The organism is Allobosea sp. R86505 (assembly GCF_042466375.1).
Lineage (GTDB): Bacteria > Pseudomonadota > Alphaproteobacteria > Rhizobiales > Beijerinckiaceae > Allobosea.
The window spans coordinates 4,026,818-4,250,620 of record NZ_JAXHPY010000001.1 but is presented as its reverse complement, the minus strand read 5'-3'; the positions used below and the strand labels follow the sequence as shown (position 1 = coordinate 4,250,620).

The following is a 223,803-nucleotide window of genomic DNA, read 5'->3' as shown; positions in this document are numbered from 1 at the left end:
ATCCGCCGAAGCTCGGCTGCCCTTGCGATTGCGTCATCGGCGGCGATGCCCAGATCGCCTCGATCGCCGCGGCCTCGATCGTCGCGAAGGTCACCCGCGATGCGATGATGGCGCGGCTCTGCGCGTGCTATCCCGCCTATGGCTTCTCGCTCCATGCGGGCTACGGCACGCCACGCCACCGCGCCGCCCTTCAGGCTCACGGCCCGTGCCCCGAGCACCGCTATTCCTTCGCGCCGGTGAAGGGCGTCTGGCGGCGTTAGGCACGGAGCCGTCATTCTCGGGCGAAGCTCAGCGCAGACCCGAGAATCTCGTCGATGAGATGCTCGGGTCGAGCCCGAGCATGACTCTGCGTGCGCCCTCTCGCCTTAACCTCCCCTTAGCAATTCCCCATATCCGCCAAGGGGCTGGGCAAAAACTGCAGCCCCAGAATGAGACGCATTTTTTTCAGCGCGGAAACCCGGCTTTTACCCTGACTGGCCAATATCGCGACTGTTCAAGTTGCGTAACGGTCTTGGGGCGTCATGGGTATTTTGCGTACCGGGACCACCAGCGCCGCCGTCCGGATTCAAGTTTCGCGTACCGGACGGCCCGCGCTGCAGTCACCGATCAAGGCACCCCGGATCAAGCCGGCGAGCCTGCCGGTCGAACTGCCGCTCGACCAGATTCTGCTCGGCGACTGCGTGGCTGCGCTCGAGGCATTGCCGCCGGCCAGCGTCGATCTCGTCTTCGCCGATCCGCCCTATAATCTCCAACTCGGCGGCGATCTGCGCCGGCCCGACGACAGCCTCGTCGATGCCGTCGACGACGACTGGGACAAGTTCTCGTCCTTCGCCGAATACGACGCCTTCACCCGCGCCTGGCTGGCGCAATGCCGCCGCGTGCTGAAGCCCGACGGCGCGCTCTGGGTCATCGGCAGCTACCACAACATCTTCCGCGTCGGCTCGATCCTGCAGGATCTCGGCTTCTGGGTGCTGAACGACATCGTCTGGCGCAAGGCCAACCCGATGCCGAACTTCCGCGGCCGGCGCTTCACCAATGCCCATGAGACGCTGATCTGGGCGGCGCGTGGCGAGGCTTCCAAATACACCTTCCATTACGAGGCGCTGAAGGGCGGGAATGACGATTTGCAGATGCGCTCGGACTGGTATCTGCCGCTCTGCACCGGCGAGGAACGGCTGAAGGACGGCAGCGGTGCCAAGGTCCACCCGACGCAGAAGCCCGAGGCCCTGCTCGCCCGCGTCATGCTTTCGGCCAGCAACCCCGGCGACGTGATCCTCGATCCCTTCTTCGGTACCGGCACCACCGGCGCGGTGGCCAAGGCGCTCGGCCGCCGCTTCATCGGCTGCGAGCGCGATCCCGGCTATGCCGAGGCCGCCCGCCAGCGCATCGCCGCGATCACGCCGCTCCCGCCGGAAGCCTTCGCCACCGCGCCCTCCAAGCGCAGCGAGCCGCGCGTGCCCTTCCTCGCTCTGGTCGAGGCCGAGCTGGTCAAGGCGGGCGAGACCGTCACGGACGAGAAGCGTCGCCACAAGGCGATCATCCGCGCCGACGGGACGCTGCTGCTCGACCCGGCGGTGGGCTCGATCCACAAGATCGGCGCACTGGCGCAGGGCCTGCCGAGCTGCAACGGCTGGACCTTCTGGCATGTCGAGCGCGACGGCGCCCTGATGCTGCTCGACACCTTGCGTGGCGAAATCCGCGCGCAGATGGCGGCGGCCTGAGGCGCGGCGTTTTCCCACGAGCCGGCCACCTGTCATCCGTTCGGATGACGGCACGTGCCGCGCGTTGACTTAGCCTCACCTCAGCCAGGACAGGGGTCTGGCGCGCAAGTCGCGGTGGAGAGGCGCGTCGAGGGTGGCTGGAGAGGGCCGTCCTTCCAGAAACGCCGAGCAGCGTCGTGCGGGCGTGGCATCGGCCGGTGCCGACCGCCCACCGCCTCGCGTCAGGGCGCGGACCCCGACGGACTAGCCCGCCGGCTCGCGGCGGTTGAGCCAATGTTCGAAGGAGAGGGCGATGCCGCACTTCGTGAAGTTCGTCGGGAACCCGCACCAGGCAGCTCCGCCCGCCGTCAAACGAGTGACCCAATCGATCGCGGTGGGTACGTCCATCCGCGTCGGCTTCAAGGATACCCAGTCCTGGATCGATGTCCGGGCCAGCAATTCGAGGGCACGCATCACGAAGCGAGAAGCCGTCGAGAGCTCCAACAACGCAATCGCGTGGTACGAAATCGTTGGAATGGACGAAGGAGCGACCGAGATAACGGCCGTCGACACCAATACCAATTACGTCTGGGATCGCTTCAAGATCGAAGTCAAGGGCAAGGTCAAATCTGTGAACAGGCCGCCTATCCGTGGCATGACGTTCAATTATTATGTCGACACGAAAGGAATTGGCCCCAATTACAATGCTTCGGTCGTCATCGACTGGAAAGTCGCGCTCATTCCGGTGGCCGCCGGACCTGTCTCGGACTTCAGCGGCACCAGTTTCCCCGCCCAGAAATGGGGCAGTGATTGGAATGGCTGGACGGCGAAATTCAAGAAGAAGATCGAGTCGGCATGGAGTGAGAAGTTTTGGCTGTCCACCCCCGCCAGCCTCCATCAGCTCGAAGTCGGAGATGGTGCGGGCGGGAAACGTCGTGTGAACCTTCATTGCGTGCTGAAATGCACTCTTTCGCCGCCGGGGGCGGCTCATCAGATCATCAGGGTCGCCAAGACGGGCCTCGCCACTGGTGGGGCCTTCCGGTCCGAATCGCGATTGCTGGACGATGCCGATCTGAAGGACGATCCCGTCGGCACTTACGTCAACCAGACCAAGCCGTTCAATACGGCCATTCACGAGATCGGCCATAATCTCGGCTTCACGCATGCGTGCGAAGCCACCACACCTGCGACGCCCTATTGCGTGGCGACGGATCCCAACGGCGCGGAAATCATGGCCACCGGCAACGAGTTGCGGCTCAGATATGCGACGCCCTGGCAACGTGCTGCCGCGGTGTGGTTCACCACAGCCGGGACACCCTGCACGCCGAGCGACTTCTCCCCATCGCTCACCCGGCTCGCGCCGGTCCCGGTTCCATAAGAAGCGGTGGGCATCGATGCGGCGCTCATCGGCTCACATCTATCTCCGTCTGGCGCTAGCAGGGATGAGCTTGGCCATGAATGACCCATCTCGCGCACAGCCGCCGCAAGGCTTGAATCAGCCGGAGCTCCTGAATGCCCCCTTGTTGGCCAAGGTTCGAACCCGTGCGCCCGCCACGCTCTTGATCGACCGACGCGACGGTGGGCGCATCATCGTCGATATGGGCCCAACGATCACCGCGACGGGGTCGGAATTTGCGTCGCTCCAGGACCGGAAGGTTTTCGGCCGGGCCACGGTCACGCAAGACGGCACCGCGGTGACCTGGGCCAAAGGCGAGCTGAAGATCAGCTCCAAGGTCTTGCACGGCATCGCCGAACAACAGTTTCACGCCCGCGAGAGAAAGAAAGGCGTCGCCTATCCGAAAGAATGACGCCGGACGTTCGGCCACCCTCAAGCCGGCATGTCTTATGGAAACCCATTGCCGGCCGTCGGCCTCCCGCCGTTCAGTCCCGCGACTTCCAGCACCTTCACCATCACCCCCGAGAGCGGCTCCTCGCCCAGCGCGGCGAGGGGCTTAAAGCGCATGCCTGCCGGAGCCTGTGTCCTGGCCGGCGCGCTCGCCTTGAACACGGTGAGCTCCAGCGGGAAATGCGTGAAGACATGGCGTACCGGCGGCGCAATCTGCTCCCAGCGCGTCACCACCGGCGCATCCTGCCAGGCGCCGTCCAGCTCGTAATCGGCGCTCCACTCGCTGGTCGGCACCTCGGCCATGCCGCCGAGGAGGCCCTTGGGCGGGCGGGTGCGCAGCAGCAGAGCGCCGTCCTCGCGCAGCAGCACGAAGGCCGCGCCTTTGCGGACCGCGCCGGCCTTCTTCGCCGCCTTGCGCGGAAAGCTCTCCTGCGTGCCCTCGGCCAGCGCCCGGCAGGGCTCGCGCCAGGGGCACAGGCCGCAGGCGGGGTTGCGCGGCGTGCAGATGGTGGCGCCGAGATCCATCAGCGCTTGCGCGAAATCGCCGGGCCTGTCCTGCCGCATCATCGTCAGCACGCGCTCGCGCACCAGCGGGCGGGCGCCCGGCAGGAGATCCTCGATCGCGAACAGCCGTGTCATCACCCGTTCGACATTGCCGTCCACCGCCGCCGCCGGCCGGTCGAAGGCGATCGCCGCCACGGCGCCGGCCGTATAGGCGCCGATGCCGGGCAGGGCGCGCAGGCCTTCCTCAGTGTCGGGAAAGCGCCCGCCATGCGCGGCGACGACGGCGATGGCGCAGGCATGCAGGTTGCGGGCGCGGGAATAATAGCCGAGCCCGGCCCAGGCCTGCATCACCGCCTCCGACGGTGCCTCCGCCAGCGCCTGCACGGTGGGAAACCGCGCCATGAAGCGCTCGAAATAGGGTTTGACCGCCGTGACGGTCGTCTGCTGCAGCATGATCTCCGACGCCCAGACCCGATAGGGATCGGGCCGCTCGCCCGGCCCGGCGCGCCAGGGCAGGGCGCGGCGATGGCGGTCGTACCAGGCGAGGAGATCGGCGGCGGCGGGGCGCATCACCCGCTCTATAGACGGTGGCGCGGGCGCGGCAACGGTCGGCCGCCTCACGATCGCTTCAGCCGGTCCCGCTCATGCTGCTCGGCCGCGCCGACCGGCACCAGCCAGTGCTCGCGACGGATCGTCCAGAGCTCGTAGCCGGGCGCGATCATGCTCGGCCCGCCGTCCAGCGTCCCGAGCTTGATCTCGATCTCGTCGGAATTGTCGTCGAAGCAGAACAGGGAGGAGCCGCAGCGCGGGCAGAAGCGGTCTTCGCCCGCCCGGCTGCGCCAGCCGCTCAGCTCGCCCGACAACGTCACCGCCGCGCGCGGCCAGAACCCGAAGAAGGAGAAGGCCGAGCCCGATTCCTTGCGGCAGGCTTCGCAATGGCAGATCCCGGTGCGCGTCGGCTCGCCCTCGAGCGTGTAGCGGACCTGCCCGCAATTGCAGCCACCCAAGCGTGTCATCGTCACCATCGCCATCGACCTTCTTCACGTCGATGATACCGGGTTTGCAACAATCGGACAGGAGCTCCGGTCGCAGCAGATGGACGGGGCGCCCGGTCGAGCGCCCCGTCCTGTCTCGGTGGGTGGCGCCTCGGTCAGACGAAGTGGAAGTCGTTCTGCGCCAGGCTGGCGAGCGCGACGCCCTTCAGCGTCAGGGTGTTATCGGCGTCGATGGTGAACACGGTGTCGCCGCCAATCTGCTCGGCCGTCGCCATGGCCGCGTCGAAGTCAGCGAAGATGTCGGCGTCGAATTCCAGCGCGTCGGCACTCGAGCCGGTCGTACGGAAATCGGCGATCGTGTCCTTGCCGAAGCCCGGCGTGAAGACGAAGACATCCAGCCCCGAGCCGCCGGTGAGGCTGTCGGTGCCGGCGCCGCCTTCGAGACGGTCGTTGCCCGAGCCGCCATCGAGGGAGTCATTGCCGCCGCCGCCGCGCACGATGTCGTTGCCCGAGCCGGCATCGACCACGTCGTCGCCTTCGCCCGCTTCGACCAGATCGACGCCGGAACCGGCCTTGATGACGTCGTTGCCGAGGCCGCCGAAGACCTCGTCATCGCCCGAGCCGCCGTCGAGCGTGTCGTTGCCGGCGCCACCCCACAGGCTGTCGCTGCCGGCGCCGCCTTTGAGCGTGTCGTTACCGGCGCCGCCATCGAGCGCCTCATCGCCGTTGCCGCCCGAGACGATCTCGTCGCAGGCGCCGAAGACCAGCTTCTCGATATTGACGAAGCTGTCCGTGCCGATGCCGGCGCCGCTGGCCGTGCCTGCCGTGAAGTCGACGCTGATCGCGCCCGTCGCGCCCGACAGGTTGAGCGTGTCGAAGCCGGTTCCGCCGTCGATGACGTCGTTGCCTTCGCCGCCGATGATGACATCGTCGCCGGCACCGCCGTCGATCGTGTCGTTTCCGGCGCTGCCGTCGAGCATGTTGGCACCGTCATCGCCGATCAGCGTGTCGTTGCCGGTGCCGCCGATGACATTCTCGATCCCGATCAGCGTGTCGGAGCCGGATTCGTCGCCATCGGCGGTACCGTTGGCGAGGTTGACCGTGACGCCGGCGGTGTCGCTGAGCCCGGCCTGGTAGGAGACGGTGTCGATGCCGTCGCCGCCGTCGAGTTCGTCGTCACCGACGCCGCCGGCCAGGACATCGTCGCCTTCGCCGCCGCTCAGCGCGTCGTCGCCGGCGCCGCCAAACAGCGTGTCGTTGCCCGCGCCGCCCTCGACGACATCGTCGCCGCCATCGCCATAGACCTCGTCGTTGCCTTCGCCGGCGTCGATCGTGTCGTCACCTGCCATCGCGTAGATCAGGTCGGCGCCGGCAGTGCCCGCGACGTCGTCGTCACCTTCCGTCCCATAGACAACCTTGATGCCGTTCAGGTTGCCAAGGCTCGTGCGGCCGGTGTTGGTCTCGTCGACGAAGACGCCATCGACGCCCATGTCGATGAGTTGCTGGATCTGGGCTTCGGTGCCGATGACGGTCCAGCCAACCACCTTCAGTCCCAGCGCATGCGCGGCGGCGACGCCGGCCGCCGTGATGACGCTCTGATGGGGAGCGATGATGTCGGCATAGGTCGCGACCTGTGCCAGATTGGCCATGCTGTAGCCGAGGAAGGCGAGCGGCAGATCGACGCCATATTGCGGCATGATCGTATCGTGCAGCATCTGCAGGTTGGCCGAGGCGAAGCTCTGGATCACGACCCGGGTCGGATCGAGGAAGTCATGGGCGATCAGCTCCTTGATGACGGCTTCGCTGGTCGCGTAGGTGGTGCTCTTGGTTTCGGGGATGATGCCGATCGAACGACCGGTCTCGATCGACATCGCCTTCACCAGCTCGATGACCTCGCCGAAGGTCTGCAGCGCGGGCTCGGCGGCCTTGGCTTCGGCATAGGTCAGGTTCGAGTAGTTGTGGTTGTCGTGGCTGACGACGAGCACGCCGTCCTTGGTCAGCCAGAGATCCGGCTCGATGAAATCCGCGCCCCAGTTGGCGGCCCAGAGATGAGATTCGCGCGAGTGATCGGGATAAGGGTTCGTGCCGCGATGTCCATAGATCGTGATGTCAGACATGGGATGGTCCTTAGGCATAGGCCGGGGCGCGTCGTCGACAGGGCGACGGAGCTGATGTGCCGAGCTGCGTGGCCGCATCAGCGGCTCCACATCCAGCTCGCTAAGTGGCCCCCGTAACAGATTGTTAACAATTTTCTGACGAGGCCGGAATCAAAAAAATAAGCCGGATCAATGACTTAAGGTCATGTCGACGGTTGTGCCGGGAGCGCGCGAGCTTCGGCATGGGACCAGCCGTGCAACACGCTTCCCGCGGCCGTCGGTGCCGTCATTGTCAAACCGGCAGTGGGGTTGTCGACCGCAGGAAGCGAGTGGGCGCAGGCAGCTCTCGATGAGCGCTGACAGGCCGTGCGTCATTTGACCGGCCGCGAGCACAGAAGGGCCCACATGGTCGGAGGCGGACAGCCTGCCGGCCTCAAACCTGCGCGGGCTTGAAGGTGTCGCAGGCCTGCATCGAGCCCGTGCGGAAGCCGGTGTTGAACCAGCGCTGGCGCTGCGCCGAGGAGCCGTGGGTGAAGGAATCGGGCACCACCTGCCCGCGCGAGGCCTTCTGCAGCATGTCGTCGCCGATCGCGGCGGCGGTGCGCATGGCTTCCTCGATGTCGCCCGGGTCGATGCGCCCCATCGCCTGGATGTTGTGGGCCCAGACTCCGGCGAAGCAGTCGGCCTGCAGTTCGACGCGCACCGAGATCGCGTTCGCCTCGCGTTCGGAGGCGCGCTGCTTCAACTGGTTGGCCTTGGGCAGGATGCCGAGCAGGTTCTGGATGTGGTGGCCGACCTCGTGGCCGATCACATAGGCATAGGCGAAATCGCCGCCGCCGCCGAGCTTGCGCTGCATCTCCTGGAAGAAGGAGAGGTTGAGATAGACGCGCTTGTCGGGCGGGCAGTAGAACGGCCCCATCGCCGACTGGGCGGTGCCGCAGGCCGAACTCGAGACCCGGTCGAAGATCACCAGCCGTGGCGGCTCGTAGCGGCGGTTCGCCTGCTGCGGCAGAAGCTTGGTCCAGACGTCCTCGTTCTGCGCCAGCACGGCCGAGACGAAGCGCCCCATCTCGTCCTTGGGCGGCCCTGAGGACGGGCGCGATTCCTGCGTCGGGGCCTGGCGGCCGCCGATGCCGCCGATGAGTTCGGCCCCGCCGATCAGCAGCCGCGGGTCGATGCCCAGCGCCCAGCCCACCAGCCCGAGCACGACCATGGTGCCGATACCCAAGCCCCCGCGGCCGCCCGGCAGCCCGGCGAAATCGCCACCGCCGCCGCTGCCGCGCCGGTCCTCGACATTGTCGGACTGGCGATAGTCTTCCCACTGCATGGCGTCGTCCCCGTGAGCCTGCCGACAATCTCTACGCAGAGCGCGCCGGACTCAAGCCACCATCGAACGGCCGGCGGAACCGCCGGTTCCCGCGCCTAATGATAGCCGCTGTCGGCCTTCACCTTGCCGCGGAAGGTCCAGTACACGAAGGCCGTGTAGAACAGGATCATCGGCAGCAGGAAGGTCACCCCGATCAGCACGAAGACATGCGAGGAGGGCGCCGCCGCGACGTCCCAGATCGTCAGGTCCGGCGGCACCAGATAGGGGTAGTTCGAGATCGCCAGCCCCAGGAAGCACAGTACGAAGATCGCGATCGTCAGGGCAAACGGCGTGAACTCGTGCCGGCCGTGCAGGCGCCGCCAAGCGAGGAAGCCGCACAGCGTCGTCAGCACCGGGAACGGCCAGAGCAGCGCCATGTTGCGCCAGGTGAACCAGCGCTCCGCGATGCGCGGATGGGCGTAGGGCGTCCACAGCGAGACGATGAGCGCGAAGGCCAGAAGCCCTAGCAGCAGGACCTTCGCCTGTGAACGGGCGCGCTCGGCGACGCGCCCTTCCGTCTTGTAGATCAGCCAGGTCGCGCCGAGCAGCGCATAGCCGACGACGACGCCCGCCCCGCACATCAGGGTGAACGGCGTGAACCAGTCGAAGGGCCCGCCGGCGAACTGCCGGTCGACCACGGTGATGCCCTGGATCATCCCGCCCAGGATCAGCCCCTGCGAAAAGGCCGCCATCGTCGAGCCGAGCCAGAAGGCGAGGTCCCAGACCTTGTGCCTGGGCTTGGCGACCCAGCGGAACTCGAAGGCGACGCCGCGGAAGATCAGCGCCAGCAGCATCAGCGTCACCGGCAGGTAGAAGGCCGGCATGATGATGGCGTAGGCGGTGGGGAAGGCGACCCAGAGCCCGCCGCCGCCCAGCACCAGCCAGGTCTCGTTGCCGTCCCAGAAGGGCGCGACCGAGTTCATCATCTGGTCGCGCTCGCCTTCGTCGCGCGTCGTCGGGAACAGGATCGCGATGCCCAGGTCGAAGCCGTCGAGCACGACATAGAGCAGCACGGCGGTGCCGATCAGGCCGGCCCAGATGACGGGGAGATACCATTCCATGCGGGTCTCTCCTCAGCTTGCGGGCTGGATGCGGTCGTCGCCGGGGTTGCCGTCGCCGAACAGGTCCGACGCCGGCGCCTGCGCGGCCTTGAGCGGCCGCTGCGAGGGCTGCTCGGGCGGGTCCTGCAGTGTGATTGCGTCCGGCCCCTTGTCGATCAGCCGGTTGATCAGCACCACCCCGGCCGAGAAGACGACGCAGTAGACGCAGACAAACAGGCCCAGAGAGATTGCGACCTGCCCGGCGGTGACCGGCGAGATCGCGTCCTTGGAGCGCAGCACCCCTGTGGCGATCCAGGGCTGGCGGCCGACCTCGGTGACGAACCAGCCGGCGAGGATCGCGACGAAGCCGAGGGGCCAGGTGTATTGCGCCACCCAGAGCCAGCGCCGCTCCTCGAAGACGCGGCCCCGCCACCACAGCCAGGCGCCGAGCCAGCCGAACGCGATCATGAAGAAGCCGATGCCGACCATGATCCGGAAGCCGAAGAACGGGATCTTGACCGGCGGCCTGTCCTCGATCGCGAAATCGTTCAGGCTCGGGAAGAGCGCGTCCATGCTGCCATGGGTGACCAGGCTGGCGAGGCCGGGAATGGCGATCTCGAAGCGGTTGACGCCCTTTTCCTCGTCGGGCCAGGCGAACAGCACCAGCGGCGCCGGCTTCGAGGAATCCCAGTGCGCCTCGATCGCGGCGAGCTTGGCCGGCTGGTATTTGGCGGTGTCCTCGCCGTGGCGGTGGCCGATCACCACCTGCAGCGGCGCCGTCAGCGCGATCATCAGGATCGCCATGCGCACCATCGTGCGCGCCGATTCGGTGCTGTGGCCGACGAGCAGATGGCGCGCGCCCGTCGCCAGCACGACGAAGGCGGTCGTCAGATAGGCCGCCGTCATCATGTGCATGAAGCGCATCGGGAAGGTCGGGTTGAAGATGATCTGCATCCAGTCGACCGGATAGGCGATGCCGTCGCGCATCTCGTGGCCGGTCGGGAACTGCATCCAGCTGTTGGCGGAGAGGATCCAGAACCCCGACAGCGCCGTGCCGCCGGCGACGATGCAGGCGGAGAGGAAATGCAGCCAGGGCGGCACGCGCTTCCAGCCGAACAGCATCACGCCGAGGAACGAGGCCTCGAGGAAGAAGGCGGTGAGCACCTCATAGCCGATCAGCGGGCCGATGACGTTTCCGACCGCCACAGAGAACCGGCTCCAGTTCGTGCCGAACTGGTAGGACAACACGATGCCAGAAACCACGCCCATCGCGAAGGAGACGGCGAAGATCTTGGTCCAGAACCGCGCCAGCGTGTGGAACTTGACGTCGCCGGTCTTCAGCCACAGCCCGAGCAGCGTGGCGATATAGGCCGAGAGCCCGATCGTGAAGGCCGGGAAGACGATGTGGAACGAGACGGTGAAGGCGAACTGGATCCGCGAAAGCAGGAAGGCGTCGATCACCATGGCGGCACTCCGTCGAAGCCGGCCACTTCAACATGCGAAGTGCGACGGTTCCAGCGTACCCTACGCGCGAAGCGTCAACGCCGCATGACCATTCTGCCCATCATCCCTGGGACACGTTGTCCAAGGCCGCCTTCAGTGCCCGCATGTCGCGCCAGGCCAGGCGCTTCTGCAGCGGCTGGCGCAGGAGATAGGCCGGATGCAGGGAGGCGATCGCGCGGATCCGCCGCGTCCCCGTGTCGTATTCGACCCATTTGCCGCGTGACGCCGTAATGCCCTTGAAGCCGAGCAGGACCTGCGCCGAGGGCGCGCCGAGACAGACCAGGATGTCGGGGTCGGCGAGCTGGATCTGGCGCTGGATGAAGGGCAGACAGGTCGCGGCCTCCTGCGGCGTCGGCGTGCGATTGCCCGGCGGCCGCCACGGCACGACATTGGCGATGTAGACGTCGTCCTTGCGGCTGAGCCCGATGGCGGCGAGCATCCGGTCGAGCAATTGGCCCGAGCGCCCGACGAAGGGCAGGCCGACGCGGTCCTCGTCGGCGCCCGGCGCCTCGCCGACGATCATGACGCGCCCGCCCGGATTGCCGTCGGCGAAGACGAGGTTCTTGGCGGTCGCCTTCAATGCGCAGCCCTCGAATCGCGCCAGCGCCTCCTTTAGCGCCTCCAGTGTCATGGCCTCCTGCGCCAGGCTCCGGGCGGTCAGGGCGGCATCGTCCGGAGCGGTCGCGGCGGCGGCATTGGGGCGCAGGGCGACCGGCGCCGGCTGGCCGGCCCGCGTCGGCAGGACAGGGCGGGGGCGCGGGGCCTCGCTTGCCGCCGGCGCTGCGAAATGGTCATGCGTGACCTCGTCCAGCGCCTCGGTGATGCCCATCTCGGCATACCAGGCGACGAGCTCGGCAGGTTCGGGCGCGGCGGTCAGCGACATGCGGACGGTCTAGCACGCGCCGCCGCGACTTCGCGAGCCGCCGCGGTTGCAAATTGAACCGCGCGCTTGGATAGAGGGTTTCCAGAGTGTCGCCGGGTCCGCCTTGCGTCGTCGGGTAGATAGTTTATATATAAACTAATTGGTTTGAGGCTGGGCGCAGCGTCTCGGGCGCAGGCCTTTGGAGGGCAGCATGGATCTCGAACAGGCACGGGCCGAACCGCGCGAGAGCATGGACTACGACGTCGTCATCGTCGGCGCGGGCCCCGCCGGCCTCGCCGCGGCGATCCGGCTGAAGCAGCTCGACGAGAACGTCTCCGTCGTCGTCGTCGAGAAGGGGGCCGAGGTCGGTGCCCATATCCTCTCGGGCGCGGTGATCGACCCCTCGGGGCTCGATGCGCTTCTGCCGGACTGGCGGCAGGACGAAGCCCGCCCGCTGACCACCGAGGTCAGCGAGGACATCTTCTACTACCTGACCGAGCCCAACGGCCTCCGCCTGCCGAATGTCGGCATGCCCAAGCTGATGAACAACCACGGCAATTTCGTCGGCTCGCTCGGGCTGGTGACGAAATATCTCGCGGGCCGCGCCGAGGCGCTGGGCGTCGAGATCTATCCCGGCTTCGCCGCCGCCGAACTGTTGTTCGACGAGGCTGGCGCTGTCGTCGGTGTCGCCACCGGCGACATGGGCATCGCCAAGGACGGCACCGTCTCCGAGCGCTTCACCCGCGGCATGGAACTGCGCGGCCGCTACACCCTGCTGGGCGAGGGCGTGCGCGGCTCGCTCGCCAAGATCGCGATCCGCAAATACGGTCTCGACGCCGGCCGCGAGCCGCAGAAATACGGCATCGGCCTCAAGGAAATCTGGCAGGTCAAGCCGGAGAAATTCGTCAAGGGCCGGGTCCAGCATTCCTTCGGCTGGCCGCTCGACAGCCGCACCGGCGGCGGCTCCTTCCTCTATCATTTCGACGACAACCTGGTCACGGTCGGCTTCGTCGTCCACCTCAACTACGAGAACCCGACGCTCTCGCCCTTCGACGAGTTCCAGCGCTTCAAGACCCATCCGCTGATCCGGGACCTGTTCGAGGGCGGCAAGCGCCTCTCCTACGGCTCACGCGCGATCACCGAAGGCGGCTGGCAGTCGGTGCCGAAGCTGACCTTCCCCGGCGGCGCGCTGATCGGCTGCTCGGCGGGCTTCGTCAACGTGCCCCGCATCAAGGGCAGCCACAACGCCATCACCTCGGGCATGCTGGCGGCCGAGAAGCTCGTTCCGGCGCTGGCGGCCGGCCGCTCGCATGACGAGGTCGTCGAGATCGAGAACGAGTGGCGCGACGGGCCGATCGGGGCCGACCTCAAGCCGGTGCGCAACGTTAAGCCGCTCTGGTCGAAATACGGCACGCTGCTCGGCATCGGGCTCGGCGGCATCGACATGTGGCTGAACCAGCTCTTCGGCTGGTCGCCCTTCGGCACGCTCAAGCACGGCAAGCCCGACCATGCGACGCTGAAGCTGCTGAGCGAGGTCAGGCCGATCGTCTATCCCAAGCCCGACGGCAAGATTTCGTTCGACAAGCTCTCCTCGGTCTTCCTGTCCTCAACCAATCACGAGGAAGACCAGCCGGCCCATCTGAAGCTGACCGACCCCTCGATCCCGATCGAGAAGAACCTGCCGCTCTATGGCGAGCCGGCGCGGCTCTACTGTCCGGCCGGCGTCTATGAGGTGGTCTACAAGGATGCCGAGGCGAAGACCGAGCCGCGCTTCGTGATCAACGCGCAGAACTGCGTCCACTGCAAGACCTGCGACATCAAGGATCCCGCCCAGAACATCACCTGGACCGTCCCTGAAGGCGGCGGCGGGCCGGGCTACGCGAATATGTGACGCGGCCGCTCGTCGCAGACGGACATGAAAAAAGGGGGCGTGCCGGCTGGCGCGCCCCCTTTAGTTCCGCGCCGGCGGGGGCCGGCGCCAGGACGATCAGCCCTTGCGGGTCACGGCCGGGGCCGGCTTCTGCGGCTGGGCGCAGCCGGCGGCGAAACCGGCGAGCAGGGCGACGGCGGCAAAGCTGAGAACGAGCTTCTTCATGGATAAGGTCCTGTCCGAATCGTCGGTAAGAGAGGCAGCGCTGTTACTTAGCCTGCGAATTCCTGCCGGATCGATAACGAAATCAACGTGACGCTAGGTCGTGGCAAGGTTTTGCCGCACTGTGACATGGCGGCTACGCGCCCAGGCCAATCGGCCGCCGCGAGGCTTGCCCGCCTGCCTGGAAACGGCCATCTTGCCAGCCTAGGCGAAGCGGTCGCGGTCGCGCGGATCGACCACGCCTCCCGCGCTGGGCGCGGCGGCGGACCCAGGGAGAATGGCAGTCGTGGGATCTGGAATGAAGAGCCGTGGCCCGATCACGGCGGCTGCCTTGGCATTGCTGCTGGCCCTCCCCGTGGGGGCTGCGGCCCAGGGTGCGACGGCGCGCAGCCAGGAGGCGCGCAGCCAGGACCGGCTCGACACGGCCGAAAGCCTGGAGGGCAACTACCTCGCGGCGATCGTGGCGGGCGCGGGGCGCGATCTCGGCGCAGCCGCCACCTATCTGCGCGAGGCGATCAAGGGCGACCCGCAGAACAACGATCTGCTGGAGCGCGCCTTCGTCGCCTTCCTGGCCGATGGCGCGATGCCGGACGCCTTCCGCGCCGCCGACAAGCTGATCCAGCGCGACCCCTCCAACGGGCTGGCCCAGCTCGCCATCGGCATCCGCGCGCTGAAGCAGAAGAACTACCAGACCGCCCGCAACCACCTGCAGCGCGGCGGGCGCGGCCGTGCGGCCGACATCACCGCGACGCTGCTCTCCGCCTGGTCGCAGCTCGGCTCCGGACAGACCACCCGCGCCATCGAGACGCTGGAACGGCTGAAGGGCGAGGCGTCCTACAACCTGTTCCGGGATTACCATGCCGGCCTCATCCTCGATGCCGCCGGCCGCAAGGCCGATGCCGAGAAGCGCCTGAAGAGCGCTTACGAATCGGAGAAGACGACCCTGCGGCTCGTCGACCTCTGGGCCCGGATGCAGGCCCGCAACGGCGATTTCGACGGCGCCGCCGCGACCTATGCCGAATTCGACCGGCTGCTGCCGAACCACCCGATCGTTCGTGACGGTCTCGCCAAGGTCGCGGCGAAGCAGTCGCCGCCGCGCCAGGTCGGCAATGCCCAGCAGGGCGCGGCCGAGGTGCTCTACGGCCTCGCCAGTGCCGGAAACCGCCAGGGCGACGAGGCGGCGGCGCTGCTCTATCTGCGGCTCGCCATCTATCTCGACCCCAACCACGACCTCGCCATCCTGACGCTGGGCGACATCCTCGAGCGCGCCCGCCAGCCCGAGGATGCCGTCGCCGTCTATGAGAAGATGCCGGCCACCTCGCCGCTGCGGCCCAATGCCGAAATCCAGGCAGGTCTCGCGCTGGAGAATCTCGGCCGGCCCGAGGAGGCGGTGAAGCATCTCGCCGCGCTGATCGCCGAGCGGCCGGACGACATCGACGCGCTCTCGGCGCTCGGCAACATCTATCGGTCCCGCAAGATGTTCGAGGAGGCCGCCGCGACCTATGACAAGGCGATCGCCAAGCTCGCCTCGCCCGGCCGCGCCAACTGGGACCTGTTCTATTTCCGTGGCATCGCCCGCGAGCGCATCAAGCGCTGGCCCGACGCCGAGGCCGATCTGCGCAAGGCGCTCGAGCTCCTGCCCGAGCCGCTGGGCCGCGAGCGCGCGCTGGTCCTGAACTATCTCGGCTATTCGCTGGTCGACCAGAACCTGAAGCTCGACGAGGCGCTGGGGATGCTGCGCCGCGCCGTGGAACTGCGCCCGCGCGACGGCTACATCATCGATTCGCTCGGCTGGGCCTATTACCGCCTCGGCCGCTATGCAGAGGCGTTGCGGGAACTCGAGCGCGCGGTCGAACTGCGCCCGTCCGACCCGGTCATCAACAACCATCTCGGCGACGTCTACTGGAAGGTCGGGCGCCGTCTCGAGGCCGGCTTCCAGTGGAACCACGCCCGCGACCTCAATCCCGAGCCCGAGGACCTCGCCAAGATCAAGCGCAAGATCGAGCGCGGCCTGGAGGACGGCCCCTCCGCCAACGCTGTCGAGCCGAAGGATCCGGCCGAACCGAAGAAGGACGGCGGCTGATTGAGCCGTCGCCCGGCATGAACTCTCCGTCATTCCGGACAAGCCGCAGAGCGGCGCAGCTCCGGAATCCATCATAGGACTCGACGGCGCTCTATGATGGATTCCGGGTCTCCGCTGCGCTGCGCCCGGAATGACGGCGCGATTAAGGTACGGGCAACCCTCGGTTTTGCGCGGGTATTGGTTGCAGGAAGCGGTCGTGTTGAATCCTGACACACCCCTCACCACGCGAGCCCGCGCCAAGATCAACCTGACGCTGCGCGTGCTCGGCCGCCGCGCCGACGGCTATCACGAGCTCGAAAGCCTGGTCGCCTTTGCCGGCACGGGCGACGCCCTCTCGCTCGTACCCGGCCCTGATCTGTCCCTCACCATCGACGGCCCGCGCGGGCAGGGGCTGCCGGTCGACGATTCGAACCTGATCCTGCGTGCGACGCGCGCGCTCGAGGCGGAAACCGGCTCGCTTCGCACCGGCGCCTTCCACCTCGTCAAGCGCCTGCCGGTGGCGTCGGGCATCGGCGGCGGCTCGGCCGACGCGGCCGCGGCGCTGCGCCTGCTCGCCCGGCTGAACGGGCTCTCCCCTGACGATCCCGCGCTGCTGCGGGCGGCTGCCGCCACCGGAGCCGACGTGCCGGTCTGCCTCGCCTCCCGCGCCCGCATCATGGCCGGCATCGGCGAAAGGCTCGGCTCAGCCCTGACCCTGCCGCCGCTCTTTGCGCTGCTGGTCAATCCCGGCGTCCCGGTCGAGACCGCGGCGGTGTTCCGGGCGCTGGCCGCTCCCCCTTTGTCTCCCGCTTTGATGGGCGGTGCCCCGTCGTCATTGCGAGCGCAGCGAAGCAATCCAGGAGCGGCAGTGCCCGACGCCCCCCTGGATGGCGTCGCTACGCTCGCCATGACGCTTGGCGCGACCGGAGCCGGTCCAGGCACGGCTGCCGCCCTGATCGCCGCCCTCAGTGCCGCCGGCAACGACCTTGAAGCCCCCGCTCGCCGCGTCGCCCCCGTCATCGACACGGTGCTCGCTGCCCTGCGCGCCCGGCCCGGCTGCCGGCTGGCCCGCATGTCCGGCTCGGGCGCGACCTGCTTCGCTCTCTTCGACGACTGCCGCCAGAGCGCGGCTGCGGGGCGGGTGCTGGCGCGGCAGGAACCCGGCTGGTGGGTGAAGGCGACGCTGTTGCGCTGAGCATGCGATATCCGCCTTGGACAGCAGCACCCAGCCTGTCGGGCGCAACCCTTCCGCACCGGCTGCGTTGTTGCCGATGCGCCATGCTGCGCACGCCCTTGACCGGAGACCTCGGATGACCTCGCGCTGGCTGTGGCTTCTTTCTCAGATCACGCGGCGGATGTGGTTCCAGGCCAGCCTGTTCTCGATCCTGGCCGTGGTCACCGCCCTCGTGGCGATCGTGGTCGCGCCTTACATCCCCAGCGACGTGCCGACCAAGATCGGTGCGGATGCCGTCGACAACATCCTCGGCATCATCGCCTCGAGCATGCTGGCGGTGACCACCTTCTCGCTGAGCACGATGGTCGCGGCCTATTCGGCGGCCACGAGCAACGTCACGCCTCGCGCGACCCGTCTGGTGATGGAGGACACGACTACACAGAATGTGCTGGCGACGTTCATCGGCTCCTTTCTCTACAGCCTCGTCGGTATCATCGCGCTGAGCACCGGCGCTTATGGCAGCACCGGCCGCGTCGTCCTGTTCGTCGTGACGGCGGGCGTCATCATCCTGATCGTGGTGACGCTGCTGCGCTGGATCGATCACCTGTCGCGCCTGGGTCGGGTCACCGAGACCACGGCGCGTGTCGAGAGGGCGGCAGCGGAGGCGATCCGGCTCTATTGCGAGCAACCCCATATGGGGGGCTGTGCACCCGTCGACATGCCTGGCTCCGCCAGGCCGGTTTACGCGTCCGAGATCGGCTATGTGCAGCACCTCGACATGGGGGCGCTGTCGGACATTGCCGAGCGCGGCAAGGGGCGCATCTTCGTCCGCGCGACGCCCGGGTCCTTTGTCACGCCGGCCGATCCCGTCGCCTTCGCCGAGGGGCTGGACGTCGCGGAGCAGGAGGCCGAAATCCGGGGCTGCTACACCATCGCCGATGTGCGCTCCTTCGATCAGGACCCGCGCTTCGGCGCTTCCGTGCTCGCCGAGATCGCCTCGCGCGCCCTCTCGCCCGGCATCAACGATCCCGGCACGGCGATCGACGTCATCGGCCGGGCCGTCCGCCTGCTCGCGATCGCGGCCGAGCCTGGCGAGCCGCAGCAGGAGGTGGCTTTCCCGCGGGTCCATGTTCCGGCGATCGGTGTCGGAGACCTCTTCGACGATCTCTTCACGCCGATCGCCCGCGACGGTGCCGGCATCGTCGAGATCGGGATCAGGCTGCAGAAGGCGATGCACGTCCTGGCGCGCCTGGGGCCGCCGGACTTCGCCGAGAACGCCGCCCGTCATTCGCTGCTCGCCCTGCAGAGGGCCAGTCGCGGCCTGACGCTGGAGCATGACCTCGCCATCCTGCGTGATCTGGCGGCGCAGGTCGGTCGGCCATAGGCCCGCGCCGGCGACGGGCGGCTGCGGGAGGCGCGCGAGACCGAGACCTTGCGGACGGGGGGGAGCCTTTCCGGCTCTGGGGGGTTGTCCCCATGACGCTCCGCTTCGGTGGGGCCGAACAGAGGAGGCGACCATGCCAGCAGGGCAGACCAGCGGAACCGGCGCTTTGACCGAGTTGAACGACGAGGAGGTCCGCAAGAACGACATCCTCAGCAACCGCGACAAGGCCCAGCGTCCACCCGATCGCGGCCTCGACGGCCGAGGCGTACAGGTCGACGAATACAAGGACACGCCGACGAATCGGCGCCCCCCGCCCGACGACCAGGACGCCGGCAGAGAGGAGGAGCCGTCATGAGCAAGGACAGGATCGAGCCACGCCCGCTGAACGAGGCCGACAAGAAGCGCGAGCAGGAGGAAACCAACCGTCCGGGCTTCGACCTCGGTGGCGCCAAAGGCAAGGACAGCGCCGGGCGGGGCCTCGGCCTAGGCACCGATGCCAAGGAAGACCGCGACGGCCAGCGACTGCCCCGCAAGGAGGAGCGCTGATCGCGCCGTCGACCGGAGGCGTCCGGCTGGAGGATGAGGCGTGAACTGGCGCGAAATGCTGTTCCAGAACTGGCAGGGCATCGGCCGGACGCTTTTCGTCGGTGTCCTCGCCTATATCGTGCTGGTCGCGTTTCTGCGGATTTCCGGCAAGCGCACGCTCGCCAAGCTCAACGCCTTCGATCTGGTCGTGACGGTCGCGCTCGGTTCGACGCTCTCGGCGATCCTTCTGCAGGAATTGATCGCCCTCGCCGAAGGCACCGCCGCGCTGGCGTTGCTGATCGCGATGCAGTTCGCGGTCGCCTTTCTGTCGGTGCGATGGAAGGGCTTCGCCAAGGTCGTCCGGTCGGAGCCGACGCTGCTCATCCGCAACGGGGCGTTCTGCGATGGCGCCCTCCGGGCGGAAAGGGTGACGAGGGATGAAGCGCTGGGCGCCGTGCGCTCGGCCGGAGGTCGCGGGGTCGAGGATGCCGATTTCGTAATCCTCGAAAGCGACGGCACGATGAGCGTGGGTCTCAAGGCGCAGACGTGACGCTTCTGTCGTCCCGGCACGGCCGGCTTATCCCCGCCGCGCCATCCCAAGCCTATGCTTCCCGCGCTGCACCCGACCAAGGGGGCTGTCGCGAGGCATCGTGCGGCCGGGTGGAGTGGCGGGTTTCGGGAGGCGTCGCCGTCGCGGGCGGGGCTCCCGGAGGCTGAAGGGCCGCAAGTCCCCTCGTCAGGGACGAGCGAGCGGCCGGGACGCCCAAAATCCCCGCGCGCGGAGCCGGGCGGCGCGAGATCGGCGCTGCATCGACCTCGACATCGACACTCGACATCGGCACGCGGCTCTGGTCCGCGCGCCACCCGGCTCCGCGCATCCCCTCCGGGGGCAATGATGCTAACCCCGCGGCCTGAGGCCGGTCGGGGGTTTTGGTGCGCGTCTTGGGATGAAGGGCGCGGGGAACCCCTCTCCTGTAAGGAGAGGGGCAGGGGAGAGGTGCTGGTTCCTTGACCAGTGAGGCGCGCCCTCACCGGTGCTGCGGTGAGGGCGCGGCTATGGTGTCAAAGGGCCGACCCCTCACCCTACCCTCTCCCTACGGGAGAGGGTTCCCCGCGCTTGCTTCCCTAACGTTGCGCGAGTCCCAGCCCGCCGCTCAATGCGCGCGGGCCACACAGAAATCGACGGTTTCGTTCAGCGCCTGTTTCATTGGGGAGGCCGGGAAGAGGGCGAGCGCGTCCTTGGCCATCTTGGCATAGTGCTCGGCGCGCTGGATTGTGTCGTCGAGCGCGCGGTGGCGCTTCATGATCGCCTGCGCCTCCTCGAGATCGCCGTCGCGGATCTCGCCCTCCTGCAGGGTGCGCGTCCAAAAGGCGCGCTCGGCCTCGCTGCCGCGGCGGAAGGAGAGCACCACGGGCAGGGTGATCTTGCCCTCGCGGAAATCGTCGCCGGTGTTCTTGCCGAGCGTGTTGGCGATCCCGCCATAGTCGAGCGCGTCGTCGATGAGCTGGAAGGCGATGCCGAGATTGAGGCCGTAGCTGCGGCAGGCGGCGGCATCGGTCTTCGAGCCGTTGGCGATCACCGGGCCGACCTCGCAGGCCGCCGCGAAGAGCTCGGCCGTCTTGCCGCGGATCACGGCGAGATATTCGTCCTCGGTCGTCTGCGTGTTCTTGGCCACCGACAGCTGCAGTACCTCGCCCTCGGCGATCACGGCCGCGGCGGTGGAGAGGATGTCGAGCGCCCGCAGCGAGCCGACCTCGACCATCATCTTGAAGGCCTGGCCGAGCAGGAAATCGCCGACCAGCACGCTCGCCTCGTTGCCCCAGAGCATGCGGGCGGCGAGCTTGCCGCGGCGCATGTCGCTCTGGTCGACGACGTCGTCATGCAGAAGCGTCGCCGTGTGCATGAACTCGACGGAGGCCGCGAGCTTGACATGGCCTTCGCCGCGATAGCCGCTTAAGCCCGCGGTCGCCAGCGTCAGCATCGGCCGCAGGCGCTTGCCGCCAGAGGAGATCAGGTGGTTGGCGACCTCGGGGATCATCGTCACGTCGGAGCCGGTGCGCGACAGGATCATCGCATTGACGCGTTCCATGTCGGCCCGCGTCAGCCCGACCAGCCGCTCGATGCCGGCCTCGCGCGCACCCTGGCCCGCTTCCTTGTCCTCGAACGCGACGACGACGCCCATACCCGATCCTTCCGGCGGCCTGCGCAGCTTGCAGCGCCTGCAAGCCTTGCCACAACCGGCGCATGGGTGACCAGCCCTCGCGGGCCGGCAATGTCGCCGCAGGCGTTGTGCCCGAGACGCGACGAGGGGCTTGCACTCCGGCCCCCCGACAGGCTCCATCGCGCGATGCATGAACTCGTCCGCACCAACGACATCGTCCTGCTCGGCGCCATTGAGGCGCTGCTGGCCTCGGCCAATCTCGACTGCCTGATCGCTGACCAGCATATCAGTGCGCTCGAGGGCATGATCGGCGCCTTCCCGCGCCGCCTGCTCGTGCGCGAGGCCGACCGGATGCGCGCCCGCGCCCTGCTCATCGATGCCGGCTTCGGCGGCGAACTGCGCGATGGCTGACATGCTGCCCGGCCTCGGTGCCATCGGCGAGGACCGGCTGCTCGACGGGCGGCTGATCCTGCGCCAGCCGCGCAAGGGCCACCGCGCCGGCAGCGACGCCGTGCTGCTCGCCGCCTCGCTGCCTGATCTGGGGGAGGGGCCGCTGCTCGACATCGGCGCCGGCGTCGGCACGATCGGGCTGGCGGCGGCGCTCGCGCAGCCGGCGCTGCGGGTGGTGCTGCTGGAGCGCGATCCCGAACTCGCCGGCCTCGCGACCGAAAATGCCGCGCTGAACGGCCTGGCGGAGCGCGTCGTGGTGGTGACGGGAGACATTGCGGGCCCCGCCGCTGCGCTCGACCTCGCACCCGCCAGCTTCGCCTGTGTTGCGGTGAACCCGCCCTATTATCAGCCCCGCACCAACCGGGCCTCGCCCGTGCCAAACCGTGCTGCGGCTCATGTCGAGGAGGCGGGGCTGGAGCCCTGGCTGCGCGCGGCGCGGCGGCTGCTGAAGCCGCGCGGGCGGCTGCTCATCGTCCACCGCGCCGAGGCCTTGCCGGAGGTGCTGGCTGCGCTTGCGACCGGCTTCGGCGCGGTGATGATAAGTCCCATCCACGCACAGGCCGACCAGCCGGCGATCCGCATCCTCGTCTCGGCCACGCTCGGCAGCAAAAAGCCGGCAGCGCTGCTACCGGCTCTGGTTCTGCATTCGCCTGAAGGCGGTTTCACGCCGCAGGCCGAGGCCCTGCACCGGGGGCGGGCGCGGCTGCCGATGGAAGCCGACAGTCCGCCGCCGGAGCGACCGGCTCAGTAATAGTAGCGCGGCCCGTAGAAGGGCACGACCGGCGGCACGAAGACCGGCGGCGGCGGGCCATAATAGCGCGGCGGCCCGTAATAGCGGCGCGGCCCATAATAGCGCGGCGGGCCGTAGTAGCGGCGCGGCCCGTAATAACGCCGGGGCGGACCATAATACTGCGCCGGCTCGAACAGGCCCTCAGCGGCCCGGGTCGCCGGCGCGATGGGGCCGGCGGCGACCGGCGCGGCCGATGCGGGCGCCGCGGCGAGCGACAGGCCACCGAGGCCGGCTGCCGTCGCAAGCGCGAAAAGCAATTTGCGAAACATGATGGGAACCTCCTCGCTGCGACAGGGGCGGGCCATGGGGCGCCGCCAGACACGCATCGACTCTACGCGAACCAGGCTGAACGGAACGTCACCGTACCGTTCAGCCTCGCTTCATATCAAGTCCAAGGCGGGCGACGGCCCGGCCTCTGCAGACGCCTCAGCGGCAGACCCGCACCGGGCGAACGACCCAGCGATAGCCGTTCCAGACGCGGCGCTGCGAGATGAAGCAACGCGGACGGTAGACCGGCCGGCCATGATAGCGCCGCGGGCCATAATAGCGGCGCGGGCCGTAATACTGGGCTTCCTGGACGAGGTCTCCGGCCGGCGCGGTCTGAGTGACGCCGGCCGAAACCGGTGCGGCCGTCGCGGGCGCCACGGCGAAGGCCGAGGCGGCGAGGGTGACGGCGCCGAAGACGGCGGCGACGATACGGTGAGACAGCATGTTGGCACTCCTGCGGTGTAGGCCCGTCGATCCGGCTCAAGCGCTCGCCCCGAACGCCGCGGATCCTGCGGTGAGTTGCAAGTTACCGCGCACCGGATGAACAGAACCTGTCCGCCCCCGGCTGCCACCCGCGCTTGACCGAAAGCCCGGCCAGCCCCTAAGCACGGGCCATCCCGCCCTCCGGAAGGCTTTTCGAACCTTGTCCGTCTCCGCTCCGCTTCCCGCCGCGGCCACGCCGGCCATGGACCCGACCCGCTCCTTCCAGGGGCTGCTGCTGACGCTGCAGCGCTTCTGGGCCGAGCGCGGCTGCGTCGTGCTCCAGCCCTACGACATGGAGGTCGGCGCCGGCACCTCGCATCCCGGAACGATGCTGCGCTCGCTGGGGCCGAGGCCCTGGAAGGCGGCCTATGTCCAGCCTTCGCGTCGGCCCAAGGACGGCCGCTATGGCGAGAATCCCAACCGGCTGCAGCACTACTACCAGTTCCAGGTCATCCTGAAGCCGAACCCGCCGAACCTGCAGGAGCTCTATCTCGACTCCCTGAAGGCCATCGGCATCGACGTGCTGCTGCACGACATCCGCTTCGTCGAGGATGATTGGGAAAACCCGACGCTGGGCGCCTGGGGGCTCGGCTGGGAGTGCTGGTGCGACGGCATGGAGGTCAGCCAGTTCACCTATTTCCAGCAGGTCGCCGGCATCGAATGCGCGCCGGTGTCCGGCGAGTTGACCTACGGGCTGGAGCGCCTCGCCTGCTATCTGCAGAATGTCGAGAGCATCATGGAGCTCAACTTCAACGGGCTGGAAGGCGACGAGAAGGTCACCTACCGCGACGTCTTCCTGCAGGCCGAGCAGGAGTATTCGCGCTACAATTTCGAGCATGCCGACACCGCGGCGCTGTTCACCCGCTTCGCCGAAGCCGAGACCGAATGCCGGGCCCTGCTCGACAAGGGCGAGAGCGGCGAACGCCACCTGATGGTCCAGCCGGCCTATGACCAGTGCCTCAAGGCCGGCCACGCCTTCAACCTGCTCGACGCCCGCGGCGTGATCTCGGTCACCGAGCGCCAGAGCTACATCCTGCGCGTGCGCGAACTCGCCAAGGCCTGCGGCGCGGCGTGGCTGAAGACGGCCGGCGGGGGCGCGGCGGCTACCTGACCTCGACGATCCGTTCGCCAGCCCGCAGGGCCGCGACGATGTAGGGCAGTGCGGGCTCAAATGCTCGCCACAACGCGGCATTGGTGACATTGCCGATGCGGATCCAGATGACCGCCGGGCCCGCCCCGTCGGCGCGTGCCAACTGCACGAAATCGACATCCTTGGTGATCAGCGCATCTGCCGTCTCGCGTGCCCGCCGCCAGATCGCGCGGTCGTTGGCACCACCGAGGCCGATGCGGTGGACATGGCTGGCCGCGAACCCCGCCGCCGCGAGCCGCTCGGCCAGGGCCGGCGGCAATTGCGCGTCGATCAGGAAGCGCGGTGTCACGCTGCGGTGATGACGCGATGGTCGATCTGGGCGGAGGCATAGGCCAGCGCTGCCGCGATGTCTTCCGCCGTCAGATAATCGAAATCGGCCAGGATCTCGGCCTGGGTCGCCCCGCCGGCCAACAGGTCCAGGATGTCGGACACGCGCATGCGGGTGCCGCGGATCACGGGGCGCCCGCCGCAGATCGCCGGATCGGACTGGATGCGCGCCAGCGCTGTGTCAGGGGTCGGCATCGGCATCCTCGCTCCCTTTCCCGGCCATGGGCTGTCGAAACTACACCAAAACCCGCATCGGGACAGCTTGCCTCCGCCGGCCTGAACGCGCATTGACATCGCGTCCCCAGTTGCCAAGAAGCCGACATGCCTGATCTCCTGCTCGAACTCTTCTCCGAAGAGATCCCCGCCCGCATGCAGCGCAAGGCGGCCGACGATCTCAGGAAGCTCGTCACCGATGCGCTCGTCGAGCGCGGGCTGGTCTATGAGGGCGCCAAGGCCTTCGCCACGCCGCGCCGGCTCGCGCTGCACATTGCCGGCCTGCCCGTGCGTGGCTCGGCCATCCGCGAGGAGCGCAAAGGTCCGCGCGTCGGCGCGCCCGATGCGGCGGTGCAGGGCTTCCTCAAGGCGGCGGGCCTGGCTTCGCTCGACCAGGCGACCATCGTCAGCGACCCCAAGAAGGGCGACAGCTATATCGCCGTCATCGAGAAGCCCGGCCAGGAGACGGTCGCCGCGATCGCCGACATCGTGCCGGCGGTGATCCGCAGCTTCCCCTGGCCGAAATCGATGCGCTGGGGCCAGGCCTCCGCCGCCGGCGCCAGCCTGCGCTGGGTGCGCCCGCTGCACTCGATCCTCTGCACCTTCGGCGCCGAGACGGAGGAGCCCGAGGTGGTGTCCTTCGAGGTCGATGGCATCGCCTCCGGCAACACGACCCATGGCCACCGCTTCCATGCGCCGGGCGCCATCACCGTGCGCCGCTTCGACGATTATGTCGCTTCGCTGGAGCAGGCCAAGGTCGTGCTCGATGCCGACCGGCGCAAGGAGATCATCCTCGCCGATGCGAAGACGCTGGCCTTCGCGCAGGGGCTCGAACTGGTCGAGGACGAGGGTTTGCTGGAGGAGGTCGCGGGGCTGGTCGAATGGCCGGTCGTGCTGATGGGTGCCTTCGAGGAGCGCTTCCTGGAGATCCCCGGCGAGGCCATCCGCGCCACCATCCGCGCCAACCAGAAATGCTTCGTGCTGCGCGATCCCGCGGGCGCGACGGCAGAACCCTTCCCCCTTGTGGGGAAGGGCAGGGATGGGGGTGGGACGACTGGGTCCGCCGATCACCAGGCGGCACCACCCCCCTCTCCAACTCTCCCCCACAAGGGGGGAGAGGGCGCGTCGCGGCTCGCCAACAAGTTCATCCTCGTCTCCAACCTGCTCGCCAGCGATGGTGGCGCGGCGATCGTCGCCGGCAATGAGCGCGTCGTGCGCGCCCGCCTCTCCGACGCCGCCTATTTCTTCGCGACCGACAAGAGCAATCTGCCCGACCTCGACACGCTCAAGGATAGTGCCGACAAGCTCGGGCTCGACCTGGGCAAGCCGCTCGACCAGCGCATGGCCAAGCTCGACAAGCTCGGCGTCGTCTTCCACGCCAAGCTGGGAACGCAAGGGGGTAGGGTGCGGCGCATCGCGGCGCTGGCGCGCGAACTGGCGCCGATCGTCGGCGCCGATCCGGACCTTGCCGAGCGTGCGGCGAAGCTCGCCAAGGCCGATTTGCCGACCGAGATGGTCGGCGAATTCCCCGAGCTGCAGGGCCTGATGGGCCGCAAATATGCGGAACTGCAGGGCGAGCACCCGTCCGTCTGCGCGGCCATCGAGGAGCACTACAAGCCGCTCGGCCCCTCCGACCGCGTCCCGACCGATCCGGTCTCGGTGGCGGTCGCTCTCGCCGACAAGCTCGACACGCTGGTCGGCTTCTGGGCCATCGACGAGAAGCCCACGGGGAGCAAGGATCCCTATGCGCTCAGGCGTGCTGCGCTGGGGGTGATCCGGTTGGTGGTTGAGAATGGGGTGCGGTTGCCATCAGCCAACATCATATTCCAGCATCGGTTTGAGTTCGCATTTGAAAACTCAGATCCTGACGGCAAGATCCCACTGACGGGCTACGAGCTTCACAACCATGTTGCTAAAGCTCAAGCCCTCGACCTCCTCTCCTTCTTCCACGACCGCCTGAAGGTCATGCTCCGCGACCAGGGCGCGCGGCATGATCTGGTCGATGCGGTTCTCGCGGGCGCGACGGCAGAACCCTTCCCCCTTGTGGGGAAGGGCAGGGATGGGGGGCGGGCGACCGGGTCCGACGCTCACCAAGCGGAGCGCCCCCCCTCTCCAACTCTCCCCCACGAGGGGGGAGAGAGCGCGTCGAGCATGGCCGATGACCTCCTCCTCATCACCCGCCGCGTCGCGGCGCTCGGCCGCTTCCTCGAAACGGAAGACGGCAAGAGCCTGCTCGCCGGCTACAAGCGCGCCGCCAATATCCTGAAGGCCGAGGAGAAGAAGGACGGCGAGGGCGCCTTCGCGGGCGCGGCCGATCTCGGGCTGATCGCGCAGGCCGGGCTGATCGAGGAGAAGGGGCTGGCGGTCGCGCTCGCGCAGGCGACGCCGAAGGCAGAAAGCGCCGTCGCGGCGGAAGACTATGAGGGCGCGATGGCGGCGCTGGCCGATCTGCGCCCGGCGGTCGACGCCTTCTTCGACAAGGTCACGGTCAACGACCCCGACCCGGCGCTGCGCGCCAACCGACTGCGCCTGCTCAACCAGCTCCGCGAGGCGACGCGCGCGGTCGCGGATTTCGGGCGGATTGCGGGCTGAGCCCCTGACGAGCAAAGCGCGGGGACCCCTCTCCCGTAGGGAGAGGGGCAGGGGAGAGGGGTCGGCCGTTGGACGGTGGCGTGACCTCACCGCGCGCTGGCAGGTAAGCGATCCACTGGTCCAGGGGCCTACACCTCTCCCCTGCCCCTCTCACTGATCTCGGGCTCGCCCGAGATCAGCACCTTGAGTGTCGAAGTCGGGTGGACCCGACTTCGATGCAGGAGAGGGGTTCCGCGGCGTGGTTCCCCACTTGGCCTCACCGCCGCCCTTCGCCGGCAAAACCCACCCCTGCGGAACCTATTCGCCCCCTGCGACGTTCTGTCCGCGGATAGGGGTGCCGGCGAATGCGTCGCCGCATCGGCTCCGGGGGGCCGGCTTTCGGCCGACGACCAAAGGTTCATTTCATGTCGATTCTGATTTCCCTGCTGATCACGGTTCTCGTCATCGGCCTCGTTCTCTATCTCGTGCGCATGCTGCCGCTCGACAGCCAGATCAAGAACGTCGTCCAGATCATCGTCATCGTGATCGGCATCATCTCGCTGCTGCGCTATCTCGCCGTGTTCTGAGCGAGCCCACCCCTTCCGCGGCTTCAGGGCCGCGGCGGGATTCGCGGGGGCACCCGGGGTCCGGCCTGATTGCCGGGCTTGGGCGGTGGCGGCGGCTTGCGTGCGGGAACCAGCGGCTGTCGCGCCGCAACCGCCGTGTTGGCGCCGGGCCGCGCCGGAACCGGCGGCGGCGGGAGCTTCTGATGCACCGGCGCAGGCGCCGGTTTGTAGAACCGGTCGATCGCCTGCATCATCCAGGTGGTGTTGACGAAATGCGCGAAGGGCTGCTCCATCGCGCCATTGGCCCCCACCTTGATGAAGCCCTGCAGCCGCTCGCAGAAATACTGCCGCTCCTCGCGCGATTCTCCCGCCAGTCCCGCGGCCACGGCCTCACGGTACATGCGCACGATGATCTGCTGCTCGTGGCGCTTGTCACCGCCATAGTTCGCCTTGGCTTGGTCGTTGGCGGCGAAGACGCTGGCCTGTCCGGTCAGTGCCGCCCGCGCCCAGTTGCCCTGCGCCGCCAGAAATTGGTGCCCATGGGCGCGCAGGGCGCCCGAGTAATCGCTCACCATCACGGACGCGATGTTGACGCCGTGCATCTGCAGCGTCTGCAGGAAGCCGATGAAGTTGCGCGCGTCCGGCCGGTAATGGCCGCTGTCGTTGCAGACCTCGGCAATGAGCCCGTTCTTCATCTTGATGGTGCCGGCGCAGAGCACGGGCTCTCCGGCGAGATAGGACGAGTGATAGAAGTTGCCCTCCGCGCCGAAGCCTTTCCGGCAATGATGGCGGGCCATGTAGAGCTCGCGGCCCATGCTCATGGCGAAACCGCCCCAGTTGGCCGATTTGTTGAAGACGGGGCTGGTCGCGGTCGATGAATCGGCGAGCACGAGGCTCATCGCGCCGGCGTTCTTTTCGGCGCCCTCGACCCCCTTGCCGGGCCAGGTGAACATGTAGGCCTTGCCGTTGCGGAACGTCAGGCGGTACTTGTCGACCTCGGCGCGACTGAGATAGATCGCGGCTCGGCCCAGCACGTCGAGATGCTCGCCGTGATAGGACAGCCGGCGACCGAAATGCCGCTCAAGATACTCCGGCAGGACATTGATCGTTGTGCCCAGCGACTGGGCCAGCGTTTCGGCGGTGAATTGGTAGAGACCATAGATCGCCGGCGTACAACTCTTATTCATCGATGAGTTGCGCTTGACGTCCTTCAGCCAGTAATCCAGCGTGAAGAACAGATCCGCCTTGAGCTGAATCTTGACGTACCCGTCCTGGCATTTCTTGTATTCGTCGATCAGCGTGTCGATGCGGGTCAGGATCTTGTCATCGCTGCGCTTGGCGAGGGCGACGCTGCTGTCCTTCTTCCACTGCTCAAGGGTCGGCGTAGCCCTGTAGACCTTCGCTTGGGTGGCCATGCAGCGCTCACTTTCGCTCGTGTTGACGGACGCTCGACATCCACTCTTGCACAAACCGCGGCGATGTCGATGCCCTAAGGTAACTGAGACGTTAACGGCTTTGGTCCTGCATTCGCGGGTTGACGGCCCCTCCCTGACCGGGTCACCATAATCACTTCGGTTGAAGGCCCCGGGCGCGCATGTCTGGGGCCTTTATCGTTCTGCAGGCTTCGGACCCGGCGATGAGCTCCCCCAACCGCACCACCCACACCCGCCTGACCTCCTATCCCGAGCCCGGCAGCGCCGCGACGCGCTTTCCCATCCACTGGGGCGCCGACACGCCGGCCGGGCGCGGCCCGGTCATCGCCTCGACCACGACGCCGGCCGACCGCAACGTCATCGGCGCCCATGGCGGCTCCTATTCGGTCTACCGGGCGCTCGCCATTTCCGCCCGGGCGATGAACCCCTCGCAGCGTCCCGATTTGCACAACACCCACCCGACGGCCGAGATCCCCGCGCAGCCGCAGTGGTTCGTACCCGGCAGAATCGTCTCGATGGACCCGTTCGGCCACCGCGTCGCGCAGGATTTCGGCGGGCTGATCGGCGAGGGCATCGACATCCGCCCGACCATCGCCATCACCAAGGCCCGCCTCAACCTGCCCGAGATCCTGGCGGCGATGGGCGCGCATCGCCTGGCACCCGACGAGCACATCCTGCACCGCTCGGGCGACATCAGCGTCACCAAGATCGCGATCGACCCGGTCTGGCACCTGCCGGGCATCGCCGATCGCTTCGGCACGAGCGAGGCCGAACTGCGCCGCACCCTCTTCGAGCAGACCGGCGGCATGTATCCCGAGCTGGTGACGCGGCCGGACCTGCGCGTCTTCCTCCCGCCGATCGGCTCGATCACGGCCTATGTCGTCGGCGAGGTCTCGGCGATCACCGATCCCAGGCGCCGCGTCGCCTGCCGCGTCCATGACGAGTGCAACGGCTCGGACGTCTTCGGCTCCGACATCTGCACCTGCCGGCCCTATCTCGTGCACGGCATCGAGGAGGCGGTGAAGGAGGCGCAAGGCGGCGGCGTCGGGCTGATCGTCTACAATCGCAAGGAGGGCCGCGCGCTCGGCGAGGTCACCAAGTTCCTCGTCTACAACGCCCGCAAGCGCCAGGAGGGCGGCGACTCAGCCGCGACCTATTTCGAGCGCACCGAATGCGTCGCCGGCGTGCAGGATGCCCGCTTCCAGCAGCTGATGCCGGACGTGCTGCACTGGCTCGGCGTCACCCGCATCGACCGGCTGATGTCGATGTCGAACATGAAGTACGACGCGATGGTCGAAAGCGGCATCGAGATCGGCGAGCGCGTCGCGATTCCCCCCGAACTGATCCCGCCCGATGCCTCGGTCGAGATCGAGGCCAAGAAGGCCGCCGGCTATTACTCCCCCGACGGCGCGCCGGGCGACAACGCGCTCAAGGCGACCGTCGGCCGTGACCTCGACAAGTTCTGAAAGCACCATGCCCGATCGTGACCCGGAGGCCTTTCGCCTCCTTCTGAAGCCCGCCGCCATCCGCTCCCGCGCGCAGGAGATGCTGCGCCTCGGCCTCGCCGGCGACCTGCTGCATTTCACCGTCCATCCGGAGCGGCTGGAGGCCTGCGCCGACTACGTCCTGGAGACGATCCGGGCGAACTACCCGGCGCTCGACATCCCCTTCCACGCCCGCTGGCGGCATTTCACCGTCGCCGGCATGGATCGCTGGGCCGTGCTCAACCGCAGCGCGTCCTTCGCCGATGCGCGCGCGCGCGGCCGCGCGGCTTACGACCTCGCGGTGGTCAGCGTGCTGCTGGATGCCGGCGCGGGGCCGGAGTGGTCCTATCGCGATGCGGTCAGCGGCCAGCGGATCGGACGCTCGGAGGGGCTGGCGCTGGCCTCGCTCGACATGTTCGCGGCTGGCCTGTTCTCCGCCGATCCCGCCCGGCCCCTGCGGGCGGATGCGGCGGCGCTGAAGCGGCTCGATCCCGTGGCGCTGGCCGCGGGCTTCCAGTCCGCGCCCGGCAACGCGCTGCTGGCCGTCGAAGGCCGTGCCGCCCTGCTCAACCGGCTCGGCGAGGAACTGGAGCGCCGCGGTCTCGCCCGGCCTGGGGATCTGTTCGACCGCTTCCTGGCGGCGGCCGAGACCGGGAACCTGCGCGCGAGCCACATGCTCGGCGAGGTTCTGGCGACCTTCGGCGGCATCTGGCCCTCGCGCCTGACGCTCGCCGGCATCGCGCTGGGCGACACCTGGCGTCATCCGCTGATCGCGCCGGGCACCACGACGGCCGGGCTCGTACCCTTCCACAAGCTCTCGCAATGGCTGACCTATTCGCTGATCGAGCCGTTGCAATGGGCCGGCATCGCCGTGGTCGACATCGACGAACTGACGGGCCTGCCGGAGTACCGCAATGGCGGGCTCCTCCTCGATCTGGGCGTCATCGCGCTGAAGGACGAGGGCGAGGCGGAGCGCGCCCATCAGGCGGGCTCAACGCTCGTCGTCGAATGGCGCGCACTCACGGTGGCGCTGCTCGACGAGATCGGCGCGCTGATCCGCCAGAGGCTCGGCCGCTCGCGCGAGGAGCTGCCGCTCGCCAAGGTGCTGGAAGGCGGCACCTGGTCGGCCGGCCGGCGCATCGCGGCTGAGAAGCGCCCCGGCGGCGGCCCGCCCTTGACGATCATCAGCGACGGCACGGTGTTTTGATTGGATGAATCGTCATTGCGAGCGCAGCGAAGCAATCCAGAAGGGCTCGCTCGGCGGCCCCTGGATTGCTTCGCTGCGCGCGCAATGACGGGTTGAGGCGAGACAACAGGGGCATATGGAATGACCAAGCAGCAGGACGGGGTCACCGTCGTCGATCACCCGCTGGTGCAGCACAAGCTCACGCTGATGCGCGAGAAGGACCGTTCGACCAAGAGCTTCCGCCAGCTCCTCAACGAGATCGGCATGCTGCTCTGCTACGAGGTCACGCGCGACCTGCCGGTCGAGATGGTCGAGATCGAGACGCCGCTGCAGACCTCGCGCCAGCCGGTGATCTCGGGCAAGAAGATGGTCTTCGCGCCGATCCTGCGCGCCGGCGTCGGCTTCCTCGACGGTATGCTCGAACTCGTGCCGGCCGCCCGCGTCGCCCATATTGGGCTCTACCGCGACCCCGACACGCTGCAGGCGGTCGAGTACTACTTCAAGGCGCCCTCGGACATCGCCGACCGCATGGTCGTGGTGATGGACCCGATGCTCGCCACCGCCAATTCCGCCGTCGCCGCCATCGACCGCCTCAAGGAGCGCGGCGCGAAGGATCTGCGCTTCGTCTGCCTGCTCGCGGCGCCCGAGGGCATCGAGCGCCTGCGCGGCGCCCATCCCGAGGTCCGCATCTGGACGGCCGCGATCGACGAGAAACTCAACGACCACGGCTATATCGTGCCGGGCCTGGGCGATGCCGGCGACCGGATGTTCGGCACGCGCTGACAAAGATCGCGCTCGTCCAAAAGGCCCGCCCCTGTCGGGAGCGGGCCCTCTGGCCGGGCTGACGGGGCGTCGGACGCCGCGCGGCGTGGACCGTCTTACTCGATGATCTGGACGATCCGGCGCGTGCGCGGCTCGACCAGGACGGTCCGGCCGTTCACCACGGTGTAGCGATAGCCCTGCACGCCGTATTCGGCCGGGACTTCGCGATAGACCACGCCGTCTTCCGGCAGCACCGCGCCGACCGCAACCTGCTCGCGATAGGTATAGGACGGCACGTCCTGCTCCACGACATAGGTGCGGAACTTCGGGGACGCCGCATCGCCGATGATGGCGCCGACGATCGCGCCGCCGACGCCGCCCACAGCCGCGCCGACAGGGCCACCCACGATCGCGCCGCCGATGGCGCCCGAGGTCGCGCCGCTGACCGCGCCGCCCGTGGCGCCGCCCGAGGGCTGCTGGGTCTGGGCGAAGGCCGTGGCCGGGATGGCCACGAGGGCGGCGACGAGAGCGAGTTTCTTGATCATGGTGTTCTCCTTCCGAGAGAAAGTTCGGGGTGAGAACCTTCGGCAGCTTGGGCGGTTCCGCGACGATCGGTCACGATCGATGTCCGTCCGTTACAGGTCGGCCGCGGACGTCACGAACGGAAACGGCGGGCCCAAGGGGGGCCCGCCGTCGCGACGCTCGGTCTGATGAGGCCTAGCGCGGCGCGTTCTTCAGCGCCGGCTCGAGCTTGGCGGCGTCGCGCTTGATCAGGGCGCCGAAGCCCTCCGGCGTGCGGTCCGTCGCGGTCGGGATGACGGCCCCGAGATCGAGCAGGCGCTTCTTGGTGTTCTCGTCGTTCAGCGCCTTGTTGAGCGCGTCGACAAGCTTGTCCACGGCCTCCTTCGGCGTGCCCTTCGGCGCGGCCAGACCGTTCCAGGCCTCGATCTGGTATTCCGGCAGGCCGGCTTCCGTGGTCGTCGGCACGTTCGGCAGGGCCGGCGAACGCTGCGCCGAGGCGACCGCGAAGGCCTTGATCGTTCCCGCCTTGATCTGCTCGGAAACGCTCACGATCTGGTCGCACATGAAGTCGATCTGGCCGGAGACGAGATCGTTCAGCGCCGGGCCGGTGCCGCGATAGGCCACGGCGTTCAGCTTCGGCACGCCGAGCTGGCCCTTCAGCAGGGTGCAGGTCGTCCAGGAGACCGAACCGAGGCCGGCATGGGCTTCGTTGAACTTGTCCGGATTGGCCTTCACCGCCGCGACGAAGGACTTCAGGTCGTTCGCCTCGAGGTTCTTGCGCGCGACGATCAGGATCGGCGTGCCGCCGGCCAGGCCGATCGGCTGGATGCCGTTGATCGGATCGTATTTCAGGTTCGGATAGGTGGCCGGCGCCGCCGAGAAGGTGCCGAGATGGCCCATCGCGATGGTGTAGCCATCCGGTGCCGCGGTCATCGCACGGGTGATGCCGGTGGTGCCGCCGGCACCCGCGACGTTCTCGATCACGACCTGCTGGCCGAGCGTCTTCGACATGTGGTCGCCGACGATGCGCGCGATGATGTCGGTCGGCCCGCCGGCGGCGAACGGAACGATCATCGTCACGGGCTTGGTCGGATAGCCCTGGGCGGCGGCGCCACCGGCGAGGGCGAGCGAGATGGCGGCGGCGAGGCCGAGTACGGTTTTCTTCATAGCGGTTCCTTCCTCGTTATGGTTGCAGGCAAGGTGGGGCGCCGCGCGGTGCGCGGCAAGCCCTTCATTCGGTGAAGACTTCGTCGCGCTTCTTCGCCATCGAGGGCAGCAGCGCGATGACCAGCACGGCGACCGCCACGAGCAGCAGCCCGGCCGAGATCGGCCGCTCCAGGAAGGTCATGAACGAGCCGCGCGAGATGATCAGCGCCTGCCTGAGCTTCTCCTCCATCAGTCGGCCGAGCACGAAGCCCAGCAGCATCGGTGCCGGCTCGAAACCGAGCTTGATCAGCAGATAGCCGAACAGGCCGAACAGGGCCGTGAAGGCGACGTCCATCGGCTGGTTGTTCACCGAGTAGATGCCGATGCAGCAGAAGATCAGGATCGCCGGGAACATCAGGCGGTAGGGCACCTGCAGCAGCTTCACCCACAGCCCGACCAGGGGCAGGTTGATGACGAGCAGCATCAGATTGCCGATCCACATCGAGGCGATCATGCCCCAGAACAGCTCCGGGTTCTTCGTCATCACCTGCGGGCCGGGGATGATGCCGTGGATCGTCATGGCGCCGACCATCAGCGCCATCACCGCGTTCGGCGGAATGCCGAGCGTCAGCAGCGGGATGAAGGCCGTCTGCGCGCCGGCGTTGTTGGCCGATTCGGGGCCGGCGACGCCCTCGATCGCGCCCTTGCCGAAGCGCGACGGATCCTTGGCGAGCTTCTTCTCGACCGTATAGCTGGCGAACGGCCCCAGCACCGCACCGTTACCCGGCAGAATGCCGAGCGTGCCGCCGATGAAGGTGCCGCGCAGCACCGGATTGATCGACTGCTTGATGTCGTTCCAGTCGGGCAGCAGCCGGCCGATCTTGGTGCGCACCACGTCGCGCGCCTCCGGGCTCTCGAGGTTGCGCAGCACCTCGGCGAAGCCGAACACGCCCATGGCCAGAACGGCGAAGTCGATGCCGTCGGCCAGGGGCGGGAAGCCCAAGGTCATGCGCTCCTGCCCGGTCTCGAGATCGGTTCCGACTGTGGAGAGCAGCAGGCCGAGCATGATCATGCAGAAGGCCTTGAGGATCGAGCCGCGCGCCAGCACCACTGCGAAGCACAGGCCCATCACCATCAGCGAGAAGTACTCGGCCGGGCCGAAGAGCAAAGCGAGCTTCGTCAGCGGCGCGCCGAGCGCGGCGATGATCACGGTCGCGACGCAGCCGGCGAAGAAGGAGCCCAGCGCGGCGGTTCCGAGCGCGACGCCGGCGCGGCCCTGCTTGGCCATCTGGTGGCCGTCCAGCGTGGTGACGACCGCCGTCGCCTCGCCGGGGATGTTGACCAGGATCGCCGTGGTCGAGCCGCCATATTGGGCACCGTAATAGATGCCCGCCAGCATGATCAGCGCGCCTGTCGGATCGAGCCCGAAGGTGATCGGCAGCAGGATCGAGATCGTCGCGATCGGCCCGACGCCGGGCAGGACGCCGATCAGCGTGCCGACGAGACAGCCGACGAAGCACAGCGCGATGTTCTGGAACGAGAGCGCGACGCTGAAGCCCAGCGAAAGATTGGAGAACATATCCATCGGATCAGATTCCCAGCAGCCAGGGCGCCAGCGGAATCGGCAGGCTCAGCGCATATTTGAACAGGAGGATGCAGGCGGTCGACATCGCCACGCTGAAGATGACCAACTCCTTCCATCGCAGGTCGGACGCGGCCAGGCCCGAAATCAGGATGACCAGCGGTCCGGAGACCAGCAGCCCGAGCGAAGGCACGTGGATCGGCCCGATATCAAAGCCACGGATCGTCAGCCCGAAGACGCAGGCGGCGCCCAGCACGAAGAAGACGCCGCGCCAGGACCAGCCGGAGAGCTTTTCGCCGTTGTAGCGCAGCGAGGTGATGCACAGCAGCAGCCCCAGCGTGGCGCAGATCACGGCGAAGGACTTCGGCAGCATGCCCGGCCCGATCTGGCGCAACGTGCCGATCGGCAGGTCGCGGGCCAGCACGAAGGCGAGCCCGGCGAGCAGGATCATGAAGAGCCCGGCGCCCATGTCCTGTGACGAGCGAATGCGCAGGCCGCGCGCCCGTTCCATCTGGTTCAAACTCATCAGGCTCCTCCGACTGCAGACCCGACGAGGCGGGTCGTTCGTTTCAGCTTCGTGACAGGGATGGCGAAGGGCAGGACCTGCCGCTCGTCGATCAGGGTGACGCTCTCGCGCAGGATGGCGAGGAAATCGTCGCGGGCATCGAGCCGCTGCTGCGGCCGCCAGGCGATGCCGACCAGAGCGCCGGGCGGCGGCGGGACGAGCAGCGCGCCGCGCAGCCGGCGCATCGTGACCCCCGGGAAGCTCAGGCGCGACACCCAGTCCGGCGCCAGCGCCATGCCGAGGCCGGCGGCCACCGCAGACATCATCGCCGGCTTCTCGGTCGCCTCGAGGGTGACGTTGGGCACCGCTCCGACGCTCTCGAAATAGGCCATCACCAGATCATAGGCGAAGGGCCGGATCCGCTTGGAGGGCACGACGAAGGGCTCTCCCACGAGATCCTGCATCGTCAGATGCTCGCGCGCCGCCAGCGGATGCGCCTCGTTCAGGACCACGATCGGCCGCTCCACGCGCAGCACCTCGAAGGCGCAGTCGGTCGGCTTGCGCGGCGGCCGGGTCAAGGCGAGGTCGAGCTTGCCGGCTTCCAGCATCTGCACGAGCGGCGCGGTCATCGCCTCCACGAACTTGATCTGGATGCCCGGATAGCGTTCGCGGAAGGCGACGAGCGCCTCGGGAACGAAGCTGGAGGAGGCGGCGTCGATCGCGCCGATGCGCAGCATCTTGCCGGAAGCCAACGAGGCTTCCCGCACGGCGCGGGAGGCGTGGTCCATCCGGGTGAGGATGCTCTTGGCCTCCTCGAGCATGATCAGCCCCGCCCGCGTCAGCGCGACCTGCCGCGTCGTGCGGGTCAGCAGGACACAGCCGAGCTCTTCTTCCAGCGTGCTGATCTGGCGGGAGAGGGCAGGGGGAGCCAGGCCCAGCCGCTCCGCGGCCCGGCCGAAATGAAGCTCCTCCGCCACTGCGATGAAACATCGCAGATGCCTGATGTCCATGGGTGTCCCTCTGGTCCCCTCTGGCGTATCGTTTCCCGATATCTTCCAGTGTTTGTCGCTAGAGCCGATAGCGGCTCATGCCGCGAAAGCCACCCTAGAACAATTCATAATTTTTGGGCAATAAACTCTGGCGTGTCCGGATGTGTCCGGTTCAGCCACGGCGCGGCGCGCGGATGAGGCCGAGCACCCGTCCGTCGATCAGCGCCAGCCCCGCGAAGATCGCCGCCATGCCGGCGAAATGCCGCGGCAGCAGGGTTTCGCCGAGCAGACCCACCCCGAGCAGGATGGCGCTGACCGGGATCAGGAAGGTCACCAGCACGACATTGGTCGGCCCTGCCGAGCGCATGATCCTGAAGAAGATGACATAGGCCAGCGCCGTCGAGACCAGCGCCAGGCCGAGCAGCGCGAACGCCGTCTGAGCCGTGGGCAGGGTCAGGGTCCAGGGCGGGTTGAGCAGGAGCACGATCGGCAGCGTCATCAGCGTCGAGGCGCTGAGTTGCCCCGCCGCACTGACGAGCGGCGGCAAGGCGCGGAACCGGCGGCCGTAGAGTCCCGAGAAGGCGTAGGACACGGTCGCCCCGATGCAGGCGAGCTGCGCCAGCAGGTTGAGCCCGAGCCCCGTCAGCGCGTCCGGCCCGATCAGGATCGCCACCCCCGCGAAGCCCGCGGCGATGCCGGCGATCTTGCGCCCCGTCGCGCGCTCGCCGCCAAAAAGATGCATGACCAGCACCGTGAAGATCGGCGTCATCGCGTTCAGGATCGAGGCGAGCCCGCTCGGGATCTGCTGCTGACCCCAGAGAAACAGGCTGAACGGGATCAGGTTGTTGAGCACGCCCATGCCGAAGAAGGCGAGCCAGAGGCTCCGGCCGACCGCCATCGACAGCCCCGCCAGCCGCACCACGAGCAGCAGCGCGAGCGCCGCCAGCCCGACCCGGACGAGCAGCACCGGCAGCGGCGGCCATTGTGCCAGCGCCAGCGCGTTGAAGAAGAACGAGCCGCCCCACAGGACGGAAAGCCCGGCCAGCATCAGCCAGTCGGGCATGGACATCCGCGCAGGCGCGGCAGGCATGGGCATCGTCATCGCGGCATCTGTCCGTCCCGGACCGTCATCCCGCGTCAGTAGGCTCCGGGTGGCGAGACGGCCACCCGGATTCTGTCCTGCGTCATGCAGATCGAGGGCGCGGCTCAGGCGGCTTCCGCGTCCCGCGCCGTCCACATCGCCTGAAAGGCGGGGCGGGCATGGCAGGCGTCGAGCCAGGCCTTCACATGCGGCGCCGCCGCGAAGAGCTGCGCCGCCGGCTTGGCGTAGCGGATGATCTCGGCGACGTTGATGTCGGCCACCGTGAAGCGCCCGCCCATGACGAAGCCGCCGCCTGCGGCGAGCGCCTTGTCGAGCGCGGCAAAGGGAGTGGGCAGGGCCGCCAGCGCCGCCTCGACGAGCTTCGGGTCGCGCTTCTCCGGCGGATAGGCGGCCATGTGGTAGTTGATGTTGAGCGCATGGCTTTCCACCGCCGTGCTCGCCCAGAGCGACCACATCACCGCCAGCCCCTCCTCCTGCGCATCCTTCGGCGCCAGCGGGCCGCCATGCTTGCGGGCGAGATAGAGGTTGATGGCGAGCGATTCCTGCAGCTTGAACCCGCCATCGTCGATGGCCGGGATCTGCCCCTTCGGATTGACCGCGAGGAACTCCGGGCTCTGCGTATGCATCGGTGCGCCCGGCGCATTCGGGTCGGGCAGGCGGTAGACCTGGATCACCGGGACATGGGTGAAGGTCAGGCCGAGCTCATTGGCCAGCCAGATGTTGCGCGAGGCGCGCGAGCGGTAGCAGCCATAGATCGTCAGGGTCATGGGAAGGCAGCCTTCGGAGGAGGGTTCGAGCGCTCCGGTCTTACAGGAGAGTCGGGGCGGGCGCGAAGGGGGAGGGGGCGTTTCGACCTCGCTTTGCCTTTGCCTCCGGTCGTGCCGACGCCCGATGGGTTTACAGGACAGCTTTTGGCCGGACCATCCTGCAATCGAAGGAGTTCATCGTCGCGGAACAACGGTAGTGAACCAGCAAGGCCGGCTCAGCGGGAGCCGGAGCGATGGAGCGTGCGAAGCCTGAAAAGGGGCCTAGGTCGATACCGGGCCGCGTGAACCGAGCCGAACCAGAGATGGGGAGATGCCATGGCCACCGCCTCAATCACACCGAAACAGTATATCGGCTGGGTGCAACGGTCGCTGAACCGGTTGCTCGGCTGTTCGCTGATCAGCGATGGTATCGACAGCGAGCCGTATCGCGATCAGGTCAAGGAGTTCAAATTCGGCTATGCGCTGGGCCCCTCTGCTCAGGTCGGGGTCGCCGAGCAGAACGCCTTGATCAAAGCCAACCATCTGACGCCCGAATACGTCGCTTGGGCGCAGGCCGCGCTTAACGCTGTCGGCGCCAGCATGGGCGCGCCCATCACCGGGACGATGAGCACGGAAAGCAAGGCCTCGGTGAAATCCTTCCAGGCCTATGAGGGACTGGTCGACGATGGCTGGATCGGTGCCCAGACAGAAGTCAGGCTGATGGCGCGAAGTGGCCTGGTGCCGCCGGGGCATGTAACCGCTGGCACCCCGCCGAAGAAGCCCAAGCCGCCGGTCAAGCCGCCGCAGATCGACCCGCTGCCACCAGAAAAGCGGATGGAGCGGGTCGTCAACGCCATCATCTATGAAATCCAGTTCAAACCGCAGGTCTATCCCAACACGCAGCAGCGCAAGCGCGTCGCCTGCCTGATGTTGAAGATCAAGAAGAAGATCCGCGGCGAGTGGATTGGTGGGAAGCGGGTCGACGACAGCTACATCTCCAAGGGAGGAACGGACTATCCACGCCAATACGCCCTGGGCATGGGGCCCCTGTCATACTCGGGAGGCGCGATCGTCGAGGATCTGGAGTTGAGCGCCGCAGAAACACTTCAGCGCAACATCATGCGGCTGCCACCAAGCAAGCGTACCCAACAGAACGCCATCCGGAAGGTCGTCCTGGCGCTCGATTACGATATCGAAGGCGCGCTGAACTCGATCAGCAATGTCTACAACGTCCATGGCGACAGCAACATGGGCGCCAAGCTTCTCCACGAGTGGGGCATGGCCAAGCAGAAGCGTCCCGAGAGCATCCTGTCCTGTTACAACTGATAGGGCAGGAGCCGATGCCTGGCCGCGAGCGTCTGGTCGGTGCCGACAGAGCGCTACGATCGAACCAGCTGCGCGGCGCTGAGGCGCCCATGGGGCGAGCGTGACGTCCTGCCGCGAGCCCATCGGGCAGAGCCAGAGTAACCCCCCAGCCTAACCTGCCAGCACGCGCTGCGGCGGGAAGGTGATCTCGACCAGCGTGCCTTCCTTCTTGACGGATGTGATCGACATCGCCGCGCGGTTGGCCTCGACCAGCGCCTTGGTCAGCGGCAACCCCAGGCCCGTGCCGCCGGCGCGCCGCGTCGTCGGCACCTGGCGGAAGGGCTCGAGCGCGAGCTCGATTTCCTTGTCGTCCATGCCGATGCCGGTGTCGCGCACGCGCAGGATCGCCTCGCCCTGGTCGCCCAGCGCGGTGGAGATGATCACCTGTCCGCCGGCATCGGTGAACTTCACCGCGTTGGAGAGCAGGTTGATCACGATCTGCCGAATCGAGCGCTGGTCGGCGACGACCGGCGGCAGCTTCGGCGAGAGCCCTGAGCGCAGCACGACGCGGCCGCGCTGCGCCTCCGGCTGCAGCAGGCTGACCGCCGAGAGCGCGATTTCGTTGAGGTTGACGCTGACGAAGTCGAGATCGAGCTTGCCGGCCTCGATCTTGGCGAGGTCGAGCAGGTCGTTGACCAGGCTGATGACGTAGCCGCCCGACTGGTGGATGTCGCGCAGATATTCCTTGTAGCGCTCATTGGCGATCGGCCCGAAGCGCTCCTCTGCCATCACCTCCGCAAAGCCGATGATCGCGTTCAGCGGCGTGCGGATCTCGTGGCTGATCTTGGCCAGCACGTCGGACTTCTGGGCGCTGGCCTTCTCGGCCGCCTTGCGCGCCTCGACCAGCTCGCCTTCCGTCTTCTTCCAGGCGGTAATGTCGCGCAGCACCGCGCAGAAGCGCCGCTCCGTCCCCTCCGCGATCTGGCCCATGGTCATGAACAGCGGGATCTTGCCGCCCTGGCGCACGCGGCCGACGACCTCGCGGCCGTCGTTCATCACCGAGGCGACGCCGCCGCCCTTCAACCCCTCGAGATAGTCCAGCGCAGGCGCATGACTCTCGGCCGCGAAGAGCAGGGTGAACAACTCGCCGGTGACCTCGCGCTGGTCATAGCCGAACAGCGCCTCGGCGGTCTTGTTGAGCGAGAGGATGCGGCCGCGCTCGTCCACTGTGACGACGCCGTCGGTGGCGGTATCGAGCATCGCGACCAGTTCGGCGATGCGCGCGTCGCGGACCCCCGCATCCAGCCGCAGCGCCTCGACCCGGGCGGCGCTTTCGGTGTCCTCGGCCTCGAACTCGGCCGCCAGTTCCGCCTCCTCGGCCTCCTCCGGGGTGAGCGCCTTGACCTCGCCGCCGCCCTTGGGGTGGCGGAAAGCCATCAGCGTCGCCGGCTCGCCCTGCCAGGAAAGGCTGGAGAGCACCGCATCGACCCGGACGAGATGGCCCAGCCGGTCGATCAGGATCATCGCGCCGCCATCGGTGCGGGTCGCCTCCTTGATCAGCCGGCTGACGCCGCCGCCCGAGGCGAGGTCGTCGAGATCGGCATAGTCGAGCAGGTCGAGCATGGTGCGGTTGGCGTAAAGCGCGGTGTCGTCGCGGTTGACCAGCACCGCGATCGGCAGCTTGTCGAGCAGATCCGCATGCGAGTTCGGCAGGCGCCGGGCCGTGGCGACCGGCTCCGGCGCCGGGCTCGCCGGTGCCGCATCGCTCTCGCCCTCGGCGGCCTCGGCCTCGGCCTCCTTCAGCCGCAGCGGTGCGGCGGGCGGCAGGCGGGGCGCGGCCGGCTCGTCGTCGCCGGCAATACGGGCGCCCAGCGCCTTGGCGATCTCGCGGAAGGCGCTGCGCTCAGCCGAGCTGAGATTGGGCTTCGACGGCTCGATGATCGGCCGCACAGGGGTCAGATGGCCGTTGCGCAGCGGCACGATGTTGCCGGACGAAGGAGCGGGAGAGGGCGCGTCCTCGCGTGGCGCGGCGGTGACGGGCACGGGGGCCGGCTTCTCCTCGGCGGGAGCCTCGTCGCCCGGCGGCGGCTCTGGCGTCGCGTTCGTGACGGGGGGCTCTGCCGGCTCCTCCGCCGCGGCGATCGGCTCGGCCGATTCGGGCGCAGGCGGCGGCGCCTCGTCGGCGGCCGTCGCCAATTCCTCGGGCGAGGCGGCCTGTGCCGGCGCGACGACGGCCGCGTCGAGCGCCTCGATGACCTCGGGTTCCGGCGTCTCTATATCCGCCAGGTCGGCCGTCACCGCATCGCCGGCCGCATCCCAGGCGGGGTCCGGTGCGTCCGCAACGGTCTCGACCGCGGGTTGCGTCCCGGCGACCTCGGCCAAGACCGGGAAGGGTTCGCGCGCGCCGGGGCGCGCCAGGCCGAAGCCGCGGAAGCCGGTGATCTGCCGCGCGGCGTCCAGAACCGGAACGCCGGACAGTTCGACCCGTGCACCTTCGCCCGGCGTCGCGGTGAGCCAGAGCACCTCGTGGCCGCTCCAGGTCGTCGTTCCCGTCAGGCGCTCGAGCAGGCCGCCGCTGCGATCCTGCACCACCGGGCCGATCAGATCGGCCCAGGGCCGCCCGACGAGCTGGGCAACCGCATCGGGGCCCGCGAGTTCGGCGAGGTTGGACGAGAGGCTGGTCAGGCGCGCCTGCGCATCGCTCTGCCAGAGGAAACGAACGGCGCGGGCGGGGGCGGTTGCTATCGCCGCCGGCTCCTCGGCCGGCGTCGTCGCAGGCGCCGGCGCCTCGGGCGGGGGCAACGGATCGGCCTCGGGTTGCGGAAGCGCGATCCCCAGCCGCCGGAACTCGGCCGCCGGCACCGCGATCGCCAGGATCGGTGTCCCGTCCGCGGCGGCGACGAGCTTGCAGCCGCAGGTCACCAGCATGGCCGAGAAGCCCGCGGTCAGTCGCAGCCGCTCCAGCCGCAGCCGGTCCGGCGAGGCGAGGCCGCCCGCCAGCAGCGACAGCCTCTGGCGCGTCGTGGCCGGCATCGAGCCGGTTCCGGCCAGCAGCACCCGGGCCGCAGCGTTGGTGAAGCCGGGCTGCGCGGCGTCGCGGTCCCAGAGCAGCAGCGCGCCGCCAGCCGCATAGGATGCGAGAGTCGCATCCTGCGCCGCGCTCGCGCCCAGCCGTGTCCAGTCCTGTCCGGCTTCGCTCATGCCCTGTTGCTCTCGGTTGGCACCCCAAGGCGGCGCCATTATGCCTAACAAAGCCTTAATAGCCGCCAAATCACCGCCGCGCCATGGAGGGAACCGCGCTCTCCCCCGCCGGTTCGAAACAGCGTTAACGGTTGCGGGCGTCGCGGCTATCATTGTCTTTGCGTCGCAACAATGATATTGCACCGCACAATAACAGAGACCGGGCCTTGGCCGGCAGATCCGGCAAGGCAGGCAGTCAGTCAGCGGCGCCGAACAGGAGGACCACCCATGGCGAACAAGACCCCTTACGAAGTTCCCGCCGAGATGCGCGACTTTGCCGAGCGCAGCGTCGAGCAGGCCCGCAAGGCCTTCGACGGCTTCATCGGCGCGGCCACCAAGGCCGTCGATTCCGCGCATGGCTCGGCCGAGACGGCCCGCGTCAGCACGCATGACGCCGCCCGCAAGGCGATCAGCTACGCCGAGAACAACGTCGCGGCCGCCTTCGACCTCGCCCAGAAGCTGGTGCAGTCCAAGGACATCACCGAGGTGATGACGCATCAGTCGGAGTTCATGAAGGCGCAGATGGCTGCCCTCCAGACGCAGCTGAAGGAATTTGGAGCCGCCGCTCAGGAGGTCGCCACCAAGACGGCCGAGACCGTGGCGAAGGCCGCCAAGCCCAAGTAATCGCCCGAACGCCAACGCCTCGGACGCGGCCGCTGCTTCGCGGCGGCCGCTCCTGCGCCGAACTGACCATCCGGACAGCCCCGGCGCGATACTCAAGGACCGGAAGCCGGGCGCAGCGCCCGCCGCACCCTGTCAGCGCCGAAGGAGAACCGTCATGGTCAAGCCCGCACCGACCCGGACCAAGTCCAAAGCCCCCATCAGCCTGTCGCCCGTCAAGGCGTTGTCGGGAACCCTGCCGCCCGAGGCTCCGGCCGCCAAGGCTCCGTCGCCCGCGCCGGTCGCGGCGCCTGCGCCGCAGTCCAAGGTCGAATCGGCTGTGAAACCCGCACCCGCTGCGACGATCCCCGTTGCGGCGCCTGCTGAGGCCAAGCCCGCTGTGGCCAAGCCTGCCGAGCCAAAGCCTGCCCCCGCCGCGCCTGTGGTCGCCAAAGCGGCGCCTGCCGCGCCGGCGGTCGCCAAGCCCGCCTCTGCCAAGCCCGCGGCTGGCAAGACCGAGACACCGAAGGCGCCCGTGAAGATCGCGCCCCGGGCGATCAAGCCGGGCACCACGACCCAGATCGCCTCCACCAAGGTCCGGCGCGAGACGCCGGCCGCGAAGCCGGCCGCCAAGGTCCAGGCGCCCGCATCCACGGCCGCCGTGCCGGCTGCGCCGCCTGCCGTCGCGAAGACCGTCGCCGCTGCGACCGCCGCCGTCGAGACCGTTGCGGCTGCTTCGGCCAAGGTGGCTCAGGCCGCTGCCGAGACCGTGACGCGCACGGTCGACGTGGCCCCGCCGAAGCCCGCCGCTCCGGTCGCCGCCCCTGCGGCTGCGCCCGCTTCGCTGATCGCGACGCCGCTGCCGCGCCCGCCGGAATTCGCCGCCATCGCCTCGACCACGGTGATGACGCAGACGCTGGCGATGGCGAAGGCCTTCGGCGCGCTCCAGGCGAGCATGCTCGACCATGCCTGCGCCGAGCTGAAGGCGACGCTGGGCGACGTCGAGAAACTGGCGCGCACGGACAGTGCCGCCGATGCCGTGGCGCTTCAGGCCAAGGCGGTGCGCCGCTCCTATGATTCCTATTCGGAGCATCTCAAGGAACTGGCGCGGATCGCCAGCAAGGCGGTCGGGCGGGACTGAAACCGGAGCGCGGCGGGCCTCGGCCCGCCTCCTGCAAAAACCCGCGCTTGCCGGGTTGCAATCACGGGGCGTCGGCTCTAGGTTCCGCGCCGCCGCCGATCTCGCGAAAGCGACCGATCGCCAAGCGCCGGGTGCGGGCAGCCATAGCTCAGTTGGTTAGAGCGCTAGATTGTGGATCTAGAGGTCCCCCGTTCAAGCCGGGGTGGCTGTACCACCCGTCCCCACCCGGTTCGCCGCGACGTTCGACCGCCCCGGCGGTGCCGCTGGAACCCTTGAAGCCGCCGCCGTGATCGCCATATCGTCACTCAAGCGGAGGGGCTTCGCCTTCCGCCCGCGGGGCGCCGCCAAGGCGGGCCCCGGCCGATCGGGAGCGCTCTCGCGAGGCTCCGGCACCGTCAGGCAAGGTCCTGGGAATGACGCGTACGCCCAGTCTGTCCCATCCGTTTCTTCTCGGCTTCGACGACATCGAGCGCGCCCTCGACAGGGTCGCCAAGGGCGCCAACGAGGGTTACCCGCCCTACAACATCGAACGGCTCGTCCGTTCGGGTGAGGAGCCCGACCGGCTCCGCATCACGCTCGCCGTCGCGGGCTTCGCGCGGGACCAGCTCGAGATCACGCTGGAGGAAAACCAGCTCACGATCCGGGGTCGCCAGGTCGACGACAAGAGCCGGCAGTTCCTGCACCGCGGCATCGCGGCGCGCCAGTTCCAGCGCAGCTTCCTCCTGGCGGAGGGCATGCAGGTGATGGGAGCCGACCTCTCCAACGGGCTGCTGGCGATCGACCTCGTCCGCCCGGAACCCGAAAGGCTGATCCGGCGTATCGATATCGTGAGCCGCGATGAGCCGGTCTGAACTCTCTGCGGATGCAAGCGCGGTTTTTGCACCCGTTCATGTTTGCAGTCGTATTCTTGTAACCGCACTCGCACTGCTCTGAAGGAGGGCGCGATGAACGAAGACAGCACGATGATCCGGACGACCCCCCTGACCCCGGCCGAATTCGCGGCGCTGGGGACCGGTGAGGTCGCCTATCTCAAGTCGATGACCTCCGACGAGCTGCTGCGGATCTTCCCGCAGGCGCCGGAAATCCAGTCCGGCCTGCAGCTCTTCGCGCTGCTCTCGGCCGATGGCGCGCCGATCCTGGTGACGGATTCCCGCGAGGCGGCCACCGCCAACGCCTGGGAGCACGATCTGCGGATGGTCAGCGTCCACTGACGCGCCCAGGGGGCGGCACTGATGGCTTCAGGGCGCGGTCGCGATCCCCGCGACCGCTGCCTCGAGGCGCTGGAGATCCTGCGCGCCCGACAGGCGGTGATCCCCGTCCCTGACCAGCGTCAGCACGACCGGGTCGCCGCCGAGATGCTCGACGAGCTTGAGGGCTTGGCGCCACGGCACGTCGGGATCCTTCATGCCTTGCAGGATGTGGACGGGACATCCTGTCCTGATCTCCGTCCCGAACATCAGATGGCGGCGACCATCCTCGATCAACGCGCGCGTGATCGGCGTCGGCTCGGGCGAATACTCCGACGGCCGCATCCAGACGCCGTCGCGCAGGATGGTCTGGCGAATCGGCTCGGGCATCTGGGCCCACATCAGATCTTCCGAGAAATCGACCGCCGGCGCGATCAGGACGAGGCCGGAAGGCGCCAGGGCCGTGCCCAGCAGCCGGCGCGCCGCGAGCAGCGCGATCCAGCCACCCATCGATGAGCCGACCAGGATCGGCGGGGCCGCGCAGCGGGCGGCGATGACGGCCAGCGCATCCTCCAGCCAGTGCGACAGCGTCCAGCGCGCAAAATCGCCGTCGCTCTCGCCATGGCCGGCATAGTCGAAGCGCAGGAAGGGCCGGCCGGCCCGTCGTGCCCAGTCGGCGAGCGCTTCGGCCTTGGTCGCGCGCATGTCCGAGCGGAATCCGCCGAGCCAGACGACCGGCACGCCGTCGCCGGGCTGGGACATCACGGCGAGACGGCGCAGTTCCGCGCCCTCGCCGACCTCGAGCCAATGGGGGGCCTCTCGCTCCAACGCAAATCTCCTGTGACGAATCGGGTCCGGCAGGCGAATATAGGCTGCGCATCCGGCCGGCGGGCAGGCATAGTCCTGCCGGACGGATGTGTCGCGGGTCGGCCCGCATTGGTCAGGGGTGGCGTTCCAGAGCGGTGAGTATGTCCTTTCAGCCAGGTGCACATCTCTCCCTGCCCTCGACCGAGTCCCACCCGCTCGTCGGTCGCACGATCCTGCAGATCATCCCGGAGCTCGAGGCGGGCGGCGCCGAGCGCACGGCCGTCGACATCGCGGGCGGGCTGACCGAGGTTGGCGCCCGGGCGCTGGTCGCCACGGAGGGGGGGCGTCTGGTGGCCGAACTCCAGGCCAAGGGCGGCGTCTGGCTGCCCTTTCCGGCCGCGGCCAAGAACCCGCTCGCCATGGCGCTGAACATCCGCAAGCTCACGCTGCTCTGCCGGCACGAGGGGGTCGATCTCATCCATGCGCGCTCGCGGGCGCCGGCCTGGGTCGGGCTCGCCGCGGCCCGGCTGCTGCGCCTGCCCTTCGTCACCACCTATCACGGCTCCTACAACAGCCGCTCGGCGGTGAAGACGCTCTATAATTCGGTGATGGCGCGCGGCGACATCGTCATCGCCAACTCCGCCTATACGGCCGAGCTCATCCTCGCCCGGCATGGTTTCGCTCGGGATCGCATCCGTGTCGTCAACCGGGGCACCAACTTCTCGGCCTTCGCGCCCCAGGCCGTCGCGCCGGAGCGCATCCAGGCGCTGCGCACCGCCTGGGGCATCGGCGCGCATCAGCAGATCGTCCTGCTGCCGGGCCGGCTGACCGGCTGGAAGGGCCAGCGCGTGCTGATCGAGGCCGCCCGCATCCTGCGCGACGGCGGCGACACCGACACCGCCTTTATCCTCGCCGGCGATCCGCAGGGCCGCGACGGCTATGTGAAGGAGCTCGACCAGCTCATCGCCAAGGCGGGCCTCGAGGGCCGCGTGCGCCGCGTCGGCCATTGCTCGGACATGCCGGCCGCCCTGCTGGCCGCGGCCGTCGTCACCGTGCCATCGACGGAGCCGGAAGCCTTCGGCCGCGTCGCCGTCGAGGCCCAGGCCATGGGCACGCCGGTCGTCGTCTCCGATCTCGGCGCCGTGCCGGAAACCGTGCTCGCCCCGCCGCAGACCCCGCCCGGCGAGCGCACCGGCTGGCGCGTCGAGCCCGGCAACGCTGCCGCACTGGCGGAAGCGCTGGCTGGCGCGCTCTCGCTGCGGCCTTCGGCGCGCGACAATCTCGCCCTGCGGGCGCGCCGCCATGTCGAGCGGCACTTCTCGCTCGAGACGATGGTCGCCGAGACCCTCGACGTCTATTGTGCACTGCTGGAGGGGCGGGGCGGCGGCTGAACGCTTCCGCCCTTGCCGAAAACCCGGATCGTCCCGATCTATCGGGTATTCGTCACAGGCAGCCGGCCCTCGTCCATTGACAACGCGCGTCTTTGTGCAATGTGTCTGGCGATGGGCGCCGCGCGCGCCGTTCACAGGAGAATAAAGCCATTCGTCGTCCTTTCCGTGCCGCCCCGACCCCGACCAAGGACGGTCCGCGCTCCAACCGCGACATCCGCGGCGTTCGCGAGGTCCAGCTTATCGACGACACCGGCGCCAATCGTGGCGTGGTGCCGTTCTTCGAGGCATTGAAGATTGCCGAGGATGCCGGTCTCGACCTCGTCGAGATCGCCCCCAACTCCGTGCCTCCGGTCTGCAAGATTCTCGACTACGGTCGCTTCCGCTTCCTGGAGCAGAAGAAGGCCGCAGAGGCGCGCAAGAAGCAGCGCACCATCGAGATCAAGGAGATCAAGCTGCGGCCCGGCATCGACAAGCATGACTACGACGTCAAGATGAAGGCCATGCTCGGCTTCTTCGAGGAGGGCGACAAGGTCAAGGTGACCCTGCGCTTCCGCGGCCGCGAGATGGCCCACCAGGATCTCGGCGTGAAGGTGCTGGAGCGCGTCAAGGCCGATCTCGTCGAGCAGGCGAAGGTCGAGAGTGACTGGCAGCTCGAAGGCCGCCAGATGGTCATGGTGCTGGCGCCGCGCTAACCGCTCGCGCAATGCAATCGGCATCAGGCCCGGCCTCAGTGCCGGGCCTTGTCATGTCGGGGCCCGCGATGCTTGGGTTCGCGCCGTCCCTTCGAGCCCCGAGCCCCTCGCCATGACCAAGCCCAGCCTCACCAGCCAGCGCCGCGATCTCGCCGCCGCCCTGCGCCTCGCCGCCAAGTTCGAGCTGAACGAGGGGATCTGCAACCACTTCTCGGTCGCGCTGCCGGACGGTTCCGACGGCCGGCCGCGTTACCTCATCAACCCCTATGGCGTGCACTGGTCGGAGATGAGGCCCTCCGACCTGCTGCTGATCGACGAGCGCGGCCAGGTTCTGGAAGGGGAGGGCGAGGTCGAGGCCACCGCCCGCAACATCCACATCGCCGCCCACAAGGCCAATCCGCGCCATGTCGCGGTGCTACATGTCCATATGCCCTATGCAACCGCGCTGACCATGGTCGAGGGCGGGCGCCTCGAGATGGCCCATCAGACCGCCTGCCGCTTCCATGGCCGCACGCTCTATGTCGACCATTTCGGGGGGCTGGCGCTGGACGAGAGCGAGGGCGAGGCGATCGTCGCCGCCAACAAGGCCGAAGCCGGGGCCGACATCACTTTCCTCGCCCATCACGGCGTCACCATCGGCGGGCCTTCCGTCGCGGTCGCCTTCGACGATCTCTACTTCCTCGAGCGCGCCTGCCGCCAGCAGGTGCTGGCCATGTCCACCGGCCGGCCGCTGAAACTGATTCCCGACGCCGAGATCGAGGCGACCGCGCGCGAATGGCGCCAGGTGCTGGTCCACCAGTCCGAGAAGCATTTCGAGGCGCTGATGCGCATCGAGGGGCTCTGACCGAGCGTCACTTTCGGGTTCTCGCCGGCCTGGTCCTTGACTAGGGTGGCCGCGAGGGGACCGACGCCTGCGACGGGCGCGGCCGCTGCGGGGGGGGAGTGCCGATGGGGTCGAATGGGGTTGCGGCGGCTTGGGCCGCGCTGGTGCTGGCAGCCATGTCAGCGGGGTCGCTCGGGGCCCAGACGCCCGCGCCCGCCCAGAGCCCGGCGCCGGCCAGGCCCGACGAGACCAGGCTTGAGCTGAAGCTGTTCGACAAGGCCGAGGTCGACCGCTCGAAGGGCTGCTCGGTCGCGCTGTGGCAGGCCAACCGCGATCCCGACAAGGACCGCTACGCCTTCATCTTCACCGAAGCGCTGACCGGCCAGAATCATGCCCGCCAGCCCGCGCGCATCAAGGTCGGCGAGAAGGTCCTGCTGATGACGCGCGTGGCGATCGGCGGCAAGGTCGGCGGCTACGGCCTCTACCCCTACCAGCTCTACAGGCTCGGCGAGGGCGACGGCTTTGCGGTGCTCGACCTCAAGCTCGGCGAGATCGAGGGCGAGGCGGTCGAGATCGAGAGCGGTACGCTGACCGTGTCGATGCCCGGCAAGCAGCAGGCGCGCGTGACCGTGAAGGGCGGGGCCGGCTGCATGACTGCCCCCGCCACGGCATCGCCTCCGGCGGCCCCGCCGGCGGCTGCGGCTGACCCCGCCGGTCTGGACGGCGTCTTCAGCCGCTACGCCGTGAGGCCGGCCCAGATTCCGCGCACGCTGCCCGCGCTGCTCAAGAGCCGCTTCGGCTGCGACCCGGAGATGCTGAAGACCGGCGTCACCGGCTTCCAGATGTCGGAGGAATCGGCGATCTGGCAGCTGCCCTGTCAGCGCTTCAACATCCAGGCGAACGCCGTCTATGCGCTGGTCTATCTGCCGGAGCCGGCGCAGAACCTCCGCTTCCTGAGCTTCAAGGCACCGCCCGGCAAGAAGCGCACGAGCGCGCCCGCCGAGCTGATGTCGCCGGAATGGAACGTCAAGACCCGCACCGTCACCGGCACCGCGCTCGGCCGCAGCGAGGGCGATTGCGGGGTGTATGAGCGCCACCGTGTCGGGCCCGACGGCGAGTTCGTCCTGGTCGAGTACCGCGAGAAGGTGGCCTGCGACGGCAAGGCGAGCAAGCCCGAGCAGTTCCCGCTCGTGTATCGCGGGCGCTGAATGCTGGAGATGACGTAAAGGCAGGTGGGTTGCAGCGCCCCTCATGCGGGCTTCCTGCTTGAAATTTGAGCACGAACACCTGAGCGGGCGGATGCGAATCACCGCGCTTGGTGATCTTCTTCCGCGCGCATCACGTCCGGCTGGCCGTGTGTGCTCGCGTCCCTCGTCCGGTGCCGTGCCGGCGGGCGACGGCCTACCGGAGGCGCCTGCCCTTGCCTACGCTACAGACGGGACCTGCGATCGATCCGGCGCTGGCCGGCCTGATCCGGCACATGCGGGCGATCGACGATTACCGGCAGGTCTTCGACCGGCTGCAGGCCTCCTGGGACACGCTGACCCTGCTCGGGCAGCTTTCGGGCAACGCCACCGAGATGTCGGGCACGCGTTCGGCCTTCGAGACGCTGACCGCGAGCCTGCTCGGCCATCTCGCCAAGGAAACACGCGACAAGGCGATGACCGATCTGCGCATCAAGGCGCAGAACGCCATCGACGTGCTGGTCCGCAACCTGTTCGAGCGCACGGCCGATATCGGCTTCCTCGCCGCCGACACCGACATCCGCGAGATGCTGGAGGCGCCGGTCTCGCCCGAGGCGCGCGCGACGATCGAGGCGCGCTTCCGCGACTATGTCGCGAAATACTCGGTCTATTCCGATATCGTGCTGGTCGACCGCGAGGGCGCGATCCGCGCCCGCCTGGCGTCCCATCCCGCGCAGGAGGCCCGCCACCCGATCGTAACGGAGGCGCTGACCTCCACCGGCGCCTATGTCGAGCATTACGGGCTTATCGACTTCGTCGCGGACGAGAAGGCGCTGGTCTATGCCTGGCGCGTCGAGGATGCGGCCAAGCGCCCGCTCGGCGTCCTCGTCCTCGTCTTCCGGCTGGCTGACGAGATGGCGGGCATCTTCCGCAAGCTCTTGCCCGAGCATGACTGGACCGTGCTGGCCTGCGTCTCGCCGGAGGGTGACGTCGTCGCCGGCTCCTGCCCGATCCAGTTGCCGGCGGGGCTGAAGCTCTCGCCCTCCGCGCTTCAGGGGCGCGACCCGGTGATCCGGCTGGGCGGACGGCAATATCTTGCCATGGCCTGCCAAACATCGGGCTATCAGGGCTATATGGGGCCGGGCTGGCTCGGTCTCGGGCTGATTCCGCTCGAGGCGGCGTTCGACCAGGACGATGGCGAACTCGGCAAGGGCATCGGCGAGGATCTGCTCGCGGCGGTCACCAGCCGGGCCGGGCTGTTCTCGGGCGAGTTGCGCAACGTCTCCCGCCAGGCGGCGGCGATCCAGGGCGATCTCAACCGCGCGGTCTGGAACGGCTCGATCCGCCAGGCCGGCTCGACCGCCGCCAACGCCGCCTTCTCGAAGATCCTGCTCTGGGAGATCTCCAGCGCGGGGCGCAAGACGCAGGCCGTCTGCGATGCCTCGATCGGGGATCTCCACCGCACCGTCGTCGCCGCGATCATGGAGAAGTGCCGCTCGCGCGCCGCCTTCGCGATCGACGTGATGGACCGCAATCTTTACGAGCGCGCCAATGACTGCCGTTGGTGGGCGCTGAATGCGAGCTTTGCCCGCGTCCTGGCAGCGCCTTCGCCCGAGGGCCGCAGGCTCTGCGGCGAGATCCTCGCCACCATCAACGCGCTCTACACCGTCTACAGCAACCTCATCCTGTTCGATGCGCAGGGCATTGTCGTTGCCGTGTCGCAGCCTTCGCAAGCGCATCTCGTCGGGCAGACGCTCGAGGCCGAATGGGTGGGCCGCACGCTCGCTTTGCGCACCGGCCAGCATTACGCCGTCTCCGCCTTCGAGCCGACGCCGCTTTATGACGAGGCGGAGACGCTGATCTACACAGCGGCCGTCCAGAGCCCGGCCGGGGGGCGGGCGCTCGGCGGCATCGCCATCGTCTTCGACTCGACACCGCAATTTTCGGCGATCCTCGCCGATTCCCTGCCCACCGACGAGGAGGGCGCCGCCCTGCCGGGCGCCTTCACGCTGCTGGTCGGCGGCGATGGCCGGATCATCTCCTCCAGCGATCCGCGCTTCGCCGTGGGCGCGCAAAGCCCGCTCCCGATCGACGCCGCGGCGCTCGAGCGCGATGGCGATCTCGCCGGCATCCGCAGCTTCGAGGGCAAGCACATGGCCGTCGGCGCCGCGCTCTCCAAGGGCTATCGCGAATACAAGACCAGCGACGGCCACCGCGCCGATGTCGTGGCGATCTGCGCCGTGCCGCTCGGCGAGGTCGCGGCCGACAGCGCGGCCCGCCCGGCGGCGGGCGTCGCCTCGGTGGCGCTGGCCGCGCAGAAGCCCGCCGACGGGGTCGAGGCCTTCGAGGTCGCGACCTTCCATATCGGCCGCCACTGGCTCGGCGTCCCCGCCCGCGACGTCATCGAGGCCGTCGATATCGCCGGCCTCAAGCCCTCGGCCAAGAAGGCGGGAGACGGCCTGCTCGCCGGCTACAAACTGCATGAGGGCCAGCCGGTGCCCGTGCTGCGTCTCGCCCGGCTGCTCGGCATTCCCGACGCCTCCTCCGAGGAGCAGCAGATCGTCATCGTGCGCGCCGCCGGCCGCACGCTGGGCCTGATCGTCGACGCGCTCGGCATCATCCCCGAGATCGCGGCCTCCGAACTGCAGCCCCTGCGCGACCTGACCTCGAAGACCGATGTTCCCGCGCTCGGCGTCGTCGCGACCCGCAACGCCCGCGGCGAGCCGGGGGGCATGCTGATGCTGCTCGACGTCGACCGCCTCGGCGCCAGGCTCCAGGGCGAGGGCGGGCCGGCGCTCGTCCAGGCGGCGGAGTAGGGCGGGGCGGCCGGGCCCGCCCGCACCCCCGCGCTTGCCAGCCTGCACCTTTTCTGTCATACGCGCGGCCTTCGATCGCCCGGCTGATAAGGGCTGCCGTGGCGGTCGATCTTTGCTTCCCGCAAGCAAACATGAAGCGGCGCCGTTTGCGCGCTCGCGACCTATGAGGAGCGAAAATGCCCAAGATCAAGACGAAATCGGCCGCTAAGAAGCGGTTCAAGATCACCGGAACCGGCAAGGTGCTCTACGCCCAGGCTGGAAAGCGTCACGGGATGATCAAGCGGACCAACAAGCAGCTCCGCAATCACCGCGGCACCAACGTCCTCTTCGAGGGCGATGCGGCCAACGTGAAGAAGTATTTCCTCCCCAACGGCTGACGCCCTCTAACCTTTCCGGAGATCGAACATGGCTCGCGTGAAACGGGGCGTAACGTCCCATGCCAAGCACAAGAAGACACTCAAGGCCGCCAAGGGCTTCTATGGCCGCCGCAAGAACACGATCCGCGCCGCCAAGGCGGCCGTCGATCGCTCGATGCAGTACGCCTATCGCGACCGCAAGAACAAGAAGCGCTCCTTCCGCGCGCTCTGGATCCAGCGGCTGAACGCGGCGGTGCGCGAGCACGGCCTGGTCTACTCGATGTTCATCAACGGCCTGCACAAGGCCGGCATCGAGCTCGACCGCAAGACCCTGTCGGCGATGGCCATCGACGACGCCGCCTCCTTCACGGCGGTGGTCGAGGCCGTCAAGGCCGCGCTCGGCACCGAGGCGGAAGCCAAGGCCGCCTGAGCTTTCGGGCCCTGACGAGATACGAAAAAAGGCCGGCAGCGATGCCGGCCTTTTTTTCGTTTGCTCACTGCGTCATTCTCGGGCGTAGCGAAGCGAAGACCCGAGAATCTGGTTCAGGTCATGCTCGGGTCTTCGCCCGAGCATGACGCGGATGCTCACGTCTGCACGTCATCCTCCGTCGCCGGCCGCCAGTTGTCGCCCGCGCCCTCGACGATGCGGGCATAAGCCTCCGCCGGTGTATCCGCATAGGCGAAGAGGGCGAGGTCCTGCGCGCGGATCAGCCCGGCCTTCGCCATCACCTCGAGGTTCAGCAGCGCCTGCCAATAGGCGCGGTCATAGAGCACGATCGGCACCGGGCGCATCTTGCCGGTCTGCACCAGCGTCAGCAGCTCGAACAACTCGTCGAGCGTGCCGAAGCCGCCGGGGAAGACCACCAGCGCGGCTGCCCGCATCGCCAGATGCATCTTGCGCATCGCGAAATAATGGAAGCGGAAGGTCAGATCGGGCGTCGACCAGGCATTGGGCTCCTGCTCGTGCGGGAGCGTGATGTTGAAGCCGATCGAGAGCGCGCCGGCCTCCGTCGCACCGCGATTGGCGGCTTCCATGATGCCGGGCCCGCCGCCGGTGGCGATGACATGATCGCGCCCGAGATCGCTCGCCGCCAGCGCCCCGCCGCGCTCCGAGGCGAGCCGGGCGAAGGCGCGCGCCGCCTCGTACCAGGGATCACCCTCGCCGACCCTTGCCGAGCCGAAGACGACGATGGTCGAGAGGATACCGCGGGCGCGTAAGTGGTCCTCGGCCTTCTGGTATTCGAGCATGAAGCGGGCGCCGCGCGTCGAATCGCCGAGGATGAAGTCGGGGTCGAGCGCCGCGAGGCGGTAGGAGGGCGAGGTCTTCTGGGCCGTGCTGTCGGGCTTGTCTGTGGTGTCGGGCATGTCTTGCGAATCCGGTGGGGCTGTCCCAGCCTTACGCCAGATAGCCCCGCAATACGGCCACCATGCGATCCGCGCCGGTCTTGTGCGGGAGAAGCGTCAGGAAGCGCCCCTCGCGATCCATCAGATAGGTCAGCGAGCCATGGTCCACGCTGTGCTCGCCCGCGCCGTGATGCGGCAGCGTCAGCTTGCGGCGATGCACCTTGTAGGCCTTCGCCACCGCCGCGATCTGCGCCTCGCTGCCGGTGAGCCCGATCAGGCGGGGATGGAAGGCGCCGACATAGGCCGCCAGCACCGCCGGCGTGTCATGGGCGGGATCGACCGTGACGAAGAGCGGCGCGACGCGTTCCGCCAGCGGGCCGAGCCCGTCCAGCGCCTGCGCGATCGTCGGCAGGTCGATCGGGCAGGTGTCGGTGCAGCGCGTGAAGCCGAAATAGAGCAGCATGAACCGGCCGCGATAGTCGCCATCGCTGACGGCCTTGCCGCTGTGATCCACCAACACAAACGGTCCGCCGAAGCGTCCCGCCAGCGGATCGGGCCGGGGGGAGGGCGCGGCATGGCCGGAATGGCCGTGATGCTGCGCCAGCGCCGGCAGGCTCCAGCCGGCGGCGAGCCCGGCCAGCAGAGCGCGTCGCGTCGGGCTTGCCCGCATCCTCGCGCTCAGGGCTTCGGCTTGGGCACGAGGCCCTTGATGCCGAGCGGGCCGGTCTCGGCGATGATCGCATTCGACTCCGGATCGGCGCGCCACCATTCCGGCGCGGCGCCGTTGCGGGCCTCCCACTGCGTCTTGAAGCGCTCGGTCGGCGTGAACGGAGCGGTGCTGCCAGCCTCCCGGACGCCCTGCGCGAAGAACAGAGTGATCGCCGGGTTCTCGATCAGGAGCCCGTCGGCCTCGACCTCCCGGCCGCAGAAGCCGGCGAGATCGGGCGCAGCCCCGGCGAAATCGACCTGACCCTTGCCGACCAGCCGGAAGCGGCCATCCGCCTCGAGGATGCCGAGCTGGCGCTTGCCAGCGCCGCAATCGGGCGCGCAGACGCCCTTGAGATGGCACAGCGCCTCGACGACGCGGCCCTTCAGCACGACCGGCTTTTCATGCGGGATGCCCCAGGGCTCGGCGGCCTGGGCGACGGCTGGAGCGAATGCGGCCAGTACCGCGACGCCAAGCCCCGCTGCGATCCTGAGGATGAAGGCTGTCGAGATACGCATCGCCTCAGTTCCCGAACGGCTGGATGCCGTGCTCGTCATGGGTCAGGTTGATCACGCCCTTGTCGTCGGCGATCTTGTCGACCAGCAGGTATTTCACGCCATCGCGTTCCAGCAATTCGCCGTCCACCGTGACCTCATGCGCCATCAGCCTCGCGATGCGCGGATTGGCGACGCTGTCGTTGTCGTCCCCGATGCGGAGGATCAGGTAGAGCGCGCCCTGCGCATCGCGGATCGCGACGGGAATGCCGCCGAGCGCGCACCAGACGGCGCATTGGTGATGGGCGCTGCCCCTGGCGAACATCAGCCCGCTGACCGTGCACCAGCTGTCGGCGATCTCGCCGGTAACGGTGACGCGCGCCCCATCCTGGGCCAGGGCCGGCCCGGCAAGGCCGATCGCCAGCAGCACAGCGGCGATCGTGGCGCGCAGCGGGCGCCACAGGGCCAGTTTCGGACGCGATTGCGACAGGCCTGTCATGATGCGGTGCCCATCATCGTCAAACCTCCCGGTTTTGCGCGCGCCGGCCTGCTTTGCCGGCGTGATTGCCTCTAGCATCGTGGCGGGTGACACCCTAGAAGATGCCTCGCAAACGGACCAGAGCAGGCATGAACGAGATCGATCACTTGGGCGCGAGCCTTCTTGCCGAGATTGCCGAGGCGCAGGACGAAGCCGCGCTGGAGCAGGTCAGGATCGGCGCGCTCGGCAAGGCCGGCTCGATCTCGGCCCTGCTGAAGACGCTGGGCGGGATGACGCCCGACGAGCGCAAGGAGAAGGGGCCGCTGATCAACGGCCTGCGCGACCAGGTCCAGACGGCGCTGTCGGCCCGCAAGGAGGCGCTGGCCGAGGCCGCGCTCGAGGCCAGGCTCGCCTCCGAGACGATCGACGTTTCGCTGCCGGTGCGCGAGGGGCCCGAAGCCCGCGGGCGCATCCACCCGATCAGCCAGGTCATCGACGAGATCACCGCGATTTTCGGCGACATGGGCTTCTCGATCGCCGAAGGGCCCGATGTCGAGACCGACGACCTCAACTTCACCAAACTGAACTTCCCCGTCGGCCATCCGGCCCGCGAGATGCATGACACCTTCTTCTTTGCGCCTGACACGAATGGCGAGCGCAAGCTCCTGCGCACCCACACCTCCCCGGTCCAGGTCCGCACCATGCTGGCCTCGCCCCCGCCGATCCGCGTGATCTGTCCGGGCCGCACCTACCGGATGGATTCCGACCAGACGCATACGCCGATGTTCCACCAGGTCGAGGGGCTGGTGATCGACAAGAAGGCCCATATGGGCCACCTGAAGTGGATCCTCGAGGAGTTCTGCAAGGCGTTCTTCGAGATCGACACGGTCAAGATGCGCTTCCGGCCCTCCTTCTTCCCCTTCACCGAGCCCTCGGTCGAGGTCGACATCCAGTGCTCGCGCAAGGGCGGCGAGATCCGTTTCGGCGAGGGCGAGGACTGGCTCGAGATCCTCGGCTGCGGCATGGTCCATCCGAACGTGCTGCGCAATTGCGGGCTCGACCCGGAAACCCATCAGGGCTTCGCCTGGGGCATGGGCATCGACCGCATCGCCATGCTGAAATACGGCATGCCGGACCTGCGCCCCTTCTTCGAGGCGGATGTGCGCTGGCTCAGTCATTACGGCTTCCGCCCGCTCGACCTGCCGACGCTGACCGGCGGCCTCTCCGCGTGAGTGCCGCCGCCAACCGGAGGGCTATGTCATGACGGCCGCGGGATGGGCAGGCCTGTTCGCCGCGCTGCTCGTCGCGACGAACCTGCTCTGCCAGGCGATCGCCTATGTGCGCCTGCGCCGGCGCGACCGGCAGACGGCCCTGCTCGCGGCGCTGCCGCCGGTGACGATCGTGCGCCCCCTGCGCGGCATCGAGGCCTTCAGCCGCGAGACGGCGATCTCCGGCCTCGAACTGGATTATCCCGACTACGTCACGATCTTCGCCGTCGCCGATCCGGACGACCCGATCGTGCCGATGATCGAGGAACTGATCGCCCGCTATGGGGACGAGCGCGTGAAGCTCGTGACCGGCGACGTGAAGGTCAGCGCCAATCCCAAGCTCAACAACTGCGTCAAGGGCTGGGAGGCGGCGCGGACCGAATGGGTCATCCTCGCCGATTCCAACGTGCTGATGCCCAGGGATTACATCCAGCGCCTGCTCGCCTCCTGGGGGGAGGAGACCGGGCTCGTCTGCTCGACGCCGGTGGGCTCGCGGCCCTTCGGCTTCTGGGCCGAGCTGGAATGTGCTTTCCTCAACACCTTCCAGGCGCGCTGGCAGTTTGCCGGCGAGGCCTGCGGGTTCGGCTTCGCCCAGGGCAAGTCGATGCTCTGGAACAAGCCGTTCCTCGATGCCCGCGGCGGCATCGGCGTCCTCGGCGAGGAGATCGCCGAGGACGCGGCGGCGACGAAGCTCGTGCGCCGCGCCGGCAAGCATGTCCATCTCGTCGGCCAGCCCTTCGAGCAGCCCTTGGGGCAGCGCAGCCTGCATGATGTCGTCCAGCGCCAGTTCCGCTGGGCGCGGCTGCGGCGCGTCACCTTCCTGCCCTTCTTCCTGCCCGAAATCCTGTCCGGCCCGCTGCTGGCGGTGCTGGCGGCGGCCGTCGCGCTGCCGGCCTTCGGCTACTCCGCCTGGCTCGCCCCGCTCCTCGTCCTGCTGCCCTGGTACGCGGCCGAACTGGCCTTCGCGCGCGGCGTCGGCTGGTACGGCTCCTGGCGCATGCCGCTGGCGCTGCTGATCCGCGACATCGTCTTTCCCGGCGTCTGGGCCTATGCCTTCGTCGCCCGCGAGGTGAGCTGGCGCGGTAACGCCATGAAGATCAAGACGGACGGGGAGGACGAGCTGAACGCCGCGCCGGCCCCGATGTCCCATGCAATGACGAGAAGTGACGGACGCTCATGAAGTTCACCCTGTCCTGGTTGAAGGATCATCTCGACACGACCGACACGGTCGAGGCCATCACGGAGGCCCTGACCCGGGTCGGGCTCGAGGTCGAGGGCGTCGAGGACAAGGCCAAGGCGCTCGCCGCCTTCACCGTGGCCCATGTGATCGACGCCAAGCAGCACCCCAATGCCGACCGCCTGCGCGTCTGCCTGGTCGACACCGGCGCGGGCGAGCCCGTGCAGGTCGTCTGCGGCGCGCCCAATGCCCGCACCGGCATGAAGAGCGTCTTCTCCCCGCCCGGCACCTATATCCCCGGCAAGGACATCACGCTCGGCAAGGGTGTGATCCGCGGCGTCGAATCCAACGGCATGCTCTGCTCGGCCGCCGAGCTGCAGCTCTCGGAGGACCATGACGGCATCATCGACCTGCCGGAGGACGCGCCGGTCGGCCAGCCCTATGCCGCCTATGCCGGCCTGAGCGATCCGGTCATCGAGATCGCGGTCACGCCCAACCGGGCCGACGCGCTCGGCGTCGCCGGTATCGCGCGCGATCTCGCCGCCGCCGGCCTCGGCCGGACGACGACGCCGTCTGTTGCGCCCGTGCGCGGCGCCTTTCCCTGTCCCGTCGATGTGAAGCTCGACTTCGCCCCCGAGGACGCGTCGCTCTGCCCGGTCTTCGGCCTGCGGCTGGTGCGCGGCGTGAAGAACGGCCCTTCGCCGGACTGGCTGCAGGCGCGGCTGCGCGCCGTGGGGCTCAGGCCCATCAATGCGCTGGTCGACATCACCAACTTCATGACGCTCGACCGCAACCGCCCGCTGCACGTCTTCGACGCGGCCAAGGTCAAGGGTGACCTCGTCGTGCGCCGCGCCCGCGACGGCGAGACCATCGTGGCGCTCGACGGCAAGACCTACACGCTGACCTCCGATCAGGTCGTCATCGCCGACGAGGCGGGCGTCGAGTCGATCGCCGGCATCATGGGCGGCGAGGCCTCGGGCTGCGACGAAGGCACCACCGACGTGCTCGTCGAGAGCGCGCTGTGGGACCCGCTCAACATCGCCCGTTCGGGCCGCGCGCTCGGCATCACCTCCGATGCGCGCTACCGCTTCGAGCGCGGCGTCGATCCCGATTTCTGCCGCCCGGGGCTGGATCTCGCCACGGCGATGATCGTCGAGCTCTGCGGCGGCGAGCCTTCGGAAATGGTCTTCGCCGGAGAACTGCCCGACAGCGCCCATGCGATCGACTTCCCCTGGTCGGAGGTCAAGCGCCTGACCGGGCTCGATCTGCCGGTGGTCGAGATGAAGCTCGCGCTGACCTCGCTGGGCTTCCACGTCTCGGGGCAGGGCGAGCGCGTCAAGGTCGCGGCCCCCTCCTGGCGGGCCGATGTCGGCGGCAAGGCCGATCTCGTCGAGGAGATCCTGCGCATCGCCGGGCTCGATCGTGTCGTCTCGACGCCGCTGCCGCGCATCACCGGCGAGGTGATCAAGCCCGTCCTCACGGTTCTCCAGAAGCGCACGCGCCAGGCCAAGCGCCTGCTCGCCAGCCGCGGCATGGTCGAGGCCGTGACCTGGTCCTTCATCTCGCATGATCAGGCAAAGCTCTTCGGCGGCGGCTCGCGCGCGCTCGCGCTGGCCAATCCGATCGCCGCCGATCTGTCCGACATGCGGCCCTCGCTGCTGCCGGGGCTGATCCGGGCCTCGCAGGCCAATGCCGATCGGGGCTTAGGCGATGTCGCGCTCTTCGAGGTCGGGCAGATCTTCCAGAGCGACGAGCCGGAGGGGCAGTTGATCGCCGCCACGGGTCTGCGCCGCGGCACCGCGCGTCTCGAAGGCGCCGGGCGCCATTGGGACGGCGCCGCCAAGCCCGTCGACGCCTTCGACGCCAAGGCCGACGTGATGGGCCTGCTCGCTGGGCTCGGCGTGCCGGTCGGCGGTTTGCAGGTTGTCGCGGGCGGGCCGGCCTGGGCCCATCCCGGACGCTCGGCGACGCTGCGCTTCGGCCCCAAGGGCGTGATTGGCGCGTTCGGCGAGGTCCATCCCCGCATCCTCAAGGCGCTCGACGTCAAGGGCCCGCTGGTCGCCTTCGAGATCCATCTCGATGCGCTGCCGCTGCCGAAATACAGGCCGACCAAGGTCAAGCCAAAGCTCGCGCTGTCGGGCTTCCAGCCGGTGACGCGCGACTTCGCCTTCATCGTCGACAAGGCGACCGCCGCGGGCGAGATGGTCAAGTCGGCCCAGAACGCCGACCGAGCTTTGATCTCGGACGTCTCCGTCTTCGACCTCTACGAGGGCCAGGGCGTCGAGCCCGGCAAGAAGTCGGTCGCGCTCGCGGTCACGCTCCAGCCGGTTGAGAAGACGCTGACGGAGGCAGAGATCGAGTCGGTCGGCGCCAAGATCGTCGCCGAGATGGCCAAGCGCTACGGCGCGGCACTGCGGGGGTAGGGCTCGGGGAACCCCTCTCCCGGATGGGAGAGGGGCAGGGGTGAGGGCCCGCCGCTGATCGCAAGGGCGCGACGGAGCCGTGGCGCGTTCTTGCTGCAACGGCACACCCTCATCCGGCGCTCCGCGCCACCTTCTCCCATCCGGGAGAAGGAAGAGGCCGTTGCGGTGCCGTCGCCACCATTGATTGGGATTGTGTAATAATCGCTGCGCGCAATTCCGCCGGAATGGGCGTACGCGCTTGAGACCGCACACTCTGACGTGGCGCCCATGCCCCTCACCGATCTCCCCGTCACCGACAGCCTCTTCCCCGGCTTCCGCCTGCTCGATGTCGCGACTTCGGGCGCGCGCATTCGGGTGCGGACGGGCGGGCAGGGGCCGGCGCTGCTGCTGCTGCACGGCTATCCGCAGACCCATGTGCTCTGGCACAAGCTGGCGCAGCGCCTGAAGGACCGCTTCACCCTCGTCTGCGCCGATCTGCGCGGCTATGGCGATAGCGACAAGCCGCTGACCGATTCCGAGCACTTCCCCTATTCCAAGCGCGCCATGGCGCTCGACATGGCGCAGGTGATGACGCGGCTGGGCCATGAGCGGTTCATGGTCGGCGCGCATGACCGCGGCGCCCGCGTCGCCCACCGGCTGGCGCTCGACCATGGCGAGCGGGTGACCAAGCTCGCCACGCTCGACATCGCGCCGACGCGCGAGATGTATGCCGGCACCACCGACGCCTTCGCCCGCGCCTATTGGCACTGGTTCTTCCTGATCCTGCCGGCCCCCTTCCCGGAGAGGATGATCGGGGCCGATCCGGAGGCGTATTGGCGCAAGAAGTGCGGTTCGGGCGCCGCCGGCCTGATGCCCTTCGCGCCCGAGGCGCTGGCGCACTACCTGCGCTGCTTTGCCGATCCGCAGACCATTCATGGCAGTTGCGAGGACTACCGCGCCGCCGCCACTATCGACATCCGCCATGACGACGAGGATGGCGGCCGCAAGCTGACGCAGCCCTTGCTGGCGCTCTGGGGCGAGAACGGCATCATCGGAAAGTGCTTCGATCCGCTGGCGCTCTGGCGCCTGCGCGCGGAGAACGTCCAAGGCCAGGGCCTGCCCGGCGGGCATTATCTGGCCGAGGAGATCCCCGATCTCGTCGCAGCGCAATTCATCGCCTTCTTCGGAGACAAGTCATGAGCCGTACCAACCGCGTCTACCGCATCGCCGCCATCGCAGGCGACGGCATCGGCAAGGAGGTGATGCCCGAGGGTCTGCGCATCCTCGAGGCGGCCTCGAAGAAATACGGCTTCGAGTTGCGCCTGGACGAATTCGATTTCTCCTCCTGCGACTACTACGCCAAGCATGGCAAGATGCTGCCCGACGACTGGAAGGACCAGATCGGCGGCCATGACGCGATCTTCTTCGGCGCCGTCGGCATGCCCGCCAAGGTGCCCGACCACATCTCGCTCTGGGGCTCGCTGCTGCTGTTCCGGCGTGAATTCGATCAATATGTGAACCTGCGTCCGGTGCGGCTGATGCCCGGCGTGCCCGGGCCGCTGGTGGGCCGCAAGCCCGGCGACATCGACTTCTTCGTCGTCCGCGAGAACACCGAGGGCGAGTATTCCTCCGTCGGCGGCCGCATGTATGCCGGCACCGAGCGCGAGATCGTCATGCAGGAGACGGTGATGAGCCGCGTCGGCGTCGACCGCGTGCTGAAATACGCCTTCGAACTCGCCATGCGCCGCCCGCGCAAGAAGCTGACCTCGGCCACCAAGTCGAACGGCATCGCCATCACCATGCCCTACTGGGACGAACGGGTGAAGGAGATGGCGAAGAACTACCCCGAGGTCAGCGTCGACCAGTACCATATCGACATCCTGACCGCGCATTTCGTGCTCAATCCGGACCGGTTCGACGTCGTCGTCGCCTCCAACCTGTTTGGCGACATCCTGTCCGATCTCGGCCCGGCCTGCACCGGCACCATCGGCATCGCGCCCTCGGGCAACATCAACCCGACCGGCGATTACCCGTCGCTGTTCGAGCCGGTCCATGGCTCGGCGCCCGATATCGCCGGCCAGGGCATCGCCAATCCGATCGGCCAGATCTGGTCGGCGGCGATGATGCTCGACCATCTCGGCGAGACGGAAGCCGCCAAGGGCATCGAGGCCGCCATCGAGCGGGCGCTGGGCGACGCCCGCACCCGCACCCGCGATCTCGGCGGCTCGCTGGGTACGGAGGCCGCCGGCAAGGCGGTCGAGCAGGCGCTGGGCTGAGCGCCATGGAACCCGGCCCGCCGCCCACCGTTGGGGCGAGGCGGCGCGCCGCCGACGGTTTTGCTGCCCCATGGCCGCTCGGGCCTCTTGCGTTGAGCGGCCCGTGAGGTCACAGGAGGGCGCATTGCCCCGATCGATGAGGAATTGACTGACCAATGGATTTTTCATCCTCCCAATTCTGGGTCTCGCTGCTGCAGATCATCTGGATCGACCTGCTGCTGTCGGGCGACAACGCGGTCGTGATCGCGCTCGCCTGCCGCTCCCTGCCGGAGAAACAGCGCAAGGTCGGCATCTGGCTCGGCGCATCCGCGGCGATCGGCCTGCGCATCATCTTCGCGCTGGTCGTCACCTACTTGCTGCTGGTCCCCTATCTGAAGATCATCGGCGGCCTCCTGCTGTTCTGGATCGCCGTCAAGCTCGCGCTCGGTGAAGACGAGAGCCATGCCGAGATCGACGGCGGCACCACGCTCTGGCAGGCGGTGCGCACCATCGCCATCGCCGACGCGGTGATGAGCCTCGACAACGTCATCGCCATCGCCGCAGCCTCGCGCGGTCATCCCGAGCTCTTCATCTTCGGCCTGCTGCTCTCGATCCCGCTGATCATCATGGGCGCGCAGTTCCTGACCGCGATCATCACCCGCTACCCGATCCTGATCTGGATCGGCGCCGCCCTGCTGGGCTGGATCGCGGCCGAGATGATCCTGGGCGACATCGCCGTGCTGCGCTGGCTCGAGGTCAACATGCCGACCTGGATCAAGCCGGTCCCGACCGATGTCAGCGCCATCGGCATCGTCCCGGCGAACATGCCGCATTACGTCACCTCGGTGATCGGCGCTGCGCTCGTCTGCGCCATCGCCTATGTGCTGAAGCAGCGGCGCGGCAACCGCGAGGCCGAGGGCTGAGCCGCCCTCCACCTTAACCGATGACGACGATCGCGGCGGCCAGGACATCCTGGCCGCCGTTTTCGAGGGTGCGACTGACACCGCTTTCGGCCGCGGCTTCGGCTCCGTCCCGCACCGTCAGCCGCCCCTCCGGCGAGAGTGAGACGGCGAAGCTCTCCGGCGCGCGCGCGAAACCCGTCCCCAGCGCCTTCACATAGGCCTCCTTGGCGCTCCAGAGGCGCGCGAAGGCGAGGGGGCGCTCGTCCCGCGGCTGGGCGAGAAGCCAGGCCGATTCCTCCGGATGCAGGACGCCCATCGGGGGGACGGCCGTGTCGTCCACGGCCTCGACATCGACGCCGACCGGCCGATGGGCGAGCGCCACCGCCACCCAGCCGGCCCGCGTCGCCAGCGAGAGATGCAGCCCGCTGCCGCGCGGATGCTCGACCCGGGGCCGCCCGCGCCCGTCATGGCCGATCGCGACCGCCTCCGGCGGCAGGCCGAGCTGCCGCGCCAGGATGCGGGCCCCCATGCCCCGACGCAGCGCCGAGCGCGCGGGCAGCGTCGTCGGCCGCTGCGGCGTCGCCACCAGCCAGACGGCCGGGAGGCTCTCGGCGATGTCGTCGGCATTGCGGAGCCAGATCATCGCGGCAGGATAGGGCAGGACGTCGCCACCCGCCATCGCGCCCTGTGTGCGGCTCATGCGCCCCGCCCGTCTGACAGCGTTGACCTGCGGCGCGGTTCGGCTTTGGAAGGACACCACGCCTCCCGCTCGCCCGGGCGGCGCAAGGGCGGCCAAAGACGGCCACGCACCATGGGAGAGAAGCCGTCGATGGAGCGAACTGCGGCACGGGTGAGCGCGGCCGGCATGCGCCTGGGCATGCGCAAGGTCATGGTGCTGGTGCCCGGCGTCGTCGTCTTCGCGGTCGCCTTCGGCGCGGCGGCCGCGGCCAAGGGGCTGAGCCTCGTCGAGACGCTGCTGATGAGCGCACTGGTCTATGGCGGCATCTCGCAACTCGTCGCGATGGAGCTCTGGCGGCCGGAATGGAGCTGGGGCGCGATCGTTGGGCTCGCCGTCGTCACGGCCACCGTCAACTCCCGCATGATCCTGCAGGGCGCCTCGCTGCAGCCCTGGTTCGCGCCCTATCCAAAGGCGCTGAATGCGCTCCACCTGTTCTTCTTCACCGACGCCAACTGGGTCATCGGCACGCGCTACCGGGCCGAGGGTGGGCGCGATCTCGGCGTCCTGATCGGCGCCGGCCTGCTGCTCTGGGTGGTCTGGGTCCTGCTCACGGGGCTGGGCTACTGGCTCGGCGCGCTGGTCTCCGATCCGCGCGCCTTCGGCATCGACCTCGTCATGCCGATCTTCTTCGCCGCGATGATCGTGCCGCTCTGGCGCGGTCGCCGCGCCGCCGTGCCCTGGGTCGCCGCGGGCCTCGCCGCCCTGCTGACGGCCAAGCTGGTCGAGGGCTACGCCTTCATCATCGTCGGCTCCCTGACTGGCGCGATCGTGGGAGCGTTCAGCGATGACGCTGCCTGATCTCGGCTCCGTGAATCCTGGCGCCTGGGGCGCCGTCATCGCGATCGTCGCCATGGCGGTCGCGACCTATCTCTGCCGCATCGCCGGCGTGGTGCTGATGGGCTTCATCCCGCTGACGCCGCATGTCCGCCGAGGGCTGGCGGCCCTGCCGGGATCGATCATCGCCGCCACCGTCCTGCCGCTGATCGAGCGGCTCGGGCTGGCGGCCGGCATCGCGCTGCTGGCCGCGATGGGCAGCATGATCCTGCGTCGCAACGAACTGCTCGCGCTCGTCGTCGGCATGAGCGCCATCGCCGGCCTGCGCGCGCTGGGCTTTTGATCCATCACCGCGACCGATCGCTTCCATCACATCCCGTCATCGGGTTGTGCGGGGCTGCATGTTGACGGCGGCAGGGCGGGGGCAGACGGTGCGCGCATCGTCGATCGTGACACACGGGAGCGCCTGATGGCCTGGTATTCGCAGACTTGGACCTGGTTCGAGGGAGAGTGGCACGAGGGCAACCCGCCGATCATGGGGCCGCGCAGCCATGCGACCTGGCAGGGCTCCTCGGTCTTCGACGGTGCCCGCTGGTTCAACGGCCTGGCGCCCGATCTCGCGCTCCACGCGGCGCGTGTGAACCGCTCCGCGACCGCGCTCGGCCTGAAACCCACCGAGAGCGCCGAGACGATCATCGCTAAGGCGCATGAGGGCATCAGGAAGTTCAAGGGCGATGTCGCGCTCTACATCAAGCCGATGTACTGGGCCGAGGCCGACGGCGTCTCCACCATCATCCCCGACGAGGATTCGACGCGCTTCTGCCTGTGCCTGTTCGAGGCGCCGATGGGCCTGCCGGCCAACGGGCTCTCGGTGACGCAAGGCGTCTTCCGCCGCCCGACGGTCGAGACCGCCCCGACCGACGCCAAAGCCGGCTGCCTCTACCCCAACAATGCCCGCACGCTGCGCGCCGCCAAGGCCGCCGGCTTCGACAATGCGCTGGTGCTGGACATGCTCGGCAATGTCGCGGAGACCGCGACCTCCAACATCTTCCTCGCCAAGGACGGCGTGGTGAAGACGCCGGTCCCCAACGGCACCTTCCTGAACGGCATCACCCGCCAGCGCGTCATCGGCCTGCTGCGGCAGGACGGCGTCACGGTTGAGGAGACCAGCCTGCGCTACAGCGACTTCGAGCAGGCCGACGAGATCTTCTCCTCGGGCAACTACTCCAAGGTCGTGCCGGTCGGCCGCATCGACAACCGCCAGCTCCAGCCCGGCCCGTTCTACCGCAAGGCCCGCGAGCTCTACATGGACTTCGCCAGCAGCAAGACCTTGGCCAACAGCAAGTCCGCCTGAGCATGGCGCGCCTCGTCACAAGGCTGACGCGGCGGCTCGGCATCGAGCACCCCGTCCTGTCGGCGCCGATGGCGCTGGCGGCCGGCGGGGCGCTCGCTGCCGCGGTGACCCGGGCCGGGGGCCTGGGGCTGATCGGCGGCGGCTATGGCGACGAAGCCTGGCTCGAACGGGAGTTTGCCCAGGCCGGCAACACCCGCACCGGCTGCGGCTTCATCACCTGGTCGCTGGCGAAGCAGCTGCATCTGCTGACGGCCGCGCTCGCGCATCGCCCTGCGGCGCTGATGCTCTCCTTCGGCGATCCCGCGCCCTTCGCCGTGGAGATCGCGGCGGCGGAGATCCCGCTGATCTGCCAGTGCCAGTCGCTCGACCATGTCCGCCAAGCGCTCGATGCGGGGGCGGCGATCATCATCGCGCAGGGCGGCGAGGCCGGCGGCCACGGCCACCGCCGCGCGACCTTCCCCTTCGTGCCCGAGGTCGCCGATCTGCTGGCGCGTGAGAGCCCCGACACGCTGCTGCTCGCGGCGGGCGGCATCGCCGACGGCCGCGGCTTGGCGGCCTCGCTGATGCTGGGTGCCGACGGCGTGCTGGTCGGCACCCGCTTCTGGGCGAGCCGCGAGGCTCTGGTCCATGAACGGCAGCAGGAGGCGGCTCTGGCGGCCACCGGCGACGGCACGGTCCGCACCTCGCTGCCCGACATCGCCCGCCGGCTCGACTGGCCGAAACCCTTCGACATCCGCGTCGCCACGAATGCCTTCACCGCGCGCTGGGCCGGCCGCGACGAGGCGCTGAAGGCGGCGATCGAGCAGGAGGCGCCGGCCTATCGCGACGCCTTCACGGCCGGCGATCCCGACAATGCCGCCGTCATCGTCGGCGAGGCGGTGGGGCTGATCGCCGACGTGCCGTCGGCGGCCGAGATCGTCACGCGCATGGTCGACGAGGCGGCGACGCTGCTGGGCGAGCGGGCGCGGGGCCTGCTGGGTTGATGATAACCTCACTCGGAAACACAGCCGTCATCCTGGGCGACCGCAGGTCGACCCGGGATCCTTCATAGGGCTCGTCGGTGCTCTACGATGGATCCCGGAGCTGCGCCGCTTCGCGGCTTGTCCAGGATGACGCCGTGTTTCCACGCGAAACCATCGTGATCTGAGCTCTACCGCAACAGTCGCAGCGTCCCTGTGGCCTGGAGCCCAGCGGCCAGAACAACGCCGTAAAGCGTCGCCGCCCCCAGCCCGACCAGCCCGAGCGCGACCAGCCGCGGCTCGAAGGCGAGACCTGAAAGCGCTGTGAGGAGCGCGGGCGCCGCGAAGCGCGCCATCAACCCCGCCAGGATCGCAGCCAGGACAGCGACGGCGATCAGCGTCCCCAGTCGCGGGTCCGGCCGGGCCCAGCCGCGCCGGATGCCGAGGACGAACAGGGTCGCGACATTGATCCAGGCGCCGGCCGCCGTCGCCAGCGCTAGCCCGGCCGCGCCGAAATCGCGCCACAACAAGAGCTTGAGCGCGACATTCGCGCCGATGGCGGCGAGCGAGACGAACATCGGCGTCGTCGTGTCGCCGCGTGCCTGGAAGGTCGAGACCTGGGTGCGGATCAGCACGATCGCCGGCAGGCCCACCGCATAGGCCAGCAGAACCGCGCCCGCCGCCTGGCTGGCAGTCGCATCGAAGCGCCCGCGCTCGAACAGGGCCGAGACGATCAGTTCGGGAATCGCGAGGAAGGCCGCCGCGAAGGGCGCCGCCGCCACCACCGTCAGCGCGATTGCCCGGTTCTGCGCGCGGTCGGAGGCCGCCTCGTCGCCGGCCGCGAGCAGGCGGCTCATCGTCGGCAGCAGCACCGTGCCGACGCCGATCGCGATCACGCCGATCGGAAGCTGGTAGAGCCGCTCGGCATAGTACAGCGCCGCATAGGCGCCCGCCGGGAGCAGCGAGGCGATGATCGTGTCGGCGAAGAGCGCGATCTGCACGCCGGCCGAGCCGATCACCGCCGGCCCGAAGGCCTTGAAGAAGCTCTTCACATCGGCGTCGAGCCGCGGTCGTGTCAGGGCGGCGGCGACGCCGGCGCGGCGCGCGGCGAAAGCCAGCAGCAGCCATTCCAGCACGCCGGCCGCCGCCATGCCCCAGGCCGCGGCATAGGCGGCGTTCGGAAACAGGAAGGCGACGGCGAGTGCCGCGACGAGGCAGAGATTCATCAGGATCGGCGCCGCGGCTGCCGCCGCATAGCGATCGACCGCATTCAGATTGGCCGAGAGCAGCGTCACCAGCGTGATGAAGAGCAGATAGGGAAAGGTGATCCGCGTCAGCGCAACCGCGAGATCGAAGCGCAGCGGATCATTCGCGAAGCCCGGCGCCAGCAGCCGCACGATCTCCGGCATGAAGGGCAGGGCGATCGCCACCAGCACGAGCTGGACGATCAGGTTCAGGCTGAAGACGCGGTTGGAGAAGAGCGCGGCCGCCGCCTCGCCGCCCTGCTCCCGGATGCGCGCATAGGCCGGGATATAGGCCTGGTTGACTGCGCCCTCGCCGAAGATCGCCCGGAAATGGTTGGGCAGCCGCAGCGCCACCGAAAACGCGTCCATCATCGCGCCCGCGCCGAGCACAGCCGCCAGCACGATGTCGCGCACGAAGCCGGAAAGCCGCGACAGGAGGGTGAAGCCGCCGACGGAGAGGATTTTCTTGAACATCGGGGCTCCGGGGCTGTCGTCGTCAGCCCTCATCCTGAGGAGCCGCATAGCGGCGTCTCGAAGGATGGTCCAGTGCGGCGCCACTGGCTCACCGTCATTGCGAGCGGAGCGAAGCAATCCAGAACGGTGTGCCCGACATCCCCTGGATTGCTTCGCTGCGCTCGCAATGACGAGAGCTGCGTCTACCGGATCAGCGGCGGCAGCGCGTCGCCGCGCGGGTGGTCGACGGTACGGGCGTCGAAGCCGACGCGCTCGCCGATGAGGTAGAGCGGCCGGCGCTTCACTTCCGCGAAGATGCGCCCGACATATTCGCCGATCATGCCCAGCGAGACGAGCTGGATGCCCGAGAAGAACATGATCGAGACGATCAGCGACGGGAAACCGGGCAGGTCGGTGCCGAAGAACAGCGTTCGCAGCACGAAGAACAGGGCCGTCAGTGCCGCCATCAGCGCGATCACGACGCCGGCCCAGGTCGCGATCTTGAGCGGCACGGTCGAGAAGGAGGAGAGCCCGTCGAAGGCGAAGGAAAATAGCTTGCGATAGCGGAATTTCGAGACGCCGTGCTCGCGCTCGGCGACGTCGAAGCTCACCCCCGTCGAGCGGAACCCAACCCAGGCATAAAGCCCCTTCGAGAAGCGCGCCCGCTCCGGCAGCGCCCGCAGCGCATCGACCACCTTGCGGTCGAGCAGGCGGAAATCGCCGGCGCCCTCCGGCAGCTCCGTCTCGCCGAAGCGGGCGAAGAGCCGGTAGAAGACCTTGGCGAAATTGCGCTTCAGCCGGGTCTCGCCGTCGCGGTCCGAGCGCTGGCCATAGACGTTGAGATAGCCCTCGCGCCACTTCTCCAGGAAAAGCAGGATCGTCTCCGGCGGATGCTGGAGATCGGCGTCCATGATCACCACCGCATCGCCCGAGGCGTGGTCGAGACCCGCCGCGATGGCGATCTCCTTGCCGAAATTGCGGCTGAACGAGACCGCGCTGACGCGCCGGTCCTGGCTCGCCAGCAGGCGCAGCACCGCAAGCGTCCCGTCCCGGCTGCCATCGTCGACGCAGACCAGCTCCCATGAGGTCACGGCGCCGTCGAGCACTTGTTTCAGCCGCTCGAACAGCAGCGGCAGATTCTCGGCCTCGTTATGCACGGGAACGACGATCGACAGCTCCGGCCGGCTCGAGTGGCCGCGCGGTGCGGGCGAAGCGGAAGGGGGCTGCATCTCGGACACGCGGTTGACCTCTCGGCGGCTTCGCCGGCGCGATCCCGTCGATGCCGGGCGCTGCCGGGATGACGGGGCCTGTGCGGAACCGTAAAGCTTGCGCGCGCTCTTAGCGCAAGGCGCCTGAACAGAGGACAACAAACCGGCATGGCGAGCGGATTTGTTTTATGCGCCGATGATTTCGCGCTGACCGACGGGGTCAGCCGCTCGATCCTGGCGCTGCTCGAGGCCGGCAGGCTCTCGGCGGCCGGCGCGATGACCAACCGCCCGCATTGGCGCGGCTTCGCGGCGGCGTTCGGCGCGCTCGCCGACAAGGCCGATCTCGGCCTGCACCTGAACCTCACCTGCGCCGCCCCGCTCGGCGCGATGCCGCGGCTGGCGCCGGGCGGCGAACTGCCCGCGCTGCGCGATCTCGCACGGGCGGCCGCCACCTCGCCGACGATCCGGCGCGAGATCGCCGCGGAGATCGCCCGGCAGCTCGACGCCTTCGAGGACGGGCTGGGCCGCCCGCCGGATTTCATCGACGGGCACCAGCATGTCCATGTCCTGCCGGGCGTGCGCCGCGCGCTGCTCGACGCCGTCTCGAAGCGCTATCGGCAGGGTAGCCTCTATCTGCGCGACCCCCATGAGTCGCCGGTCGCCATCCGCGCCCGCGGCGTCGCGGTCGGCAAGGCGCTGACCATCTCCGCCCTGGCGCTGGGCTTCGGGCGGGCGGCGGAGCGCCGCGGCTTCCCGGTCAACCGGGGGTTCGCGGGCGTCGCGCCCTTCGATCCGGCACGGGACTTCGCCGCCGATCTGCAACGTTTCCTGCTGCGGCCCGGCCCCGCGCATCTGGTGATGTGTCATCCGGGCTTCGTCGACGACGAACTCGCGCGCCTCGATCCCGTCGTGGCGACACGGCCGGTTGAGCATGCGGCGCTCATGGGTTTCGTGGCCGAGGGGCTGTCGATGGTCCGCTTTGCCGGCCTCGCCTGAGCGGCCGCGCAAGCCATTCCTTAACCAAGCGGTTGCTACACTCCGGTTGGGTTGTCTCGGTGGCCTCTGCCTCCAGTCGAGACGCATGCAGGGACTGTGCCGGCCATGATGTCGTTCAAGCGAGCGGGGACCACCGATACCGCCGCGCAGACAGCCACCCCGGCCCGTCGCTGGGGTCGCTCGCTCAGCAGCCAGATTGCGGCTGCGGCGGTGGCGATCGTGGCGATGGCCATCATGCTCGTCGTTTTCGCCGCCGCCCGCTACAACGATGCCAAGACGCGCGACGACCTCGAGCAGAAGATGAAGTCGCTGGTGCTGATGGTGGTCAACGCCTCGCCCTCGCTGATCCTGTCGCGCGACACCAATACGCTCGGCTCGATCCTGGCCTCGCTCCGCCGCGATCCCGATTTCGAGGCCGGCTTCGTCGCCGACGACCTCACCACGCTGGCGAGCGCCGGGCGCACGGAAGAGGCCCGGCTTGCCCTGACGCCGCGCGTGGTCGAGGCCCTCCTCAAACGCGACCCCTGGGAAATCCTGAAGGACACCGACTCGGTCGAGGTTGAGGACGATACCTTCGTCACCAAGCTGCATGTCGTCCGTGTCGGCGGGCACCGCAAGCAGATCGGCTATGTCGCGCTGCGTTTCGACAAGTCGCGCCTGCTCGCCCGGGCCGGCTTCGAGCAGACGGCGACCATCGCCTTCGGCATCCTGATCCTGCTTGTGCTCGGGCCGCTGCTCTGGGTCTCGCTGTCGCGGACGATGAAGCCGCTGAAGAGCATGACCCGGGCGATCGTCAGCATTTCGGACGGCCAGCTCGACACGCCGATCGATGCGATGACACGCGGCGACGAGATCGGTGCCATCGCCCATGCGCTCGGGGTTCTCAAGCTGCGACTGGCCGAGCGGGCGGCCCTGCAGGAAAAACAGCATGTCAGCGAGGCCGAGCGCCGGCTGCATCAGCAGCGTGTCGACGAGGCGATCGGCCTGTTCCGCGGCGAGGTCGGCGTCGCGCTCGAGGCCTTCAAGAGCAACGCGGACCGCATGAGCGAGGCGTCCGACGGGCTTGCTCGCGTCGCCGCCGAATCGTCGGGTCGTGCTGCGCGTGCCGCCCAGAACGCGCATGGCGCCTCCGGCAATGTCGAGAGCGCGGCCCAGGCGGCCGAGGAGATGGGCGCCGCCATTCGCGAGGTCGAATTCCAGATCCGGCGCGTGCGCACCGAGATCGTCGAGGCGGCCTCGATTTCGCGCGAGACCGCGAGTTCGGTGCGCGCGCTCGACGAGACCGCGCGGGCCATCGGTGAGGTCGTCAATCTGATCCGCGACATCGCCGCCCAGACCAACCTGCTCGCCCTCAACGCCACGATCGAGGCGGCGCGTGCCGGCGAGGCGGGGCGCGGCTTCGCCGTCGTCGCCTCGGAGGTGAAGAGCCTGGCATCCCAGACCGCCGACGCGACCGACCGCATCGTCGCGCAGGTCGGCGCCATCCAGAGCGCCACCGGACAGGTGGTCGGCTCGATCCAGACCATCGCCGACCGCATGAATGCGATCGAGAACTTCGCCAATTCGGTCGCGGTCTCGATCGAGCAGCAGGCGATCGCCACCGGGGAGATCGCCTCGGGCGTCGCGATGGCGAGTTCGTCCTCGCTCTCGGTCTCGAGCGATCTCAGCGTCCTCGCCGACTCCGTCGAGGAGACGGGGCGTTCGGCCGAGGAGGTGCGCGGCGCCGCCGGCGAGGTCGCCGCCCAGGCGCTGCGGCTGCGCACGACGGTCGACCAGTTCCTGCAGAGCGTCGCCGCCTGAGCGTCGCCGAAGCGTTTCCGATCATCTCTGCGGACACAAAAAAACGGGGCCTCGCGGCCCCGTTTCGCATCGATCCGGCGAAAGCTCAGGCCTTGGCGGCGGCGTCGTACATCTCGGCCACATACTCCCAGTTCACCAGGCTCTCGAGGAAGGCCTTGAGGTAGTCGGGACGGCGGTTGCGGTAGTCGATGTAGTAGGAGTGCTCCCAGACGTCGCAGCCGAGGATCGGGCTCGCGCCGTTGACCAGCGGGCTCTCGCCATTGGGGGTCTTCGAGACGGCGATCTTGCCGCCCTTGACCTCGAGCCAGGCCCAGCCCGAGCCGAACTGGCCGGTGCCGGCGGCAACGAAGTCTTCCTTCATCTTCTCGACCGAGCCGAAGGAATCGACGATCGCCTTCTCCAGCGCGCCGGGGATGGCGCCGCCGCCATTGGGCTTCATCCACTTCCAGAAATGGAGGTGGTTGTAGTGCTGGCCGGCATTGTTGAAGACAGCCGCATTCTTGCCGTGCGAGGCCTTGACGATCTCCTCGAGCGACTTGCCCTCGAATTCCGTGCCCTTGATCGCGTTGTTGCCGTTGTTGACATAGGCGAGGTGGTGCTTGTCGTGGTGGAACTCCAGCGTCTCCTTCGACATGAAGGGCTGCAGGGCGTCGTGGGCGTAGGGCAGGTCGGGAAGGGTGAAGGTCATGGGGGCCTCTCCGTGGCTGGCAAATCGCGTGGACTAGGAATGGCTTGCCGCCGGGCGGCCTGGGCAGGGTGGTCCCCGGTGGGGCGCCCGCCATTCGTCCCGTTAGTTAAGCCTCCGCCGCCTCTCCGGCAACCGCCGCGCCTCCGGAAGCGGGCCGCCGCGCCCTGCGCCCGGCGCCTCACTCCCGCCTGAATCGGCGCGCTTAGCGAAGATCGGAATTGAAACTCTCTCTTATTCAATACGTTACATGATGGCAGCATCGGCCGGTCGAAAATCGACCGGATCAACGAATTGACGGAATTGCTTTCGGGCACTGTGCCGAGGACGCGCCTTTGATCATTTTCTTCATCCTGCTGGGGCTCGGCTTCATCGGCGGCGGCGCGGCCGCGATCGTCGACGGCCTGCCCTACATGGTCCTCGAGCGCGGCTTCACCCAGGTCATCATCGGGACGGTGGTGGCCGTGGCGGGCGTGATCCTGCTCGCTCTCGCCTGGGTTCTCGTCGAGATGCGGCGCCTCAAGGGCAGCCTCTCCAACGCCGCGATGGCGATGTCGCTGGCCTCGATGGCGGGTGGGACGACGGCCGAGCCGGACCTTGCCGCTGCGCAGCCGCAGACTGCCGCCGCAGCCAACGGCACAGGGCTGGCCGTGCCAGGGCTTGCGGCCACCGGAGCCGTCGCGGCGGCTGGCCTGGCTGTGGCGCAGCCTGCTGCCGCCGAAACGGTTGAGACGGAGCCGGAGGTCCCGGTGCATCCGGATCTCTTCAGCGCCGAACTGTCGAGGGTGTTCGACGAGCCGGCACCGGCCTCTCCGGACGACACCCACGCGGCCGAGGAAACACGCGACGAGCTGCCTGCCCTCGACCCGTTCCGTCCGATAGGTCAGCACGCCGATGCGGAACCCGAACGTCCGGCGGTGATGACCGAACCGGTGCCCGCCATCGTTCTGCCGCCCGTTCCGGAACTGGCCTTCGAGGCCGAGGGGCCGGGCGAGGCCGAGCCGGTTCCCGAGGGGGACGCCGCCGAGACGCAGACGCAGAGCGCGCTGGAGCCGGAGCCGAGCGCGACGGACCTGCCTGCACCCGATGAGCCGACGGCCGATTCGCCGCCGCCGCCTCTGGCCTCCGATATCGACGACCCGCTCACCCCCGAGCCCCCGGCAACGCTGCGCGACGAGCGCGATGACGAGTTCGAGCGGCTGCGCGAGAGCCTGGCCGATCTGGGCCTCGGCACGCGCCCCTCGGGCGGTCGGATCGAACCCTCCTTCGAGGGCTCCGACGGGCCGGCCGCTGTCCGGCAGGACGAGATCGAGGCCGCGTCGAGCTGGATGGAGCCGGCGCTCGGCCGTCGGGTGAATTGGCCCGAGCCGCCCGAGGCCGCGGGGCTTCCGCCCGAGCGGGAGGCCGCACCGGCCGACCTGTCCGAGCCGTCCTGGCCGGTGCTCGATGCCGCCGACCGTCCCGTGCCGCCCTGGCCGCCGCAGACGAGCACTGCGCCAGAGCCGCCCCTCGACGAGGCGGAGGCCTCACCCGCCGAACCGGCGGCCTTGGAGCCGACCGACCCGACCGAGCCGGTGGAACCGGAGCCCGCGGAGCTGCCGCCCGCAGCCTCCGACGAGGGCATTGTCGGGGCCTATCAGGTCGGCGAGGCCCACTTCACCATCTATGCCGACGGCTCGATCCAGGCCCGCACCCCCGATGGGGATTACAGCTTCGCCTCGATGGACGAGCTCAAGATCTATCTCGCCAGCGAGAAGAGCCGGCTCGGCGGCTGAGCGCTGCCGCCTCCGGGTTCAGGCGTCGGCGTCGGTCTCCGGCCAGCCCTCGCCGACCACCCGGATCGCGAAGGCATAGGCCAGCGCGGTCTCCTTGAGCGAGTCGAAGCGTCCCGCCGAGCCGCCATGTCCGGCGTCCATATTGGTGTGCAGCAGCACCGGCCCGCCGCCGGTCATCGTCGCGCGCAGCCGGGCGACCCATTTCGCCGGCTCCCAATAGGTCACGCGCGGATCGGTCAGCCCCGCCATCGCCAGGATCGGCGGATAGGACTGAGCCTTGACGTTGTCATAGGGCGAATAGCTGCGGATCGTCTCGAAGGCGGCGATGTCGCGGATCGGATCGCCCCATTCGGGCCATTCCGGTGGGGTCAGCGGCAGGCTGTCGTCGAGGATGGTGTTCAGCACGTCGACGAAGGGCACTTCGGCGACGATGCCGGCGAAAAGGCGAGGGGCCATGTTCGCCACGGCCCCCATCAGCATGCCGCCGGCGCTGCCGCCCTCCGCGACGATGCGGCCGCGCGCGGTGAAGCCGCCATCGGCCAGCGCCTCGGCCGCCGCGATGAAGTCGGTGAAGGTGTTGGTCTTCTTCTCGCGCTTGCCGTCGAGATACCAGCGCCTGCCCTTGTCGGTCCCGCCGCGGACATGGGCGATCGCATAGACGAAGCCGCGATCGACGAGGCTCAGCGGTCGCGTCCGGAACGAGGCCGACATCGCCGAGCCATAGGAGCCGTAGCCGTAGAGCAGGCAGGGCGCCGAACCGTCGAGCGGCGTGTCGGCGCGATGCAGGATCGAGACCGGCACCTCCTCGCCGTCCTGGGCCCTGGCGAAGATGCGCCGCACCCGGTAGTCGGCCGGATCATGGCCGGAGGGGACCTCCTGCCGCTTCAGCAGAACGCGCACGCCGCTGGCCATGTCGTAGTCATAGGTTTCGGCGGGGCGCGCCATCGAGGCGTAGACGAAGCGCAGCGTTTCGGTCTCGAACTCGTAGCCGGCGTCGAGCCCCAGCCCATAGGCTTCCTCGTCGAAGGCGATGCTGCTCTCGGAGCCGGAGGCCATGTCGCGGATGACGATGCGCGGCAGCCCGTTCTCGCGCTCCAGCCGGATCAGGCGGCCCTGCAGGCACAGATGACTCAGGATCAGGCAGCCCGGCCGATGCGCAACGAGATCGCGCCAGTTCCCCGGGGTCGGATCGGCCACCGGCGCGGTCACGATCTTGAAGTCCTCGGCGCCGTCGGCGTTGGTGCGGATGAGCAGCGCGTCGCCGAGATGGTCGACATCGTATTCGCGGCCGACCGCCCGGGGTGCGATCGTCACGGGCACGGCGTCGGGCACGGTCAGGTCGAGCAGCCGGATCTCCGAGGTCTCGTGATCGTTGATCGAGATCAGCAGGAAGCGACCGGACTGGGTCTCGTCGATGTCGACGAACATGCCGGCATCGCTCTCCTCGTGCAGCAGCGTGTCCTGGTCGGCGCTTTCGCCCAGACGGTGGCGCAACACTCGCGACGGGCGGTGATCGGCATCGACCCCGACATAGAAGAAGGCCCGGCTGTCGGCCGCCCAGACGATCTCTCCGGTCGTGTCGGCCACGGCGTCGGGCAGGTCCTCCCCTGTGGCGAGGTCGCGCACGCGGATCCGGTGCAACTCGGAGCCCGCCTCATCCGCACTCCAGGCGAGCAGCCCGTGGTCGGGGCTGTGGGCGGCGTCGCCGAGATCGAAGAAGTCCTTGCCATCGGAGAGCTTGTCGGCATCGAGCATGATCGTCTCGCGGCCCTTGCCCGAGCGCGGCTTGCGGCAGATCAGGGGATGCTCGCCGCCCTTCCGGTAGCGCGAATAGTAGAGATAAGGCCCGTCGGGCTGCGGCACGCTGGTGTCGTCTTCCTTCAGGCGCCCGCGCATTTCCTTGACGAGTTCGCGCTGGAGCGTGCGGGTCGGCGCCATCAGCGCCTTGGCATAGGCGTTCTCGGCCTCGAGATGCCGGCGGATATCGGCGGGAAGCGCCTTGGGATCGCGAAGAACCTCTTTCCAGTTGGGCGCCCGCAACCAGTCGTAATCGTCCTGCAGCGTGACGTTGTGGACATGCGTCGTCTTGGTCCGCACCTCGGCGCGCGGCGCGCGGACCCTCTTGGCGGCGCTGGCCTTGGGGCCGGGGCGGGTGTTCGAGCGCATCGACGAGGGTTCCTTCAGACGGAGGCTTCGACAGGTAGAGAGCGGCCGCGCGACTGGCAAGATCATGCCGGCGCGGCAGATGCAGCACCGGCCGGGGCGCCGATACCATGATCATCTGGCGGCATCGCAATATTTAGAATGGATAATTCGTATTCGCGGCCGCCCGATCGCTTGCGGGTGCCTAGGTCATCGACTACAGGGAGCGTAACGGTCCGCTGCGATCACCTCTGAGTCGTGAGTGTTCGGGTGCTTTTGGTCAGGACCGCACAAGGCATTCACAGCAGTAGTGCCTTCCGCAAACGTATCATCTCGCCGACTGTATCAGGGAGTGGCGCCGCCATGGCAGACAACGAAGGATCCGATTACATCGAGCTGACGGCGGATATCGTCTCGGCCTATGTTTCGAACAACTCTGTTCCGGCGTCGGATCTGCCTGCGCTGATCAACGATGTTCACGCGGCCCTGAGCCGTGTCGTCAGCGGCGCCGCGCCTGTCGTGCCGGCCGAAGCGCCCCGTCCGGCCATCCCGGTGAAGAAGTCCATCACGGCCGATTACCTGATCTGCCTCGAGGACGGCAAGAAGTTCAAGTCGCTCAAGCGCCATCTGCGTACGCAGTACAACATGTCGCCCGAGCAGTACCGCGAGAAGTGGGGCCTGCCGCCGGACTACCCGATGGTGGCGCCGAACTATGCCGAAGCCCGCTCCCAGCTCGCCAAGAAGATGGGCCTGGGCCAGCAGCGTCGCAAGCGCCGCTGAGGCGTCTGCCCTCGGAAAGGGGGCCTCTCAGGGTTTGGAAAGCCGCCGGTTCGCCGGCGGCTTTTTTCATGTCCGGTCCCGGCTCCGGGGATAGCGCGCCCCTCGCATCGAAGACGCTTGTCATAGGAATATTTTCATGCATTGCTGATCTCAATCGCCGGCCACGGCCAGCGCCAGAGAGAGAACAAACAATGAACATGACGAGTGCTGACAGGAGTGATCCGCTGCGCCAGTCCGCCTGCGCGCGCCTGGCCGAGGTGGCGGTCGCCGCGACCGCCCATCTCCCCGCCGAGATCCTGCGGACCCCGGGGCGGGGGCACCCGCGCGTGGCGCTGGCCCGCCAGACGGCGATGTATCTCGCGCATGTCGCCTTCGGTCTGACGCTGAGCCGCGTCGGCATCTGCTTCGGCCGCGACCGCACGACCGTGCGCCATGCCTGCGCGCGGATCGAGGACGGCCGTGACGACCCCACACAGGAACTCGCCCTCTCGGCGCTCGAGGCCGGGCTGCTGGCGCTGACGACGGCTTTGGGCGCCGTCCCGAAAGAGGAGGTTCACTCGTGACGGCGCCAGAGACCAGGGAGCGCATCGAGGCGGCGGCGGCCCGGCTGCGGCGGCATCTGGCAAAGCCCGGCGCCTTCGCCCGGCTCTCGCCGCTCGGCTGCGGGCGGATCGCGCTCTACCGCGGCGGCGGTGGCGCGACGCTCGGGGCCGGCTTCGTCCCGAAGGAGGCTGCCGATGCCCTCGCCGCGCAAGGCGATGCGCTCTGGAGCGGGCAGGGGGAGGGGCGACGCCTGCATGCGCTGCAAGGGGCGCCGGATCGCCCCGCCATCGTCCCGGCCGTGATCGAACGCGACGGCCGCTCCGAGACCGTGATGCTCGACACGCGCGAAAGCCCGCTGCTGTGGCTGCATCGCCGCCCGGGCCGGGACGGCAAGCCGCAGATCTCGGACGAGGAATTCGCCGCCGGCGAGCGCTTCCGGGCCGACTGGACCCTCGCGCGGTTGATGGCACGCACCACCATGAACTGGGATGCGTCGCTGGCGCCCGACGGTCGCGGGGCCGGAAGTCGCGGGCCGGCGGCAGCCTCCGATTCCGCGCTGGCGGCGCGCCAGCGCGTCCGGCAGGCCTGCGACCGGCTCGGGCCGCAACTCTCGGGGCTGGTGATCGACGTCTGCGGCTTCCTCAAGGGGCTCGATGCGGTCGAGCGCGAGCGCGCCTGGCCGGCGCGCTCGGCCAAGGTGGTGCTGCGCCTCGCGCTTGAGGCGCTGGTTGCTCACTACGGCCTCGGCGAAACGAGGCGGCCGGCGCGGACCCGGCCATCCGTCTGGCGGGACGAGGGCGCACGACCCGCGATCATGCCCCGCCGGACGGGCTGAAGGTCCGGCAGGTCAGCCGGCCGAGGCCGCGCGGGCATCGGACTTGATCCGCTCGATCATCGAGCGGACACCGTTCGAGCGCTGCGGCGTCAGATGCGCGGCCAGCCCGAGCTTTTCATAGGTGGCGAAGGCATCGGTCGCGATGATCTCGGCGGCGGTGCGGCCGGAATAGATCGCGAGCGTCAGTGCCACCAGTCCGCGCACGATATGGGCGTCGCTGTCGCCGCGGAAGGACAGCCGCGTCTGCGGGCCCGGTCCCGCTTCGGCCTGGGATTCCAGCCAGACCTGGCTGGCACAGCCGCGTACCTTGTTGGCCTCGCTATGGGCCTCCTCCGGCAGGGGATCCAGGCCCTTGCCGAGTTCGATCAGGTAGCGGTAGCGGTCGTCCCACTCTTCGAGCAGGTCGAAATTGGCGACGATCTCGTCCAGGCTGGTGCGCATGGCCTCTCTTCGGCGTGTCGCGTGACGCCGTCAAGCGCCCCGCGGCTACCGGCCTTGCGGCGTGTCAGCGCGTCGCGTGCGCGGCTCGCAACTCCCGGCCCGTGGCCGCGGCGGCCGCCATCTCGATCAGGCGCTGGCGCGTTTCGGGGTCGAGCCCGGCGAAGATCTGGGCTGCTTCCCGCACCGCAGTCAGGCTCGACATCGCGCCCGGCGCATCGACCCGCGGCACGCTTGCGATGACCTTGCGCGCCGTCGCGGCGGCATCGTGCTCCTGCGAACGCTCGCCGTGAACGGGCGAGTGCAGCGCGATCACGCCGATCACCGCCAGACTGCGCAGGATATAGGCCATCGGAACCCCGTCTCGACAGAGGCCCACCCGAGCCTCAACCCGTCCGGAGCATAGCGCGGGGTCCGGAAAAATCGCGTCATTCGCGACGGTCAAAGGCCATGGGCGATCTTCAGCTTCCGTTCACCCTGCCGACAAACAGCACGGCGATCGCCCTGCCGTAACGTCCGTCCGGACAAGCTACTGAAAAGACAGGGAATAGACCCGTTTTTGGAGGGCGGCGCAGGGGGGCGTGCGGCTTGGCTTTAAGCCCCGCTTAAACCGCGCTGACGACAGTGGCCGCAAGCGAGCGAACCGCTCGCGGCGATCAGGCGTTGCGTTCCCCATGAAGCTGCAGGCGGTCAGGACACAGGTGGCGGCGATGGTGCACGCATCCGTGCTGCCCCATTCGCTGGAGCGCATGCGGCATGAGCGCTTCATCCTGACGCGCCTGCTCGTCGGCGCCGTCGCGCTTGGCCTGGCGCCGGCCTATCTCGCCTGGCGAGGGACGCTCGGCATGCTGGAGACTGCGATTCTCGTGGCGGCGGCCCTGCCACTGCTGGCGGTCGTCACCCTCTCGCGCACGGGTCGGCTCGACATCGCCCATTGCATCTCGGCGGCCGCGCTGGCGCTGTTCATCGCCGCACTGGCCGGAATGACCGGGGGCGCCGCGTCTCCGCTCCTGCTCTGGCTCGCCGCGGTCCCGGCGGAAGCGATGTTCTTCGGCGCGCGCCCCTATGTCGCCCGGGCCGGCGGTATCGCCGCGGTGGCCCTGATCGGCGTGATGCTGCTCAACCATGCCGGCATCTTCGCCGGACAGGCGGAGTGGTCGCGGGAGATGATGCCGGTTCTGGTCATGATCGCCATCCTGCAGGCGATGGTGGTCGCCATCGGCTTCCTGCTGCGGCGGCGCGAGGAGCTGCGCGAGCACCAAGCGGCCGACCAGAGGGCCCAGCTGCTGCTCAACCATGTCGGCGACCTCGTCACCTGGCATGATGTCAACGGTGCCGTCGTCTTCGCCAACGCGGCGGCCCGCAGCCTCGCTGGTGCCGAGCCGCGCGACCTGCACGGACGCGGCCTGTTCGAGCGCGTCCATGTCGCGGACCGCCCGCTCTTCCTGAAGGCGCTGAGTGACGCCGCCCATGGCAGCGGCTCCGCCACGGCCTGTTTCCGCACGCTGTTCATGCCGCAGGACGGCGAGCGCCAGCATCCGGTCTCGCGCTGGCTCGAGATGCAGGCCTGCCGCATCGACACCGCCGCGCCCGGCGATAGCGCCGCCGTGGTCTGCGTCACGCGCGACATCACCACCCGTCGCGCCCACGAAGAAGAGCAGGCCCGCGACCATGCCGAGGCCGTCAAGGCCAGCGACGTCAAGGGCCGCTTCCTCGCCACCGTCAGCCACGAGCTGCGCACGCCGCTCAACGCGATCATCGGCTTTTCCGAGATGCTGACCCATGAGGGCCAGCCCTGGCTCGATGCCGAGAAGCGGCTCGATTATGCGCGGATCATCCACAGCTCGGGCCATCACCTGCTCGACGTCGTCAACACCCTGCTCGACATTTCCAAGATCGAGAGCGGCACGATGACGATCGACCAGGAGCCGCTCAACCTGACGGATATGACGCGCGACTGCCTGGCGCTGATGGCGCTGCGGGCGGAGGCGGGCGGCATCGATCTCGAGCGGGTCGTCGGGCCCGACCTGCCATCGGTGCAGGGCGACCGCCGCGCCCTCAAGCAGGTCGTCATCAACCTGCTCTCCAACGCGATCAAGTTCACCCCCGCCGGCGGCCGCGTCGTGCTCGCGGTGGTGCGGGATGGCGACGTCGTCGATCTCTCCGTGTCGGATACGGGCATCGGCATCTCCGCCCAGGACCTGCCGCGCCTCGGCGATCCCTTCTTCCAGGCCAAGGGCTCCTATGACCGCGCCTATGAGGGCACGGGGCTCGGCCTCTCCGTCGTGCGGGGGCTGGTCGGCCTCCATGGCGGGCGGCTCACCATCGAGAGCGCGCCGGGCATCGGCACACGGGTGTCCGTGCGCCTGCCGGTCGGCGGCGTCGCTGACGCCTCGCAGCCGGTCCGGATCGCGACCTTCGCCCGCGCCCCGCGCCGGGGCCTCGAAAGCAAGACTCCCTTCCGTCTGACCGCCTGACAGCAGAGCCAGCCGCATGTCCACGATCGCCGCCCGCGCCCACTCCAGCGTCTCGCTCTCCGCTCCCGTTCGGCGAGCGGCGCCCTCGGCACCCCCCGCGCGCCGCAAGTCGGGCTGGCTCGGCCGTGTCGGCCGTCTGGCGCTGCGTCGCCCCGGCCGTGCCCTGATCTTCCTGCTCTTCGCCGGCGTGGCGACCGTGATCCTCGCCAACGCGCTGCTGCTGCAGCAGGCGCGACATCCCGCCCCGATGGTCACCGCGCCGTCGGGCTCGCCAGCGCCCCGCCAGGCGATGCGCTCCGCAACGCCGGCTGCCGCCGTCCCGGCTCAGCCGGCCGCGAATCCCGCCCCGGGTGTGGCGGCGCCGATCCCGCCGATGCGACCGCTAGACCTGTCGCCGTCGCCGCGCGAGGCCGTCGCCCGCCCGCCGGCGGCCGTGACCAATGTGGCGCGCACGGCGCCTGCGTCCGCTCCGGCTGCCCGCGCCAGCGCTCCCGCCCCGCGCGATCCGATCGCCGATCTGATCAACGGCGCCGACATCCGCCCGCCGGCGGAGGTGCGCGGCGTCGCGCAGGCCCGCTCGTCGAACCAGCGCCGCAGCGCCGAGAACTGAGCGGCGCGGGGGAGACGCGGCCGATGGCGCGCCTGACCAGCGATTTCTGGGTGTCGGCCTATCTGCGGCAGGCCGCGCATGACGGGCTCGTCGCGGTGCTGCGGCGACGCGGCGCGGCCGAGGCCGGAGCGATCTTCGTCAAGCTCGATCGGCTCGACCGGACCGCTGCGCTCTACGGCCCGGCGCCGCAGTCTCTCGCCGAGGATGACGGCATCCGCCGCTTCCAGCTGATCCTCGACTCCGATCCCGGCAGCGTCGAGGAGCGGGTCGCGCGCGAGCTGCGCTTCGATTCCGATCTCTGGCTGGTCGAGATCGAGAACCGCGCGGGCGATCCGAGGCTCGATCTGGTCGAGGCCTGATCGCGGGCATTGCTGGAGAGCCGGTCGCGAGGTGTGTCTCAGTTGCGCTCGCGCTTGAGGCCGATCTTGCGGAGAATCTCGCTGGTGCTGCCGGCGGGCTCCTGCCGGGCGCTCCCGGGCCGTTGCGGCGTGCCGCTGGCATCCATGGCCGGCTGATGCTGTCCCTTCCGGGCGAGTGGCGGCGTGGCGATGCCGCCGACCTGCGCGACCAGCCGCAGCGCTACGGCCGGCCGGACGCTGCGCATCAGCGCGACCACCCCGAAGATGCGCTCGACCGAATGCGCCGCCTCGTCGCCCAGGCGGATCAGGAACCGCGTCGATTCTTCGACGCTGACGCCGGCTGCGGTCAGAGCCAGCGCCGTGAGATCGCGCGAGGCATCGGCCGCCATCGCGTCCGCCAGCATGGGTCCGCCGCCGAGATGCCCGGAGACCGCCTGAAACGCACTGGCCTGGTCATCTGCCGCCATGGCGAGCCAGCCGGCGAAGATCTCGCCCGACACGGCCGGACGCCGCTCGGAGGGCGTCAGCGTCTCGAGCGCCGCCAGCGAATCGAGGATCGCCAGCCGCCGCTCGGGACCGGCCGCGAGGAAGAGGGGCGCGATGTCGATGCTCGACACGTCGCGCCGCGCCAGGAGCGGCTGGGCATAGCCGGCGTCGCGCCGTGCCCGCGCGACCAGCAGGTCGAGTGCGGCGCGGGGCAGCGCCACGGCGCCGTTCGTCATCAGCGCGAAGTCGATCGCCCGGTCCGCGCGCTCGACCAGGATCAGCACGGCGGTGGCGGTCAGGTCGCTGCGCTCCGCGAGCGCAGAAGCCAGCCGGCCGTCAGACTGGCCGGCGAAATCTTCCATCTCGGCGGGGCCCAGCGGCAGCCCGTGCCGGATCAGGGCGGCGAGGACGCCGCCGCTGCGGGCGCGCAGAGCCTCCAGAGCCGGCGCCGGCGCGTGCGGCCAGGCCGCGATCTTGCGGGCGAGAATGACGGCGGTCGCCTCGTCCACGACCGGCACCAGCGTCGCGGCCATCTCGCCGAACGCGGCGAGATCGTCGGGGGCGGGCTGGGGGGTCGACATCAGCAGATCCGCTTTCACGCGCAGCGAGACCTGGCTGAGATCGAGCCCGCCATCGCGCGCGAGGCGGGCGAGCTGGGCGATTTCGGCGGAAATGCGCGACGGCATGGGCTTCTCGGCTCGTGATTCTGGGCTCGAAGCGACAGTAATCCCCGAGGCTTTAAGAGGGCGTTAACCATGTACGGGCCTGATGTGAACCGGAGAGCGATCTCCCGCGACCCACATCCAAGGCGCCAAGGCATGGAGGCGCATCATGGCCGTCGTCATCTCCCTCGCGTCCCGGCTGCGGACGCAACCGTCGCAAGCCCGGACCGAGAGTCCGGAGTCCGCGGCGATCCTGTTCTTCACCGGCGTCCGCTACGAGCGTGAGGTCGAGCCCGTTGCCGCCGAGGCGCCCGTGCGCAGCCGGCCGCGTCCGCTCGGCGCGCCGGCGGCCGCCCGTTCCAAGCGGACGAAGAAGGCAACCCGCGCCCGGCAGCCCGCGTGACGCAGTTGGCGCGTCTCGCAGGCGGGACCGCTGCGCGGGCCGCAGCCCTGTCGCTTCTTCTCGCCACGGGGGCCTGCACCGGCGATCTCGGCCGCCCGCGGCAGGATATCATCAGCCAGGTGCTGGCACCGCAGGTCGGCTTCTGGTCAGCCACCCTGCGAGGTGAGGCCGCCTCGCATTTCCGCTTCACCGACGATGAGGAGCAACTGCGCGACCGCGCCTGGCGCTTCGTCATGCCGGGACATGAGCGCAGCGTCTTTCAGGCGCAGACGGCCGCACTGGCCCATTCGCGCATCCTGCCGGCACAGCTCCATCTGGGCTACAGGGCGGAATACTTCCAGGCCCTGACCGGCGGCTCCTTCGCCTCGCAGGCGTCGCGCTATGCCCGGCTCGCGGAGGATGCCAATGCCGATCGCCTCCTGATCGGGCCGTTCCGCGCCAACGCCATGCGCGTCGTGGCGGCGGACCGCGTGCGGATGCGGACAGCCGAAGCCTCGCCCGAGGTTGCGCCCTCGCAAATCGATCCGGCCCAGGCCCGCGTCGTCGAGAATGAGGGGCTGATCCTCTGGGTTTGCGAGCGCGTCGGCTTCCGCATCGAGAGCTATCGCTACGCGCTCGCCAATCTCGTGGTCGAGATGCCGTCGCGCGAGGCGATCCGGGCCGAGCGGGCCATCATGGCGCTGGAGGCCGAGGCCGGTCCGCTGTGCAAGATGCCGCTGATCGGCGTCTTCGGCGGCGAGGGACGCGCACCCACGGGCGAGGGCGACAAGGCGCCGGTCGTCTACAAGGGCTGACGCTCAGTCCGCCATGCCGCAGGCGACGCCGCTCGCCAGGGCCTCGGCATCGGCCCGGTCCGACGGCAGTCGCGCCAGCACGCGCACGACGATGAGGCCCTGCTCGCTGTCTGAGACGACCCGCAGCTCGCGCGCGGCTTCGCCCTCCTCATCGCGCGCGGCGCGTTCGTCGCGTTGATCCTCGGTCATCACCACGAATTCGACGACACCGCGCACGGCGGCGCGGTCGGTGATCGCGTAGACCACCCCGCCGCCCTGGCGATGGAGCGTCAGGCCGAGCGGCAGCGTGCCGACGCGGGCGACGACCCGCATCGGGCCGGCACGGAGGTCATAGCTGCAGATGGCGGTGACGGCCGCCGGATCGGCCTCGCGCGGCAGCGGCAGACCGCGCGGGTCGCCGGCGATCAACTCGGCCTGCCCGCCGGTGCCGAGCGTGCCATAGGCATGCGCGGCGTCACTGGTCGAGACGACCGGGATCATCAGGATCGTGACGATATGGACGATGCCGGCCAGCACCAGCCCGGCGACGGTCGCGAACAGCAGGCTGCGCAGCGACGCACCGAGACGGACGGTCAGCGGGATTCGTCCGGCGGCCGGGACCGTCCGTGGGGGCAGGGGCTGGTCGGCGGCGCTCATGGACAATCGACCCGGGCGATCCGCGGCAGGCTCTGCGCCCGCGTCTCGCCCGCCTGGGTGGCGATCGGCGTATCGTAGAGCCGCAGGCGGAACTGAAAACGCCCGCTCGCCGGGAGGGGGAGCCAGTCGCCGGGTTGGGGCCAGGAGGCCGCAGCGATGCGCAAGCCGCCGTCTTCTGCGCGCACCACCTCGGCATCGGTGAAGCCGCTGCGGTCGAGCGGCAGGCGGAAGGCGCGCCCGTCGGCGTCGGTGACGCTCAGCGTCCAGCCGCGCGTCGTCGGGATCTGGCCGGTGAGCCGATAGCGGCAGCGCCCGTCGAGCCCGCGTCCGTCATCGTCGCGTTCGGCGATCAGCTCGAGCCCTTCGCCCGCGCCCAGCGGCAGATGCACGCCGCGGGCGAGATAGGCGCGCAGATAGGGATCGATGTCGCGGCTGCCGCTCCGGGGCCAGGCCGCCCAGGGGCCGATCTCGACCATGCCGAGCAGAGGCCGCCCGGCCACGGCGAAATGGGCCGAGGCCAGCCCCAGCCCGGCGCCGAGCGCGATCACATAGGCCAGATGGACGACTCGCAATGCCCTGCCTTCGGAAGAGTCCGTCCGCGGCGGACGGCGCGCGAGTTGAACCAGCAGGCTGCTGCCCGTCAACAGGACGCCCGCGCGCTCAGCGGATGGCGCTGTTTGCGCCCGCCGCGGAGACGTCGCGGATGCCGACCTGCAAGGGGCGGCCGGCGCGGCGCGGCGCCTCGATCGTCTTGAACATCGCCCCCACCGCCGACAGCACCTCGAAGGATTGCCGCGGCATGTGGCCCGCCCCCGGCCCCGAACCCGCCGCGATGGCGGCCGCGGGCGCCTGGGCCTTCGCGACCGTCGCCGCCTTGGGGTCCGGCGGCGCCACGCCGGGAATCGGCTTCAGCTCGAGCCCGCGATGGGCGAACTGCATGATCTCCTTCCAGGTCATGGCCGGCAGCGAGCCGCCGGTCATGTTCGCGGTTTCCGACGAATCGTCGTTGCCGTACCAGACCGCGCCGACGAGGTTGCCGGAATAGCCGACATACCAGGCGTCCTTGTAGCCGTTGGTCGTGCCGGTCTTGCCGGCGGTGACGACGCCCTCCAGCGCGGCGCGCCGGCCCGTGCCCTCGGTGGGCACCTTCGACAGCATGAAGTTCATGTCCTGCGCCACCTGCGTGCTCAGCACGCGGGCCGCTTCCGGCTCGTCGCGGTCGTGCCGGTAGATCACCTCGCCATGCGAGTTGCGGATCTCGATCGCCGCATAGGGTCGCGCGCGCTGGCCGCCATTGGCGAAGACCGCATAGCCCGCCGCCATGTCGAGCACGGTGACCTCCGCCGCGCCGATCGGCAGCGAGACGGTGTCGGTCAGGGGCGAGTTGAGGCCCATGGCGCGGCTGGTCTCGATGATCTTCAGGCGCCCGATCCGGGCGGCGCGCGCGACATGCGTCTCGCCGGTGGCCTGGCCGAGCGCAATCGACATCTGCACGGGGATCGTGTTGATCGACTTTGCCAGCGCGACCGTCAGCGGCATCGAGCCCGCGAAGGAGCGCCCGTAATTGTTGGGGCACCAGTTGCCGATGCAGACGGGCCGGTCGGTGACCACCGTGTTGGGCTTGTAGAGCCCGGCCTGCAGCGCCGCCGCATAGACGAAGGGCTTGAAGGACGAGCCGGGCTGCCGCAGGCTCGCGGTGGCGCGGTTGAACTGGCTCGCGCCATAGTCGCGTCCGCCGACCAGCGCCCGCACCGCGCCATCCGTCTCGATCACCGCCGTCGCCGCCTGCTTGGCACGGTAGCCTGGCCCATATTGGCGCAGAATTGACTCGATGGCCTCGTCGGCCCGCCCCTGGATGGCCGGATCATGGGGGGTCTTCACCGTCAGCACGCGCTCGGGGCCGATCTTGCCGTCGTCGGCGAGCCGGCGGATCTCGTCGAAGGCCCAGTCGAGATAATAATCGGGGCTGGAATCGCGCCGCCGGTCGATCGGCGTCGCCGGGTTGCGCTTGGCGCTGTCGACCTGACCCGCCGTCATGAAACCCGCATCGACCATGGCGTTGAGCACGTCGTTGGCCCGCGCGCGCGCGGCCGGCAGGTTGACATGGGGGGCGTATTTGGTCGGCGCCTTGAACAGCCCGGCCAGCATCGCGGCCTCGGCCAGCGTCACGTCGCGCACCGATTTCCCGAAATAATACTCGGCCGCCGCCGCCACCCCGAAGGTGCCGCCGCCCATATAGGCGCGGTCGAGATAGAGCTTCAGGATCTCGTTCTTGGTCAGCCTCTGCTCCAGCCAGATCGCCAGGAAGGCTTCCTTGATCTTGCGGTCGAGCGAGCGCTCATTGGTGAGGAACAGGTTCTTGGCGAGCTGCTGCGTCAGCGAGGAGCCGCCCTGCACGACGCCGGAGGCGCGCGCATTGACCGTCACGGCGCGCAGCGTGCCGATCAGGTCGATGCCGAAATGGTCGTAGAAGCGGCGGTCCTCGGTCGCCAGAACCGCCTTGAGCAGATGGTCCGGCATCTCTTCGAGCTTCAGCGAGTCGTCGTGGCGCGCGCCGCGATGGCCGATCTCGGCGCCGTAGCGATCGAGGAAGGTGACGGCGAAGACCTGGTGCTTCAGTGCCTCCTCGCGCCCCTCGTGGAAGGACGGGATCGCCAGCGCCAGCATCAGGAAAGCGCCGGCGATGCCGACATTCAGCCCCTCGCTGGCGAACTCGGCCGCCAGACGCTGTCCGCCGGTCACGGTCAGCCGGTCCATGAAGCTGCGGATGCGTTCGTAGACCTCGCCCGCGCGTCGCGCGGCGCCCCACAGGCCGGCATCGACCCATGAGTCGACCGCCAGCGCGAAGCGCTTCAGTCGGGTCGTCCAGCCTGCCTTCCTGAACTCCATCGCCGTTCTGGCACTCCGCCGAAGGCCGCCGTCCTGATCGACGGGGCCATGGTTCCGCTACACTCCGGCCAGCCCGCCATCATAATCCCGCCGGACCGGACATACATATCGTCTTGTCGCGCCCGTGCCAGAGGCCGGACGCGAAATGCTGGGACAGCAGATTCCTTGCCACGCGGGCTGTGCCGTTTCAGGACGCCGGAGCGATACGCCGCCCGCTCGTCCGCAGATGCGTCACCGCCCGCGCTTCCATCGCGGCTGGCCGCATCGCATAAGGGACCATGGTCGACGATCCGAACCCCGACGAGCCCTTCTGGCGCACCACCCCACTCGAGGCGATGAACCGCGAGCAGTGGGAATCGCTCTGCGACGGCTGTGGCCGCTGCTGCCTCGTCAAGCTCCAGGACGAGGACACCGACGCCATCCTGGCCACGGATATCGGCTGTCGCCTCTTCGACGCCGGCACCTGCCGCTGCAAGGACTACGAGAACCGCTCAACCATCGTTCCCGATTGCGTGACGCTGACCCCCCATGACGTCCGCACGCTGCCCTGGCTGCCGCCGACCTGCGCCTACCGCCTGGTGGCCGAGGAGCGCGACCTGCCCTGGTGGCATCCGCTGGTCTCGGGCGACCCGGAGACGGTGGTCGAGGCCGGCGTGGCGGTCCGCGGCCGTGTCTATGCGAGCGAGGACGACGTGCCCGACGAGGACGTGCCGGACCGGATCGTCGCCTGGCCGCTGCGCTGGCCGAGGAAGGCGCGGGAAAAGGCGAGGGCGATGGGCCGCTGACGCCCCATGGCGCGGCCCCCGACCCTTCGGCGCATTGATTGTTCACGCGCTTTTCGGCATGACCACGCCGCGGCGCCTTTGTTGCGGTGCACGCGAACCATTCGCCGGCCGCTGCGTTCTTGCGCGGTCTGGATGATGTGAAAGGGCTGGGACGATGGCTGGCGGGAAATGGGTCTATACCTTCGGCGACGGCAAGGCCGAGGGTGAGGCGGGCATGAAGAACCTGCTCGGCGGCAAGGGCGCGAACCTCGCCGAAATGAGCAATCTGGGCCTGCCCGTGCCGCCCGGCTTCACCATCACCACCGAGGTCTGCACCTGGTATTACGACAACGGCAAGCAGTTCCCGCCGGATCTCGAGGCGCAGGCCCAGGCGGCGCTCGCCGAGATGGGCCGCCTGACGGCTAAGACCTTCGGCGACCCCGCCAATCCGCTGCTCGTTTCGGTGCGTTCGGGCGCCCGCGCCTCGATGCCGGGCATGATGGACACCGTCCTCAATCTCGGCCTCAACGACGTCACCGTCGAGGCCGTCGCCAAGGCGTCGGGCGATGCCCGTTTCGCCTGGGACAGCTATCGCCGCTTCATCACCATGTATTCGAACGTCGTGCTCGACGTCGACCACGGCCATTTCGAGGAGGCGCTCGAGGACTACAAGGAGCGCAAGGGCTACCATCTCGACACCGATCTCGGTGCCGAGGACTGGAAGGTGCTCGTCGGCAAGTACAAGGAGATCGTCCGCAAGGCGCTCGGCAGCGACTTCCCGCAGGAGCCCCACGCCCAACTCTGGGGTGCGGTCGGCGCTGTTTTCTCCTCCTGGATGAATGCCCGTGCGATCAAGTATCGCGAGCTCAACAACATCCCGGCCGCCTGGGGCACGGCGGTGAACGTCCAGTCGATGGTCTTCGGCAACATGGGCGATACCTCGGCGACCGGCGTCGCCTTCACCCGCAATCCGTCGACCGGCGAGAACGCGCTCTATGGCGAGTTCCTGGTCAATGCGCAGGGTGAGGACGTCGTCGCCGGCATCCGCACCCCGCAGGACATCACCGAGGCCGCCCGCAAGGAGGCCGGTTCCGACAAGCCCTCGATGGAAAGGGCGATGCCGGAGGCCTATGCCGAACTCTGCCGGATCTACGGGATCCTCGAAAAGCACTACCGCGACATGCAGGACATGGAGTTCACCATCCAGGAGGGCAAGCTCTGGATGCTGCAGACCCGCTCCGGCAAGCGCACCGCCAAGGCTGCGCTGCGGATCGCGGTCGAACTCGCCCAGGAGGGCCTGATCACGCAGCAGGAGGCGGTTGGCCGCGTCGAGCCCGGCGCGCTCAACCAGCTCCTGCATCCGATGATCGACCCCAAGGCCGAGCGCCGCGTGCTGACGACCGGCCTGCCGGCCTCGCCCGGCGCCGCCGCCGGCGAGATCGTCTTCAACTCGGACGAGGCCGAGAACGCCCGCAAGGCCGGCCGCAAGGTCATCCTCGTGCGCGTCGAGACTTCGCCGGAGGACATCCACGGCATGCATGCCGCCGAGGGCATCCTGACCACGCGCGGCGGCATGACCTCGCATGCGGCGGTGGTGGCCCGCGGCATGGGCAAGCCCTGCGTCTCCGGCGCCGGCCAGATCCGCGTCGACTACGCCAAGGGCACGCTCACCGTCGGCCAGACCGTGCTGAAGGCCGGCGACGTCCTCACCATCGACGGCGGCAACGGCCAGGTGCTGCTCGGCGAGGTCAAGATGCAGAAGCCGGAGCTCTCCGGCGAATTCGCGACGCTGATGGGCTGGGCCGACGCCGTCCGCCGCCTCAAGGTCCGCGCCAATGCCGAGACGCCGGACGATGCCCGCACCGCCCGTGAGTTCGGCGCCGAGGGCATCGGGCTCTGCCGCACCGAGCACATGTTCTTCGAGGCGGACCGCATCCAGTCGGTCCGCGAGATGATCCTCGCCGCCGATGACAAGGGCCGCCGCGCCGCGCTCGCCAAGCTCCTGCCGATGCAGCGCCAGGACTTCGTCCAGCTCTTCACCATCATGAGCGGCCTGCCGGTGACGATCCGCCTGCTCAACCCGCCGCTGCACGAGTTCCTGCCGCATGGCGAGGCCGAGATCGCCGCGGTCGCCCAGGCGCTGGGCGTCACGCCCGAGGCGCTGAAGCACCGCGCCGCCGAGCTGCACGAGTTCAACCCGATGCTCGGCTTCCGTGGCGTGCGCCTCGCGATCGCCTATCCCGAGATCGCCGAGATGCAGGCCCGCGCCATCTTCGAGGCGGCGGTCATCGCCGCCCGCGAGACCGGCAAGGCCGTGATCCCGGAGGTCATGGTGCCGCTCGTCATGGGCGTGGCCGAACTCAACCTCGTCAAGGCGCGCATCGACGCCATGGCCAAGGCGGTCATCGCCGAGAGCCAGGTCGAGCTGAGCTATCAGGTCGGCACCATGATCGAGCTGCCGCGCGCGGCGCTGCGCGCCGAGGAGATCGCGAAGAGCGCCGAATTCTTCTCCTTCGGCACCAACGACCTGACGCAGACGACGCTCGGCATCTCGCGCGACGACGCCGCCTCCTTCCTGGGCGCCTACACCGCCAAGGGCATCCTCGCCGCCGATCCCTTCGTCACCATCGACCAGGACGGCGTCGGCGAGCTGGTCAGGCTGGCGGCCGAGCGCGGCCGCAAGGCGCGTCCCGACATCAAGCTCGGCATCTGCGGCGAGCATGGCGGCGATCCGGCCTCGATCGGCTTCTGCGAGAGCGTCGGTCTCGACTATGTCTCGTGCTCGCCCTTCCGCGTGCCGATCGCCCGTCTTGCTGCGGCGCAGGCGGCGCTCGGCGCGGTGCGGGCGAAAGAGGGCTGAGGCGGAGGGTGTTACCCGCTCCCGCGTCGACGGATCGGGTCAGGCCGCCAGGGGGTAGGGTGCGATCAGCGTGTCGGCCGGGAGGCCCCATTCCCGGTTGAGCTTGAAAACCATGTACATGGTCAGCGCGCGCTTGCGGTTGAGGACTTCCGAGGCGCGCGACCTGGAGCCGATCAGCACCGCCAGATCGTTCTGGCTGAGCCCCCGCATCGCCATCCACTCCCGGACCATGTCGATCGGGTCTGGCGTCACGACCGGGTGATGCGCGTCTTCATAGACTTTCAGCAGCGCGGCCAGCACATCGAACCGGTCGGCTTCCGGAGTGTCTGGCTCCGGCTGGAGATCGAAGTAGGTTTCGATCTCTGCCAGCGCCCATTCGTAATCCGCTTCGGTGCGGATCGCTCGCATATCCATCTGCATCACACGGTCTCCGCGTCGATCCGGTCGTATTCCTTGTGGGTTCCCACGAATTTGATCAGCGCCCGCTGATAGGCATAGGCGAAGTGGACGATCAGCCGATACTTGTTGCCGCCGATATCGAAGATGACGCGGTTGTCGCCGACGAAATCGACGGTGGGTCCGAACTGCGCCTTGATGTCCGCGGGGCCGCTCCAGTTCGCCTTGTCGACAATTGTGTACCAGACCCTCAGCGGCATCTCGGCATGGGGTTCGCGCTTCCAGAACTCCCGTAAAGTTCGGCGCGCGATCACCTGCATGACCCCTGGATATCATGTTCCCAAAACGGGAACAAGTGGATGCGCCATCTGAGGATCCAAAACTTCGACGCGACAGACGGGTGCGCCGATGGGCATGCCTGCGCAGGTGGCGGCTACCGTTTCGCCACCGCCTGCGCCGTGAGCGCCGCGATCCGGCGCAGGCGGGCTTCATAGGTCTCGAGCGACGGCTGCGGTCCCATCTTCGCGCCGATCGCGGCCTGGGCCATCGTCTCGACGATATGGGCGGGCTGTAGGGCGCCGAGCGAGATCTCGCCCGCGGCGGCCGCCCGCGCCAGCAGCGTCGTCGCCTGGCTGCAGAAGATGTGCTCGAAGGCCTGCGCTTCCGGCAGCGCGATGCTGGTCATCACCGATTTCAGTTCGAGCAGGTGCTCGCCATCGCCGAAGGCAGCATAGCCGGCGCCGAAATGCGCGAGCATCAGCGCCGAAAGCTTGTCGGGAAAGGGCAGGGGCTGCGCCATCACCGCTTCGCAGCGTGCGGCGACCTGCGCCGAGAACCGCGCGATCATCGCCCGGAAGACGTCATCCTTGCCCTTGAAATGCAGATAGATCGTCGCCTTGGCCAAGCCGGCCTCGCGCGCCACGTCGTCCATCGAACTGCGCTTGAAGCCGTAACGCGCAAAGCGCCGCAGCGCCGCGTCGGCAATCTGCTCAATGCGCGTGCGTGCCTCATCCGGCGGCGGAAGGGCACATTCTCGTGAGTCGTCCATTGCCACTCTTGACGAATTCCAGCCTTTGAGCGACTAGTCCCAACTAGACTGAATTGATACAGAAAGTCTATTTCCGGCTGATCGCCCTTATGATCGCCGGCAGACGCTATGCCGGATCGGGTTCGAGGATAACCCCTGCGGCCAGGCGACGTTCCGCTTCTTCACATCGCATTTCCACCGCGAGGCAGTCATGGCCCATACACTCACCGTCAATGGACGCACCCATAGCGTCGATGTCGACGACGACACGCCCCTTCTCTGGGCGCTCCGGGACAATCTCGGTCTGACCGGCACGAAATTCGGCTGCGGTGTCGCGCAATGCGGCGCCTGCACGGTCTGGATCGACGGCCAGCCGGTCCGTTCCTGCGTCACGCCCGTTTCGGCGGTCGAAGGCAAGGTCACCACGATCGAGGCGCTCGACAGCAAGGAAGCACGGGCGGTCCAGGCCGCCTGGGACACAATCGACGTCCCCCAATGCGGGTACTGCCAGTCAGGCCAGGTGATGAGCGCGGTCGCGCTGCTCAAGGACAACCCCAAGCCCAGCGACGGCGACATCGACGCCGCCATGAACGGCAACATCTGCCGCTGCGCCACCTATGCCCGCATCCGCACGGCAATCCACGCCGCCGCCCGCAGCCTGGAGGGTTGAGTATGACCGCCCATGATCTCACCCTCTCGCGCCGCTCGCTGCTCGCCGGCGCCGGCGGTCTCATCATCGCATTGCAGCTCCCGAAGGCCGCTCGCGCCCAGTCCGGCGCCGCGCAAGCGTTCCGGCCGGGAGGAACGGCGACGTTTGCCCCCAACGCGTTCATTCGCGTCGGCGCCGACAGCAGCATCACCGTCCTGGTGAAGCATATCGAGTTCGGGCAGGGGCCCTTCACCGGTCTCGCCACGCTCGTCGCCGAGGAGATGGACGCCGACTGGAGCCAGATGCGGGCCGAGCATGCGCCCGCCGACGTCAAGCTCTACGCCAATCTCGCCTTCGGCGTGCAGGGCACGGGCGGCTCGACCGCCATGGCCAATTCCTTCGAGCAGATCCGCAAGGCGGCCGCGACCGCCCGAATAATGCTGGTCCAGGCGGCTGCCCAGGCCTGGAAGGTCCCGGCCGGTGAGATCAGCATCGAGGCCGGCGTGCTCAAGCACGCCTCCGGCAAGCAGGGCCGCTTCGGCGAGTTCGCTGATGCCGCCGCCAAGCTGCCGGCACCGGCCGACGTGCCCCTGAAGGCACCCGCGCAGTTCCGGCTGATCGGCAAGGAGGGCGCGGTCAAGCGCCTCGACACCGCCGACAAGGCCCGTGGCAAGGCGCAGTTCACCATCGACATCAGCGCGCCGGACATGCTGACCGTCGTCGTGGCCCGTGCTCCCCGCTTCGGCGGCAAGGTCGCGAGCTTCGATGCGACCGAGGCCCTGAAGATCAGGGGCGTTGTCGACGTCAAGCAGATCGACTTCGGCGTCGCCGTCTATGGCCAGGGGATGTGGCCGGCGCTCAAGGGGCGCGAGGCGCTGAAGGTGGTCTGGGACGAGAGCGGAGCAGAGACACGCGGCAGCGCCGAGCTCATCGCCGAGTACCGCGCGCTCGCCCGCACGCACGGCACGGTCGCCGGCCGCCATGGCGATGCGGACGCCGTGCTCGCCAAGGCCGAGCGCGTGATCGAGGCGGAATACGTCTTCCCCTATCTGGCGCATGCGCCGATGGAGCCGCTCGACGGCTATCTCGAATGGAACGCGCAGGGCGCGCTCGCCCGCTTCGGCAGCCAGTTCCAGACCACCGAGCACATGACCATCGCCACGATCCTCGGACTGCCGCCCGAAAAGGTTCAGCTCGAGACCATGCTGGCCGGCGGCTCCTTCGGGCGGCGCGCCCAGGTCAGTCAGCATCTGGCGGCGGAACTCGCCATGTGCGCCAAGGCGATCGGCCCCAACCGGCCGGTCAAGCTGGTCTGGACCCGCGAGGACGACCTGACCGGCGGCCATTATCGCCCGCTCTTCGTCCACCGCCTGCGTGGCGCGGTGAAGGACGGCAAGATCACCGCCTGGACCAACAGCATCGTCGGCCAGTCCTTCTTCCTCGGCACGCCCTTCGAGGCGATGACGGTGAAGAACGGAATCGACGCGACCATGGTCGAGGGCGCCAGCGAACTGCCCTATGAGGTCGCGGATTTCCGCTGCGAGGTCCACACGGCGAAGGTCGGCGTTCCGACCCTGTGGTGGCGCTCGGTCGGCCACACCCACACCGCCTATGCCGTCGAGTGCTTCGTCGACGAACTGCTCCAGGCTGCGGGGCAGGACCCTGTCGCTGGCCGTCTCGCCCTGATGGGCAAGGAGCCGCGTCTGGCGGGCGTGCTCAAGGCTGTCGCGGAACTGGCGAAATGGACCGGGCCGGACGCCGGCAATGGCCGGGCACGCGGCGTCGCGGTGGCGGAGAGCTTCGGCTCCTTCGTCGCGCAGATCGCCGAGGTCTCGGTGGGGCAGAATGGCGAGCCTAAGGTCCACAAGGTCTGGTGCGCGATCGATTGCGGCATCGCGGTCAATCCCGACGTCATCCGCGCGCAGATGGAAGGCGGCATCGGCTTTGGCCTCGGCCATGCCCTCTATGGCGAGATCACGCTCGACAAGGGCAAGCCGGTGCAGACCAATTTCGACAGCTATCGCTCGCTGCGCTTCGAGGAAATGCCGCAGGTCGAGGTCGCGATCATCGCCTCGACCGAGAAGCCGACGGGCGTCGGCGAGCCCGGCGTGCCGCCGATCGGGCCAGCGGTCGCCAACGCGCTTGCCCGCCTCGGCAAGAGCCGTCCGCGCCAGCTGCCGATGGTCGGCGGGACGGTCTGACGTCGTCGCGGGCTCAGGCCCCGACCAAAGCAGGATGCAAGGCGGCGGGCTCCGGCGAGCTTGCCGCCTTTGCCTTGGCCAGCCTTCGCTGGACCCGCGTTGCAATTTGTGCTAGGCCTCTCCATGTAAGACGAGATGCGGCCGGGTTCTGGCCATCCTCCGCGCGGTTCGTTCCGGTCGGCGGGCACGATTCAGATCCACCACACATCGACTACGAGACCATGGCAGGCGTCCGCGCGCCGCGCTGTGTCTTCCCGATATACGCGGATCTGAAACGTAAGGACGACCAATATGAACAAGGGCACCGTCAAGTGGTTCAACGCCACCAAGGGCTACGGTTTCATCACCCCTGAGAATGGCGGGCAGGACGTGTTCGTCCACATCTCCGCCGTCGAGCGCGCCGGTCTGCGCGAGCTGGTCGAAGGCCAGGTCGTGTCGTTCGAGCTCGTCGCCGATCGCAAGACCGGCAAGTCCTCGGCCGGCAACCTCGCCGTCGCCTGAGGCAACCCAACGCTCCAGGCCGGCCCCGCGCCGGCCTGGTTCACGCACGACACCTTCCGGCGCTGTGGCTTAGCGGTTCGCCGGCGGGACAGATTCAATATTCAAAGGCCGGGCGCAATCCGGCGGCACAGCCGAGACCCACATGTGCCCCTTGCGTCGCGGCGTCCGGAAAGACCTGTTTTGACCCAATTTACCGACCTCGGCCTGGCCGAGCAGCTTCTCAAGGCGCTCGCTTCCGAAGGTTACACCACGCCGACGCCGATCCAGGCCCAGGCCATCCCCCACATCCTCCAGGGCCGCGACCTCCTCGGCGCCGCCCAGACCGGCACCGGCAAGACCGCCGCCTTCTCCCTGCCGCTGATCCACAGGCTGCTCAGCCAGCCGCGCCGCATGGAAACGCGCCAGGTGCGCGCGCTGATCCTCTCGCCGACGCGTGAGCTCGCCGCCCAGATCGAGACCTCGATCCGCGCCTATGCCCAGTTCACCACGGTCAAGTCGGCCGTCGTCTTCGGCGGCGTGCCGGTCGGCAAGCAGATCCGCGCGCTCGGCCAGCATGTCGACATCCTCGTGGCCACGCCCGGCCGTCTGCTCGACCTCGTCGACCAGCGCGCCGTCTCGCTGCGCGAGATCGAGTATCTCGTCCTCGACGAGGCCGACCAGATGCTCAACCTCGGCTTCGTCCATGCGCTGCGCCGGATCGCCACGCTGATCCCGAAGAAGCGCCAGACCCTGCTGTTCTCGGCGACGATGCCCAAGCCGATCCGCGAGATCGCCTCGGCCTATCTGAGCGATCCCGTCGAGGTCTCGGTCGCGCCGGTGGCGACGACCGCCGAGAAGATCGACCAGCGCGTCATCTTCACCACGCCCGGCGAGAAGCCGGCCCTGCTGGCCAAGACCCTGAGCGTGCCGGAGATGGAGCGTGCCATCGTCTTCACCCGCACCAAGCACGGCGCCGACAAGGTCGTCCGCCAGCTCGAGGTTTCCGGCATCAAATCCGCCGCGATCCATGGCAACAAGAGCCAGGGCCAGCGCGAGCGGGCGCTCGGCGCCTTCCGTGACGGCGAGCTGCGCATCCTCGTCGCCACCGACATCGCCGCCCGCGGCATCGATGTCGACGGCATCAGCCATGTCGTGCAGTTCGACCTGCCCAACGTCGCCGAAACCTATGTCCACCGCATCGGCCGCACCGCGCGCGCCGGCGCCTCGGGCATGGCGATCGCCTTCTGCACGCCCGAAGAGCGCGGCGACCTCGCCGCCATCGAGAAGCTGACCCGCATCGCCATCACGCCCATGGGCGAGGTGCCGTATTGGGACGGCCGCACCCCCAAGAAGCCGCCCCAGAACCAGGGTCGCGGCGGACGTGGCCAGCAGGGCGGCGGCGGTCGCGATCAGGGCCGGCCGCAAGGCGAGCGCTCGGGCCGGCCGCAGTCGGCGAAGCCGGCGCATGGCGGCCCGCGGTCCGACGCGCCCCGCAGCGAGCGGCCGCAGCGCGCGGACGCGCCGGCTGCGCGAAAAGACGTCGGTTCCGCCAAGGAAGGACTTGGCGGCGTCGCGTTCTTGCAGCAAAGAACACAGCAACCACGCACCAACGGCGCCCGGCGGCGCGCGAACTGACGCGCGACGAGCCAGAACCGGGACGGGCCGGCCTTGAGGGGCCGGTCCATTCCCTGCGCCAACGGGCACACGAAGGACGACAGAATGGCTAAAGAAGAACTGCTCGAATTCGACGGAACGGTGGTCGAAGTGCTGCCGGACGGCAATTATCGGGTCAAGCTCGACAACGACCACGTCATCCTGGCCTATGCGGCCGGCAAGATGAAGAAGAACCGCATCCGCACCATCGCCGGCGACCGCGTCGTCGTCGAGATGTCGCCCTACGATCTCGATCGCGGCCGCATCAACTTCCGCCAGAAGACCGCCGGCCCCGCGCCCAGCGGCCCGCCGCGCAACCAGAACTTCCGCCGGCGCTGAGCCGCTTCATGCGGTTCACGCGCGTCGAGCTCGTCTTCGTCGCGTTCGGCGCGGCCCTCGGCGCCCTCGTTGCCCTGGTCTATAAGGCCGGGGGGCTCGCACCCTCCGCCGGCTTTCCGCCCTTCATCCTCGTTCTGCTCGGGCTCGGCCTGACCGAGATCGTCGCCGGCCTTTCGCTCGGCCGCTCGCCGGGCGCGCTCGTCGCCATGCCCGCCCGCCTGCTCGCATTCTTCCTCGGCGTCGGCGTGCTCGCGCTGCTGATGGGCGGGCTGGGCTAGGGCGCCTCGCGGCTGCTGCTGCACGCACTGCTGCCCGTCATCCCCACCACCCCGTCATCCTGGGCGGCCGCAGGCCGACCGGGATCCATTACAGGGCAGGACGGCGCTTTATGATGGATCCCGGCCTGCGCCGCTTCGCGGTTTGTCCAGGATGACGGGGAGGGTGTGTCGTCGAATACGGGCAACCCATAAAAAAAAACCCGGCCGAAGCCGGGGTTGAGTGGTCTTTTCCGTAGTCAAAGGCAGTCAGTCAACAATACGTCTCGATCGAAAACTCAGTAGCCGGCCCTCTGCCAGTGCTTCGAGCCGGGGCTCACCAGCACCTTGCGATGGCGGGTCTCATAAACGGCCGGCACGGTCTCGTGCAGGACCTGCGTCGGCTGCACCATCACCTTGCGCTGGCGCTGGGTGTAGACGGCGGGAACCGTCTCGTACTCGACGCGGGCCGGCGAAACCTCGACGGTGCGCTGGCGGTAGCCATATTGCGGCTTGTCATAGACCCAGCAGCCGGTGGTGCGGCCATAGGCGTCGGTGGTGACCTCCCAGCGCTTGCCGCCGGGCGAGATCAGGACCTTTTCCTGGACCGAGGAATACTGGGCGGGGACATGATGCGGGATCTGCCGGGCCGGCTGGATCATCACCTTCTCGGTGACGTAGTCGTACTCGGCCGGCACGATGCGGCGATAGGTCTTGGCGGGGCGCACGATCTGCGTCTCGGCGATCGTGCCATAGACCGGCGGCGTCTCGACCAGATTGTAGCAGGCCGCGCCCTGGCAGGGGGCCGGGCGGCAGGAGGAGCCGAAGCAGCCGCCGGCCTGGGCAGCGCCGGCACCGAGCAGCAGTGCCGCCGAGACGGCGGACGCCGTGAAAGCCGAAACGGTGAGAGCCTTGTGCGCCATGTTCGACAACCTGTCCCCGAACCCGCGGCGTCGGCCGCCGCTCTGTGAGGCGGAGAAAGCCGGGAAAAGTGATGAACGCAAGGTAAACGCCGAAACAAGGTAAAATTAACCACGTCGCGGCCCCACGACCTGTTCATGCAGTTTGACGTTGCGTGAAGCGATTCACCGGCATTTGAACGGCTTTCCGCCGGAAGCGGCCGTCCTTCGTGGATGGCTCTTGATCAGCGCCGCGACCGAGTCGGCCGCCGCGTCGCACGCGCGCGCGTCCTCTGCGGCGGCGGCCCGTGTCTCCTCGCCGGTGCTGGCGTCGAATGTCAGCGAGGCGCGATAGACCTCCGCGCCGGCTTCGTCATTCAACCTGATCGAGAAGGCGGCGTGCTTGCCATCCGGCAGGATCTCGCCCGCCATATCCGCGAGCGAGGTCTGGGCGTCGTCCGTCGCGGCCTTCTCGTCGGGAAAATCGACTGGCTCGGGCTCCCGCCGCGGCCCGGAGCCGTCGTCGCTGGTGATGTAATATTTGGGCATGACGCGACCCTCCACACCGCTTGAACGCCCCGTCTTCGGGGCTGTTCCGTGTGGCAAGGGCCGATGCCGCGCGCGTCAGGGCCGCGCGAAGGCGACGATCAGGTAGAGCCCGGTCCAGAGCGTGGCATAGGCGCCCAGCCACAGGCCGCGCTCGCTGCGCGTGCCACCCAGCCGCCCCGTGCCCTCGACGCGCAGCACGGCGCCGACGCCCAGCAGCGCCAGCAGCGGCCAGAAGCCGAACAGCAGCATCACGGCCTCGATCGAGAAGGACAGCACCGAATGCCCGCCGCCCCAGAGCGAGAACAGCGGCATCGCCGAGAGGAAGGGCCAGGCGCAGAGCACGGGCAGGAACAGCGATCACGCCAGAATGCGGCCGATCTCGGTCGTCAGCGGCGACGTCATATCCGGCATCATCCATCCCACCCCATTTCCGTAACGGCAGGATAGGAGGCGCCGCCGGCAAACACCACGCGGCGGACCGCGACATATTGGCGGGTGGGGGGCGGGGAGGGCGCCGCTATCGCTGCTGGCGCCGCTGGTCATCAGCCCCGGTCCCCAGGACGAGGCGGAGCGGTTCTCGCCCGACAGATCAGTTGTTGAAATAGCCTTCGAGCAGCGAGATCTGCTCGCCATAGCGCCGCCGCAGGCAGGCCCTGTCCTCGCCGCAGGCATCGCGGCGGCTGACCCAGCGGCTCTGCTCCCGCCGGATTTCGGCGCCCCTGCCACTGTCGGAGACGGCGCGGCGATAGGCCACGCTGACGACTCCGTCGAGCCGCGACAGTTCGGCGCTGTCGCAGACGGTTTCCTGAGCCAGATTGGCGGGGTTCGCGCACCAGGCCGGTTTGCGGCCGGGATCGATGTCGCCCGGACCGGAGCCGGGACGCGGCTGTGACTGCGCGGCCCTGACGACCGGGCATTCGATCGTCTCGGAATAGGGCTTGTTCAGCGAGGCGTGGTCCTGGCTCGCGTTGAAGGTGATGTTGTACTCGTTCTCCGCACCGCCGGCGTAGGTCCTCTCGCCGTTTCGGTGTTGAGTCAGCCGCAAGGTCCGGGGGCGCCCGTCGATCGCATTCGCCGAGATCGTTTGCGGGTCGAGCACCGTCACTCTGATCGTGAAAGGGCGAACCCCGTCATCGCAACGAAAGCTCCGCGTGCTCTGCGCGTCGGCGGGGGTGGCGAGCGCCGCCAGGACGAGTCCGGCGATGGCGCAGATGGTCATGCGAAAAGACCTCGTTGTTCGCGCCTCACTGGTGCGACCAACGCTACGTCAGCCGACTACGTTAATTTGGATGAACTTTGAGGAACCTGCCGCGCTCCCGGCCCCCCGTCAAGCGGCGGCGAGCCGGAGGAGGGTTGGGTGGCCTGTCGGCTGGACCAACCCCGCGCAGCCGGTGACGGAGTTTGCAGCCTCGCTGCGCCGATCGCGTACCGAACTCTCGAAACGGCTCTCAGCGAGGATTGAGGGGATGGCATCAGGGCGCACTTTACAGCGCCTTCAAGGCCGCTTCATCCTCTCATTGAACGACGTGCCCGAGGTGCGCGAGCTGTTCGCCCGGGCCTCGATCGAGAAGGTTGAGCTGAGCTACCAGGCGGGCGGCGCGGGCCACACGAAGCGGGTGCGGGAGGTGGTGATCAGCACATGAAAAACACTCAGGATTTGCTTCCGCTTCTGCCATTGGCCGGCGCTATCGCGACAGTGGTGGCAGCGTTTATCGGATCCATTCTAGGGGGATTCCTGACGTCTCGGGCCGGCAGATCGGCCAAACTGATCGAGATACGACTGGGTGCCTATCGAGATCTCAACGTGGCGATAGGCGCCATCCTCACGCATCTCGCAGAGTCTGGACCAGCCTTGTCGGCAACGGACGACTCTCCGGAGACTGAAGAAGCGATAAAGCGGTATGGCGACCTCACAGCCGATCTGATCAAAATCAAGTATCGCGATCTGTTTTTGATATCGTCGGATGCCTTGGCCACCCGCATAGGCAAGGTCGAGGGGAGCTGGGGGCCGATATCCTCGGCCGAGGGGCTCAAAGCGCGGGAGGCGTTTTACAACGACCTGTTTTCGGCAGTCACCGTGGAAGGGCGGAATGAATTGAAGGCCCATTTTGGTCGGTTCTGGCGATAGGGTCAGAATCGGGATGTGTGGCCATGTTATTGTTCTTTTCACACCCCCTCACGTCTGCCCGGGCCGCAGCTTGTAGAAGATGTGCTGCCCGATCGTGTCCATCTTCTTGAGCTTCTTGGCCCAGTAGGGACGGACATATTGGGCGTGGTAGTGGGTCGAGGCGCCGACTTCGGAGAGATAGGTCGTGCCCTCATAGACCTCGCGGGCGATGCGGACCGCGTCGCGCCAGGGGGCGGGCTCGGTGATGCGCAGGGACTTGCCCTCGCAGGTGAAGGTGAACTGGCAGGCCAGGTAGCGGTGACTGTTCTGGTAGACCACGCCGCAGACGCTGTCGGGGTAGAGCGGGCTCTTGACCCGGTTGAGCACGACCTGCGCCACCGCGGCGCGGCCCTCGTCGGATTCCGAGCGCGCCTCGAAATAGACCGCCTCCGCCAGGCAGCGCTGCTGGCGCGCCATGTCGGTGGCGGGGATCAGGCCGGTATAGATCTCGCGCGCGCCGCTCTCGGGCAGCGCGCCGCGCCGCGCCGGCGAGGCGGGGGCGCGGGCGAGCAGGCCCGGCGGCTCCGGCGCCGGGGGCAGCAGCGCCGGCACGAGCGTGGTGACGCTGTAATTCACGGAGGGCGTCGTCGAAGTCTTCGCCAGCGGCGCGGCGACGCCGGGGGTGGCGCCGTCGAGCGTGCGCGGGACATTGCCATAGGGCGAGACGCCCGAGGCCGCGAGCGCGTCCGGCGAGGCATCGGAGAGGGCGGGGTCGGTCAGGCCCTGCTCGTCGGAATGGGGTTCGAAGCCGACCGGCGGGCCGATGATGCCCTCCGCCTCGCGCAGCGCGGCGATGGAGAAGCCGCCCGAGATCAGCCCCGGCTGGGTGTCGCCGAAGACGACCTGTTCGAGCTCGCGGGGTCCCCGCGCCGAGAGGCCCGGCCTCAAGCGCGGCAGCGGATCGCCCTTGGCGGTGCGGTCGACCTCGGGGAAGCCCTTGACGCTGCGCTTCATCTCCTCGCGCGGCTGGCGCGGGTCGATGACGAAGCGCCGCTCAGGATCGTCGAAGGAGAGATGCGCCTTCAGGATGGTCGAGCTCAGCGACAGGCCGGGCAGGCGGAAGGCACTGGCCGCGACGAGCAGCGACGGGCCTTCCTCCAGCTCCGAGACCGGGCCCGGCAGCGTGCGGAAGAGCGCTGTCGTGGGCAGCGTGTCGAGGCTGAAATTCTGGCCGGCCGAGGCGGTGAAGGAGACCAGCAGCCCCGCCGACAGAGCCCAGGGCGCGACCGTCGACAGGGCCCATCTGAGCCCCACCGATCCGATGCGTCTGGTCCGCCGCCGCAACCGCAAATGACTCAAAACCGCACACCCACCACGAACACAGGGCAGCGACGGGCGCGCGAACGGCGCGCTTTCGCATGATCTCGTTATCACCCCGGTAGGGTTGAGCACGGGTTAACGGCGGGGCGGCGATGTGAGGTGCAGTCGGGCGGCCACGCCCTTCTCCCCACCGCAAGCGGGGGGAGGGAACAGGTCTTCGCTTCGTGCCGTGGCGGCTGACGCCCCCGCGACACCGGCGCCCTCCCATGCATCCGCGTGATGCGCCCTGTCACGGAATCGCGTTATCGTGTCGCAGTGTCCGGCGCTATCGTGCAGCCACACGTCAGTCCCGCCGGAGACCCGACCATGAGCCTCGCCTCCAGTCCCACCAAGGGGCGCAGCCATGCGCCCGAGATCATCGTCGCGGCGGGCTGCCTGATCGCGCTGATCACCTTCGGCCCGCGCGCCAGCGCCGGCCTGTTCCAGATCCCGATGACCGTGCAGTTCGGCTGGGGGCGCGACACCTTCGGGCTGGCGCTCGCCATCCAGAACCTGCTCTGGGGGCTCGGCGCGCCGTTTGCCGGCGCGATCGCCGACCGCTTCGGCATCGTCAAGGTGTTCTGCGCCGGCGCGCTGCTCTATGCGGCCGGCCTCGTCGTGATGGCGCTCGCCACCACGCCGCTGCAGCTGCATTTCGGTGCCGGCGTGCTGATCGGCTTCGGCCTCTCGGCCTGTTCCTTCAACCTCGTGCTCGCCGCCTTCGGCAAGCTCCTGCCCGAATCCTGGCGGCCGATGGCGTTCGGCGCCGGCACGGCGGCCGGCTCCTTCGGCCAGTTTCTCTACCCGCCGATCGGCAACATCCTGATCGAGCAGATCGGCTGGAACCAGGCGCTGATGGTCTTCGCGCTGACGCTGCTGCCGATCCTGCCGATCTCGATCTTCCTGTCGACGCGCAAGCTCGGCGGCGCGGTCCAGGCGTCTGCTGCCAACCTGCCCAACCAGTCGATCGCGCAGGCTCTGGCGGAGGCCTTCAAGCACCGCAGCTATGTCCTGCTCGTGCTCGGCTTCTTCACCTGCGGCTTCCAGCTCGCCTTCATCACCGTCCACATGCCGGCCTATCTCAAGGATATGGGTCTGGCGGCCTGGGTCGGGGGCTGGACGCTGGCCGTGATCGGGCTCGCGAATGCGGTGGGCTCGCTCTCCTCGGGCTGGCTCTCCACGCGCATGCCCAAGCGCCATCTGCTGGCCTGGATCTATTTCGGCCGCTCGGTGGCGATCGCCGTCTTCATCCTGCTGCCGCCGAGCCCGGCGACCGCGATCTGTTTCGGCATCGTCATCGGCCTGTTCTGGCTCTCGACCGTGCCGCCGACCTCCTCGCTGGTCATGCTGATGTTCGGCACGAAATACATGGCGATGCTCTACGGCTTCGCCTTCTTCTCGCACCAGGTCGGCGGGTTTCTGGGGGTCTGGCTCGGCGGCCTGCTCTACGAGGCCTTCGGCTCCTATCTCGTCGTCTGGTGGCTCTCGGTCGCGCTCGGCATCGTCTCGGCGCTGATCAACCTGCCGATCGTCGAGAAGCCGGTCGAGCGCACGGTGCCGCAACCGGCCTGACGAAAGGCGCACGGCGCGCGGGGTTGCCGCGCGGCCGGCGCTGCGTATCTGCTGCCGGACACGACAGTCCGGAGGAAACCCCCATGACCACCTTCAAGGCCCTCGTCGCGACCAAGGGCGAGGCCGGCCCCAACCTCGCCTTCACCGACTTCGCCGAGAGCGAGCTGATGGAGGGCGACGTCACCGTCCGCGTCACGCATTCGACGGTGAACTACAAGGACGGGCTCGCCATCACCGGCCGTGCCCCCGTCGTCCGGCGCTGGCCGATGATCCCCGGCATCGACTTCGCCGGCCGGGTCGAGACCTCCGAGCATCCGGAGTTCAAGCCGGGCGATCTCGTCGTGCTGAACGGCTGGGGCACGGGCGAGACGCATCTGGGCGCCTATGCCCAGAAAGCCCGCGTCAAGGGTGACTGGCTGGTGCCGCTGCCGGCGGATCTCAACCCCGACGAGGCGATGGCGATCGGCACCGCCGGCTACACCGCCATGCTGTGCGTGCTGGCTCTGGAGAAGCACGGACTCAAGCCCGCTGACGGCCCGGTGGTCGTTACCGGCGCGGCCGGCGGCGTCGGCTCGGTGGCGGTCGCGCTGCTCGCCAAGGCCGGCTGGCATGTCATCGCCTCGACCGGCCGGGCCGAGGAGGCGGAGTATCTCAAGGGCCTCGGCGCCGCCGAGATCATCGATCGCGCGGAGTTGTCGGCGCCCGGCCGCCCGCTCGGCAAGGAGCGCTGGATCGCCGGCGTCGACGCGGTGGGCTCGCATACGCTGGCGAACCTGCTCTCCATGACGAAGTATGGCGGTGCCGTCGCCGCCTGCGGCCTGGCGCAGGGCATGGACCTGCCGGCCTCCGTCGCGCCCTTCATACTGCGCGGCGTCGCCCTGCTCGGCATCGATTCGGTGATGTGCCCGAAGCCGCGCCGGCTCGAGGCCTGGTCCAGGCTGGCGGCTGACCTCGACCGCGACCGCCTCGCCTTGATGACGACGCGGGTCCCGCTGACCGACGTCATCGAAACTGCCCGCGCCATCGTCGACGGGAAGGTGCGCGGGCGGGTCGTGGTGGAGATTGGGTGAGGCTCTGGCCTCAGCCCGCAACAAGGAGCAGTTCGATCTCCTTGCGCAGTACTGCAACTGCTGTCTGCAGTGCTGCGATGCTGACATGCGATAGCTGCGGCGAAGAGCCCTCTCAGATGGGCTTTTCGTATGCGCCCTTACATGTCTAACAGGTCACACCTCGGCGACGCGCTTCTCGAATAGCAACTTCAATCGGTCATCTAGCGAGCTGAGCTCTGAAACCAACGATGCCTCTTCGCCATCCATGATCAAAAATTTGAGTGAGCCGTCCTTGGACTCAACAATATCGATCAGCCGACCTTTCCGCTCAAGTCGATAGAAAACTGCCATTTTGCCCTGGTAGTCGCGGTATTCGATTTTGGAGATCGCTTCGTAGAGCTTCGGATTTCCCGACGAAAGGAAAGCTAGCCGTCTTCTGACAGCTTCAAATGCATCTAATTCAGCCGCGGTAGTATTTGGTGCTGACGGTGCCGGAACTGCCGTGGCTGAAACTGCCTCCGCAGGCGTGTCAGATCGCGCGGGCTGCTTTGGGATGTTTCCTGTTATGTCCAAGCGCCTCAATACGTTAGATGTAAAAACGTCGTTAAAGGCAGCCTTCGCTATCGACCTATATCCTTCAATTGCATTTGATCGGACATGTTTTATATCGTTTTCTTTCAACAAAAATCGGGTGAATTCTATTGATGGCTCCGCAAATTGATTTGTAAGGTAATCAAAGAAAGCCCGATGGGTAATGTTTCTTCGGGCGTTGTCAGCTACAACGTCAGGATCGAATTTTGATTTGGTAAGCGCATATAGGCCTTCGATGGCAGTTTCAGAAATCTGCGCTTTTGCGACCTTGTCAAAATCGACCTCAAGAAATGGGTTGTCATCCATGAGGTTTGGTTCATTTGAATCAACGAATAATTGGTATAATATTCCGTCTGTCAAAATTCCAAGATTTACGGTTTTAGCTGCATTAAAATAGCTCTTCAGTTGTCCTATATCGTCTTTTTTCCCATTTCCGGCTGTTTTGCATTCTATTGCGATCACCGGCTTCATGTCTCTGAGGATTGCGTAGTCAACTCTATTTTTGTATTTTTCAGAAAAATCTGCGGCGTGCTCAGCGGCCACTTCGGTCGGGTCGCGATCATCATATCCAAGAACGGCGATAAACGGCAGTATAAGGGCAACTTTGGTTGCCTCTTCATTTTTGATGTGCTGACGGACACGCTGAACACGCTCTCCGTAGGTTACGAGATTCGATCGAAACTCTTCCATCGTTGCCATCGCGTCGCTCTCCCCGGCGTGTTTAGGCAATCATAGCGCGCAAGCAAAAAAAGGCACAATCGCTTTGGATGTTCTGTCGTGATTGACTTGGGCTTGATGCCGAGAATTCTTCTGCTTCCCGCCGCTCACCCCGTCCCCTCGATCAGCCCGCGCTTCTTCGCCAGTTCGCCGCCGACATAGTCCATGAAGGCGCGCACGCGCGGGGCGTTGCGGATGTCGGGATGGGTCAGGATCCACAGCCCGGTCGAGAAATCGGGGTCGGGCGGGAGCAGCCGCACCAGCGCGGGGCGCTGGTCGGCGATGAAGCAGGGCAGGGGGCCGATGCCGAGCCCCTGCTCGACCGCCTCCGCCAGGCCGAGCACGGCGGAGCTCTTCAGCGCGATCCGCTCTGGCGCCACCTTCTCGCGGACATAGCGCGCCGCCTTGACGTAGCCGAGCGCATCGCCGAGCGCGACCCAGTCGCGCTCGAACAGATCGGCCGGGGCCGACGGGGCGTTGGCCCCGTTCTGCGCGGCGCTGCCATAGATCGCCCAGTTCAGCGTCGCCAGCCTGCGCCCGACCAGCGTCTCGCCCGGCGCGTCGCTGGCACGGATCGCGATGTCGGCGTCGCGCTTGGACAGGTTGAGCGCCTGGTTGCCGATGACGATGTCGAGCCGGATCGCCGGGTGGATGGCGCGGAAGGCGGCGAAGATCGGCAGCAGCAGGTTGAGATAGAGCGTGTCGGTGGTGGTGATGCGCAGCTCGCCGGAGGGAGCGAGATCGCGCCCCGCGAGCCGGCGGCTGAAGGCGGCGACATCGTCCTCGACGCGGGCGGCCAGCATCGCCATCTCGACGCCGGCGACGGTGGCGACATAGCCGGTCTTGCGCCGCTCGAAGAGCTGCAGCCCGACCTGCTCCTCGATCTGCCCGAGGCGCCGGAACACGGTGGAATGGTTAACGCCGAGCGCGGCGGCCGCCCCCGTCAGCCCGTGATGGTCGGCGATGGCCTTGACCAGCCGGAAATCGTCCCAGGCGAGATGGAGGTTCATCGGCAGCCCTGTCGTCGCGGGAGGACAGGCAACCTGAAATCTTGCGGGAGTGCAAGACTGCCCGGGCTTCTCCCTGACGCCTCACCGTCATTGCGAGCGCAGCGAAGCAATCCAGGGGCGACGTCGAGCGAGACGGTTCTGGATTGCTTCGCTGCGCTCGCAATGACATGAGCGCTCCAGATCAGCGCGGCGCGGCGGCCCTCCGGAGCCGGTCGTTGATCGCCTCGCCCAGGCCGTGATCGGGGATCGGCGCGATCGCGATCACCGCCGGGCCGAACGCATCGAGCGCGCGCAGATGGCCGAAGAGGTTCGCTGCCGCCTCCGCGAGGTCGCCGCCGGGGCTGAGGTTGAGGGCCGGTTCGTCTGGCCGGCGTTCCGCGCTGTCGGGCCCGAAGCCGAGCCAGGCCTCGCCGGGGCGCGGGGCGTCCGCTTCGAGCCGGACTCGCGCTGCAGGCGCATAATGAGAAGCGAGCAGACCCGGCGAAATCGGCGCCATGCCGGCCTCGCCCGCGAGCACGAGGGAGCGCCCGATCACGCCCTCGATCGCGCTGCGCGGCACGCCGCCGGGCCGCAGCAGCCGCGGCGCGCCGTCGAGACAGGCGATGATGGTGGACTCGACGCCGACCTCCGTCGACCCGCCGTCGAGCACCGCGTCGATCCGGCCGTCGAGATCTTCGAGCACATGGGCGGCGCTGGTGGCGCTGACGCGGCCCGAGCGGTTGGCGGAGGGGGCTGCGATGGGGCGTCCCGCCGCTTGCAGGATCGCATGGGCGACCGGGTGCGACGGTACCCGCAGCGCGACCGAGGCGAGCCCAGCGCGTGCGAGCTCGCTGACCTCGCAACCGGCCGAGACCGGCACGACCAGCGTCAGCGGCCCGGGCCAGAAGGCCCTCGCCAGCGCCAGCGCGTTGGCGTCGAACAGGCCCTGCCGGCGGGCGGCTGCGAGATCCGGAAGATGCGCGATCAGCGGGTTGAAGCTCGGCCGCTCCTTGGCGGCATAGATGCCGGCGACCGCGGTGCCGGATGTCGCGTCGGCGGCGAGCCCGTAGACCGTCTCGGTCGGCAGCGCGACGAGGCGGCCCTCGCGCAGCAGTTCCGCCGCCCGCGCGATGCCGGCGGGATCGGCGCGCAGCCGCTCGGTGGTGCGTCGGTCGGGCGAGGGCTGCGTCACTGTCTCTCCATGGGCGGGGCACGCGGCCCGATTGACCCGAGAAGGTTTACAACTAAACTGTAATGGAAGGCGTCGCGTGGCGAAGCCGACCGTGGCCTCGGGGATAGTTCCTCGCTACCATGGCGGCAACGCCAAAAGCGGGCGCGCGCCATGCGGAGCCGCCTGCCGGGCGGGCGCCAGAACAGGCACGGCCGGCCGCCATCCGCGGAACGGCCGGCTGCGAGGAGACATCAGATGAGCTATCGTGCCCCGGTCGAGGACATTCTCGCCACGCTGCGTCATGTCGCCGGCCTCGACCGGCTGATCGACGAGGGGCTGGCGCCGGAACTGGACGCCGACATGGTCCAGGCGGTGCTCGACGAAGCCGCAAAATTCGCCGGGGACGTGCTCGCCCCGCTCAACCGCGTCGGCGACAAGCATGGCTGCGTTCTGAAGGACGGGGTCGTCACCACCCCGCCCGGCTGGAAGGACGCCTACACGGCCTGGGCCGGCGCGGGCTGGAACGCGCTGCCGGCCCCGCCCGAGCATGGCGGCCAGGGCCTGCCGGCGCTGCTGCAATCGGCCTGCATCGAGATGTGGAACTCGGCGGCGTTTGCCTTCGCGCTCGGGCCGCTCTTGACGGTCGGCGCCATCGAGGCGCTGCACGCCCATGGCTCGGAGCATCTCAAGGAGACCTATCTGCCCAAGCTCGTTTCCGGCGAGTGGATGGGCACGATGAACCTGACCGAGCCGCAGGCCGGCTCCGATCTCAACGCGCTCCGCGCTAAGGCCGAGCCCGTCGGCGACGGCACCTACAAGATCACCGGCCAGAAGATCTACATCACCTATGGCGAGCACGACCTGACCGAGAACATCGTCCATCTCGTGCTGGCGCGCCTGCCGGATGCGCCGGCCGGCACGCGCGGCATCTCGCTCTTCCTGGTGCCGAAATATCTCGTCAATGCCGACGGTTCGCTCGGCGCGCATAACGACCTGCGCTGCTCCGGCATCGAGCACAAGCTCGGCATCCACGCCTCGCCGACCTGCTCGATGGCCTATGGCGACAAGGGCGGCGCGATCGGCTGGCTGATCGGCGAGGAGAATCGCGGGCTGGCCTGCATGTTCACGATGATGAACAACGCCCGCCTCAATGTCGCGCTGCAGGGCGTCGCCATCGCGGAGCGGGCCTATCAGCAGGCGCTGCATTTTGCCCGCGAGCGCCGTCAGGGCACGGCGCTCGATGCGCCCAAGGGGGCGCCCATGAGCCCGATCCTCGTCCATCCCGACGTCCGGCGGATGCTGATGGAGATGCGCGCCAAGACGCAAGGCGCCCGCGCCATCGCCTATCGGGTGGCCGAGGCGCTCGACCGTTCCCACCGCGCCGGTGACGCGGCCGCGCGCAAGGCCGCTGCCGAGCGTGCCGCGATCCTCACCCCCGTCGCCAAGGCCTATGCCACCGATATCGGCGTCGAGGTCGCCTCCACCGGCATCCAGATCCATGGCGGCATGGGCTATGTCGAGGAGACCGGCGCCGCCCAGCATCTGCGCGACGCCCGCATCGCCACGATCTACGAGGGCACCAATGGGATCCAGGCGATCGACCTCGTGCTGCGCAAGCTGCCGCTCTCGGGCGGGCAGGCGGTGGCCGATCTGATCGCCGACATGCGCGGCATCGTGCGAGAGGTCGAACAGGCCAACACCCCGGGCTTCGGCCGCAGCGCGGCGCGGCTCGGCGCTGCCGTCGATGCGCTGGAGCGCGCGACGCGCTGGATGCTGGCAACCATGGGCAGCGATCAGGGGGCCGTGCTGGCCGGTGCCACGCCCTATCTCAAGCTCTTCGCTTTGGCGCAGGGCGGCACTGGCCTCGCCCGCAAGGCGCTCGCCACCCGCGCCGGGGCGCAAGGGACCGACGATCTCGCCACCGCCCGCTTCTTCGCCGAGATCCTGTCGACCGAGGCGCCGGCGCTGGAACTGGCGGTGACGGAGGGGGCGGGCGCCATCGCGGATGCGGCCGCAGTCTTCGCGGCGTGACGACAGCGGGCGTTGCGCTAGCCCCTTGCGGCCGGTTTGCGGACGCGCATGTGCAGGAACAGCGGGGCGACGAGGGTGTCGTCCAGATAGGGCATGGCGCGCGCCGTCTCGGCATCGACGGTGGGCTCGTGCATCTGCTCGATCGCGAAACCCGTTGCGACAATGAGGTTGACCCAATCGCTGAGCGTGCGGTGAAAGCGCGGCACCTTGAAGGGTTCGACCCGGACCTTCTCGTGCTCGGGCGCCGCACCGAAGCGCCATGTCTCGATTTCGCCGTCGGTCACGCGGAAATAGTCGCGGACCTCGATGGCAAGCACGGTCCTGTTCTCGTCGCGGACGACCTTGCGATGCGGCGTCGCGAAACAGGGATGCAGGATCGAGAACTGCAGGAAGCCGCCGGGCTTCAGGACGCGCGCCGTCTCGGCCAGCACCAAATCTTGCCGTGGCATGTCCATCAGCGACATGAAGGCGGTGGCGAAGTCGAAGCTCGTATCGGTGAAGGGCAGGGCCATGCCGTCGCCAAGGTGGTAGGCGATGCCCAGCGGCTCGGCGGCTTCGGCCTCCCGCGCATGAAGGATAAAGGTTGGGGCGATGTCGATGGCGCTCATGCGTGCACCGGCCTGCGCCAGCTTGCGCGTGTTCGAGCCTTCGCCGCAGCCGATATCGAGCCCCTCCAGCGTCGCAACTGCCGGCAGATTGGCCAGGAACGCTGGCGTATTCTGGGCGTCGCGGTAAAGGTCATAGCCGGCGCGGGCATGTCGGGTCCAAGTCTCGGCATTGGCCTCCCAGCAGGCGGCGACTTCACTGGCTTCCATGATCGCTCTCGCTTTTCGGGGGAGGGCTCGTCTAGAGCATCGGTCGCTGCTTCGCCAGCGCGATCGCGAGGCCCTTAGCCATGAATCCCGAAGATCCCGGAAAACGGCTCGCCAACCGCGTCTGCCTCGTCGCCGGCGCCTCGCGCGGGCTCGGCCGCGGCATCGCCCGGGCGCTGGGGGAAGCGGGCGCGACCGTCATCGTCACCGGCCGCTCCAGCGAGGCCGGCCCGCGCACCGACCAGCGCCTGGAGACCTTCGAGGACACGGCGCGCGAGGTCGAGGCCGCCGGTGGGCGCGGCCATCCCTATCGCTGCGACCATACCCAGGAGCGGGAGGTCGACCAGCTCGTCTCCTGGTGCCTGCGTCGCTTCGGGCGGCTGGACGGGGTCGTCGATGCCGTCTGGGGCGGCAATGAGGGCTATGACGGCGAGCGCTACCCGGACGGCTCCGCCTTCGGCGCGCCGTTCTGGCGAAGGCCGGTGGCGCGGCTCGGCCAGAGCTTCGAGAGCGGCGTCTATGCGCAGCTCCTGCTCGCGCGTGCGGTCGCGCCCGCCATGGTCCAGGCGCGCAAGGGGCTGATCGTCACCGTGGGCTTCGACACCGCCGGCGGCTATCTCGGCGATGTCGTCTACGATCTCGCCCAAGCCGCGATGAACCGCCTGACGCTGGCGATGGGGCATGAGCTGAAACACTTCGGCGTCACCGCGCTCGGCCTCTCGCCCGGCCATGTCCTGACCGAGCGCGTCCGCGATGCCGGCCTCGCGCAGGCGGACAGCGAGACGCCGCTCTATGCCGGCCGCGCCGTGGCCGCGCTGCTGGCCGATGCCGACGTCGCGCGCCATGCCGGCCAGGTGCTGCCGGTCGCCGATCTCGCGCGGCACTATGGCTTCACGGATCGGGACGGCAGTCGGCCGGAGCGTTTCACGGTCCCGTCGTGAGAACCGGGCGATAGCGGTTTGACAGCGTGGCCGGATCGGCGTTCCTGCCGCGCTCAGTTCCCCAGCCGCGTCGCCCGAAGGTCCGCTCATGCTCCTGATCCACGGCATCTGCCCGCAGTCCCGCGACAAGCTCCTGCCGCGCACCGTTGCGGCCGACGAAGCCTTCCCGCCCGACTCGCTCTGGATCGACCTGCTCAATCCGACGGCGGGGGAGGATGCCCGGGTCGAGAAACATCTCGGCGTCTCGATCCCGACGCGCGAGGAAATGCACGATCTCGAGCCCTCCGAGATCATCTACACGGAGAACGGCGCGCATTACATGACCGCGCGCATCATCTGCCAGTCGGAGACCATCGTTCCCAAGCTCGCCGACGTCACCTTCATCCTCACCGACAAGGCGCTGGTGACGGTGCGCTATGACGAGCCCGGCGCCTTCAACATCTTCCTCAACCGCGCCACAAAGCCCGGCGGCTGCGGAATGCAGCCCGAGGCGGTTTTGGACGGGCTGATCGAGGCGATCGTCGACCGCGCGGCCGAGGTTCTGCGCGGCGTCGGCGACCAGATCGACGACGCCTCCCGCCGGATCTTCGCCGGCCGCGGCCAGGACGTCGAGCAGGGCAGCGCCTACCAGGCGGTGATCCAGAAGATCGGCCAGTACGAGCACATCATTTCCAATGTCCGCGAGAGCATGGTCTCGGTCGAGCGCGTGCTGCTCTTCCTCTCGGCCAACTACACGCGGCCGAAAAAGACGCAGACCGGCTTCTCGGCCGAATGGCGCGCCGCCGTCCGCGACGTGCAGGCGATCGAGGAACACGCGACCTTCCTGTCGAACAAGCTGCAGTTCATGCTCGACGCCACGCTGGGCCTGGTCTCGATCGAGCAGAACAAGATCATCAAGCTGTTCTCGGTCGTCTCTGTGGCCCTGATGCCACCGACGCTGATCGCCTCGATCTACGGCATGAACTTCAAGACGATGCCGGAGTTGGAGTGGCAGTGGGGCTACCCCATGGCGATCGGGCTGATGATCCTCTTCGCCGTGCTGCCCTACCTGTTCTTCCGCTGGAAGAAGTGGCTTTAGCGCATCGGCCCGGATGTCGGGCACCGGCTTCCGGGAGAGCCGATGCGGGCAGGATATGACGGCGCGGCCTCCCGCGACGCTGGATGAGGCGAGCCGACGTCAATGACCACCCCCCAATTGCTATCCGTCTCGCTGGTGGCGGTGATGATGGCCGCCTTTCTGTGGGGGCGTCTGCGCTATGACATCGTCGCCATGCTGGCGCTGCTGGCCGGCGTCGCCATCGGCATCGTTCCGGCCGGCGAGGCCTTCAAGGGCTTCTCCGACGACATCGTCATCATCGTCGGCAGCGCGCTCGTCCTGAGCGCCGCCGTCGCACGGTCTCGGGTGATCGAACGCGCCCTGGCGCGCGTCATGCCGGTGCGGGGCTCGACCCAGGCCCAGGTGGTGCTGCTCGTCGTGGTCGTCGCGGTGATGTCGGCGATCATCAAGAACATCGGCGCGCTCGCCATGATGCTGCCGATCGCCTATCAGCTCGCCCGCAAAGGGGGGCGCTCGCCCTCGGTGTTCCTGATGCCGATGGCCTTCGCCTCGCTGCTCGGCGGCGTCGTCACCCTCGTCGGAACCTCGCCCAACGTCATTGTCGCGCGGGTGAGGGCCGAACTCGGCGGCCAGCCCTTCTCGATGTTCGACTTCACGCCGGTCGGCATCGTCGTCGCGCTCGCCGGCTGCGCCTTCCTCGCCGTCGGCTACCGCCTGCTGCCGCAGGACCGGCGCGGGGCGGTCTCGCTCGACCAGGCCATCGACATCAAGGACTACGTCACCGAGGCCGAGATCGGCGAGAATTCGTCTCTCGCCGGCAAGACGGTGGCCGACCTCAAGGCGCTGGGCGGAGGCGAACTCCAGATCGTCGCGATCCTGCGCGACGAGCGGCGCCTGCAGGCCCCCCTGCCGGATGCCAGGTTGAGGGCGGGCGACACGCTGCTGTTGCGCGGCGATGCGGCGGTTCTGGAGCGGGTCGTGGCCGAGGGCGAACTCGATCTCGACGGCCAGCATCGGCCGACGAAGAAGGAGGACGCGCTCGACCCCGACCAGGTCAGCGAGTCGATCATCGGCCCCAACTCCGTGCTGATCGGTCATTCGGCCGGGGATATCGGGCTGCATGCCCGCTTCGGCGTCAATCTGATCGCGATCAGCCGCGCCGGGGAGCGCTTCACGCAGCGCCTGCGCGACATCCGCCTGCGCGCCGGCGACATCGTCGTGATCCAGGGCGACGAGAAGCAACTGCCGGAAAAGCTCATGGAATTGGGCCTGCTGCCGCTGGCCGACCGTGTCGTCTCGCTCGGCTCGACACGCAAGGCGGTGATGACCGTCTCGATCGTGCTGGCCGCGGTGGTCACGCTCGCCTTCGGCCTCGCCCCCGTGCCGCTGACCTTCTTCGCCGCCGCGGTGCTGCTGATCGCCCTGCGCTGCCTGCCGCTGCGCGACGCCTACAGCAGCATCGATGCCCCGATTCTCCTGATGCTGGCGGCGCTGATCCCGGTCAGCGACACGCTGCGCTCGACCGGCGCGACGGACGTCTTCGCCGGCTGGCTGGCGCAGGTTGGGTCGGGCATGCCGGGCTGGGCCTCGGTCGCGCTGATGCTTGCGGCGGCGATGGCGGTGACGCCCTTCCTCAACAATGCCGCGACCGTGCTGGTGATGGCGCCGATCGGCGCGGGCTTCGCCGCCAAGCTCGGCTACAACCCCGACGCCTTCCTGATGGCGGTGGCGATCGGCGCGGCCTGCGACTTCCTCACCCCGATCGGCCACCAGTGCAATACGCTGGTGATGGGCCCGGGCGGCTACAGATTCAGTGACTACCCCAGGCTGGGTGCGCCGCTGTCGCTGCTCGTGCTCGCGGTGGCGGTTCCGATGATCCTGCTCGTCTGGCCGCTGCAGGCGGGTTGATTGTCGACCGCTTGGGTCGTGGTCCGCATCACCGGAAACCTCCAGCTGTCTTGTGCGTTGCAGCATTCCGGCCTATTTCGAGGTTGCCACCGCAACCCTCCCAACCCACGAAAGGAGCGACGATGCTGGAACGGCATGAGGGAGAGCCCGTGCTTGACGACAAGCTCGATCGTCCCGACCAGGAGCCCGCAACCGCTGAGCAGGACGAGACCGAGAAAGTCTCTGACCGTGACTACCAGGCCGGCTTCTGGAGCACGCCGAGCTGACGGCACCGACAACGCGGGGGGCCACATTGCGCCCTCCGCAGCTCTCCCGAAACGCCTCGCCATCGCTGCGGTCTGGGCCACCGTCGTTCATCCCGTGCCAGCAGCGCTTCGAAGCTCGGGACCGGCTGCTTGAAAAGCCGCAAACCATCGCCCACCTGCGACGCCCGCACAACGTTCCGATGGATTGACGACCTTGCCCCCACGTCGAGCCCTGCTGCTGCGCAATCCGAAGTCGCGCCGTGGCGCCGAGCCGCTCGACCCGGTGCTTCGGCGACTGGAGCAGGGCGGGATCAAGACCACCCTCGAAACCTTCGAGCACCTGCCCGAGATCGCACGCGACATCGTGCGCCTGCGGGAAACGGCCGATCTCATCATCGTCTGCGGCGGGGATGGCTCGGTTTCGTCGTCGGCGCTGGCCGTCATGGAGAGCGGCCTGCCGCTCGGCATCATTCCGATGGGGACGGCCAATGATCTGGCCCGCACGCTCGACCTGCCATTGGAGCCGGCCGAGGCGGCGGGCGTGATCTCCGCCGGCGCGACCCGCCTCGTCGATGTCGGAACCGTCAACGGCCACGCCTTCTTCAACGTCGCGAGCATCGGCCTGAGCAGCGAACTCGCGCAGGGGCTCGACCCCGCGTTAAAGAAGCGCTTCGGGCGCGCCGGCTATGCGCTGGCGGCGCTGAAGGTGCTGATGCGAGCCTCAGTCTTCGGAGCGACGATCATCGAGAAGGGGCGGGCGACCCGGGTCGAGACCTACCAGATCGCGATCGGCAACGGACGCCATTATGGCGGCGGCAACGTGATCGAGCAGAATGCCGAGATCGACGACGGTTCGCTCGATCTCTACAGCCTGGAACTCAAAAACGTCTGGAAGCTGGCTTTGATGCTGCGCTCCTTCCGCTCGGGCGCGCATGGCGCCTGGCAGGAGGTCCGCACTGCCAAATGTACAGAGTTCACGATCGAGACGCGCAAGCCCAGGCCGGTGAATGCGGATGGCGAGATCGTCACCGCGACGCCGGCCCTGTTCAAGGTCCATCCCAGGGCCGTCGCGATCTTCGCGCCGCCTGCCGAGCCCGACCGCAGCCGGCCTCTTGCGCGGCTGTACCACCGCTAGAGGGGGGGCAAGCTCACGGGAATCGCCACGCTCGGGGGCCGTCATAGGCTCGGGCTTTGCCCGGAATCAGGCGGCGAGCGGGTCATCAGCCGCTCGACCTCGCTGGCCAGCCGCTGGCTCTGCTCGGTCAGTTGGTGCGCCGAGATATGGACCTGGGCTGCCGCGTCCGTGGTCAGTTTTGCGCCGCCATGGACCTCCTCGATGGTGTGGGCGACCTCGGTCGTCAGATGCGCGGTGCGCTGGGCATTGCTCGAAATCTCCTGGATGATCGCGGTCTGCTCGACGAAGGCGGCGGCCATGGCGGTCGAGATGTCCGACATCTTCCCGATGGTGGTGCTGACCTGCCCGATCGACTCGACGGAGCTGCGCGTCGCGCCCTGCATGTCGCCGACGAGCTTGGCGATGTCATGCGTGGCGGCGGCGGTCTGGCCGGCCAGAGCCTTCACTTCGGCGGCGACGACGGCGAAGCCGCGCCCTGAATCGCCAGCGCGCGCTGCTTCGATCGTCGCGTTCAGTGCGAGCAGGTTGGTCTGCTGAGCGATCTCGGAGATCACGCTCAGCACCGAGCCGATCCGGTCGGCGGCGCTCGACAGCGCCGCCATCCGCTCGTCGGTCAGCCGCGTGTGATCGACTGCGCTGCGCGCGAAGCGGCTCGATTCGTCGAGCTGCCGGCTGATCTCGTTGACGGCCATCGCGATTTCTTCGGCGGCGACGGCCATCGAGGTCACGTGGCCCGACGCCTCCTGTGCCGCGACGCCGGCGAGCTCGGAGCGGGTCTGGGAGCGCCCGGCTGTGGCCGACATGTCGTCCGCGGCGGCCTCGAGCTGCATCGAGGCTGCCGCGACGCTGGCAACGATGTCGCCCGCCGCCCCCTGGAAACGGCTCGCCACCTCGCGCAGCAGCAGGCAGCGCTGCTGTGCGTTGCGCTCGTCGATGGCGGTCATCTCCTTCCGGGCGGCATCGGCGGCGATCAGCTGCAGGCGGAAATCCTCGATCGCGCGGGCGATGTCGCCGATCTCGTCCGACCGGTCGCAGCCGCTGATCGCCGTCTGCCGCTGGCCCGCGGAGACACGGGCGACCTCGTGCGAGAGCGCCACCAGCGGCTTCGCGAGGCTGCGCGCCGCGGCCATGGTCAACACAATGATGGCGACGAAGAAGGCCAGTTGCAGGCCGAGCTTCGTTCTCATCTCGCCCTGGTGGAGCGCGACCCGGTCGCTCAGCAGGCCCGCGAGGCTCGTCTCGGCGACGCGGGTCAGGGCCGCCGCCGCACTGAACTGGCGTTCGATCGCGCTCTCGGCGTTCGTGACGAGGCGCACCAGCGGCGCGCTGTCTTGCTCCATGACGATGCGGGCGCTCGCGCTGCTGACGGCATGGCTGGCCTGAAGCAGCGCCACCGGGGCATCGCCGAGCTGGGCCAGTACACGCCCATCGGCATTGCCCCCGATCGCCGAGGCGATGGTGTTCTGGACCGCATCGCGGACCCGATCGAAGCGGCTGGCGGTCGAGACAAGGATCGCAAGATCGCTGCGCGTGCCAAAGCCACTCCGGAAGGGCTCCAGAGCCCGCCGCAGCGCGGCCGTGGCGGTGGCGGCCTCCGGCAGCACGACGCTGACCAGATTCATCAGATAGTAGCTGTCGAGCTTGGGATCGAGCGTCAGATAGGAGCCGTCGGCGATCTTCACCAGGGCGATCTGCGCCTGCTCGAAGGCCTGCACGGCATCGGGCCGCCTGGCGGCCAGCAGGAAGTTGTCGACGGCATCGGCCGACCCGAAGACCCCGTCATAGCGTTCCCGGACGGGCTCGAGGGCCGCGATCGTCTCGGGCGGAAGGCCGCTGGCGACGCGCGACAGGTCCGACAGAAGCGGCGTCAGCGTCTGCAGATAGCGGACGCCGTCCAACTCGCGGCTGGCGAAGCTGATGTTCTTGTTGGCCTGATCGACATAGGAATAGGTCATCAGTCCGAAAGGGACCGCCACCAGCAGCAGAAGGCAGAGGAGCTTCCGGCTGATCCTGAAGTCTGCGTAGCGGAGGAATCCCATTTTTCAGATGCCTGGCAACGCGCCGGTTCACGGCCGTCGTTTCATGACGTTACGGCACAAGACCCTATTTTGCGTTAATCCGATCGGGGAGAGTCCATCCTTTCCTATATGCCGCGGGCCCTCACATCTCAGGCGGTGGCTTCGCGCTCCAGCGCGTCCCCGTTTCGGGCGGTTCCGGCCTCCAGCACGCGCGCGGTGATCCCGCCATGGCCGCGGACCGCGTTGTAGCCGCCCGGGCCCAGCGTCTCCTCCATCCGCGAACAGGGGTGGCACTCGCCGGTCGCCTCCAGCAGCGTGGTGCCGAGCCGGAAACGGCGGCCCTTGAGGGCCGCGAGGTTGATCCCCGCGACCACGATGTTGCGCCGGAGACATTCGGGCGCGAGCGCATCGCGGCCGAGATGCGAGGCGATCGCCGCCAGATGCTCGGCCTGGATCAGCGTGACGTGGCGGGCGCCGCCGGTGCGGCTGCTGTAGTGATCCCCGATCAGCCCTTGCTCGGGATCGAAGCCGGCTTCCTCGACCGCGAGCATGGCCGCCCGCCGCGCCGGGCGCAGGCCTATCCAGACGATCCGCCCGGGGCGCAGCGGTCCGTCGATCAGCCGGGCGAGCGGGGAGGCGGGGTCGAGCGGCATCCCGGGCTCACGCCATCACGCGCGCGACCGTCTCCTTGAGCGCGCCGGCGTCGCGCTCCAGCCAGCCCGGCACGGGCAGGCCCTTCGAGCGCAGGAACGCTGGATTGAACAGCTTCGACTGGTAGCGCGTGCCGTAGTCGCACAGGATCGTCACGATGGTGTGGCCGGGGCCGAGCTGCCGGGCGAGCCGTATCGCGCCCGCGACATTGACCCCGGACGAGCCACCCAGGCACAGCCCCTCATGCTCGAGCAGGTCGAACACGATCGGGATCGCCTCGGAATCCGGGATCTGGAAGGAGACATCGATCGGCGCATCGACCAGATTGGCGGTGATGCGGCCCTGGCCGATGCCCTCGGTGATCGAGGAGCCTTCCGACTTCAGTTCGCCGGTCGTGTAAAATGAGTGGAGCGCCGCACCCATCGGGTCGGCCAGCCCGATCGTGATCTTCGGGTTGAAGCGCTTCAGCGCGATGCCGGTGCCCGCCAGCGTGCCGCCGGTGCCGACCGCGCAAATGAAGCCGTCGACTTGGCCCTCGGTCTGCGCCCAGATCTCGGGGCCGGTCGTCTCGATATGGCCCTGGCGATTGGCGGTGTTGTCGAACTGGTTGGCCCAGATCGCGCCATTGGGCTCGGTTTTCGCTAGTTCCGCGGCGAGCCGGCCCGAGACCTTCACATAATTGTTCGGGTTGACATAGCCGACGGCAGGCACCTCGACGAGCGTCGCGCCGGCCAGCCGCAGCATGTCCTTCTTTTCCTGGCTCTGCGTCTCCGGGATCACGATCACGGAGCGATAGCCCAGCGCATTGCCGACGAGCGCGATGCCGATGCCGGTATTGCCGGCCGTGCCCTCGACGATGACCCCGCCGGGCCGCAGCAGCCCCTTCGCCTCGGCCTCGCGGATGATGGCGAGCGCGGCGCGGTCCTTGACCGACTGGCCGGGATTCATGAACTCGGCCTTGCCGAGGATGGTGCAGCCCGTCTGCTCCGAGGCCCGCTTCAGCCGGATGAGAGGCGTGTTGCCGATCGCTTCGATGACGCCGTCGCGGCTCGCCATATCCGGATTTCCCTGTTTGCTCCCAACCTGATAGGCGAAAGCGGCGGACGGGTCGACAGCCCCGCACCGCTCGGCCCCCGAACGAAACAGGGCGATCGGCGATGGCCGTCGCCGGAGACGATTTGCCCCCGATGACGCTCGCGATGAACGAGATCCTCTCCGTTGGCCGCCTCGGGCTGCGGGGCGACGGCATCGCGCAGACCCCCAGTGGCGATGTCTTCGTGCCCTATGCGCTGCCCGGCGAGACCGTGCGCGCGGTGCGCGACGGCGAGCGCGCCCAGCTGGTCGAGATCATCACCCCCGCCGAATCGCGCATCGCGCCGATCTGCCCGCTCTTCACCCGCTGCGGCGGCTGCGCCGCGCAGCATATGTCGGAGAGCCTGTATCGCGTGTGGAAGCGGCGTCAGGTCGAGACCGCGCTGGAGCGGGCCGGGATCGCCGCCGCCGTCGCGGACATCGTCGACGCGCATGGCGCCGGCCGCCGCCGCGTCACTTTCCACGCCAGGCGCGAGGGCCCCGGCATGCTCGTCGGCTTCATGGTCGCGCGCAGTCATGATCTCGTCGCTGTGCCGGCCTGCCCGGTGCTGGCGCCGGGGCTGGCGCGCGCGCCGGCGGCGGCCCAACTCGTCGCCAACCGGCTCGGGGGCTCCAACAAGCCGCTCGACATCCAGGTCACGGCCTCCGAGGCCGGGCTCGACATCGACATTCGCGGCCATGGCCCGGCCGGCGAGAAGCTCAGGCTCTCCCTGACGGAAGCCGCCGAGCGGCTCGATCTGGCGCGGCTCTCCATGCATGGCGAGATCGTCGTCGAGCGCCGCCCGCCGCAGCAGCGCATGGGCAAGGCGATGGTCGCGCCCGCGCCCGGCGGCTTTCTCCAGGCCACAGTGGCGGGCGAGGAGGCGATCGGCGCGCTGGTGCTGGCTGCGCTGCCCGCCAAGGCCAAGCGCGTCATCGATCTCTTTGCCGGCTGCGGCCCGATCTCGTTTCGTCTCGCCGAGCGGGCGCAGGTCCTTGCCGTCGAGAGCGACAAGGCCGCCATCCTGGCCCTGACGCGGGCCGCCAGTACGACGCAGGGTCTGAAGCCGATCGCCAGCGAAGTGCGCGACCTCTTCCGCCGCCCGCTGCTGGAGCACGAGTTGAACGGCTTCGACGCCGTCATCCTCGACCCGCCGCGCGCCGGCGCCGAGGCGCAGGCGCGGCGGCTGGCGGCGGCCAAGACCCCGACCGTGATCTATGTCTCCTGCGACGCCGGCAGCTTCGCGCGCGACGCCGCGATCCTGATCGCGGGCGGATATGCGCTGGAAGGTGTGACGCCGGTCGACCAGTTCCGCTATTCCGCCCATATCGAGCTCGTCGGCGTGTTCCGGCGCGCCAAGAAGAGCTGAGACCCGGAGGCATCCGTGAGCGCATCCATCCTCGACGACATGGCCGCGATCGTCGGCGCGAAGAACATCGTCACCGATGCCGACGCGATGGTGCCCTATCTCAAGGAGTGGCGGGATCTGTTCCGCGGCAAGGCGCAGGCGATCGTGCGGCCGGGCTCGACTGAGGAGGTTTCCGAGATCGTCAAGCTCGCCGCCCGGACCGGCACGCGCCTCGTGCCCCAGGGCGGCAACACCGGCCTCGTCGGCGGCCAGATCCCGATCGCCGAAGGCCGCGAGATCGTGCTCTCGCTGCAGCGCATGGACCGCATCCGCAGCATCGACACCGACAGCGACACGATGATCGTCGAAGCCGGGCTGACGCTGCAGAAGGCGCAGGAGGCGGCGGAGGCGGCCGGGCGCCTGTTCCCGCTCTCGCTGGCCTCCGAAGGCTCCTGCACGATCGGCGGCAACCTCTCGACCAATGCGGGCGGCACCGCGGTGCTCGCCTATGGCAATGCCCGAGAGCTCTGCATGGGCCTGGAGGTCGTGCTCGCCGACGGGCGGACCTGGAACGGGCTGCGCCAACTCCGCAAGGACAACACCGGTTACGATTTGAAGAACCTCTTCATCGGCGCCGAGGGCACGCTCGGCATCATCACCGCCGCCGTGCTGAAGCTGTTCCCGCAGCCGGCCGCGCGCGCCACCGCCTTCCTCGCCGTGCCCGACCCTGAGGCGGCGCTGGCGCTGCTCAACGCCGCCAAGGCCGGCGCCGGCGGCACGCTCACCACCTTCGAGCTGATGTCGCGGCTGGGCGTCGACTTCGTCCTGCGCCACGCCGCCGGCGCGCGCGACCCGCTCTCGGAGCCCTCGCCCTGGTATGTGCTGATGGAGGTCTCGGCCCAGTCCGCGAGCGGGCTCGACGAGGCGGTCGAGGCCTTCCTCGGCGAGGCCCTCGAGAACGGGCTGGTCACCGACGCCGCGCTCGCTGGGTCGCTCTCCCAGCGTGCCGATTTCTGGAAGCTGCGCGAAATGCTCTCCGAGGTGCAGACCCATGAGGGCGGCTCGATCAAGCACGACGTCTCGGTGCCGCTGCATGCGGTGCCGGCCTTCATCGCCCGCGCCTCGGAGGCGGTCACGGCGATGGTGCCGGGCTGCCGGCCGCTGCCCTTCGGCCATATGGGCGACGGCAACATCCACTTCAACGTCAGCCAGCCGGTCGGCGCCGACAAGGCCGGCTTCATCGCGCGCTGGGAAGAGATGAATACCGCGGTCCACGCCATCGTCAGCGAGATGCACGGCTCGATCTCGGCCGAGCACGGCATCGGTCGCCTGAAGCGCGACCTGCTGCCCGGCGTCAAGGACCCCGTCGAACTCGCCCTGATGAAGACGCTGAAGGCGACGCTCGATCCGCAGGGCATCCTCAACCCCGGCGCCGTGCTGGCCATGTGAGTTCCAACAGTTCGGGCGGGAAAGCGCCCCGACTGTTGGAACCGCAAGCCTGCCTCAGAACAGGCTGCCCTGACCGTCGTCCCGGGCGCGCGCCGCCGGCTTGGCTCTGACGGCAACGGCCGCCGCCTTGGGCGCCTCCGCCGTCGCCCCATCGAACGGCGCCTGAACCTCCGGGCCGTCGTTCGCCACCTTGTTCACGGCGCTGCCGATCCGGACCATCTCCAGCAGATCCTCCGGCGGTGGCCGCAGCAGCGCGTTGTAGGCCTGGGCTTCGGCTGCGGGATCGAGCCAACAGTCGAAGTCGCGCGGATCGAGGATCACCGGGCAGCGATCATGGATCGCCGCCATCAGCCCGTTCGCCGGTCCGTTGACCAGCGCGACCGTGTCGATTTCCGATCCATCCGGCGAATGCCAGGTCTCCCATAAGGCGGCGAAGGCGAAGAGGTCGCGGTCGGGCCGCCGGAACAGATAGGCGCGGTTTTCGGCCTGCCGGCCCTGGCCGAGCCGGTGCCATTCATAGAAGCCGTCCGCCGGCATCAGGCAGCGCCGCCGCGTCAGCGCCGCCCTGAAGGAGGGTTTCGTCGCGGCGCTTTCGCCGCGAATGTTGATGACGAGCGGAAAGTCCTTGGGGTCCTTGACCCAGCCGGGAATGAATCCCCAGCGCATCAGCATGAACTGCTGCGCCCCCTCGTGCTGCCGGACCACCGGCACGGGCTGCGTCGGCGCGATGTTGTAGCGCGGCGGGAAATTCGGCTGCTCGGCATAGCCGAACAGCGACCGCATCGCGGTCGGGGGCAGGGTGATGGCGTAGCGACCGCACATGCCCCCCGATGTGGCCCTCCCCGCGGGCGCGATCAATACTTTGTTTGGGTTTGGCGCAGCATAGTCCCGGCGGTTTGGGGTTCATGATGACCGTCTCCGCGACTAAGGCGCTGGCTGGTGGAGGCGATGGCGGGGGCGAGACGCCCGGGGGGCCGCGCCTCTCGACCGACTTCCTCAATCTCTATGCCGAAGCCCTCATGCTGATCGGGATGGCCGCCGAGGATCGCGACATCGTGGCGGATCTGCAGGCCTGGCGCCCGGTGAGCTACCGCGATCATTTCGCGACGTCGCCCTTGCGCTGCGCGCCATTGGCGATCGCCGCCTATGACGCCCTGCCGCCCGCCCGCCGGGAAGGGTTCGAGAATCTCTGCCTGGCGATGACCCGGCTCGTGACGACCGCGACCGCGCTGCTGGCCGACCGGCAGGAAGGCCTCGATCCGGCGACCATCGCCGATGTCGCGGGCGATGCGCTGCGGCGGCAGATCGGCCGCGCCACCCATTTCATCAACGCCAACGGCACGATCGACATCGGTGCGCTCGAGAGCCGTGCGCTGCAGGCCGAGGTCGACGCCCTGTTTCGGGGCTGATCAGCCGGCGCGCTGTCCGCCGATCAGGAATTCCCGGTTGCCGTCACCCCCCTCGATCGGCGAGGGGATGGGCTCCCGCACCGCAAAGCCGAGTTGCTCCAGCAGGATCGCCACATCGGCGCAGACCGCCTGATGGACGGCCTCGTCGCGCACGATGCCCTTCTTCAGGGCCGCACGCCCCGCCTCGAACTGTGGCTTGATCAGCGCCGCGATCTGCGCGTCCGGGGCCAGCAGACCTGCCACGGCGGGCAGGACGAGGCGCAGCGAGATGAAGCTGACATCGATGGCGGCGAGCGTCGGCGGTTCGGGTAGATCGGCGGGCGTCAGGCTGCGGATGTCGCAGGCTTCCAGGCTCGTGACGCGCGGATCGCTGCGTAGTGAAGAGTGAAGCTGGTCCCGGCCGACATCGACGGAGACGACATGGCGCGCGCCGCGCTTCAGCAGCAGGTCGGTGAAACCGCCCGTCGAGGCCCCGACATCGAGGCAGACGCGTCCCGACGGGTCGTAGCCGAAGAGATCCAGCGCCTTGGCGAGCTTCAGCCCGCCGCGCGAGACGTAAGGATGCGGCGCCTGCGCGCTCAGCACCGCGCTCTGCGCCAGCATCTGGGACGCTTTGCGGACGCGATCTCCGTCGGCGGTGACGAGACCGGCGGCGATGGCGGCCTGGGCGCGGGCGCGGCTCTCGCACAGCCCGCGTTCGACGAGCAACTGGTCTGCCCGAAGCTTCATGCAACCACCCTTCCGGGCAGGCTCAGGCCCGCTTGATGGCGCTCGGCACCCCGAGCGCGCCTTCGACCGTGCGGACGATGCCGGCGGCGTCGAGCCCCGCGGCGGCGTACATCGCCTCGGGCTTGTCGTGCTCCTGATAGAGGTCCGGCAAGGTCAGCGTCCGCACCTTGAGGCCGCGGTTGAGCGCGCCGCTGCGGGCGAGCAGATGCAGCACATGCGCGCCGAAGCCGCCGACGGAGCCTTCCTCGACGGTCACGAGGATCTCGTGCTCGCGGGCGAGCCGCAGGATCAGTGCCTCGTCCAGCGGCTTGGCGAAGCGCGCATCGGCGACGGTGGTCGAAAGCCCGCGCTGGCCGAGCTGCTCGGCCGCCAGCTGGCACTCGGCGAGGCGCGTCCCCAGCGAGAGCAGCGCGACACGCGAGCCCTCGCGCACGATGCGCCCGCGACCGATCTCGAGCGGCACGCCGACATCGGGGATCTCGACGCCGACGCCTTCCCCGCGCGGATAGCGGAAGGCGATCGGCCCCTCGTCGAAGGCCGCCGCGGTGGCGACCATATGCGTCAGCTCCGCCTCGTCGGCGGCAGCCATGACCACCATCTCCGGCAGGCAGGCGAGATAGGCGATGTCGAAAGCCCCGGCATGGGTCGCACCATCGGCGCCGACCAGCCCGGCCCGGTCCAGCGCGAAGCGCACGGGCAGCTTCTGAATCGCCACGTCATGGACGACCTGATCATAGGCGCGCTGCAGGAAGGTCGAGTAGATCGCGCAGAACGGCTTGTAGCCCTCGGTCGCGAGACCGGCGGCGAAGGTCACCGCATGCTGCTCGGCGATGCCGACATCGAAGGTCCGCGCCGGGAACTCCTTGCCGAAGGCGTCGATGCCGGTGCCCGAGGGCATCGCGGCCGTCACCGCGACGATCTTGTCGTCCTCGCGGGCGGCCTTGATCAGCGCATTGCCGAAGACGGCGGTGTAGCTCGGCGCATTCGCGGGCGCCTTGGCCTGCTGGCCGGTGACGGGGTCGAACTTGACCACGGCATGGTATTTGTCCGCCGTCGCCTCGGCCGGCGCGTAGCCCTTGCCCTTCTGAGTCACGACATGGACGAGGATCGGCCCCTGGCTGGCGTCGCGCACATTGCGCAGCACCGGCAGCAGGTGATCGAGATTGTGCCCGTCGATCGGGCCGACATAGTAGAAGCCCAGCTCCTCGAACAGCGTGCCGCCGGTCCAGAAGCCGCGCGCATATTCCTCGGTCCGCTTGGCCTTGTCGTGGAAGAAGCGCGGCAGCCGCTCGGCCAGTTGCTTGGCGATCTCGCGGATCGAGCGATAGGTCCGACCCGAGACGAGGCGGGCCAGATAAGCCGACATCGCGCCGACCGGCGGGGCGATCGACATGTCGTTGTCGTTGAGGATGACGATCAGGCGCGAGCCGAGCGCGCCGGCATTGTTCATCGCCTCATAGGCCATGCCGGCCGACATCGCCCCGTCACCGATCACGGCGATGACGTTGTTGCTGCCGCCGGCGAGGTCGCGGGCCACCGCCATGCCCAGCCCGGCCGAGATCGAGGTCGACGAATGCGCGGCACCGAAAGGATCGTAGGCGCTCTCCGAGCGGCGGGTGAAGCCGGACAACCCGCCGGGCTGGCGCAGCGTCCGGATGCGCTCGCGCCGGCCGGTCAGAATCTTGTGGGGATAGGCCTGGTGGCCGACATCCCAGATCAGCCGGTCGCGCGGCGTGTCGAAGACGTGGTGCAGGGCCACCGTCAGCTCGACGACGCCGAGACCGGCGCCGAGATGGCCGCCGGTCACCGAGACGGCACTGATCGTCTCCTGCCGCAGCTCTTCGGCGAGCTGGCGAAGATCGGCGTCGGGGAGCTTGCGGAGGTCCTCGGGCGTGGCGACGCGGTTGAGGATCGGCGTGTGAGGGCGCTGGGTCACGAGCCGGGTCTATCGCATCCCGCCGGGGTGGCACAAGGGCGGCAAGGTCGCGCAGCGGGCGCGCCACCGCCCAGACCCGTCATCGCCACGAACCCGGCGCACCGGGTTGTGAAACATTCGTTCACCATAAGGTTATGGATAAGCCGCGTCCGGCTGTCTGGAGCGGCGCGAATCGGCTTGTGCGGCGGCATGCAACTTGCTCCAACGGCAGCGGGAGCGATGCGGAATCCGGGGGGAAAACGATGCGGCGGAGTGATGCGAGCAGGGTTGCGGGTCGGTTCATCAGGGCGCTCAAGGTCGGCCTGATGGCCGGCCTGATTTCGGCCGGTATGGCCGCGCCGGCGGGGGCTCAGGGCACGCTTCGCATTGCCATGACGGCCTCCGACATCCCCACCGCGACGGGCCTGCCCAATAACGGCTTCGAGGGCATGCGCTTCCTGGGCTATCCGGTCTTCGAGAGCCTGGTGCTGTGGGATCTGACGACGACCGACCGTCTGGCGCCGCTGCGGCCGGGCCTCGCCGAGCGCTGGGAGCAGGCGGCCGACGATCCGAAGACATGGATCTTCCATCTGCGCCGCGGCGTCACCTTCCATGACGGAACGCCCTTCGACGCCGACGCCGTGATCTGGAACTTCGAGCGCTATTTCAACAAGGATGCGCCCCAGTTCGAGGCGCCGGCAGCGGGAATCGTCCGGGCCCGCGCCCCGATCATGACAGGCTACCGGAAGATCGACGCCTCCACGGTGGCGATCACCACCAGCACGGCGGCGTCCTACTTCCCCTACATGATCTCTCTGGCGCTGCTGAGCTCGCCCGCCTCCTTCGAGAAGGCCGGGCGCGACTGGGCGAAGACGGCGCTTCTGCCCTCCGCCGGCACCGGCCCGTTCAAGATCGCCAGCGTGTTGCCGCGCGAGCGCGTCGAACTGGTGCGCCATGACGGCTACTGGAACGTCGCCGGCAAGGCGAGGCTCGACAGGGTCGTGCTGCTGCCGATTCCCGAAGCGAATGCGCGGCTCGCCGCGCTGCGCACCGGGCAGGTGGACTGGATCGAGGCACCGCCGACCGACGGCATTCCGTCGCTGCGGCAGGCCGGCTTCACCATCACCACCGGCTCCTACCCGCATGTCTGGCCCTGGCTGTTCAACATCGGCGCGACGGACAGCCCGCTCAAGGACGTCCGCGTCCGCCAGGCCTTGAACTACTGCGTCGACCGCGACGGCATCGTCGCTTTGCTCAACGGCATGGCCGAGCCGGCGATCGGCTGGCTCAAGGCGAGCGACGCCGCCTTCGGCAAACCGGCCAACCGCTACCGCTTCGACCCCGCCAGGGCGAAGGCGCTGCTGGCCGAGGCGGGCTTCGGCCCGCAGAAGCCGCTGAGCTTCAAGGTCATGATCTCCACCTCCGGGTCGGGCCAGATGGCGCCGCTGCCGATGAACGAGTTCCTCCAGGCCAGCATGAAGGAGGCCTGCGATATCCGGATCGACTTCAACGTGACCGAGTGGCAGGTGCTGCTCAACAGCATGCGGGCCCAGCCGGACCAGCCTTCGCTCGGCGGATCGCTCGCGCTCAACATCAGCGGGCCCTCAACCGATCCGAGCGTGATGGCGCGCTATTTCGGCGCCGCCAGTGCCCCGCCCAACGGCTTCAACTTCCCGCAATGGAAGGATGCCGCCTTCGAGGCGGCGCTGGCCAGGCTGGCGGCGGCCAGCGACCCCCGCGTGATCGAGGAGCAGACCGCGCTCGCGCATGCGCGGCTGGTGGACGACCCGCCCTGGCTGTATGTTGTCCATGACCTCAACCCGCGTGCCATGTCGAAGAAGGTCCAGGGCTTCGTCTCCCCGCAATCCTGGTTCGTCGATCTGACCCGCATCAGCATGCAGTGACCCTCATGGACACCGCCTCTCGCAGCAGCACGGACCCGGCCCTGTGGCCGGCCCATGTCCTGGCGCGGGAGATCGCGGCCCGGCGGCTCTCACCCGTCGATGTCGTCGAGGCGCTGCTGGCCCGGATCGCGCGCCTCGACCCGAAGCTGCACGCCTTCGTCGATGTCTATGCTGCCGACGCACGGCTGGCGGCCGAGGCGGCGGAGAAGGCGATCCGTGCCGGCCATGCGGTGGGGCCGCTGCATGGTGTGCCCGTCGCGCTGAAGGATCTGATCGATCTCGAGGGGCGCATCACCACGGGCGGCTCGGCCCATTGGCGCGGGCGTCGCTCGACCATGACCGCGACCATCGCCAGGCGCATGTTCGCGCAGGGCATGATCGTGCTCGGCAAGACGCATACGGTCGAGTTCGCCTATGGCGGCTGGGGCACCAACGAACAGATGGGCACGCCCTGGAATCCCTGGAACGAAGCCGTGCCGCACACGCCGGGCGGCTCCTCCAGCGGCTCCGGCGTCGCCGTGGCGGCGCGGCTGGCGCCCTGGGCGATCGGCACCGACACGGGCGGCTCGGTCAGGCTTCCGGCCGCCTTCTGCGGCCTTACCGGGCTCAAGGTGACGATCGGGCGCATCCCGGTCACCGGCATCATCCCGCTCTCCGCATCGCTCGACACGCCCGGCCCAATGGCGCGCAGCGTCGAGGATTGCGCGCTGCTCTACGACGTCCTGCAGGGACCGGACGAGGCCGATCCGAACACCCGCGGCGTCATGCCCGAGAGCCCGATGCCGACGCTCAGGCGCGGCGTGCGCGGCCTGCGTCTCGCCCGCATGCCGCAACGCGACCGCGCCGGCTGCGACGCGCAGGTGCTGGCCGCATATGACCGCTCGCTGACGACGCTGGCCGGCCTCGGTGCCGAGATCGTCGACATCGACCTGCCCTGGCCGCTGGAGCACTTCACCACGACGAGCGGCATCGTCATGGCCGAGGCCTTCTTCAACGGCGGGGCGATGGCGCAGGATCCCACCCTGCCGCTCGACCCGGCGGTGCGCGCCCGCCTGCTCGCCGGAGCCGATCTGTCGGCGCAGGACTATTTGGCCACAAAGGCCTTCCAGGCCCAGGCCAAGCGCGACCTCGCCACGGCGATGGCCGATATCGACGCCCTGCTGACGCCGACCACCGCCACCCCCGCCATCCCGCTCGATGCGGTCGACCAGGACGTGATGCCGTCGCTCTTGACCCGTTTCGGCAATGTCATGGAGATGTGCGGACTGTCGCTGCCCAACGGCTTCACCGCGTCGGGACTGCCGCTCTCGCTGCAGATCTCCTGCCTTAGCTATCAGGAGGCGATGGCGCTGCGCATCGGCTTCGCCTTCCAGCAGGCGACGGAGCACCACCTCGCTGTGCCGCCGATGGTGGCCTAAGAGCCCGCCTCCACAGGAAACGGGTGGGACGCGCCGGCGCCGGCTGACATCACCTGCCGACCCTTCGGCAGGAGCCCCCGATGTCCTCCTCTTCCTTCCCGATCCTGCTGCTTTCAGGCACCATGGCCCAGTTCGCCGACCGGCTGGCGCTCGACACGATCACGCTGGCGGCGACGCAGGGAGGCGCCAGCCCGCGTCTCGTCGGCCTTCTGGTCGCGGCCCAGTCGGCGGCCTGGCTGCTGGTTTCGCTCCCGGCCGGCGTCTTCGCCGACCGGCTCGCGCCGCGGGACCTCATTCGCCTCGGCGGTGCCCTGATCGCGACCGGCGCCGCGGCAGGGGCGTCCCTGCTGGCGGTCGGCCACACCGGCTGGTTTCTGGCCGCGACGAGCTTCGCCGCGGCAGCCGGCGCGGTGGTGATCGCGCTGTCGATCTTCGTGCTGATGCCGCGCACCGTCCCGATCGCCGACCTGCCGCGCGCGAATGGCCGGCTCGAACTCGGCCGCGCCGTCTTCAGCCTCGCGGCGCCGCTGATCGCCGGCTGGGCGGTTTCGCGCGGGCAGGGCTGGCTCGGCTTGAGCCTCTGCGCGCTCGCCGGCGTGCTGGCACTGGCCGCAGCCTCGCGCCTCCCGGGCGAGCGCCCACCATCGCAGCCGCGCCTGCCGCTCCACCTCGCCATCGCCGAAGGCGGCCGCTTCGTCGCGCGCCACCCCTATCTGCGGCCGATCGCGCTCTGCGCCATTGCCTGGAACCTCGCCTTCTTCGCCTTCACCGCGATCGCGGCGCCCTATGCCGCGCGCATCCTGCTGCTGGCCCCGGAACGGATCGGCCTCGCCACGGCCGTCTATGGCGCCGGGCTGATCGCGGGCGCGCTCGGTGGCGCGACCCTCATTGCGCGGCTGCCGGTGGGGATCGTCCTCGTCTTCGGCCCGGCCTCATCCTGCGTCGGGGCCGCCTTGCTGGCGCTGGCGCCGCCCGCCTTCGGCTGGCCCGCGCTGGCGCTCGCCTTCTTCCTCTTCGGCTTCGGGCCGATCCTCTGGTTCATCGCCCAGACCAGCCTGCGCCAGGCGGTGACACCGCCGCATCTGCTCGGCCGCGTCAGCGCGACGCTGACCACGGCGATCTACGGCATGCGCCCGCTCGGGGCGCTGGCCGGTGGGCTCGCTGCGGAAAGCTGGGGGCTGGAGGCGGCGATGGCGCTGCCGGTCGCGCTCTTCGCCCTCTCGACGCTGGCGATCCTTGCCTCGCCGATGCCGCGGTTGAAGGCGATGCCGGAGGGGGAACTCACCCCTCGGGCAGCGGGATGAACTCGGCCTCATCGCCCGGTACCGTGTCGAAGCGCCCGGCCTTCCACTCCGCCTTGGCCTGGTCGATGCGCTCCTTCGAGGAGGAGACGAAGTTCCACCAGATGTGGCGCGGGCCGTCCATCGGCTCGCCGCCGACGATCATCAGGCGGGTCTGGTCGATGCCGAGGATCGAGATGCGGTCGCCCGGCTTGAAGATCAGCAGCTGCCCGGCGCCGAACTCGTCTCCGGCGATGTCGACCCGGCCCGAGACGATGTAGATGGCGCGCTCATCATAATCGGGGTCGAGCGGCAGGATCGCGCCCGGCGACAGCACGGCCTCGGCATAGAGCGCGTCCCAGGGAAAGCTGACGGGCGAGGTCTCGCCATAGGCCGAGCCCATGATCAGGCTGATGCGCTTGCCGCCCTCGACGATCCGCGGCAGTTCGGGGGCGGCATGGTGGACAAAGGCCGGCGCCGTCTCCTCATGCGATTTCGGCAAGGCGAGCCAGGCCTGGATGCCGAACAGCTTCGGCGGCTTCTGGCGCTCCTCCAGCCCGGTGCGCTCGGAATGGACGATGCCGCGCCCCGCCGTCATCAGATTGACGGCGCCGGGACGGATCGGCAGCGCGGTGCCGAGCGAATCCCGGTGCATGATCTCGCCGTCGAAGAGATAGGTCACGGTCGAGAGCCCGATATGCGGGTGCGGGCGCACATCGATGCCCTGGCCGAGCAGGAACTCCGCCGGCCCCATCTGGTCGAAGAAGATGAAGGGCCCGACCATCTTGCGCCCGATCGAGGGCAGCGCCCGCCGGACCGAAAAGCCGCCGAGATCATGCGCGCGCGGCACGATCACCTGCTCGATCGCCTCGCAGGAGCGGGCATCGCCCAGAACGGGGTCTTCGGCGGGCAACTGGGACATGGCGAACCTCTCCGGTGATGCCGCCAGAGTGCGGGCTGTCAGGCCCACGGGCAAGCCCGCCTCATCTGCGGTGGGCCTAGCGATTGATGCTCGTTAAAGTTGTAATTTCTATTGATGTATTTTCAGAGATGTAGTTGCCTGTTCGGGCTGCCAGCAAGGCAGTGGGGCGACGCGGGTCCCGGGGAGGATCGGGTCGCAAGATCTCGGGGGCGGCCATGAAGGTCGATAATCACCGGTTGAAGCTCGATGGCGGAAAATTCGCGACCTTCGTGCCGACCGCCAATATGGGCGGACAGTTGGCGGGCGGCGCGCCCAGCATCCTCGTGGTGCACTACACCGCTGGCGCGACCGCGGCCGGAGCGATCCAGACCTTCAAGTCGCAGTCGCCCAACGGGCGAACCTCGGCGCATCTGGTGATCGACCACGACGGCAAGATCACCCAGATGGTGCCGTTCGATCGCGTCGCCTGGCATGCCGGTGCGAGCCGCTGGCGCGGCCATGACGGGATCAATCAGCACTCGGTCGGGATCGAGGTCGTCAACTGGGGCAAGCTCTCGAGGACAGCCGGCGGGGGCTGGGTGAGCTGGACCGGCGCCAGTGTCCCGGCCAGCCGCGTGATGCTGGCGCCCCACAAGCATTTTCCCGGTCAGGACCATGGCTGGGAGATCTTCGACGAGGCCCAGATGGAGGCCCTCATCGGCGCCTGCAGGGCCATCGTCTCCGCCTATGGAGTTCAGGGCTGGGATCTCGTCGGCCATGACGACATCTCGCCGATGCGCAAGATCGACCCCGGCCCGGCGATGGCGATGGACAGCCTGCGGTCGCGGGTCTTCGGGCGCGAGGATGATGCCTTCGACAATCGGCTCTTCCGGGTGAATGCCCCGGGAGACGGGCTCAACCTGCGCGAGAATGCCGGCCTCGCCAACAGCCGCGTGATCAAGAAGCTGCCGCACGACACCACGGTCCATGTGGTCGAGGTCGTCGGAAACTGGGCCCTCGTCGCCGAGGTGATCGCCGGCAACGACGACGTCACCGGCTTCGTTCACATGAACTGGCTCGTGCCGGTCGCCGCCTGAGCGCGTCCGGCGCGGCCGCCCGGTCGGCTACCGGTCCACGTCGAGCGGCGCGGTGCCGGTCGGCTTGCCGTCGGCGGACAGCGTGATCTTCTCGATGCGCGCCTCGGCCTGCTTCAGCAGCGCGTCGCAGCGCGCCTTGAGGGCCTCGCCGCGGGTGTAGATCGCGATCGATTCCTCGAGCGGCACGTCGCCCCGCTCCAGCCGGGCGACGATGTCCTCGAGCTGCTTCAGCGCCGCCTCGAAGGGCAGGGCGGCGACGTCGTCGTTGGAGATGGCTTCGCTCACGGCATGATTCCCGTTGTCGCGTCGCTTATCCGCCGGAGCGGCCCGGGCTGCAACCCCGCCCGATGGCTCATACCGGCAGCGCCGAGCTCTTCTTGATCGAGCGCAGAGTCAGCGTCGACTGGACGCGGGTGACGCCGGGCAGCTGCGTGATGATGTCGGTGTGGATGCGTTCGAAATCGGCGCTGTCGCGGTAGATCACCCGCATCAGATAGTCATGCGCGCCGGCGAGCAAATGGCATTCGAGGATCTCGGGCAGGTTCTGCACCGCCTGCTCGAAGCCCTCCAGCGAGGCGCGGCCCTGCTGGTCCAGCGTCACGAAGACGAAGGCGGTGCCGGGAAACCCCGCGATCTTGTCGTCGAGAATCATCGCATAGCCGCGGATCAGCCCGCTCTCCTCGAGCTGGCGTACCCGGCGCAGGCAGGCTGAGGGCGACAGATGCACCTTCTCGGCGAGATCGGAATTCGTGATCCGGCCATCCGCCTGCAGGATGCGCAGGATGGCGCGGTCGCGTGAATCGAGTTCGATGGTCATGATGGCCCTGGCTCCCCGGCGGGGATGAATCCTGCGAAAATCGCCGGAGCGCAAGCAATCTTCTGCATCGATTTCAGCAGGGCTGCGCTGCTTTCGGCGTCAATGGCCGCCGTGGCCGCACGAAGCTGTCAGCGCATGCGGGGCGATTCAGTCCCATGTCAGCCTGAAAGGCGTGCCCTCGAAGGCGTCCGCCCCGCGCCCGATGCCGGCGATGGCCTCGCGCATCCGCCCGTCGCGGCCGAGCATGGCGTCGGCGATGGCGACGAGCCGGGCATTGGGCGTGGCGGAGGGCGAGGCCTGCCGCAGGCGGGCGGCGAGCTCCGCCTCGTCGCGCTCCGGCGCCAGCGCGCAGGCCGCGATATAGGCGGCGGCCGTCGAGCGGCTGATGCCAGCCCAGCAATGGATCAGGAGCGGCGCGGTGCGGTCCCAGCGTCGCGTGAAGGCGAGGAAGCGCTCGACATGGGCCTCGGCCGGCACGACATGGCCCTCCATCGGCGCGCTGATGTCGGACAGGCCGAGGAACAGGTGGTTGGCCTCGCTGATACCGGCCGGGCGTTCCACGGCGGTGCCGACATTGATCAGCGTGACGAGATGGCTCGGTCGCACCGCGGCGTCGGTCTCGTGCAGCTTCGACAGCGGGGAGACGTGCAAGGTCGGCATTGGGAGGTCTCCGGCTGGGGCGTGCGAAGGGCATAATCCACCCGGGCGCGGCCGTCATCCCGGGCCCACCGTTCTCCCCGGCGCAGGCTCGCATGCGGCCGCGCGGCGGGCCGTTTCGTTTACATGTGAACGATTACCCCCTAGAAGGGCCCGACCGGGGCGATGTCCTCGCGCGAGTTCGCCATGAATCTCTGGTTCCGCCTGATCTGGCTCCTCGTGACGAGCCCCTTCCGCCCGCGGCTGGAACCGCTGGCCGAGCCGTCGCGGCTCTCCTTCCGCGTCTGGCCTCATGATCTCGACACCAGCCTGCACATGAACAACGGCCGCTACTGGTCGCTGATGGATCTCGGTCGCACCGACCTGATGCTGCGCACCAAGCTCTGGCGGGCGGTGCTGCGCCACCGCTGGGTTCCGGTTGTCAATGGCGGCATGATCCGCTTCCGGCGGGAGTTGCGCGCCTTCCAGCCCTTCCGCCTCGACACCGCCATCCTGTGCTGGACGCAAACCTGGCTCGTGATCGAGCACCGCCTGGTCACGCGGGGCCGGGACGGTACGGAGACAATCGCGGCCCATGCGCTCGTCCGGGTGGCGCTTTATGACCGCGCGGCGCGGGCCTATGTGCCGGTAGCGCGGCTGATGACCGAGATCGGGACGCAGGCGGAAAGTCCCCCGCCGCGGCCGGATGTCGACGCCTTCCTCGCCGCCGAGGACGCGATGCGCAGCACCGCCGCCAGCGCCACCGCCTGACGCGCCCATTCGGCGCCTTCGCCGCTCATTCCGCGGCGAAGCGCGTCGCCCGCCACTGGGCCAGCAGGGCGCGCAGGGCGCCGGGCTTCAGCGGCTTGTTGAGCAGATGGACGTCGAGCGCGGCCGCCGCCTCGCGCACATTCGGGGAGCGGTCGGCCGTCAGCAGGATCGCGGGCAGGGGCCGGCGCGACCGTTCACGCAGGGTGCTGATCGCGGTCAGTCCATTGCCATGGTCGAGATGGTAGTCGGCGATCACCGCATCGGGCGCGGCTCGCTTCTGCAGCGCCAGCGCGATATCCAGGCTCGCCGCCGTCGTGACCTGGCAACCCCAGCCCTCGAGCAGGCGCTTCATCCCGTCCAGGATGGCGGGCTCGTTGTCGATCACCAGAAGCTTCAGCCCGGCGAGCTGCCCGGCCGGCACCGCGCGAGGCGCCGGGCCGGTGCTCATCTCGGGCAGCGGCGAGGCACGCGGCACCAGCACGGCGAAGCGGCTGCCCCGGCCGGGCACCGAATCGAGCGTCAGCTTGTGATCGAGCGTGCGCGCGATGCGCTGGACGATCGACAGGCCGAGTCCCAGTCCGCGGGCCACCTTGGCGCCCTGGTCGAGCCGCTGGAACTCGCGGAACACCGTCTTCTGCTTGCCCTGCGGGATGCCGAGCCCAGTATCGAGCACCTCCACGGAGACCTGACCGCCGCGCCGGCGAAAGCCGATCAGCACCTTGCCGCTCGGCGTGTACTTGATCGCGTTGGAAACGAGGTTCTGCAGCAGGCGCCGCAGCAGGCGCCGGTCCGAACGCACGGCGAGGCTCGTCGGCATGAAGATGAGCTTGAGGCCCTTCTCATGCGCGCTCGGCTCGAACTCGCGCTGGAGCTGGCGCAGCAGCTCGTCGAGCCGGAAGGACGTGATCTCGGGCTTCATCGCTCCGCCGTCGAGCCGCGAGATCTCGAGCAGCGCAGTCAGGATCTCCTCGACCGCGTCGAGCGAGGCGTCGATGTTCTCGGCGAGATCGGGGCTCCCCGCGGCGCGGTCGCGTTCCACCAGAGAGGTCGCATAAAGGCGCGCCGCGTTGAGCGGCTGCAGGATGTCGTGGCTGGCGGCGGCGAGGAAGCGGGTCTTGGAGGCGTTGGCTTCCTCGGCTTCCGCCTTGGCCCGCTGCAGTTCGGCGTTGACGCGCAGGATCTCCTCGGTGCGCTCGACGACGCGCCGCTCGAGGCTCTCATTCGTGCGCTCGAGTTCCTCCTGCGCGGCGACGGCCTCGGTGATGTCGGTATAGGTCGTGACGAAGCCGCCATCGGGCAGCGGATTGGTCCGGATCTCGATGACCTTCTTGGACGGATAGAGCTTCAGCCGGACCGGCTCGCGGTCGCGCACGAAGCTCTGCAGCCGCGCCGCCATCAGTTCGTCCTGCTGGCCGTCGCCATAGGCGCCGCGCGCCGCATTGTAGCGCACGATCTCGTCGAGTCCCGTGCCGAAACGCACCATCGCGGGCGGCAGGTCGTAGAGCTGGATGAAGGCTTGGTTCCAGGCGAGCAGGCGCAGATCGCGATCGAGCACGGTAATGCCCTGGCCGGCATGGTCGAGCCCGTGCTGGAGGATGTCGCGGTTGTACTGCAGCGCCGCGGACGCGTCGTCGAGCAGCTTGAAGGCGGCTTCGGTGGTGAGGTTGCGCCGCCGCAGCAGCAGCGAGAGCACGAGCCGGGAGGAGGCAGCGCCGATCGCCGAGGAGAGCAGATGCTCGCCGAAGCGCAGCAGGTGGATGTCGGCATCCCGTGTCGGATGAGGTTCCTCGCCACGGCTGCTGGCGAAGCCCTCGAAGGCGCGCTGCGTCCGCTCCTGGCCGAGATAGCGCCCGATCGTCGATTGCAGCTCGGATTCGGTGACGCTGGAGCGCCAGAGCGAGAAGGACTGCGCCATCGTCGCCCGGTCCGATTCGACGAAGGCGTTGGCCTGCAGGCGCTCCATGGCGGTCGCCGGCCGCAGCAGCGAGAAGCCAACATAGGCGAGCAGGTTGAGGCCCAGGCTCCAGAACACGCCATGCGGCAGGGGCGGCAGATCGAGCCCCAACAGCGCCTCGGGCCGCAGTGCCGCATGGCCGAGCGGCCCGTTGGCGACGATGTCGCTCCAGATGCTGCCCGGCCGCACCAGGCTCGGCATCAGCAGCGTATAGGCCCAGGTGGCGATGCCCGCGATCAGCCCGGCCGCCGCGCCGAGCGCCGTGCCGCGGCGCCAGACCAGTCCGCCGAAAAAGGCGGGCGCGATCTGTGCCGTCGCCGCGAAGGACAACAGCCCGATCGCCACGAGCGCCTGCTCTCCGGCGGCGCGGTAATAGGCATAGCCGAGCAGGATCACGCACAGGATCGCCACGCGCCGGATGATCACGACCTGGGAACCGAGATCGCCGCCCATCGTGCCGTTGCCGGAACCCTCGCTGTCGATCGCCACCGCCGAGCCGGCCGGGTCGCTCAGCGCCCGGCGGCCGCGCAGCAGCACCGGCATGACGAGATGGTTCGAGATCATGATGGCGAGGGCGACCGAGGCGACGATCACCATGGCGGTGGCCGCGGAAAGCCCCCCGACGAAGACGAGCAGGGCGAGCAGCCCGGCATCCTTCTGCAGTGGCAGCAGCAGGACCGTCATGTCCCGGTCGATGCCCGAGCCCGGCATCAGCAGTTCGCCGGCCATCGCGAGCGGCAGCACGAAGAGGTTGATCAGGACGAGATAGAGCGGGAACATCCAGGCCGCGCGGCGGACGTCGCCCCTGTCGCGGTTCTCGACGATCGTCATGTGGAACTGGCGCGCCAGCAGCAGCGCGGCGCAGGCCGAGAGCAGCGTCAGCGTCAGGAAGGTGGGCCAGTTCGAGGTCCGCTCCCAGATCGGCGCTGCGCCGCCCGGCAGGTTCGCCGCCTGGGCGAAAAGGTCGCCCGGACCGTCATAGAGCCCGTAGACGATGAACACGCCCAGCACGAGGAAGGCGACGAGCTTGACCAGCGATTCGACCGCGATGGCCAGCACCAGCCCGTCCTGGTGCTCGGTGGCGTCGATATGGCGCGTGCCGAAGGCACAGGCGAAGCCGGCCAGCACCATCGCCACGAGAAAGGCCAGGTCGGTCAGGACGGGCGCGTCCGCGGCCGCAGGCCGGCCACCCGTCGCCGCCAGCAGGACGGAGAGCGAGCTCGCCACGGCCTTGAGCTGGAGGGCGATGTAGGGCAGGGCTCCGATGACGGCGACCAGGCACACCAGCGCCGCTACGCGCTCGCTCTTGCCATAGCGCGCGCCGACGAAGTCGGCGACCGAGGTGATGTTCTGGGACTTGGCGATGCCGACGATGCGCGAGACGAAGCGGTGGCCGAAGCCGATCACCAGGATCGGCCCGACATAGATGCCGAGGAAATCGAGCCCCGCGCGACCGGCGAAGCCGACCGAGCCATAGAAGGTCCAGGAGGTACAGTAGACGCCGAGCGCCAACGCATAGATCGTCGCGCGCGCCCTTCCGCCGACGAGGCGCCGGCCCGAGGTGTCGGCGGCATGCGCGATCGCAAACAGCGCGCACAGATAGGCCAGCGCCACGAGGACCACGGACCAGGCGGGGATCATTCTGCCTCCATCGCAGCCGCGTCACCGGCCGGACCTTAGAGGAGGAGATCGAAGCGAGGAAACAGGTTTCCACAAACCCGCTGCTTCCTCTAACGTCAACCCAGAGACGCGGCACGGCCGGGCGAGATCGGCCGAAAAACAACGGAAGGATCTTACGGATGATCGAGGAATTCAAGAAGTTCGCGCTGAAAGGCAATGTCGTCGATCTCGCGATCGGCGTGATCATCGGCGCGGCCTTCAGCAAGATCGTCGATTCGCTGGTGTCCGACATCATCATGCCGTTCTTCGGCGCGCTCGGCGGCCTCGATTTCTCGAACTACTATGTCGGCCTGAACAGCGCCGTCACGGCCCCGGTCCTCGAGGAGGCCAAGAAGCAGGGCGCGGTTCTCGCTTATGGCTCCTTCATGACGGTCGCGCTGAACTTCCTGATCATCGCCTTCGTGCTGTTTCTGGTGGTGAAGGGCATCAACCGTCTGCGCCGCGCCGAGGAGGCCAAGCCCGAAGCGCCGACCCCGCCGGCGGCGGACGTGGTCCTTCTCACCGAGATTCGCGACCTGCTGAAGCAAAAGACGGTCTGACGGATGCGCGATCGGTCGCGTCGATTCATCACCGCGACCGATCGACCCGATCTCGCGATTTCATGCCTGCGCGCGCCATCATCGGCTAAAGCAGTGCGGTCTAACCTGTGAGGTCGCCAACGATGTCCACCGCTCCTGTCGCCGGCACCAGCCTGCTGTCGTCGCTGCGCCCCGAGGCGCGCAACGCGCCGGAAAGCGGCATCGTCGAGGTCGTCAACCACGGCCGGATGAAGGAGGGGCTGATCCCGCTCTGGGTCGGCGAGGGTGACCTGCCGACGCCCGATTTCATCGCACGGGCCGCCAACGCCTCGCTGGCCGCAGGCGAGACCTTCTACACCTGGCAGCGCGGCATCCCGGATCTCAGAGAAGCGCTGGCGCGCTACCACACGGCGCTCTATGGCCGGCCCTTTTCCACGGACTCCTTCTTCATCACCGGCTCGGGCATGCAGGCGGTCCAGATCGTCGTGCGCATGATCACGGGACCCGGCGACGAGGTCGTCATCCCCACGCCGGCCTGGCCGAATGTCGGCGCCGCGATCGGCGTCGCGGGAGCGATCCCGGTCAACGTGCCGATGGACTATGTCCAGGGCCGCTTTTCGCTCGATCTCGATCGGCTGGCCGCCGCCATCACGCCGAAGACGCGTGCCATCGCCATCAACTCGCCCGCCAACCCGACCGGGTGGACAGCCACGAAGGACGAGCTGGCGGCGATCCTGGCACTGGCGCGCAAGCATGGCCTCTGGATCATCGCCGACGAGATCTATGCCCGCTTCGTCTATGACGGCTCCGCCCGCGCCGCCTCCTTCCATGACGTGATGGAGGCGGAGGACCGCGTCCTCTTCGTCCAGACCTTTTCGAAGAACTGGGCCATGACGGGCTGGCGCGTCGGCTGGATCGAGGCCCCGCCCGCCTTCGGCCAGGTCATCGAGAACCTGATCCAGTATTCGACCTCCGGCGTTCCGGTCTTCGTCCAGCGCGGAGCCATCGCCGCGCTCGACGAGGGCGAGCCCTTCGTCGCCGAACAGATCGCCCGCGCCAAGGAAGGCCGCCAGATCATCGCGGAGGGGCTCAAGGCGACCAACCGGGTCACCCTGTCCCCGCCCGACGGAGCCCTCTACCAGTTCTTCTCGGTCGATGGCTGGCAGGACAGCCGGGCGCTCGCCATCGACCTGGTCGACAGGGCCAATGTCGGGCTTGCGCCCGGCACCGCCTTCGGCCCTGGCGGCGAGACCGGCCTGCGGCTCTGCTTCGCCCGCAAGGCCCCCGATCTGGTCGAGACCGTCGCCCGGCTGCAGCGCGCTCTGGCCGGCTGAGGACGGCCGGGGAGCCGCTTGCAGGCCCGGCGCGCATGACGGCCGTGCGTGGCGCGGGCCGCTCGCGAAATTGACCCCGGCCCGCCCTGTCGCCATGACAGCGATGCTGCATTGCAGCAGCGCGGCGGGACATCATGGCGGGCACAGGTTACCCTTCGAAGACGCTGGCTGTCCTCTCCCGTGAGGCGGTCGTCATCGCCATCGCTGCGACCGGCGGCGCGCTGTTCTCCCTGCTGGGGGCACCGGCCGCCTGGCTCTCCGGCGCGATGATCCTGAGCGCGCTCGTCGCGTTCGTGCGACCCCTGCCGGTGCTGCGGCGCTCCTGGTTCGATTCCACCGTGCTGCTCTCGGGAACGATTATCGGCTCGGCCGCGACACCCGAGGCGCTGTCCGCGGCGGTGCGCTATCCCGCCTCGCTGATCATCTTGCTCTTCGCCATGGCCGGCATCATGGCCGCTACCGGCGCCTATCTGCGCTATGTCGCACGCTGGTCCTGGCTGGATGCGCTGCTGGCGGCCGCGCCCGGCGCCCTGGCGACAGTGCTGGCCGTCGCCCAGTCGAAAGGCGCCAATATCGGCCGCATCTCGGTGGTCCAGCTGTTTCGGCTGCTGGTGCTGGTCGCGCTGCTGCCCAGCCTGATGCAACTGACGGGGCTGCATTCCGACGTCCCGGTGCCGCCGGCGAAGATCCTCGATCCCTGGACGATGCTCCTGCTGCTGCTCGCCGGCTTCGGCGTCGGGCTCGTGCTCGACCGCATGGGCGTCGCGGCGCCGATGATGTTCGGCGCGACGCTCGCCAGCGCCGTGGCGCATGGCACCGGCCTCGTCGAGGGCAGCCTGCCACCGGCGGTGCAGATCGCGGTGCTGGTCATGCTGGGCTCAACCATGGGCGGGCGCGTCTGCGCCATTCCGCGGCGCGAGCTTTTGGGGCTGTTTCCGCTGGCGGCCGGTGGCCTGCTCGTCTCACTCGGCGTCGCCTTCGCCTTCGCCTGGCCGGCGGCGCTGCTCGCCGGAGTGTCCTATGCGGATTCGATGACCGCCTTCGCGCCCGGCGGCCTCGAGGCCATGGCGATGCTCGCCTTCGCGATGGGGCTCGACACGCTCTATGTCGGCTCCCACCACCTGATGCGCTTCCTGATCATCGGCTTCGCGATGCCGTTCCTGATCGACCGGATCCCGGGCCGGCCGCCGGAGCGCTGAGGAGAAGCGCTTCGCGATCAGGCGCTGATCGCAGCCCCGGGCCAGGTCGCTCCATTGGTGTTGGTCATCACCGCATAGAGCGAACTGGTGCCGCAGATGAACAGGCGGTTGAGCCTGGGCCCGCCCCAGCAGACATTGGCGACGACCTCGGGGATCGCGATCTGGCCGATCAGCGTCCCGTCGGCGTGATAGACGTGGACGCCGTCGGCAGCGCTGGTCCAGATCCGGCCCTCGACATCGAGCCGGAAGCCGTCGAACAGGCCGGCCGTGCAGGTGGCGAAGACGCGCGAGCCCGTCAGCCGCGTGCCGTCGGCTGAGACCTCGCAGGCACGGATATGGCGCGGCCCATGGACCGGATCGTGGCTGGCGCCGGTGTCGGCGATGTAGAGGATGCGCTCGTCGGGCGAGAAGGCCAGCCCGTTCGGCTTGACGAAATCATCGGCGACGATGGCGAGCGCGCCGCTCTGCCCGTCGATCCGGTAGACATGGCAGGCGCCGATCTCGCTCTCGGCCTTGTTGCCTTCATAGTCGCTGAGGATGCCGTAATCGGGGTCGGTAAACCAGATCGACCCGTCCGACTTCACCACGACATCGTTGGGCGAGTTCAGCCGCTTCCCCTGCCAATGGCTCGCCAGCACCGTGACGGAGCCGTCATGCTCAGTGCGCGTCACCTGCCGCCCGCCATGCTCGCAGGTGACGAGCCGCCCCTGGGGATCGACCGTATTGCCGTTGCTGTTGCGCGCCGGCTGCCGGAACACGCTCGTCTGCCCGCTCATGGCGTCGAAGCGCAGCATCCGGTCGTTGGGGATGTCGGAAAACACCAGCGTGTTGTGCGCCCGGAACCAGGCCGGCCCCTCCGCCCAGCGCGAGCCGGTCCAGAGCCGCTCGACCCGGGCCGAGCCGGGAATGACGCGGTGGAAGCGCGGGTCGAGCACCGTCGAGCCCGTGCCGTCGAGGATGCCGAACATGAACCTGTCTCCAGATGGTGCCCGACCATCGGGGATCAGGCCGGGCAGGGCAAGCCGGGCAAAGGCGCCTGCGCGCGGCGACTGTCCCGAGCTGATTTTGGTTTCCGCGGGTTTCCATCCGCGGCGCATCGGCAAGATCGCCCCAATCTCCGCCTTGTTCCGGGCCATCGATCTGTCGGAACGGATGGGCTGGCGATGCGCGAGAACGGGCCCTGCCTTGGCCGCCATGGTGGGAGAGAGACGACGGCGAGGCGGGCGGGCGCACCGGCCGGTGGCGCCCTGGCCCTGCTGCTGGGCGAGCTCTCCGGCGGTTGCGCCACCGCCTCGCTGGACGAGGCGGGCGCGCTGTCCTCCTATGGCGGGCTCGGCCGCTCGGACGGCATGCTGACGCAGTCGCGCATCGCGATCGACAAGCCCGCCATCCTGGGCGCCAGCACGGTGCGGCTGATCCCGACATCCTTTGTCGGCAAGGCGGCAGCCACGCCGCTGACGCCGGAGCAGCGGCAACTCATCGCTAATGCGGTCGATCGTTCGCTGTGTGTGGGCCTGAGCGAGAGACTGACCGTTCGCCGCTCCGGACCGGCCGATCTGACCGTGCAGGCCTTCGTCTCGCAGATCGTGCCCACCAATGAATACGCGGCTGCGGCGTCCAAGGCGGCGTCCATCGCCAAATCCGTCCTCCTGCCTGACATTCCCGGCCCGACCTTGCGCCTGCCGATCGGGCTCGGCAGCCTCTCCGTCGAGGCCGAGGCGCGGGGCGCGGCCGGCGAGCAGCGCGCCGCGATGATCTGGGGCCGCGGCGCCAATGCTCTCTTCGGCACGACGCGCGTCTCGGCAGCCGGAGACGCTTATGAATTCGCGAGCGCCTTCGGGGATGACTTCAGCACTTTGATCGTCACGGGCGAGAGCCCCTTCGGAAAGATGCCGGCGCTGCCCTCGGGGCAGCGCCTCCAGGCCATGGCGGGCGGGGCGCCGAAGCAGGCCGTCTGCGAGGCCTTCGGCCGCGCGCCCGGCGTGACGGGGCTGATCGGCGGCATCGTGGGCGCACCTCCCGAATGGACCGACCGGGGCGCGGCCGGGCTGGGCACGCCCGCGGACGTCGCCGGCCCGGACCGCCTGCCCGCCTACAAGGTCAGCCCGGCATCCCAATAGGGCGTCTGGCCGTAGAGCTCGCCGAGATAATCGACGAAGGCGCGCACCTTCTGCTCCATGTGCCGGCGGCTCGGATAGACCGCGTGAATGGCGACGCGGCTGCCGACGGAATAGGCCGGCAGCACCCGCTGCAGTGCCCCCGATTTCAGCTCCGGCCCGACATCCCAGGTCGAGCGCAAGGCGATGCCGAGCCCTGCCAGCAGCGCCTCGCGCACGACCTCGCTGGAATTGGTCCGCAGCGGGCCGACGACGCGCACGGTGACCGGCCCGTCAGGGGCGTCCAGCTTCCAGTGGTCGGTGTTGTGGGCGATCAGCGTATGGCGCGAGAGGTCGTCGATCGTGGCCGGAACGCCCGCTGCAGCAAGATAGCCCGGCGTCGCGCAGAGCACGCGATGGTTCGGCGCCAGCCGCTTCGCGACCAGGCTCGAATCTCTGAGATCGGCGATGCGGATGGCGAGATCGAAGCCCTCGCCGACGATGTCGATGAAGCCGTCGCCGAGCACGAGTTCGACGCTCACCAGCGGGTGCGCGTCGAGGAAGGGCTTGAGATGCGGCGCGATGTGGAGCCGCCCGAAGGAGGTCGGCGCCGAGACGCGCAGCGTCCCGCGCGCCTGGCCCGCCCCACTGGCGACCCAGGCCTCGGCGTCCTCGATCGAGGACAGGATCGAGACCACGCGCTCATAGAAGCCCTGTCCGGCCTCGGTCAGCGAGAGCTGCCGGGTCGTGCGCTGCAACAGCCGCACGCCCAGCCGCTCCTCGAGCCGGCGGATGCGCTTGGAGATTACGGCCGGCGACAGGTTGAGCTGCCGCCCGGCGGCCGACATGCTGCGCGCCGTCACGACATGGGCGAAGACGTCGAGGTCGCCGAACCGGTCCATGGTGGGTCCTATCTTTTCCGATTTGGAAACAATCATGAACGTTGGTCGCACTGCAAGGATGCTGGAATTGGTCTAGGGTTGCTCTGAAGGTTGGTTCGTCGCGCTCCTCCCTTCCCCCTTGTGGGGAAGGGTATGGGGATGGGGGTGGTGCCGCCTGGTGATCGCTCACCCGGTCGGTCGACCCCCACCCCTACCCCTCCCCACAAGGGGGAGGGGTTCCCGCGCTTCATTTCGATCTGAATAAGACCGGGGAAAACCGCATCATGTCCGCCATCGCCTTTCCGCTGCCCGATCCGGGAATCCTGGCGCGCCGCGACGAGATCGTCGCCGGCCTCGCCCGGCTGGTCGCGCCCGATGCGCTGATCACCGCCGAGGATGAGCGCCGCCCCTATGAGACGGATGCGCTGACCGCCTATCGCCGCCTGCCGCTGGCGGTAGTACTGCCCTCGACGACTGAAGAAGTCGCAGCCGTGCTGAAATTCTGCGGCGAGCAGGGCGTGCCGGTGGTGCCGCGCGGGGCGGGCACCTCGCTCGCCGGCGGCGCCATCCCGCAGGAGGATGCCGTCGTCATCGGCGTCTCCAAGATGAACCGCATCCTTTCGATCGACTACGCCAACCGCACCGCGAAGGTGCAGGCCGGCGTCACCAATCTCGCCGTCACTGGCGAGGTCTCGGCCGAGGGCTTCTTCTACGCGCCCGACCCGTCTTCCCAGCTCGCCTGCTCGATCGGCGGCAATATCGGCATGAACTCCGGCGGGGCGCATTGCCTGAAATACGGCGTCACCACCAACAATGTGCTCGGCGTCACGATGGTGCTGCTCGACGGCAGCATCGTGGAGGTCGGCGGCGCCCATCTCGATGCCGCCGGCTACGACATCCTCGGCCTGATCAACGGCTCCGAAGGCCAGCTCGGCATCATCACCGAGGCGACGGTGCGCATCCTGCGCGCGGCCGAAGGCGCCAGGCCCGTGCTGTTCGGCTTCCCGACCAGCGAGCAGGCCGGTGCGGCGGTGGCGGCCATCATCGGCGCGGGCATCATCCCCGTCGCGATGGAGTTCATGGACAAGCCCGCCATCGAGATCTGCGAGGCCTTCGCCCATGCCGGCTATCCGATGGATGTCGAGGCGCTGCTGATCATCGAGGTCGAGGGCTCCGACACCGAGATGGACGCCCAACTCGCCCGCATCGTCGCCATCGCCCGCGAGCATGGCGTCAAGACGGTGAAGGAGAGCAAATCGGCGATGGAGGCGGCCGCGATCTGGAAGGGCCGCAAATCCGCCTTCGGCGCCACCGGCCGCATCGCCGACTACATCTGCATGGACGGCACCATTCCCACCGGCCAGCTCCCTTATGTGCTGCGCCGCATGGACGAGATCGTGAAGGGCTACGGCCTGCGCGTCGCCAATGTCTTCCATGCCGGCGACGGCAATCTCCACCCGCTGATCCTCTACAACTGCAACGACCCCATCGAGGCGCAGAAGGCGGAGGATGCCGGCATGGACATCCTCAAGCTCTGCGTCGAGGTCGGCGGCTGCCTGACCGGCGAGCACGGCGTCGGCATCGAGAAGCGCGACCTGATGACCTTCCAGTTCAACCCGGAGGATCTGAACCAGCAGATGCGGGTGAGGGCGGTGTTCGACCAGCGCTGGCTGCTCAACCCCGCGAAGGTGTTTCCGCTGGAAGGGCGGGTGGCGGCGTAAGAGCCTGTCTTTCCGGGGCTCGCGAAGCGAGAACCCGGAACCCACGACCGGGTGAGAGATGGCGTACTTCCTCTATCTCATGGCCAGCAAGCGCAGCGGCACGCTCTATCTCGGCGTCACCAACGATCTCGCCAGGCGGATCCATGAGCACAAGGCGAAGCAGAACGCCGGTTTCACGAGCCGTTACGATGTCGATCGTCTGGTCTGGTACGAAGAGTTCGCCGACATCCGGGATGCCATCGACCGCGAGAAGGTGTTGAAGAAGTGGCGCAGGGCTTGGAAGATCACGTTGATCGAGGAGATCAATCCCGAATGGAAAGACCTCTATGAAGGGCTCGCTTGAGGGGCATCGCGCCACCCTGTCATTCCGGGGCGGCCCGAAGGGCCGAACCCGGAACCCACGACCGGGTGAAACCTGTTCAATGATGTGCTTTCGCGCGGAATTCGAAGCCGCTCGCCCGGTCGTGGGTTCCGGGTTCTTCGCTGCGCGAAGCCCCGGAAAGACAGGAGGGAGCGCATGACCCTCCACATTCCCACCACCGAGGCGCAGGCCTGCGCCATCGTGAAATCGGTGATCGACAGCGGCGTTCCGCTGTCGATCGGCGGCGGCGGCACGCGGGCCGGGCTCGGCCGCCCGACGCAGACGCAGAGCACGCTCTCCAGCGCCGGCCTCACCGGCATCACGCTCTATGAGCCGGCCGAGATGGTCATCGCCGCGCGCGCCGGCACGCCGCTGGCCGAGGTCGAGCGCACGCTCTCCGAGCGCGGCCAGATGCTGCCCTTCGAGCCGATGGACCACCGCGCGCTGCTGGGCACGGAAGGCGAGCCGACCATCGGCGCGGTTGCGGCCGGCAACATCTCCGGCCCGCGCCGGATCAATGCCGGCGCGGCGCGCGACTCGCTCATCGGCATCCGGCTGGTGAATGGCCGCGGCGAGGCGATCAAATCCGGCGGGCGGGTGATGAAGAACGTCACCGGACTCGACCTGGTGAAGCTCGTCGCAGGCAGCTACGGCACGCTCGGCTTCCTCACCGAGGTCACCTTCCGCGTGCTGCCGAAGCCGGAGCGCATCCTGACCCTGGTCTGGCGCGGCCTTTCGGACGAGGGGGCGGTCGCCTTGCTCTGCACCGCGCTGGGCTCGCCCTATGAGCCCTTCGCCGCCGCGCATCTGCCGGCCGGCCTCGGCGCCGAGCAGCCCCGCACCCTGCTGCGGCTGGAGAACTTCTCCGATTCGATCGACTACCGCAGCCGCGAACTGATCGCGCTGCTGGCGGCCCACGGCACCCCCGAAATGATCGAGGGCGAGGCCTCCGTCGAACTCTGGCGCGATGTCCGCGACGCCCGCTTCTTCGCCGGCAGCGAGGAGGCTGTCTGGCGGCTGTCCGTCGCGCCGACCGACGGCCCCAAGGCGACCGCTGCCATTGCGGCGCGGGTGCCGGGCGCGCGCTGGTTCTACGACTGGGGCGGCGGGCTGGTCTGGCTCGCGGTGCCTGCCGGCGCGGATGCCGCGGCGGGCGCCATCCGCGCTGCGATCAGGCCGCTGGGCGGTCATGCCACGCTGGTGCGCGCGCCTGCCGCGATCCGCGCGAGCGTGCCGGTGTTCGAGCCGCTGACCGAGCCGCTCATGCGGCTGACGGCGGGCATCAAGACGAGCTTCGATCCGGCCGGGATTTTCGAGCCCGGCCGGATGTATGCGGGGGTGTGAGGAAGGGCGCGGGGAACCCCTCTCCCGGGTGGGAGAGGGGCAGGGGTGAGGGCCCGCCGCCGATCGCTCAAGCGCAACGGAGCCATTGTGCTCCATGCGCAAACGGCAGGCCCTCATCCGGCCCTCCGGGCCACCTTCTCCCATCCGGGAGAAGGGAAGAGGTGTAGCGGACGATCAGAGCGTAATCATGCAAACCAATTTCAGCCCCGCCCATCTCGCCTCGGACCCCAGGCTTCCGGCCTCGGAGAAGATCCTGCGCACCTGCGTGCATTGCGGCTTCTGCACCGCGACCTGCCCGACCTATCTGCTGCTCGGCGACGAGCTCGATTCCCCGCGCGGGCGCATCTACCTGATCAAGGACATGCTGGAGAACGGCAAGCCGGCGTCCGAAGAGGTCGTGAAGCATGTCGACCGCTGCCTCTCCTGCCTCTCCTGCATGTCGACCTGCCCGTCCGGCGTGAACTACATGCACCTCGTCGATCATGCCCGCGCCCATATCGAGGAGACCTATGAGCGCTCCTGGCACGACAATCTGCTGCGGCGCGTGCTCGGCGCGATACTGCCCTATCCGGGCCGCTTCCGTGTCGCGATGCTCGGCGCCATGCTGGCCAAGCCTTTGGGGCCGGCGCTCGGCGCGCTGCCGCTGTTGGGCGCGCGGCTGAAGGCGATGCTGGCGCTGGCGCCCTCCAAACTGCCGTCGCGCTCGCCGATGGAGGGGCCGCAGAGCTTCGCCCCCGCCACGGCGCCTGCGGGCAAGCGTGTCGCCATCCTCTCCGGCTGCGCCCAGCCGGTGCTCGACCCCGCCATCAACGAGGCGACGATCCGGCTTCTGACGCGCCATGGCGTCGAGGTCGTGCTGCCGAAGGGCGAGGGCTGCTGCGGCGCGCTCGTCCACCATATGGGCCGCGAGCACGATGCCCACGCCTTCGCGCGGGCCAATATCGACGCCTGGACGGCCGAGATCGAGGGCAAGGGGCTCGACGCCATCCTGATCACGACCTCGGGCTGCGGCACGACGATCAAGGATTACGGCTTCATGTTCCGCAACGAGCCGGCCTATGCCGCCAAGGCGGAGCGGGTGTCGGCGCTGGCCAAGGACGTCACGGAGTTCGTGGCGACGCTCAACCTCGTGCCGGTGCGGGATGTCGCCATGCCGATCGCCTACCACTCGGCGTGCTCGATGCAGCATGGCCAGCAGCTCAAGGACGGGCCCAAGCGCCTGCTCTCGGGCGTCGGTTTCGCGGTGAAGGAGGCGCCGGAGGGGCATATCTGCTGCGGCTCGGCCGGCGTCTACAACATCCTGCAGCCGGAGATCGCCGGGCAGTTGCGCGAGCGCAAGGTCGGCAACATCCAGAAGACCAAGCCGATGCTGGTCGCGACCGGCAATATCGGCTGCATGACCCAGATCGCCAAGGGCTTCGCCGATCGCGGCGCCACCACCCCTGTGGTCCACACCGCCGAACTGCTCGACTGGGCGACCGGCGGGCCGCTGCCGGAGAAGCTGGCGCAGGCGGGGATCGCAGATCGCCCGCTGCGGGAGGTCAAGCTCCTGGCGGCGGAATAAAGCGCTTCCCCTCCCCCTTGTGGGGAGGGGAGAGGGGTGGGGGTCGACCGACCGCGTGATCGCTCGCCAGGCGGCACCACCCCCATCCCCATACCCTTCCCCACAAGGGGGAAGGGAGGGGCCAGGCCCGGCGCCGTTCAGGTGGTAGCGGGGTCCACGCGGTTCCGAGGCTTGCCCCATCCGCCCGCGCAAGCTACCGAACGGCCCAATCCCGCCGTCGAAAACACGAAACGAACGCCCATGTCCGTGGACAAGCCCGCCCCCGCCAAGCTGAAGGCCCGCCAGCCGCGCGGCTTCGTCGATCGTGGCCCGGCCGATGTCGCCGCGACCGAGCGCATGCTGGCGGTGATCCGCGAGAGCTTCTCGCGCTATGGCTTCGATCCCGTCGAGACGCCGTTTGTCGAATACACCGACGCGCTCGGCAAGTTCCTGCCCGACCAGGACCGCCCGAACGAGGGCGTCTTCTCCTTCCAGGACGATGACGAGCAGTGGCTCTCGCTGCGCTACGACCTGACCGCGCCGCTCGCCCGCTATGTCGCGGAGAATTACGACGCGCTGCCAAAACCCTATCGCAGCTACCGCGCCGGCTATGTCTTCCGCAACGAGAAGCCCGGGCCGGGCCGCTTCCGCCAGTTCATGCAGTTCGACGCCGACATCGTCGGCGCGGGTTCTGTGGCGGCCGACGCCGAGATCTGCATGCTCGCCGCCGACACGATGGAGGCGCTCGGCATCAAGCGCGGCGACTATGTCGTCAAGGTCAACAACCGCAAGGTGCTCGACGGCGTCATGGAGGCGATCGGGCTCGGCGGCGAGGAGAATGCTGGCCGCCGGCTGACGGTGCTCAGGGCGATCGACAAGCTCGACAAGTTCGGGCCGGAGGGCGTGCGTGATCTGCTCGGCGCAGGTCGCAGGGACGAGAGCGGGGATTTCACGAAGGGCGCGGGGCTCGATCCATTGGAGATCGAAGCGATACTCGACTTTACGGTTGAGTTTGGCGAGGGCGAGTTTCAGAGCCGAAATTTGGCTACGATGAATCCACCGGTGGAAAGCGGCTTCGAACTGCAGAAACAGGGCTCTTTTGAGCTGCTTGAAATTCAAAAGCTCTGTCGTGGAGCGGGCTATGGCCCCGACCGCATCCGCATCGACCCCTCCGTCGTCCGCGGCCTCGAATACTACACGGGCCCTGTCTACGAGGTGGAGTTAACCTTCGAAGTCCCCAATGACCAAGGCCAGGTCGTGCGCTTCGGCTCGGTCGCGGGCGGCGGGCGCTATGACGGGCTGGTTGGGCGCTTCCGGCCCGAGCCTGTGCCGGCGACGGGTTTCTCGATCGGCGTGTCCCGGCTCTACACCGCGCTGAAGGCGGTGAAGTCGCCCATCGTCGATGCCAGGAACGAACTGCCGCTCGTCGTCGTCACCGCGATGGACAACAAGTCGCCGGAGTTCATGCCCGGCTATCAGGCGATGGTGTCAGTGCTGCGCCAGGCAAGGGGCGCGGACGGCAAGCCGCTCTGCCGCGCCGATCTCTATCTCGGCGCATCCGGCTTCAACGCCCAGATGAAATACGCCGACCGCCGCGGCGCGATCTGCGCGATCATCCAGGGCTCCTCCGAGCGCGAGGCCGGCACGGTCGTCATCAAGGACCTGATCCTCGGCGCCGAACTCGCCGCCGCCTCCCGCGATGTGAAGGATTCCGCCGAGCACAAGGCCAAGCAGGCGGAGGCGCAGTTCTCCGTGCCGGTCGAGGGGCTGGTCGAGGGTGTGAAGACGGTGCTCGCGCGGCACGGGTAACGACACGCGTCATGCTCGGGCTTGACCCGAGCATCTCTTGCCGGAGATTCTCGGGTCTGCGCTTCGCTTCGCCCGAGAATGACGTGAACCTTGAACCGTCCTTCGTCTACCTCATGACGAACAAGCCGAGAGGTACATTGTACCTCGGCGTGACCGCCGATCTCGTTCGGCGTGTGAGCGAGCACAAGCAACTCGCCGGGCGGTCGTTCACGGCGCATTACAATCTCGACAAGTTGGTCTGGTTCGAGCAGTTCGATCATATCGATCTTGCCATTCAGCGCGAGACGAGCCTGAAGCGCTGGTTGCGCGCTTGGAAGATCGACCTTGTCGAGAAGGCCAATCCGGGTTGGCGCGATCTGTTTGAGGACATCTACCCCACGTCATTCTCGGACGGAGCGTAGCGGAGATCCGAGAATCTCGGGCAAAAGGAGGTGAGGGCGCCTCTGTCGGCATGAGATGCTCGGGTCAAGCCCGAGCATGACGTCGTCTCCCGCGCCTCCCTTGTCATGAGATGCTCGGGTCGAGCCCGAGCATGACGGGCGAAATTCCCGTTCACCCATTTCCCTCAAATGCCTCGAAAATCCGGGCCGCCGCTGCTAGGACAACGCCCGTAACAGGATGAAGCCGCCGTGCCCGCGACCGCTGCCAGCATCGAGACCGTGATCGCGCTGTTTGCGCGCGAGGGCTATGCCCGCGCCGAGCCGGCGATCCTGCAGCCCGCCGACGTCTTCCTCGATCTCTCGGGCGAGGACATCCGCCGCCGCATCTTCATGACGCAGGACTCTGACGGCCGCGACTGGTGCCTGCGGCCGGAATACACCATTCCCGTCGCGCTCGATCACATCGCGTCTCGCCGCACCGAGCCGGCGGCCTATGCCTATGCCGGCCCGGTCTTCCGCATGCGCTCGGGCGAACCCGGCGAATTCGCTCAAGCCGGCATCGAATCCTTCGGCCGCGACGACTTTGCCGCCACCGATGCCGAGATCATGGCGCTGACGGTCGAGGCCACCGCCGCGCTCGGCCTCGCAAGCCCTAAGATCCTGATGGGCGACGTTGCGCTGCTCGGCGCGCTGCTGGACGGGTTGTCGGTTCCGGCCGGCGCGCGCCGCCGCCTGATGCGCGCCGTCGTGCAGGGCCGCGGCACGGACGCCGTCGAGGCGCTCGATCCCCCGGTCGCCACCGGCGAGGCCGCCCATGCCGGCCTGCTCAAGGCGCTGGAAGGGCAGGACCCCAAGGCGGCGAAAGCCTTCGTCGAGGACGTGCTCTCCATCGCCGGGATCTCGACCGTCGGCGGGCGCAGCGCCTCCGACATCGCCGAGCGCTTCCTGGCGCGCGCCGCCGAGCGCGAGAACCCGGTCAATGGCGACGTCAAGGCGCTGCTGGCGCAGGTGCTGGCGATCAAGGGCGATCCCGACACGGCCTCCGCCGCTTTGCGCGCGCTCGCCGACCAGGCCTCGCTCGATCTCGGCCGCGAACTCGACGCCTTCGACGAGCGTACCGGCTTCCTCGCCGTGCGCGGCGTCGATGTCGGCGCGATCGGTTTTCAGGCCGCCTTCGCCCGCAATCTCGACTACTACACCGGCTTCATCTTCGAGCTTCACGACGAAGGCCGCGGCGACGGCAAGCCGGTCGCCGGCGGCGGCCGCTACGACCAGGTGCTCGGGCGCCTCGGTGCGGCCGCGCCGATTCCGGCCGTCGGCGCCTCGATCTGGCTCGAGCGCCTGGCGGGAGACGCCGCATGACCGACACGTCCTCGAATGATGCCCCGCTGGTTCTCGCCGTGCCCTCCAAGGGACGGCTTCAGGAGAACGCCACCGCCTTCTTCGGCCGCGCCGGGCTGAAATTCGTCAAGTCGCGCGGCGAGCGCGACTATCGCGGCACGATCGCCGGCGTCGAAGGCGCCGAGGTCGCCTTTCTCTCAGCCTCCGAGATCGTCGCGCAGCTCGCCTCGGGCGCCGCCCATCTCGGCATCACCGGCGAAGACCTCGTGCGCGAGCAGGTCGCGGATGCCGATGCCGCGGTGGAGATGCTGACCCCGCTCGGCTTCGGCCATGCCAATGTCGTCGTCGCCGTGCCGCAGGCCTGGATCGATGTGCGGACGATGGCCGATCTCGACGACGTCGCCTCCGCGATGCGCAGCCGCCAGGGCCGCAAGCTCCGCGTCGCCACGAAATACGTCAATCTGACCCGCCGCTTCTTCGCCCGTCACGGCCTCGCCGATTACCGCATCGTCGAGAGCCTGGGCGCGACCGAGGGCGCGCCGGCCGCCGGCACGGCCGAGATCGTCGTCGACATCACCACGACGGGTGCGACGCTCGCCGCCAATGCGCTGAAAATCCTCGATGACGGCGTGATGCTGGCCTCCGAGGCCAATCTCGTCGCCTCCGTCCGCGCGCCCTGGGGCGAGCGGGCGAGGGCGGCCGCCAACGCCATCCTGTCGCGCATCGCGGCCGAGGAGGAGGCGCGCTCCGTGCGCGAGATCCGGGCGACGCTCGGCGCCTCGTCCGACACGCTCGGCGATCTCGGCGCCCTGTTCGGCGCGCGGCTGCCCTTCGGCGCGAGCCCGGCCGGTGGCGTGCTGACGGTGCATTGCCCGGAGAAGGCGGTCTTCGCGCTGGTCGAGCATCTCGCCGCCGCGGGCGCCGACGACGTCACGGTCTCCGCACCGGCCTATGTCTTCCGCAAGGCCAATCCGCTGATCGAACGCCTGCACTCGCGCCTCTGAGCGCCACTCGCGCGGCTCGGCGCTCGCCTCCAAGCGAGGCCGCCGCTGGGGGGCAGGCGGCCTCGCCGGTCGCTGACGGCTCCGGGGGTATGAAGCCGTCCGCTGGACGACGTCACGCGGACGTGTGAGCCGATACGCCGGCAGCCGCCCCCTGAATGCAGCCACGGACACGAAATTCTGTTTCTCGCCCATCGTTTCGACATGGTCGCCTGCGATGACGCCGGCGCGGGAGAGCGATGCGGCGCAGCTTCGCGGTTGATCGCGGCGCGATAGGCGGCTACGCGCTTTCCCACGAGGCCGGCGATGCGTTAGGGTCGCCCGGACATTTCAGGTTCGACGACCGGGTAAGACGATCATGATTCGACGCCTTGGCTATGCCGCCATCCTCGCCGCCATAGCCACGCCCATGCTGATGCCGACCGATGCGCAGGCGCAGCGTCGCCAGCCGATGCCGTCGCGCGAGGAACTCGGCACACCACAGCCGGCGCCGGTTCAGCAGCAGGAGAAGACCTTCCCGCTCGGCGCGGCCTGGACCGTGGTCTCGCTCAATGGCAAGCCGGTTGGCGACCGCCGCGCCACGCTGCAGGTGGACGCCAATCTGCGCGGCACCGGCTTCGGCGGCTGCAACACCTTCTCGGCCTCGGCCTATCCGCTGCGCCAGCAGGGCTTCGCGGTCGGCCCGCTCGCGCTGACCAAGCGCAGCTGCGACAAGGGGCTGTCGGAGTTCGAGCGCGCCTATCTCACGGCGCTGCGCGGCGCCCGCAACTGGGACCTCGTCGAGGGCAAGCTCGTCCTGAAGGGCGTGGCCGGCGAACTGCGCCTCGATCGCGCGCTCTGATCCGGCACCCCGCCCGCTGAGCCGGGACGCATCGCAGCCGGACTGTGGTGTGCCTGCCGTCTTCCGGATGCGCCGGTGTTCACGGGCTCCAGGCCCGTCGCTCACACGACGTCCCAAAATGACCGCGCGCTCCGGGCAAGCGCAGCCCGCTTTCGGCCTCAGGCCTCGGCGGGTGCCTTCGCCGGCATGCGCGGCGTGAATGTGCCGTCCGGATTCGGCTCCATCGTCACCACCGCATCGTGCATTTCGCGCAGCGTCGAGCGATGGCCGATCGAGATCACGCGGGTCTGCGGCAGGATCTCGTCGATCGTGGCATAGATCTCGTTCTCGAGCTTTTCGTCGAGCGAGGCGGTCGCCTCGTCGAGGAAGAGCCAGTCGGGCTTGGCCAGCAGGGCGCGGGCAACCGCCAGCCGCTGTTGCTCGCCGCCTGACAGGCGCTGGCCCCAGAAATCGATCTCGTCGAGGCGATCACGGAGATGGCCGAGGCGGACCTTGTCCATCGCCTCGCGGATGGCGGCATCGTCATAGGCGCCCGCTTCCGCCGGATAGGCCAGCGCGGATCGCAATGTCCCCTGCGGCAGATAGGGTCGCTGCGGCAGCAGCATGATCTGCGCATCCGCGGGAATACCGACCTGCCCCTCGCCGAAGGGCCAGATGCCGGCGATGGCGCGAAACAGCGTCGACTTGCCCGAGCCGGACGGGCCGACCACCAGCGTCCGCCGCGCCTGGCCGAGATCGAGACTGTCGACGCGCACGATCGGCGCGCCATTGGGCAGCGTCAGCGTGGTCGCGCCGATATGGACGTCCGCGTCGGGGCCGCTCAGGCGATGCAGCCCCGCCTCGCCGGTGGTTGCGGCCTGCGCCTCGGCGATCGCCGCCTCGAAGCTCGTGAGACGGTTGATTGACGCGATATAGGAGGCGATCGCCTGGTAGCGGTCGATGAAGAAGGACATCGCCGTCTGGACACGGTCGAAGGCACCCGCCACCTGCGTCATGATGCCCAGCGTGATCCGGCCCGAGAAATAGTGCGGCGCCAGAAGGATGTAGGGCACCACGACGTTCGCCTGGTTGAAGGAGTAGGTGAAGCTCCCCAGCCGCAGCCTCGCCCAGACCAGCCGGTAGAAGTTCTCCACGATGTCGCCGAAGCGGCCGCTGAGATGGCGCTGCTCGGAGGCTTCGCCGCGCATCAGCGCGATCTGCTCGGAATACTCACGCAGCCGGGCGAGGGAGAAGCGGAAATTCGCCTCGCGGCGCTCCTGCTCGAACTCGAGCGAGATCAGCGGCTTGCCGATCGCATGCGCGATCCAGGTCGCCACGACCGAATAGATCAGCGCCATCCAGAAGATGAAGCCGGGGATCGAGATGTCGGTGCCGGGCACCACGCTGGCGACGGGGATCGACCAGAGGATGATCGAGAAGGAGACGAGGGTCGAGATCTGCGTCAGCAACGGCAGCGCGAAGTTGTAGGTCTGGTTGACGAAGGCGCGCGTGTCTTCAGCGATGCGCTGGTCCGGGTTGTCGGCGCTGCCGGCGAGCGCGACCCGGTAGTGGTTGGCGTCGCGCAGCCAGATGCGGCTGAAGCTCTCGGCCATGTGGCGGCGCCAGCGGATGAGCAGCGTGTAGTTCGCGAAGAGCTCGATCAGGTTCGAGACGATGAAGATCGCCGCCCAGACGCTGAAGACGTAGATGAGCTGATACCAGAAGCTCGCCGCGTCCTTCTCCTGGATCGCGTTGTAGAAATCGCGGTTGAAGAAGGACAACCGTAGCGAGATGCCGACCTGCAATTGGTTGAGCACCACGAGGAAGACCAGCAGCAGCACGCCCAGCCGCCCCGTCGCAATACTGAACGGGCCGATCGGCCAGAGCTTGGCGGTGGTGGTTTGCGTCTCCTCGAAGAAGGGGGACGCCAAGCGCGCGATCCGCCGGATCGCCGGCACAAAGGAGATGGCGTAGACGATGATGCCGAAGACGCCGATCGTGATCGGCAGGCTCGGAGGCGGGATCAGGGCCCGCAGCCCGGCCGGCCAGTAACCTGCCTGGCCGAGCAGCGCGACCGCGCCCGTCAGCACGTACTCGACGGCGAAGATGACGGAGAAGATCCTCAGGAAGGTGGCGATCGTCTGCGCCCGGAAGGTCGCCAGGGCCAGCAGCACACCGACGACGCCTAGGCCGATCGCACCGGCGCTGCCGCTCTGCTGGCCCACCACGAGCGCGACGAGGGCGAGCGCGGCGACGGCGAAACTCAACGGACGCATCGGCTGATCCTGACCAAGGCTGGAATCGCGGCGAAACCCGCGAGCGCGACCATGTCGCAGCCGATGCGGCCGTTCAATGGCGCAGCGTCAAGATGAGCAAATTGTCATGCCGCGATGGGCCCGCCGCAATGAAACAGGCCCGGCGCGAGCCGGGCCTGGCCGTGTCGGTGAAGGCAAGCGGTTCAGCCGCCGGGCTTCTGCTTGCGGCGTGCGTCCAGCTCTTCGGTCACCGCGATGACGTCGAGATAGTCTTCGTGCTTGGCCGGCGCATAGGTCGAGACCTGGCCGTCGGTGAAGGTCCTGAACACCTCGGGAGCGGCGGTCTTCATCGCCATCATCGCCGCGACGAAGTCGCGCTTCAGGCCTTCGGGCAGGTTGGCCCGGGTCGAGAACGGGCTCGCCGGGATCAGCGGGGAGGTCCAGATCACGCGTGTCGAGCCCTGTGGGATCATCGCCTTGTTGGTGAGCCGCTGCACCACGCCGGAGTTTTCGTTGACCTGGAAGGTCGCGACGGCCTCGAACTGGCCGCGCACCAGCGCGAGCACCGAATTGTCGTGGCTGCCGGAGAAGACCGTGCCGCTGAAATGCGTGGCCGGGTCGAAACCCTGCTTGCGCAGATAATAGGACGGGAAGGCGTAGCCGGAGGTCGAGTTGGGGTCGGCGAAGGCGAAATTCTTGCCCTTGAGATCGGCGACGGTCCGGTAGGGGCTGTCGGCGCGCACGACGATGACGGAGAAATAGCCCTCCTGGCCGTTGTTGTCGACGTCGCGGAACAGCGGCTGCAGCTTGTCGCCGAGCACCCGCCGGCCGAGCGAATAGACGGCGGGTCCGAAGCGCGAGAATTCGAGCTGGTCGGCGCGCATCGCCTCGACGAGGCCGGCATAGTCGCTGACCCGGTAGAGCTTGACGGGCACGCCGAGCGTCTTGCTGAGATAGTCGATGACGGGCTGGGTGCGGGCCAGCGCGGCCGCTTCGTTCTCCGCCGAGGACACGCCGAAGCGGATTTCCTTGACGGTCTGGCGCCAGTCCGCCTGGGCGAAGGCCGGCAGGGTCACGGCCGGCAGGGTCAGGGAACCGCCGAAGCCGGCGAGAAGGGTGCGGCGCGTGAGCATGGGTGGCCTCCGGCGAGTGGGAAGGCGTCGTCATGCGCTGGTTCTGCGTCGCTGCCGTTACGGAGCGATGTCGCTGGTGTGACGCAACGGCCGCGTCGCCTGTTGTCGAGCCTCGTCCGCCCTCCGACAAAAGAAAAGGCCCGGCTTGCGCCGGGCCTTCCCTAACTTCGCAGGAGCGAAGGCGGGCTTCCTCAGAAGTCCATGCCGCCCATGCCGCCGCCGCCCATCGGGGGCATCGGGGAGTCCTTCTTCGGGAGCTCCGCGATCATCGCCTCGGTGGTGATCAGCAGGCCCGCGATCGAAGCGGCGTCCTGGATGGCGGTGCGCACGACCTTGGTCGGGTCGATGATGCCGGCCTTGACCAGATCGCCGTACTCGCCGGTCTGGGCGTTGTAGCCCCAGGCGTAGTCCTTCGACTCCAGCAGCTTGCCGATCACGACCGCGCCGTCACCGCCGGCGTTGTCGACGATCTGACGGGCCGGGGCCATGATCGCCTTGCGGACGATCTCGACGCCGGTCTTCTGGTCGTCGTTCTGGGTCTTGAGCGACTTGACCGAGGAGAGCGCGCGCAGCAGGGCGACGCCGCCACCCGGCAGGATGCCCTCTTCCACGGCCGCGCGGGTCGCGTTCAGGGCGTCGTCGACGCGGTCCTTCTTCTCCTTGACCTCGACCTCGGTCGCGCCGCCGACGCGGATGACCGCGACGCCGCCGGCGAGCTTGGCCAGACGCTCCTGCAGCTTCTCGCGGTCGTAGTCCGAGGTGGTCTCCTCGATCTGCGCCTTGATCTGCGAAACGCGGGCCTCGATGTCCTTCTTCTTGCCGGCGCCGTCGATGATCGTGGTGTTCTCCTTCTCGATGCGCACCTTCTTGGCGCGGCCGAGCATCTGGAGGGTCACGGTCTCGAGCTTGATGCCGAGGTCTTCCGAGATCATCTGGCCGGCGGTCAGGATCGAGATGTCCTCGAGCATGGCCTTGCGGCGATCACCGAAGCCCGGAGCCTTGACGGCCGCGACCTTCAGGCCGCCACGGAGCTTGTTGACGACGAGCGTGGCGAGAGCCTCGCCCTCGACGTCCTCGGCGATGATGAGCAGCGGCTTGCCGGTCTGCACCACGGCCTCGAGGATCGGCAGCATCGCCTGGAGCGAGGACAGCTTCTTCTCGAAGATCAGGATGTAGGGGTCTTCCAGCTCGGCGACCATCTTCTCCGAGTTGGTGATGAAGTAGGGCGAGAGGTAGCCACGGTCGAACTGCATGCCCTCGACGACGTCGAGCTCGGTCTCGGCGGTCTTGGCTTCCTCGACGGTGATGACACCCTCGTTGCCGACCTTCTGCATGGCGGTCGAGATCATCTTGCCGACCGACTCGTCGCCATTGGCGGAGATCGTGCCGACCTGCGCGACTTCGGCGTTCGAGGTGACCTTCTTCGAGTTCTTCTTGAGGTCGGCGACGATCGCCTCGACGGCGAGATCGATGCCGCGCTTCAGGTCCATCGGGTTCATGCCGGCCGCGACCGACTTGGCGCCCTCACGGACGATGGCCTGGGCCAGGACCGTGGCGGTCGTGGTGCCGTCGCCGGCATGGTCGTTCTGACGGGACGCGACTTCGCGAACCATCTGGGCGCCCATGTTCTCGAACTTGTCGGCGAGCTCGATCTCCTTGGCGACGGTGACGCCGTCCTTGGTGATGCGGGGAGCGCCGAACGACTTCTCGATCACGACGTTGCGGCCCTTGGGACCGAGCGTGACCTTGACCGCGTTGGCGAGGATGTCGACGCCGCGCAGCATCTTGTCGCGCGCATCGGTGGAAAAGCGGACTTCTTTGGCAGCCATGAGAGCTACTCCTTGGAATGCAAACGGAAAGGGAAAGTCAGGCGGCTGTCAGCCGATGACGCCCATGATGTCGGATTCCTTCATGATCAGGAGGTCCTGACCATCGATCTTCACCTCGGTGCCGGACCACTTGCCGAAAAGGACGCGGTCGCCCTTCTTGACGTCCAGGGCCACGAGCTTGCCAGCGTCGTCGCGGGCGCCGGGACCGACGGAGACGACTTCACCCTCTTGGGGCTTTTCCTTGGCGGTGTCGGGGATGATGATGCCACCCTTGGTCTTCTCTTCGCCATCAAGGCGGCGGACCACAACGCGGTCATGCAGCGGACGGAACTTCATGGTTCTGTCTTCCTCTCGGTACAAATTCGATGCGGGCCTCAGGATCCGCCCGCGCGGGCATCTGTTAGCAGTCCCTATTGGCGAGTGCTAACCGATGGCGCGGAGATAGGGCTGCCCCCTCCCGGAGTCAAGAAAACAACCACGGGAATGACGCGGCCTCGGGCGCTGATGGTGAATGCGGGGGAGTCCGGGCCCGGCCCCGGGACTTGGCGGCTGCCAAGCCGGGCGGAAGGCGCTACCATGGCGTTCATGACCACCCCCGATCCGTTGCCCGCCACGCCCGAGCTCCTCGACGACATCGCCCGCACCTGCGTCGCGCTGCATGTGCGCATGACGGCGCGCGCCGTGACCCGCGCCTATGACGAGGCGATGCGCTCCAGCGGCCTGAAGATCACCCAGTTCGTCCTGCTCTCGGCGCTGAGCACAGGCGCCTGGCGCTCGGTGACCGAACTGGCGGAGCGCTTCGCGTTGGAGCGCACCTCGCTGACCCGGAATCTCCAGTTGCTCGCGGCCGAGGGGCTGATCGAGCCGGTCGCCTGCAAGGGCAGGGCCTCGATCTATGGCGTGACGCCGAAGGGGCGGGCCGCCATCGACGCGGCGATCCCGCACTGGCGCGCCGCGCAGGAGCGGATCGAGGGCGGGCTCGGGCAGGACGACTGGAGCCAGATGCGCGACCGTCTCAAGGCGTTGCGGCGCGTGGCGCGCGGAGCCGGCTGACGACGGCTTGACCGGGCCTCGGATGAGCCCTTATCGTGTAGATACACGAAATTGAGGACCGGCCATGTCGCGCGACGTCGGAGTGGTATCGCGGGAGACGCTGCTGGCGGGCAGCGGCCTCGATTTCCTGCGCGGCATGATCGAAGGCCGCCATCCCGGCCCGCCTTTCGCCGATGCGATGGATCTCGATCTCGTCGAGGTGGAGGAGGGCAGGGTGGTCTTCACCGGCCGTCCCTCGGCGCGTTTCTTCAACCCGCTCGGCACGGTCCATGGCGGCTGGACCGCGACGATCCTCGATTCCGCCATGGCCTGCGCCACCCATGCGACGCTGAAGCCCGGCGAGGGCTACACCACCCTGGAGATGAAGCTGAACTATGTCCGCCCGGTCATGCCCGAGAGCGGCATCGTGCGCTGCGAGGGCAAGGTCATCCACCGCGGCGGCACGGTGGCGACCAGCGAGGGAAGGTTGCTCGACGCGCGGGGCAAGCTGCTCGCGCATGGCACCGAGACCTGCGTGATCTTCCCGGCGCGGGTGCCGCGGTGAGCCGCGCTACCTCCGGCTGATCGCGATCGCGCCGGCGACGATCAGCACCGCGCCCGCATAGGTCGTGATCAGCGGCACCTCGTCGAAGAAGGCATAGCCGAGCAGGCTCGCCCAGATCAGCGCGGTGTATTCCAGCGGCGCCAGACGCGAGGCTTCCGCCCGCGCGAAGGCCGAGGTCAGGGTCAGATGCCCGGCGACCCCGAGCGCGCCCGCCGCGAGATAGATCAGGAGATCGGCGGCGCTCAGCGGCACGAAGGCGAGCGCGGCGGGCACAGCCAGCAGCAGGGCCGGCCCGCAGTTCTGGAAGGCGACGATGACCGCCGGATGCTCCTTCAGCGCGATGCGCCGCAGCAGGATCAGGTTGAAGGCATAGGTCACGGCCGAGAACAGGGCCGCGGCCACGCCGAGCCCGGCGCCGCTGACCTGCCCCTGCAGCCGCGGCCAGACCATCACGAGCATGCCCGCGACGCCGAAGCCGAGCGCCTGCCAGATCCGCGCGTCCATCTTCTCCTTCAGCAGCACCCCGCCGAGAAGCGCCACGAAGACGGGCGCGAGGAAGGCGAGGGTCAGCGCCTCCGCCAGCGGCAGGACCGAGATCGAGTAGAAGAAGCTGCCCGCCGTCAGCACCACGACCGGCACGCGCACGCTGTTGCCGATCACGCTGGCGCGCGTCGGCGCGGGCGGCCGCGCGATGGCCAGCACCACGAGCGCGCAGACGCCGCCCATCGCGAAGCGCATGAACAGCGCCAGGATGAAGGGATGCTCCTGCATCTGCGCCTTGATCACCGCGTCCATGACGGTGAGCAGCGCGATGCCCAGCAGGGCGCGCAGGGCGGGGCTGATGCTCATGGCGCAGCGCGCAGATCGAGCCGGAAATGGAACTCCCAGGTTTCGGACACGTCGGCGAGGTAGCGCTCGCCCGGCCAGCGCCGGAAGCCCAGCTTCTCGTAGAAGCGGTGCCCGCGCGCGAAGCGCGAATCCGACCACAGCATCATCTCGGAGAACCCGCCCTCGCGGGCAAAGCGCAACGCCTCGCCGAAGAGGGTCTGCGCCAGACCAGAGCCGCGGAAGGCGGGAGCGGCATAGACCTTTGTGATCTCGACCGCGTTCTGCGCGGGAACCGGCGTGGCGCCGAGCGAGGCGGCGATGCCGCCTCCCGGCGCGTCGGCGACCCAGAGCCGGCCGGCCTTGGCGGCGAAGTGGCTGGCCGGGCGGCGCAGCTCGGGGAACTCCGCCCACTCGAAGTAACAGTTCGGGTATTCGGCGAAGCTCGCCGCAATCAGCGCTGCGAGCGGCGCGGAGTCGTCGTCACGGGCCGGGCGGAGGGGAAGCGGCGGGGCGGTCATGGCGACCTCGCCATAGCCGGCTCCGCGGCCCGGCGATAGCGGCGTCGCCGCCGCCGGGCATTCGGGCCGCGCATGCGAGGCCCATCGGGCGCGTCTTCAGCCCTGTGCCGACTGGGCGCTGAGGTCCCGGGCCAGCGACACGACCGTCTCGAAGGAAATCTCGGTCCGGTCGATCCGGTCGGGGATGCCGTGAGCGGCGAAAATCGGCTGCTGCTGCGGGGTGCGACGGCAGCCCCCCATCGTCCAGGCCTGGAAGGCGCGTTCTTCGATCGGCTGGATATCGATCACTGCGACATCCCGATGCCGGTCGTCCTCGGCGATACGGGCCATCGTCGCGTCGAGCGCCTCACGAGACCCTTCGAGGACCTGCACGAAGCTGTCGCGGTCGAAGATCAGGAAGCCGGTGACGCCGGCGGCGAGATTGTTGCGGCGCGACACCGACAGGATCGCGCGCAGCGCCTGCAATTCGCTGTCGACCCGACCGGCGCGGTAGATGGAGGTGTAGACCAGTTGCTGAAGAGGTGCCGTGTTCATCGATCCGTCTCTGCGCTGGGCCATCGCCGTCCCAACGCGGTTGCCGCTTTCAGGTTCACGGCAAATGATTGCGAAACTGCGAAGGAGATGCCGAGCATCGCCGTGGCGAGCGAGAAACCCGGCCGCTGCTTGGAAAATTGCGGCCCGCCCGCTACGCCGGACTGCCGGCATGACGGATCAGTGTGGCTGAGTCGGCCACGGCCGACACGACTGGATGAAACCGGGGGCCTCGGGACGCATGATCGAGACGCGATGACGGTCCTTCTGCCTTTCGTCGTCAATGCCGCGTTGAACTTCGTTCTCGGGCTTCTGATCGCCTTTTTCCTCGGGCCGGCGGAATTCGGCCGCTATGCGATCGGCGCCGCCATCATCGTCCTGGTCAACACGGCGATGATGGACTGGATCCGGCTCTCGGCCGTGCGCTTCTATTCGCTGCGCAGCCGCGAGACCGAGCCGGAAATCCGCGCGACGCTGGATTTGCTGGTCGCCGGAATCAGCATCACGCTCTGCGCGCTGCTCGTCGTCGCCGTGGTCGCGGGGTTCGATCTGCGCATGCCGGCGATGATGCTGTCGGCGGCCGTGCTGGCCGGCATCGGGGCCGGCCTGTTCGACTATCATGGCGCCATTGCCCGGGCGCGCTTCCTCGATGCGGCCTATGCCCGGCTGGTGATCGTCAAGAACCTGCTCGCGCTGGTCCTGATGGTGGGCGGTGCCTGGCTGACGAAGGACCCTACCGTGGTGCTGTTCGGGGGGCTGGTCAGCGCCGCCGTGGCGCTGGTGTCGGTCAGGCGCCGGCTTGCCGACGCGCCGCTGTCGCTGACGGCCGCCCGTGCGGATCTCGCCTGGACCTTCGCGCGCTACGCCCTGCCGATCGTCGCGGGCAACGCGGTCTATTCGCTGATCCCGCTGCTGAACCGCTCGCTGATGGCGGGCGCGCATGGCTTCGCCGAGGCCGGCTATTTCTCGCTCGCCTCGGATATGGGCTTGCGTCTCTTCGGAACGCTGGGCGCGACGCTCGAGATCGTGCTCCTGCGCGAGGTCATCCGGCTCGACGAAACCCGCGGCCGGCGCGCCGCACAGCGGCGGATATCCGCCAATCTGGTGATCGTCCTGGCCGTGGCGCTGCCGGCGGCCATCGGCTTCGCCCTGGCGCTGCCCGCTTTCGACCGGCTGCTGGTGCCGCCGAGCTTCCAGGGCCGCTTCTCCGCCTATATGGCGCCGCTGCTGCCCGGCTTCGTCGCGCTGACCATCTTTCAGGCCGGGCTCTACCCGGTCTTCCTGCTCGAGAAGCGCACGCTGGTGACGACGCTGGCGGCGCTGGTCGCGCTCCTCGTCAATGTCGCCGTGCTCGCCGCCTTCGGGGCGGGTCAGCCCTCCGCCTATGCGCTGGCGCAGATGGCGGCGTTCCTCGTCGTGCTCGCCATCACGGCGGTGGCGGCGTTGCGAATCCTGCCGGTGATGCCGCCGCTGAGGGACTGCGGCGCGATCCTCCTGGCGGTCGCCGCGATGGCGCTGGCGATCTGGCCGCTGCAGGGGCGCCTGCCCGCCGCAGTCGAACTGGCGCTGCAGGTCGGCATCGGCGCGCTCGTCTATGGCGGCGTGATCCTGGCCTGCGACGTGGCGCGTTCGCGGACCCTGCTGGGGCTGTGGTGGGCATCCCGCCGCGCGCGCAGGCCCTGACCGCGAGACCGGGCCCGGCCGACGGAAACCGTTCCTTCACCCTGTCTCTTCGGGCGATGATAAGGTTAATCCCTCGAATTCGATCGATCGGCGCAGCAAAGACTTGGGAAACCATAAGGATTCACCATTCCTTTGAAACGGGCGCCTCAGGCTTCGCAGAGTCGATGCCGAGGTGTTTGTGTCATGCGTCCCGTTTTGTCCGTCTCGTTGCTCGTGCTCGCTGGCGCGCTGGCCGGCCCGGCCCCTTCCTGGGCCCAGGGCTATTATCCCGATCCGATGACGACCGCCTCGTCGCCGCGAGGCCAGTATGGCGGTGGTTTCATCGAACTGCTGATGACCGGGCGGGACCCGAGCCCGCGGGGGGGCGTGGTCTACAACCGGCCCGGCGCGTCGGCCTATGGCCACAGCGCGCGTCCGGCCGCGGGCTACGAGGCCGATCCCTTCGGTCAGTCCGCCCGCCCGGCCGCCAACGGCCGCCGGGTCGCGGCGCTCGGCCAGCCGCTGGAGATGGAGCGCCCGATCGAGCGCGTCATCGACCCCCGCTTCCGCAAGCAGGAGGTCGCCTATGAGGGACCTCACAAGCCGGGCACGATCATCATCGACACGCCCCAGCGCTTTCTGTTTCTGGTCCAGCCGAACGGGCGCGCGCTGCGCTACGGCATCGGCGTCGGCCGGCCGGGCTTCTCCTGGGCCGGCATGAAGACCGTCAGCCGCAAGGCCGAATGGCCGACCTGGACGCCGCCGCCGGAAATGCTGAAGCGCCGGCCCGATCTGCCGCGCTTCATGCCGGGCGGGCCCGAGAACCCGATGGGTGCGCGCGCACTTTATCTCGGCTCCTCGCTCTACCGCATCCACGGCACGAACGAGCCGCACACGATCGGGCAGGCGGTCTCCTCGGGTTGCATCCGCATGACCAATGACGACGTCCAGGATCTCTACGAGCGCGTCCGCGTCGGCGCCAAGGTCCTGGTGATCTGAGCGGGTTCCCGCCAAAGAAAAACCCACCCGGCGCGAGCCGGGTGGGTGTCCTGTCGCGTCTGCTTGAGACCGCTGCGCCGTGTCAGGCCCAGCTGTCGTCGTCGCCGCCGTCGAACAGGCTGGAGCCGTCGTCATAGCCGGCATCCTGCGCGTCGCCATGGGCGGCCTGCTGATAGTTCGCCTCGTTCGACGACCCGTCGTCATAGGCGGCGGGTTGCGCCTCGGCACCGCTGCCCTGTGCTTCGCCGGCCGTCTCGGCCGGTTTCGCCTCCGCAGCCTTCGCCGCTCCGCCGCCGAAGGCGTTGCTGAGCACGCTGCCGAGCATCATGCCGCCGGCGACGCCGGCTGCCGTGGTCAGGGCCGTCGCCATGAAGCCGCCACCGCGGCCCGGAGCCTGAGCCCCCGCATTGCCCCAGGGACCCGGCTGCTGCTGGCCCGGTCCCGGCGGCATGCCAGGCCCGGGCTGAGCACCGCCCGCCGCCGCCATCATGCCCGGGCGCTGGCCCGACCACGCCGAGCCGGCGCCTTCGGGCGCCGCCCGCTGTGGGAAGGACGGCACGGAGCGAGGCCGTGGCGCCGTGGCGCCGCCGCCGAAGATGCCCGACAGGAAGCCCCCGTTCTGCGCCGGGGCCTCGGCCTGCTGACGGCTCTCGAGGTCCCGCAACTGGGCCTGCAGGTCATCCACCTGCGCCTGCAGGTTGGTCAGGGCGGTCTCCTGTACATAGACCGCCTGCGCCATCGCATAGGGAGCGTAGGGCTGCTCGCGCAGCCGCTCGGCGATGTAGTTTTCAGCCTCGGGGTCGCGGGGCTGGTTGGCCGCCTGTTTCAGGCGGTCGAAAATCCCGGCGATCACGTCGCGTTCCTGCGGCGTCATCGTCATCTCCTCTCATGTCGGGCGGCGCGGATTGCGTCGCCTGACGAGAGGTGGGGGGCGCCTGTGACGGTATCAAGGCGCGGCCCGGCGGCTCACGGCCGCGCGCTGGTCACGTCGCCGTCAGATGCTGCTGGGTTCCGAGGTGAACTCGTCGAAGCTCTCCCCCGGCTGCGGCGTCAGCAACTGCCCGCGGTTGAGGACGACCACCGTCGTGCCGGTCGGGACGCGGCTGTGCAGATCGATGATGTCCTGGTTGAACAGCCGGATGCAGCCGCTCGAGACGGACTGGCCGATCGACCATGGCTCGGTCGTGCCGTGGATGCGGTAGAGCGTGTCGCGGTTGCCCTGATAGAGATAGAGCGCGCGCGCGCCCAGCGGGTTGTCGAGGCCGGGCTCCATGCCGCCGGCCCAGGGGCCGTTCTTCTCGGGATCGCGGGCGATCATCGCAGCGGTCGGCGTCCAGCGCGGCCAGGCCGCCTTGCGGGCGATCGTCGCGCGACCGCGCCAGGACATGCCCTGCTTGCCGACGCCGATGCCGTAGCGGATCGCACGCCCGTTCTCGCGAACGAGATAGAGATACTTGTTGTCGGTATCGACGATGATCGTGCCCGGCTGCTCGCGCGTGGGGTAGGCCACCTCGCGCCGCAGGTATCGCGGGTCCACCTCGGAGATGTCGGTCGCCGGCAGCGGGAACTGTTCGTCGGGACGCTCGCCATACATCGCCAGATATTCGGCGCTGACCCCATAGCCCCGTGCCGAGACCACCTCATAGGGCTGCTGAGGGCCCGACACGCAGCCAGCCAGCGCGAACGGCATCATCAGCAGCGTCGCTCGCCGCGACGGGCGGGCGAGGGAGGACGGCAGGGAGGCGACGGTGGTCTCGACGGACATGAAGTGGGGCTCTTCTTTATTGATCTTGCGGACGCGGCTGAACAACGGCGGAAAGGCAACGACGTTCCACGGATGACGCCGGCCATGACCTTCAAGTCACATCGCATGGCTGTGAGGTGAACGCGACACGGCGAAATTATGGCGATCAGCCACTGTGGCGTCAGCGCAACAGACCTCTTCGGACATCGACCAAGCGAAGAGGTGCCTCAGCTGCGATTGCCCTTGAAATGGTTTCAAATGGAACCGTAGGGCGTGTTTTCAGTCGAAATATCACCATTTTAAGCAATTCTTCACATGATTGATTAAGTCTAAATCCAACGTTGGCGGAAGACATAACGGCACCCCCGGTGCCGTTTCGTATCGCCGACCGAGCATCACGCCTAGCCTACCGCTTCTATTGAATTGATTGGTGCGCCTCCGTTCGCGCTGCTGGCCAACCGGCGCCGTCTGATCCCGTCTGTGTCGTGCATGGTGCATGACGAGCCGGGGGCGACGCCGCTTCGAACCCGGGTTTCTCGATGAAAAAGCTCCTCTCTCTCCGTCTGCCGATCGCCACACGCCTTGCTCTTCTCGGGGTCTTCTTCGTCGGGATCGCCGTGGCCGCCTCGGTGATCGTGTCGCTGCAAGCAGCCGAGAAGGCCATGCGCGAACGGGCCCAGGCCAGCCTCGCGGTCAACGTCAATCTGCTGCGCGACATCGTGACGGCCAAAGGCGAGCCGCGCCTCGACGGCGACAAGCTCTATTTCGGCAACGAGTTGATGAACGGCAATTTCGCCGCCGTCGACAAGGTCAAGGCTCTCGCAGGCAGCGTGGCGACGATCTTCATGGGCGACGTCCGGATCGCCACCAACGTGCAGAAGCCGGATGGCGGGCGTGCGGTCGGCACCAAGCTCGCGCCGGGCACAGCCTATGACACGGTGCTCAAGCAGCGGCAGACCTATTCGGGTGCGGCCGACATTCTCGGGCAGCCCTATTTCACCATCTATGAGCCGATCATCCAGAAATCCGACAACCGGGTCGTCGGCATTCTGTTCGTCGGCATCAAGCAGGCGGATTTCACCAGCGTCATCAGCGAGATGGTCACGTCCAACGTGATTGCGGGCCTTCTGATCGCGCTCGCCGCAGGCGTTGCCCTGTTCCTGCTCGTCCGCCGGATGATGAAGCCGCTCGGCAGCCTCAAGGCCGCGATGGAGCGTCTGGCCGCCGGCGACCTCGTGACAGCCGTGCCGACCTTCCGTGCCGGCGAGTTCGCCGAAATGGCCGGGGCTGTCGACGTCTTGCGCGCCGCTGCCATCGAGAAGGAGCGCCTCGAGGCGGATGCGGTCTCCCAGGCCGGCCTGATGGACGAGAATCGCCGTTCCTCGGAAGCGGAGCGCCAGGCCGCCGCGCAGCAGCGCCTGCAGCAGGCCCGTGAACTCGAAAAGGTGGTCGATGCCCTCGCGGCGGGGCTCGCCGAACTGTCCGAGGGCAACCTGACCCATCGCATCGGGGCGGACATCCCGACCGAGTACGCGAAGCTGCGCGACGACTTCAACGCGACGGTGGACCGTCTCTCCTCCACCGTCAGGACGATCCAGACGACCTCGGCCGAAGTCGGGCTGGCGGCGCGCGAGATCAACACCGGAGCCAACGACCTTTCGAAGCGCACCGAGGAGCAGGCTTCCTCGCTGGAGGAGACGGCGGCGACGACCGAAGAACTCGCCGCCTCGGTGAAGGCCTCCGCCCAGGCCTCGCGGAACGCCGCGGCGATCTCGGACGAGGCGATGAAGGCAGCGCAGGCCGGCGGCGCCATCGCCGGGAAGGCGGTCGACGCCATGGCCCGCATCGAGGACGCCTCGACCAAGATCTCCGACATCATCCGGGTGATCGACGACATCGCCTTCCAGACCAACCTGCTCGCGCTCAACGCGGCGGTGGAAGCGGCCCGCGCCGGCGATGCCGGCAAGGGCTTCGCCGTCGTCGCCTCCGAGGTGCGCACCCTGGCGCAGCGTTCGGGTGAAGCGGCCAAGGACATCTCGGCGCTGATCTCGTCCTCGAACACCGAGGTCGGCGAGGGCGTGAAGCTCGTGCGCCAGGCCGGCGAGCAGCTCAGTCAGATCCTGGCGGCCTCTGAGAAGGTGGCGGCAACGATCGCGGAGATCTCGGCGGCCTCGGGCGAGCAGGCCAACGGCATCGACGAGATGAGCCAGGCGGTCGCGCATCTCGACGAGATGACCCAGCAGAACGCGGCTCTTTCCGAGGAGAGCGCAGCCTCTGCGGGATCCCTTTCCGATAAGATCGCTCAGCTCAACGACCTCGTGGCGACGTTCCGCACCGGTCACGAGCGCGCGGCCGCTGCTCCGGCCTACAAGCCGGCCTCCGAGCCGGCCCGTCTGCGGCAACTGGCCCACGCCGCCTTTGCGCAGACGAAAGCCCCGGCGGCGCGCGCGCCCGCACCGTCCCCGATGCCAGCGGCTCCGGCCCGCAAGGTCGCCAACAGCCGCGCCGGCGACGCCGGCTGGGAAGAGTTCTGATCCGGCGCAAGCCCCGCCACGTCCTGGCAGAAGCCGCCTCGCCTCGAACGGGCGCAGACCTCCGGGTCTGCGCCCGTTGCATTTTCGCGCGACCGCCTTGCTGCCGGAGGCATCGACATCCCGACCTTTGCGCGACTATGCAGGCTTGAGGCTCGGCCGCGGGGGAGATGTCGATGAGCAGCAATCTGAGGGTCGACGGTGCGCGGCTCATGTCCCGGCTCATGGCCCTGGCGACCATTGGCGCGACGCCGGAAGGCGGCTGCCGCCGCCTCGCTTTGACCGACGAGGACCGGCAGGGCCGCGACTGGCTGGTCGCCGAGATGACCGCGCTCGGCCTTGATGTGAAGGTCGACGCGGTCGGCAACATCGTCGGCATCCTCAAGGGCAGGGAGGAGGGGCCGGCCGTCATCCTGGGCTCCCATATCGACACCGTCGGTACCGGCGGGCGCTATGACGGTGCGCTCGGGGTCATCGCCGGCGTCGAGGTGCTGGCGACGCTGCGCGATGCCGGCCTCGTGCCCAGGCGCGACCTCGCCGTCATCGCCTTCACCAATGAGGAGGGCGCCCGCTTCCACCCGGACATGCTGGGCTCCTATGTCTGGGCGGGCGGCATGAGCGTCGAGGCCGCCCATGCCGAGCAGGATGCCGAAGGCGCCGTGCTCGGCACCGAGCTCCGGCGGATCGGGTATGAGGGGCAGGAACAGCCGGGCTTCCTGCCCGCGCACGCCTATCTCGAACTTCATATCGAGCAGGGGCCGGTTCTGGAGAGCGAGGGCGGCGGGCTCGGCGCGGTCACCGGCATCCAGGCGATCTGCTGGCTCGAACTGACGCTGAAGGGCCGGCCCAGCCATGCCGGCACCACGCCCATGGCCTATCGCAAGGATCCCGGCCTCGCCGCCGCGCGCATCAATGTCTACGCCAACGACCTGACCCGCGCGATACCCGGTCAGCTCGCCAATAGCGGCGTGATCCGCGTGCAGCCGGCCAATGTCAATGTCGTGCCCGAGACCGTCGTGATGACGCTCGATCTCCGTAATCCCGACGACGCCGCACTGGCGCGCGCGGAAGCCTCGGTGCGAGCCTACTGTGCAGAGATCGCGGCGCGCCACGGCATCGAGATCGCCTTCCGCGACCTCGCGCGCTTCCCGGCCACGCCTTTCACCGAGACGCTGATCGAAACGGTGGAGCAGAGTGCGACGGAACTCGGCCTGCCGATCCGGCGGATCATCTCCGGCGCGGGCCATGACGCGCAGATGATGTCGCGCCTCTGCCCGACGGCGATGGTCTTCATTCCCTCGATCGGGGGGCTCTCGCACAATCCGGCCGAGTTCAGCACGCCCGACGACATCGCTTCGGGAGCCAACGTCCTGCTCAACGCGGCCTGGCGGGTGGCCAACGCCTGAGCGCGCAGCGGCAGGGCGCGCGACGCATCAGGAGCGCCCGATGGCTCCCGGCTTGCTTGCCGGGCTCGCCGTGACCACAGGACAATCCGGCAAGACGCAGACAGGATAAGCCCATGACGACGATCGCCTCGCTCTCCGCCGCCGAACTCGGCCCGCTCTTCGCGGCCCGCTGCCTGTCACCGGTCGAGGTCGCCAAGGATGCGCTGGAGCGGATCGAGCGCTTCGAGCCGCAGATCAACGCCTTCGTGGTGCGCGACGCCGAAGCGACGCTCGCCATGGCGGAAGCCTCCCAGGCGCGCTGGCTCAAGGGCGAGCCGCTGGGGCCGCTGGATGGGGTCCCCGTCACCATCAAGGACAATATCGGCGTGGCGGGCTGGCCGATGCGGCGCGGCTCGGCCGTCGCCTCCGACGCAGCCTTCGCCGAGGACGCCCCCGCGACGGCTCGCCTGCGCGAGGCCGGCACCGTCTTCCTCGGCAAGACGACCATGCCGGAATATGGCTGGAAGGGGGTCGGCGATTCCCCGCTTTCCGGCATCACCCGCAATCCCTGGAACATCGCCACCGGCCCGGGCGGCTCCTCGGCCGGCGCGGCCTCCTGCGCGGCGCTCAACCTGGGCTGCCTCCATCTCGGCACGGACGGGGCCGGCTCGGTGCGCATCCCCGCCGCCTTCACCGGGGTTGTCGGGCTGAAACCGACCTATGGCCGAATCCCGGCCTGGCCGGTCTCGACGATGGGCTTCCTCGCCCATCTCGGCCCGTTGACCCGCACCGTGACCGACTGCGCGCTCGCCATGAACGCGATCGGCCGCTCCGACATCCGCGACATGACGGCGATGATCGATCGCGCGCCGGACTATGTCGACGGGCTCAAGGGCGGCGTGAAGGGCCTGCGGCTGGCCTGGTCGCCGACGCTCGGCCGCGACGTGCCGGTCGATCCGGAGATCGCCGCGTTGACCCGCGCCGCGGCGCTGGCCTTCCGCGAACTGGGCGCGACCGTCGAGGAGGTCGATCCCGGCTTCGACGACCCGATCGAGACCCTGATGACGATCTGGTCGGCGGGCGCTGCCCTCGCGCTCCGCTCGGCCGGCCCGGCCGAGCGCGCTCGCATGGACCCCGGCCTCGTCGCCGTCGCCGAACAGGGCGACAAGGTCGCGGGGGCGGCTTACGTCGATGCGCTGCTGAACCAGCGCAACCTCCTTGCGCACAAGATGGCGCAATTTCATGCACGCTTCGATCTGCTGCTGACGCCGACGCTGCCGCTGCCGGCCTTCGAAACAGGCCGCAACACCCCCGGCCACGGCGCCTATGGCGACGACTGGACCCGCTGGACGCCCTTCACCTACCCCTTCAACATCACCCAGGCCCCGGCGATCTCGCTGCCCTGCGGGCTGACTGGCGCGGGTTTGCCGGCGGGACTGCAACTCGTCGGCGCCTTCGGGCGGGACGCGCTGGTGCTGCGTGCCGCGGCAGCCTTCGAGACCGCGCGGCCCTTCGCCCGGATCGACGCGCCGTTCGGTTCGAACTGAGCTGGATAGCCAATCCGCCTGCGAATGAGGCAGGCGGCGACGGCCGCATGCGAGCTCGGGCTTCGCTGAACTGCAAAAAAAAATTCTGAGCCCCGAAACAGCATCCCGGCGCGCCGATCAGGCGAAAATTGCAACCAGTCCCGTTTGGCACGATGCGTGCAGGCGGTTCGGCGGCTGCGGATGGCCGGTCAGACGAGTTGTCACGGCAGATTTTTCTGCCCAAACTCGCGCCAAGGTCGCCCGTCGAGAGGTTGCCGTTTCAGGGGAGAGAATGATGGACCGCAGAACATTTCTGAAGAGCGCCGCCGGAACGGGCGCGCTCGCCGCAGCCGGCGGCCTCGCCATGCCGGCCCTGGCCCAGGGAGCGGCTGCGGCAAAGACCCTGCGCTTCGTGCCCCAGGCCAATCTCGCGAATTTCGACCCGATCTGGGGAACCCAGTACGTCGTGCGCAACGCCGCGCTGCTGGTCTGGGACACCCTCTACGGCATCGATTCGAAGTTCCAGCCGCAGCGCCAGATGGTCGAGAGCGAGACCGTCTCGGCCGACGGCCTGACCTGGACCTTCAAGCTGCGCCCGGGCCTGAAGTTCCATGACGGTGCGCCCGTCACCTCGAAGGATGTCGTCCAGAGCCTCAAGCGCTGGCAGGCCCGCGATCCGATGGGCCTCATGATCAAGGCGATCGAGGTCGAGCTGTCGCCGGTCGATGACATGAGCTGGAAGTGGGTGCTCAACAAGCCCTATCCGAAGATGCTGCTGGCGCTCGGCAAGAACAACTCGCCCTGCACCTTCATCATGCCGGAGCGCATCGCCAAGACCGATCCGTTCACCCAGATCACCGAATATATCGGCTCTGGCCCGATGAAGTTCGTCCGCAACGAATGGGTGCCCGGCGCCAAGGCGGTGTTCGAGAAGTTCGCCGACTACAAGCCCCGCTCCGAGAAGCCCGACTGGCTCTCCGGCGGCAAGGTCATGAATTTCGACCGCATCGAATGGGTGATCATGCCCGATCCGGCGACGGCTGCCGCCGCGCTGCAGAACGGCGAGGTCGACTGGTGGGAGACGCCGCTGGCGGATCTGGTGCCCGTTCTCAAGCGGAACGCCAACATTAATGTCGATATCGGCGATCCGCTCGGCAATATCGGTGCCTTCCGCATGAACCACCTGCACCCGCCCTTCAATAACGTGAAGGTGCGCCAGGCGGTCATGACGGCGCTGAACCAGGAAGACTACATGCGCGCCATCATCGGCGACGATGACAAGCTCTGGAAGCCGATGGCCGGCTTCTTCACCCCTGGCACGCCCCTCTACACCGAAGAGGGCGGCGAAATGATGAAGAAGAAGAGCGTCGCCGAGGCCAAGAAGCTGCTCGCCGAGTCCGGCTACAAGGACGAGCCCGTGATCTGCGTCGTCGCGCAGGATATGACCGCGACCAAGGCGATGGGCGATGTCACGGCCGAACTGCTGAAGAGCATCGGCATGAAGGTCGACTTCGTGGCGACGGACTGGGGAACGGTCGGTGCCCGCCGCGCCCAGAAGACGGCACCCGGGCAGGGTGGCTGGAGCATGTTCCACACCTGGCATGCCGGTGCCGACTGCGTGAACCCGGCTTCCTACACCGCCGTGCGTGCCAATGGCGACAAGGCCTGGTTCGGCTGGCCCAACGTCCCCGCGGTCGAGACGGAGGTGACGAACTGGTTCGCCGCCAAGGACATGGCCGAAGAGAAGGCGGCGATGGGCCGCCTCAACAAGGCCGCCGTCGAGAACGTCGTCTTCTGCCCGACGGGCTTCTACCTCGGCTACCAGGCCTGGCGGAAGAACGTCTCGGGCGTCACCAGCGGGCCGTTCCCGGTGCTCTGGGGCGTCTCCAAGGCCTGACCGGACAAGGGGGCGCCTCAGGCGCCCCCTTGTCCGCGAGGCGGCGCGCCGCTGCGTGCCGCCTCGGGCTCCTCCTCGGCGCAGCCGGTCCCGCGACCGGCGACGACCGATTTCGTTTGTAACGAAACAAGGACGCGTGAGCCGCAATGTTGGCCTTCATCGTCAGACGCATCATCACGACCATCCCGGTGATGGCCTTCGTGGCGCTGTTCGTCTTTTCCCTGCTCTATATCGCGCCGGGTGATCCGGCTGCGGTCATCGCCGGCGACCAGGCATCCCCCGCCGACGTCGAGCGCATCCGCGCGAGCCTCGGGCTCGACCGCCCCTATCTGGTGCGCTTCGCGGAATGGTTCTTCCGCGTGCTGCAGGGGGATCTCGGCACCTCGATCTTCACTTCGCTGCCGGTGACGCAACTCATCGCCCAGCGCATCGAGCCGACCTTGTCGCTCATGATCCTCACGCTGATCTTCGCGGTCACCATCGCGGTCCCGATGGGCGTCATCGCCGCCTGGAAGGCGGGGACCTGGATCGATCGCAGCGCCATGGCCTTCGCCGTCTTCGGCTTTTCCGTCCCGGTCTTCGTGGTCGGCTATCTGCTGGCCTATGTCTTCGCCCTGCAGCTCGACTGGGTGCCGGTCCAGGGCTACACGCCAATCTCCGAGGGCTTCGTGCCCTGGTTCAAGAATCTCGTCCTGCCGGCGATGACGCTGGGGCTGGTCTATATCGCGCTGATCGCGCGCATCACCCGCGCCACCATGCTTGAGGTCCTGCAGCAGGACTATGTCCGGACCGCCCAGGCCAAGGGCGTGGGGCAGCGCGAGGTTCTGTTCCTCCACGCCCTGAAGAACGCCGCGGTCCCGATCGTGACGATCATCGGCATCGGCATCGCGCTCCTGATCGGCGGCGCGGTCGTGACCGAGAGTGTCTTCGCCATACCGGGCCTCGGCCGGCTCACCGTCGATGCCATCCTGCGGCGTGACTATCCCGTCATCCAGGGCGTCGTTCTGATGTTCAGCCTGGTCTACGTGCTGGTGAACCTGCTCATCGACCTGACCTACACGATCGTCGATCCGAGGATACGCTATTGACGATGCAAAGCTCGATTCCGGCCCCCGCTGCGCTGGCGGCGGCCCCGGAGCCTGCGGTCGCTCCTCAGCTGGGGCGGTTCGGGCGCTTCCGGCGCTATCTGCGCCGTCACCCCGCTGTGGCGATCGGCGGTTCGCTGCTCGTCCTGATGGCGCTGATCGGCCTCTTCGCGCCGCTACTCTGGACGGTCGATCCCACCGCCATCGCCACCTCGCGGCGCACGCGCGTCCCCTCCGAACTCTACTGGTTCGGCACGGACATGCTCGGCCGGGACATTTACTCCCGTGTCGTCTACGGCGCGCGGGTCTCGCTCGTGGTCGGCTTCAGTGTCGCCATCCTGTCCTCGGTCATCGGCCTGACGATCGGCCTCTTCGCGGGCTTCGTGCGCTGGGCGGACGGCATCGTCATGCGGATCATCGACGGCATGATGTCGATCCCGCCGATCCTGCTCGCGATCGCGCTGATGGCGCTGACCCGCGGCTCGATCCAGAACGTCATCATCGCCATCACCGTGGCCGAGATCCCGCGCGTCGCGCGCCTCGTGCGCGGCGTCGTGCTGTCGCTGCGCGAGCAGCCCTATGTCGAGGCGGCGATCGCCAACGGCGCCCGCACGCCCCGCATCATCTTTCGCCACATCCTGCCCAACACCTTCGCGCCGATGAGCGTGCAGGCGACCTATATCTGCGCCAGCGCCATGATCATCGAGGCGATCCTTTCCTTCATCGGCGCCGGCATCCCGCCCGCGACGCCGTCCTGGGGCAACATCATGGCCGAGGGGCGCGCGCTCTGGCAGGTCAAGCCGCACATCATCCTGTTCCCGGCGATCTTCCTCTCGATCACCGTGCTGGCGGTGAATCTCCTGGGCGACGGCCTGCGCGACTCGCTGGACCCGCGGCTCGCCAAGGCCCTCTGAGGCCACTGCACCAACCGACATCTCCGGGCGCCTGCGCCCGGAGCGAGCCCCTCCACGATCCTGGCGATCGATGCATCGCCCCGCCGCAGCCGAGCCTTGCGCCATGCCAGAACGCCCAGACGCTTCGGCTCGGTTTCCCTTGATGGCGCCCGCCCGGGAGACAGACCGATGAGCCGCATCCTCACCATCGCCGCAGCCCAGCTCGGCCCGATCCAGCGGGACGAGAGCCGTGCCTCCGCTGTCTCGCGAATGATCGAGCTTATGCGTCAGGCCAAGACCCATGGCGCCGACCTCGTCGTCTATCCGGAAGCGGCGTTGACCGCCTTCTTCCCGCATTGGTGGATCGAGGACGAGGACGAGATCGACAGCCATTTCGAGAGCGCGATGCCCTCCAACGAGACCGCGCCGCTCTTCGACGAGGCCAAGCGCCTCGGGATCGGCTTCCATCTCGGCTATTGCGAACTCGCCCGGGAGGGCGGCCGCAAGCGCCGCTTCAACACGGCGATCCTCGTCGACAAATCAGGCGCGATCGTCGGCAAGTACCGCAAGATCCATCTGCCGGGCCACCCCGAGCATCGCCCCGAGGCGCCCTTCCAGAATCTCGAGAAGCGCTATTTCGAGACGGGCGATCTCGGCTGGCCGGTCTGGCGGACGATGGACGCCCATATCGGCATGATGATCTGCAACGACCGGCGCTGGCCCGAGAGCTATCGCACGATGGGTCTGCAGGATGTCGAGCTGATCGTGCTCGGCTACAACACCCCCAAGCACAATCCGCCGGCGCCCGACCACGACCGGCTCGGCAATTTCCACAACCAGCTCGTCATGCAGGCCGGCGCCTACCAGAACGCCACCTGGGTCGTCGGAGTCGCCAAGGCGGGTGTGGAAGCCGGCGTCGACCAGATCGGCGGCACCTGCATCATCGCCCCCACCGGTGAGGTCGTGGCGCAGGCGGTGACGGAGGGGGACGAACTGGTCGTCGCCCGCTGCGACATGGATCTCGGCAAGAGTTACAAGGCCTCGACCTTCAACTTCGCCCGGCACCGCGAGCCGCAGGCCTATGGGCTCATCGTCGAGCGCAAGGGCGCGATAGTGCCGGTGTGATGGCATCGGGCTTGGCGGTTCCGTGGCAAACACTTAGTATATCCGTCTTGGATATACGGAGGTAGCGATGCCGGCCAAAACCCGAGCGACCACCAAGCTCTTCGTGACCAACCGCAGCCAAGCCGTGCGCCTGCCGAAGGAACTCGCTTTCCCGCCCGAGGTGACCGAGGTCGAGATCATTAGGCAGGGCTCGGGCGTTCTGATCGTGCCGAAGGGTAAGGGGTGGAGCGATTTCTTTGAACGTGGGCCTCACGTCGACGAGGATTTCATGAAGGATTGGACCGAGCTTCCAGCGGATGAACGTGAACCGCTCTGATGCCGACCTACATGCTCGATACGAATATCTGCATCTACGTGATGAAGGCCACGGCGCTTTCGCCGTTGAAGGATCGTTTCGAGGCGCTGGCCGATGAAATCTGCATTTCGGTCATGACGATCGCGGAGCTTCGCTTCGGGGCGGAAAAATCCCTCCGCCGCGAACAGAGCCTGCGGGCGATCGACGACTTTTCGACCAACCTCGCAGTGTTGCCCTTCGATAAGCAGGCTGCCGAGAACTACGGTGGGTTGCGCGCGGAACTCGAGCGTGCCGGGACTCCGTGCGGCTTGCACGACACCCAAATCGGCGCCCATGCCCGCAGCCGGGGCCTGATCATCGTCACCAACAACCGTCGAGAGTTCGACCGCATGCCCGGTCTGCGTGTCGAGAACTGGGTTTGAGCCCGGTTCTCGGCCACATCTGTTTTGCAAAGCCTGCCAAGGGGGAACTGCCGAATGACCCACGATCTCATCCTGAAGGGCGGTCGCGTCATCGACCCCTCGCAGAAGCATGACGGCGTCCTCGACGTCGCCTTCACCGATGGCAAGGTCTCCGGTTTCGGCAAGGACCTGAAGGGCGCCAAGGAAGTTCGCGACGTCTCCGGCTATATCGTCACGCCGGGCCTGATCGACCTTCACACCCATGTCTATTGGGGCGGCACGTCGCTGGGCATCGACGCCGACGAGTTCTGCCGGGCCTCGGGCGTGACCACCTCGGTCGATACCGGCTCGGCCGGGCCGGGCAACTGGCCGGGCTTCCGCAAGCACGTCATCGAGAAGAGCCAGGCCCGCATCCTCGCCTATCTCCATGTCAGCCATGCCGGCATCTACGGCTTCGATCATCGCGTCATGGTCGGCGAGAGCCGCGACATGGCGATGATGAACCCGATCGACTGCGCTGAGGTCGCCGACAAGAACCGCGACCTCATCGTCGGCATCAAGGTCCGCGTCGGCCTGCATGCCTCGGGCGACCAGGGCACGGCGCCGCTCAATGTCGCGCTGCAGGTCGCCAACGAGGTCGGCATGCCCCTGATGTGCCATATCGACCATCCGCCGCCATCCTATGAGGAGGTGGTGAACATGCTGCGGCCAGGCGACGTGCTCACCCACGCCTTTCGCCCCTTCCCGAACGCCCCCTGCACGGCGCAGGGCACGGTGAAGCCCGAGGTTCTGGCGGCCCGCAAGCGCGGCGTCATCTTCGACATAGGCCATGGCAAGGGCTCGTTCTCCTTCAAGACGACGCGCGCCATGCTCGCCAACGGCTTCCAGCCGGACGTGATCTCGTCGGACGTCCACAAGCTCTGCATCGACGGCCCGGCCTATGATCAGGTCACGACGATGTCGAAGTTCCTGCTGATGGGCATGAGCCTGAACGACGTCGTCGCAGCCTCGACCGTCAACGCCGCCATGGCGCTGAAGCGCCCGGAATATGGCTCGCTCAAGGTCGGCTCGCTCGGCGACGCGACGATCCTGACGGTGAAGGAAGGCAAGTTCGACTATGCCGACGCCACCGGCGAGTACATGACCGGCGACCGCAAGATCGTCTCCGAGGGCGTCGTGCTCAAGGGCGCCTGGTGGCATCCGAAGCGGACGAACAAGTTCAGGAAGGTCGCGGGCTGATCCGGCTCCATCGTGTCATTCCGGGGCTTCGCGCCAGCGAAGAACCCGGAATCCACGATCGGGTCACCGATGGACCTCACCGCTGCCACGTGCAGCGCCCGGTCGTGGGTTCCGCGTTCGAGCCTGCGGCTCGCCCCGGAATGACGAAGGGATCGATTGTTGCAAAGCGTGCTCTGGCGCCCGATGACCGCGACCGACCTGCCGGCCGTTCTGGCGGTCGCGGCCGTGGTGCATTCGGACTATCCCGAAGATGAGACCGTCTTCGCCGAGCGGCTGCGCCTGTTTCCGCAAGGCTGCCTCGTGCTGGAGGGAGCAGACGGCCCGATCGGCTATGTCGTTGCCCATCCCTGGCTGCGCGCCGCGCCGCCGGCGCTCAACAGCCTGCTGGGCGAGCTGCCGTCGCAGGCCGGCTGCTTCTACATCCACGATCTCGCGCTCCTGCCGCAGGCACGGGGCAGCGGGGCCGGCGGCGTCGTCGTCGCGAGGCTCGCCGAGATCGCGGCCCGTGCCGGCCTGCCGCGCCTCGCGCTGGTCGCGATCGACGGCTCGTCGCGCTTCTGGCGGCGGCAGGGCTTTCGCGCGGTGCATGAGCCTGCCCTTGCGGAGAAGCTCGCCAGCTATGACGATGCCGCCCGCTATATGGAGCGCGCGCTCCATCCAGAACACGAAACGACCGCAGAGGGACGAACGACACCATGAGCGCCGAGCAGAAACTGAAGGATCTGGGCCTGGAACTGCCCGCGATGGTGGCGCCGATGGCCAATTATGTGCGCTTCAAGAAGGCTGGCGACCTCGTCTTCCTCTCGGGCCAGGGGCCGCGCAACCCCGACGGCTCGATCCCCAACGGAAAGGTCGGCAAGGAGTTCACGACCGAACAGGCCTATGATTTCGCCAAGAACACCGGACTCGGCCTGCTCGCGGCGATGAAGGAGGCCGCCGGCTCGCTCGACAAGGTCGAGGTCATCAAGCTGCTTGGCATGGTCAACGCCGTGCCGGAGTATGGCGACCAGCCCAAGGTCATCAATGGCTGCTCGGACCTGCTCGTCGCCGTGCTCGGCGAGAACGGGCGCCATGCCCGCTCGGCCGTCGGCATGGGCTCCCTGCCGGGCAACATGCCGGTCGAGATCGAAGTCATCATCAAGGTGCTGCCGTAATGGCGGCCGACCATGAAGGCCTGAAGGCCGAGATCGCGCGCATCTACGGCACGCCGGCGGTGGTGATCGATCTCGACAAGGTCGAGGCCAACATCGCGCGCCTTCAGGCCGTTTGCGATGCCAAGGGCGTCGCCAACCGCCCGCATATCAAGACCCACAAATCGCCCGAACTCGCCCGCCTCCAGATCGAGGCCGGCGCGCGCGGCATCACCTGCCAGAAGCTCGGCGAGGCCGAGGTCATGGCCGATGGCGGCATCGACGACATCCTGATCAGCTACAATATCCTCGGCGAGCAGAAGCTCGGCCGTCTCGGCCATCTCCAGCGCCGGGTCCGGATGATCGTGGCGGCCGACAACCCCGTGACCATCGCCGGCCTGCCCCAGGCGGCGGAGATCGCAGGGCGCGACCTCGAGGTCGTCATCGAATGCGACACCGGCCGCCAGCGTGCCGGCGTCGAAACGCCCGGCGAGGCGGTCGAACTGGCGAAGTTGATCGCGGGCTCGAAGGGGCTGCGCTTCGCCGGATTCCTGATGTACCCGCCCGAGGATGGCTGGGCGCGTACGCAAATGTTCCTCGACACCGCCAATGACGGCCTGCGCGAGGCGGGGCTGGAGGCGTCGATCGTCTCCACCGGCGGCTCGCCCAACATTCCCCATATCGGCGAACTCAAGGGCGCCACCGAGCACCGCGCCGGCACCTCGATCTTCAACGACCGGATGCAGGTCGCGGCCGGGGTGGCGAGCCTGGAGGACTGCGCGCTGACCGTCTACGCCACGGTGGTCAGCCGGGCCGGCCCAGAGCGCGGCATCCTCGATTCGGGCTCCAAGACGCTGACGAGCGACACCGGCGGCCTGGATGGCCACGGCCACATCCTCGAATACCCGGCGGCACGCATCGCGAAATTCGCCGAGGAGCACGGCTTCCTCGATCTGTCGGCGAGCAATGACCGGCCGGGCGTGGGCGAAATCGTGCGCGTGGTGCCCAACCATGTCTGCGTCGTCGTCAACATGGTCGATCGACTGGTGACGGTACGGGGCGGCCAGCTTGTGGGCGAACTGCCGGTCGCGGCGCGGGGCAAGCTGGTCTGAACGGCGGGAACCGGGGGAGGCTCAGGCCTCTCCCGCATGCCGGGCGATGCCGCGACCTCAGTTCTGGCCGATCTTGCTGCCCTTGATGACCGTATTGGCGCTCGATTTGACGGTGACACGGCCCGACGCGCTGGTGGTGATGTCGCGCCCTCGCAGCGTCACCGACCCATCCTTCTTGAGCTCGAGCTGGGCGCTGCCGCTCTTCACCGTCGCTTCGTCGGCGGCCGTCACCGCGAGCTTCTTGCGGGTTGCGATCGTCAGATCCTTCATGGCCTCGATCGCGAAGGCCTGGTCGCTGAAGAGGCTGAGATCGACCGACGCCTGAACATGGCACTGCCGGCTGTCGAGCGTGATCTCCTGACCGCCGGCCAGCCTGATCCGGGTGCCGGCGGTGACGGCGAAGATGCTGCCGGCCGACAGGGCGAAAGCGCTGCCGGCCGTGAGCGACAAGGCGCCTCCTGCGGTGACGCTGATGCCGCCAGGGGCCGTAATCGCGAGCGCGCCGCCGGGCGTGGCGGAAATCATCGCCGTCAGGGCCGCGAGCTGGCTTTCCAGCTTGGCGATCCGGCGCTCCAGCGCATCGCTGTCGGCTGCCATGTCGATGTCTCCTGCCGCTCTGGCCACCGGACGTAGCGGCAGGTGTAGCGCATCCCGCCTGCCATCTGGAGTCCCGGGCGGAACAGCCTACCCGGGGTGCCGCGCGTTCCACGCCTCCGCATAGGTCGTGCAGAGGCGGTCGAGTTCGTCGCGGTCGGTCACGCCCGCCGGACGCGAGCGCGAGGGCGAGGCCTGCTGGAAGGGAACATAGCGCTGATGCGCCAGGCGCCAGAGGCGGCGCAGCTCGGCCAGCGGGTCGGCGTGGTCATCGACGCGGATGTCGAAGCTCGGCACAGGCTCGCCCGACCAGATCCGGATCGCCGCCGACTGCCGGCCGCGCTTGTCGCCGCCCGCCTTCTCGCCGGCCTCCAGCGCGACCAGCAGCCGCTCGTCGAAATCCAGCGCGGAGGCCGCGATATAGGCCTTCAGCGTCTGCTGGATCACCTCGGGTCCGCTGAGCATGTTGCCGGCGACGGAGACCTGCGGTCCGTCGACGGCACCGCACCAGTCGATGCAGGAGGCTCCGGTGAAGGCGGCGATCTTGCCCTCGCGGTCGATCACGTGGAGCTGACGGTGGGCGCGGCCTTCGTCGGCTGCGGTCAGCGTCGCGATGATCTCGACCGCCGATCGGCCCTCCTGGAGGAGGCGCATCCCGTCAACCCCGTAGAGCGGATTGACGAAGGCCTGCGTCGCGATGGCGCCGATGCGGCCACCGCCATAGGGCACGCGTGACCCGACAGCGAAGGCGCAGGTCGAGACGGCGACACCATAGGCGCCGGTGGCGGCGTCGCGGGCGACGATGGACCAGGTCATGCGTTCTTCCTCACCGGCCGGCCGCGTAGGCCTGCATCAGACGCGGCGTCGCGGCCGCGCGCAAGAGACCGTCGGCGCTCTTTTCGGCGGCGGTGAGGCGGCCGATCGTCCAGGCCGGCGCCCGCTCCAGCTTGTGGCCGCGCGCGACGAGATCGGCCAGCACCCGTTCGCCGATGCTCTCCTCCACCGCCAGATGGCCGAGCTTGGCCTCGCGCGGATAGAAGGTCGAGGGGAAGTGCTGGGTGTGGAACAGCGGCAGGTCGATCGCCTCCTGCAGGTTGAGGCCGTGATGCACGCGGCGCAGGAACAGGCCGAGCTGCCACTGCTCCTGTTGGTCGCCGCCGGGCGTGCCGAAGACGAGGCGCGGCTCGCCGTTCTCGAAGGCCAGCGAGGGCGTCAGCGTCGTGCGCGGCCGCTTGAACGGGGCGAGCGCCGAGGGTAGCCCCTCGTCGAGGAAGAAGGCCTGGGCGCGCGCGTTGAGCGGGAAGCCGAGCGCCGGAATCACCGGTGAGGACTGGAACCAGCCGCCCGAAGGGGTGGCGGCGATCATGTTGCCCCATTTGTCGATGACGTCGATATGGACCGTGTCGCCGCGCCGCCCGGCCGCGACCATCGCCGCCGTCGTCGGCTCGCCGACGGTGGCGTCGCCCTTGCCGGCCTCTCCGGCATACCGCACGCCGGCCATGGCCTGCGCCACCTGCGCCTCGAAGCCGGCGATCATGCCCGGGCGCAGTTCCTGCGAGGCGGTGTCGGTGATCAGGTTGCGGCGGCCGCGGGCATAATCCTCCGAAAGCAGCGTCGCCAGCGGCACCTTCACGAAATCGGGGTCGCCGTAATAGGCCTCGCGGTCGGCGAAGGCGAGCTTCATCGCCTCCGCGACATGGTGCACGAAGGCGGCGCTGTCGGGGCCCATCCCGGCGATGTCGATGCCCTCGAGGATCTTCAGCGTCTGCAGGAAGACGGGCCCCTGGCCCCAAGGGCCGATCTTGAAGACCTCCCAGCCGTGATAGGTCACGCTGGCGGGCGTCTCATAGGTCGGCTGCCAGCGCGCCATGTCGTCGGCGGTGAGCAGGCCCTTGTGGCGGCGTCCGGAGGAGTCGATCGCCTCCGTCGTCCGGCAGAAGGAGTTGATCGCCTCGGCGACGAAGCCCTTGTACCAGGCGTCGTAGGCGGCCTGGATCTGCTTCTCGCGGGTGCCGCCGGCGGCCTCGGCCTCGCTCAGGATGCGCTTGTAGGTCTCGGCCGCGGCCTTGTTGCGGAAGAGAGCCTTGGCCTGCGGCACCTGACCGCCTGGCAGATAGACCTCGCCCGAGGTCGGCCATTCGTTGGTGAACAGGTCGGTCAGCCCGGCGATGGTGTCCGAGACGCGTGGCAGCATCGGGTGGCCGTTCTCGAAATAGCCGATCGCCGGCTCCAGAACCTCACGCAACGGCAAGAGGCCATGGTCGCGCAGCAGCGTCATCCAGCCGCCGAAGGCGCCGGGCACGACGGCGGCGAGCAGACCCGAACCGGGCACGAGATCGAGCCCCAGCGCCTTGAAGGCCTCGATGGTGGCGGCCTCCGGCGCCGTGCCCTGGCCGCAGATCACCTCGACCTTCTTCGTCCTGGCCGAATAGAACACCGCCGGCATCTCACCGCCGGGGCCGACCAGATGCGGCTCGACGACCTGCAGCACGAAGGCGGCCGCCGCGCAGGCGTCGAAGGCGTTGCCGCCCTTCTCCAGCATCGCCATGCCGGTCGCGGTCGCGAGCCAATGCGTCGAGGTGCAGACACCGAAGGTGCCGAGGATTTCAGGCCGGGTCGTGAACATGGGTGGTCCTTAGGCTCAGTTTTCTTTGGGATCGAGCACGTCGCGTAAGCCATCGCCGAGCAGGTTGAAGCCGAGCACGGCGAGGAAGATGCAGACGCCCGGCGCCACCGACATCCACGGCGCCTGCTCCATGAAATTCTTGGCGACGTTCAGCATCTGGCCCCAGGACGGGGCAGGGGGCTGCTGGCCGAGCCCGAGGAAGGACAGGGCCGCCTCGAGGATGATCGCCTGCGCCATGAACAGCGTAGATTGCACCACGATCGGCGAGAGGATGTTCGGCAGGATGTGGCGCAGCACGATCCGCAGATCGCGGGCACCCACAGCCCTCGCACCTTCGACGAAATCCTCCGCCTTGACGCTCAGCACCTGCGCCCGCACCAGACGCACGAAGATCGGCACGGCCGAGAGGCCGATCGCGATCATCGCATTGGTCAGCGAGGGGCCGAGAACGGCCGCGAACGCGATCGCCAGGATCAGGAAGGGGCAGGCCAGCATCGCCTCGGTGACGCGCGAGATCGCGGCGTCGATCCAGCCGCCATACCAGCCCGCCAGCAGCCCGAAGGGGATGCCGATGGCGAGCGCGATCACGACCGAGACGATGCCCGCCAGCAGCGAGGCCTGGGCGCCGAAGAACAGCCGTGAGACCTGGTCGCGCCCGAGTTCGTCCGTCCCGAACCAGTAGAGCTCCGAGGGCGGCTTGCGGATGGCGAGGAAGTTCGACTTCAGCGGATCGGCGAGCGGTAGCAGCGGCGCCAGCACGGCCATCAGCACGAAGGCGAGCACGATGGCGCCGCCGATCAGGGCGGAGCGATTGCGGGAGAGCCGGACCAGCACGCCCGGACGTGGCCGCAAGGCGAGTTCGGGAGGCGTGGCGAGCGTGTCGGTGGCTGCGGTCGTCATCACTGCGCCCTCAGCCGCGGGTTGACCAGGATGTAGAGCACATCTGCCAAGAGGTTCATCAGGATGAAGCCGATCGCCGTGCACAGCACCACGCCCTGCACGACGCCATAGTCGCGGTTGAAGACCGCATCGACGATGAGCTTGCCGAAGCCGGGGATGGTGAAGACCTGCTCGGTCAGCACCGCGCCCGCCAGCAATTCGCCGAACAGGATCGTCGTCAGCGTGATGATCGGCACCAGCGCGTTTCGGAGCGCATGCCGGTTCACGACCGCGTCCTCGTCCAGCCCCTTGGCGCGCGCGGTGCGGACATAGTCGGAGCGCAGCACCTCCAGCATGGCCGAGCGCGTATGCCGCATCAGAAAGGCGGCGAGGCTCGAACCGAGAACGAAGGCCGGCATGATCAGCCGCTCGATCGCACCCTTTGGGTCGCTGAAGAACGGCTCGTAGCCTGAAGCCGGCAGCCATTTCAGTTCAACCGACACGACCAGGATCAGCATGATGCCCAGCCAGAAATTCGGGATCGACAGCCCCGACAGCGCCAGCGCGCTCGTCGAGTAGTCCACCACCGTGTCCTTGCGCCGCGCCGCCAGCACGCCGGCGGGAATGCCGATGGCGATGGCGACGAGGATCGAGGCGATGGCGAGTTGCAGCGTCACCGGCAGCTTCTGCAGAATCAGCCCGAGCACAGGCTCGCCGGTCCGCAGCGAACGGCCGAAATCGCCCTGCATCACCTGGCCGAGCCAGGCGAAGAACTGAACGATGACGGGATCGTCCATGCGGTAGATGGCGCGCAAGCGTGCGATCACCTCCGGATCGCGCTCCTCGCCGGCGATGACGAGGAACGGATCGCCCGGCAGCGCACGCTGCAGGGCGAACACGAACAGCGACACGAGAAACAGCGTCGGGATCGCGATCAGGACGCGGCGGCCGATCAGCGCGAGCATGATGCGGCTCTACGCGATTCCCCTCCCCCTTGTGGGGAGGGGCTAGGGGTGGGGGTCGAAAAGCAGGGACGCGCGACGGTCAGCTTAGGCGATAGAGATCGTGCCATGCGCGAAAACAGGAACTGTATCGCCAAGCGGAGCCACCCCCATCCCTCTCCCTTCCCCACAAGGGGGAAGGGAAGCGCGTAACTCCGAACAGGCACGGACATCCTCAAGAGCGCTTGATCCCCGCCAGCCGGATCATGCCGTCGGGGCTGATCACGAAGCCGCTCATATTGGCGCGCATCGCGAAAAAGACCGTCTGGTTGTAGAGATAGACGATCGGCAACTCGTCCTGCAGGAACTTCTGCGCGGCGTCGTAGCGCTTCTTGCGCTCGGCGACGTCATAGATCGTGCGGGCTTCGTCGAGCAGCCGGTCGACCTCGGCGTTGGAATAGCGCCCGTCGTTCTGGTTGCCCTTGGTGGTGACGAACTGGTGCAGGTTGCCGTCCGGGTCGATGCGGCCCGACCAGCCGATGCGGCTCATCTGGAACTTGCCCTGCTGCTGGTCGCGCAGCTGGCTGGCGAACTCCGTCGAGCGGATCTGGATGTCAATGCCGGCTTCGGCCGCCATGGCCTGGATCACCTGGCCGAGCTGGGCGTCGACCGGGTTGTTGGTGACGAAGAGTTCGACCGAGACCTTGGTCAGCCCGGCCTCCTTGAGCAGCGCCTTCGCCTTGGCGACATCGCGCGCCGGCACCGGGAAATCGGCGCTGACATAAGGGTTGCCCGGGTTGAAGGGCTGCACGATCGGCTGGTACAGGCCTTCGAACACGACCTGGCTCAGCACCTTACGGTCGATCGAGAGCGAGAGCGCCTGGCGGACGCGCTTGTCCATGCCCATCGGCTGCTTGGCGGCGTCGCCATGGGCGGTGTTGATGGTGATGCCCTGATAGCCGAGATTGGCGACGCTGGTGACCTTGAGGGCCTTGTCGCCCTGCGCCGACTTCACGTCGGTGGGCGCCAGCCGCTCCAGCATGTCGAGCTCGCCCGAGCGCAGATTGGCCAGCCGCACCGTGGTGTCGGGAATCGCGCGGTAGATCACGCGATCGAAATGATAGTTCTGCGCTTCCCAATGCTCCTTGAAGCGCTCCAGCACGATGCGGTCGTTCTGCACCCGCTCGACGAATTTGTAAGGACCGGAGCAAACGGGCTTCGAACCGATGTCGCCCGCCAGGCTCTTGGGCGCCAGCATCATGCCGGCACGGTCGGTGAGCTGCGCGAGCAGCGTCGCATCCGGCCGCTTCAGCTTGAGCGCGATCGTGGTGGGATCGACGACGGTGATGCTCTCGACCGAGGCGAGCTCGGACTTGCGCAGTGACTCGGGCAGGGTCCGGGCGCGCTCGAGATTGGCCTTGGCGGCCTCGGCGTTGAAAGCCTCGCCGTCATGGAACTTGGCGTCGCTGCGCAGCTTCATCGTCAGCGTCAGCCCATCGGCCGAGAACGACCACTCGGTCGCGAGCCGCGGCACGATCTTCAGATCGGGCGTGATGTCGAGAAGCTTGTCGCAAAGCCCCTTGAAGACGATCCGGCCGACGAAGGTGCGCGCCCTGTGCGGATCGAGCACGTCGGGGTCCTCCTGCAGGCCGATGCGCAGGGTCGAGGGGGCCTGTGCCATCGCGGGCAGGGTGGCCAGCGTGAGAACGGTGGCCGAGGCCAGGGCGGTGAGCAGCTTCATCGAATGTCCCCTGTTGTCGTCTACGGTCATGATCGCCGAAGATCGTTCCGGTTGGTACCAGAGTGATGCAAAATCGCAGCGGCGTCGATGCCGCACTGCAGCCGCCGCCTCCGACTGCATGCCGTTACGGAGGCGGCTTGCATGCAATTCGGCTGCCAGCTTTGGGCGATGTGGCCTTGGCCCTCACGCGCCGTGCTGCATCGCCTTGACGGCAGCGGGCCGCTACAAGACCACCCAACGAGACCGGCACAACGCCGAATGGAGGAAAGACGATGCTGCTGGGTGTGATCGCCGACGACATGACGGGCGCGACCGATGTGGCGCTGATGCTGAACCGCAGCGGCATGCGCACGGTGCAGACCATCGGCGTTCCCCGCCCCGGCCAGGCACTGCCGGAGGCTGACGCCGTCGTCGTCGCGCTGAAGTCGCGCACCAACCCGGTGGCCGAGGCCATCGCCGATTCGCTGGCCGCCTGCGAGGCGCTGCTGGCTGCGGGCGCACGGCAGATCCTGTTCAAGTACTGCTCGACCTTTGACTCGACGGCGCAGGGCAATATCGGCCCCGTCGCCGATGCGCTGGCGCAGCGGCTGGGCGCCGGTCTCGCCATCGTCTGTCCCGCCTTTCCAGCCAATGGCCGCTCGATCTACCAAGGCTATCTCTTCGCCGGCGCCGTGCCGCTTCACGAAAGCTCGATGAAGGACCATCCGCTGACGCCGATGCGAGATTCGAGCCTGATCCGCCTCATGGCCGCGCAGACCACGGCCACGGTCGGGCTGGTCGATTACGCAACCGTCCTGGCCGGAGCTGAGGCCGTGAAGACCCGCTTCGCTGCGCTGACCGACCAGGGCGTGCGCTATGTCGTCACCGACGCGCTCACCAACGCCGATCTAATGGTGCTGGGCGAGGCGGTTGCCGATCACAAGCTCCTCACCGGCGGTTCTGGCATCGCGATGGGCTTGCCGCAGAACTTCCGCCGTGCCGGCCTGCTGTCGGAGCGCGAGATCGCCGCGAGCCTCGCGGCGCCGAAGGGCCGCGCCGGCATCATCTCCGGCAGCTGCTCGACAGCGACGCGCGGCCAGATCGCTAAGGCGATCGAGGCCGGCTATCCCGCCCTGAAGGTCGATCCGATGGCGCTGGTCTCCGGTGCGCAGGATGCAGCAAAGCTCGCCGACTGGGCGTTGGCGCAGGCCAGTGATACACCCTTCCTGCTTTATTCCAGCGATGATCCGGCGGAGGTCGCCGCCATCCAGGACAAGCTCGGGCGTGAGAGGGCCGGCGAGACGGTCGAGCACGCCTTTGCGCAGACGGCGGCCCTGCTGGCCGAGGGCGGCGTCTCGCGCTTGCTGGTCGCGGGTGGCGAGACCTCGGGGGCCGTCGTCCAGGGGCTCGGCATCGGCCTGCTCGAGATCGGCCCCGAGATCGATCCGGGCGTGCCCTGGACCCGCGTCGCGCAGGGCCGCGATATGGTGATTGCGCTCAAATCCGGCAATTTCGGTGCGCCCGACTTCTTCCTGAAGGCCTGGGCCCTGCTGCGCTGAGGCCGGGTCGGCGAGGCCGGGCTTGCACGCGCCGCCCGGCAGGGCATGATGGCGCCGGGAGGTCCGGAGCTACATGGCGTTTCTCGGCGAATTGCTGACCAGTGTGGCCGATCGCGGCCGGGCGCTGATCGGCTTCGAGCGCTTCATGGCGCAGCGCAACCGGCCGATCGACCGGCTCTGCGAGGATTTGCTCTCGGGCCGGGGCGAGGCCTCGGGCATGGCGCTGGCGCAGGGCGTGCTCGACGCCTGGGAGCGCCTCGACAAGCCGGGCCGGCGCGCCTTCTTCGCCATGCTGCAGGAGCGCTTCGGGCCGGATCACGAGCGGCTCGACCGGGCGATCGAGGCCTATCGCAACGAGCCGGGTGCGGCCACGATCTCGGCGCTTCACCTCGCCTCCGAACCCCGCCGGCAGGAGCTGCTGCGGCGCCTCAACCTCGCCCCCGGCGGCACCCATGTGCTGGTGCGGATGCGCGAGGCGCTGTTCGAGGCGATGGAGAGCGACCGCGACCTGCTGACCGTCGATGCCGATTTCCGGCATCTCTTCGGCTCCTGGTTCAACCGCGGTTTCCTGGTGCTGCGCCGCATCGACTGGCGCTCGCCGGCGAATGTGCTCGAGAAGATCATCCGCTACGAGGCCGTCCACGAGATCCAGGGATGGGACGACCTGCGCCGGCGCCTCGAGCCTGCGGACCGCCGCTGCTTCGCCTTTTTCCATCCGCAACTCGTCGACGAGCCGCTGATCTTCGTCGAGGTCGCGCTGACCCGCGCGATCCCGCGCAGCATCGGCGAGGTGCTGAGCGGGGAGCGCGAGGTGCTGCCGGCGGCCGACGCGACGACGGCGGTATTCTATTCGATCTCAAACTGTCAGGAGGGCCTGCGCGGCATCTCCTTCGGCAATTTCCTGATCAAGCAGGTCGCTGAGGATCTGAAGCGCGAACTGCCGGGGCTCGAGACCTTCGTCACGCTGTCGCCGGTGCCGGGCTTCGCGCGGTGGCTCGAGGGCCTCGTCGCCGAGCCGGGCGATCTCGGCCTGACCAACGAGGAGCGCTCGGAACTCGCCCGCCCGGCCGGCGAGACGATCTCGCTCGACGAGGCGACCCGGCTGCGCCGCGACAGGCTGCTCGGCCAGATGATGGGGCATTACATGCTGCGGGCGCGCACGGCCTCCGGGCGCGTGATCGACCCGGTCGCCCGTTTCCACCTCGGCAACGGCGCGCGGCTGGAGCGCATCAATGTCGGCGGCAATCTTTCCGCGCGCGGCCTGCGTGAGTCGCATGGCGTGATGGTGAATTATCGCTACGAACTCGACGACATCGAGACCAATCACGAGGCCTTCGCCACCCGCAACACGGTGGTCGCCTCGGCCGCCGTGCGCAAGCTGTTGCGGCCGGCCGCGAGTTGACCCGCGACGCACGTGACGCCAATGGGAGAACGGCTCCGTCCCGAGGGGCCGCGAAACGCGACGGCTATGCCTGAAAGGACCCTGATCATGGGCAACCACCTGTTCGACCTGGTCAGGTCTCGGATGCCGGCGCCGGACGCTCCCTTCGCCCTCCTCGATGACGGCAGGCGCTACAGCTATGCCGACATGGTCGATGTCTCCGCCCGCTTCGCCAACGCGCTGGTCGCTCTGGGCGTGCAGCCTGGGGACCGGGTGGCCGTCCAGGTCGAGAAGAGCATCGAGGCGCTGATGCTCTATCTCGGGGCTGTGCGCGCCGGCGCGATCTTCCTGCCCCTCAACACGGCCTACACCCCCGCCGAGATCGAATACTTCCTCGGCGACGCGCAGCCGGCCGTCTTCGTCTGCGATCCGGCGAAGGCTGACGCCCTGAAGCCCTATGCCGACAAGGCCGGGGCGAAGCTCGAGACGCTCGGCGTCTGGCGCTCGCCGGACGTCTCCGCAGGCTCCCTCTCCGACAAGGCGCTCGCCGCTTCGACCGCGTTCGCCGACATCGCGCGCGGGCCCGACGATCTCGCCGCGATCCTCTACACGTCGGGCACGACCGGGCGCTCCAAGGGCGCGATGCTCAGCCACGACAACCTCGCTTCCAACGCGCTGGCGCTGGTCGAATACTGGCGCTTCACCAAGGACGACGTGCTGCTCCACGCGCTGCCGATCTTCCACACGCACGGCCTCTTCGTCGCGACCAACTGCGTGCTGTTCTCCGGCGCCTCGATGATTCTGCTGCCGAAATTCGATCCCGACCAGGTCTTCAAGCACCTGCCCCAGGCGACCTGCATGATGGGCGTGCCGACCTTCTATGTCCGCTTGCTGCAGGATACCCGGCTGACGACGGAGGCGACGAAGCATATGCGCCTATTCGTCTCCGGCTCGGCGCCGCTGCTGGCCGAGACGCATCGCGAATGGCGCGAGCGGACCGGCCACGCGATCCTTGAGCGCTACGGCATGACCGAGACCAACATGAACACCTCGAACCCCTATGAGGGCGAGCGGGTGGCGGGCACGGTCGGCTATCCGCTGCCCGGCGTCTCCGCCCGTGTCGTCGATCCCGAGACGGGCAGGGGATTGGCCGCCGACGAGATCGGCATGATCGAGGTCAAGGGCCCCAATGTCTTCAAGGGCTACTGGCGCAATCCCGAAAAGACGGCCGCCGAGTTCAAGCCGGACGGCTTCTTCATCACCGGCGATCTCGGCAAGATCGACGCCGCCGGTTACGTCCACATCGTCGGACGGGGCAAGGACCTCATCATCACCGGCGGCTACAACGTCTATCCGAAGGAGGTCGAGACCGAGATCGACGAGATGCCGGGCGTGATCGAGAGCGCCGTGATCGGCTGCCCGCATCGCGATTTCGGCGAGGGCGTCACCGCCGTCGTGGTGGTCAAGCCCGGCGCGGCCATCACCGCCGCCTCGATCGCGCAGACGCTGGAGCAACGCCTCGCCAAATTCAAGCTGCCCAAGCAGGTCTTCATCGTCGACGACCTGCCGCGCAACACCATGGGCAAGGTCCAGAAGAACCTGCTGCGCGAGCAGTACAAGGACATCTATGCCCCGCAGGGCAAGGCGGGGGCGTAGGGCCATCAGACCTTTGCGATTCCCCTTGCCGGGAAATACGGCATTGCCGTAGTATCGACAGATGCAGACCGTGCTGCTGACCTCGGTTTTCGAACGGCAGGCCAAGGCGGCTGGTCTGGAAGACGACGAGATTCAGGACATCGCGGTCGCGATTGCCAGTAATCCTCTCGGGGGTGACCTGATGGTGGGGACCGGCGGCGCGCGCAAGCTGCGTCATGCCGGCAGGGGTGAAGGAAAGAGCGGCGGCTACCGGACGATTCACTACTTCGGCGGCGACGATGTTCCGATCTTCCTTCTGGCACTGATCGACAAGGGCAAGCGGGCCAATCTGAGCCAGACCGAGCGCAATGACCTCGCTAGGACGCTGCCGAAAATCGCTGATGCCTACCGGCGGGCGACCAAGTCAGGAGATCGTTGAGATGCCGACATTCGGGCAGGATCTGGTCGCGAGCGCGACCGAAGCGGTGGCGATCGCACGAGGCGAAAAGGAGCCCGCCAAGACGATCGCCGTCGAGGCCGTCGATGTCGCGGCCATTCGCAAGAAGCTGGGCCTCTCTCAAGAGGCCTTTGCCCACAAGTTCGGCCTGAGCCCGGCGACCTTGCGCGATTGGGAGCAGGGACGCCGGAGTTTGGACAGGACGGCCCGGGCGCTGCTCAAAGTCATCGACCACGCTCCCGACACCGTCGAGCGAGCGCAGCAGGTCGCTTGATACCGGGCTGGCCCTCGGCGGCCAAAGGCGAGTTCTCGGGGGCTAGCCGGCCCCCTTGTGCAGCCGCTCCAGCGGAAATCGCGCCACATCGGCCAGCAGCTCGACGAAGCCTTTCGCCTGGAAGGCGGCCGTCGCCTTGCCTTTCTCGACTGTGGCGAGCGAGGCGTCGCCCGCGGCACCGGAAGGGTGGACGTCCTGCGCCATCCAGGCCATCGCGTGCAGGCCGGTCGGGCGCAGCCAGCTATAGCCCTCGGCCGCCATCTCGACCGTCAGCGGGTTGAAGGCCGCGGCCTGGCCCATATCGACGAGGTCTGGCCTGAAATGCAGCATCAGCGAGGTCTCGATGTCGCCGGCATGGATGCCGTGATTGGTGTCGAGATCGGCGAAGAGGCCCGGCGGCAGGCCGAAGGCGCGCCAGGCCGTCGTCACCGCGAGCATGCTGTGGCGCACGCGCAACTCACGCGCCACGACCTTCATCGGGTCGATATTGCCGCCATGCGAGGTCAGGATCACCAGCTTTTGGATGCCCGCGCGCCGAACGCTCTCGCCGATCTCGATCCAGCTTTGCGTCGCGCTTTCCCAGGACAGAGTGAGCGTGCCCGGCGAATGCAGGTGCTCGTTGGACTTGCAGATCGCCAGCGTCGGCAGCACGAGCACCTCGAGCCCGGCCGGCACCAGCGGCATCGCTTCCGCGAGCATCGCATTCATGATCGTGGTGTCGACCGACACCGGCAGATGCGGCCCATGCTGCTCGATCGCCGCCAGCGGCAGCACCGCCACGGTGCCCTCCGCCGACAGGTGGGCGAAATCGGTGGTCTTCAGATCGCCCCAGAAGCGCGCGCCCATCGTCTTGTCGTCTCCATTCGCGTGACCCGCACAGTCTAGCCCGCCCGCGCGGAAAAGGCAGGCGCGATCGCCTGTGGGCAATGGCTTCCGGCGGCGCCATGACGCAGTGTCGCGGTTCCTGCCGAAGCCCTGTCATGGCATACAGTTTGCTGGCGCGCAGCCAAGGCGTTCAGCCGAGGATTATCAGGGGAGGTCACAAGGATGACGATGACGAAGTACCGCCTGACGCGCCGTGGTGCGCTGGGCCTGATCGGTGGATCGGCGCTGGTCGCCGTGCCCGGAGCGCGGGTGAGCGCGCAGACGCTCGACAAGGTGTCCTACCAGACCAACTGGCGCGCCCAGGCGGAGCATGGCGGCTTCTACCTCGCCGCCGCCAACGGCATCTACAAGAAGTACGGCATCGACGCCGAGATCCGCCCCGGCGGCCCGCAGCAGAACCCCTCGCAGCTCCTGCTCGGCGGCCGCGTCGACATGATCATGTCGAACTCCTTCGAGGCCATCCGCTATGCCCAGGAGAACATTCCCTTCCTCTGCATCGCCTCGATCTTCCAGAAGGATCCGCAGGTCATCATCTCGCATCCGGGCGTCGGCAACGACTCGCTCGCCGCACTGAAGGGCAAGCCCATCCTGGTCGGCGCCGCCGGCCGCACCAGCTACTGGCCCTTCCTGAAGGCGAAATTCGGCTACACCGACGAGCAGATCCGGCCCTACACCTTCAACATGGCGCCGTTCCTGGCCGACAAGAATATCTCGCAGCAGGGCTTCCTGTCGTCCGAGCCCTTCGCCATCCAGAAGCAGGGCGGGGTCACGCCGGTGGTCCATCTCATCGCCGATGCCGGCTTCGAGAACTACAACACGACGATCAACATCTCCCGCAAGATGGTCGACGAGAAGAAGGACCTGGTCCAGCGCTTCGTCACCGCCACGCTGGAGGGCTGGGCCGCCTATATGAAGGGGCAGGACGTCGCCGCCGCGAACGCGCAGATCCTGAAGGACAACCCCGACATGGATCAGGAGAAGATCGACTACGCGGTCAAGGTGATGAACGAGAAGGGCATCGTGCGCTCGGGCGATGCGCTGACGCTCGGCATCGGCGCCATGACGGACGCACGCTGGGCGAGCTTCTACAAGACGATGACGGAGGCGGGCGTGTTTCCGGCCGGCATCGACCTCAAGAAGGCCTACAGCCTGGAGTTCATCAACAAAGGCGTCGGCAAGGCGTGATGGCACGTCATGCTCGGGCTTGACCCGAGCATCTCATGAAAGAGATTCTCGGGTCTGCGCTTCGCTGGCCCGAGAATGACGGCTCACATCGCAGAAGCGGATCATCAGGCTTTGGACACGGCCTCTCTGAGCACTCCCCATGCCGTACGCCCCGAGGGTCGCAAGCCCCTGGTCTGCGTGCGCCATGTCTCCAAGCAGTTCGGCAACGGCACGCTCGCCGTGCGCGACGTCAATCTGAGCCTGGGGGAGGGCGAGTTCGTCAGCCTGCTCGGCCCCTCCGGTTGCGGAAAATCGACGCTGCTGCGGATGATCGCCGGCCTCGGCGCGCCCTCGAGCGGCACGATCGAGTGGCCGACGACCAGCCATGATGCGTCCGGTGAGCCGCAGCGCGACCTCGGCTTCGTCTTCCAGGATCCGACGCTGATGCCCTGGGCGACGGCGCTCGCCAACGTCATGATGCCGCTCACCCTGAAGGGGGTGCGCACGAGCGAGGCGCGCGAGCGGGCGGCGGCGATGCTGGCGCTGGTCGGCCTCTCCGGCTTCGAGAAATCCTATCCCCGGGAACTCTCCGGCGGCATGAAGATGCGTGTCTCGATCGCGCGCGGGCTGGTGCTGCGGCCGAAGATCCTGCTGATGGACGAGCCCTTCGCCGCGCTCGACGAGATCACCCGCCATCGTCTCAACGACGATCTGCTCGCGCTGTGGTGGAAGGAAAGGTTCACCGCGGTCTTCGTCACCCATTCTGTCTTTGAATCCGTCTATCTCTCGAAGCGCATCGTGGTGATGGCGGCGAGGCCCGGCCGCGTCATGGCCGATCTCGACGTCGACGCGCCTTATCCGCGCGACGACCTCTTCCGCACCTCGCCGGAGTACGCCCATCTCTGCCGGGTGGTCTCGGGCAAGCTCAAGGAGGCGATCGGCTCATGAGCATGCATGCAAGCCATCATTGCGAGCGAAGCGAAGCAATCCAGCTGTTTCGCTCGACGTCCCCTGGATTGCTTCGTCGCTGCGCTCCTCGCAATGACGGGAAGCGCCGTCGATGACCGCATCGGTTGAAACTCACACCACCCATGGCGGCACCGACGCCGACGCGCGCCCGGTCTTCGTCACCGAGCCACGCCTGCTGGGCCTGCCGACCAGCGCCTGGCCTCGCATCCTCGCGCCGATTGCGATCGGCGTGTTCTCGCTGGCGCTCTGGGAGTTCGCGGTCCGCTGGAACGGCATCCCGGCCTATATCCTGCCCGGGCCGCTCCTGATCGGCCAGACGCTGGTGTCCGACTGGGGCACGCTTTCCGGTTCGCTCTGGATCACGCTGAAGATCACCTTCATGGCGCTCGCCGCGGCGGTGATCGTCGGCGTGACGCTCGCCGTGCTGTTCACCCAGTCGAAATGGCTGGAGATGTCGCTCCTGCCCTACGCGGTCATCCTGCAGGTGACGCCGATCGTGGCGATTGCGCCGCTGATCATCATCTGGGCCGGGGACATCAATCTGGCGCTGCTGATCTGCGCCTGGATCGTCGCCTTCTTTCCGATCCTGTCGAACACGATCCTCGGGCTGAACTCGGCCGACCACAACCTCGTCAACCTGTTCCAGCTCTATGGCGCGACCCGCTGGCAGACGATGCGCTATCTCAAGCTGCCGGCCGCCTTGCCCTATTTCCTGGCCGGGCTGAAGATATCCGGCGGGCTCGCGCTGATCGGCGCGGTTGTCGCCGAGTTCGTCGCCGGCACCGGTGGCAGCGCCTCGGGACTGGCCTATCGCATCCTCGAGGCCGGCTATCAGCTCAAGATCCCGCGCGTCTTTGCTGCCTTGCTGATGATCTCGCTGTCGGGCATCGCGATCTTCCTTTGCACGAGCTGGATTTCGCACATGCTGCTGCGGCGCTGGCACGAGAGCGCCCTGAAGCGGGAGAACTGAGATGAGCGCATTGCCCGAACGTCAGCAGAGGCCCGAGCGGATCTCGCGCTACGACATCGCCGCGTTGAAGGAGGATCTCGCCGGCATCGCGCTGATCGACGAGGCGCAGGTCGTCCGCAAGCGCTCGCGCGACTTCTTTTGGTACTCGCCGATCCTGAACAAGCAACTCGCCGACAAGTCGGCGGACATCATCGCCACGCCCCGCGACGAGGCCGAGGTTATGCGGATCGCCGCGGCCTGTGCCCGCCATCGCATTCCGCTGACGGTCCGGGCGGCGGGCACCGGCAATTACGGCCAGGCCGTGCCGCTCGAGGGCGGCGTCCTGCTCGACATCACCGGCCTGACCGGCATCGAATGGCAGAAGCCTGGCGTCGTTCGCACCGCGGCGGGCTCGCGCATGCTGGATGTCGACATCACGCTGCGCCAGACCGGCTTCGAGCAGCGCATGCACCCCTCGACCAAGCGCAGCGCGACCGTCGGCGGTTTCGTCGCGGGCGGCTCGGGCGGGGTCGGCTCGGTGACTTATGGCGGGCTGCGCGAACCCGGCAATATCCTGGCGGCGCGCATCGTCACGGTCGAGGAAGAGCCGCGCATCATCGAATTGCGCGACGACGCGGCCCAGAAGGTCAATCGCGCCTATGGCACGACCGGCATCATCACGGCGCTGGAAATGCCGCTCGCGCCGGCCTGGTCCTGGATCGACGTCATCGTCGCCTTCGACAGCTACATGGACGCCTTCGAGACGGGCTACGAAGTCGCGCTCGCAGACGGCATCGTCAAGAAGCTCGTGACGCCGATCTCGTCGGTGATCACGCCCTATTTCGGCGCGCTGAAGGCTCATTGCCCGGAAGGCAAGAGCATCCTGATCTGCATGATCGCCGAGGGCTCGCTCGGCCCGTTCAAGGCGATCGTCGGCAAGCGCGGCGCGGTGACCTATGAGGCGCCCTCTGAGGAAGGGCCGGGCACGGTGCCGCTCTACGAATACACCTGGAACCACACCACGCTGCAGTGGCTGAAGAGCGACCGCTCCATCACCTATCTCCAGTGCCTTTTCCCGCATGACCGGCTGGTGGAGAGCGCCCGCGAGACGATTGCGGCGTTCGGCGACGAGTTGCTGCCGCATCACGAGTTCATCCGCTTCGGTGGCAAGGTGACCGCGAGCGCCCTGCCGATCCTGCGCTATTCAACGCCTGAACGTTTGAACGAGGTCATCGCCCAGCACGAGGCGGCGGGGGTCTTCATCGCCAACCCCCATGTCGTGTCGCTGGAGGAGGGCAGCCGCCACAAGCGGGCCGATGCCGACCAACTCGGCTTCAAGGGCGAAGTCGACCCGCAGGGCCTGCTGAACCCGGGCAAGATGGCGAGCTTTGTGCCCGCCGGTCAGCCGAAATAGGCGAGCTTGCGCGAGGCCGGCATCGCGTCGATCTCGCGCAGCCCCGCTTCGGAGCCGCTGGCGAGTGCAGCGGATGTAGGTGCCGAAGACGGGCCATGCCGCTCGTCGAGAAGCCCGAGCGAGAGAGGCTCGGAGGCCGAGGCCGGCACATAGTCGACATCCGGCTCGTCGAATACGACGTCGTCGTCGAGATCGAGGATGGAGCCGATCCGGGGCTCGCTGCCGAGCAGACCGGTGGCCGCCGCCCCGCTGGCGACGGGCGCCACGGGCTCGTCGTCGATCTCGATGACCTCGACGTCACCGCGCCCGACATAGGGCGGCGCCTCGGCCAGTCCGATATCGAGCACGCGCGGAAGCGGCGCGATGAAGGGCTCGGCCGGTGCGGATGCGGAGGACAGGCCGGAGACGGCACGCAGGCTGCTGTCCAGCATGGCGATCGTGTCGGCGATCTTGTCGATCTGCTGCACCGTTCCGTCGACGATGGCCGTCGCGGTCGCGATCTCGGCGGCGTGCTGGTCGAGCTTGTCGCAAAGGCTCTCGCCCGCGCCGGCTTCGCGGAGATTCCAGGCGACCTCCTGAATGCTCTCGGTGGCTTGCAGGATCGTGCCGGCGACCGCCTCGATGCGGGCGGCGAGGCCCGACGCGCGATCCTCCGCCCGGCCGCTGATCCGCTCCAGATCGATGCGCAGATCGGCGATCAGGGCCGTGGCCTCCGCAATGTCGGACTCGGCCATCGGCTGAGCGACCGGGGTCGCGACGACTCTTTCGATCCGATGGATGGCTCCGAGGATCTGCTGTGTGTCGGCATGGCGGTTGCGGCGGGCATACTCCGCCATGAACCAGCGGCCGCGAGCCGTTTCCATCACGGCGGCTTCGATGGCTTCGTAGTCCGTCTCGCTCAGCGGCGTCAGCGACCGTGCTTCGCTCATGACCGATCTGCTTTGTGAGGCCCGCGCGAATCAAAAACGGCGGCAGACCTGATGCATCTTGACGTTACGTGCCACCGGATTGGTTAACGATCGGTTTCCCAAGCGGCAGGCCCGGGGCGGGCCGATGGGGTGGCGCCGGCCTTGCGTGATCCACCCGCGCTGTTGCATCAGCGCCCTTGCCAAGGCCAATCGGCGCGGCAATACAGGCAACAGGGGTGAGGCCGGCGCCTTCGATGGTGCCGCGGATTGATGAAAGACGTCGTCGATCGCGGGCGAGGACATCACGCAGACCATGGCGATCCCTGATACGGCCGAACCCCAGGCGGTCTTCCGCGACGATGCCGGGACTCTCGCCGTGATGCTGGCCGGATCCTGGAGCGCCGATCGCGCGCCGCGGATCGAGGCCCTCGCCCGGGAGATCGGCGAGCGCGTCGGGCAGTCGTCGCATGCGCGCCTCGATCTTTCGGCGGTGGAGCGGCTCGACACGCTCGGCGCCTATGTCCTGAACCGCGTCAAGCACGACCGCGAAAGTGAAGGCGCCGCCGTCGAGATCGTCAGCAAGCGTCCCGAGCATGGCGTGCTGCTGGCCGAGATCGAGATTCACGAGCGCGAGCAGCCCGTCTCCAGCCGGCAGTTCCGGATCGTCGACATCCTCGTGCGGATCGGCGCGGCCGTCGTGCGCTTCGGTCGCGATATGGTGGCGGGGTCGATGTTCCTCGGCGAGGTCGTCGTCGCTTCGGCCAGCGTCGTGCTGGGGCCGCGCAAGTTCCGCGGCCCCTCGATGGTCAACCAGATCGAGCTGATCGCCTTCAACGGCGCGCCGATCATCATGCTGATCTCGTTTCTCGTCGGCTGCATCGTCGCCCAGCAGGGCATCTTCCAGCTGCAGCAATTCGGTGCGACCGCCTTCGTGGTGAACCTGACGGGCATCCTGATCCTGCGCGAACTGGCGGTTCTGCTGACCTCGATCATGATCGCCGGCCGCTCGGGCTCGGCGATCACGGCCGAGATCGGCTCGATGAAGATGCGCGAGGAGATCGACGCGCTGCGGGTGATGGGCCTCGACCCGATCGAGGTCCTCGTGGTCCCGCGCATCCTCGCTCTCGTCGTCTCGCTGCCGATCCTGACCTTCATCTCGGCCATGTCGGGGCTGACGGGCGCGGCGCTGGTCTCCTGGCTCTATGGCGGCATCGGGATCGACACCTTCCTGGCGAGGCTGCAATCCGTCATCACCTGGAAGCACTTCTTCGTCGGCCTGGTGAAGGCGCCGTTCATGGCTTTCGTCATCGGGCTGATCGCCTCGATGGAGGGGCTGGCGGTCAAAGGCTCGGCCGAGTCGCTCGGTCGCCAGGTCACGGCCTCGGTGGTGAAGGCGATCTTCATGGTGATCGTGGTGGATGCGCTTTTCGCCATGTTCTTCTCATCCATCGCCATGTGAGGAGAGTATCCCGATCATGAGCGAGCAGGGGAACCATCAGGCAGGCCAGCCGTTTCGCAGCCTGGAAGCACCGCGGCCCGCCGCCGCCGGCGCGGAGGGCGACGTCGTCATCCGCGTGCGCGACCTCAAGGTCGCCTTCGGCGAGAAGGTCATCATGGACGGGCTCGACCTCGATGTGATGCGCGGCGAAATCCTCGGCTTCGTCGGCGGCTCGGGGCAGGGCAAGTCGGTGCTCACCCGCACGATTCTCGGCCTGGTGCAGAAGGCGCGCGGCACGATCGAGGTCTTCGGCGAGGATGTCGACACGCTGAGCACCGTCCAGCGCCGCGCCCTCGAGCGCCGCTTCGGGGTGATGTTCCAGCAGGGCGCGCTGTTCTCCGCGCTCAGCGTCAAGCAGAACATCCAGCTGCCGATGCGCGAATATCTGGACCTTTCGCCCGCGCTCCTCGACGATATGGCGATGGTCAAGCTCGACCTCGTCGGCCTGCCTCCGGATGCGGCCGACAAGTCGCCCTCGGAACTCTCGGGCGGCATGATCAAGCGCGCCGCGCTGGCCCGCGCGCTCGCGCTCGACCCGGACATCGTCTTCCTCGACGAACCCACCTCGGGCCTCGATCCGATCGGCGCGGCCGAGTTTGACGATCTCATCGTCACGCTGAAGCAGACTTTGGGGCTGACCGTGTTCATGGTAACCCACGATCTCGACAGTCTCTATTCCGCCTGCGATCGGATCGGCGCCCTGGCGGACAAGCGCGTCATCGCCGTCGGCCCTCTGGCCACGATGCTGGCATCCGACCATCCATGGCTCAAAGCCTATTTCGGCGGCGAGCGGGCCAGGGCCCGCATGCCGTCGGAGCTCCGGGAACACGCAGTCTAGCCCATGGAATCACGTGCAAACTACGCGCTCGTCGGGTTGTTCACGCTGGCGGTCCTCGCTGCGGTGTTCGGCTTCGTCTACTGGTTCAACAGCGGCAATGCCGGCGGCCGGCAGGATGTGCGGGTCATCTTCAGCGGCACGGTGACGGGCCTCGGCCGTGGCTCCAGCGTCCTGTTCAACGGCCTTCGCGTCGGCGAGGTGACCCGCATCGAGCTGCAGCCCGATGATCCCAGCCGCATCAACGCGGTGATCTCGGTCGATGCCAACACGCCCCTGCGCGTCGACACGCGGGCTCGGCTGGAGACGGTCGGTCTCGCGACCGGTATCGTCGCCGTCCAGCTCGTCGGCGGTGACCCGCAATCGCCCGTCCTCAGGCCGCCGGAAGGGCAGACCCTTCCGGTGATCGTCGCCGAGCGCTCCGAACTCCAGGACATCGTCGAGACCGTGCGCAACATCGCCGCGAAGGCGGATGCCACGCTGAGCGGGCTCAACAGTCTCGTGAAGGACAATGCCGGCTCGATCGGCAACACGGTCAAGAACGTCGAGCGCTTCTCGGCTGCGCTCGGCGACAATGCAGACGGCGTCGACAAGCTGATGAAGAGTTTCGGCACCATCGCCGAAACGATCGCGCCTCTGTCGGAAAAGCTCGGCGTCCTCAGCCAGGAACTCACCGACATCGTCCGCTCGGTCGATCAGAAGAAGGTCACCGAGATCATCGGCAATATCGACAGGTTCACCGCGGCTCTCGGTGGCTCCAGCGAGGATGTGGGCAAGGCGGTCAAGGACGTGGCCTCGATCACGAGCAAGTTGAACACGGCCGCTGATCAGGTCGAGGGCGTGCTGAAGAGCGCGCAGGCGTTCCTGAACACGGCAGCCGGCAAGGACGGGCGCAGCACCTTCACCGAGGTCAGCGACGCCGCCAAGTCGATCCGCGTGCTGGCCGACAACCTCGACAAGCGCACAGCCGAGATCACCAGCGGCATCAGCCGCTTCACGGGGCCGGGCCTGCGCGACATCGAGGCTCTCGCGAGCGACGGTCGTCGCACGCTGACGGATCTCAATCGCACCCTGCGGAGTTTGGAGCGTAACCCGCAGCAGTTCATCTTCGGCGGCAAGCCCCCGCTCCCGCAATATGGTGGATCCCGCTAAACCCATGTCGATCCCGGTGCAGTCCTCGTTCCTCATGCCCCGCCGCCTGCGTGCCGCGGCGCTCACGCTCGCGACGGCCTTGCTGCTGGCCGGCTGTGGCGGCGGCAGCGCCCCCACGACCTTCGACCTGACGGCCCCGCGCGATGTCGGTCGGGTCGGCGGCTCTCGGGCGACCTTGATGGTGCAGGAGCCGACGACGGTCCAGGCGCTGGACTCCGACCGCGTCATCGTCCGCGATTCCAGCGGCGCGCTGTCCTTCGTCGGGGGTGCGCAATGGGCCGACCGCGTGCCCAAGCTGGTTCAGGCCCGCCTCGTCCAAACCTTCGAGAACGCTGGGCGCGTCGGTTCGGTTGCCCGCCCGGGCGACCGCATCACCCCCGAGACGCAGCTGCTCACCGACATCCGCAGCTTCAACATTGATGCCGCGAGCGGCGCCGCCGTCGTGGAGATCACGGCCAAGCTGGTGGGAGACCGCACCGGCGATGTCCGCCGGGCGCGGATGTTCACCGCCCGCGTTCCGGCCGGGGCCGTCGACGGTCCCGCAGCGGCACAGGCGCTCGACCAAGCCCTGTCGCAGGTCCTGGTCGAGATCGTGCGCTGGGCGCGGTGAAGATGGTCGCTAATCCGCCTCAGGCAGTCTCGAGCAACCTCGCGCTCTTCGATCGCCTGCAAGCCTCTTTCCTTCGCCGACGGGCGCGCTAGGCTCGAATAGCCGACTCGGCCCGAGTCGCCCCCCTCCGACGGGGAAGCACGCTTCCGTGCAGGGTATTCGATCGTCCGACCGATTGTCCGAGCATCACGCATAAGGAGGGATTGCGCCGTTCGCTCGCATCAGGAGGTCCGCGCATGAAACTCTCCGCACCAATTCACGGCTTGAAGCGAAAGGCTCGGCTGATCCGGCGCACGGAAGCTGTTCCCTTGCATGCTGCGCTCGATCGCATCGCCAATGAGGAGGGCTTCCATAGTTGGAGCCTTCTGATGGCCAAACGCGCCAGCGCGAATGGCGCCAGCGGGCTGCTAGCCCGCCTCGTCCCCGGCGATCTCGTGATCGTCGCCGGACGGCCCGGGCAGGGCAAGACCCTGCTCAGCCTTTCTCTCGCGGCCGACGCCGTGAAGTCTGGTCGCCGGAGCGCGCTGTTCTCGCTTGAATACACCCTGCTCGACGTGGCGGCGCGCCTGCGTGCCATCGGTATCGATCCGCAAGGTCTTGGTACGAATTTCGAGGTCGACTGCTCCGACGCCATCGACGCCGCCTACATCATCGGCCGGCTCGCCTCCACGCCGGGCGGGACGCTCGTCGTCATCGACTACCTGCAGCTGCTCGACCAGCGCCGCGACACACCGGCGCTCGCTCTCCAGGTCGGGATGCTGCGGAGCTTTGCGAAGCAGCGCGGGTTGATCCTCGTCTTTGTCTCTCAAATCGACCGCGCCTATGAACTCTCGGGCCGCTCCTTTCCCGAGATGACGGACATCAGGCTGCCCAACCCCCTCGATCTGCGTCTGTTCGACAAGGCCTGCTTGGTGAATCGGGGCGAGGTTCGCTTTCAGCCGACGCCCTGAACGATATCTCCCGCCAACAAAAAAAGGCCGCTCGAAAGAGCGGCCTTTTCATCTTCGTCGACCCGTTTGGCGCTTACTCGAAGCGCCCGCTCGCATGGGCGAGCATCGTGTAGACCTTGCCGGTCTCCGAGGTCAGGTAGGTCTTGGCCACCATCGAGTCGCGGTCGTCCTTGGCGGCCTCCGCCAGCAGGCGCTCGAACTCGTCGATATAGCGGTCGACCGTCTCCTTGAACTCGTTGTCGCGGCGGTACTTGCGACGGATTTCGTCGAAGGTCTGCTGGCCCTGCAGCGTGTAGAGGCGCCGCGTGAACACGTTGCGCTCGCCGCGCTTGTAGCGGTCCCAGAGCTCCACGGCGGCGTCATGGTCGATCATCCGGGCGATGTCGACCGAGAGCGAATCGAGCCGCTCGATCGAATGCGCGGTCGGCTTGGGCGTCTCGGGGGCCTTCTCCTCCCGCGAGGCGCGGTTCAGCAGGTCCGAAAGCCAGCCGCTCTTGGCGGGGACAGCCGGTTCGGCTGCGGCCGGCCGGCGCGGCAGCTCTGCGGCAGGGGCGGGAGCCGGAGCGGGGGCCGGAGCCGGCCGCGGCGGCAGACTCTGGCGCAGTTCGGCGCGCGGCGCGGGCTCGGCCGTCTCCGGTGCCGCGTCGAGCGAGGGCCGCAGCAGGGGCTCCGCCACGGGCATGCGGGCCTGCGTCACGGTGGTGTAGGCTGGCTCCTGCCGGGGGAGGGTGGCCGCGGGGGCCGAACGGCGGCTCTGGCCGGCATCGACCGGTAGCGCGACGTCGCTGCGGCGGCCGGAGCGGGTGACGATCTCGGTCAGCTCGTTCAGCGCCTTGATCTGCTCGGCGACGACGCGGCGCATGGCCGAGGTCGATTCCTGCGTCTCGCGCGGCAGGTTGAGCACGCCACGCTTCAGCTCGGCGCGCGTCTCCTCCAGCTCGCGCTGGATTTCGGCGGAGACACCGCGCATGTCCTGCGCCGCGACCTGGAAACGCTCGGTCACCTTGGCGAGTTCGCCACCGACCTCGCTGGTGACCTGCTCATAGGCCTGACGTAGCGCCTGGGCGGTGCGGTCGCGTTCCTTGCCGGTCGCGGTCCGGATCAGCTCGAACTGCTGGGCGATGGCGCTGGTCGTCGTCTCCGCGGAGTCGTTGAGGACGGCGCCGATCTGGCGGGCGCGGCCTTCGGCCGTGCTGAGCGACTCATCCATCAGGGCCGCGAAGGAGCGCGTGATCGATTCGACATCGTCCGTCCGTGCCGCAATCAACCCGTGCAGTTCTTCCAGCGACTGCTTGCGATCGGCCAGCGCCTTGCCGACGCGCGCCTCGACCTGCTCCAGGCGGCCCGTGACCGAGTGCAGGGCGGCGGCGCTCGTCTGGGTGACCTCGCCGAGCGCGTGCCCCTTGTCGTCGAGCTGGCCGATCAGCACGGCCGTCTCGCGCAGCGTGCCCTCGGAGAACGCCTTCAGCTCCCCGATCTGGGTGGCGATCTGCTGCGAAGCCTTGCCGGTCTCGTCCATCACGGTGGCGATCACGCTCTGCAGGTCGCCGACGCGGGCCGACAGCCCGCCCTCGACGGCCGCGAGGTTCTTGTTCGCGCCGTTGACGATCTGCTGCATCAGCTTGTTGGCCTCGCCGAGGCGCCCGAGCATGCCGCCGAGCTCGCCGCGCAGCTGCTCGTTGGTGGCGACCAGCGCCTCGACGGACTGGCGGGTGCCGTTCTCCAGCGTGTCGCGGAGCGCGCTCGACGAATTGTCCAGCGCCGTGGTGATCGCGGTGCCCCGCTCGCGCAGGCCCTCGATGATCGAGGAGCCGCGGGTTTCGATGGCGCGCACGACGGTTTCGCCGATATTGGCGACCTCGTTGGCGATCGACTCGCCACGCTGGCCCAGCGCCACGACCATGCCGCCGCCCTTGTCGTCGAACAGCACGCGCAGTTCCTCGGCGCGGGCGCCGAGCGCCGACGAGATCGAGTCGGACTTGGACTGCAGCGTCTCGGCGATCTGCTGACCGCGCTGGTCCAGCGTGCCCGAGACGGTGTCGAGGCGGTTGACGACGCGCTCCTCAAAGCGCGCGACGCTGCGGTCCAGCGTATCGGCGATCTGCAGCGCCCGCCCGCCCAGCGTGGCGTTGATCGTATCGGCCTTCTCGCTGAGCGTGCGGGTGAGCGACTCGCTCTTGGAGGTGACGACCTCGCCGATCTCGTCCGCCTTGGCGGCAAGCGCGCGGGTGACCTCGCGGCCGCCCTCCGCCAGGACGCGGGCGATGTCGACGGTGCGCTCGACCAGCGCCTCGTTCAGCGCCGTCGCACGCGAGCCGAGATTGCCGTCGATGCGCGCGATCAGGCTGTCGAGCGAGGTGGCGATCTCGGCGCTCTTGGCGCCCGAACGCTCCTCGAACAGCTTGATCTGGCTTTCCATCGCGTCGGTGGCTTCGCGCGTCCGATCGGCGAGGATCGCGGCCGCCTCGGCGGCGCGCGTTCCGACCCGGTCGGCCAAGGCCATGCCGTCCTGCCCGATCAGCTTCTCGACGCCTTCGATGCCGCTGGTGACGGCGAGCGTCAGCGCGCGCGTATCGTCGGAGAGGCGACCCGTGAGTTCGCCACCCTTGTGGACGATGACGTCCTCGAAGGCCGCCAGCCTGTCGCCGAGTGCGGTCTCGACCTGTCGGCCCTCGGTCTCGAAGAGCCTGGCGAAGGCGCTCAGGCGCGCGCCCATCGTGGTCTCGATCTCGCGGCCCTGCTCGTCGAACAGGCGAGTCAGCGCGTCGTGGCGGCCGGCCAGGGCCTCTGTCAGTGCCTGGGCACGGCTTTCGACCGAGCGCAGCATCGATTCCGCATTGGCCGACAGGGCCTCGTTGACGCGGCCGCCCTGCTGGGTCAGCGCCAGAACGATTTCCTTGCCGGTTCCGGCGAGCAGCGTGCGGGCTTCCTCGGCATGGACGGTGAAGGTCTCGCGCAGCCCGCGCGTCGCCTCGGTGACGCGGTCGGCGACGTCGCGACCGTCGACATTGATGGTCTCGGTCAGGGCGCGGGTGGCATCGCCCAGGCGGCGCGCCAGCTCCTCGCTCTGCTCGCCGAGCAGCGTGTGGACCTCATGGCCCGCGCTGACGAGATCGCGCAACAGGCTCTCGCGCTGGTCGCCCAGCAGCGTGCCGACCTGCTCGCCGGTTTCGGACAGGCGCAGAAGGAAGCCGCTCTGCTGCTGCTCGAGCGCGCCCTGCGCGGTCTCGGCGGCGTCCGTGAGGCGGGCGGCCAGCGCCGCGCCGCGCTCGTCGAGCCGCTGGTCGAGGCTGTCGCCGGTCTCCGCCAGACGCGTGATCAGGGCGCTGCTGCGCTCCGCCAGCACGCTGTGGACCGAGCGGCCGACATCGGCGACGCGCGTCACCAGCGCCTGGCTCTCGTTACCCAGCAGGTCCTTCACCTCGAGGCCGGCCTGCGACAGCTTCACCGTCAGTGCGGCGGCCTGCTCGTCGAGCAGCGCGCCGACACGCGTGCCAGTCTCGGACAGGCTCGCCGCCAGCGCATCGCTCTGCAGCCCGATCAGCCCGTTCACCTGCTCGCCGGCCTCACCGAGGCGCAGGACGAGGGCTTCGCTCTGATTGTCGAGAAGTTTGGCGACCTCGGCCCCCGCACCCGACACACGTGACACCAGGGCATCGCTCTGGCCAGCCAGCAGGCTGGCGACGTTCGTGCCTGTGCCGGACACGCGAGCGACGAGCGCCTCGCTCTGCTCTTCCAGAAGCCTAGCGACATCCGCGCCTGTGCCGGAAACCCGGGCGACGAGCGCCTCGCTCTGCCCGTCCAGCAGCCTGGCGACATCCGCGCCCGTGCCGGACACGCGGGACACGAGATCTTCGGCCTGGTGGCCGAGCATGGACTGCACCGTCTCGCCGGTTTCCGACAGACGCGTCACGAGCTGGCCGCCGCGCTCGTCGATCACGCTCTGCAGGCCATCGGTCACCGAGGCGACGCGCGTCGCCAGTTCCTCGCCGCGCCGTCCGACCGTGTCGCCGAGCGACTGGCCGGCCTCATCGACGCGCAGGATGATGGCGTCGCTGCGCTCGCGCAGGATGTCGTCGACCGTGCGGGCGGTGTCGTTCAGTCGCGCGACCAGGCTTTCGCTCTGCGAGCCGATCAGCGTGTTGACGCTCTCGCCGACCTCGAGGAGGCGCGAGGCGATGAGCTCGTTCTGGCGCGCCAGCAGGCCGTTCACGCCGCGACCGACCTCGGCGAGGCGGGTCGTGACGCTGTCGCCTTCCTCGGCGAGCGAGGCCCGCAGGCTCTCGCCGGTCTCGGCCAGCCGCACCCGCAGCGCCTCGCTCTGGTCATCGATCAGCGCCACCATGCTGCGGCTGCTGCTCTCGAAGCGCTCGGCCGCTTCGGTCCCGCGCGCGGCGATGTCCTGCGCCAGCGTTTCGCCGGTCGCACGCAGCGTCTGGTTCACGGTGTCGACGCGGGTCGTCAGCGTGTCCACCACCTGCGCACCGGTCTCGCTGATGGCGCGGGTGACGTCGCGCGCTCCCGTGGCGAGGCCTTCGGCGAGGGCGGCGCCGGTGCGCTCCAGCGAGGAGGCGATGTCGCGGGCACGGCCGTCGAGCAGCGTAGAGAGGCCGTCGCTGGCGCCCGACAGCCTTTCGCTGACCTCCCCGGAGGTGACCTGCAGGCGCTCCACCAGTTCGCTGCCGCGGCCGCTGATCTCGTCGATCATGCGTTCGCCGGCGCGTCCCAGCGCCAGCGTGATCTGGTCGCCCTTCTCGCCGAGCGAGCCGGTGACCCGGTCGCCGGCCTGGGCGACGGCCTCGGCGATCGTCCGGCTGGCGTTGTCGAGGTCCTTCGACAGGTTCTCATGGGCGCCACTGATCGCGAACTTGACCCGCTCGGCATTGCCGACGACCGCCTCGCGCTGTGTCACCAGCTCGTCGATCAGGGCCCGCAGGCGGATTTCGTTGTCTGCATAGGCGCGCTCGAGCGTGGCGATTTCGCCGCGCACGATCGTCTCCAGCTCGCCGGCACGGGCGACGGCCCGTTCGATGCCGTCCCCCATCGCCGCGACCTCGCGGCGGATGGTCTGGCTCAGCGAGAGGACGGAATCGGCCCCCACCACCTCGGGCTCGGCCAGCCGCAAGGCGACCTCGGTCATGGCCCGCGAGACCAGACGCATTTCCTGCGTGCGACGATAGAGCGCCGCCAGCACGAAGAAGAACACGACCGGCGCGCCGATCGCCAGTGCCATCAGCGTCCACTCGCCGACGCCGAAGGCCGCGAGACGGTCCGGCACGCCACCCTCGGTGGCGCCGAGGCGGCTGTTGAGGACGAAGGCGGCGCCACCGAGCCAGGTCAGCGTGGCGAGCGCGGCGAACCAGTAGGGCTTGGCCGAAGGCCGGACCGAAAAGGCCTGGACCAGCGAGGTGGAATCGCGCCGGTCGTCATTGGCGACCCGGCTGGTGTCGGGTGCGATCGCGGGCCGGGGCGGCGGCGCGGCGGCTGCAGCCGGCTGCGGCGCCGGCTGCTCGATGCGCGGCAGCTCGAGCTTCAGGTCGTTCTCGGTGGTGGCGGGAAGCTTGGGCTCGGTGGCCGGCTCGCTCTCGGAGCCCGCCTTCGGCTGGTCGAGCCGGAGGGCCTCCTCGATCGCGGACATCGCGGCTTCCGTCGGATCCTGGAGCTTCTTTTGCCGATTCATGCTGTGCCGCCTCGCCACGCTACTCGAGGAACGCCCGATCGCGTTTCGCCCCTTGGGCACGGACCGCCTCTGGTCCGGCAGGGGGAGAAACACTGCGCCCATCATTTACCAATTGGAAGGGTAGTTGACGCTCATAGCATTGGGAACCCGTTTGCCGTGCCGATTCACAAACGTCGTTAACGCCTCGTTCACCATGACGGCGCTTTCTGAAGTCTGCGCCGACCGTCGCCGCGAACCGCCAGAACCGCCATTTTCGAGCCTTTGATGCCCCAGTCCGCCATCGATCTTGTCCATCTCGCCCGTCAGACCGGCGGCGACCACGAACTCGAGCGCGAGCTTCTCGCCCTGTTCGCCCAGCAATGCGTCCATCATCTGCGCACGATCCACCAGGCCGAGGATTCGCGCGCCCGGATGGACGCGGCCCATACCCTCAAGGGGGCGGCCAGGGCCGTTGGAGCCTGGCAGGTCGCCGAGGCCGCGGACGCCATCGAGCAGCGGATCGCCGAGGCGGACGCACGACGGACCGAGGCGGCCATGGACACGCTCGCTTTGGCCGCTGCCGAGGCGCGTGCGGTCATCGGTCGCTTCGACAGCGCAGCCTGAGCGCTGCGGGCGCCCGCACCGATCCGCCGCAGGGCGGGATCACGCAAAGGGCGTTCCCCGCCGGTTGGAAATGCTCTAAGGCGAGCGCGTCCCCTCGCATGCTGGAGTTCGAGATGCCGCAGGTCACCTTCATCGACGCGCACGGAGAGAGCCGGACGGTCGAGGGCGAAGCCGGGGCCACGGTGATGGAAGTCGCCATTCGCAACGGCGTGCCGGGCATCGAGGCCGAGTGCGGCGGCGCCTGCGCCTGCGCGACCTGCCATGTCTATGTCGACGAGGCCTGGACGGCGAAGGCCGGCCGGCCCGAGCCGATGGAAGAGGACATGCTCGACTTCGCCTTCGAGGTGAAGCCGACTTCGCGCCTCTCCTGCCAGATCAAGCTGCGCGACGATCTCGACGGCCTCGTCGTCCGCACCCCGTCGCGCCAGGGCTGAGCGCCCGGACCGGCCGGTCTACTCGGCGGCGGCGGGCAGGGCGGGGGACATGGTCGTTTCCGCCCCCGGAGCCGGATGTCGCGGCACCAGGAACGCCAGGCTCAGCGAGACGATCGCCACGCCGGAGCCGATGTAGAACACGATCGCCGGGTCGCGCAGCCAGATCAGGCCGAAGGTCACCGGCAGGAACACCGCTGCGATGTGGTTGATCGTGAAGGCCACCGCCGAGGTCGGTGCAATGTCGGCCGGGTCGGCGATCTTCTGGAAATAGGTGCGTTGCGCCAGGGTGAGCGTGAAGAACACCCCATCGACGATGAACAGCGCGCCCGCGACGAAGACGCCCCAGCCGGCGAAATGGCCCTGGCTGGCCAGCGCATATCCCACGAAGACGACGACCAGCGAGACGTTCTCGAGCTGGATCGTGGCGCGCTCGCCGACACGGCCGACGAGATGCCCCAAGGCGGGGCCCATGAAGGTGTTGATGCCATAGGTCGCCAGCAGCAGCATCGCGGTCGCCGAGACGTCATAGCCGAAGCGCTCGACCAGCAGGAAGCCACCGAAGGCCATGAAGATCTGCCGCCGGGCGCCCGACATGAAGGTCAGCGCGTAGTAGAGCCAGTAGCGCTTGCGCAGCACGAAGCCCTTGTTCTGCGGAACGGTGCCCTCGAACCGCGGAAACAGCAGCCAGGCGAGCAGCGCGAGGACCACGACCAACCCGCCGGCGACGAGAAAAACCACGATATAGCCCGGCTGGAACACCCGCCAGACCACCGCGATCGACCCGAAGGCGAGAAGCTGGGCCGTCGCCGAGGCGCCGGCGATGCGGCCGAGCAGGCGCGGCGCTTCCTTTTTCGGCAGCAGCTGGAGCTGCAGCGACTGCTGCGCCGTCTCGTAATAGTGGAAGCCGATCGACATGATCGTCGTGGTCAGCAGCAGGCCGCCCAGCGTGGGGTGGTAGCCGGTCACCGCGACGCCAATGCCGAGCGTCACCAGGCTGACATAGGCCAGCATCTGTTCGCGCATGAACCAGAACAGGATGATGGCGGTGAAGGCGAGGAAGCCTGGAATCTCGCGGACCGACTGCAGAATGCCGATATCGGCGCCGGAGAAGCCGGCCGCCTCCTTGGCGAAATTGTTCAGCAGCGCGCTCCAGCTGGCGAAGCCGAGCCAGTTGATGAAGGCCAGCGTCATCAGGAAGACGGTGGGCGACGTCAGGAAGGCGGCGGGGCGGGGCTGCCGGGAGGCGGTGTCGGACATCGCAGGGCCCGTTCGGGGAGTGCGGAGGAGATCACCGCGGCAAGGCAGGGCCGAGGCCCGCAGGGAATCCCTTCTAGAATGGCCGGGCAACGTTGGGTAGCGTGGTCCCGTGCATGGCGCGCCAGCGCCGCACCGAGGGCAAAGCCCGAAGCGTCCTTTTGCGCTGGATCATCGCGCCGGCCGCCGCAGGCCCTAGGATGGCTCACGCAGCAGCGAGGAGAGCGAAATGTACAAGTCGATTCTGGTTCCCGTCGACATCGCCGAGCCGGAGATGGCCGAGCCCGCCATCGCCGCCGCCACCTCTTTCGCCAAGGCGTCGGGCGGCGCCGTCAGGCTGGTCTATGTCCGCTCGCTCGTGCCGGTCACCTATATGGAATTCGTGCCGGCGGGGTTCGACGCCGAGCAGCAGGAGGATGCCGAGGCGAAGCTCGCCGCCATCGCCGCCAAGATCGACCTTCCCGAGGCGCAGGTTTCCGCCAAGGTGCTGATCGGCTCTGTCCATGGCGAGGTTCTGGCGGAGGCCGATGCGAGCGGGGCCGATCTCGTCGTGATCGGCTCGCACGAACCCGGCATTCTCGCCTATGTCATCGGCTCCAATGCCTCGTCGATCGTGCGACGGGCCAAATGCTCGGTGCTGGTCGTCCGCTGAGCGGCGTCAGGCGCGCCGGCCCGGGACGAGGTCATCAGGCACCTCGCCGAGCGCGAGTTCGCGCGGCTTGTTCAGCGTCACCATGGGCATGACCTGCCAATAGGAGGCCGCTGCCAGCAACAGGCCGAGCAGGGCGGTCGAATAGGCGCCCTGCAGCAACGCGCGGCCGGTGAAGAAGGCGAGCATCAGCAGGGACAGCGTGCTGACCGTCGCCAGCGCGATCCAGAGCAGCGACGGCTTGCCGGCGACGAAGCGCGCGCGTGGATTGGCTTGGGCGATTGCGGCCGCCAGCGCGCTCACGAAGGCGTGGTAGCCGGCGTCGTCACGGTCCATCTCGGTCAGCGAGCGCCAGGACAGGTTGCCGAAGGTGATGGTCTTGCCGTCGGACAGGCGCAGCTGCGTCTTGAAGCCCTTCGAGCTGAGATTGCTCGGCGCATAGACGAACCGGACCTGTTCGACCGCCGAGAGGCGGACGCGATCGACCTTCCGCGTGGAATCGACGACGAGCGTGTCGCCTTCCAGCTGATAGGAGATCTCGAAGCCGACCGGACGCGCGCGTTGGCGCCAGGAGGGTGGAGGGGTGTCGTCGTCTGCGATCAGCGTCATGGCGCGAGCCATAGCGGCTTGCCCCAAGCTTGTCTCTGGCCATCAAAGCGGCAATTGCTTTGGTTCGGCGGTGGTGGCCGAGAGGAGGTGCGATGAACGAAGCGACAGACACCGGCGCCGGCAACGGGGCTCTGCTGGCCTTGCTCATCGAGCAGGAGGAAAAGCTCCTATCCCCAGGCTGGCGCACCTCAGGCGAGGCCGTCGGTGAACTGCTTGCCGATGATTTCGTGGAATTCGCCCGCTCGGGCGGGATTTATGATCGCGACCAGACGATCGCTGCGCTTGCGGGTGAAAGGCCGATGTTCGTCAGACGAGCTTTTGATTTTCGGATCAGCTTGCTTGGTGAAACGGTCGCGCTGCTCACTTATCGGTCCGCTCGCCGGTCGACATCTGATCCGAACGAGGAGCAATCCCTGAGGAGTTCGATATGGGTTCGGGATCAGGGACGCTGGCGGCTGCGGTTTCACCAAGGCACGCCCGCTTGAGGTTCGGAAAACGAACCCGTCTTGCCTTGCTCCAATCGACATAATCGTTGGAGTCGTGGGTCGCCCAAAAGGCTTGTTCGTCAGCTTCGCTTGAAAAATCGGGCAATTTCCTGAGCGGCATCATTGCAAAATCATCTATTTGGCGCGCCCGCTACCGCGCCAGCACCTTCATCGCCCCGTCGAGACCGTCGAGCGTCAGCGGGAACATCCGCCCGCCCATGAGCGAGCCGATCTGCCGGATCGACTGGGTGTAGCTCCACAGATGCTGCTGCACCGGGTTGAGCCAGACCGATTTCGGGAAGCGGCCCGTGATCCGCTCCATCCAGACCGCCCCGGCCTCCTCGTTCCAGTGCTCGACCGAACCGCCGGGCATCGCGATCTCGTAGGGGCTCATCGAGGCGTCGCCGACGAAGACGACGCGGTAATCGGCCGGATAGGTCCGCAGCAGTTCCAGCGTCGGAATCGTCTGGTCGTGCCGGCGCCGGTTCTCGCGCCAGACCCGCTCATAGGGGCAGTTGTGGAAGTAGAAATGCTCGAAATGCTTGAACTCGGCCCGCGCCGCCGAGAACAGCTCCTCGGCCAGTTCGATGTGCCAGTCCATCGAGCCGCCGACATCCAGGAAGAGCAGGACCTTCACGGCATTGCGCCGCTCGGGCCGCAGCTTCACGTCGAGATAGCCATGCCTTGCCGTCTCGCTGATCGTCGAATCGAGATCGAGTTCCTCGGCCGCACCCGTGCGGGCGAACTTGCGCAAGCGGCGCAGCGCGATGCGCAGGTTGCGCACGCCGAGTTCGCGCGTGTCGTCGAAGTCCTTGAACTCGCGCTTGTCCCAGACCTTCACCGCCCGGAAATTCCGGTTGCCGTCCTGCCCGATGCGGACGCCCTCGGGATTGTAGCCATAGGCGCCATAGGGCGAGGTGCCGGCGGTGCCGATCCATTTCGAGCCGCCCTGGTGGCGGCCCTTCTGTTCGGCGAGGCGCTGCTTCAGCGTCTCGAAGAGCTTGTCCCAGCCGAGTGCCTCGATCTGCGCCTTCTCGGCGTCGGTGAGGTATTTCTCGGCCAGCTTGCGCAGCCACTCATCGGGGATGGCCTGCGCCTCGACCGCCTGGCCCAGCGTCTCCAGGCCCTTGAAGACCTGTCCGAAGACCTGGTCGAAGCGGTCGAGATGACGCTCGTCCTTCACCAGGCAGCAGCGGGCGAGGTGATAGAAATCCTCGACCCGGTGCTCGGCCAGATCGGCCTCCACGCCCTCGAGCAGCGCGAGATACTCGCGCAGCGTGACGGGGACCTTGGCGGCCCGCAGATCGGTGAAGAGTCGCAGGAACATCGCGCTACTCTGGCGCGCCCCGCGCCGGGGTCAAGCCGGACCCGGCCGTGGTTCCGGCCGATCAGCGGCGCGGAACGACGGCAGGGCTGGGGCGATCACGCCACGGCGTCGGCGAGATCCTTGGTGACCTTGAACTTCACGACGGTCTTGGCCGGAACCTTGATGGTGGCGCCGGTCGAGGGGTTGCGGGCCTCGCGAGCCTCGCGCTTGGCGGCCGAAAACTTGCCGACGCCACCCAGCGTGATGTCGTCGCCCGCCTTCAGGGTCTTCGCGACGACGGTGCCGAGCGAGGCCAGGATGG

209 protein-coding genes, 1 tRNA gene and 1 pseudogene (2 of these 211 only partly in view) are annotated in these 223,803 nt (G+C 68.3%); 126 read left to right on the top strand and 85 right to left on the bottom strand.

Annotation, left to right across the window (positions count from 1 at the left end):
* The 4 genes from SJY11_RS20520 to SJY11_RS20505 all read left to right on the top strand — a co-directional run.
* Positions 1-260, top strand: partial view of a ribonuclease HII gene (locus tag SJY11_RS20520; protein ID WP_376988593.1) — the 3' end only. 352 nt of this gene lie to the left of the window's left edge; only the last 260 of its 612 coding nucleotides appear in the window; its start codon lies off the left edge, out of view; it ends in the stop codon at positions 258-260.
* Between the two features lie 261 nt (positions 261-521).
* The gene (locus SJY11_RS20515) at positions 522-1,721 is read left to right on the top strand and encodes a site-specific DNA-methyltransferase (protein WP_376988592.1); all 1,200 of its coding nucleotides are present in this window, start codon (positions 522-524) and stop codon (positions 1,719-1,721) included.
* Positions 1,722-2,013: 292 nt separating this feature from the next.
* Positions 2,014-3,078 (top strand): M12 family metallo-peptidase, encoded by a 1,065-nt coding sequence (locus tag SJY11_RS20510; protein WP_376988591.1) that lies wholly within the window; start codon positions 2,014-2,016, stop codon positions 3,076-3,078.
* A gap of 76 nt (positions 3,079-3,154) precedes the next feature.
* Complete coding sequence (locus tag SJY11_RS20505) at positions 3,155-3,508, top strand: hypothetical protein (protein ID WP_376988590.1); 354 nt, start codon at positions 3,155-3,157, stop codon at positions 3,506-3,508.
* 35 nt (positions 3,509-3,543) lie between these two features.
* On the opposite strand, the gene mutY is transcribed toward SJY11_RS20505, so the two are convergent.
* From mutY to SJY11_RS20470, 7 genes are all read right to left on the bottom strand, one after another.
* Positions 3,544-4,623: an A/G-specific adenine glycosylase gene (gene mutY, locus SJY11_RS20500; protein ID WP_376989383.1), complete on the bottom strand. Its 1,080-nt coding sequence runs from the start codon at positions 4,621-4,623 to the stop codon at positions 3,544-3,546.
* A 44-nt stretch (positions 4,624-4,667) separates the two neighbouring features.
* Positions 4,668-5,081: a GFA family protein gene (locus tag SJY11_RS20495; RefSeq protein WP_376988589.1), complete on the bottom strand. Its 414-nt coding sequence runs from the start codon at positions 5,079-5,081 to the stop codon at positions 4,668-4,670.
* A gap of 119 nt (positions 5,082-5,200) precedes the next feature.
* Positions 5,201-7,162: a glycerophosphodiester phosphodiesterase family protein gene (locus tag SJY11_RS20490; RefSeq protein WP_376988588.1), complete on the bottom strand. Its 1,962-nt coding sequence runs from the start codon at positions 7,160-7,162 to the stop codon at positions 5,201-5,203.
* A gap of 412 nt (positions 7,163-7,574) precedes the next feature.
* On the bottom strand, positions 7,575-8,468 hold the full coding sequence (gene ypfJ, locus SJY11_RS20485; protein ID WP_376988587.1) for a KPN_02809 family neutral zinc metallopeptidase: 894 nt from the start codon (positions 8,466-8,468) through the stop codon (positions 7,575-7,577).
* Between the two features lie 95 nt (positions 8,469-8,563).
* Positions 8,564-9,568, bottom strand: coding sequence for a cytochrome d ubiquinol oxidase subunit II (gene cydB / locus SJY11_RS20480; RefSeq protein WP_376988586.1), 1,005 nt, complete (start codon positions 9,566-9,568; stop codon positions 8,564-8,566).
* Positions 9,569-9,580: 12 nt separating this feature from the next.
* On the bottom strand, positions 9,581-11,011 hold the full coding sequence (locus SJY11_RS20475) for a cytochrome ubiquinol oxidase subunit I (protein WP_376988585.1): 1,431 nt from the start codon (positions 11,009-11,011) through the stop codon (positions 9,581-9,583).
* Between the two features lie 100 nt (positions 11,012-11,111).
* Positions 11,112-11,933: a uracil-DNA glycosylase gene (locus tag SJY11_RS20470; RefSeq protein ID WP_376988584.1), complete on the bottom strand. Its 822-nt coding sequence runs from the start codon at positions 11,931-11,933 to the stop codon at positions 11,112-11,114.
* A gap of 190 nt (positions 11,934-12,123) precedes the next feature.
* Between SJY11_RS20470 and SJY11_RS20465 the strand changes: the two genes are divergently transcribed.
* The 7 genes from SJY11_RS20465 (at position 12,124) to SJY11_RS20435 (ending at position 19,699) form a co-directional block, all read left to right on the top strand.
* Positions 12,124-13,803: an electron transfer flavoprotein-ubiquinone oxidoreductase gene (locus SJY11_RS20465; RefSeq protein ID WP_376988583.1), complete on the top strand. Its 1,680-nt coding sequence runs from the start codon at positions 12,124-12,126 to the stop codon at positions 13,801-13,803.
* A gap of 499 nt (positions 13,804-14,302) precedes the next feature.
* Entirely contained in the window at positions 14,303-16,087 is a 1,785-nt protein-coding gene (locus SJY11_RS20460) for a tetratricopeptide repeat protein (protein ID WP_376988582.1), read from the top strand.
* 196 nt (positions 16,088-16,283) lie between these two features.
* A complete protein-coding gene (locus tag SJY11_RS20455; protein WP_376988581.1) occupies positions 16,284-17,261 on the top strand; it encodes a 4-(cytidine 5'-diphospho)-2-C-methyl-D-erythritol kinase in 978 nt (325 codons plus the stop codon).
* A 115-nt stretch (positions 17,262-17,376) separates the two neighbouring features.
* Positions 17,377-18,624: a DUF2254 domain-containing protein gene (locus tag SJY11_RS20450; RefSeq protein ID WP_376988580.1), complete on the top strand. Its 1,248-nt coding sequence runs from the start codon at positions 17,377-17,379 to the stop codon at positions 18,622-18,624.
* 133 nt (positions 18,625-18,757) lie between these two features.
* Positions 18,758-18,979 carry a hypothetical protein gene (locus tag SJY11_RS20445; protein ID WP_376988579.1) on the top strand — a complete coding sequence of 74 codons (222 nt, stop codon included), beginning with the start codon at positions 18,758-18,760 and terminating at the stop codon, positions 18,977-18,979.
* Positions 18,976-19,170, top strand: coding sequence for a hypothetical protein (locus SJY11_RS20440; protein WP_376988578.1), 195 nt, complete (start codon positions 18,976-18,978; stop codon positions 19,168-19,170). The genes SJY11_RS20445 and SJY11_RS20440 overlap by 4 nt, the downstream gene beginning before the upstream one ends.
* 40 nt (positions 19,171-19,210) lie before the next feature.
* A complete protein-coding gene (locus SJY11_RS20435; RefSeq protein ID WP_376988577.1) occupies positions 19,211-19,699 on the top strand; it encodes a DUF421 domain-containing protein in 489 nt (162 codons plus the stop codon).
* A gap of 604 nt (positions 19,700-20,303) precedes the next feature.
* Here SJY11_RS20435 and SJY11_RS20430 read toward each other — a convergent pair.
* Positions 20,304-21,332 (bottom strand): polyprenyl synthetase family protein, encoded by a 1,029-nt coding sequence (locus tag SJY11_RS20430; protein ID WP_376988576.1) that lies wholly within the window; start codon positions 21,330-21,332, stop codon positions 20,304-20,306.
* 165 nt (positions 21,333-21,497) lie between these two features.
* On the opposite strand from SJY11_RS20430, the gene SJY11_RS20425 reads away from it, so the two are divergent.
* Together SJY11_RS20425 and SJY11_RS20420 are read left to right on the top strand one after the other, a co-directional pair.
* Positions 21,498-21,722 (top strand): putative signal transducing protein, encoded by a 225-nt coding sequence (locus SJY11_RS20425; RefSeq protein WP_069054291.1) that lies wholly within the window; start codon positions 21,498-21,500, stop codon positions 21,720-21,722.
* Positions 21,715-22,512: a tRNA1(Val) (adenine(37)-N6)-methyltransferase gene (locus SJY11_RS20420; RefSeq protein WP_376988575.1), complete on the top strand. Its 798-nt coding sequence runs from the start codon at positions 21,715-21,717 to the stop codon at positions 22,510-22,512. The genes SJY11_RS20425 and SJY11_RS20420 overlap by 8 nt, the downstream gene beginning before the upstream one ends.
* On the opposite strand, the gene SJY11_RS20415 is transcribed toward SJY11_RS20420, so the two are convergent.
* On the bottom strand, positions 22,506-22,820 hold the full coding sequence (locus tag SJY11_RS20415) for a hypothetical protein (protein WP_376988574.1): 315 nt from the start codon (positions 22,818-22,820) through the stop codon (positions 22,506-22,508). The genes SJY11_RS20420 and SJY11_RS20415 overlap by 7 nt on opposite strands.
* Positions 22,821-22,977: 157 nt before the next feature.
* On the bottom strand, positions 22,978-23,262 hold the full coding sequence (locus SJY11_RS20410; RefSeq protein ID WP_376988573.1) for a hypothetical protein: 285 nt from the start codon (positions 23,260-23,262) through the stop codon (positions 22,978-22,980).
* A 241-nt stretch (positions 23,263-23,503) separates the two neighbouring features.
* Between SJY11_RS20410 and SJY11_RS20405 the strand changes: the two genes are divergently transcribed.
* Positions 23,504-24,412 carry a glycine--tRNA ligase subunit alpha gene (locus tag SJY11_RS20405; RefSeq protein ID WP_376988572.1) on the top strand — a complete coding sequence of 303 codons (909 nt, stop codon included), beginning with the start codon at positions 23,504-23,506 and terminating at the stop codon, positions 24,410-24,412.
* On the opposite strand, the gene SJY11_RS20400 is transcribed toward SJY11_RS20405, so the two are convergent.
* Both SJY11_RS20400 and SJY11_RS20395 read right to left on the bottom strand, forming a co-directional pair.
* Positions 24,405-24,740, bottom strand: coding sequence for a DUF5615 family PIN-like protein (locus SJY11_RS20400; RefSeq protein ID WP_376988571.1), 336 nt, complete (start codon positions 24,738-24,740; stop codon positions 24,405-24,407). The genes SJY11_RS20405 and SJY11_RS20400 overlap by 8 nt on opposite strands.
* Entirely contained in the window at positions 24,737-24,973 is a 237-nt protein-coding gene (locus tag SJY11_RS20395; RefSeq protein ID WP_305696996.1) for a DUF433 domain-containing protein, read from the bottom strand. The genes SJY11_RS20400 and SJY11_RS20395 overlap by 4 nt, the downstream gene beginning before the upstream one ends.
* A gap of 126 nt (positions 24,974-25,099) precedes the next feature.
* Here SJY11_RS20395 and glyS point away from each other — a divergent pair, with 126 nt between their 5' ends.
* Together glyS and SJY11_RS20385 are read left to right on the top strand one after the other, a co-directional pair.
* Positions 25,100-27,583 carry a glycine--tRNA ligase subunit beta gene (gene glyS / locus SJY11_RS20390; RefSeq protein ID WP_376988570.1) on the top strand — a complete coding sequence of 828 codons (2,484 nt, stop codon included), beginning with the start codon at positions 25,100-25,102 and terminating at the stop codon, positions 27,581-27,583.
* A gap of 404 nt (positions 27,584-27,987) precedes the next feature.
* Positions 27,988-28,149, top strand: a complete 162-nt coding sequence (locus SJY11_RS20385) for a Thivi_2564 family membrane protein (RefSeq protein ID WP_171905132.1) — start codon at positions 27,988-27,990, stop codon at positions 28,147-28,149.
* A 23-nt stretch (positions 28,150-28,172) separates the two neighbouring features.
* Here the strand turns inward: SJY11_RS20385 and SJY11_RS20380 are convergent, their stop codons facing one another.
* On the bottom strand, positions 28,173-29,543 hold the full coding sequence (locus tag SJY11_RS20380; protein WP_376988569.1) for a hypothetical protein: 1,371 nt from the start codon (positions 29,541-29,543) through the stop codon (positions 28,173-28,175).
* Positions 29,544-29,764: 221 nt separating this feature from the next.
* Here SJY11_RS20380 and SJY11_RS20375 point away from each other — a divergent pair, with 221 nt between their 5' ends.
* The 3 genes from SJY11_RS20375 (at position 29,765) to upp (ending at position 33,014) form a co-directional block, all read left to right on the top strand.
* Positions 29,765-31,027: a GTP cyclohydrolase II gene (locus SJY11_RS20375; RefSeq protein ID WP_376988567.1), complete on the top strand. Its 1,263-nt coding sequence runs from the start codon at positions 29,765-29,767 to the stop codon at positions 31,025-31,027.
* Positions 31,028-31,034: 7 nt separating this feature from the next.
* Positions 31,035-32,252, top strand: a complete 1,218-nt coding sequence (locus SJY11_RS20370; RefSeq protein ID WP_376988566.1) for a URC4/urg3 family protein — start codon at positions 31,035-31,037, stop codon at positions 32,250-32,252.
* 120 nt (positions 32,253-32,372) lie between these two features.
* A complete protein-coding gene (gene upp, locus SJY11_RS20365; RefSeq protein WP_326907736.1) occupies positions 32,373-33,014 on the top strand; it encodes a uracil phosphoribosyltransferase in 642 nt (213 codons plus the stop codon).
* Positions 33,015-33,109: 95 nt separating this feature from the next.
* Here upp and SJY11_RS20360 read toward each other — a convergent pair whose 3' ends face one another.
* The 7 genes from SJY11_RS20360 to SJY11_RS20330 all read right to left on the bottom strand — a co-directional run bounded on the left by SJY11_RS20360 (position 33,110) and on the right by SJY11_RS20330 (position 39,606).
* Complete coding sequence (locus SJY11_RS20360) at positions 33,110-33,538, bottom strand: DUF1236 domain-containing protein (protein ID WP_376988565.1); 429 nt, start codon at positions 33,536-33,538, stop codon at positions 33,110-33,112.
* A gap of 172 nt (positions 33,539-33,710) precedes the next feature.
* A complete protein-coding gene (locus SJY11_RS20355; RefSeq protein ID WP_376988564.1) occupies positions 33,711-34,682 on the bottom strand; it encodes a tripartite tricarboxylate transporter substrate-binding protein in 972 nt (323 codons plus the stop codon).
* Between the two features lie 64 nt (positions 34,683-34,746).
* Complete coding sequence (locus SJY11_RS20350) at positions 34,747-36,246, bottom strand: tripartite tricarboxylate transporter permease (protein WP_376988563.1); 1,500 nt, start codon at positions 36,244-36,246, stop codon at positions 34,747-34,749.
* A 4-nt stretch (positions 36,247-36,250) separates the two neighbouring features.
* On the bottom strand, positions 36,251-36,769 hold the full coding sequence (locus SJY11_RS20345; protein ID WP_376988562.1) for a tripartite tricarboxylate transporter TctB family protein: 519 nt from the start codon (positions 36,767-36,769) through the stop codon (positions 36,251-36,253).
* Entirely contained in the window at positions 36,769-37,758 is a 990-nt protein-coding gene (locus tag SJY11_RS20340) for a LysR family transcriptional regulator (RefSeq protein ID WP_376988561.1), read from the bottom strand. Before SJY11_RS20340 ends, SJY11_RS20345 begins: the two co-directional genes overlap by 1 nt.
* Before the next feature lie 151 nt (positions 37,759-37,909).
* A complete protein-coding gene (locus SJY11_RS20335) occupies positions 37,910-38,827 on the bottom strand; it encodes a DMT family transporter (RefSeq protein WP_376988560.1) in 918 nt (305 codons plus the stop codon).
* 116 nt (positions 38,828-38,943) lie between these two features.
* A complete protein-coding gene (locus SJY11_RS20330; protein WP_376988559.1) occupies positions 38,944-39,606 on the bottom strand; it encodes a glutathione S-transferase family protein in 663 nt (220 codons plus the stop codon).
* A 315-nt stretch (positions 39,607-39,921) separates the two neighbouring features.
* Between SJY11_RS20330 and SJY11_RS20325 the strand changes: the two genes are divergently transcribed.
* Positions 39,922-40,911, top strand: a complete 990-nt coding sequence (locus SJY11_RS20325) for a peptidoglycan-binding domain-containing protein (RefSeq protein WP_376988558.1) — start codon at positions 39,922-39,924, stop codon at positions 40,909-40,911.
* Positions 40,912-41,061: 150 nt separating this feature from the next.
* On the opposite strand, the gene SJY11_RS20320 is transcribed toward SJY11_RS20325, so the two are convergent.
* Positions 41,062-44,091, bottom strand: coding sequence for an ATP-binding protein (locus tag SJY11_RS20320; RefSeq protein WP_376988557.1), 3,030 nt, complete (start codon positions 44,089-44,091; stop codon positions 41,062-41,064).
* Positions 44,092-44,358: 267 nt separating this feature from the next.
* On the opposite strand from SJY11_RS20320, the gene SJY11_RS20315 reads away from it, so the two are divergent.
* The 5 genes from SJY11_RS20315 to SJY11_RS20295 all read left to right on the top strand — a co-directional run bounded on the left by SJY11_RS20315 (position 44,359) and on the right by SJY11_RS20295 (position 47,082).
* On the top strand, positions 44,359-44,754 hold the full coding sequence (locus tag SJY11_RS20315) for a phasin (RefSeq protein WP_376988556.1): 396 nt from the start codon (positions 44,359-44,361) through the stop codon (positions 44,752-44,754).
* Between the two features lie 154 nt (positions 44,755-44,908).
* On the top strand, positions 44,909-45,871 hold the full coding sequence (locus tag SJY11_RS20310; protein WP_376988555.1) for a phasin family protein: 963 nt from the start codon (positions 44,909-44,911) through the stop codon (positions 45,869-45,871).
* 137 nt (positions 45,872-46,008) lie between these two features.
* A tRNA-His gene (locus SJY11_RS20305) sits at positions 46,009-46,085 on the top strand.
* Between the two features lie 199 nt (positions 46,086-46,284).
* Positions 46,285-46,722 (top strand): Hsp20 family protein, encoded by a 438-nt coding sequence (locus SJY11_RS20300; RefSeq protein WP_376988554.1) that lies wholly within the window; start codon positions 46,285-46,287, stop codon positions 46,720-46,722.
* 93 nt (positions 46,723-46,815) lie between these two features.
* Positions 46,816-47,082, top strand: coding sequence for a BQ00720 family protein (locus SJY11_RS20295; protein WP_305692911.1), 267 nt, complete (start codon positions 46,816-46,818; stop codon positions 47,080-47,082).
* Between the two features lie 27 nt (positions 47,083-47,109).
* On the opposite strand, the gene SJY11_RS20290 is transcribed toward SJY11_RS20295, so the two are convergent.
* Positions 47,110-47,886: an alpha/beta hydrolase gene (locus SJY11_RS20290; RefSeq protein ID WP_376988553.1), complete on the bottom strand. Its 777-nt coding sequence runs from the start codon at positions 47,884-47,886 to the stop codon at positions 47,110-47,112.
* A 140-nt stretch (positions 47,887-48,026) separates the two neighbouring features.
* Between SJY11_RS20290 and SJY11_RS20285 the strand changes: the two genes are divergently transcribed.
* From SJY11_RS20285 to rplT, 7 genes are all read left to right on the top strand, one after another.
* Entirely contained in the window at positions 48,027-49,256 is a 1,230-nt protein-coding gene (locus tag SJY11_RS20285; protein WP_376988552.1) for a glycosyltransferase family 4 protein, read from the top strand.
* A gap of 149 nt (positions 49,257-49,405) precedes the next feature.
* The gene (infC, locus tag SJY11_RS20280; protein ID WP_376989382.1) at positions 49,406-49,948 is read left to right on the top strand and encodes a translation initiation factor IF-3; all 543 of its coding nucleotides are present in this window, start codon (positions 49,406-49,408) and stop codon (positions 49,946-49,948) included.
* 112 nt (positions 49,949-50,060) lie between these two features.
* A complete protein-coding gene (locus SJY11_RS20275) occupies positions 50,061-50,792 on the top strand; it encodes an aldolase (protein WP_376988551.1) in 732 nt (243 codons plus the stop codon).
* Between the two features lie 155 nt (positions 50,793-50,947).
* Positions 50,948-51,979, top strand: coding sequence for a DUF1176 domain-containing protein (locus SJY11_RS20270; protein ID WP_376988550.1), 1,032 nt, complete (start codon positions 50,948-50,950; stop codon positions 51,977-51,979).
* A 212-nt stretch (positions 51,980-52,191) separates the two neighbouring features.
* A complete protein-coding gene (locus SJY11_RS20265; protein ID WP_376988549.1) occupies positions 52,192-54,771 on the top strand; it encodes a chemotaxis protein CheW in 2,580 nt (859 codons plus the stop codon).
* Positions 54,772-54,947: 176 nt separating this feature from the next.
* Positions 54,948-55,148, top strand: a complete 201-nt coding sequence (gene rpmI / locus SJY11_RS20260; protein WP_056795558.1) for a 50S ribosomal protein L35 — start codon at positions 54,948-54,950, stop codon at positions 55,146-55,148.
* Positions 55,149-55,176: 28 nt separating this feature from the next.
* Positions 55,177-55,557, top strand: a complete 381-nt coding sequence (gene rplT / locus SJY11_RS20255) for a 50S ribosomal protein L20 (RefSeq protein WP_326907697.1) — start codon at positions 55,177-55,179, stop codon at positions 55,555-55,557.
* Between the two features lie 155 nt (positions 55,558-55,712).
* Here the strand turns inward: rplT and SJY11_RS20250 are convergent, their stop codons facing one another.
* From SJY11_RS20250 to SJY11_RS20235, 4 genes are read right to left on the bottom strand one after another with little or no spacing between them, the layout of a single operon-like run.
* Positions 55,713-56,492 carry an LOG family protein gene (locus tag SJY11_RS20250; RefSeq protein ID WP_376988548.1) on the bottom strand — a complete coding sequence of 260 codons (780 nt, stop codon included), beginning with the start codon at positions 56,490-56,492 and terminating at the stop codon, positions 55,713-55,715.
* 31 nt (positions 56,493-56,523) lie between these two features.
* Positions 56,524-57,141 carry an SCO family protein gene (locus SJY11_RS20245; RefSeq protein WP_376988547.1) on the bottom strand — a complete coding sequence of 206 codons (618 nt, stop codon included), beginning with the start codon at positions 57,139-57,141 and terminating at the stop codon, positions 56,524-56,526.
* 8 nt (positions 57,142-57,149) lie between these two features.
* The gene (locus SJY11_RS20240; RefSeq protein WP_376988546.1) at positions 57,150-57,695 is read right to left on the bottom strand and encodes a hypothetical protein; all 546 of its coding nucleotides are present in this window, start codon (positions 57,693-57,695) and stop codon (positions 57,150-57,152) included.
* Between the two features lie 4 nt (positions 57,696-57,699).
* Positions 57,700-58,170, bottom strand: a complete 471-nt coding sequence (locus SJY11_RS20235; protein ID WP_376988545.1) for a hypothetical protein — start codon at positions 58,168-58,170, stop codon at positions 57,700-57,702.
* Between the two features lie 128 nt (positions 58,171-58,298).
* Here SJY11_RS20235 and pheS point away from each other — a divergent pair, with 128 nt between their 5' ends.
* From pheS to SJY11_RS20205, 6 genes are all read left to right on the top strand, one after another.
* Entirely contained in the window at positions 58,299-59,381 is a 1,083-nt protein-coding gene (gene pheS, locus SJY11_RS20230; protein ID WP_376988544.1) for a phenylalanine--tRNA ligase subunit alpha, read from the top strand.
* 28 nt (positions 59,382-59,409) lie between these two features.
* The gene (locus SJY11_RS20225; RefSeq protein WP_376988543.1) at positions 59,410-60,597 is read left to right on the top strand and encodes a ceramide glucosyltransferase; all 1,188 of its coding nucleotides are present in this window, start codon (positions 59,410-59,412) and stop codon (positions 60,595-60,597) included.
* On the top strand, positions 60,594-63,017 hold the full coding sequence (gene pheT / locus SJY11_RS20220; RefSeq protein ID WP_376988542.1) for a phenylalanine--tRNA ligase subunit beta: 2,424 nt from the start codon (positions 60,594-60,596) through the stop codon (positions 63,015-63,017). Before SJY11_RS20225 ends, pheT begins: the two co-directional genes overlap by 4 nt.
* A gap of 267 nt (positions 63,018-63,284) precedes the next feature.
* Positions 63,285-64,196 (top strand): alpha/beta fold hydrolase, encoded by a 912-nt coding sequence (locus SJY11_RS20215; protein WP_376988541.1) that lies wholly within the window; start codon positions 63,285-63,287, stop codon positions 64,194-64,196.
* Entirely contained in the window at positions 64,193-65,272 is a 1,080-nt protein-coding gene (locus tag SJY11_RS20210; RefSeq protein WP_376988540.1) for a tartrate dehydrogenase, read from the top strand. Before SJY11_RS20215 ends, SJY11_RS20210 begins: the two co-directional genes overlap by 4 nt.
* Positions 65,273-65,427: 155 nt before the next feature.
* A complete protein-coding gene (locus SJY11_RS20205; protein WP_376988539.1) occupies positions 65,428-66,174 on the top strand; it encodes a TerC family protein in 747 nt (248 codons plus the stop codon).
* Between the two features lie 13 nt (positions 66,175-66,187).
* Here the strand turns inward: SJY11_RS20205 and SJY11_RS20200 are convergent, their stop codons facing one another.
* The gene (locus tag SJY11_RS20200) at positions 66,188-66,853 is read right to left on the bottom strand and encodes a 4'-phosphopantetheinyl transferase family protein (protein ID WP_376988538.1); all 666 of its coding nucleotides are present in this window, start codon (positions 66,851-66,853) and stop codon (positions 66,188-66,190) included.
* Positions 66,854-66,982: 129 nt separating this feature from the next.
* Here SJY11_RS20200 and SJY11_RS20195 point away from each other — a divergent pair, with 129 nt between their 5' ends.
* From SJY11_RS20195 to SJY11_RS20180, 4 genes are all read left to right on the top strand, one after another.
* Positions 66,983-67,690, top strand: a complete 708-nt coding sequence (locus tag SJY11_RS20195) for an AzlC family ABC transporter permease (protein WP_376988537.1) — start codon at positions 66,983-66,985, stop codon at positions 67,688-67,690.
* Entirely contained in the window at positions 67,677-68,009 is a 333-nt protein-coding gene (locus tag SJY11_RS20190) for an AzlD family protein (protein ID WP_376988536.1), read from the top strand. The genes SJY11_RS20195 and SJY11_RS20190 overlap by 14 nt, the downstream gene beginning before the upstream one ends.
* A gap of 126 nt (positions 68,010-68,135) precedes the next feature.
* Complete coding sequence (locus tag SJY11_RS20185; protein WP_376988535.1) at positions 68,136-69,020, top strand: branched-chain amino acid aminotransferase; 885 nt, start codon at positions 68,136-68,138, stop codon at positions 69,018-69,020.
* Positions 69,021-69,022: 2 nt separating this feature from the next.
* Positions 69,023-70,003 carry an NAD(P)H-dependent flavin oxidoreductase gene (locus SJY11_RS20180; RefSeq protein ID WP_376988534.1) on the top strand — a complete coding sequence of 327 codons (981 nt, stop codon included), beginning with the start codon at positions 69,023-69,025 and terminating at the stop codon, positions 70,001-70,003.
* A 167-nt stretch (positions 70,004-70,170) separates the two neighbouring features.
* On the opposite strand, the gene murJ is transcribed toward SJY11_RS20180, so the two are convergent.
* Positions 70,171-71,697, bottom strand: coding sequence for a murein biosynthesis integral membrane protein MurJ (murJ, locus tag SJY11_RS20175; RefSeq protein WP_376988533.1), 1,527 nt, complete (start codon positions 71,695-71,697; stop codon positions 70,171-70,173).
* A 182-nt stretch (positions 71,698-71,879) separates the two neighbouring features.
* Entirely contained in the window at positions 71,880-72,905 is a 1,026-nt protein-coding gene (locus tag SJY11_RS20170; protein WP_376989381.1) for a glycosyltransferase family 2 protein, read from the bottom strand.
* A 147-nt stretch (positions 72,906-73,052) separates the two neighbouring features.
* Here SJY11_RS20170 and SJY11_RS20165 point away from each other — a divergent pair, with 147 nt between their 5' ends.
* Together SJY11_RS20165 and SJY11_RS20160 are read left to right on the top strand one after the other, a co-directional pair.
* Positions 73,053-73,880: a ChbG/HpnK family deacetylase gene (locus SJY11_RS20165; protein WP_376988532.1), complete on the top strand. Its 828-nt coding sequence runs from the start codon at positions 73,053-73,055 to the stop codon at positions 73,878-73,880.
* A 105-nt stretch (positions 73,881-73,985) separates the two neighbouring features.
* Positions 73,986-75,680, top strand: a complete 1,695-nt coding sequence (locus tag SJY11_RS20160) for a methyl-accepting chemotaxis protein (protein ID WP_376988531.1) — start codon at positions 73,986-73,988, stop codon at positions 75,678-75,680.
* 85 nt (positions 75,681-75,765) lie between these two features.
* Here SJY11_RS20160 and SJY11_RS20155 read toward each other — a convergent pair whose 3' ends face one another.
* The gene (locus SJY11_RS20155; protein WP_376988530.1) at positions 75,766-76,368 is read right to left on the bottom strand and encodes a superoxide dismutase; all 603 of its coding nucleotides are present in this window, start codon (positions 76,366-76,368) and stop codon (positions 75,766-75,768) included.
* A 332-nt stretch (positions 76,369-76,700) separates the two neighbouring features.
* On the opposite strand from SJY11_RS20155, the gene SJY11_RS20150 reads away from it, so the two are divergent.
* Complete coding sequence (locus SJY11_RS20150) at positions 76,701-78,140, top strand: hypothetical protein (RefSeq protein WP_376988529.1); 1,440 nt, start codon at positions 76,701-76,703, stop codon at positions 78,138-78,140.
* A gap of 18 nt (positions 78,141-78,158) precedes the next feature.
* Here SJY11_RS20150 and SJY11_RS20145 read toward each other — a convergent pair whose 3' ends face one another.
* On the bottom strand, positions 78,159-80,306 hold the full coding sequence (locus tag SJY11_RS20145) for a S9 family peptidase (RefSeq protein WP_376988528.1): 2,148 nt from the start codon (positions 80,304-80,306) through the stop codon (positions 78,159-78,161).
* 339 nt (positions 80,307-80,645) lie between these two features.
* Here SJY11_RS20145 and SJY11_RS20140 point away from each other — a divergent pair, with 339 nt between their 5' ends.
* The 3 genes from SJY11_RS20140 (at position 80,646) to SJY11_RS20130 (ending at position 82,440) form a co-directional block, all read left to right on the top strand.
* Positions 80,646-81,062: a Ros/MucR family transcriptional regulator gene (locus SJY11_RS20140; protein ID WP_326907653.1), complete on the top strand. Its 417-nt coding sequence runs from the start codon at positions 80,646-80,648 to the stop codon at positions 81,060-81,062.
* Between the two features lie 197 nt (positions 81,063-81,259).
* Entirely contained in the window at positions 81,260-81,625 is a 366-nt protein-coding gene (locus tag SJY11_RS20135) for a helix-turn-helix domain-containing protein (RefSeq protein ID WP_376988527.1), read from the top strand.
* Entirely contained in the window at positions 81,622-82,440 is an 819-nt protein-coding gene (locus SJY11_RS20130) for a DUF6456 domain-containing protein (RefSeq protein ID WP_376988526.1), read from the top strand. Before SJY11_RS20135 ends, SJY11_RS20130 begins: the two co-directional genes overlap by 4 nt.
* Positions 82,441-82,452: 12 nt before the next feature.
* Here the strand turns inward: SJY11_RS20130 and SJY11_RS20125 are convergent, their stop codons facing one another.
* Positions 82,453-82,881: a SufE family protein gene (locus SJY11_RS20125; protein ID WP_376988525.1), complete on the bottom strand. Its 429-nt coding sequence runs from the start codon at positions 82,879-82,881 to the stop codon at positions 82,453-82,455.
* Positions 82,882-82,945: 64 nt separating this feature from the next.
* Positions 82,946-83,230, bottom strand: coding sequence for a hypothetical protein (locus SJY11_RS20120; RefSeq protein WP_376988524.1), 285 nt, complete (start codon positions 83,228-83,230; stop codon positions 82,946-82,948).
* A 322-nt stretch (positions 83,231-83,552) separates the two neighbouring features.
* Here SJY11_RS20120 and SJY11_RS20115 point away from each other — a divergent pair, with 322 nt between their 5' ends.
* The 3 genes from SJY11_RS20115 to SJY11_RS20105 are packed head-to-tail and all read left to right on the top strand — an operon-like array spanning position 83,553 to position 86,324.
* Entirely contained in the window at positions 83,553-85,355 is a 1,803-nt protein-coding gene (locus tag SJY11_RS20115; RefSeq protein ID WP_376988523.1) for a PAS domain-containing sensor histidine kinase, read from the top strand.
* A gap of 16 nt (positions 85,356-85,371) precedes the next feature.
* The gene (locus SJY11_RS20110; protein ID WP_376988522.1) at positions 85,372-85,965 is read left to right on the top strand and encodes a hypothetical protein; all 594 of its coding nucleotides are present in this window, start codon (positions 85,372-85,374) and stop codon (positions 85,963-85,965) included.
* A gap of 23 nt (positions 85,966-85,988) precedes the next feature.
* Complete coding sequence (locus tag SJY11_RS20105) at positions 85,989-86,324, top strand: DUF1491 family protein (protein WP_376988521.1); 336 nt, start codon at positions 85,989-85,991, stop codon at positions 86,322-86,324.
* 38 nt (positions 86,325-86,362) lie between these two features.
* Here the strand turns inward: SJY11_RS20105 and SJY11_RS20100 are convergent, their stop codons facing one another.
* The gene (locus SJY11_RS20100; RefSeq protein WP_376988520.1) at positions 86,363-87,496 is read right to left on the bottom strand and encodes a hypothetical protein; all 1,134 of its coding nucleotides are present in this window, start codon (positions 87,494-87,496) and stop codon (positions 86,363-86,365) included.
* A 145-nt stretch (positions 87,497-87,641) separates the two neighbouring features.
* Between SJY11_RS20100 and SJY11_RS20095 the strand changes: the two genes are divergently transcribed.
* Both SJY11_RS20095 and SJY11_RS20090 read left to right on the top strand, forming a co-directional pair.
* Positions 87,642-87,875, top strand: coding sequence for a hypothetical protein (locus tag SJY11_RS20095; protein ID WP_376988519.1), 234 nt, complete (start codon positions 87,642-87,644; stop codon positions 87,873-87,875).
* A complete protein-coding gene (locus SJY11_RS20090; RefSeq protein WP_376988518.1) occupies positions 87,872-88,669 on the top strand; it encodes a hypothetical protein in 798 nt (265 codons plus the stop codon). The genes SJY11_RS20095 and SJY11_RS20090 overlap by 4 nt, the downstream gene beginning before the upstream one ends.
* 3 nt (positions 88,670-88,672) lie before the next feature.
* On the opposite strand, the gene SJY11_RS20085 is transcribed toward SJY11_RS20090, so the two are convergent.
* The 3 genes from SJY11_RS20085 to SJY11_RS20075 form a co-directional block, all read right to left on the bottom strand.
* Positions 88,673-89,305 (bottom strand): DUF1254 domain-containing protein, encoded by a 633-nt coding sequence (locus SJY11_RS20085; protein ID WP_376988517.1) that lies wholly within the window; start codon positions 89,303-89,305, stop codon positions 88,673-88,675.
* Positions 89,302-89,877, bottom strand: coding sequence for a DUF1214 domain-containing protein (locus SJY11_RS20080; protein ID WP_376988516.1), 576 nt, complete (start codon positions 89,875-89,877; stop codon positions 89,302-89,304). Before SJY11_RS20080 ends, SJY11_RS20085 begins: the two co-directional genes overlap by 4 nt.
* 88 nt (positions 89,878-89,965) lie before the next feature.
* A complete protein-coding gene (locus tag SJY11_RS20075) occupies positions 89,966-92,194 on the bottom strand; it encodes a transglycosylase domain-containing protein (protein ID WP_376988515.1) in 2,229 nt (742 codons plus the stop codon).
* A 278-nt stretch (positions 92,195-92,472) separates the two neighbouring features.
* On the opposite strand from SJY11_RS20075, the gene SJY11_RS20070 reads away from it, so the two are divergent.
* Positions 92,473-92,979, top strand: a complete 507-nt coding sequence (locus SJY11_RS20070) for a YcgN family cysteine cluster protein (RefSeq protein ID WP_376988514.1) — start codon at positions 92,473-92,475, stop codon at positions 92,977-92,979.
* A 154-nt stretch (positions 92,980-93,133) separates the two neighbouring features.
* Entirely contained in the window at positions 93,134-95,818 is a 2,685-nt protein-coding gene (ppdK, locus tag SJY11_RS20065) for a pyruvate, phosphate dikinase (protein ID WP_376988513.1), read from the top strand.
* A gap of 39 nt (positions 95,819-95,857) precedes the next feature.
* On the opposite strand, the gene SJY11_RS20060 is transcribed toward ppdK, so the two are convergent.
* The 3 genes from SJY11_RS20060 to SJY11_RS20050 form a co-directional block, all read right to left on the bottom strand.
* Entirely contained in the window at positions 95,858-96,232 is a 375-nt protein-coding gene (locus SJY11_RS20060) for a helix-turn-helix domain-containing protein (RefSeq protein WP_376989380.1), read from the bottom strand.
* Between the two features lie 5 nt (positions 96,233-96,237).
* Positions 96,238-96,534: a type II toxin-antitoxin system HigB family toxin gene (locus SJY11_RS20055; protein ID WP_376988512.1), complete on the bottom strand. Its 297-nt coding sequence runs from the start codon at positions 96,532-96,534 to the stop codon at positions 96,238-96,240.
* A gap of 113 nt (positions 96,535-96,647) precedes the next feature.
* Complete coding sequence (locus tag SJY11_RS20050; RefSeq protein WP_376988511.1) at positions 96,648-97,262, bottom strand: TetR/AcrR family transcriptional regulator; 615 nt, start codon at positions 97,260-97,262, stop codon at positions 96,648-96,650.
* A gap of 190 nt (positions 97,263-97,452) precedes the next feature.
* Between SJY11_RS20050 and SJY11_RS20045 the strand changes: the two genes are divergently transcribed.
* From SJY11_RS20045 to SJY11_RS20020, 6 genes are all read left to right on the top strand, one after another.
* Entirely contained in the window at positions 97,453-97,911 is a 459-nt protein-coding gene (locus SJY11_RS20045) for a (2Fe-2S)-binding protein (RefSeq protein ID WP_326907617.1), read from the top strand.
* A 2-nt stretch (positions 97,912-97,913) separates the two neighbouring features.
* Positions 97,914-100,091 (top strand): xanthine dehydrogenase family protein molybdopterin-binding subunit, encoded by a 2,178-nt coding sequence (locus SJY11_RS20040; RefSeq protein WP_376988510.1) that lies wholly within the window; start codon positions 97,914-97,916, stop codon positions 100,089-100,091.
* A gap of 291 nt (positions 100,092-100,382) precedes the next feature.
* A complete protein-coding gene (locus SJY11_RS20035) occupies positions 100,383-100,592 on the top strand; it encodes a cold-shock protein (RefSeq protein WP_066724499.1) in 210 nt (69 codons plus the stop codon).
* Between the two features lie 180 nt (positions 100,593-100,772).
* On the top strand, positions 100,773-102,206 hold the full coding sequence (locus tag SJY11_RS20030; protein ID WP_376988508.1) for a DEAD/DEAH box helicase: 1,434 nt from the start codon (positions 100,773-100,775) through the stop codon (positions 102,204-102,206).
* Between the two features lie 84 nt (positions 102,207-102,290).
* The gene (gene infA, locus SJY11_RS20025; protein ID WP_066724490.1) at positions 102,291-102,563 is read left to right on the top strand and encodes a translation initiation factor IF-1; all 273 of its coding nucleotides are present in this window, start codon (positions 102,291-102,293) and stop codon (positions 102,561-102,563) included.
* An 8-nt stretch (positions 102,564-102,571) separates the two neighbouring features.
* Positions 102,572-102,841 (top strand): hypothetical protein, encoded by a 270-nt coding sequence (locus tag SJY11_RS20020; RefSeq protein ID WP_326907606.1) that lies wholly within the window; start codon positions 102,572-102,574, stop codon positions 102,839-102,841.
* Between the two features lie 275 nt (positions 102,842-103,116).
* Here SJY11_RS20020 and SJY11_RS20015 read toward each other — a convergent pair whose 3' ends face one another.
* From SJY11_RS20015 to SJY11_RS20000, 4 genes are all read right to left on the bottom strand, one after another.
* Positions 103,117-103,740 (bottom strand): hypothetical protein, encoded by a 624-nt coding sequence (locus tag SJY11_RS20015; protein ID WP_376988507.1) that lies wholly within the window; start codon positions 103,738-103,740, stop codon positions 103,117-103,119.
* A gap of 162 nt (positions 103,741-103,902) precedes the next feature.
* Positions 103,903-104,280 carry a DUF6894 family protein gene (locus SJY11_RS20010; RefSeq protein WP_376988506.1) on the bottom strand — a complete coding sequence of 126 codons (378 nt, stop codon included), beginning with the start codon at positions 104,278-104,280 and terminating at the stop codon, positions 103,903-103,905.
* Between the two features lie 60 nt (positions 104,281-104,340).
* Positions 104,341-104,607 carry a hypothetical protein gene (locus SJY11_RS20005; protein ID WP_376988505.1) on the bottom strand — a complete coding sequence of 89 codons (267 nt, stop codon included), beginning with the start codon at positions 104,605-104,607 and terminating at the stop codon, positions 104,341-104,343.
* Positions 104,608-104,854: 247 nt separating this feature from the next.
* Complete coding sequence (locus tag SJY11_RS20000) at positions 104,855-105,484, bottom strand: lysozyme inhibitor LprI family protein (protein WP_376988504.1); 630 nt, start codon at positions 105,482-105,484, stop codon at positions 104,855-104,857.
* A gap of 247 nt (positions 105,485-105,731) precedes the next feature.
* Here SJY11_RS20000 and SJY11_RS19995 point away from each other — a divergent pair, with 247 nt between their 5' ends.
* Positions 105,732-105,908, top strand: a complete 177-nt coding sequence (locus SJY11_RS19995) for a hypothetical protein (RefSeq protein ID WP_376988503.1) — start codon at positions 105,732-105,734, stop codon at positions 105,906-105,908.
* Positions 105,905-106,393, top strand: coding sequence for a hypothetical protein (locus SJY11_RS19990; RefSeq protein ID WP_376988502.1), 489 nt, complete (start codon positions 105,905-105,907; stop codon positions 106,391-106,393). Before SJY11_RS19995 ends, SJY11_RS19990 begins: the two co-directional genes overlap by 4 nt.
* A 48-nt stretch (positions 106,394-106,441) precedes the next feature.
* Here SJY11_RS19990 and SJY11_RS19985 read toward each other — a convergent pair whose 3' ends face one another.
* Entirely contained in the window at positions 106,442-107,686 is a 1,245-nt protein-coding gene (locus SJY11_RS19985; RefSeq protein ID WP_376988500.1) for a cell wall hydrolase, read from the bottom strand.
* A gap of 372 nt (positions 107,687-108,058) precedes the next feature.
* Between SJY11_RS19985 and SJY11_RS19980 the strand changes: the two genes are divergently transcribed.
* Positions 108,059-109,303, top strand: coding sequence for an MFS transporter (locus tag SJY11_RS19980; RefSeq protein WP_376988499.1), 1,245 nt, complete (start codon positions 108,059-108,061; stop codon positions 109,301-109,303).
* An 83-nt stretch (positions 109,304-109,386) separates the two neighbouring features.
* Positions 109,387-110,373: an acrylyl-CoA reductase (NADPH) gene (gene acuI, locus SJY11_RS19975; RefSeq protein ID WP_376988497.1), complete on the top strand. Its 987-nt coding sequence runs from the start codon at positions 109,387-109,389 to the stop codon at positions 110,371-110,373.
* Positions 110,374-110,526: 153 nt separating this feature from the next.
* Here the strand turns inward: acuI and SJY11_RS19970 are convergent, their stop codons facing one another.
* The 3 genes from SJY11_RS19970 to SJY11_RS19960 form a co-directional block, all read right to left on the bottom strand.
* Positions 110,527-111,642 carry a type I restriction endonuclease gene (locus SJY11_RS19970; protein ID WP_376988495.1) on the bottom strand — a complete coding sequence of 372 codons (1,116 nt, stop codon included), beginning with the start codon at positions 111,640-111,642 and terminating at the stop codon, positions 110,527-110,529.
* A 125-nt stretch (positions 111,643-111,767) separates the two neighbouring features.
* Positions 111,768-112,670, bottom strand: coding sequence for a LysR family transcriptional regulator (locus SJY11_RS19965; RefSeq protein WP_324133293.1), 903 nt, complete (start codon positions 112,668-112,670; stop codon positions 111,768-111,770).
* Between the two features lie 181 nt (positions 112,671-112,851).
* On the bottom strand, positions 112,852-113,841 hold the full coding sequence (locus SJY11_RS19960; RefSeq protein WP_376988493.1) for an L-threonylcarbamoyladenylate synthase: 990 nt from the start codon (positions 113,839-113,841) through the stop codon (positions 112,852-112,854).
* Between the two features lie 234 nt (positions 113,842-114,075).
* Between SJY11_RS19960 and SJY11_RS19955 the strand changes: the two genes are divergently transcribed.
* Complete coding sequence (locus SJY11_RS19955; protein ID WP_376988491.1) at positions 114,076-115,851, top strand: acyl-CoA dehydrogenase family protein; 1,776 nt, start codon at positions 114,076-114,078, stop codon at positions 115,849-115,851.
* A 17-nt stretch (positions 115,852-115,868) separates the two neighbouring features.
* Here SJY11_RS19955 and SJY11_RS19950 read toward each other — a convergent pair whose 3' ends face one another.
* Complete coding sequence (locus SJY11_RS19950) at positions 115,869-116,666, bottom strand: class I SAM-dependent methyltransferase (protein WP_376988489.1); 798 nt, start codon at positions 116,664-116,666, stop codon at positions 115,869-115,871.
* Positions 116,667-116,746: 80 nt separating this feature from the next.
* On the opposite strand from SJY11_RS19950, the gene SJY11_RS19945 reads away from it, so the two are divergent.
* The 4 genes from SJY11_RS19945 (at position 116,747) to SJY11_RS19930 (ending at position 121,949) form a co-directional block, all read left to right on the top strand.
* Positions 116,747-117,604 carry an SDR family NAD(P)-dependent oxidoreductase gene (locus SJY11_RS19945; RefSeq protein WP_376988488.1) on the top strand — a complete coding sequence of 286 codons (858 nt, stop codon included), beginning with the start codon at positions 116,747-116,749 and terminating at the stop codon, positions 117,602-117,604.
* A gap of 88 nt (positions 117,605-117,692) precedes the next feature.
* On the top strand, positions 117,693-118,682 hold the full coding sequence (locus SJY11_RS19940; protein WP_376988486.1) for a magnesium transporter CorA family protein: 990 nt from the start codon (positions 117,693-117,695) through the stop codon (positions 118,680-118,682).
* Positions 118,683-118,784: 102 nt separating this feature from the next.
* Positions 118,785-120,569, top strand: coding sequence for an SLC13 family permease (locus tag SJY11_RS19935; protein WP_376988484.1), 1,785 nt, complete (start codon positions 118,785-118,787; stop codon positions 120,567-120,569).
* A gap of 459 nt (positions 120,570-121,028) precedes the next feature.
* Positions 121,029-121,949, top strand: a complete 921-nt coding sequence (locus SJY11_RS19930; RefSeq protein ID WP_376988483.1) for a lipid kinase — start codon at positions 121,029-121,031, stop codon at positions 121,947-121,949.
* 41 nt (positions 121,950-121,990) lie between these two features.
* Here SJY11_RS19930 and SJY11_RS19925 read toward each other — a convergent pair whose 3' ends face one another.
* The 3 genes from SJY11_RS19925 to SJY11_RS19915 form a co-directional block, all read right to left on the bottom strand.
* Positions 121,991-123,988, bottom strand: a complete 1,998-nt coding sequence (locus tag SJY11_RS19925; protein ID WP_376988481.1) for a methyl-accepting chemotaxis protein — start codon at positions 123,986-123,988, stop codon at positions 121,991-121,993.
* 128 nt (positions 123,989-124,116) lie between these two features.
* On the bottom strand, positions 124,117-124,620 hold the full coding sequence (locus SJY11_RS19920; protein WP_376988480.1) for an MOSC domain-containing protein: 504 nt from the start codon (positions 124,618-124,620) through the stop codon (positions 124,117-124,119).
* Between the two features lie 7 nt (positions 124,621-124,627).
* Positions 124,628-125,674 carry a cysteine synthase A gene (locus tag SJY11_RS19915; protein ID WP_376988478.1) on the bottom strand — a complete coding sequence of 349 codons (1,047 nt, stop codon included), beginning with the start codon at positions 125,672-125,674 and terminating at the stop codon, positions 124,628-124,630.
* A gap of 131 nt (positions 125,675-125,805) precedes the next feature.
* On the opposite strand from SJY11_RS19915, the gene SJY11_RS19910 reads away from it, so the two are divergent.
* Positions 125,806-127,059: a class I SAM-dependent RNA methyltransferase gene (locus SJY11_RS19910; RefSeq protein WP_376988476.1), complete on the top strand. Its 1,254-nt coding sequence runs from the start codon at positions 125,806-125,808 to the stop codon at positions 127,057-127,059.
* A gap of 39 nt (positions 127,060-127,098) precedes the next feature.
* Positions 127,099-128,487, top strand: coding sequence for an FAD-binding oxidoreductase (locus SJY11_RS19905; protein WP_376989379.1), 1,389 nt, complete (start codon positions 127,099-127,101; stop codon positions 128,485-128,487).
* Positions 128,488-128,541: 54 nt separating this feature from the next.
* Here SJY11_RS19905 and SJY11_RS19900 read toward each other — a convergent pair whose 3' ends face one another.
* Positions 128,542-129,309 carry an SOS response-associated peptidase gene (locus tag SJY11_RS19900; protein ID WP_376988474.1) on the bottom strand — a complete coding sequence of 256 codons (768 nt, stop codon included), beginning with the start codon at positions 129,307-129,309 and terminating at the stop codon, positions 128,542-128,544.
* 83 nt (positions 129,310-129,392) lie between these two features.
* On the opposite strand from SJY11_RS19900, the gene SJY11_RS19895 reads away from it, so the two are divergent.
* The gene (locus SJY11_RS19895; protein ID WP_376988472.1) at positions 129,393-129,896 is read left to right on the top strand and encodes a hypothetical protein; all 504 of its coding nucleotides are present in this window, start codon (positions 129,393-129,395) and stop codon (positions 129,894-129,896) included.
* Here the strand turns inward: SJY11_RS19895 and SJY11_RS19890 are convergent, their stop codons facing one another.
* Both SJY11_RS19890 and dxs read right to left on the bottom strand, forming a co-directional pair.
* The gene (locus SJY11_RS19890) at positions 129,897-130,625 is read right to left on the bottom strand and encodes a TlyA family RNA methyltransferase (protein WP_376988471.1); all 729 of its coding nucleotides are present in this window, start codon (positions 130,623-130,625) and stop codon (positions 129,897-129,899) included.
* Between the two features lie 22 nt (positions 130,626-130,647).
* Positions 130,648-132,561 (bottom strand): 1-deoxy-D-xylulose-5-phosphate synthase, encoded by a 1,914-nt coding sequence (gene dxs / locus SJY11_RS19885; RefSeq protein ID WP_376988470.1) that lies wholly within the window; start codon positions 132,559-132,561, stop codon positions 130,648-130,650.
* A 305-nt stretch (positions 132,562-132,866) separates the two neighbouring features.
* On the opposite strand from dxs, the gene SJY11_RS19880 reads away from it, so the two are divergent.
* The 3 genes from SJY11_RS19880 to SJY11_RS19870 all read left to right on the top strand — a co-directional run bounded on the left by SJY11_RS19880 (position 132,867) and on the right by SJY11_RS19870 (position 137,166).
* Positions 132,867-134,444: an ABC transporter substrate-binding protein gene (locus SJY11_RS19880; protein WP_376988468.1), complete on the top strand. Its 1,578-nt coding sequence runs from the start codon at positions 132,867-132,869 to the stop codon at positions 134,442-134,444.
* 5 nt (positions 134,445-134,449) lie between these two features.
* The gene (locus SJY11_RS19875; RefSeq protein WP_376988467.1) at positions 134,450-135,862 is read left to right on the top strand and encodes an amidase; all 1,413 of its coding nucleotides are present in this window, start codon (positions 134,450-134,452) and stop codon (positions 135,860-135,862) included.
* Between the two features lie 80 nt (positions 135,863-135,942).
* Positions 135,943-137,166 carry an MFS transporter gene (locus tag SJY11_RS19870; RefSeq protein WP_376988466.1) on the top strand — a complete coding sequence of 408 codons (1,224 nt, stop codon included), beginning with the start codon at positions 135,943-135,945 and terminating at the stop codon, positions 137,164-137,166.
* Here SJY11_RS19870 and SJY11_RS19865 read toward each other — a convergent pair.
* The gene (locus SJY11_RS19865; protein WP_376988465.1) at positions 137,144-138,064 is read right to left on the bottom strand and encodes a pirin family protein; all 921 of its coding nucleotides are present in this window, start codon (positions 138,062-138,064) and stop codon (positions 137,144-137,146) included. The two genes, SJY11_RS19870 and SJY11_RS19865, sit on opposite strands and share 23 nt — an antisense overlap.
* 215 nt (positions 138,065-138,279) lie before the next feature.
* Here SJY11_RS19865 and SJY11_RS19860 point away from each other — a divergent pair, with 215 nt between their 5' ends.
* Entirely contained in the window at positions 138,280-139,140 is an 861-nt protein-coding gene (locus SJY11_RS19860; protein WP_376988464.1) for an N-acetylmuramoyl-L-alanine amidase, read from the top strand.
* Positions 139,141-139,167: 27 nt separating this feature from the next.
* Here SJY11_RS19860 and SJY11_RS19855 read toward each other — a convergent pair whose 3' ends face one another.
* The 3 genes from SJY11_RS19855 to SJY11_RS19845 form a co-directional block, all read right to left on the bottom strand.
* Entirely contained in the window at positions 139,168-139,425 is a 258-nt protein-coding gene (locus tag SJY11_RS19855; RefSeq protein WP_066724419.1) for an exodeoxyribonuclease VII small subunit, read from the bottom strand.
* A 67-nt stretch (positions 139,426-139,492) separates the two neighbouring features.
* A complete protein-coding gene (locus tag SJY11_RS19850) occupies positions 139,493-139,957 on the bottom strand; it encodes an Lrp/AsnC family transcriptional regulator (protein ID WP_066724416.1) in 465 nt (154 codons plus the stop codon).
* Between the two features lie 147 nt (positions 139,958-140,104).
* Positions 140,105-140,617 (bottom strand): tyrosine phosphatase family protein, encoded by a 513-nt coding sequence (locus tag SJY11_RS19845; RefSeq protein WP_376988463.1) that lies wholly within the window; start codon positions 140,615-140,617, stop codon positions 140,105-140,107.
* Positions 140,618-140,779: 162 nt separating this feature from the next.
* Between SJY11_RS19845 and SJY11_RS19840 the strand changes: the two genes are divergently transcribed.
* Positions 140,780-141,364 carry an acyl-CoA thioesterase gene (locus tag SJY11_RS19840; RefSeq protein WP_376988462.1) on the top strand — a complete coding sequence of 195 codons (585 nt, stop codon included), beginning with the start codon at positions 140,780-140,782 and terminating at the stop codon, positions 141,362-141,364.
* 25 nt (positions 141,365-141,389) lie between these two features.
* Here SJY11_RS19840 and SJY11_RS19835 read toward each other — a convergent pair whose 3' ends face one another.
* Positions 141,390-144,959, bottom strand: coding sequence for a hybrid sensor histidine kinase/response regulator (locus SJY11_RS19835; protein ID WP_376988461.1), 3,570 nt, complete (start codon positions 144,957-144,959; stop codon positions 141,390-141,392).
* Between the two features lie 158 nt (positions 144,960-145,117).
* On the opposite strand from SJY11_RS19835, the gene mscL reads away from it, so the two are divergent.
* From mscL to SJY11_RS19820, 3 genes are all read left to right on the top strand, one after another.
* Entirely contained in the window at positions 145,118-145,537 is a 420-nt protein-coding gene (mscL, locus tag SJY11_RS19830) for a large conductance mechanosensitive channel protein MscL (protein ID WP_376988459.1), read from the top strand.
* Between the two features lie 122 nt (positions 145,538-145,659).
* Positions 145,660-146,850, top strand: coding sequence for a pyridoxal phosphate-dependent aminotransferase (locus tag SJY11_RS19825; RefSeq protein WP_376988458.1), 1,191 nt, complete (start codon positions 145,660-145,662; stop codon positions 146,848-146,850).
* Positions 146,851-146,984: 134 nt separating this feature from the next.
* Positions 146,985-148,049, top strand: coding sequence for an AbrB family transcriptional regulator (locus SJY11_RS19820; RefSeq protein WP_376988457.1), 1,065 nt, complete (start codon positions 146,985-146,987; stop codon positions 148,047-148,049).
* Positions 148,050-148,066: 17 nt separating this feature from the next.
* On the opposite strand, the gene SJY11_RS19815 is transcribed toward SJY11_RS19820, so the two are convergent.
* Positions 148,067-149,017: an SMP-30/gluconolactonase/LRE family protein gene (locus SJY11_RS19815; protein WP_376988456.1), complete on the bottom strand. Its 951-nt coding sequence runs from the start codon at positions 149,015-149,017 to the stop codon at positions 148,067-148,069.
* Positions 149,018-149,212: 195 nt separating this feature from the next.
* Between SJY11_RS19815 and SJY11_RS19810 the strand changes: the two genes are divergently transcribed.
* Entirely contained in the window at positions 149,213-150,169 is a 957-nt protein-coding gene (locus SJY11_RS19810; RefSeq protein WP_376988455.1) for a DUF3313 domain-containing protein, read from the top strand.
* Here the strand turns inward: SJY11_RS19810 and SJY11_RS19805 are convergent.
* Positions 150,142-151,047 carry a LysR family transcriptional regulator gene (locus SJY11_RS19805; protein WP_376988454.1) on the bottom strand — a complete coding sequence of 302 codons (906 nt, stop codon included), beginning with the start codon at positions 151,045-151,047 and terminating at the stop codon, positions 150,142-150,144. The genes SJY11_RS19810 and SJY11_RS19805 overlap by 28 nt on opposite strands.
* A gap of 263 nt (positions 151,048-151,310) precedes the next feature.
* Between SJY11_RS19805 and SJY11_RS19800 the strand changes: the two genes are divergently transcribed.
* From SJY11_RS19800 to SJY11_RS19760, 9 genes are all read left to right on the top strand, one after another.
* On the top strand, positions 151,311-152,747 hold the full coding sequence (locus SJY11_RS19800) for an FAD-binding oxidoreductase (protein WP_376988453.1): 1,437 nt from the start codon (positions 151,311-151,313) through the stop codon (positions 152,745-152,747).
* Between the two features lie 58 nt (positions 152,748-152,805).
* Positions 152,806-153,090, top strand: coding sequence for a GIY-YIG nuclease family protein (locus tag SJY11_RS19795; RefSeq protein WP_376988452.1), 285 nt, complete (start codon positions 152,806-152,808; stop codon positions 153,088-153,090).
* Positions 153,091-153,264: 174 nt separating this feature from the next.
* A complete protein-coding gene (locus SJY11_RS19790) occupies positions 153,265-154,452 on the top strand; it encodes an FAD-binding protein (protein WP_376988451.1) in 1,188 nt (395 codons plus the stop codon).
* A 187-nt stretch (positions 154,453-154,639) separates the two neighbouring features.
* Positions 154,640-156,016, top strand: a complete 1,377-nt coding sequence (gene glcF, locus SJY11_RS19785; RefSeq protein WP_376988450.1) for a glycolate oxidase subunit GlcF — start codon at positions 154,640-154,642, stop codon at positions 156,014-156,016.
* A gap of 240 nt (positions 156,017-156,256) precedes the next feature.
* Entirely contained in the window at positions 156,257-157,804 is a 1,548-nt protein-coding gene (hisS, locus tag SJY11_RS19780) for a histidine--tRNA ligase (RefSeq protein ID WP_376988449.1), read from the top strand.
* An 11-nt stretch (positions 157,805-157,815) separates the two neighbouring features.
* Positions 157,816-158,205, top strand: a complete 390-nt coding sequence (locus SJY11_RS19775) for a GIY-YIG nuclease family protein (protein WP_376988448.1) — start codon at positions 157,816-157,818, stop codon at positions 158,203-158,205.
* 228 nt (positions 158,206-158,433) lie between these two features.
* Positions 158,434-159,546, top strand: coding sequence for an ATP phosphoribosyltransferase regulatory subunit (locus SJY11_RS19770; RefSeq protein ID WP_376988447.1), 1,113 nt, complete (start codon positions 158,434-158,436; stop codon positions 159,544-159,546).
* Positions 159,543-160,529 (top strand): ATP phosphoribosyltransferase, encoded by a 987-nt coding sequence (hisG, locus tag SJY11_RS19765; protein WP_376988446.1) that lies wholly within the window; start codon positions 159,543-159,545, stop codon positions 160,527-160,529. Before SJY11_RS19770 ends, hisG begins: the two co-directional genes overlap by 4 nt.
* Before the next feature lie 355 nt (positions 160,530-160,884).
* Complete coding sequence (locus tag SJY11_RS19760) at positions 160,885-161,367, top strand: META domain-containing protein (protein WP_376988445.1); 483 nt, start codon at positions 160,885-160,887, stop codon at positions 161,365-161,367.
* A 158-nt stretch (positions 161,368-161,525) separates the two neighbouring features.
* Here the strand turns inward: SJY11_RS19760 and SJY11_RS19755 are convergent, their stop codons facing one another.
* From SJY11_RS19755 to groES, 4 genes are all read right to left on the bottom strand, one after another.
* Positions 161,526-163,622, bottom strand: a complete 2,097-nt coding sequence (locus SJY11_RS19755; RefSeq protein WP_376988444.1) for an ABC transporter ATP-binding protein/permease — start codon at positions 163,620-163,622, stop codon at positions 161,526-161,528.
* Positions 163,623-163,804: 182 nt separating this feature from the next.
* Positions 163,805-164,734 carry a phosphate/phosphite/phosphonate ABC transporter substrate-binding protein gene (phnD, locus tag SJY11_RS19750; RefSeq protein ID WP_376988443.1) on the bottom strand — a complete coding sequence of 310 codons (930 nt, stop codon included), beginning with the start codon at positions 164,732-164,734 and terminating at the stop codon, positions 163,805-163,807.
* Positions 164,735-164,925: 191 nt separating this feature from the next.
* Positions 164,926-166,563 (bottom strand): chaperonin GroEL, encoded by a 1,638-nt coding sequence (gene groL, locus SJY11_RS19745; RefSeq protein ID WP_069054407.1) that lies wholly within the window; start codon positions 166,561-166,563, stop codon positions 164,926-164,928.
* 48 nt (positions 166,564-166,611) lie between these two features.
* Positions 166,612-166,899: a co-chaperone GroES gene (groES, locus tag SJY11_RS19740; protein WP_054143942.1), complete on the bottom strand. Its 288-nt coding sequence runs from the start codon at positions 166,897-166,899 to the stop codon at positions 166,612-166,614.
* A 240-nt stretch (positions 166,900-167,139) separates the two neighbouring features.
* Here groES and SJY11_RS19735 point away from each other — a divergent pair, with 240 nt between their 5' ends.
* Entirely contained in the window at positions 167,140-167,616 is a 477-nt protein-coding gene (locus SJY11_RS19735) for a MarR family winged helix-turn-helix transcriptional regulator (protein ID WP_376988442.1), read from the top strand.
* 64 nt (positions 167,617-167,680) lie between these two features.
* Complete coding sequence (locus tag SJY11_RS19730) at positions 167,681-168,160, top strand: PaaI family thioesterase (RefSeq protein ID WP_376988441.1); 480 nt, start codon at positions 167,681-167,683, stop codon at positions 168,158-168,160.
* A 6-nt stretch (positions 168,161-168,166) separates the two neighbouring features.
* Here SJY11_RS19730 and SJY11_RS19725 read toward each other — a convergent pair whose 3' ends face one another.
* The 3 genes from SJY11_RS19725 to SJY11_RS19715 all read right to left on the bottom strand — a co-directional run bounded on the left by SJY11_RS19725 (position 168,167) and on the right by SJY11_RS19715 (position 170,211).
* Entirely contained in the window at positions 168,167-169,009 is an 843-nt protein-coding gene (locus tag SJY11_RS19725; protein WP_376988440.1) for a DMT family transporter, read from the bottom strand.
* A complete protein-coding gene (locus tag SJY11_RS19720) occupies positions 169,006-169,506 on the bottom strand; it encodes a GNAT family N-acetyltransferase (protein ID WP_376988439.1) in 501 nt (166 codons plus the stop codon). Before SJY11_RS19720 ends, SJY11_RS19725 begins: the two co-directional genes overlap by 4 nt.
* Positions 169,507-169,602: 96 nt before the next feature.
* A complete protein-coding gene (locus SJY11_RS19715; protein ID WP_376988438.1) occupies positions 169,603-170,211 on the bottom strand; it encodes a BLUF domain-containing protein in 609 nt (202 codons plus the stop codon).
* 81 nt (positions 170,212-170,292) lie between these two features.
* Here SJY11_RS19715 and SJY11_RS19710 point away from each other — a divergent pair, with 81 nt between their 5' ends.
* Entirely contained in the window at positions 170,293-171,720 is a 1,428-nt protein-coding gene (locus tag SJY11_RS19710; protein ID WP_376988437.1) for a lipopolysaccharide biosynthesis protein, read from the top strand.
* A gap of 183 nt (positions 171,721-171,903) precedes the next feature.
* Positions 171,904-172,698, top strand: a complete 795-nt coding sequence (locus SJY11_RS19705; protein ID WP_376988436.1) for a L,D-transpeptidase — start codon at positions 171,904-171,906, stop codon at positions 172,696-172,698.
* 82 nt (positions 172,699-172,780) lie between these two features.
* Here SJY11_RS19705 and SJY11_RS19700 read toward each other — a convergent pair whose 3' ends face one another.
* Complete coding sequence (locus tag SJY11_RS19700) at positions 172,781-173,572, bottom strand: DUF2076 domain-containing protein (RefSeq protein ID WP_376988435.1); 792 nt, start codon at positions 173,570-173,572, stop codon at positions 172,781-172,783.
* Between the two features lie 120 nt (positions 173,573-173,692).
* On the bottom strand, positions 173,693-174,463 hold the full coding sequence (locus tag SJY11_RS19695; RefSeq protein ID WP_376988434.1) for a L,D-transpeptidase: 771 nt from the start codon (positions 174,461-174,463) through the stop codon (positions 173,693-173,695).
* A gap of 518 nt (positions 174,464-174,981) precedes the next feature.
* Here SJY11_RS19695 and SJY11_RS19690 point away from each other — a divergent pair.
* The 13 genes from SJY11_RS19690 (at position 174,982) to SJY11_RS19630 (ending at position 189,061) form a co-directional block, all read left to right on the top strand.
* Positions 174,982-176,976, top strand: a complete 1,995-nt coding sequence (locus SJY11_RS19690) for a methyl-accepting chemotaxis protein (RefSeq protein WP_376988433.1) — start codon at positions 174,982-174,984, stop codon at positions 176,974-176,976.
* A 173-nt stretch (positions 176,977-177,149) separates the two neighbouring features.
* Positions 177,150-178,379, top strand: coding sequence for a Zn-dependent hydrolase (locus SJY11_RS19685; protein ID WP_376988432.1), 1,230 nt, complete (start codon positions 177,150-177,152; stop codon positions 178,377-178,379).
* 113 nt (positions 178,380-178,492) lie between these two features.
* Entirely contained in the window at positions 178,493-179,905 is a 1,413-nt protein-coding gene (locus tag SJY11_RS19680; protein WP_376988431.1) for an amidase, read from the top strand.
* A gap of 274 nt (positions 179,906-180,179) precedes the next feature.
* The gene (locus SJY11_RS19675) at positions 180,180-181,781 is read left to right on the top strand and encodes an ABC transporter substrate-binding protein (RefSeq protein ID WP_376988430.1); all 1,602 of its coding nucleotides are present in this window, start codon (positions 180,180-180,182) and stop codon (positions 181,779-181,781) included.
* Positions 181,782-181,927: 146 nt separating this feature from the next.
* Positions 181,928-182,869: an ABC transporter permease gene (locus SJY11_RS19670; protein ID WP_376988429.1), complete on the top strand. Its 942-nt coding sequence runs from the start codon at positions 181,928-181,930 to the stop codon at positions 182,867-182,869.
* A 2-nt stretch (positions 182,870-182,871) separates the two neighbouring features.
* A complete protein-coding gene (locus SJY11_RS19665) occupies positions 182,872-183,780 on the top strand; it encodes an ABC transporter permease (RefSeq protein WP_376988428.1) in 909 nt (302 codons plus the stop codon).
* Positions 183,781-183,948: 168 nt separating this feature from the next.
* The gene (locus SJY11_RS19660; protein ID WP_376988427.1) at positions 183,949-184,884 is read left to right on the top strand and encodes an N-carbamoyl-D-amino-acid hydrolase; all 936 of its coding nucleotides are present in this window, start codon (positions 183,949-183,951) and stop codon (positions 184,882-184,884) included.
* Positions 184,885-184,951: 67 nt separating this feature from the next.
* Positions 184,952-185,200 (top strand): type II toxin-antitoxin system VapB family antitoxin, encoded by a 249-nt coding sequence (vapB, locus tag SJY11_RS19655; RefSeq protein ID WP_376988426.1) that lies wholly within the window; start codon positions 184,952-184,954, stop codon positions 185,198-185,200.
* Complete coding sequence (gene vapC, locus SJY11_RS19650; RefSeq protein ID WP_376988425.1) at positions 185,200-185,601, top strand: type II toxin-antitoxin system tRNA(fMet)-specific endonuclease VapC; 402 nt, start codon at positions 185,200-185,202, stop codon at positions 185,599-185,601. The genes vapB and vapC overlap by 1 nt, the downstream gene beginning before the upstream one ends.
* Positions 185,602-185,655: 54 nt before the next feature.
* Positions 185,656-186,819 (top strand): amidohydrolase/deacetylase family metallohydrolase, encoded by a 1,164-nt coding sequence (locus tag SJY11_RS19645; protein ID WP_376988424.1) that lies wholly within the window; start codon positions 185,656-185,658, stop codon positions 186,817-186,819.
* 183 nt (positions 186,820-187,002) lie between these two features.
* Entirely contained in the window at positions 187,003-187,518 is a 516-nt protein-coding gene (locus SJY11_RS19640; RefSeq protein ID WP_376988423.1) for a GNAT family N-acetyltransferase, read from the top strand.
* Positions 187,515-187,973, top strand: coding sequence for a RidA family protein (locus SJY11_RS19635; RefSeq protein WP_376988422.1), 459 nt, complete (start codon positions 187,515-187,517; stop codon positions 187,971-187,973). The genes SJY11_RS19640 and SJY11_RS19635 overlap by 4 nt, the downstream gene beginning before the upstream one ends.
* Positions 187,973-189,061 carry a D-TA family PLP-dependent enzyme gene (locus tag SJY11_RS19630; protein WP_376988421.1) on the top strand — a complete coding sequence of 363 codons (1,089 nt, stop codon included), beginning with the start codon at positions 187,973-187,975 and terminating at the stop codon, positions 189,059-189,061. Before SJY11_RS19635 ends, SJY11_RS19630 begins: the two co-directional genes overlap by 1 nt.
* Before the next feature lie 57 nt (positions 189,062-189,118).
* Here the strand turns inward: SJY11_RS19630 and SJY11_RS19625 are convergent, their stop codons facing one another.
* From SJY11_RS19625 to SJY11_RS19600, 6 genes are all read right to left on the bottom strand, one after another.
* Positions 189,119-189,658, bottom strand: coding sequence for a DUF2345 domain-containing protein (locus SJY11_RS19625; RefSeq protein ID WP_376988420.1), 540 nt, complete (start codon positions 189,656-189,658; stop codon positions 189,119-189,121).
* Positions 189,659-189,745: 87 nt separating this feature from the next.
* Positions 189,746-190,471: a DUF1028 domain-containing protein gene (locus SJY11_RS19620; protein WP_376988419.1), complete on the bottom strand. Its 726-nt coding sequence runs from the start codon at positions 190,469-190,471 to the stop codon at positions 189,746-189,748.
* A gap of 10 nt (positions 190,472-190,481) precedes the next feature.
* Positions 190,482-192,281, bottom strand: coding sequence for a gamma-glutamyltransferase family protein (locus tag SJY11_RS19615; RefSeq protein ID WP_376988418.1), 1,800 nt, complete (start codon positions 192,279-192,281; stop codon positions 190,482-190,484).
* A gap of 15 nt (positions 192,282-192,296) precedes the next feature.
* The gene (locus tag SJY11_RS19610; RefSeq protein WP_376988417.1) at positions 192,297-193,181 is read right to left on the bottom strand and encodes an ABC transporter permease; all 885 of its coding nucleotides are present in this window, start codon (positions 193,179-193,181) and stop codon (positions 192,297-192,299) included.
* On the bottom strand, positions 193,181-194,125 hold the full coding sequence (locus tag SJY11_RS19605; RefSeq protein ID WP_376988416.1) for an ABC transporter permease: 945 nt from the start codon (positions 194,123-194,125) through the stop codon (positions 193,181-193,183). Before SJY11_RS19605 ends, SJY11_RS19610 begins: the two co-directional genes overlap by 1 nt.
* Positions 194,126-194,336: 211 nt before the next feature.
* On the bottom strand, positions 194,337-195,842 hold the full coding sequence (locus SJY11_RS19600) for an ABC transporter substrate-binding protein (RefSeq protein WP_376988415.1): 1,506 nt from the start codon (positions 195,840-195,842) through the stop codon (positions 194,337-194,339).
* A gap of 272 nt (positions 195,843-196,114) precedes the next feature.
* Between SJY11_RS19600 and otnK the strand changes: the two genes are divergently transcribed.
* The 5 genes from otnK (at position 196,115) to nadS (ending at position 201,127) form a co-directional block, all read left to right on the top strand.
* Positions 196,115-197,380 (top strand): 3-oxo-tetronate kinase, encoded by a 1,266-nt coding sequence (otnK, locus tag SJY11_RS19595; RefSeq protein WP_376988414.1) that lies wholly within the window; start codon positions 196,115-196,117, stop codon positions 197,378-197,380.
* Positions 197,381-197,453: 73 nt separating this feature from the next.
* Positions 197,454-198,782: a malonyl-CoA decarboxylase gene (locus SJY11_RS19590; RefSeq protein WP_376988413.1), complete on the top strand. Its 1,329-nt coding sequence runs from the start codon at positions 197,454-197,456 to the stop codon at positions 198,780-198,782.
* 123 nt (positions 198,783-198,905) lie between these two features.
* Positions 198,906-200,417 (top strand): malonate--CoA ligase, encoded by a 1,512-nt coding sequence (locus SJY11_RS19585; RefSeq protein WP_376989378.1) that lies wholly within the window; start codon positions 198,906-198,908, stop codon positions 200,415-200,417.
* Positions 200,418-200,478: 61 nt separating this feature from the next.
* Positions 200,479-200,835, top strand: a complete 357-nt coding sequence (locus tag SJY11_RS19580) for a type II toxin-antitoxin system RelE/ParE family toxin (RefSeq protein WP_376988412.1) — start codon at positions 200,479-200,481, stop codon at positions 200,833-200,835.
* A 1-nt stretch (position 200,836) separates the two neighbouring features.
* Positions 200,837-201,127 carry a NadS family protein gene (gene nadS / locus SJY11_RS19575; protein WP_376988411.1) on the top strand — a complete coding sequence of 97 codons (291 nt, stop codon included), beginning with the start codon at positions 200,837-200,839 and terminating at the stop codon, positions 201,125-201,127.
* A 42-nt stretch (positions 201,128-201,169) separates the two neighbouring features.
* Here the strand turns inward: nadS and SJY11_RS19570 are convergent, their stop codons facing one another.
* Positions 201,170-201,973, bottom strand: coding sequence for a creatininase family protein (locus tag SJY11_RS19570; protein ID WP_376988410.1), 804 nt, complete (start codon positions 201,971-201,973; stop codon positions 201,170-201,172).
* A gap of 201 nt (positions 201,974-202,174) precedes the next feature.
* Here SJY11_RS19570 and SJY11_RS19565 point away from each other — a divergent pair, with 201 nt between their 5' ends.
* The 4 genes from SJY11_RS19565 (at position 202,175) to SJY11_RS19550 (ending at position 206,508) form a co-directional block, all read left to right on the top strand.
* Positions 202,175-203,197: an ABC transporter substrate-binding protein gene (locus SJY11_RS19565; RefSeq protein WP_376988409.1), complete on the top strand. Its 1,023-nt coding sequence runs from the start codon at positions 202,175-202,177 to the stop codon at positions 203,195-203,197.
* A 111-nt stretch (positions 203,198-203,308) separates the two neighbouring features.
* Complete coding sequence (locus SJY11_RS19560) at positions 203,309-204,124, top strand: ABC transporter ATP-binding protein (protein ID WP_376988408.1); 816 nt, start codon at positions 203,309-203,311, stop codon at positions 204,122-204,124.
* A gap of 112 nt (positions 204,125-204,236) precedes the next feature.
* Positions 204,237-205,115, top strand: a complete 879-nt coding sequence (locus SJY11_RS19555; protein WP_376988407.1) for an ABC transporter permease — start codon at positions 204,237-204,239, stop codon at positions 205,113-205,115.
* Between the two features lies 1 nt (position 205,116).
* Positions 205,117-206,508, top strand: coding sequence for an FAD-binding oxidoreductase (locus tag SJY11_RS19550; RefSeq protein WP_376988406.1), 1,392 nt, complete (start codon positions 205,117-205,119; stop codon positions 206,506-206,508).
* Here SJY11_RS19550 and SJY11_RS19545 read toward each other — a convergent pair.
* Positions 206,496-207,437 carry a hypothetical protein gene (locus SJY11_RS19545; protein WP_376988405.1) on the bottom strand — a complete coding sequence of 314 codons (942 nt, stop codon included), beginning with the start codon at positions 207,435-207,437 and terminating at the stop codon, positions 206,496-206,498. The two genes, SJY11_RS19550 and SJY11_RS19545, sit on opposite strands and share 13 nt — an antisense overlap.
* Before the next feature lie 292 nt (positions 207,438-207,729).
* Between SJY11_RS19545 and SJY11_RS19540 the strand changes: the two genes are divergently transcribed.
* The 5 genes from SJY11_RS19540 to SJY11_RS19520 all read left to right on the top strand — a co-directional run bounded on the left by SJY11_RS19540 (position 207,730) and on the right by SJY11_RS19520 (position 212,461).
* Entirely contained in the window at positions 207,730-208,875 is a 1,146-nt protein-coding gene (locus SJY11_RS19540) for an ABC transporter permease (RefSeq protein WP_326907426.1), read from the top strand.
* Positions 208,876-209,029: 154 nt separating this feature from the next.
* Complete coding sequence (locus SJY11_RS19535; protein ID WP_376989377.1) at positions 209,030-209,752, top strand: ABC transporter ATP-binding protein; 723 nt, start codon at positions 209,030-209,032, stop codon at positions 209,750-209,752.
* Positions 209,753-209,755: 3 nt separating this feature from the next.
* Entirely contained in the window at positions 209,756-210,901 is a 1,146-nt protein-coding gene (locus tag SJY11_RS19530; protein ID WP_326907425.1) for an MlaD family protein, read from the top strand.
* Positions 210,902-210,905: 4 nt separating this feature from the next.
* On the top strand, positions 210,906-211,511 hold the full coding sequence (locus SJY11_RS19525; protein ID WP_376988404.1) for an ABC-type transport auxiliary lipoprotein family protein: 606 nt from the start codon (positions 210,906-210,908) through the stop codon (positions 211,509-211,511).
* 236 nt (positions 211,512-211,747) lie between these two features.
* A complete protein-coding gene (locus tag SJY11_RS19520; RefSeq protein WP_376988403.1) occupies positions 211,748-212,461 on the top strand; it encodes a DNA helicase in 714 nt (237 codons plus the stop codon).
* A 73-nt stretch (positions 212,462-212,534) separates the two neighbouring features.
* Here SJY11_RS19520 and SJY11_RS19515 read toward each other — a convergent pair whose 3' ends face one another.
* Positions 212,535-218,141 carry an apolipoprotein A-IV repeat region-like domain-containing protein gene (locus SJY11_RS19515; protein ID WP_376988402.1) on the bottom strand — a complete coding sequence of 1,869 codons (5,607 nt, stop codon included), beginning with the start codon at positions 218,139-218,141 and terminating at the stop codon, positions 212,535-212,537.
* Positions 218,142-218,405: 264 nt separating this feature from the next.
* Here SJY11_RS19515 and SJY11_RS19510 point away from each other — a divergent pair, with 264 nt between their 5' ends.
* Together SJY11_RS19510 and SJY11_RS19505 are read left to right on the top strand one after the other, a co-directional pair.
* Entirely contained in the window at positions 218,406-218,744 is a 339-nt protein-coding gene (locus SJY11_RS19510) for an Hpt domain-containing protein (protein WP_376988401.1), read from the top strand.
* Positions 218,745-218,857: 113 nt separating this feature from the next.
* A complete protein-coding gene (locus SJY11_RS19505; RefSeq protein WP_376988400.1) occupies positions 218,858-219,178 on the top strand; it encodes a 2Fe-2S iron-sulfur cluster-binding protein in 321 nt (106 codons plus the stop codon).
* 18 nt (positions 219,179-219,196) lie between these two features.
* Here SJY11_RS19505 and SJY11_RS19500 read toward each other — a convergent pair whose 3' ends face one another.
* A complete protein-coding gene (locus SJY11_RS19500; RefSeq protein WP_376988399.1) occupies positions 219,197-220,435 on the bottom strand; it encodes an MFS transporter in 1,239 nt (412 codons plus the stop codon).
* A gap of 226 nt (positions 220,436-220,661) precedes the next feature.
* On the opposite strand from SJY11_RS19500, the gene SJY11_RS19495 reads away from it, so the two are divergent.
* Positions 220,662-221,084, top strand: coding sequence for a universal stress protein (locus tag SJY11_RS19495; RefSeq protein WP_069054442.1), 423 nt, complete (start codon positions 220,662-220,664; stop codon positions 221,082-221,084).
* Between the two features lie 6 nt (positions 221,085-221,090).
* Here SJY11_RS19495 and SJY11_RS19490 read toward each other — a convergent pair whose 3' ends face one another.
* Entirely contained in the window at positions 221,091-221,690 is a 600-nt protein-coding gene (locus SJY11_RS19490; RefSeq protein WP_376988397.1) for a hypothetical protein, read from the bottom strand.
* A gap of 92 nt (positions 221,691-221,782) precedes the next feature.
* On the opposite strand from SJY11_RS19490, the gene SJY11_RS19485 reads away from it, so the two are divergent.
* Positions 221,783-222,175, top strand: a complete 393-nt coding sequence (locus SJY11_RS19485) for a nuclear transport factor 2 family protein (RefSeq protein ID WP_376988396.1) — start codon at positions 221,783-221,785, stop codon at positions 222,173-222,175.
* A 46-nt stretch (positions 222,176-222,221) separates the two neighbouring features.
* Here SJY11_RS19485 and SJY11_RS19480 read toward each other — a convergent pair.
* The 3 genes and pseudogenes from SJY11_RS19480 to SJY11_RS19470 all read right to left on the bottom strand — a co-directional run.
* A pseudogene (locus SJY11_RS19480) lies at positions 222,222-222,296 on the bottom strand (hypothetical protein); the annotation flags it as partial.
* Between the two features lie 30 nt (positions 222,297-222,326).
* Positions 222,327-223,502, bottom strand: a complete 1,176-nt coding sequence (locus SJY11_RS19475; RefSeq protein WP_305695790.1) for a vWA domain-containing protein — start codon at positions 223,500-223,502, stop codon at positions 222,327-222,329.
* Between the two features lie 95 nt (positions 223,503-223,597).
* A protein-coding gene (locus SJY11_RS19470; RefSeq protein ID WP_376988395.1) for an HU family DNA-binding protein crosses the window boundary here: on the bottom strand, positions 223,598-223,803 show its 3' portion. The gene runs 67 nt beyond the window's last position; only the last 206 of its 273 coding nucleotides appear in the window; its start codon lies beyond the right edge, outside the window; the stop codon is at positions 223,598-223,600.

Coding starts and splice junctions, on each gene's coding strand:
- pheS (WP_376988544.1), top strand. CDS start 58,299: ATGAACGAGATCGATCACTTGGGCGCGAGCCTTCTTGCCGAGATTGCC.
- SJY11_RS20270 (WP_376988550.1), top strand. CDS start 50,948: ATGTCAGCGGGGTCGCTCGGGGCCCAGACGCCCGCGCCCGCCCAGAGC.
- SJY11_RS19995 (WP_376988503.1), top strand. CDS start 105,732: ATGGCATCAGGGCGCACTTTACAGCGCCTTCAAGGCCGCTTCATCCTC.
- SJY11_RS19755 (WP_376988444.1), bottom strand. CDS start 163,622: ATGCGTCCGTTGAGTTTCGCCGTCGCCGCGCTCGCCCTCGTCGCGCTC.
- SJY11_RS20380 (WP_376988569.1), bottom strand. CDS start 29,543: ATGGCCACCCAAGCGAAGGTCTACAGGGCTACGCCGACCCTTGAGCAG.
- SJY11_RS20385 (WP_171905132.1), top strand. CDS start 27,988: ATGTCGATTCTGATTTCCCTGCTGATCACGGTTCTCGTCATCGGCCTC.
- hisG (WP_376988446.1), top strand. CDS start 159,543: ATGACCGACACGTCCTCGAATGATGCCCCGCTGGTTCTCGCCGTGCCC.
- SJY11_RS19940 (WP_376988486.1), top strand. CDS start 117,693: ATGCTCCTGATCCACGGCATCTGCCCGCAGTCCCGCGACAAGCTCCTG.
- SJY11_RS19500 (WP_376988399.1), bottom strand. CDS start 220,435: ATGTCCGACACCGCCTCCCGGCAGCCCCGCCCCGCCGCCTTCCTGACG.
- mscL (WP_376988459.1), top strand. CDS start 145,118: ATGATCGAGGAATTCAAGAAGTTCGCGCTGAAAGGCAATGTCGTCGAT.
- SJY11_RS20285 (WP_376988552.1), top strand. CDS start 48,027: ATGTCCTTTCAGCCAGGTGCACATCTCTCCCTGCCCTCGACCGAGTCC.
- SJY11_RS19645 (WP_376988424.1), top strand. CDS start 185,656: ATGACCCACGATCTCATCCTGAAGGGCGGTCGCGTCATCGACCCCTCG.
- SJY11_RS20495 (WP_376988589.1), bottom strand. CDS start 5,081: ATGGCGATGGTGACGATGACACGCTTGGGTGGCTGCAATTGCGGGCAG.
- SJY11_RS19790 (WP_376988451.1), top strand. CDS start 153,265: ATGACCCTCCACATTCCCACCACCGAGGCGCAGGCCTGCGCCATCGTG.
- SJY11_RS20345 (WP_376988562.1), bottom strand. CDS start 36,769: ATGAGTTTGAACCAGATGGAACGGGCGCGCGGCCTGCGCATTCGCTCG.
- vapB (WP_376988426.1), top strand. CDS start 184,952: ATGCCGGCCAAAACCCGAGCGACCACCAAGCTCTTCGTGACCAACCGC.
- SJY11_RS19690 (WP_376988433.1), top strand. CDS start 174,982: ATGAAAAAGCTCCTCTCTCTCCGTCTGCCGATCGCCACACGCCTTGCT.
- SJY11_RS19865 (WP_376988465.1), bottom strand. CDS start 138,064: ATGTCCCAGTTGCCCGCCGAAGACCCCGTTCTGGGCGATGCCCGCTCC.
- SJY11_RS20200 (WP_376988538.1), bottom strand. CDS start 66,853: ATGAGCCGCACACAGGGCGCGATGGCGGGTGGCGACGTCCTGCCCTAT.
- SJY11_RS20470 (WP_376988584.1), bottom strand. CDS start 11,933: ATGTCGCTGACCGCCGCGCCCGAACCTGCCGAGCTCGTCGCCTGGTAT.
- SJY11_RS20395 (WP_305696996.1), bottom strand. CDS start 24,973: ATGCCGACCCCTGACACAGCGCTGGCGCGCATCCAGTCCGATCCGGCG.
- SJY11_RS19860 (WP_376988464.1), top strand. CDS start 138,280: ATGAAGGTCGATAATCACCGGTTGAAGCTCGATGGCGGAAAATTCGCG.
- SJY11_RS20185 (WP_376988535.1), top strand. CDS start 68,136: ATGGCCTGGTATTCGCAGACTTGGACCTGGTTCGAGGGAGAGTGGCAC.
- SJY11_RS19970 (WP_376988495.1), bottom strand. CDS start 111,642: ATGGCAACGATGGAAGAGTTTCGATCGAATCTCGTAACCTACGGAGAG.
- SJY11_RS19895 (WP_376988472.1), top strand. CDS start 129,393: ATGATGACCGTCTCCGCGACTAAGGCGCTGGCTGGTGGAGGCGATGGC.
- SJY11_RS19520 (WP_376988403.1), top strand. CDS start 211,748: ATGAAACTCTCCGCACCAATTCACGGCTTGAAGCGAAAGGCTCGGCTG.
- SJY11_RS19495 (WP_069054442.1), top strand. CDS start 220,662: ATGTACAAGTCGATTCTGGTTCCCGTCGACATCGCCGAGCCGGAGATG.
- SJY11_RS20425 (WP_069054291.1), top strand. CDS start 21,498: ATGCATGAACTCGTCCGCACCAACGACATCGTCCTGCTCGGCGCCATT.
- ppdK (WP_376988513.1), top strand. CDS start 93,134: ATGGCTGGCGGGAAATGGGTCTATACCTTCGGCGACGGCAAGGCCGAG.
- SJY11_RS20210 (WP_376988540.1), top strand. CDS start 64,193: ATGAGCCGTACCAACCGCGTCTACCGCATCGCCGCCATCGCAGGCGAC.
- SJY11_RS19900 (WP_376988474.1), bottom strand. CDS start 129,309: ATGTGCGGTCGCTACGCCATCACCCTGCCCCCGACCGCGATGCGGTCG.
- hisS (WP_376988449.1), top strand. CDS start 156,257: ATGTCCGTGGACAAGCCCGCCCCCGCCAAGCTGAAGGCCCGCCAGCCG.
- SJY11_RS19580 (WP_376988412.1), top strand. CDS start 200,479: ATGCAGACCGTGCTGCTGACCTCGGTTTTCGAACGGCAGGCCAAGGCG.
- SJY11_RS20460 (WP_376988582.1), top strand. CDS start 14,303: ATGAAGAGCCGTGGCCCGATCACGGCGGCTGCCTTGGCATTGCTGCTG.
- SJY11_RS19715 (WP_376988438.1), bottom strand. CDS start 170,211: ATGCCGGCAGTCCGGCGTAGCGGGCGGGCCGCAATTTTCCAAGCAGCG.
- SJY11_RS20135 (WP_376988527.1), top strand. CDS start 81,260: ATGACGAGTGCTGACAGGAGTGATCCGCTGCGCCAGTCCGCCTGCGCG.
- pheT (WP_376988542.1), top strand. CDS start 60,594: ATGAAGTTCACCCTGTCCTGGTTGAAGGATCATCTCGACACGACCGAC.
- SJY11_RS19515 (WP_376988402.1), bottom strand. CDS start 218,141: ATGAATCGGCAAAAGAAGCTCCAGGATCCGACGGAAGCCGCGATGTCC.
- SJY11_RS19475 (WP_305695790.1), bottom strand. CDS start 223,502: ATGTTCCTGCGACTCTTCACCGATCTGCGGGCCGCCAAGGTCCCCGTC.
- SJY11_RS19700 (WP_376988435.1), bottom strand. CDS start 173,572: ATGACGCCGCAGGAACGCGACGTGATCGCCGGGATTTTCGACCGCCTG.
- SJY11_RS20340 (WP_376988561.1), bottom strand. CDS start 37,758: ATGGACATCAGGCATCTGCGATGTTTCATCGCAGTGGCGGAGGAGCTT.
- SJY11_RS19710 (WP_376988437.1), top strand. CDS start 170,293: ATGACGGTCCTTCTGCCTTTCGTCGTCAATGCCGCGTTGAACTTCGTT.
- SJY11_RS20490 (WP_376988588.1), bottom strand. CDS start 7,162: ATGTCTGACATCACGATCTATGGACATCGCGGCACGAACCCTTATCCC.
- SJY11_RS20335 (WP_376988560.1), bottom strand. CDS start 38,827: ATGCCTGCCGCGCCTGCGCGGATGTCCATGCCCGACTGGCTGATGCTG.
- SJY11_RS20205 (WP_376988539.1), top strand. CDS start 65,428: ATGGATTTTTCATCCTCCCAATTCTGGGTCTCGCTGCTGCAGATCATC.
- SJY11_RS19810 (WP_376988455.1), top strand. CDS start 149,213: ATGCGCGAGAACGGGCCCTGCCTTGGCCGCCATGGTGGGAGAGAGACG.
- SJY11_RS19680 (WP_376988431.1), top strand. CDS start 178,493: ATGACGACGATCGCCTCGCTCTCCGCCGCCGAACTCGGCCCGCTCTTC.
- acuI (WP_376988497.1), top strand. CDS start 109,387: ATGACCACCTTCAAGGCCCTCGTCGCGACCAAGGGCGAGGCCGGCCCC.
- SJY11_RS19670 (WP_376988429.1), top strand. CDS start 181,928: ATGTTGGCCTTCATCGTCAGACGCATCATCACGACCATCCCGGTGATG.
- SJY11_RS20225 (WP_376988543.1), top strand. CDS start 59,410: ATGACGGCCGCGGGATGGGCAGGCCTGTTCGCCGCGCTGCTCGTCGCG.
- SJY11_RS19540 (WP_326907426.1), top strand. CDS start 207,730: ATGGCGATCCCTGATACGGCCGAACCCCAGGCGGTCTTCCGCGACGAT.
- SJY11_RS19490 (WP_376988397.1), bottom strand. CDS start 221,690: ATGACGCTGATCGCAGACGACGACACCCCTCCACCCTCCTGGCGCCAA.
- SJY11_RS19585 (WP_376989378.1), top strand. CDS start 198,906: ATGCCGGCGCCGGACGCTCCCTTCGCCCTCCTCGATGACGGCAGGCGC.
- upp (WP_326907736.1), top strand. CDS start 32,373: ATGACCAAGCAGCAGGACGGGGTCACCGTCGTCGATCACCCGCTGGTG.
- SJY11_RS19720 (WP_376988439.1), bottom strand. CDS start 169,506: ATGACCGCCCCGCCGCTTCCCCTCCGCCCGGCCCGTGACGACGACTCC.
- SJY11_RS19800 (WP_376988453.1), top strand. CDS start 151,311: ATGTCCGCCATCGCCTTTCCGCTGCCCGATCCGGGAATCCTGGCGCGC.
- SJY11_RS19980 (WP_376988499.1), top strand. CDS start 108,059: ATGAGCCTCGCCTCCAGTCCCACCAAGGGGCGCAGCCATGCGCCCGAG.
- SJY11_RS20505 (WP_376988590.1), top strand. CDS start 3,155: ATGAATGACCCATCTCGCGCACAGCCGCCGCAAGGCTTGAATCAGCCG.
- SJY11_RS20120 (WP_376988524.1), bottom strand. CDS start 83,230: ATGGCCTATATCCTGCGCAGTCTGGCGGTGATCGGCGTGATCGCGCTG.
- SJY11_RS19815 (WP_376988456.1), bottom strand. CDS start 149,017: ATGTTCGGCATCCTCGACGGCACGGGCTCGACGGTGCTCGACCCGCGC.
- SJY11_RS19695 (WP_376988434.1), bottom strand. CDS start 174,463: ATGTCCGTCGAGACCACCGTCGCCTCCCTGCCGTCCTCCCTCGCCCGC.
- SJY11_RS19665 (WP_376988428.1), top strand. CDS start 182,872: ATGCAAAGCTCGATTCCGGCCCCCGCTGCGCTGGCGGCGGCCCCGGAG.
- SJY11_RS19950 (WP_376988489.1), bottom strand. CDS start 116,666: ATGGAAGCCAGTGAAGTCGCCGCCTGCTGGGAGGCCAATGCCGAGACT.
- SJY11_RS19910 (WP_376988476.1), top strand. CDS start 125,806: ATGACGCTCGCGATGAACGAGATCCTCTCCGTTGGCCGCCTCGGGCTG.
- SJY11_RS20510 (WP_376988591.1), top strand. CDS start 2,014: ATGCCGCACTTCGTGAAGTTCGTCGGGAACCCGCACCAGGCAGCTCCG.
- SJY11_RS19870 (WP_376988466.1), top strand. CDS start 135,943: ATGTCCTCCTCTTCCTTCCCGATCCTGCTGCTTTCAGGCACCATGGCC.
- SJY11_RS20145 (WP_376988528.1), bottom strand. CDS start 80,306: ATGCGCTCGAACACCCGCCCCGGCCCCAAGGCCAGCGCCGCCAAGAGG.
- SJY11_RS19640 (WP_376988423.1), top strand. CDS start 187,003: ATGACCGCGACCGACCTGCCGGCCGTTCTGGCGGTCGCGGCCGTGGTG.
- SJY11_RS20075 (WP_376988515.1), bottom strand. CDS start 92,194: ATGGAGTTCAGGAAGGCAGGCTGGACGACCCGACTGAAGCGCTTCGCG.
- SJY11_RS20410 (WP_376988573.1), bottom strand. CDS start 23,262: ATGCTGTCTCACCGTATCGTCGCCGCCGTCTTCGGCGCCGTCACCCTC.
- vapC (WP_376988425.1), top strand. CDS start 185,200: ATGCCGACCTACATGCTCGATACGAATATCTGCATCTACGTGATGAAG.
- SJY11_RS19890 (WP_376988471.1), bottom strand. CDS start 130,625: ATGAAGCTTCGGGCAGACCAGTTGCTCGTCGAACGCGGGCTGTGCGAG.
- SJY11_RS19850 (WP_066724416.1), bottom strand. CDS start 139,957: ATGACCATCGAACTCGATTCACGCGACCGCGCCATCCTGCGCATCCTG.
- SJY11_RS20405 (WP_376988572.1), top strand. CDS start 23,504: ATGGACCCGACCCGCTCCTTCCAGGGGCTGCTGCTGACGCTGCAGCGC.
- SJY11_RS20430 (WP_376988576.1), bottom strand. CDS start 21,332: ATGGGCGTCGTCGTCGCGTTCGAGGACAAGGAAGCGGGCCAGGGTGCG.
- ypfJ (WP_376988587.1), bottom strand. CDS start 8,468: ATGCAGTGGGAAGACTATCGCCAGTCCGACAATGTCGAGGACCGGCGC.
- groL (WP_069054407.1), bottom strand. CDS start 166,563: ATGGCTGCCAAAGAAGTCCGCTTTTCCACCGATGCGCGCGACAAGATG.
- SJY11_RS19935 (WP_376988484.1), top strand. CDS start 118,785: ATGACCACCCCCCAATTGCTATCCGTCTCGCTGGTGGCGGTGATGATG.
- glcF (WP_376988450.1), top strand. CDS start 154,640: ATGCAAACCAATTTCAGCCCCGCCCATCTCGCCTCGGACCCCAGGCTT.
- SJY11_RS20060 (WP_376989380.1), bottom strand. CDS start 96,232: ATGGATATGCGAGCGATCCGCACCGAAGCGGATTACGAATGGGCGCTG.
- SJY11_RS19825 (WP_376988458.1), top strand. CDS start 145,660: ATGTCCACCGCTCCTGTCGCCGGCACCAGCCTGCTGTCGTCGCTGCGC.
- SJY11_RS20035 (WP_066724499.1), top strand. CDS start 100,383: ATGAACAAGGGCACCGTCAAGTGGTTCAACGCCACCAAGGGCTACGGT.
- SJY11_RS20055 (WP_376988512.1), bottom strand. CDS start 96,534: ATGCAGGTGATCGCGCGCCGAACTTTACGGGAGTTCTGGAAGCGCGAA.
- SJY11_RS20300 (WP_376988554.1), top strand. CDS start 46,285: ATGACGCGTACGCCCAGTCTGTCCCATCCGTTTCTTCTCGGCTTCGAC.
- SJY11_RS19725 (WP_376988440.1), bottom strand. CDS start 169,009: ATGAGCATCAGCCCCGCCCTGCGCGCCCTGCTGGGCATCGCGCTGCTC.
- SJY11_RS20190 (WP_376988536.1), top strand. CDS start 67,677: ATGACGCTGCCTGATCTCGGCTCCGTGAATCCTGGCGCCTGGGGCGCC.
- SJY11_RS19590 (WP_376988413.1), top strand. CDS start 197,454: ATGGCGTTTCTCGGCGAATTGCTGACCAGTGTGGCCGATCGCGGCCGG.
- SJY11_RS20350 (WP_376988563.1), bottom strand. CDS start 36,246: ATGGATATGTTCTCCAATCTTTCGCTGGGCTTCAGCGTCGCGCTCTCG.
- SJY11_RS20240 (WP_376988546.1), bottom strand. CDS start 57,695: ATGCGTATCTCGACAGCCTTCATCCTCAGGATCGCAGCGGGGCTTGGC.
- murJ (WP_376988533.1), bottom strand. CDS start 71,697: ATGTTCAAGAAAATCCTCTCCGTCGGCGGCTTCACCCTCCTGTCGCGG.
- SJY11_RS20020 (WP_326907606.1), top strand. CDS start 102,572: ATGCGGTTCACGCGCGTCGAGCTCGTCTTCGTCGCGTTCGGCGCGGCC.
- SJY11_RS20110 (WP_376988522.1), top strand. CDS start 85,372: ATGTCCACGATCGCCGCCCGCGCCCACTCCAGCGTCTCGCTCTCCGCT.
- cydB (WP_376988586.1), bottom strand. CDS start 9,568: ATGGAATGGTATCTCCCCGTCATCTGGGCCGGCCTGATCGGCACCGCC.
- SJY11_RS20325 (WP_376988558.1), top strand. CDS start 39,922: ATGGCCACCGCCTCAATCACACCGAAACAGTATATCGGCTGGGTGCAA.
- SJY11_RS19620 (WP_376988419.1), bottom strand. CDS start 190,471: ATGACCTGGTCCATCGTCGCCCGCGACGCCGCCACCGGCGCCTATGGT.
- SJY11_RS19735 (WP_376988442.1), top strand. CDS start 167,140: ATGGCGTTCATGACCACCCCCGATCCGTTGCCCGCCACGCCCGAGCTC.
- SJY11_RS19990 (WP_376988502.1), top strand. CDS start 105,905: ATGAAAAACACTCAGGATTTGCTTCCGCTTCTGCCATTGGCCGGCGCT.
- SJY11_RS19915 (WP_376988478.1), bottom strand. CDS start 125,674: ATGGCGAGCCGCGACGGCGTCATCGAAGCGATCGGCAACACGCCTCTC.
- SJY11_RS19760 (WP_376988445.1), top strand. CDS start 160,885: ATGATTCGACGCCTTGGCTATGCCGCCATCCTCGCCGCCATAGCCACG.
- SJY11_RS19920 (WP_376988480.1), bottom strand. CDS start 124,620: ATGCCGCTCGACCCCGCCTCCCCGCTCGCCCGGCTGATCGACGGACCG.
- SJY11_RS20415 (WP_376988574.1), bottom strand. CDS start 22,820: ATGTTTCGCAAATTGCTTTTCGCGCTTGCGACGGCAGCCGGCCTCGGT.
- SJY11_RS19705 (WP_376988436.1), top strand. CDS start 171,904: ATGCGTCCCGTTTTGTCCGTCTCGTTGCTCGTGCTCGCTGGCGCGCTG.
- SJY11_RS19530 (WP_326907425.1), top strand. CDS start 209,756: ATGGAATCACGTGCAAACTACGCGCTCGTCGGGTTGTTCACGCTGGCG.
- SJY11_RS20015 (WP_376988507.1), bottom strand. CDS start 103,740: ATGGCGCACAAGGCTCTCACCGTTTCGGCTTTCACGGCGTCCGCCGTC.
- SJY11_RS20320 (WP_376988557.1), bottom strand. CDS start 44,091: ATGAGCGAAGCCGGACAGGACTGGACACGGCTGGGCGCGAGCGCGGCG.
- SJY11_RS20000 (WP_376988504.1), bottom strand. CDS start 105,484: ATGACCATCTGCGCCATCGCCGGACTCGTCCTGGCGGCGCTCGCCACC.
- SJY11_RS19570 (WP_376988410.1), bottom strand. CDS start 201,973: ATGGGCGCGCGCTTCTGGGGCGATCTGAAGACCACCGATTTCGCCCAC.
- glyS (WP_376988570.1), top strand. CDS start 25,100: ATGCCTGATCTCCTGCTCGAACTCTTCTCCGAAGAGATCCCCGCCCGC.
- SJY11_RS20180 (WP_376988534.1), top strand. CDS start 69,023: ATGGCGCGCCTCGTCACAAGGCTGACGCGGCGGCTCGGCATCGAGCAC.
- SJY11_RS20310 (WP_376988555.1), top strand. CDS start 44,909: ATGGTCAAGCCCGCACCGACCCGGACCAAGTCCAAAGCCCCCATCAGC.
- SJY11_RS19550 (WP_376988406.1), top strand. CDS start 205,117: ATGAGCGCATTGCCCGAACGTCAGCAGAGGCCCGAGCGGATCTCGCGC.
- SJY11_RS19545 (WP_376988405.1), bottom strand. CDS start 207,437: ATGAGCGAAGCACGGTCGCTGACGCCGCTGAGCGAGACGGACTACGAA.
- SJY11_RS20100 (WP_376988520.1), bottom strand. CDS start 87,496: ATGCCGTCGCGCATTTCCGCCGAAATCGCCCAGCTCGCCCGCCTCGCG.
- SJY11_RS20370 (WP_376988566.1), top strand. CDS start 31,035: ATGCCCGATCGTGACCCGGAGGCCTTTCGCCTCCTTCTGAAGCCCGCC.
- SJY11_RS20195 (WP_376988537.1), top strand. CDS start 66,983: ATGGAGCGAACTGCGGCACGGGTGAGCGCGGCCGGCATGCGCCTGGGC.
- SJY11_RS20235 (WP_376988545.1), bottom strand. CDS start 58,170: ATGACAGGCCTGTCGCAATCGCGTCCGAAACTGGCCCTGTGGCGCCCG.
- SJY11_RS19880 (WP_376988468.1), top strand. CDS start 132,867: ATGGCCGGCCTGATTTCGGCCGGTATGGCCGCGCCGGCGGGGGCTCAG.
- SJY11_RS19675 (WP_376988430.1), top strand. CDS start 180,180: ATGGACCGCAGAACATTTCTGAAGAGCGCCGCCGGAACGGGCGCGCTC.
- SJY11_RS19510 (WP_376988401.1), top strand. CDS start 218,406: ATGCCCCAGTCCGCCATCGATCTTGTCCATCTCGCCCGTCAGACCGGC.
- SJY11_RS20330 (WP_376988559.1), bottom strand. CDS start 39,606: ATGACCCTGACGATCTATGGCTGCTACCGCTCGCGCGCCTCGCGCAAC.
- SJY11_RS19485 (WP_376988396.1), top strand. CDS start 221,783: ATGAACGAAGCGACAGACACCGGCGCCGGCAACGGGGCTCTGCTGGCC.
- SJY11_RS20295 (WP_305692911.1), top strand. CDS start 46,816: ATGAACGAAGACAGCACGATGATCCGGACGACCCCCCTGACCCCGGCC.
- SJY11_RS20115 (WP_376988523.1), top strand. CDS start 83,553: ATGAAGCTGCAGGCGGTCAGGACACAGGTGGCGGCGATGGTGCACGCA.
- SJY11_RS19965 (WP_324133293.1), bottom strand. CDS start 112,670: ATGAACCTCCATCTCGCCTGGGACGATTTCCGGCTGGTCAAGGCCATC.
- SJY11_RS20420 (WP_376988575.1), top strand. CDS start 21,715: ATGGCTGACATGCTGCCCGGCCTCGGTGCCATCGGCGAGGACCGGCTG.
- SJY11_RS19615 (WP_376988418.1), bottom strand. CDS start 192,281: ATGTTCACGACCCGGCCTGAAATCCTCGGCACCTTCGGTGTCTGCACC.
- SJY11_RS20440 (WP_376988578.1), top strand. CDS start 18,976: ATGAGCAAGGACAGGATCGAGCCACGCCCGCTGAACGAGGCCGACAAG.
- SJY11_RS20475 (WP_376988585.1), bottom strand. CDS start 11,011: ATGGTGATCGACGCCTTCCTGCTTTCGCGGATCCAGTTCGCCTTCACC.
- phnD (WP_376988443.1), bottom strand. CDS start 164,734: ATGCTCACGCGCCGCACCCTTCTCGCCGGCTTCGGCGGTTCCCTGACC.
- SJY11_RS19635 (WP_376988422.1), top strand. CDS start 187,515: ATGAGCGCCGAGCAGAAACTGAAGGATCTGGGCCTGGAACTGCCCGCG.
- SJY11_RS20250 (WP_376988548.1), bottom strand. CDS start 56,492: ATGCCCGACACCACAGACAAGCCCGACAGCACGGCCCAGAAGACCTCG.
- SJY11_RS20085 (WP_376988517.1), bottom strand. CDS start 89,305: ATGAGCGCCGCCGACCAGCCCCTGCCCCCACGGACGGTCCCGGCCGCC.
- SJY11_RS20465 (WP_376988583.1), top strand. CDS start 12,124: ATGGATCTCGAACAGGCACGGGCCGAACCGCGCGAGAGCATGGACTAC.
- SJY11_RS19565 (WP_376988409.1), top strand. CDS start 202,175: ATGACGATGACGAAGTACCGCCTGACGCGCCGTGGTGCGCTGGGCCTG.
- SJY11_RS20105 (WP_376988521.1), top strand. CDS start 85,989: ATGGCGCGCCTGACCAGCGATTTCTGGGTGTCGGCCTATCTGCGGCAG.
- SJY11_RS19845 (WP_376988463.1), bottom strand. CDS start 140,617: ATGCCGACCTTGCACGTCTCCCCGCTGTCGAAGCTGCACGAGACCGAC.
- SJY11_RS19820 (WP_376988457.1), top strand. CDS start 146,985: ATGGCGGGCACAGGTTACCCTTCGAAGACGCTGGCTGTCCTCTCCCGT.
- SJY11_RS20050 (WP_376988511.1), bottom strand. CDS start 97,262: ATGGACGACTCACGAGAATGTGCCCTTCCGCCGCCGGATGAGGCACGC.
- SJY11_RS20450 (WP_376988580.1), top strand. CDS start 17,377: ATGACCTCGCGCTGGCTGTGGCTTCTTTCTCAGATCACGCGGCGGATG.
- infA (WP_066724490.1), top strand. CDS start 102,291: ATGGCTAAAGAAGAACTGCTCGAATTCGACGGAACGGTGGTCGAAGTG.
- SJY11_RS19875 (WP_376988467.1), top strand. CDS start 134,450: ATGGACACCGCCTCTCGCAGCAGCACGGACCCGGCCCTGTGGCCGGCC.
- rplT (WP_326907697.1), top strand. CDS start 55,177: ATGGCTCGCGTGAAACGGGGCGTAACGTCCCATGCCAAGCACAAGAAG.
- SJY11_RS20215 (WP_376988541.1), top strand. CDS start 63,285: ATGCCCCTCACCGATCTCCCCGTCACCGACAGCCTCTTCCCCGGCTTC.
- SJY11_RS19840 (WP_376988462.1), top strand. CDS start 140,780: ATGTCCTCGCGCGAGTTCGCCATGAATCTCTGGTTCCGCCTGATCTGG.
- SJY11_RS20515 (WP_376988592.1), top strand. CDS start 522: ATGGGTATTTTGCGTACCGGGACCACCAGCGCCGCCGTCCGGATTCAA.
- SJY11_RS19945 (WP_376988488.1), top strand. CDS start 116,747: ATGAATCCCGAAGATCCCGGAAAACGGCTCGCCAACCGCGTCTGCCTC.
- SJY11_RS19505 (WP_376988400.1), top strand. CDS start 218,858: ATGCCGCAGGTCACCTTCATCGACGCGCACGGAGAGAGCCGGACGGTC.
- SJY11_RS20445 (WP_376988579.1), top strand. CDS start 18,758: ATGCCAGCAGGGCAGACCAGCGGAACCGGCGCTTTGACCGAGTTGAAC.
- SJY11_RS19795 (WP_376988452.1), top strand. CDS start 152,806: ATGGCGTACTTCCTCTATCTCATGGCCAGCAAGCGCAGCGGCACGCTC.
- SJY11_RS20165 (WP_376988532.1), top strand. CDS start 73,053: ATGGCGAGCGGATTTGTTTTATGCGCCGATGATTTCGCGCTGACCGAC.
- SJY11_RS19600 (WP_376988415.1), bottom strand. CDS start 195,842: ATGAAGCTGCTCACCGCCCTGGCCTCGGCCACCGTTCTCACGCTGGCC.
- SJY11_RS19685 (WP_376988432.1), top strand. CDS start 177,150: ATGAGCAGCAATCTGAGGGTCGACGGTGCGCGGCTCATGTCCCGGCTC.
- SJY11_RS20070 (WP_376988514.1), top strand. CDS start 92,473: ATGGTCGACGATCCGAACCCCGACGAGCCCTTCTGGCGCACCACCCCA.
- SJY11_RS19805 (WP_376988454.1), bottom strand. CDS start 151,047: ATGGACCGGTTCGGCGACCTCGACGTCTTCGCCCATGTCGTGACGGCG.
- SJY11_RS20375 (WP_376988567.1), top strand. CDS start 29,765: ATGAGCTCCCCCAACCGCACCACCCACACCCGCCTGACCTCCTATCCC.
- SJY11_RS19535 (WP_376989377.1), top strand. CDS start 209,030: ATGGACGGGCTCGACCTCGATGTGATGCGCGGCGAAATCCTCGGCTTC.
- SJY11_RS20315 (WP_376988556.1), top strand. CDS start 44,359: ATGGCGAACAAGACCCCTTACGAAGTTCCCGCCGAGATGCGCGACTTT.
- SJY11_RS20160 (WP_376988531.1), top strand. CDS start 73,986: ATGATGTCGTTCAAGCGAGCGGGGACCACCGATACCGCCGCGCAGACA.
- otnK (WP_376988414.1), top strand. CDS start 196,115: ATGCTGCTGGGTGTGATCGCCGACGACATGACGGGCGCGACCGATGTG.
- SJY11_RS19660 (WP_376988427.1), top strand. CDS start 183,949: ATGAGCCGCATCCTCACCATCGCCGCAGCCCAGCTCGGCCCGATCCAG.
- SJY11_RS20155 (WP_376988530.1), bottom strand. CDS start 76,368: ATGACCTTCACCCTTCCCGACCTGCCCTACGCCCACGACGCCCTGCAG.
- SJY11_RS19730 (WP_376988441.1), top strand. CDS start 167,681: ATGTCGCGCGACGTCGGAGTGGTATCGCGGGAGACGCTGCTGGCGGGC.
- SJY11_RS20275 (WP_376988551.1), top strand. CDS start 50,061: ATGACCAAGCCCAGCCTCACCAGCCAGCGCCGCGATCTCGCCGCCGCC.
- SJY11_RS19905 (WP_376989379.1), top strand. CDS start 127,099: ATGGCCGCGATCGTCGGCGCGAAGAACATCGTCACCGATGCCGACGCG.
- groES (WP_054143942.1), bottom strand. CDS start 166,899: ATGAAGTTCCGTCCGCTGCATGACCGCGTTGTGGTCCGCCGCCTTGAT.
- SJY11_RS19630 (WP_376988421.1), top strand. CDS start 187,973: ATGGCGGCCGACCATGAAGGCCTGAAGGCCGAGATCGCGCGCATCTAC.
- SJY11_RS20125 (WP_376988525.1), bottom strand. CDS start 82,881: ATGCGCACCAGCCTGGACGAGATCGTCGCCAATTTCGACCTGCTCGAA.
- SJY11_RS20355 (WP_376988564.1), bottom strand. CDS start 34,682: ATGAAGAAAACCGTACTCGGCCTCGCCGCCGCCATCTCGCTCGCCCTC.
- SJY11_RS19955 (WP_376988491.1), top strand. CDS start 114,076: ATGAGCTATCGTGCCCCGGTCGAGGACATTCTCGCCACGCTGCGTCAT.
- SJY11_RS20040 (WP_376988510.1), top strand. CDS start 97,914: ATGACCGCCCATGATCTCACCCTCTCGCGCCGCTCGCTGCTCGCCGGC.
- SJY11_RS19525 (WP_376988404.1), top strand. CDS start 210,906: ATGTCGATCCCGGTGCAGTCCTCGTTCCTCATGCCCCGCCGCCTGCGT.
- SJY11_RS19605 (WP_376988416.1), bottom strand. CDS start 194,125: ATGCTCGCGCTGATCGGCCGCCGCGTCCTGATCGCGATCCCGACGCTG.
- SJY11_RS19925 (WP_376988481.1), bottom strand. CDS start 123,988: ATGGGATTCCTCCGCTACGCAGACTTCAGGATCAGCCGGAAGCTCCTC.
- SJY11_RS20170 (WP_376989381.1), bottom strand. CDS start 72,905: ATGCAGCCCCCTTCCGCTTCGCCCGCACCGCGCGGCCACTCGAGCCGG.
- SJY11_RS20360 (WP_376988565.1), bottom strand. CDS start 33,538: ATGATCAAGAAACTCGCTCTCGTCGCCGCCCTCGTGGCCATCCCGGCC.
- SJY11_RS19835 (WP_376988461.1), bottom strand. CDS start 144,959: ATGATCCCCGCCTGGTCCGTGGTCCTCGTGGCGCTGGCCTATCTGTGC.
- SJY11_RS20045 (WP_326907617.1), top strand. CDS start 97,453: ATGGCCCATACACTCACCGTCAATGGACGCACCCATAGCGTCGATGTC.
- rpmI (WP_056795558.1), top strand. CDS start 54,948: ATGCCCAAGATCAAGACGAAATCGGCCGCTAAGAAGCGGTTCAAGATC.
- nadS (WP_376988411.1), top strand. CDS start 200,837: ATGCCGACATTCGGGCAGGATCTGGTCGCGAGCGCGACCGAAGCGGTG.
- SJY11_RS19610 (WP_376988417.1), bottom strand. CDS start 193,181: ATGACGACCGCAGCCACCGACACGCTCGCCACGCCTCCCGAACTCGCC.
- SJY11_RS20245 (WP_376988547.1), bottom strand. CDS start 57,141: ATGCGGGCAAGCCCGACGCGACGCGCTCTGCTGGCCGGGCTCGCCGCC.
- SJY11_RS19555 (WP_376988407.1), top strand. CDS start 204,237: ATGACCGCATCGGTTGAAACTCACACCACCCATGGCGGCACCGACGCC.
- SJY11_RS20140 (WP_326907653.1), top strand. CDS start 80,646: ATGGCAGACAACGAAGGATCCGATTACATCGAGCTGACGGCGGATATC.
- SJY11_RS19625 (WP_376988420.1), bottom strand. CDS start 189,658: ATGGCAGCCGACAGCGATGCGCTGGAGCGCCGGATCGCCAAGCTGGAA.
- SJY11_RS20095 (WP_376988519.1), top strand. CDS start 87,642: ATGGCCGTCGTCATCTCCCTCGCGTCCCGGCTGCGGACGCAACCGTCG.
- SJY11_RS19775 (WP_376988448.1), top strand. CDS start 157,816: ATGCTCGGGCTTGACCCGAGCATCTCTTGCCGGAGATTCTCGGGTCTG.